Below are 230,686 nucleotides of genomic sequence, written 5' to 3'. Positions count from 1 at the left end.
TTGAGGAAAATTTCATGTGATCGTTTTTCTGCAAAACAAGTATTGTGTCCCAAATTTTTGTCCGGCTGTATCCAAACGTACTTTCCGTCTGGATAGCGTCGTATATTTACATCTTAACAAAAGCCCCTGCAATGGATCAATCTATCCCTTTAGTCATATCATCAATTTGTGCCGGAAGTTTGTTCCTTGCTGCCTTTCTACTTCTGTCGGGCTTAGTCCGCAACAATAGCGTGGCTAACCGATGGCTGGCGGCTTTCTTTCTCGCCTTAAGTTTATTGTTTATCCAGTTGCTGCTTGAACAAAATACTTCGTCGAATTTTTACCTGATCTACCTGTCGGAGTGGTCGCGCTGGGCGATTTTCCCTAGCTTGTATATGGCTGTTTATTCATTTGTTCAATCGAAAAAGCCATCGTTATTATTGACGCTACATTTTCTGCCGGCCCTGCTGTTTGCTTTTTTTACCTTGTCGGGCAAGGACAATCTCCCTTCCTGGACAGCATTTTTTGTCCGCTATTTCTTTTTCATGCAGGGCCTGGTTTATGGCGTGCTGAATCTCCGGTTGTTATATGCCCACAAGCAGCGAATACGGCAGTTGCTGGCAGATAAGGCATCCGATCTGAGCTGGCTTCGTAATTTAGTATATGCTCCTGTAGTAATCGCGGTCATGTGGCTTGCATTCAGGCGTCTGCCAGCCGCGGATAGCATACTCTATCTCATTTGTCTGGGCTTGACCCTCTATTTTATTTCTGCTGCGCTACGGCAACGCATCGTTTATCCCAGGGAAGTTGCGCTATTAGATCATAAGCCTAAGGCCTCTTCAGATTCGCAGCGCCTGACCCCGCCACAAATTGATCTGTTGAAAAAGCGCGTGGCGTTGGTCGTGGAGCAAGAAAAGCCATACCTTGATCCGGCATTAAACCTAAAAATGCTGGCCGATAGGATCGGCATTAGTACCCATGAACTATCATTGGTGTTGAACCAGGGTTTCGGTATGAATTTCTATTCGTATGTTAATGGCCTGAGAGCAGAAGAGGCGGAGAGATTATTAAACTCTGGCAGCTATGGCAGGGGCGATATGCAGACTATCGCATTCAGCGCAGGTTTCAACTCGCGGACGACGTTTTATGCGGCGATGAAAAAGCTGAAGCAAGGTGAAAAAAAAATTTAAAATAAATCTACTACCAAGGGCGGTCTGAACTGTAGTGTAGGTATAAGGGGAGAAAATTAATATTCCCTGAACACTATGGATACAAAGAAAGCACAGGAACTGATCAATAGATTTCGCCAGGGGAGGCTGAGCCCCGAGGATGAGGCGATCCTTGATGGCTGGTACCTGAGCCTTCCGGAAGAGGAGCGCAGCAGCATTAGTGATGAGCAATTGCAGGCGCGGAAAGAAGCGATTCTGATGCGTTTGAATGAAAGTTATCTGAATTCAAATAAAGAACCTCGTATAACCCGATTGTGGCCGCGCATTGCAGTATCGGCAGCTGCGGTAGCGGCCATAATATTCGGGTTGTGGTTTTTTAATTATAGAGATACAAGCAAGACCAGTAACAACACCGAGCATAACTATGCCACGGACATCAAACCCGGAACCTTTGGCGCAACGATTACTCTGGCGAACGGGAAGACGATCGCACTAAGTGAAGCCAAAGAAGGTGTGGTGATTGGCAATGGCATTACTTATACCGACGGTACGTCGGTTATGGACTCGTCATCCCGAACCGGCCAATCGTCATCCCGAACCGAAGGGAGGGATCTCCTGGACAAGGGATCTCTCGCTGCGCTCGAGATGACGGCCGCTACCGCTCGCGGACAAACTTACCACATTACCTTACCGGATGGAACGAAGGTATGGCTTAACGCTGCTTCGAAAATCGAATTTCCCGGCTCCTTCGATGGGTTAGTCGCGCGGGAAGTTCGATTAAGTGGCGAAGCCTACTTTGAAGTTTTTAGGAACAAAAAGCAACCCTTTGTAGTAAACGTCAAAAAATTGGATGATAGAATAGCCCAAAGGGTAGAGGTATTGGGTACCCATTTCAACATTAACGGCTATGCCGATGAGGCGAATATTAAGACGACCCTCCTGGAGGGAAGTGTTAAAGTGATGCCGTGGGCTGCAGTACCCGTGTCATTACCGGGCCTGAGCAAGCAGGCCCTGGCCATGCGCGAAGTACTGTTAAAGCCTGGTCAGCAGGCCATGCTAACCCCCAACCAAAACCTGCGCGTAGCGGAGGTGAACACCGAAGAGGCGGTAGCCTGGAAGAACGGAAGCTTTGCGTACAACAACACCCCGCTGGAGGAAGTGATGCGGCAGATAGCCAGGTGGTATAACGTAAGCGTAAGCTACGAGAAAGAAAGCCTGAAAAAGGTACCGATAGGAGGTGCGGTATCCAGAAACGACAATGTGAGCCGTATGCTCAAAACCCTGGAAAACACCGGCGCTGTGCGCTTTGAGATTAAAGGGAAAACCATACTAGTTAAAGAATAAGCCAGAGAAAGTTAAACAACAAATATAGAATCAAACCATAAACAGAATATAAACCAAACTAACCAAAAAAACATGAAAAGACATTTACGACAGCGAAGTTAGCAGAAGCAGAAAGGGGTATCAGGAACAAGAAGCCGAATGGTGCGGGAACACCACCCGGCGGGCGGGCCTAAGCAAACCCAAAAACAATTGTGCGAACCATTTATCGATTAAACTTAAACCCAAAGTAAAAGTATGAAAAAAACTGCTTTTAACTTGCGGCTGTCACAAGCATGGCTGCCGCCCAAAATATTACTCATTATGAAACTCATCATCATCATAATGACCGCCTGCCTGATGCAGGTAAGCGCCGCCGGATTTGCCCAGAAAATCACCTACAGCAAAAAAGGCGCAACACTCGAAGAGATCTTCAGCGAGATCAGGAAACAAACCGGCTATTACGTAGTATACGCCGAAAACAAAGTAAACAAAGAAGCCAAACTCGACGTCAACTTCAGAAACACCGAACTCAACAAAGTCCTCGACGTCATCAGCAACAGCCAAAACCTGGAATACAGCCTCGACGACAAAAACATCAGCCTCAAACCCAAAGAAGAATCCGTCATAGACCGGATCATCGCCCGATTTCAAGCGATTGACGTACGAGGTAAAGTGGTGGATTCCTTAGGCAACGGCCTAGCAGGAGCGACGGTAAGTGTGAAGGGTGGAAAAGGTACTCATACTTTGGCGAACGGCGATTTTTATATAAAGAATGTAAAGGAAGATGCAGTATTGGTTGTTTCTTTCTTGGGTTATGTTCCAAAGGAACAAAAAGTAAAAAAGGATTTTGTGTACGTGCAGTTGAAGCTAAGTAGTTCTAAACTGGACGAAATACAAATTATGGCCTACGGTAAGACCTCTAGAAGGCTAAGCACAGGAAATATTTCTACCATAAAAGGAGATGATTTATTATTAAATCCGGTGGATAATCCCTTAAGCGCATTAATAGGACGTATTCCTAACTTGTCAGTCACTCCTACAAGCGGACTTCCAGGTGCGCCTTTAAAGACTCAACTAAGAGGTCAGAGTAGTCTAATGGGGACATCAAGTGAGCCACTGATAATAGTTGATGGCGTACCGCTTTCAAACAATGTTGACCCGGGCTATTATAATCTATTTTCGGGAGGTGCTTTATCCTCACTTTCATTGTTAAATCTTAGTGATATTGAATCAGTCGACATACTCAAAGATGCTGATGCGACTTCTATATATGGATCGAGAGGTGGAAATGGGGTAATCCTAATCACAACCAGAAAAGGAAATCCAGGAGAGACAAAGATAAATATGAATGGCCAATTTGGATTATCTTCCGTTGTAAAGAAAATACCATTACTCAATACTGCGCAGTATTTGGAAATGAGAAGAGAAGCATTTAAAAACGACGGTGTTGAGATCCAAACGACTAACCCCTATGAACCTGGGTATGCTGTAGACTTATCACTATGGGATCAAAAGAAATATACTGATTGGCAAGAGGAGCTTCTAGGAAAAAGTGCTCGAACCTATAATTTTCAGGGATCTATTTCTGGGGGGACGTCAATGATTCAATACTTCTTAAGTGGTGGATACAATACGCAGGGTTTTGTCTTTCCTGGAGATTCGAATTGGCAAACTGGAACGGGAAACATTAGCATTTCTGGAAAATCAAGAGGCGGAAAATTTCAGTTCAACTTAAATGGAGGGTATAGCAGTAATAAGTCAAAGACTCCAATACAAACATCGGTTGTTACAGCACTAACATTGCCTCCAAATGCTCCTGACATTTTCAATAAAAGGGGCGGATTAAACTGGGAGACTGATCCTCTGACTGGACTGGCTTCGTGGGCTAATCCGTATGCTGGAATGTTGAATCCTAATAGTTCAAAAGCCAACAACTTGCGTTCAACGGTTGATATTGGGTATCAAGCGACTTCTGAGCTAAAAGTTAAAGCTACTATTGGTTTCAACGAGGTTCGAACAAATAGCAAATATTTTGAAACGATAGCTGCGCAAGACCCGGGTATTTGGGAATATGTTACTGGACAATCAAATTTCACAAATAGCCTAGCAACATCATTGAATGTGGATCCACAAGTGAATTACTCTAAAGTTTTTAAAGGGTCAAAGTTGGATATTTTGGTCGGTGCCACACTGCAAAGCCAGAACGTCGAAAATGAATGGATAAATGGATCAGGATATACGAATGATGCACTCTTAAATAGCTTAGGCGCCGCATTTTCAACTAATGCAATAAATAGAAGCTCTCAGTACAAATATTTTGGCGTATACAGCAGGGCAAATTATATACTGCAAAATAGATACCTCCTAAATGTCAGCACGAGAAGAGACGGCAGCAGCCGATTCGGACCCGGTAATCAGTTCGGAAATTTTGCGTCGGTCGGTACGGCATGGATTTTTAGTAATGAAAGTTTTTTTAAGTCAGCAAGTTCCATTTTAAGTTTTGGAAAAATTCGGGCGAGCTTGGGAAGCAGTGGAAATGATGGGATAGGAGATTACAAATATGTTGAACAATATACCACTATGAACAATGTTCTATACCAGGGATTAAGACCGTTATTAACTATGGGGGTTACAAATCCTGATTATCACTGGGAAAGCATTCGTAAAGCTGAGGTCGGGATCGAATTAGGTTTGTTCAAAGATAAATTTATAATTAATGCTACTTATTTCCGACACAAATCATCCAGTCAGTTGGGCGGTAGGACATTGCCATTCACTGCCGGAGGACTGTCTGTTGTTGAAAATCAGTTGGCTACAATTCGAAATAGTGGTTACGAACTTATAATTAATAGTGTAAATATTAAGACACCAAAATTTAATTGGAATTCTTCTTTGACATTCGGGATGTTAGGTAATAGGCTTTTAGCTATTCCTGAGAGTTTTGTTATGAATTCACCTTCTTTGCTGTATTATTCAGAAAGAGGAGAAAGTCCGATAGGAAAACCGTTCAATGGTTTTGTTGGGGCATACGAGTTTAAAGGAGTTGATCCCGCAACCGGGCTGTATCAATTTCTCACAAAAGCTGGTACCATAACTACCGAAGCAGATGCATTTGCCTATTCTAAGAAGGTCAACATTGCTCCGAAGTTTCAAGGAGGGTTATCGAATAGCATTAGCTACAGTTCTTTTAGAGTTGATTTTTTTGTCCAGGTCACGAAGCAATTAGGATATAATCCGCTGCACAACCTGATTTTTTTGAATCCTGGGGTACCTAAAAATCAATTAGTGGAAAACTACAATAACTGGAGGAATATAGGAGATAAAAAGAGCATACAAAAATTTAGTCAACAAGGGTTTAATGAAGCTGTTGATGCATATTATAGGATTTCATCCAGCGATCGAGCTTGGGTTGACGCATCCTTTATACGATTAAAGAATGTTGCATTATCTTACGATCTACCACCTTTTATTATAAAAAAGGGATATATTAAGAATCTACGTTTATTCACGCAGGCTCAAAATCTCCTTACGCTGACAAAATATAAGGGGTTTGATCCCGAGACTCAGGATGTTGCTAGTTTGCCTCCCTTGAGGACTTTATCTTTTGGACTTTCATTAGGCTTATAAAATCATGAAAAAGAATCATTTACTTCATATCAAATTATTCCTGATGGTTGGCTTTTTTGCTACCGTTATGGGATGCAAAAAATTTATTGAGATCGACCCGCCGATTGATAGCTCATCTAAAGCTCTGGTATTTGAAAATGAAAGCCTGGCGATCTCAACTATGACGGGTCTTTACGCCACTATTACAACAAATCCAAGATTGGGTGGTGGTAGCCCATCAGTAAATTCATCTCTATCAGTCCAGTCAGGATATTTAGCGGATGAATTAATCAGTTTCTCAGACCTGTTTCTTTATCGGAATGACCTCAATACTATGCCATTCGATATTTGGAGTACGGTTTATAAAGATTTTATCTTTCCTGTGAATTCTATTATTGAAGGGTTGGAAAATACTGAATCTTTAAATTCTGAAACTAGAAATATACTATTGGGTGAAGCGAAATTCGCTAGGAGTTTTGCATATTTCTATCTTGTTAACTTTTATGGCGATGTGCCTCTCGTGCTTACAACTAACTATAAGATTAACTCCAACATTCCCAGAACGGACAAAAAGATTGTCTACAAACAAATTATAAATGATTTGAATAGCGCTGACGAGCTACTGAAGGATCAGTATCTTGATGCTAGATTGCGAATAAGTAGTATTCCTGAAAGAATTCGACCTAACAGAGGAGCAGTCCAAGCGCTATTAGCAAGGATTTATTTATATAGCGAGGATTGGAACAGGGCAGAAGTGGCGGCCACAAAGGTATTAGAGAATAGTGGATTATATGAACTTACTCCACTGAATGATGTATTTCTTAAAAATAGCAGAGAGGCCATCTGGCAGCTGCAACCAAACTTATTAAATAACAATGGTACAAACACGTCAGATGCCTTACTCTATCTTACATCGACGAGATTTCTAGCTGCAGCAAGCTCTTTTTTGATGAGTTCATTTGAAAGTGGAGATCAAAGGAAATCTCAATGGATTACTAATCGTACAAATTTAGGTACGACTTATCAAGTGCCTTACAAGTATAAAGTTGGTAGGGGAAACTCAACACAAGAACAATCAGAATATTTGATGGTTTTGCGCCTGAGTGAACAATATTTGATACGAGCAGAGGCAAGGGCTCATAATAACAATCTTTTCGGAATCAACAGTGCTGAAAGTGACTTAAATATGATTAGAAACCGCGCTGGATTATCGAATTTTTCCGGATCCACTCAAAAGCAAATTTTAGATGCAATTTATCATGAACGTCAAGTCGAATTATTTTGCGAATGGGGACACCGTTGGCTTGATTTAAAACGTACGGGGATCATAGACAGTGTTATGACGGAAGTTGCTCCCGTAAAAGGTGGTACATGGGCAGGTTATAAAGCCCTTGCTCCAATACCGTATTATGAATTCCTATATAACCCGTCTCTAAGAGGTCATCAAAATCCTGGTTATAAAGAACAAATTTAATACAAATGAAAATTTATTTTATTGTTTTGTTTTGTCTGTCGATTCAGGTATCACTCGGGCAGAAACGTAAATTGGATAATAATAGTCATCACGACTGGCAGAAGTTAGCGGGGTATGGCATATCAGATAACGGTAAATATATCTGGAATTATATAACAAATGATAAGTCAGGATCGATTTTCAATATCGTCGATAATAACGGTCGAATACTGAAAACTATCCCTAATGCTATGCCTTTTTACCCAGAATCATTTCTTGGGTCCGGAAACGATGTCGCGTTTAAAGTTGGTATTGATAAAATTGGAACTTACGGTATACTCGATGGGCGTATTCGAATATTTAAAAATGTTAAGAATTCGGCGCTAACAGACGATAACCTTATTCTTATCCAAAATAAAAACGACAGTATAATATTGGTAAGTACTGATCGAGTTGAAAAATACATTTGTAAGGCAAATGCGTTTTGGATTTCAAGAAATAGTACAATATTTCTCCAATATAAGGATTCGTTAATCCATTATGATTTAAAGACTGGATTCCGTAGAGTGGTTTATACGGGAAAGCTTTCCGCAGTAAAGCCCGACCCACGAACTGCAGGAGTAGCATTTGTTGGTGAACACACGGGTGTGAAAGCCATCTTCTTTTACGATCGAGGTTTGCCTTCAGCAAAAATGTTATGCGATGAAAAAGATCCTTCTTTAGATGGAAAGTATAAGTTCATTGATAATGAGTTTCAATTCTCACCTGACGGAAGTTACCTGTTTTTTACAGTTGCTGCAGAGTCTAAACCTGCTTATTATCGGCAAATTATTTCAGCAGACTCTGATATAACAACCAGCTCGGTTAATATCTGGAGTTATAAATATGAGTTTATAAAATATAGCCAACCAAAATATGAAAAATTTGACGATAAATTCGTTGCCGCAATTTCAACACATGGTGGCAAACAATTGCAAATAGTAAATGAGGACGGCTTTGAGCAGCGGGGGGTGATAGGGGATGATTGTGTTTTACTGAGGAAAGCGACAAATTGGACTGAGGCATATTATGATGTGCGAAAAACACCTGTATACAAATTATATAATTATAGAACAGGAATATTGAAAGAGTTTGTTCCAAACGTACCTGAGTTGAGATCAGCTGTTTGGGAAATCTCTCCGACTGGGAAATTCGTGATAGGAACTGATACGACCAGAAGAGATTTTTACACTTATGATATAGCACGTGATAAACTGGCCAATACAACAAAGAATATTGACTTGAACTCCGATGTCTGTCAGGTTGTTGGTATTTCCAAACGCTATCGCTTTTATGATCGCATTTTTTGGACTAAGAACGATAAATATTTTTTAATATACGACAAATTTGACATATGGCAGATTGACCCTGAAGGCAAAAGTGAACCTATTAATTTAACTAATGGATATGGTAGGAAGGTGGGGTTGAAATTCTTACTTGCAAACTTTGGTACTAATAGTGTTACCTATGTCGACGGAAGTGAAATCGTGATGAGTTGTACTAATTTAAAAAACATGTACAATGGTCTGTCCACGACACAATTGAGTAAACGAAAAGATCCGGAAATACACTTTTGTGATAATAATCTTTATGCTGAGGATATTGTTAATTTTCCAGTTCTGAAAGCGAGAAAGAGGGATATTTATATTTTTACCAAACAAAGCGCTAGTACTAGTCCAAATCTCCTAATTTCCAAAGGCCTAGGCATCCCACGAATAATAACCAGTATTTGTCCAGAGCAAAAATATAATTGGTTGTCTTCTGAACTCATCACTTACACTATGAATAATGGGGAAACGAATAAGGCGATAGTTTATAAACCAGAAGTTTTTGATCCGGATAAAACGTATCCGATAATTTTCCATTACTATCAAACAAGGCATCAGGAATTGAATTTGTTCAAACCTCCACTTTTAAGTGAAGGGGATCTACAGATTCCGTGGTATGTTAGTAACGGATATATTGTAGTAGTACCTGATATACTAAATGAAAGATTAGGTGATATTAAACTGGGAACGCTTCGTAGTGTTTTAGGTGCAGTAGACTATTTGAAAACCAATAAATGGTTTGACATCAATAACATGGGCCTTCAAGGCCATAGCTTTGGTGGTTATGAAACAAATTTAATTGTTGCTAATTCTGATATATTTAAGGCTGCCCAAGCATCTGCGGGAGTTAGTGATGTGATAAGTCATTTTGGAAGCTTGGCTTTTGGGCTAAGTGCTCAAAATACTTACAATGAAAGAGGCCAGGCAAATTTTGGGGCTAGCTTGTGGGATTGGCAAAGTATGTATATGGCTAATTCACCAGTATTACAGGCTAATCGAATTGTTACTCCTTTGCTATTAATGCATAACAAAGGTGACGATAATGTGCCGTTTCCTCAGGCAATAGAAATGTTTACCGCTTTAAGACGTCTTATGAAACCTGTTTGGCTGCTTGAATATGAAGGTGAAGGGCATATTCTAACTTCAGAAAAAAATAATCTGGATTTTACTATACGCCAGCAACAGTTTTTTGACCATTATCTGAAAGGCTCGGAAGCACCTGGGTGGATGACGCAAGACCTACCCTCAAAATATAAGCCAATAAGTTTGGTATCTCAATAGTTGTTTACCTGAATTAATAAACAGAATACTCACTATAATTTTACAAAATCGCAAAATGAAAGTACTTACAAAAGCGCTTCTAGCGTTAGCTATGCCTTTTTGCATTCAATCTGACAGTCAAGCGCAAAATTGGAAACCAATGACGATCTCGATACCAACTCGCTGGACGAAACAGGTAAATGCAGAAAGCCCGTTGCCTGAATATCCTCGTCCGCAATTAGTGCGGAAGCGATGGCAAAACCTAAATGGGATATGGGAATACGCAATTACAGCAAAAAATGCTGAAAAGCCAATGAAATATGTAAATAAGATACTAGTCCCATATCCTATTGAATCTTCTCTTTCAGGTGTGCAAAGATTCCTCAAACCGGACGAGGCGCTCTGGTATAAGCGAAACATTTCCAAACCGAAATTAAAGCCAAAAGAGAGAGTGATGCTCAATTTTGGAGCAGTGGATTTTGAAGCAACGATATATTTAAATGGGAAGGAAATTGGTAAGCATGTTGGGGGATACCAGAGCTTCTCATTTGATGTGACGAGCGCATTGACGTCAGATGATAATGAGCTAGTAATAAAAGTTTGGGATCCCAGTGATCAGGGTCCCAGCAACCCGCATGGTAAACAAGCATTAAAACCTCAGGGAATAATGTATACTTCAAGCAGCGGGATTTGGCAAACTGTATGGTTAGAAACTGTTCCGGATAAATATGTTGAAAGTTTGAAGATAACCCCGGATGTCGAAAGGGGCGTATTGAATATCGTGGTGAATTCTAATAGTTCAGAGAATGTGAGCATAAGAGTTTTTGACACTACGAAGGAGGTTGCTTTAATGCCTCGGAACGATGCTAACAAGATGATTGAGATTCCTATAAAAAATGCGAAGTTATGGAGTCCGGATGATCCTTTTCTGTATGAGTTAGAAATAACTTTGGGCGAAGATAAAGTTAAATCCTACTTCGGAATGCGAAAAGTGGAAATTAAAAAGGATCCAAAGGGAATTGACCGAATTTATCTTAATGGTAAATATACATATAACCTAGGGACACTTGATCAGGGCTTTTGGCCGGACGGATTGTATACGGCACCAACTGATGAAGCTCTTGCGTTTGATATTATGGCCAATAAAGCTATGGGTTTCAATACTATTAGGAAGCATATCAAAGTAGAACCTGCGAGATGGTATTACCATGCAGATAAACTTGGAATGTTAGTGTGGCAGGATATGGTAAACCCGGGGTTCATAACTGCGGGGCAGAAAGCTCAATTTGAGAAGGAAGTTAGAAAAAACGTTGCTCAGCTTTATAACCATCCCAGCATAATCACTTGGGTATTGTTCAATGAAAAGTGGGGCCAGTATGATCAGGAGCGACTAACAAAGGAGTTGAAGATCCTTGATCCTACAAGACTTGTGAATGGTCATAGTGGTGAAATGCTCTATGTAAATGACAAACTGAAAAGCCCTAGTCCAAATGCGTGGGTTGGGGCCGACATGACTGATGTGCATGCTTATCCAAACCCTGGTCACATTAAGTTTGAAAAAGGTAAAGCAGCAGTCCTCGGAGAATTTGGTGGTATCGGTGTGCCTATAGAAGGGCATCTATGGGATGACTTGAAAGCAGGCTGGGGGTATGATGGGGTTGTAACACCTGCTATTTTGCAGAAACAATATGCTAACATGGTTGATTCATTGAGAAAATTTGAAGCACAGGGTTTGACAGCTAGTATCTACACTCAGCCGTTTGACGTGGAAACGGAACAAAATGGACTTATAACTTATGATCGTGAGGTAATCAAGTTACCAATAGATAAAATCAGAGAAATCCACTCTACGCTTTGGCCGATTACCAAAAATTTTAAGGGTGCTACGAAAGGTTTTTCCGCGATAGTTGCTATTCCGACAAATACGGACTACAACGTCCGGCTTGATGAATACAATAAGGGCAAAAGAGATATGAGCTTTTTGCGCAATCTCTGCCTTATGGCAAAAAGTCAAAAGGATACCGTTAATGCAAGAAACATTGCTAATCATTACATAAACAGTCTTGATAGTTCGGAATATGAAAGTAAAATAAACTTCATAGAGCAATTCACCAATAGCATAAGTGACCCTGGTTTCTTGATAATAAGAAAATGGCTTTCTAAGAATCTGGGTAGTACTCAGTTCGCGGCGATAAGCCACAAATTCCAAAATATCCTTTTTAAGGACCTTATCATTACGTATTTAGGAGATTCTCCAAATTGGGAAGAAATTGAAAAACTGATAACCAGTAGTAAACCTCTTGATTGTGAAGTAATTCGGTCAATGTGTGTAGATTACTATCTAAGGCGGTTAGCGCCTGGGCAGCTGATTGTTTTGAGAAATCTAATAGATGCCGCTACTATGTATGATGAAGCATATAATAAGGGTAGATATAACGCTTGGGCATGGGAGATTTTCAATAGTGCCAAGGAAAAGTATGCTTTAGAAAAGGCCTTGATCTGGGCAAAGAAGGGCATAGACACTGAGCATGATCCAATAGATAAGGCTGCTGCTACAGATACATTTGCCAACTTACTTTATAAATTAGGTCGAACATCAGAGGCATTGTTATGGCAAGAGAAAGCAGTTGCGGGTAATCCCGATGCTGAAGATATTAAGATGAATTATGAAAGAATGAAGGCGGGCGCTAAGACTTGGCCTGAAGTGGAATAATATATTCAAAATCAAGAAAATAACAATATAATTTTACAGTCATCTGTAATTATAATATTGCTTTTGTTTTGCACAGCAGCCAAAACCGATTACATTATTCAGGATGTCAAGGGGCGAAGGCAAAAAGATGCTTTGTAAGTGGTTTGGCGAAAAAGCTACTAAGACCGTGTACCAGATTTTCTTGGCAGCAGGTCGAACTCTTACAAGAACATTGCAATTAATTGAAGGAGGGATATGCTTGTCGCTTTGAAAGATAAAGCATTGATCCGGACAATATGCTATTATCCTTCAACTCATGATTGACTAAGTAAGCGATTTAGCAGACCGATGTAGGGCATTTTGATCAGTCGCTATGCTTACGCGGATCTGCTTTCTCCGAACGCTGATAACGATGAGCAGGGCGAGTATCGCATTCGGTTATACGTAGTCATTCCTTTTGGATCGGCATGAGCTATTAGGTCGCTGGTGATGCTTATTTAATGTGTAATTAATAAATTAAAAATATGTCCCTTAATGAAAAACGAAAACTCAAATTACGATCAATATTTGCATCACTAACTTATTAACGTAAATAAATAATAATGATGAGCACGATTGATTATCGTAATGCAAGCTTCAAGGATTTTGAAGATATAGAGGGACATGGGCCTTATGAAAAGGCCAAAGAATTTGAAAATTATATTGATGATTGGAATAGCCGAGGGCACTGGAACTACAGGCAGGAATCTTTGAATGGCTGCGCACCCGAAGTTGAGCTTAACCTGCCTGGCAGTTCCGGTAAAACTTATGTAGCCATGGTATTTAACGACTACCTGGGCTTCGCGCAGCACGCGGCTCTGAAGCAGACGGCTATTGATGCGATTGTTAGGTACGGCGTTGGCGCCGCGGCCAGCCCGGCTATCGGCGGCCACATGACTTATCACCGGCTGATCGAAGAAAAGATCGCAGCGTTTTTTAAACGAGAGGCTGCTTTATTGTTTACGACCGGGTATACAGCGAATGTATCGACGATGCATGCCGTAATGAAGAAATCGGATCTGGTGATTGCGGATATGAGTGTTCATGCGAGCATGTATGATGGGTTTTCAGGCACGAATGTTCGGCGGTTTCTGCACAATAACATGGAGCATTTGCGGAAGCTGCTTAAGGAGGCGGTTGGTAAGTTCAGAACGATTATGGTGGTGGTTGACGGAGTGTACAGCCAGCCCGCAGACCTGGCACCGCTGTCTGAGATTGTGGCTTTATGCAAGGAGTTTGGTGCTTTGCTGGCTATGGATGATGCGCATGGTGTGGGCGTGGTTGGAGAGACTGGTCGCGGTGTTCTGGAGCAGCATAATGCTTATAACGATGTTGACCTGATTACGGGCACATTCAGCAAGACATTTGCGCATTTGGGTGGATATGTGGTGGGAAGTCGCGCGATGATTAATTACCTGAAGTTCCATGCTCGTCAGCATATCTTCTCGGTGTCTGGTACTCCGGCTTCTGCTTGTATCCTGAAAGCTATTGATCTGATAGACGAAGAGCCACAGTGGAGGAAAAGGCTTTGGCGGAATATTGATTATCTGAAAAAGGGACTGAATGAGCTGGGTTTGAATACGGGTAATTCTGCTTCGGCTATAGTGCCGGTGTTGACAGGCAATGCTGGTGTCAATGCTGAGGTGTGCCGGTTGCTTATGGAGGCGGGGGTTTATGCGAACCAGGTTGGCTACCCCGCGGTATCCAAAAAGGATGCGCGGATACGGATGAGCGTGATGGCTACGCATACGCAGGAGCATCTGGACAAGGTGCTGAATGCCTGGGAGTGGGTAAAGGTGAAAGCGCAGATTAAGAATTTTGAATAGGGTTATTTACTGTGACAAGAAAAAAATTAAACAAAGTGAGAGATAAAGATAGAACGAAGGCTCTGCTGCTTGAAGCAGCATCGAGAATAGTGAAAGAAAAAGGGTTTGAGGCGTTGAATGCGAGTGCCATTGGGCGGGAAGCTGGAAGGGCGCCTACGGCGGTGAACCAGGCTTTCGGGTCTTTTAGGGCATTGATGCAGACTTATGTAGAAGGGAAGGATCATTGGCGGTTGTTGTTTGAGGGGGTTGGTGAGGTTTCGGGGGCTGCGGTTGGTTCTGGTGTTTCGGCTGGCGCGGGTTTGGATGTTGATGCGGCGGGATTGAAGGACTTGTTTGTGCGGCTGATGCAGGATAATTTGAAAGTGTTTTGGGAGGATCCGGAGATGCAGGTGTTGATAGCGCGGCAAATGACAGTTAAAGATAAGTTGATGCGTGCGGTGTCTGATAAAAGGGAGTTGGAGGCTCGTCGGCTGTTGGCTTTGACAGACAAGTACTTCGCCGGAACGGATGTGAGCTTTAAGTCTGTGCTTGCTGTGGTGTTGTATGGCTGCTATGGTTTAGTGCTTCACGCACATAATAACGGCAGTACAGTAAGTGGTATAGATATCAACAATGATAGAGAGTTTGAAGTATTGAACAAAACTATAGAGCAGATTTTGGGCTGGGCATGGGAGGCAGTTGGTGAAGGTGATGGCTTCGTTGTGGCTGGGTCTGGGGATGAGGTGTTAAATCCTGGTGCGGTAGTACCGGCATCAGAGATCGAGTCGCAGTTTCCGTTGTATTGGGATATGTGGAGCCGGATCAACTATAGTTTACGCGGGGCGGGTGCATCTCCGGAGCTGGTTAACCTGGCGGGTATTCCTTTCCGGAAGTTTAAAGTAAACGCAGATGTTCGTTGGAGTGACTACCATTATCTGATCGTGTATAATGAGGCCTTGGTTCGCCTCGTAGAGGATGGGTTTGGTGAACGTGGCTTTGGTGTGGAGGCGATTGATGTAGACAGCTTATTGAGGCTTTATTTGGTGGGCTTGGGTTTCAATAGTGTGCGCTTTGCGGCCTATTATGTAGAGTATTTGCAGGGCTTGGTCGCTGGGTTGGATGTAGCTGATCGCGTTAGGGTGCTGCGGGAGCAGTGGGAGCAGATTGCTCGTGCGGAATTGATGACGGAGCTGCGGTATAATAGATACCGGCCTTCGGTGGATGCTTCGCTGCTGGAATGGATTGATGAAAAGTTGGCGCTCTTGGCTGAGGGGACTGGAGCCTAAAGTATTTGGCTGGTTTCTGCTAAGTCCGCCTTTTTGGGGGGCGGACATTCTAACAAATTTTCATGGAAAATAACGAGGAGGTGCTGGATCAGCTGCATGCGCTGGCTATTGACCAGCGGAAGGTGCTGAAGGGACAGCGGCAGCTTCTGGAATTGCATGGTTCGCTGCGCGATGAACTGCGGCTGGATGTGGAGGCGCTCCGGGCCTGGCAAAGGGAGGTTTCAGATTGTTTAGCCCGGCTTGGCAAGGGACAGTTGAAGCTGGTGGCGGCTTTGGATGCTTCGGCAGCGGATCAGGAGGAGATATGGCTGACCAGGGATGCGGTGATGGAGATGCTTTGCATTGGCGTGAGGACTTTTTATAGGAGGAGGAAGACGGATGGCTGGGTGGTGAGGAAGAGTGGGAGGCAGGAGTATTATTTGAAGAGTTCGGTGTTGAGGTGAGGGGGGATGCCGCATGCGTCAGTATTTTGATGGTTAACTTCGGGATCTTAATCCAAAATATTGATATGGCGATCCTAAGATTTTCTACTGGTGAAGGGACAAACACTCATGTTTATTTGCCAGAGGGTTGTGAGCAGGTGGATCCTTTTTCCAACTATATTGAAAATATCGTGCATTTCGATATGAACCTTATTAGTGCATTTTAGTAGAGAATTGTCAAGTGCTCCATTTTCGCAAAGACAGGCTTTGCTATATAGGCTTAAGGAGATGGCCGCAGACGAAAATTTATTAAGAAGATCTGATCTCAAGAGACTCGGCTCTGCAGCCCGAGCTTGTGCAACTCTTGGTTGAGAAAAAGAAAAAGCAGCAGCAAAAAGCAGATTAAAAATACAAACTATCTGCGGATGATCTATATGCGCTACTACGCTTGGCATAAGCACAAAATGGCCTATAGTGCTTTTGCTGTCGACTATTCGCCTAGGGAGTTTGACCACAAAATATATCCAGCTCAATCAAAAAAAATGATGATGGTAAAATTGAGTATCAAGGCCCGACGGATATAACGGAAATGAAATGGAAGCAGCACTAAGCGAGCGCAACCGGCAATCACCGAATTCATTGGGGATGGTTCTTCTTGTATAACTTTCGTACACCGTGAATAGATGGTACTATAACCATGATTTTATTTAAAAATATTTCATGTTGATACGTTGGTTCTGCAACAGTAGGATGCTATGTGAATTCTCCTTTATCATTATCTTTAGCTTACATTATCAAACATGGTAGCTAAGAAATTCAGACAAAATCTGGTAGTGGTATATATGACCAATCCCGCAAACTTTCAAATACCCATCCAAAACATCATCAGGCATCTGGCATGGCTTTACCATTTGGAGTATTCTATTGTTGATGGAAATGAAGTTTTTCCAGAGGGCGCTGTTGATCGTCCCTGTGATATGATTTATCTGCGTTCCACTAAACACACAAGTATTACATCAAAAGGCTTCCAGCAATTGGTAAACAGTATGTTTGATCAAGGCGCTTTGTTTGGTTGTGTTGACATTTTTTTCCAATTACAGAAAAAGCTTAAGGATTATCCGTTTCCAAATGTGTTTATCAGGCCGTTAAACTACCCTTATTCCAATGTCTATAATGGCAGAGAGGGAAAATTGTATATAGATCCACAAGCGCTAAAGGATCTGAATGTTGAGGATTCTTTTGTTAATTGATTACTTCTGTTGCCAGCCGGATATAAGGTCTTCCATAAACTATGGCAAATTAGAATCACGTTCATAATCCGATCGTTTTTCCTTTAACAGGAGTTACACTGAATTTTAAATCTAATATATCAAGTTTAGATTAGTTAATCTGAACGTCATCGCCGGTATACTAACGTTGAATATCCTCGCAAGTTCACTAATAACGTCTGATTCGGAAAGATTTTTGAGCATTGGACTGGTGATTTCTTCCAAAACAAACTCCTTTGGCATTAATAAAGATGCGGCAAAAGCATTGGCCTCCTGTTCCTGCTTCAGTTCTAGCTCTGAATATGATTTGTTACTTCTATATTTTACAATAAAGTCTTTATCAACAAATACGGTATCCGCACCATCATTGCGATGGAGTACAAAATGACCAAGTTCATGGGCAATTGTGAAACGCCTCCTTTGCTCACCTTGGTGGGGGCTGTAAGCAATTATACCAGTCTCTCCCTGAGCGACCAGCAAACCTGTTACATCTTCTCCTAAATCAGTTTTCTCTACAGTAACTCCACAACGACGTGCAATCAAATCAACATCTACAGGAGCTTTGGTAATGTTTGCGCTCGTCACAATTTGAAAGGTAAGGTCAGCTACCTGCCTTAGCTTAAGCCCTGAAATTGGTCTAGACATATTAACTATTGTTTTTCATCCTGGATAAGATATAATTCGTCACTTTTTCTGCAGAATCTGTACCCGGGTCTGTTTCCTTTTTTATCTTATTCAAAATAGCAGAATTGATACTATTCTCAATTGATTGTGGCACAAGATCATTCATGGATACATTAAGCGCCTCGCAGATATCTATTAAAACATGTAGGGGGACTCTTTGTTTGCCTGCTTCTATATTGACAAGAGATACGCGGGAAATCCCAAGAGTGTTTGCTAAAACGTCTTGATTCATTTCCTGAACCTTTCGAGCCTCCTTAATACGTTCGCCAATTCGTTCGTAGAATTCTGTTTGTTGCTCTTTATCAAGCATATAAATTTAATAGTGTATTCAAAATTAATCAAAATTTTTGTGTAAACAAATATTACACAAAAAAAAGTAAGATTTATTTTGAGATTGACAATTTTACCATATATTTGTAAATAATAAAACCAGACTACTATCAAGGCGCCTGGTTCTAAAGTTGTAATGCCAAGGCAGATTAGCTCATCTGCTGGCCGTGTATTTTGTTTTCCAACTCAAATATAAGGCGCCGCATCGATAACTCCAAGAATCTAAACGCTTTTTTTAACCTTGATAGGTGGTGCATTTTAAAATTTAAAGCGAGCTATAGGTTTCACACGTCAAAATTCCCTATTGAAATCAACCGATCTCATTTTGAGATCATGTGCTAAGTTTTGCAATAAATTTTAGAATTAAAAAAATGAAAAACATTAATAATACTTCAGAAACAACTAACAGAGAACCACTTCCATTTACGGTTAATGGTAAATTATATCATTGGTCGAAACAGTTTATTTACCAAGCGGAGATCCGTGAACTCGTTGGTGCACCACAAGATTCCTTAGAGTCAAAACTGTACCTTGCAATTCAAAGACCTTGGGAAGACGAACTTATAGAAGAGAATCCCGTAAACCTTGCTCGTCCTGAAATTGAACATTTTTATTTTAAAAATGTGTTGTTGTTGACCATTAACGGAAAAGAGTTCGTATGGGAGAAACAATATATAACAGGGAAGGAAATCAAAGTGCTTGGGGGAATCAGTTTGGAAGATGAGCTCTACTTATCCATTCGAAAACCATGGGAAGATGAACTTGTTGAAAATGATGAACAAATCAATCTTGCACGTCCGGGAATTGAACATTTTGTTTCAAAAACAAGAAAACATGTTAAGCTCATCATCCAGACTCCAAAAGGAAAATGGGAGAATGCTTTCAATGTTGAGATTTCTGTACAGGATCTGATACATTTGGTCCTAGGACATTTCCAATTTGCTGCTGACGGCAACTATGAGTTAAAAATCAAGGGCACTACTGAGACGCTCGAGAAGGCTCGGACAATTGGAAGCTACAATTTTCCTAATGGCCAGGTATTGGTATTTACTGATTTAGGAAAAGGAGCATGAGTGTCCCAAGCTATATTTCAACTGCAACTGTTGCAGTTGAAATAGAAGCTTGTCAGGATAACTGTAAAGATTATAACTGGTTGATCTCACCTATAGATGAGGTCAACCAGTTGTTTACAGTTTTTATGACATCTTCTATTGACGGTGAAACATATATCATAGAGTTTAAGTTCGATAACTATCCTGAAAGCCCATATCTCATCGACTTTAGATGTCCTAAATCAGGTCATACAGGAATTTCTGCGGCTTATCCGAAGTTTAGTGGAGATAGCTTCTTCAACCAAACAAACGGTCAGGGTGTAATTTGTCATCCCTGTTCAAGGAAGGCTTATGCAGGTTATACTGGTATACATACGGATTGGCAGGCACCTAATTGGAGAGCAATTGCAGGTGGGTTGATAAATTTAAACGCAATTCTGGATACTATTTACACAAGAATTTCAAACAAAACCTATTACGATGGCAGGATGGTTTGACTGGATACTTAAAAGGCCTACTGGCTTTTATCCCAATGATAATAAACAATATTATGTAGACTCACAGGTTTTGGATTTCACCCATCGGGTTCTACAAGATTACGGAAATAAAAAACCTAGCTGTGAAGGACTAATATATTGGGCTGGTCGAATCGAAGGCAATAAGCACTTTATTACTCACGCTATCGCGCCCAAGACGAAGGCTTCCCGATACGGGATATTAACTACCCATGAATCCAACGCATTGGTGGTTGAATACTTATGTGATAATGATCTCGTTTACATATCACAGGTGCATACGCACCCAGGGAAGTGGGTTGATCATTCGGACGTGGATAATGAAGAGACAGCCTTTCGATCGGATGGCTTCCTTTCTATTGTCGTTCCCTTCTTTTCAAGGAATGGCATTTTGCCCTGGAAACAATGTGGTATACACCTCTTTGTGAATGATGAATTTCAAAGGCTAGGCGACAAGTATGTATCAAGGCGGTTTATCCCAAAAAAACTGAATAGAGATAAAATGGTGTTTAAAGATTTTCGAAATGAAAGAGGAGTGGTATAGCGAAAGAAACAAGAGGACAGACTCATTTACTGAAACAAATCCCGACTGTCACAATGTTAAAATTAAGGTGATTGTGACGTTAAATACCTCCGAATATGTAACGCAGGTTATGTTAACTGTATTGGTTAACATACTAGCTCGGTGGTGCCATACCATCCAAATTATTTGCGATGATTCTTCCAGCATAATTACACCTTCTAAGTCCGGTACTATATTGAATAATCTAAGGGAAATGCTTACGGGTATCGACCCTCACGGAGAGTTCTATTTCAATGGTCAACCCGCTTTTGAAGAAGATATTTTGATTTCTATTGGTTCACCAGGTAGTAATACTAAGAGTCCTTTTGTAGCTATTGATGCTAATGGATGGGTTGCTAGCTGCGCTTTCAATAATTATGCGGGATGTGATTCTCCGATAAAAGACACAAAAAATCCGTTAGGTGCTGCATTTGCAGCATGCCTGGGAAATGCTGAGTTGTTTCGATGGGCTAATAACATAAGTTCAGGAAATTATTGCCAATGGTATGATCTGTATTCAATGTCAGTAGAAGATAAGGTTATCGCTAACCCAGAGTTACTGACTGATTTAGACCTTGGAAGAGTTCATGTACTGGGGTGCGGCGCTATCGGATCTTCCTTTGCTTACCTCATGGGGCTTGTGGATTTTAGTGGTGAAATACTCTTTATCGACGCTGACGCAGGTGTGGAAATTCATAATACCAGCAGCTCTTTGCTATTTGCAGCTACAGATTGCGATGGGCGGACCAAAACCGAAATCTGCAAATCCTACCTTTTGGATTCGAAATATGTGGTTGAAACTTTTGATGGTGATTATAAAAACTTTAATTATAACCACCACAGTAAAACGCAATCTGCTGACGTGATTATGTGTTTTGCTAATGACTTCGATATCTGGTCTACTGTACAAAACCTCTATCCGCCACTTGTATTCCATGCTACTACAAGCCGATCCTGGGGAATAAATGTGGGTCGTCATATTCCGTTAAAGGATAATTGCATAATGTGTACTTTTAAGGATTTGGCCAGAGTCGTATTCGTGCCAAAATGTGCGGAGGTAGATCTGCCCCAACGTCCAATAAAAGAAGGAAGTGGAAATGATGAGCCCCATGCCAGCATTTTGCCTTTTTTATCACCATCTGCCGCCATCATTGCGTTTAGTCAATTGATCAAATTAAATCAGGGGAAAGTTGTTGAAGAAAATTCAACGCAGTTTAATATGTCAAGTAGCGGCGGGATTTTTATAGAGGATCAGCAAAAATCTCTTAATTGCGATATATGCCGTTCCCAAATCCCAAGCCTTTACAACAACTTAAATATCCGACTGGCCTACTGATATATTAACTTTTAGAAAGGCATCGATCATTATAAACAGATTCGATGCCTTTTGTATTACAAAATATGTTTTCTACATTAGTAGAATGTGCCAACTTTGTGTTTCAAGTATATACAAAAATGCAAGAGGAGAATAAATTAGAGTTTATTATAAAAACCGACTCTTCCAAGCAAAAAGTTGATTTGGACGGTATGTCGCTGGAAGCTGCAAAGGCATTTTCGGTGTTGTTCAGTTCTGTCGTAAATATCATCAGATTAAATGACGATAGGGAGGGGATCAAAATAAATATAAAGTCGGGCTCGCTTGTGTTAGAGGCGACAGGGACTGAAGAACAAATAGAAAATATACAGGAGGATTTGACTGCGATCATTAGTAGCAAATCCGACAATAAAGCGCTTGTTAAAGAATGGCGAACAATACAAGAGCTTTTTAAAGCGAATGGCCTAGCTTACGAGGCGAACATATATACCGGAAAGAACATTCACTCTGTCTTTGAAGCTTTAAAAACCGGCAAGAAATTAAGGGCTAAACCGAAATTTATTACGCTCAAGTCGTCGTTGGTCTTTATGACTGGCAAGCTTATAGCTGTGGGTGGTTCCAATCCAAATATCCATCTTGAACAAACTAATGGGAACAGGATAACAATAGGTTGTACTGAAACGAATGCTAAAAAAGCTAACCGGTTTTTATATGAAAAAATTCGGATTAGTTGCTGGCTAAAAAAAGGCGGAGACGAAGAAAAGTATGAGCTATGTGATTCTTATTGGAACGATCAGCAATATGATATACTAAATAGGTTCTTGACTAAATTTATGTCTATAACTAACGAAATTGATCAATTGAAATTTATCCACTACACTTCTAGGGACTATTTAGATATAAAGGATTATGGTAGCTTTAGAAAGTTTCTACGCTTGTTTATCCATGAAAGTACAGACGTTAATATTTTAAAAACCATTTTAATAGTTAGTCAGGCATTCAAAGATCATGAACAACTGAAGGAGATGAGGAATGATATCAAAATTCTGTTTGAGAAAAAAATAAGGGAGTATAATCGAAAAAAGCAGTCAATTAAGTGATAACAAAAGAAGAACTTACCAATCGCCTAAGACATTGCGACGAAACCGATCTTGAAGAAAACATGGTTGGAGCCGCGATTTTAATAAATCCGGATGGAACACAGCATGCCGCAATCTTTTTAAGATATAACAGCGAATCAAAACTGTTTCATTTCACCGGCAAATCTGTAATTATTGAAGATGTCTCCGGAATGGAAGATTATTATCTCAAAAGCTTAGATTTTTTGCCGGCGATATTGCTGCCAGCTTTTATGGCACAATCGGAACTTATTTTGGAAAAAGCGCAGCCTGAATTTGGGTACTTTTACGAAGGCTCTCTTTATGATACAAATGGCGATTTTGTAAGTCCAGGCGCATCACCACAGTATATGACATGTGTTGGTTTTTGTTTGAATGTTATTAAAGGATTTTTAAGTGATCAAGACTTTTTTCAATATGAGGATTGGGATGAAAAGTCTTTGATTGGTAAGATGGAACATGTAGAGTCCTTTCTATCAAGGGTTAATGAATCGTATCCAGACATTAAGTTAGAGGATTTTAAAGTGAATTTAAGGCGGATATTACCTATAGAATACGTTGCAGGGGCATTTAGTAGGGATCTTCCAGTAAGAAAAGCTTTTACAGATTCGATAGTTGAAGACCTTCAGAAATCATTGGATGAAAAAAAGGTAGCTTAATTTACTGGAAAATGCACAGTATAAAGGCTGCTAAGTATATTGCAGGCGCTACCCATTTAATTTTAAATCCATTTCTCTGAGCTAGGCTTTTTCGGAAAATCTTTCATGGGGTAACGTTCTCCAACGATTTACTGCCATGGTCAAAGCATACATACCATAAACCGGTTTCGTTATGTGAATGCCGATAAAAAAGTCTGGGTCAAAATCCTTGTGCATTCTGCTGATGGAAATGTACTCATAACGCTTTCGGTCAATTGTTTTAATAGTCCGCTGTATAGTACACGAGTATTCCGTAGAAAGTGATTCTTCGTCACTTTTGGTGACGGATTTACAGACTGGGATGAGCTTAAAGCGTGTGTTATACACTCGAGCTGCTGTTAATATGAGATAATTTTGTCAAATATTTTTCCCATCTTTCATTATAATTAATGCTATGGCTAATAAAAATCCTCTTATAGACTTCAAAATTATTGCAATTAAACCACTTAAAAATTGCCGTGAGGATTTATTAAAAGTTTTAGGTGACGATCACCCATACTATTTTTACAACGATTACAAGCTCGATGACAACGATAATTTTACCTACACACAAAGCTATCCAAGTTGTCTATACGATTATGGTAATCTAAAGATCAATGTCTGTGCGGTAGCAGGCAAAAACGGATCTGGGAAAAGTACAGTAAGCGACCTCATACTTATGGCGATCAATAACATTGCCTGTCATTTTGGAATGAAAGAGGATTTGAAGCCGGTCCAGGGCCTCAGAGTCGCGCTGTATGTCAAGTTTGAAACTTTGCACAAAATCGTTGTTGAAAATGAAATAATATCTGTTTTTGACTATGATGAAAGCGGCAGGCTGTTGCCTGAGAACTCCATAGTCGAAGGCAAATTTAATCGATCTTCGATGTTCTATTCCATCTGCATTAATTACTCACATTATGCTTACAACTCTGCAGACTACATTAGCACAGGGCAAGAGGACTGGCTAAGTGCACTTTTTCATAAGAACGATGCCTATCAAACGCCTTTAGTTATCAATCCTTGGCGTGATGAAGGAAATATCATCATCAATCGGGAAAATGAACTCGTGAAGTCTAGACTTGTAGCAAACCTTCTTCGGAGTTCTGGGGACAAAAGTTACGATTTTAGAAATGTCACGGAAAACCACAGAGCCAAGAGATTGATATTGACGGCTAACAGTGATCAATTTTATAGAAAAGAACTTTACAAAATTTCTAAAACTGACAAAAAAGGTATTACGACAACTGAAATAGTTGACTTTGATTATCTGTTGAACAATAAAAAGATAGACACACACGACGTGTTACAAAAGATCAATAAGGTATTTGAGTTTGGTTATAATGAAAAGAAAAATGATCAAATACAGGAACTCGATCTGTTTGCTATGCATTACCTAGTTAGAAAGCTTATAACTGTTTCCATAAAATATGAAGAGTACAATGGTTACTACATTGTGGAGAATCACAACTTCAGCAAAGATCTCAGTAAGTTTATTAATCTACTGATAAAGGATTCAAGCCATATAGCCTTTAAGTTCAAGCAAACTCTTAATTATCTGCGACACAAACATATTCCTTTGGAGGAAAAAGATCAGACACTAGATAATATTTCTAGCCTGATCCAGCAAGTTATTGCAAAAAAGCAGACACATAAGGATAAGCTCATTGAACTAATTCCGCCTCCAATATTTACTATTGATATAATTTTAGAGACGATAAAAGATAAAAAAGAAGAAATCGCTTTTAGACTGCTAAGTTCCGGGGAAAAGCAAATGGTCTATTCTATGAACTCCATGTTATATCATCTTGTAAATCTTGATTCTGTACGGGTTACTACGAAAAAGAAAGTTAAATATAAATGTGTGCAAATAATTTTAGAAGAGATTGAACTATACTTTCATCCGGAATTGCAAAGAAAATATGTCAATTTTCTACGGCGAAGCATTATAAACCTACGACTAAATTCCATCAAAAACGTCAGTATTTGCTTTGTCACCCATTCACCATTTATCCTTTCCGATATTCCAAATTCAAATATCATGTTCTTGGCACTTGAAGGTGGAAGCGCTATACGCGTGAACAAGCAGCAGAAAACTTTCGCTGCAAACATACATAACCTTTTGGCAACTGGATTTTTTATGAACGAAGGGCTTTGCGGCGAGTTTGCCATTGATCAGATCAATAATACAGTTGTTTATCTCAACAATGCAATTAGGTTGAATGAAGTTCGACGGAGTCTTGAACTGGATAAGAAAAACTATGAGCTTTTAAAAGAGAAAGAAGTGTTGGAAGCTGAACTGAGTAGAGAAAAAAAGGAAGACCATGCTTTACTTATCCGAAATGTTGCGGAACCTGTCCTTGCCTCTAAGCTTATCGAGATGTATGATGAAGCTTTTTATAATCCAGAAAAAGAAAACATACGTGAACAAATTGCCTCACTTCGTGAGCAATTGCTTAATATCTAATTTTATGCTCTTCATAAATAAAGACTTACCGGAAATCATTGGTGCAAGAGAGAAGCATGTGAAAAAGGTGACGTGCCGGATCAGAAAGAAACTTTTAGCTGGCGGATGTGATGATGATTGTGATGTCTGCAAAATACACTGTCACAAGGTGAAGGGAATAACCGGAAGGGCTATCCAGTTATTTACCCAAGGAGATACGTTGACAAATATCATAGGCGGCTTGCCTGCTGAGCTACTAGTAGAAAGTGCCTATGTATGGGAACAGTTAGTGGGCAATTTTAGCTGGGAGGAGTACAACGCATTCTTAAAATGTAAAAACCTGAGGCTGCCAAATGCAGATGAGCAGCAACTAGTTAATAAATACAAAGATTCCTATGACTTGCTAGAAAGACTCTTTGATTACGATACTTGGTTTTTAAATGGGAAAGATGAGAAAAGATACGATATTTATACGCTTGCTCAGAACCTGAATAGGCAAACTTGCACGTATTGTAACAGACTTTATACCTATACGATAAAGACTGAGAAGGGAGAGAAAATCATAAGACCAACCTTCGATCACTGGTACTCACATTCCAGACACCCTTTATTGGCCTTATCATTTTATAATCTCATCCCCAGCTGTACACTATGCAACAGCTCAATAAAAAGGAATAGTGACTTTTCGACTCATTCACATTTGCATCCATACTTAGACCAAGATTGTTGTGATCAGATCGCTTTTGACTATAAATTAGATAAAGATTCGAAAAGTTATAATATCCGCTTGGTAGCAAAACCGGGAAAAGACCGTGCTGTTAGAAGTTATGCTGATATGAAATTGGCGACTATATATGCAGGTCACCAGTCAGAGTTGGCCGACCTTATAAAGATAAAAGATGCCTATTCGGAGCAATACATTTTTAGTCTAATACAAACATATTCTAAACTGGGATTAGCCCATCAGGAAGTTTATAGGTTAGCATTCGGAGTGGAATGGGACGCTGAAGACTTTCATAAACGTCCTCTTAGCAAGTTCAAAAAGGACATTCTGCGAAAACTTGAAATGATTTGAAAGATAAATTGCGCAGTTCGTCAAATTTTTCAGTTGCATCGCTTCGATCTTCGAAGCTCAGATCTGAGTCAGCGATATGTCGAATCTCTATTAATATTGGTTTGGCAGACACATTCAAATACTGACGGACTTTCAATACACCAAAATGATTTAATATCCTTGGTGACATTTACGTTTTCCATGGGTTGAAGCTATAGATCGCTGGATCTCCCAAAATGCCTCGGCGGGTCGGTGTTATCTTTGTAATAGCGATAAGTAGGCCGTCCACCTCCATTGCGTGAACATGTTTTTGACAAATCAATGTTGCCACCTGAGAGTCGTCGTCAAACGCAATCCCATTCAATGCATCTAGTACGCATTTTGCCAAATTATCGACATCAACTTCATTGTATCTGCGTTTTAAAGTGCTAACATGTATGATCACCTCTACCTGTTCCGGTCTTTTTACACGGTTTTCCACTGTAAAAACTTCGAACGCGGCTTTCCTGACATGCTCATTGAACTGTTTTATCATATCAGTATCTTCCAACTTTTTATACAGGTTGGCTACAGGTGCCTCTGTGCCATCTTCATTTTGTACAAATGCCTTAAGCGGTTTAAATTTATCCTGTTTAGTTGGTACTGGTGAACCGAGCGTTAAAATGATCAGATGGTCAATAGCGGGATTTTGATAAATAGTGTAACTACCATCAGCATTTGCATATTGCTTCATTTCCTCTTTGTATTGATCTAGCCGCTTTTTTTTCATTCTAATCAAATTAGGTTGTCAAGTAAACCTGGTGCTAGGAGCGATAAGACGTCAGGAGCTTGGATCTTTTGTGTCGTTGAATTTCGGGAATCTTGGCATTCCGTCGCCTTCATAAAATGCCATCCTTACGAGTTCTTCAGGTTTAAATGCTATTCCGGTAATTTCCCCAGTATCGGGATTCATTACACCAAGCTGCGTTAAATACTCAGGATCCATATCGAAACTCATCTGCTCCTCTTCCTCTCTTTTCTCGTGAGATGAAAGATCACGGATTTCTGAATAGCAAGTCGCAGTTGCAGGGTCGCGGTACAATATCGGCGGGCAAAAAGGCAGATCAACTTCTCCGGTTTGATAAAGGCCGCTTTGGATGTCTCCAGCATGGAAATGCAAAGGAAACTGGAATATCATATGTTGAAAATGAAGCATGAAGATGTGAGTTGGAATTTTGGCACCTGGGTCACGCTTCTTAAATAAATAAGAAACTGGCTGTGCCATTCGGAAATCAAAAGGCAAATCGAAATATAGAGTTTTACACATACCCGATACCCAGTCAAACTTTTGATCACTCAGTATAAACTGGTAGGCCCTTGAATAAAGACTAGCTTCCTCTTCCGGTAAAATTGATAATGCAATCTTGAATAATATTTTATACAGATTGATCGGGACATAACTGTGCTTCTTATAAGTAATCGTACACCTGCCTTTTTCTTTGTCAAATTTGAACGACTTATATTGGTGATTTGTTTCCTCGACATTAAATGCCCTAACACCATAAAAATCTTCATCCTTTGCTCTGATTGTATTTGATTTCGAATTAAAGGTAGGAATACCCCTTTTGCCTTTTATCCGAAATAGAGTTCTGAATATTCCTAAAAAATAGGCCAAGTCATTTTCATATTTTGATAGTTGCTGATTACATTTATCGCACTCAAAATCGGAGAAAAGAAATTTATTTCCAAGCATTTCTGGTAGCAGGTGCGGCACACTTTTAAAAGCCCCCGGATCATCCTTTTTCCCGCAGAACCGGCACACCCGTTCAGACTTCGATTTACCTTTCGGCTGTGCTTCACTAGGTGTAACAACTATATTTTGAAAATCATAGTGTTGTTGGAAATTCTCTAACGCCTCCCAATATTGGGAAAAAGTAAAAAATGCTGTGTTTTCGTTGCCGGTCATATCCGTAAATATAGGTATAACGGGACATCGTTGTTTCGATCACTGAATTTCTTAATAAAAAAGGGTATGGAAACTTTTTCAATGACTTTTAATTAAACTTTGGCACCCTCGAAGGCTGATAATTTTAATGTTAACGCTTAGAAAACTATTCAAATGATTAATCTGGCACTAGTTAGCTGCGTATGAGTTGAATTATTAAAACATGACCTGGACGCGGAGTCTACATCCAAGACGGGAGCAAGAGAAATTAAAGACCTTTTACAATGGGATAAATACAATGTGTTAAGCAGGCTGGAAAAATTTCAAGAGGAAAAGTGGTTGAAGTGGACTAAAAATGAACCTTACAACGTTAAGATCAGTTCCCTAGCTCCCGACATGCGGTAACCTGCGAAATTGACTATCAACCAACTGAAGTCGCCGCAGGAACGCCTCATATACCGGCTTAGACGATTCCGATATCCTAAACGTCAAATTAATCCTTGGGCCAATGGCTCTGGCTGTTTTTGGGACGTGGTGTTCGTAGTGTTCCTGCATGGTTTCGCCCATAAGCAGCAAGCTTCCGTGGGTTAATGGAATGTCTAGCTGCTTGATCTCTTTATTGTATTTATGGCGGACTTTGAAGATCCTGGTATCGCCAAAGGTTACGGAAGCGATGTGGTGGTGCTTGCCGTCTGCCGGCAAGTTGTCGCTATGCCAGGCTACGGAATCTTTGCCGTCGCGATAGAAGTTTAACAGTACGCGGTCAAAGCTGATCTCCGTGATTTCTTCAATGGTTGCTTTAATTTCCAGTAACATCGGTGTCCAGGGGTGGCCGTTTTCTCCGCCATAGTAGGCGGTGAGCCTTGGATCGGCAACGATCTTGTCGTACATCTTCCTGGAGCGTTGCTGCCAGGGGGATTGTTTAAATAGGTCTCCGCTAAAAGGTTCATAATACAAAGATATCAATTCTTGTGGAATAACTAAAAATATTAGTATAGTTTTCAACATTTTGTAATTTACTAACAATTTTAGCTTTACTTTGTTGTGTAATTGGTGATGGATTCAAAAAAGGAAATATTTCTCAAGCTTCAGCAGGATCTCCTCCTCCTGCAGGGCTTCAAGCCACAGGCTTCGGGTAAGGCCGAGCGGGTGGGGCTTGGGGAGATTGAGCAGGCTTTTCCTTATGGGGTTTTTCCGCGCCAGGCGATTCATGAGTTTGTTTGTCACACCCCCGCCGAAGCTGCCGCTGCGGACGGCTTTATCGCAGGGCTTCTTGGCAGTTTGATGACTGACGGGGCGGGCTGTGTCTGGATCGGTACGCGGCGAAGATTGTTTCCGGCGGCGTTGGCATCTTTTGGTCTGGAGCCCGACCGCATCATCTTCATAGATGTAAAGTCGGAGAAGGAGGTGCTGTGGATTATGGAGGAGGCTTTGCGTTGCGATGGTCTGGCCGCGGTGGTTGCTGAAGTGGATGGTTTGTCGCTCATCGATTCCAGGCGCCTGCAACTGGCGGTGGAGAAGAACGGGATTCCGGGCCTGGTGATCCGTAAGGACTTGAAGCGGATGGCGAGTACGGTGTCTACCGCGCGCTGGCGAATTGTTCCGGTGCCTTCCATAGAGGAGAGCGGGATGCCGGGTGTTGGTTTTCCGCGCTGGGAGGTGGAGCTGCTGAAGGTGCGCAGCGGGAGTCCGGGTAAATGGTTACTGGAATGGCAGGGGGATGGTTTTGTGCAGCTGGATCGCGCTGCCACAGAAGCGCCGGTATACCTGCCCTTTGAAAATATTGGTTAGTGATGGGGCGCCGCTATGTTTCCATATGGTTTTATCATTTGCTGAGCGACTGGCAGGTGATCCGCAGACCGGAGCTAAAGGAGGTTCCTTTTGTTTTTGTATTGCCCGATCACGGGCGTATGCTGGTAACGGCGGTTAGTCCCCAGGCCGCCGAACGGGGCGTTAGCCTGGGCATGCGCGGTGCAGATGCCAGGGCGATTTGTCCCGGCCTTGAGGTGCTGGATGATAAGATTGGCCGTGCGGAAAAGTTGCTGCGGGCTTTGGGGGAGTGGTGTATCCGCTATTCGCCCATTGTGGCGGTGGATGCCTTTGGTAAAGATGGTTTACTGGTGGATGCTTCGGGCTGTACGCATTTGTGGGGCGGTGAGCGGGGTTATCTGAAAGAGATTATTTCCAGGCTGAAGTCTAAGGGCTATTCCGTGCGCTGCGCAATTGCGGACACCCCTGGCGCGGCATGGGCGGTATCGCGTTTCGGCAAGGTATCTCCGCTGGTGCCTGAAGGCGGGATCGTGGAGGCTATTTCTCCGCTGCCACCATCGGCATTGCGTTTGGAAGAGGCGACGCTGGCTAAGCTGAAAAAGCTGGGATTTTACCAGATCAAAAGTTTTCTGGGGATGCCGCGTTCGGTACTGCGCAGACGTTTCGGCGAAGGCTTTCTGCTGCGTATCGCCCAGGCTTTGGGTACGGAAGACGAGGTACTGGTGCCCTTGCAGCTGCCGGTGGCTTTCCGGGAGCGTTTGCCCTGCCTGGAACCGATCCGCACCCGCGTAGGGATTGAGCTTGCCATCAAAGAACTGTTGTCGGCCCTGTGCAAACGCCTGGAAGCGGAAGGCAAGGGTTTGCGTAAAGGGACCTTGTCGGGCTACCGGATCGACAGCAAGCTGGTGCAGGTGACCATCGGGACGAGCACGGCCTCGCATAGTGTGAGTCATTTGTTTACGCTGTTTGCCTTGAAGATTGACCAGATCCGCCCGGGTTTGGGCATAGAGTTGTTTGAGCTGGAAGCCAGCCAGGTGGATGCAATGGAAGTGCCGCAGGAGGCCTTATGGAGTTCGAAGCCCGGCCTGAACAATAAAAGTGTGTTGCAGCTCATCGACCGGGTAGCCGGTAAGGTTGGCCCCGGAGCCGTGCACCGCTATATCCCCGCCTCCAGGTACTGGCCGGAACGGAGCATCGGCCATGCACGCTCGGTCACGGAAGTGCGCCTGGACGACTGGCGTGTAGACAAGCCCCGTCCGACGGAACTGCTGGAGCGACCGGTAGCCGTGGAGGTGATGGCCCTTGTTCCCGATCATCCGCCAAGGTTTTTCGTGTACCAGGGTAAACAGCACCAGGTGATTCGTGCCGACGGGCCGGAAAGGATAGAACGGGAATGGTGGATGGATGAGGGCGAACACCGGGATTATTACCGGATCGAGGATGATAAAGGTCAGCGTTTCTGGATGTACCGCTCTGGTCACTACAACGACCGCAAGGGCTGGCAGTGGTTTTTACATGGATTTTTTGCCTGAGAGATATGGAGTACAGTGAATTGCAGGTTACCTCTAATTTTAGTTTTTTGCGCGGGGCTTCCCATGCCCATGAGCTGGCGGCGCGTGCGGCAGAACTGGGCTACAAAAAGATCGCGGTAACCGACCGGAATACGCTGGCGGGCATCGTGCGGGCGCATGTGGCCTGTAAGGAGAAAGGGATCGGCTTTATCCCGGCTTGCAGACTGGACTTGCTGGATGGGCCGAGTTTACTGGCTTATCCTACCGATAAAGCTGCTTATGGCCGGCTTTCCGCCTTGCTGACCCTGGGCAATATGCGGGCAGAGAAAGGGGAATGCCATTTGTCGAGAGCCGATGTTTTTGCCCATTCCGAGGGGATGCTGTATATCTTGGTGATGCCCTCGGTGTTGAACAGGCGTTTTGAATATGAGGAATCTTTTATTGCTGCGGTGCGGGACTACGCCTGGAAATTGCAAGGCCGGCTCTATCTCTCCGTTTCCCGGATGTATACCGGTTATGATGAAAAGCTGATCTTTCGCACGCAGCAGCTGGCCGAACGTTTTCACCTGCCTATTGTGGCTACGGGTGATGTGTATTATCATGATCCCTCGCGGCGGGAATTGCAGGATGTGCTGACCTGCGTGAGGGAGAAATGCACGATCCAGGATGCCGGGTTCCGCCTGCATGCCAATGCGGAGCGGTATATGAAGCCGGTCGCCGAAGTGCATCGCTTGTTCCGAAAATATCCCGAGGCTTTGCGCTCGGTTTCGGAGATTGTTTCTGCCTGCACTTTTTCGCTGGATGAACTGCGGTATGTGTATCCTTCGGAGATCAATGCGAGCGGTAGGACGCCCCTGGAAGAACTGGAATATCTGACCTGGAAGGGCGCCCATGCCTTTTACGGGGAAGAGGTGCCGGAAAAGGTGGTGAACATGATTGCCCATGAGATGGAATTTGTGCGAAAGATGGATTATGCGAACTACTTTCTGTTTGTGGAGGATATTGTCAGCGAAGCCCGGAACCGTGGGATTTTATGCCAGGGCAGGGGATCGGCAGCCAACTCGGCCATCTGTTTTTGTCTGGGCATTACTTCCGTTAACCCCATGAAGTTTGACCTGCTCTTTGAACGCTTTATTTCATCGGCCAGGAATGAACCCCCGGATATTGATGTGGACTTTGAGCATGAACGCCGGGAGGAGATCATTCAGTACATCTATGATAAGTATGGTCGCGACCGCGCAGCGATTGTAGCCACCGTGACCCAACTGCACCAGAAAGGCGCGATCCGGGATGTAGGCAAGGCCATGGGTTTATCGCTGGATACGGTGAACAAGCTATCCTCTTCCCTATGGGAGTTTACCGACGAATGGTTTGAAGGCAAGCGGGTGACCGAATCGGGGCTGAACCCGAATGATCCGCACCTGAAAAAGACGCTCGAGCTGACCGCCCAGATGATGGGCTTCCCGAGGCAGTTAGGTCAGCACACCGGCGGCTTTGTGGTCACCAACGGCAAGCTGACGGACCTCTGCCCGATCCTGAATGCGCGGATGGCCGACCGGACGAATATTGAATGGAACAAGGATGATATTGAAGCCCTGGGCTTCCTGAAAGTGGATGTGCTGGCTTTGGGGATGCTGACCTGTATCCGCAAGGCTTTTGACCTGGTGAAGCTGAAGTACGGTCGCGAGCTAACCCTCGCAAACATCCCCCAGGACGACGATGCGGTATATGGCATGATCCAGCTGGCCGATACGCTGGGGGTGTTCCAGATTGAGAGTCGCGCCCAGATGCAGATGTTGCCCCGCCTGAAACCTGCCTGTTTTTATGATCTGGTGATCGAGGTGGCGATTGTGCGTCCCGGTCCGATCCAGGGTGATATGGTGCATCCCTACCTGCGCAGGCGCAATGGCGAGGAGCCGGTGACTTATCCTTCTAAAGAACTGGAAGAGATCCTGGGCAGGACTATGGGTGTGCCGCTGTTCCAGGAACAGGCGATGAAGATCGCGATTGTAGCGGCGGGTTTTACCCCTGCTGAGGCAGATGGGCTGAGGCGCTCCATGGCCACCTTTAAGTTTAAGGGGATGGTGAACCAGTGGGAGGAGAAGCTGATCAGCGGCATGGTGGCCAAAGGCTATACCGTAGAATTTGCCAAGCGGATCTTTAAGCAGCTGGAGGGATTCGGGAGTTATGGCTTCCCGGAAAGTCACGCCGCGAGCTTTGCCCTGCTGGTGTATGTTTCCTGCTGGGTGAAGCATTATTATCCGGATGCCTTTGCCGGGGCTTTACTGAACAGTATGCCCATGGGTTTTTATCAGCCTGCGCAGATTGTGATCGATGCGCGCAAGCATGGGGTAGAGGTGAGGGAGGTGGATGTGAATTATTCTTTCTGGGATAATGTGCTGGAGGAGCAGTCGGGGAAGTATTTCGCGCTGCGACTGGGTTTCCGGCAGATCAAGGGGATCCGGGAAGAAGACGTGGAAGCTTTGGTCGGAGGCCGTGGTTCGCGTTATGCGACCGTAACAGCCCTGCGGGATGCGGGTGTTTCCCTGACGGCTTTGCAGGTGCTGGCAGATGCCGATGCTTTTCGGTCTTTAGGATTAGATAGGCGTAAGGCCCTCTGGGAGGTGACGGCCCTGGCGGATATGCCGGTGGAGATTTTTAAAGGGCAGGTTTCGGAAAGTCAGCTGGAAGCCCAGGTCGAATTGCCCCTGATGACTAAGGGGGAACACGTGGTGCAGGATTACGCGAGTGTGGGCTTGTCGCTAAAGGCCCACCCGGTGAGCTTTGTGCGTCCGCAACTGGAGATGCTGAACATCCGTTCCTGCCATGCGATCAATAACGATGCAAGCGCCGGTCAGCTCGTCAAGGTGGCTGGCTTGGTATTGGTGCGCCAGCGGCCGGGAACTGCCGGGGGGGTGTGTTTTATTACCATTGAAGATGAAACGGGCTATGCCAACCTGGTGGTGTTCGAGAAGTTGTTTGAGACGTACCGAAAGGAGATCTTGCATGCGCGGCTGCTGATGGTGGAAGGGCGTTTGCAGCGGGAAGGCCGCGTGGTGCATGTGATTGTGAGCAAGTGTGTGGATCTGACGAAGATGCTCGGCAAGCTGGTGCAACGGGAGGTGGATGATCTGCCTGTGCTGACTTTATCCAGAGCAGATGAGAAGGAGGTGCCTTATCCGAGTCAGAATAAGCGGTCGCAGGTGAGGGAAGAGGTTACGAAGGAGGCGTTTCATGGGGGGAGGAATTTTAGGTGATATCTCCTGCTAATTCCTCTCTACAAATGAAATGATTGAACCCATACCTGTCTTTGAAATCGTGTGCCCACTCTTTCAGAATATTTTTTGCTATGTACTGGGTCTGCGATAAGTCCTCCAAGTCGAAGAAAAATAAAAGCTCCATAGCGTCGGCATTCTGCCCTAAATTAATGAAGACACTTGATATGGATTTGTCCTTCACTTTTAACATATGTTGACCTAAATTAGTAAATTGGGGGTAAGCTTTTGTTATGATAAAATCTGTTTGCCCTAAACTTCCGATGCGCGACAAGGCTGCGACATTGGATTATTATGTAAATCAACTTGGGTTTGCGGTTCTGGGTGACGCAGACTATCCTGAGTACCTGATGGTAGGCAGGGATGGGGTCGAGCTTCATTTTTTTCTATTCAGGGAGTTAAATCCAACGGAAAACTACGGGCAGGTGTATCTCCGGTGTGTGGGTATCAGCGAGTTTTATCAGGCGTTGGTAGATCGGGGCGTAGCGATACATCCGAATGGTTCCCTGATGCGTAAGCCCTGGGGGCAGGTAGAGTTTTCTTTGCTGGACCCGGATCATAACCTGTTGACTTTTGGGGAAGCTTTCTAATGGGGGAACCTAAGATTTGGCAAGAAAAAAATAAAACAAGAATAAATATCAAAAAAGGACTCTCATTTTATTTGCAAAAATCTGTTTATTAGTAACTTATATTGTTCCCATGTTGATTTTTGTAATAAATAACTTGTGATGCATTGTCAAGTAAAGCGAACATAATACTTGACATATTTAAATAGACTCCGATATCCTAAACGTCAAATTAATCCTTGGCCCAATGGCTCTGGCTGTTTTGGGGACGTGGTGTTCGTAGTATTCCTGCATGGTTTCGCCCATGAGCAGCAAGCTTCCGTGGGTTAACGGGATGTCTAGCTGCCTGATCTCTTTTTTGTATTTATGGCGCACTTTGAAAACTCTGGTATCGCCGAAGGTTACGGAAGCGATGTGGTGGTGCTTGCCGTCTGCCGGGAGGTTGTCGCTATGCCAGGCTACGGAATCTTTGCCGTCGCGATAGAGGTTTAGCAGTACGCGGTCAAAGCTGATCTCCGTGATCTTTTCAATCGTCGCTTTAATTTCCAGTAACATCGGTGTCCAGGGGTGGCCGTTTTCTCCTCCATAGTATGCGGTCAGTCTTGGATCGGCAACGATCTTGTCGTACATCTTCCTGGAGCGCTGCTGCCAGGGGGATTCTTTGAGTAGGGTATTGTAATATTTATCTGCTTCCTGCTTTTCGAAAAAATGCTGCCATAGCCGTAATTCGGTATCCGGCAATTGGAAGTCGGTATACTTCTCTATGCCTCCGTCAAACAGTTCGGTCTCTGCAAAAAGGTTCATGATACAAAGGTACAATTTTTTGCAATTTAGCTAAAAATGTTAGTAATGCTAGCCGACCAGCATGGATTTCGGCTTGGGCATTTGCTGAAGCCTAAACGCTGCTTTATGTTTTAGAATAGTATTTTCTGAACCAGATCGAAACTTGATCTTCAGGAATAGCATCCCATTCCTTTTTTCCGGCTATCACTTTGAAGTGGCCTACAAGCCGGTAAGGTTCATCATTGATAGAGTTATCAAAGAAATATCCTTGGTAAGCGATCTCTGCAGCTTCTTTAAGAAGTTCCATAGAGCGCACGTATCGCTTTTCAATCCGATCAGCGGGAACATGATGTCCCCCTCCCTTGACCCGCAGTGCTACGCGAAACTTATTAATTTCAGGAGATTCGGTCCCAACGAAATAAAGGTAAACCTTATAGCCTGCTTTAGCGGCTAGGCGCATGTCATCTAGGTTAGATTCGTGAGAAAACACGGTTTCAAACGAAAATCGTCGCCTGGCTTTAATAAATGCATGCCTTAAAAACCTAGCAATAATCTGCGCCACGCGATCCAGGCTTTCTGGTATGATTAAAGAAAGCTTCGGTCCCGAAATTTTAATAGAATTGCGAAATTGATCTGCCGGAAATTCGTTGGACAATAATCCGGATGTCTCACCAAATTTAACGAGATCAGTGGCAGTACACTCCACGCTGTATGATTGAAAGGAAAAATCTCCAGCACTTAAATCTTTTGCTATATCGTCTGCATTAATGTAAACCCCGACATCAAGCTTGATGTTGTCGTCTACCTCAGTTTCACGAATGCTTTTAATAACAGTGCTTTTACCGGAGCCGTTGGGGCCGGCAAAAACCCTAAGACGAAGTTGTGGTGTAGTTTGCTCCGACAAAGATGATAGAATTAGGCCTTTTGAAGTTTTTCAATTCGTTCGGAACTTCCATCCTGATATTCCTTCACTACCCAGTCACCCTTAACAGTTACGACATAGCCCATCAGTTCCATTGCATTCTTAGCAGCGGCTTTACCAGCACTTTTTGCTTTACTTACAACTATTCGTTTAGTAAGATAAGCAAACCCATCACTTGTTCTTGATCTACTTGCCATAATAGTTAAAGATACAAAAATAACATCTTGTTTTAAAACTTCCTTTTAATTCAACCTGAAATAGACCTTTAAATTCCGCTTTTCCAATTCTTGATGAATGATATGTTAGAGGGATTGCGCTTCACTTTTGGGGAAATCTGGCGAAGTCAAAATAATTAAAGATATTGCATCATAAAATACAAGGGCTTATGATGGCATGGCAGGGGCAAAAGAACTGGACAGAATCTCTACGTAGTGGTGATCATTCGGCCTTGTCTTTTTGTTTTAAGCTTCATGCAAGGTCGCTCGGCTTTTTTGCTAACCGTCTTATTAACGATCCGCTGGAGGCTGAAGATGTTGTAGCGGAGTGTTTCGCGAAGCTTTGGGAGCGAAGAAGGGATTTTAAAACGGAGGAAAACATCAAAGCTTTTCTCTATATCAGCTGCCGAAATGCCTGTCTGGACGTTATACGTCGCGCTAAGGTGAAAACCCGTGCGCAAAAAGCGTATTCCGATGCGCAGGAGGGAGGGGAAAACACGATTTTAAATCACATGATTACGGCGGAGGTCCTCGCGATACTGGACGAGGAGATCGAGATGCTGCCGGATAACTATAAGGAAGTTTTTAAGCTGATTTATTTTGATCTCAAAAAGACAGAGGAGATTGCAGATCGGCTGGGCCTGTCTGAGCAAACGGTGCGAAATTATAAAACCAGGGCGGTAAATCTGCTCAAAACGGCAATGCTGAAAAGGGGCATTTCATCAATGGGCATAGTAGCCCTGCTTCTTTTTATTGAAAGCCGCTAAAATATTTTTCAGGTTTTATGGGTTGAACCGGAGGCTGCTTCGTTTCTATATTAAACGCAGGAACCAAACCCGACCGATGCTAAAAGAACCATTTTATATTTCAAGGCTTATCGCCGGCTACCTAAAGGGAGAACTGAGCGAAGAACAGGCGGCTGAATTGAACGCATGGATCGCTGCTTCCCCTGAAAACAGCAGGTATCTCAGCGAGCAGTTCGGTACTGAGGAGCGGCTGCGGGATTTGCTGGTTCAGTATAATGCTTTTGATGAGGATGCCGTATGGAACAAGACGCTCCAGAAGCTTGAAACCAAAAAGCGTTATCCTTTCTCCTATAAGATCATTGCCGCAGCTATGCTATTGATCGTTGGATCGGTTGCGCTGCTATGGTTTAGCTGGAATACGAGGGAAAGGGAAATTGCAGGTATAAGCCGTTCGAAAGACATACCGGCCGGGACAAATGGCGCTACCTTAACCCTGGGTGACGGTCGGCACATCAGCCTTTCTGATGCCCTGGAAGGTAAGCTTGCAGAAGAATCCGGGACGAGCATTGTTAAGGCCACGGATGGTCAGGTATTGTACCAGGCCAAGGGAATTGAAGCGCAGGGCGGGGAGCAATCTTTTAATACGCTGACTACATCCAAAGGACAGCAGTATCAGCTGATCCTGCCCGATCAGACTAAAGTGTGGCTGAATGCAGGTTCGTCTATCAGATTTCCAGCCTCCTTTGCGGGACTGAAAGTCCGTAAAGTGGAGATCACCGGTGAGGTTTATTTTGAGGTTGCGAAAACTGCACAACGTGTGCCATTCCTGGTGTCCTCTAAAAATCAGACGGTAGAAGTGCTGGGTACCCATTTTAACATTAACGCCTATGATGACGAGCCGGTCATTAAAACCACCTTGCTGGAGGGCAGCGTGAACGTATTGTCGTTACAGAAGGCCAGGCTGCGGCCCGGTGAGCAGTCGGCCCTAACCCCCGCTGGTAAGATCCAGGTAAATGCTGTAAATACCGCAGGTGTTGTTGCCTGGAAGAACGGTGATTTTGTGCTGAGGGATACTGATTTCGATGTTTTGATGCGGAAGATCGCAAGATGGTATAACGTGGAAATCGTTTACACGCCGTCTGCCCCCTCAAACCTGAAACTGGTAGGCGTGGTTTCCAGGTCTAAAAATATATCTGCCATATTAAAAGTCATAGAAGCAACAGGGGAAGTTCACTTTGAGATAGAAGGAAGGAGGGTTACTGTGACGAAATAGCTACCAACACTATCTCTCAATGATCCATGAAAAAGCCAGATGTGGTTGCAACACAGCTGGCCAATGTCCGGATCAGGCGAAAAAAATTGACTTATCAACTAACCAAGACAAACAAATGTATAAAATTTACACCAACAACCGTGCGGTGCCTAAACGCTATGCCGCTAAAATTCTGCTTATTATGCGACTAACCACCGTATTATTGCTATTCACCTTTATGCAGGTCGCGGCTGCCAGTTACGGGCAGAGGATCTCGCTGAAAGGAAAAGATTTGTCGCTTGAACAGGTCTTCAACGCGATCCGGCAGCAAAGCGGGTACGATTTTGTCGTGAAGGAGAACCTGCTGCGGAACGCCAGGCCGGTTAGCCTGAACATCCACGACGCCAGTGTTCAGGACGCTTTAAGTGCCTGCCTGGAAAACCAGCCGTTTACCTATGTACTTCTCGAAAAAACGATCGTCATTAAAAAGAAGGAGCCTTCCATTTTTGAGAAGGTGAGCGCCATTTTTGCAAATATTGATGTGCGCGGCCGTATTGTAGACCGGGACGGTAAGCCTCTTGCAGGCGCCAACATCTCGGTAGTAGGAGAAGCTAAGGGCACGAAGACCAGCTCAAACGGAACCTTTTATCTGGGCGGAGTGAATGAAAAAGCTGAGATCGAAATTTCTTATGTGGGCTATCTGACCAGGAGAGTCGTTGTAAGACCAGAGCTTGGTGATATTGCCCTGGAGCTGATCGAGTCGAAACTTAACGAGGTGCAGGTTATCGCTTACGGCAACGAAGAGAAGCGCTTTAGTGTCGGCTCCGTTGCTTCAGTAAATGCCAGTGAGATCGAGAAGCAGCCGGTGACCAATCCGCTGCTTGCCTTGCAGGGCCGGGTTGCGGGACTTGCCGTGAACGGCACCAATGGTGTACCCGGTTCCACAGCGCTGGTACAGGTGCGCGGGCAGAATACGCTGGGCACTACCCTCCAGGTTAAGCCTTACGACCAGCCCCTGTTTATTATCGACGGTGTGCCTTTTGCACAGCAAAACGTGAACATCAACCAGCTTAACAGTCTGGCCACGGCACAATCCTTTACCGGCGGTATCAGTCAGGCCACAGGGATCAGTCCGTTTAACAGCATTAATCCCAACGATATTGAAAGCATCACCATCCTTAAAGATGCCGCTGCCACCTCCATCTATGGTTCGCAGGGCGCAAATGGGGTGGTTTTAATTACAACAAAGCGTGGCAAGTCCGGGCAAACCAGTCTTGACGTGAACCTCAATACGCAGTTTAACTATGTGGCCCGTCCGGTGGAAATGCTGAACACGCAGCAATATCTCCAGCTGCGGAGAGAAGCCTTTGCCGCGGATGAAATTACACCTTCCGGTGACCCGGACGATTACATGGGTTATGCCCCTGACTTAACGCTTTTCGACCAGAATAAATATACCGACTGGCAAAAGATCATCAGGGGAAGGACAACAAATAATACCGACTTCCATGCCACGGTATCTGGCGGAACTGCGTCGAACACCTACCTGGTGGCGGCAGGCTATACCCGCTCGAACTATAATTATCCGGGAGATTTTTCAGATCAGCGGTTTACTTTACACAGTGCCTTGCACAGCGGATCGGCCAATAATCGCCTTTCCCTCGACCTGGTTACCGACTATGGCTATGACCAGAACAACTCTGCCGCTTATGGCGGGAACCAGAATATCGTACTTGCTCCGAACCTACCCGATCTTAAAGATGCCTCGGGCAACCTGATCTGGAACTATAAGGGATATTCTTTGGATGGGCAGAATTTCTACGCCGGGCTTTTGCGGCCTGTATATCTTCAGAATTACAACTTTAACACGGCACTAAATGTTTCTTACAAGGTGCTGACCGGCCTGACTTTAGGTGCTAACATCGGCTTTAACCGGAGCAGTACCGTGGAGCGTTCTGAAAACCCGGCCAGTTCCCAGGAACCTACCTGGGCGGAGCCAAGTGCAGCCTTTGGCGATAACGTGGCCCAGACGATTAACGTGGAGCCGCAGCTGAATTATACCCTGCCGTTAGGTAAAGGTGTGCTGACCGCCTTACTGGGTGGTACCTACAAAAAGGTGAGCAGCGATGCCTACCGCGTGGAGGGCTACGGCTACTCGAGCGATTATTTTTTGCGGACCATTGTTGGTGCTACGACGACCTATCCTTCCGAAACGTTAAATCTGCTCAGGTACAGTGCGGGCTTTGCGCGACTTAAATACGTGCACGACGAGAAGTATATTGTGGAGGTGTCGGGCAGGAGAGACGGTTCCAGCAATTTCGGTCCGGGAAGGCAGTTCGGAAACTTTGCCTCTGTGGGTGCCGGCTGGATATTTTCGGAGGAAAGCCTGTTTGATACCTTCCCGATCCTGACCTATGGAAAGTTATCGGGAAGTTACGGAACATCGGGAGGGGACGCTTCCAGGGCTTACTCTTATCAGGCGCTTTATCAGAACTTATCTAGTGTGCCGGCATTCCAGGACATTAAACAAGCTTATGCCTATAATCTTTATAACCCGGATTTCAGCTGGGCCACCAAGAAGTCGCTGAACCTGGCGCTGGATCTTGGTTTTATCGATAACCGGGTGGTATTAAATGCTACGTATTACCGGAACAGGGAAGGCAACCAACTGGTAGATATGCCTCTAGCTGCGCAAAGCGGTTTCACCCGTGTGTTCGGAAATCTGGATGCGGTTGTGCAAAATAAGGGCTGGGAATTTACGACGACAACCGCCAATGTTAAAGGACGGCATTTTACATGGTCGACCACCTTCAATTTAACCTTAAACCGGAATAAACTGCTTGAGTTCCCGAACCTGGAGTCGTCGGCGTATGCCAATAAATATATCGTCGGACAGCCCGTCTCGACCATCATCGGCTATAAGTATAAAGGGGTAAACCCAGAAACCGGGCTCTATGAGTTTTACGATAGAAACGGAGAGGTGACCTCCAGTCCGAAATCGGGCAGGATAGCCAATGGCGGCGACCAGGTCCCGATAGGGAATATGGAAGTGAAGTATATGGGTGGTTTTGGTAATAATTTTACCTACGGAGATTTCGGCCTATATGTTTTCTGCCAGTTCTCCAGCAGCAATGCGCCGAATTATCTTGCAGGGCTTTATTACAGTGACTTCCCGGGTTCGCAGGTGAACCAACCCGCAGAAATATTGGGCAATTACTGGAAAAATCCCAACGATCAGGTCACCATACAGCGGTTAGGCAGCAGCTTTTACTCCGGTTCACTGAGTACGATTCCGCCCTTTACGCAGTCGGACGGCATATACAGCAACAATACCTATCTGCGCGTAAAAACGGTCGCCTTGTCGTATGCCCTACCGGACAATTTTCTGAAGAAAATGCATGTGCGCGGCGGCAGTATTTATATAAACGCACAGAACCTGTTTACGATTACGAATTATAAGGCGGGCGATCCTGAACAGCCGGGCACGTATACAGCCTTCCCGATTCAACGGATCGTCGCATTTGGTATGAACTTTAAATTTTAACTCGTTGTCATGAAAACAAGGTCATTTAATAAAAATATATTTAACGCAGGTTATTTGCTGATCATGTTAGGCATACTTGCGTCCTGTAAAAAACTGGTCGAGTTACCGGGTAACCCGCCATCTTTTATTAACAGGGAACAGCAATTTGCAGACAGCGCCTCAGTGATGTCGGTCGTAGCCGGCGTGTATACCTATAACCAGTCGAAAGGCTTTGGCTACAGCGATGCCAACTTTACCATAGCGACAGGACTTTCCGCCGATGAGCTGTCGACCACCCTCAGTTCTTCAGACAGGCCACAGTTCTATAACTATTCCCTTACCCCCTTAAACGGAAGCATTATTGGCTTGTGGCAATATCCCTATCAGGCCCTTTACAAGGTGAACGATGTGCTGGAAGGAATTTCTGACAATAATAAGCTCTCGGCCTCCCTCGTAAATCAGCTAACAGGAGAGATGAAGGTGCTGAGGGCATTGTACTACTTTAACCTGGTCAATATTTTCGGCGGGGTGCCCCTGGTCACGTCGACCGACTACCGCGTAAACGCACGTTTGCCCAGGGCTTCCGTGGATGCGGTGTATGCACAGATCACGGCCGATCTGAATGACGCGCTCAACAGGCTGTCGCCCGATTACCCCTCAGAGGCAAGGTACCGGCCGAACCTGTATACCGCGAAAGCTTTACTAGCCAAAGTATACCTGTACCAGGGCAAATGGCAGGCGGCGTATGATGAGGCCGATGATGTTGTCGGCTCGAATGTTTACCGCCTGAGCGAGGTTCCTTTAAACGCAGTGTTTCTTGACGGAAGTGAAGAAGCCATATGGCAGATACCAGCGAAAAACTCCTATCAGCAGACCGCCGAGGCGCAGAACTTCATCCCTTCCGGTGCAACAACGCCAAGGTATCTGGTGACGCCTTTTCTTTTGAACAAGTTTGAGGCAGGAGACCAGCGCCGGCAGCGCTGGGTGGGTACCACGGTCGTTAACGGTAACCCGCTCAGCTATCCCGCCAAGTATCGTAACCGACAGGCAACCAATCTGCCGCTCGAAGGATACATGATCTTGAGGCTGGCCGAAGTGCTGCTGATCCGGGCCGAAGCCGCTGCCCGTCTGAACAACCTCGCCAACGCTTTATCAGATGTTGATATCATCCGCGAGCGCGCGGGTCTGGAAGCCAGCACGGCAGATGTGACCTCACAGGATGCGGTATTAAATGCCATAATGCATGAACGCCAGGTGGAGTTGTGTTTTGAATGGGGAAACCGCTGGTTTGATCTGAAACGTAACGTGACACCGTCGACCTCAGCCGCAACTGTACTGAACGTCGTGAAGGCCGGTTACACCCCAGCGGCAGCCTTGTACCCGGTGCCCCAGGCTCAGCGGGACCTTAACACCTCCCTCGACCAAAACGACGGATACCGCTAAACACTAAGAGGCTTTTATTATTCCTGTAAAACACACATTGATGAAAAAACTGAAATACCTGAGTGGTGTATTCCTTGCACTGCTTACCCTGACCATGACTTCCCGAGCACAAAACACTGTGCTTTCGGGAAAGCTCAAGGGACTTGCCAACGGCACCATTGAAATCTTTTACAATAAGGACGGGGTATCTGCAACAGATACCCTAACCGCATCCAATGATGCCTTTATCTGGAAAGCGGACCTGGAAGAACCTGTGCGGATTGCCCTGATAACCGGCCGTAAAAATTATTATTTTTTTGCCGAGCCCGGTCGCATGAAGCTCACCGGAATAAAGGACTCCCTGGCATCTTACAAACTGACCGGCGCACCGATGCAACGCGATAATGATGTGTTTGTAGCCATGACCAAGGACTTAAGGGTACAGTGGGATTCGCTGTATGTGCGCTTAAAAAGTGCCACTTCCGAGGCGAAAAAAGCTGCGATTGAGCAGCAGCGGGATGAAAACCGAAAGCAGTTTGCACTTAGAACGGCACAGTTTATTGCCAACCACCCTAAAAGTTCATTCAGCGTGTATCTGGTTGGGCTGGAAGGTGAATACCAGGAGAAAAGCCGCTTGTACGCCATGCTTCACGAATCGGCAAAACAGACCCGTGCCGGGAAGAGAATTGCCGGACTATTAAGTGTTATGGCCAACAGCCAGATCGGGACGCAGGTAAAAGATTTTGTACAGGCGGATACTGCCGGTAAGCCGGTAAGCTTCAGCGAGTTTAAAGGCAAGTACGTGCTGGTGGACTTTTGGGCGAGCTGGTGCATGCCCTGCCGTGCAGAAAACCCGAGTGTACTGAAAGCCTATAATACTTTTAAAGAAAAAGGCTTCACTGTTCTGGGGATTTCACTGGACGACAAAGCGGCCAACTGGAAAAAGGCTATACGGGACGACAAAATGCCCTGGACACAGCTGTCGGACCTGAAAGGCTGGGACAATGAGGTGTCGGTATTTTTTGGTATCCGGGCCATCCCCAGCAATTTACTGGTAGATCCGTCAGGAAAAATCGTAGCGAAGGACTTAAGGGGAGAGATGCTGGAAAATAAGCTGAGGGAACTGCTGGATTGATAGAGAGAAGCCATGCTTTACTTCTCCGTAAGAAGATCGCCTAGTCCGGCTTTCTCAAGAAAGCGTACGAATTCGAAAATGAGATCTTCATCCATGCCACGTGTTTCAAGTTGGAATACGGACAGCTGCAGCATGTCTGCGGGAGTGGGGAACTGCTCTTCCGCTGCAAATTCAAGGAATTTCGGGCTGAAATTTAAGTCAGCAAATGTTCGCTGAAGTATAGGGTGGCTGAAATTTTTCATTTTGAACTATTTTAATTTACGGCAAAGTTAATCAAAGAAAACACAAAAAGCCACTTATGAGGTGTTTCTTATAAGTGGTTGTACGGGAGGGGCTTATTTGCGTGTTTTGCATCATGCAAGGTGACAAAGATATCTCAACCCAAGAAGACTTCAGTCCGGAGGATCTCAGGAAATTGGCCGAGAGAATTAAAAGTCTTCGTCTCAAAGCAAACTACAAAAGCTACGAGGCATTCGCTTATGACCATGGGATCTCCCGCTCGCAATGGGGGCGTTACGAAAAAGGTATGAACCTTAAATACATTACACTGGTGAAGATTGTCAAGGCCTTTGATATGACCCTGGAAGAGTTTTTTTCAGAGGGGTTTGAGGAGTAGGATCCTCATTGGCACGACCATTGCTTTCTGGCTAGCAAAAATCTGCCTTATGTTTAAATCGTTCACTTCAGTTGATTGGGTTCTTATAGTGCTTTTCGCTTCCGTGGTTTGGTATCTGGCCATAGGGACAACTGGTTTTTGATGTGGCACTGTGAATGGTCTGGTCACCGGGAATGCCGAAATTGACAAGACTTGCCGCACTGGATCATGCAAGCGCGGAATGGAATTGTTATATTTGGGTATATCTCTTGTCATATGAAAGCTTTCTCCATATTAATTGCGCTGGTATTATCTTCTCTGGTATCGGACGCTCAAGTGCCGGATTTGATGAATTGGAAACTTGATAGTCTTCCTGTCGGCGAACGTTTCTATACGGCTAATCATTCGGCTGACAACTGGCTTTTTAAGTTGACCGGTGGCAAATGGAAAGTTGTTCAAAACAAAGATGGGCAGCAAAAAGGTGACAGCATTCCACCAGGTCTTATTACTTCTGATGTGAAACGTAAAGTTGGGCTGGAGAGGGGACAGTCTTTTGTAAAAAGAGTTTCTGACGGCTTTCTGGTGGGGAAGGATGGCGGTGAGTTTGGCGGCGGTTTGTTTTTTATTGGTCTCGATGGAGGACTGCAGGTGGTTCGGGACCGTATCAATGTTCGTTCCATCATTGAATATAACGGAAAGTTACTGGCTATTGAAGGGCTTGCGCATTTAGGTAGCTACAGCGGGCAGATTCTGGAAATTTTTAAAGAAGGCGATAGATGGTCTTGCAGATTGCTTACCACGCTTGTCGATGCACCCATACTTATAGAGCGCTTCGGGGATGAGCTCCTGATCGTCACTTCACAGCATCTACTTAAGTTGGGAAGAGGCTTTAAAACTACGGAAGTCCTGAAGTCGCCGATATATTGGGGCTCTCTATATCCAACGTCGATGTTGATTGATAGGACTGACCTGTATTTAGCCATGCGACAGGGTGTGTTAAAAATCAAGGATTTTGAATCGCAACCGGTGTATGCATGGTATGTTTTATGATTTGGGAACTCACCGAAAGGTATTTTGACCTTGAATTTTCTAAACGAAAGAGCTATGAAAGTCCTCACCGTTATTTTAATTGTTTTGCTTATTCCCGTTTTGCTGATCTTGATCAACCGGATTAAGTCGGGAAATCTGGAAAAGACGTACCCGGCTTTGGGGCAGGAGGCAGGGAGTGAAAACTTCGTCTTGCTGGAGCTTGAGTTGAAAGGCCAGAAACTGGAATATATGCGTGAGGAAGGGATTGCCGACCGTTCTGAGGAAATGCGAAAAGCATATCCCGGACTGGAGCCCGGACGATACTGGCCGAAAGATGGAGGCTATGTTTGTTTTGACACGTTGAAGAACCTGTTTATGGTTGCCACGACTGAGTATGTTGTGGACAAAAGTGGGATGATGGATGAACTGAAACACGTTTGTTTTTTCGACGTTGACGGGAGGGCGTCTGGCCACATCAGCGAAATGTATAACATTAAGCAGGAATGGCGTAAGCATAGTATTCTGTTACCAGACCATATCCCGAATTTCCCGAACTGGAAGGCGGATCGCTCAGAGCTGCAGCTCCGGCATTTTGGCGTGGAGGAATTCAGGACGCACTGGTTGAATCCGTTTCGGGGAATGGGTAGTCCGACAGGTGTCGGATCTGCTCCGGCCTGGGCAGGAACGGGTTATTTTGATCTGCATGTAGAAGGAGAGACGATCCGTTTCAGGTCGCCCGCAACGAGGGATGGCTTTCTGCTTCAGGAACCGCATGATTTCGGGACGGACCTGTCTTACTGTAAGTTTCCCGGATCGTTTGCCAAAAAAGTTCCTGCGTTTCTTGTTTACAAACCCTCGTTTGGCCAGGGCCGGGTGTTTATGGTGAAACAGAAGCGCTGAGCTTTCTCCAGGCTTCAAGGCTGAAGTCTGTGTCCTGCGCAGGATCGTAAACCTTGATTTCGTAATGCGGATAGATGTAGACCCTGAACATCATGAACCTTGAAAAATTATCCTCTTCCCTTGATCCGGTTTCAACAAGGTAGTAGTTTTTCCCTTCGCTGGGTCGTTCTGCTATACCTGCCTGATCTGCACCGCTGCGTACTTCGGGGATATTCCTGATGTCCCGCAGAATCTGTTCTTCGGTAATAGGCGCTACAACGGGTTTTCCTTTGAGGGGCCTGAAATGCGACATGCGGTTCGCGGTGTATTTACTGTCATTGTCGCCAGCCTCATAAAGGGTATCAGCGAACCATTTGACCTCGAACAAGGTGTTTTTAAAGCGGTCGTCGATAGCGCTATCGGTAACGAGGCTTATGGTGTCTTTGGAAGCGTTCAGAAAGATGTTATACCAATAGTCGAAGTTTCCTTCGAAATGAATGAACTGCAGGGTGTCGGTATGGGTAACAATCATTTTTTCGGGTTGCCGGGTTTCTACGGAATCCGATGCGGTTTCAAGGGCCTGGCCGGATGGTTTTTTGTTTCCGCAGGATGAGAAGATAAGGGCGCAGGCCAGGAGTGGGATGAATCTTGTCATTTCTATTTTTGATACAATATCAAAAAAAATAAGAGAATCATCACACTTTGAACAGTGAAGTGCCTTTTGTGTAAGCAGGATTTGCTTATCAGGGCTATTTTTCGTATCATTGTAATAATGGTCTATTATAGCATACTTTATTCTTTTAGCGTGCAGCTTGCTCAGCAATTGCGTATTGCCACGGGTATGTTTGGCCGGTTTTTGCAGCTGCAATACAGCCTTGGAGATGCTTTCCTGAAAAGCAGTAAGGACTTTATACAGTAAGCCCCGCCCGGTCCGGGTCGGGGATACCTCCATTTTTTATTTACTTAAATTTTTACGATATGGGCTTAATGAAGCTGGCTTTTGCATTGCTTATTGCTTTGGATTTGCTGGTCATTTCACTTGCGGTATTTGTAGGTAAGCCGCTATTGATTTTGCTGGCCATCATTGGCTGCGCTGCTTTGAGATGGCTTCACAATGAACAACAGATCCGGTATAAGCTTAGGCAATATCATCAGAAACGATTAAAGAATTATTATGACAACTATAAATGAGATGAATGAATCTCCTGTAATACTTACTAAGGGAATGTACGACTTATTGAAAGATCACATCAGACGAAAGAAGCTGAGTAAGCTTAACGAAGCGGAACTTGAGGCGCAGTTGAGGAAGGCCACTCAGGTGGTGACAAGGGATCTGCCTCCGGATGTGGTGGCGATTGGAACGATGGTTACGGTGCAGGATACGACTACAGGGGAGCAGGAGGTGTTCAAATTTCTTGCTCCGGACCGTGCGAGGAAGAAGAATGGTACGGTTTCTATCCTGTCTCCAATGGGCCTTGCTATGGTGGGCTACCCGGAGGGGGCAACGGTGCAATGGGAGTTTGAAGGCAGAATGAAGACTTATGAAATCGTAAGTGTTTCGAGGATTTAGTTGCTTTAGATTGCACGAAGTTATATCTTGACTAAATGATCAGGATGCAAATTCGACTTACCCTTTGGGTGCTCGGGATCAGTTTTGCGGCAATAGTTATGGGCTGCTCTGCAGGGGGTGGCCAGACTATCAGTGATGAGGATTTAGAACGCCTGAAGGGTAAGTATGATGTCGAGACCCTGAATTACTTTTATGAGACGGTGTTCCATGAGGACTTCAGTAGTGAGAAACTGAATAACATTTCTAAGTGGAATGATGATCCTACGATTGCTATCTCCGGCAATCAATCGGCCGAGCATAAAAGTTTTGTGAAGGAGGCCATTGCGGAGATCAATCAGTTGGGTTTGCCGATAAGATTGTCTTTAGCTGATTCTGCTTCTTCTGCATCAATAAAACCGTAAGATTGATGACAGTTTGAGACAGCGGAGTATTATTGATGCCTTGTACTTTAGCTTGATGCCCATGCCGCAGGAACCGGGCACTGCCATCAAGCTGTTTGAAGTCAGGCAGGATAAAGTAGTGTTTGCCCGTCGATATGCTGACTTATTTAAACTGATCTATTCCCCTGGGTTTGCAGACGGCTGTTTGTTGAAGGATTTCAGGCTTGCGCAGTCGGGCAAGTAATATACAATTGATGGCAATTCCTTATCTTTGTAACCTCCCGAAAGGGAGTTCTTAGGAGGAACGGCCTCCCCCATAGTGGGAAAAATACTTCGGGACGACCCGATATTATCCTGATTAAGCAAATGGCTTGGTTATTTTTAATTCTTGCAGGAGCCCTGGAGGTTGTGTGGTCTTATGCAATGAAGCAGTCGGAAGGTTTTAGCCGGCTTACTCCTTCGCTTGTGACCATTGTAGCTATGGTGGCAAGCTTTGGTCTGCTGTCAATTTCTATGCGTACGCTTCCCCTCGGTACCGCGTATACCATCTGGACAGGGATTGGTGCTGTGGGCGCCTTTATCCTTGGCGTAGTGTTCCTCGGTGAGCAGTTTACCGCTACCCGCGTGATTGCGGCATGCCTGATTGTTGCAGGCCTGATCTTAATGAAGTTTTCTTCTGTGGATTAGGGCTTACGTAAAAGCACTGCGTACTTCGAGCTTATAGCCTTTACCGCGGATTACAACGATATTGACATCAGGCTCGGGTTCGAGTTTCTTTCGTAGTTTTGATATGAACATGTCGAGACTTCGCCCAACAATAACCCCTTGGTCTTCCCAGATCTCTTTTTGCAGGCGGCTTCTGGGTATGACTTCATTGGGTGACTCTGCGAAGATGCTAAGTAGCCTTGTTTCAGTTCCCGTCAGGTCGGTGGTTGTGCCATCCAGGGTAATTGTTTGGCTTTCCGGATCAAACAAAAGGGCGCCTAATCTGTGGATCCGGGTGTGCTGAGTGTATGGTGTAGATCGCGGGGGCCTGGCTGATTTGAGAAATACCAAGCCCACAAAAGCCAACATGGAGAGGCCGCCCAGAAAGTATTCACGCTTTGTCGCAAATGTTCCTGTGGGCTTAAATTTGATGTTTATCGTATAGCGCGCTGTGGGTTGCTTTCTTCCTTTGCAGGCGACGATATCGTCTTTTTTATTTTTGGCGATTGCAAATCCATACGCTACACCGGCATTATGGGGGTTCAGTACATTGACGATATACTCATCTGAATGCGGATCCCGGCCCAGCACACGCTGCGCAGTATTGACCAATGAATCGGGCTGAAAAGTAAAGGCCTTTTCGAAAGTAATCTGATATTCGTGTTCAGCGACTTTTTGAACCGGGAGCACCCTTGAACTGGTGTCGCCCGATTGTAAGAGTAGCTCATGTCCGATACTGCGTAGCAAAACCTCCCTTTTGGCCAGTCTGAAATCGTCGCCCTCCCCGGGGCCAAGGATCACCCAGATGATAGCGATAAGGGGAAGCAGTGTCAGCGCGAAGAGATATCTGCGTTTGCCCGGCGTTTTTGAATCTTGGCCAAAGTCCATAAGGTCAGGTTTTTATTCGTAAAGGTCGCATTTTTATTTTGCAATCTGTGCCGCATGCTGCTGAATATATCGGGATATCAATCTTCCGGTTTTTCTTTAGGATTGGCCATTGTGACGATTCGCGGTTCAAATCTGGCAAGTATTTCTACGAGGTCGTCCTGTGCGGCCATGATGGCATGGATGTCTTTGTAGATGGTTTTCGATCATCGCGATCGGTCTCGTTCCACGTTTTCTTGTCGAACAAGGAACTGTCGAAGTATGATTTGGTGGTACAGCCCATGCCGAAATAGGTGTTGTTTACCAATATCCTTTTTAGCTTATCTTTTTCTGTATCCACGGCTTCGGCCGGCAGGTCGTAAATGCTCAGGCACATTCGGCAAGCAATATCGACGCCCACGGCGAAAGGGATGATGGTGTTGGCTGCTGTAGCCAGCACACCGCCGATAGGGAGGCCGTAGCCCTGATGTGCATCGGGCATAAGCGCACCTGCAACCGCTATGGGCAGGTTTATGGCGGTCCGCATTTGTGCAAGCGCGCCAGACTCGATATGTTCCTGACCCCATATTGGAAATTCGGTCAGTTCCTTATTTTGTATCTTCTCCTTTTCCATACTGAGATAACTGCTAATGCTGAGCCAAATATCGACAGGCAAAGTGAAGGCAACAAGTTTTCGGTGTTTTCCGCAAGCCGTCCGTAAAACTACTTGTTTGGCAAAGCAATTGCTTAGATTTTTCAGCATTTAGAATCTCGAATAACTATGAATAATTCTAACGCGGAAAACCAGTTGCTGCGGGCTGCCCTCGACGCCTCTACCTGTGGGATTATTGTTACGGATAACCAACTCCCGGATAATCCGATTATATATTGTAACCAGGCCTTTGTTAAACTTTCAGGCTACCAGCGTGAGGAGGTTATTGGCAGGAACTGCCGGTTCCTTCAGGGCAGCGAACGCGAACAGGCTTCAAGGGCAGCCATAAGGGCGGCTGTTGACAGCGGTGAGGCTGTGACTGTTGAGATACGCAATTACCGGAAAAACGGTCAGTTCTTCTGGAATGAGCTGTATATTTCTCCTATAAGAGATGAAAGCGGGAATGTGACGCATTTTGTAGGCGTTCAGAATGATGTGACCCGCCGAAAGAATGCAGAGGAAGACCTGATCCATGAGCGTGAGCTGGTAGAAGGCAAGGTGGCCGAGCGTACGGCACAGCTCAGGGAAAGCGAGGAGTACCTGGACAGTATTGTACAAACGATAAGACAGGGGCTGCTGGTACTTGACTCGGGCTACCGGGTGATTTCTGCGAATGATTTTTTTCTGAAAACATTTAAGGTGGAGAAGCGGGAAACCGAGGGGAAGAGTCTGTATGAGCTTGGAAACGGACAGTGGAACATCACGCGTTTGAAGGAATTGCTTGAGCGTATCCTTCCTACCAATAACCCGGTGCTCGATTTTGAGGTGGAGCATGACTTTCCGCATATCGGAAGGAAACTTATGTTGCTAAATGCGCATAGGGTTGAGCTGGAAGGCACTTATAAGGACCGCATTTTGCTGGCTATAGAGGACATTACGGAGGTACGCGCTGCGGAAAACAGAAAGGACGATTTCCTTTCGGTGTCCAGTCATGAACTTAAAACTCCGCTGACGACGATTAAGGGTTATCATCAGGCCCTGAAAAAGTATCTTCCCCTGGACACCCAGCCAAAGATCCGGACGATTGTAGAAAAGACAGGAAAGCAGATTGCGCGCCTGGATAGTATTATCACGAGTTTGCTGGAGATGTCGAGAATACAGAATGGCATTTTTACGGTAAACAAGGAGTCGCTTGATTTGAATTTGCTGGTATCTGAGGTTGCGGATGAACTCCGGCCGAATCATCCCGATCATAAGATTCTGGTGGTAGGCAAAGTGAGGCGCAATGTTTTGGGTGATGATTCGCAGCTTGCACAGGTGCTGACAAACCTCATCGTTAACGCGATCAAGTATTCGCCAGACTCTGAAGCGGTCAGCGTGCATCTTTCGGAGGTGAGTGAATATGCGAAGATTGCGGTGACGGACTATGGTATCGGCATTTCCGCAGACGATCAGAAACGGGTTTTTGATCGTTTTTACAGGGCGAACGATATACAACGAAAATTTCCGGGTATGGGTATTGGTTTATATATCTGTCAGCAGATCGTATCGCATCATGGCGGAACGCTTTGGGTAGACAGTGAGCTGGGCCGCGGCTCCACGTTCAGTTTAACGTTGCCGGTAGAAAGCAGGGAGGTGGGGAATGATTAAAAAGCTTATCATTTGTGATGATGATGCGGACATCCTAGAGATGCTCGAAATGGTGCTTGAGGATACCCCGTTTGAAATAGTTACAGAAACAGACAGCAGAAAGGTTTTGGATCAGGTGCTTAACCTTAATCCGGATCTGCTGCTGATGGATCTGTGGATGCCCGGCCTTTCCGGAGACCAGGTGCTGAAGCGGTTGAGGGAAGACGAGCGCACCAGGGAAACCAAGGTGATCATTATGTCGGCCAGCCGCGACGGCCAGTCTGTTGCTATGGCCGCGGGTGCCGATGGCTTTATTGCCAAGCCATTTGATATTGATGCGCTCGTTGACAAGATTTCGCTTTCTTGACGATCTTATGCATCTACCCGGTACTTAGTCCCACATGGTGCCGTTTAAGCCGAGGATCAGGCTCATCCATAAGCCAACGAGCATTGCAAGCAGGCTTAAAATAAAAAGTACATTACCTCTCCAGCCTTTAATATCCCTGAGGGGCTGCGTGATGTCATAGCATAGTCCAACAACAGCACAAAGCGCCGGAGTAAGCAGTAAAGGTTTGATGCGCCAGTATTTACCCCAGGAAGGATCGCCTTCTCCGGCTCCGATAACAAATACGCCGACCACGATAAGCCCTACGAGTGCGCAGGCGATCATTCTGCGGGTTAGTAACGGAGAAAAGAGTGGTTGTTTGGGTTCGATGTTTTTAACTGATGTTGTCATAGTTCTACATGTTTGATACAAAGGTATATATAATAACTTTGTAATTCAAAGTGCTTTTAGATAATTTATTTAATAATGTTATATTAGGTTGCCAAACGTTAATTACCGCTTATGAAATTCTCTCCATTTAAATGCCTCGTTTTGCTGATAAGCATTGCACCCCTGTTTCTTTCTGCACAGCAAAAAGCTGCAACCGATCTTGTTTTCAATAAGAACTTCTACGACATGGAAAATCAGTGGGTGGTGTTCCCTAAAAAGCATACAGATTCTGCTTATGCTTACGGAGTGGTTTATGTCGATTCCTCAGCGGGTTTTACTTTTGATTTTCAAGGTACATTTAAGGTCATGGACGACGGAACCTTCTCCGCCAGGCCATTCAGCAATAGTGGAAATGCGAAAGTCCGGCTCGAGACAAACATTGCCCAGGTTTCTCCGTTGTCGGCTGACCGGCTGAAGCAGTTGAATCTCCCTCAAGAAGCTGCATTCCTCAAGCATTATAAGGTAAACATGGAAGAGACCAGGAACATTGTTACCTGGGGCCGGCACTACAACCATGTAGGTGCTTACGCTAAGGCATTAGAATATTTGCTTAATGCATACGCGAAAGAGCCTCATGCAGCAGGCCTTGAATTTGAACTTGCTTTTAATTATAATGCTAACAAAAAGTTTGATAAAGCTGCCGAAGTGTTAAACGTGGCGATGAGGCATGATCCGAAAAACTTCTGGTTTTACCGCGAACTTGGCTATACGTATATGAATCTAGGCAAACTGGAGGACGCCGAAAAGACTTATTCAGCAGGGATTGATCTTGCTGGGCAAAGCCCGCAAAAAATGGAAATGGCCTACAATATGGCGTATGGCTTTTTTAGCGTACGGAACAAAGGTAAATTTGAGGAGTGGTATAAGAAAGCGGAACAACTTATTGCTAATCCAAATTCTGTGATGATGCGGAATTTGAACGACATGAAGCAAAAACTTTAAGCATCACTTCTTCTTATTCTTTTTAGGTTTTTCAAGGTTTTGAATGTTCAGGCCCCGGACTTTTGGCTCTCCCGGTTCCCCGATCCGGTAAGTGGGCATGGAAACGGGTTCGATTCTAGATTCCCGGTAGCCGTTGGGCATCTTAACTGGGCCATGTACTGTATCTGTTCCCATCTTTTTAACGAAAGGTCCGGACTTGCCCCGACTGATGTGAAAGCCTCTGATCTTAACCGTGTCAGTTTTTTTATATGTCGAGTCGAGCTTCTCGATTTCTGTCTGCTGGGCATGACTTGCCAGGGCGATTAAGGTAAGTGCGGCAATTGGGGTAAGCGTTTTTTTCATAACAGGTTATATATGAGCTAAGTTAAGGATTTTATCAATAAAGTCCGACAACTGGTGACAAAGTTGTGTCGGCCAGTGCCATTCTCACTACACCCTGATCTGTTTGATTTTCAGAAGGCGACTTTTGTGTCAGGTTAAACGATCAGGTATTATGGATGATAGATTTAAGATTTCTTTAGGAGCGGTAGCGGATGACAAGGCCGAAGTGGTTTTTGCTGCGAATGGCTTTGCGTTTAAGCTTTCGCGTTTGGTTGGTGTGCTGCCTTTCGTAGCCAAACTGGAGCAGTTGCGCCGTGCAGTAATTGCTGGTGGCGGCCGGGAGAGCTGGTTTGATTTGCTTGATGAGGCCTGCAATGAGTTTGTACTGGAGGTTTCCTGTGCGGCGCGGATGGTTTCTGTGAATTTGTGGCGCAGGCTGGATGCTTTTCAAGGTGAAGTGAGGTGTGAGTTTGCTTGTGACTGCAGTATTGCGGAGTTTGATTATGCTGTTAAAAAATTGCATTTGCTTCGCTGACTGCATCCTTTGAAGCTCCGCAACAAAGCCGCTAAGGTCAGCTCAGCAAAAGCAATTTTTTTGCCCACTGGAAAGGCCTCCTTTGAAGCTCCGCAACAAAGCCGCTAAGGTCAGCTCAGCAAAAGCAATTTTTTTGCCCACTGGAAAGGCCTCCTTTGAAGCTCCGCAACAAAGCCGCTCAGGTCAGCTCAGCAAAAGCATAACAAAAGCAATTTAGGTACCGGGGGGTGCTGAAGTAAGTTCTTTGACATATTGGGTTACAAATGGTGTAACAGAAAGAGATTAACGCGCTCGTGTATTGACTTTTTAAAACAAATAAACATTATGGGAAAATTTGGTAAAGGTATCCTGGGGCCATTCTCAGGAAAAGTTGGGACGGTGATTGGTGCCGTTCGTGAAGGTGAATGGACGATGCGAAGTTTGCCGTCGAAATCGAGTAAGCCGGCTACGGCGGCGCAGCTCGCACAGCGTGCTGCTTTTGGTTTGATGATCGGGTTTTTCCGCCCGATAGGTCCGGTGCTTAAGGCTGGATTCAGGAACAGGAAGCGGGGGCAGTCGGCCAATAACGCCGCGATGCAGTATAACCTGAACGAGGCGATCGTTGGTGTGTATCCGGACCTGTCGCTCGACTACAGCAAGATCACGCTCAGCCGCGGCCCGCTGCTGGAGCCACCGGTTATGGATGTTTCGGCCGCGGTAGATGCGCAGCTTGATTTTAGCTGGCTGAACAATGCAGGTACTGGTCTGGGAAACACCAATGGCACTGACAAGGTCACGATTGTGGTGTACAATGCGGTGAAAGACCGCTTCGTTGTGGTGCAGGACGCCGTGGCGCGGTCGACCCAAAGCTATGCGCTTTCACTCCCACCGGATTTTAGCGGCGACAGTGTAGATATCTGGGTGTTCTTTATAAGCGCTGATGGCAAGCATGCCAGTGACAGTGTGTATCTGGGCGATATGGATATCGCGTAGTGGTAGTATCAGGCGGCGCGATGTGCGCCGCCTTTTTTAAATGAATATTTTATGGGCGGTTTATTATTAAGCGTATTTCGCAAAGGCAATTATGAGCTGACCAGGCGCGTGCTGGTGTTTACAACGCTGGTGCTGATATGGCCGTTGGTTCAGCGTATGGTGCTCGCTCTCGATGTGAGGTCGGGCTATGTAGATCCGGGCATTGTGGTGCTTATCGTGATCAGCATGCTTTGTTTTCTGATGGTGATAGGGATGAGTCTGTGGCTGCTGAAGGGTTTTTTGATTTACCTGGGTTTGCCAAGCCCGGGTGTTTTGGCTTTAAAAATTAAGGAGATGGATGTATGGGTACAGTTAAGTTTTTATCTGGCTTGTTTTGCCTTGCTTTTGTTTGCGGGGGTTGGCTGCCTGGCAGCGGTGTTGTAGCAGCCCGGGTGTCGGAGCAGCGTTTTTTGATGTACAAAAAGGAGAATGATGAGGAAAGAATTATCAGAATCGCCGAAAATGAGATCGGCGTTAGGGAGGAAGGTTGTGAAAATTGTGGTCGGCGTGTTGAAGCATATCTTAAGTACGTGGGTCTCGGAAAAGGTTCGCCGTGGTGCGCGGCGTATGTAAGCTGGGTGTTTGCTGAAGCGGGTTTCGCTCATCCACGTACCGCCTGGACGCCGGCCTTGTTCCCCAGTGGACGGGAGATGGTAAACCGTATGGCAGGTATACCGGCGCGTCAGGAAAAAGCCCTTGTGTATGGGCTGTATTATCCCTCGCTGGGACGGGTGGGCCATTGCGGAATTGTAACGGGCTGGCAGGGCGATTGGGTCCTTGGCACGGAGGGAAATACCAACATGAGCGGGGCACGCGATGGTGAAGGTGTATATAGAAAGATAAGGCACCAACGAACGGTTGCTAAGCTGGCAAACTGGCTGGACAATGCGGGTCGCCCGCAATCCGGAAAAAGAAATGGAGGCAAGCGTGGCAAAATATAGGAATGGTATAAACGGGAGCTTTCATGGCAAAGTGGGCACGGTGGTAGGGGTGTCCTGGCGGGGTGTTGACTATTTCCGGAGTCTGCCCGGCAAATCAAATCAGCAGCCTACAGAAAAGCAGTTGCGGCAACGAAAGCTGCTTTCGGACGTGAGCAGCTGGCTGCGTTCCATCAGGGAGGTTATAACCATAGGGTACCAGCAGTTTACGGAGGGCCCTACCCCCATGAATATGGCGATCTCGAATTTGATGAAACATGCAATAAAGGTCGACGAAGGGGTGAAAGGCATTGATTATACCCGTGCAGTGATCAGTCGCGGTGAACTGCTTAGTTCCTGGTTTGCCACACCGGCTGCAGCGGGCGGGGCAGCGCTTTTCCTAAGCTGGGCGAATTACAGGCCGTCTGCATTTAATGCGGATGATGACCTTATCACCGTGGTGGTGTACAATACAGCCAAGGAAAAGTTCGTAACCTTTCATGAGGTGGCTTGCCGAAAGGACCGGGAGGCCCTGCTGCAGTTGCCCGGCAGCTTCACAGGCGATGCGGTGCACCTCTATGTGTTGTTTGTGGCTGCGGCCGGTGATGCGGTAAGTACAAGCAATTACTTAGGTGAATTGACCATTCTTTAGCGGAAATACCTTTTCTTTGTATCATGGTTTCATATATCTCTGCGAGTTATGTTTACCCGGTCACTTCAGCCCCTATAAAAAACGGGGTGCTTGGCGTAGACTCCAAGGGCACGATCAGGCAAGTGCTTACGGAGCAAGAGGCTGCAGCTATGGGGATTGGCGATGCAAAGCATTATGATGGCCTGCTGGTTCCAGGCTTTGTGAATACGCATTGTCACCTGGAGCTCTCGAGCTTGCGGGGAAAGATCGACAAGCATACTGGTTTGCCAGAATTCGTCCAGGCCGTGATGAAGATGCGTACCGCAGATGAATATGCGCTTGATGCTGCTATGCGGAGGGCCGATAAAGAGATGCTGGAAAACGGCATCGTCGCCGTTGGCGATATCTCCAACACGCCAGTTTCAAAGATGATTAAAAGGGGAAGCCTGATCTGGTACCATACTTTCCTCGAAACGATGGGGTTTAACCCTGATGTGGCGGGTAAGGTACTGGAGCGTGCGATGGAAAGCAAAGCGAAGTTCGCCCCGCTGTCGGTATCCCTTTCGCCGCATGCGCCCTATTCTGTGTCGCAACCCCTGTTTGAGCGACTGAAAGAGGTGGTGGAACAAGAAGACACGTTTTTAAGTATCCATAACCAGGAGACGGCTGACGAAAATGCTTTTTTTGAAAGTAAGCAGGGTGCATTCCTCAGCCTTTACGAGTCGCTCGGACTGAATATCGATTTCTACAAGCCTACGGGCAGGTCTTCCCTGCGGAGTTACCTGCCCATGCTGCCGCCAAACCAGCGTGTATTGCTGGTACATAATACTTTTACCTCGAGGTCGGACGTGCAGTTTGCCAGGGCCATGCACCGGAACCTGTTCTGGTGTTTGTGTCCTAATGCCAACCTTTATATCGAAAACCGCCTGCCCGACGTGCAGATGTTGCGCGAAGAGGGGCTCACCATAACGCTGGGTACGGACAGTCTGGCAAGTAATGAAAGTCTGAGTATTTTTGCTGAAATGGTTACGTTACAGAAGCATTTCGGCGTTCCTGTAGAAGAACTGCTTGTTTGGGCAACCTGGAACGGCGCACGCTTTTTGGGCGTCGACGATCGTTATGGTTGCCTCGAAGTGGGTAAGCGGCCGGGTATAAACCTGCTGCAATTTGAGGAAAGTGACGGCAGGGTGATGCTGGGCAGTGCAATGAGGCGACTATATTAAGAGATGACAAACAGGATCACAGCACTTTTTGGTATCCGGTATCCCATTATTCAGGCGGGAATGGTTTGGTGCAGTGGTTGGCGGCTTGCCTCGGCAGTTTCTGAAGCGGGCGGACTGGGCATCATTGGCGCGGGCTCGATGTATCCGGAAGTTTTGCGCGAACATATCCGTAAATGCCGGCTCGCCACCGCTAAACCTTTTGCGGTGAATGTGCCCCTGCTGTATCCGAGTATCGAGGCGCTGATGCAGGTGATTGTGGATGAGAAAGTCGGGATTGTCTTTTCCTCCGCAGGTAATCCTGCCACCTGGACGGGCTATCTGAAAGAGCAGGGCATTACAGTAGTTCACGTGGTAGCCAACACCAGGTTTGCGCTTAAAGCGGAAAGCGCCGGTGCAGATGCCGTGGTGGCCGAAGGCTTCGAGGCGGGCGGGCATAATGGTCGGGAAGAAACGACTACCATGTGTCTGGTACCGATGGTTTGCGATGCCTTGAAAATTCCGGTTATCGCCGCAGGTGGCATAGGCAGCGGCCGTGCGATGCTGGCGGCAATGGCGCTGGGTGCAGAGGCGGTGCAAGTGGGCTCTGCCTTTGCGGTAGCAGAGGAGTCTTCCGCGCATCCGGCCTTTAAAGACAGGATCGTGGCTTCAGGCGAAGGTGACACGCGGCTGCGCATGAAGAAGCTGGTGCCCGTGCGCCTGCTGAAGAATACTTTTGCTGATGCGGTGGCACAGGCGGAGGCCGAGGGGGCGGATTCGACCACGCTGCTACAGTTGCTGGGTCGCGCACGTGCCAAACTGGGGATGTTTGAGGGCGATATGGAGGAGGGTGAGCTGGAGATCGGTCAGGTAGCCGCCATGCTTAAAGAGGTGCGGCCGGCCGCGCGAATTCTTGAGGATATGTGGGCGGAGTTTTTGCGGGAAAAGAACAGATTAATGAATTTATGACAAAACAACATATTGCCATACGGGTAACAGGCAAAGTGCAGGGCGTAGGCTACCGGCAAACGACAAAGTATGTAGCCGATCAGGCCGGCATTAAGGGGCTGGTAAGAAATGAATCAGACGGGTCCGTTTATATAGAGGCTGAAGGTGATCAGTGGGCACTGGACACTTTTGTGGAATGGTGCGAGGATGGTCCGGACCGTGCGAGGGTGGAGGCATGTACCGTGACGGCAGGTGAGCTTAAAAATTATAAGGATTTTGTGATCCTTAAAAAATAGTTATGGGGGCATTAAAGCGGTTTCTGGGGCAGACAGCAATTTATGGTATCTCTACCATGGTTTCCAGGCTGTTCAATTTTATCTTGACCCCCCTCTTTACGGATGTCTTCAAACCGGGGGTTTATGCCATTTTTACGAAGATGTATGCGTCTGCCTCCCTGCTCAATGCGATTCTGGCCTTCGGAATGGAGACTACTTTTTTTCGCTACCTGAACAAGCATGAGGAAAAGAGGCAGGAGGTTTATAACAATGCCTTTTTCTGTATTGCATTCATTTCACTCCTCTTTCTGGTGACCGGCCTTGTGTTTACCACCCCGGTGGCCAGCTATCTTGCAGAAAGTGCTACGCAGCTTGAAGATTACAAAACATATGTTCGCTCAGTGATCTGGGTGCTGTTTGTGGACGCCATATGCGTGATCCCCTTTGCGCGGGTACGAGCCGACGGAAAGCCGGTTAGATATAGCATTATCAAGTTTGTGAATATTGGGTGTTTTATCGGCTTTAACCTCTTCTTCCTTTTTGGTATCCCGTTGATCATAGGAACGGGCGGGGCGACGGGGCATTGGTTTGCTTCCTGGTACCGCACGGAATGGGTAGGTTATGTGTTTATTGCGAATCTTATTGCCAGTTCGGTGACCTTTTTTATGCTGCTGCCCGAACTGCTGAAATTGCAGCTGCGGTTTGACCGGGCTTTGTTTGCCAGTATGTTTTCGTATTCCTGGCCTGTGCTTGTGGCCAATCTTTCCTTCGTGATCAATGAGCACCTGGATAAGATGATCATCAGTAAACTTGGGGTGTCTGATCATGATCTGGGTGTTTACGGCGGGGTTTGCAAGATTGCAGTGTTCCTGAGCCTGTTCAACATGGCTTTCCGTTTGGGTGCCGAACCCTTTTTCTTCAGTCACGCTAAAAACGCCAATGCGCGGCAAACCTACGCGGTCATCCTCAATTATTTTTCGATAGCCCTGGCCATCATTTTTGTCGGCCTGGTGGCCAACATAGAACTGCTGAAATATTTCATTAACAGCGAATACTGGTCGGGCCTTGGCGCGGTTCCCTTCCTGTTGCTTGGCTATGTTTGTCTGGGAATCTACATGAATTTGTCGGTCTGGTACCGCTTGTCGGACCAGACACGCTACGGGCTGTATATTTCGGTGGTTGGCGCCGTGGCTACCATCGTATTTAACTTTTTACTGGTGCCGGAATACGGTTATATGGGTTCGGCCTGGGTTTCCCTGCTGGCCTATTTTCTAATGATGGTGATCTCCTATGTGCTGGGGCAGCGCAACTATCCGATACCGTACGACCTGAAAAAGATCCTGGCTTACCTGTGTACGGCCGTTGTGCTCGTTGTACTTTCTTTCTGGGTATTTGACAGAAATATTTATATTGGAAACGGACTGCTGCTGCTGTTTATCGGCGCGGCCGTTTATTTTGAAAAACAAACGGTGATGAGCCTTTTAAAGAAGTGATATGAACATTAGTATTATTAACCATTCTTCCCATGCCTTGCCACAATACGAAACGGCACATGCAGCGGGAATGGACCTGCGGGCCTTTGTTGAATCTGCAATCACCATTAAACCTTTGCAGCGTGTGCTGATTCCAACGGGTATACATATTGAACTGCCGGTAGGTTATGAGGCACAGATCAGGCCGAGAAGCGGGCTGGCTTATAAGCATGGCATCAGCATTGTAAACGCTCCGGGGACGATAGATGCGGATTACCGCGGTGAGATCAAAGTATTGCTGGTGAACCTTTCGGACACCGATTTTGTGGTAAACGACGGTGAGCGGATTGCCCAGATGGTAGTGGCCCGCCATGAAACAGTGGAATGGAACCTGGTGGATGAACTGAGTGATACGGCAAGAGGGGCGGGGGGTTACGGCCATACCGGCAGGTAAAATATAACATAATGGGGCGAAAGGCATATTTGATAGCAGGGATTTTTGGCGTGTGTCAGCTGACATGGACAGCTGCTGCGCGCGCGCAGCAACCGCGGATGTTGCTGCCGGACACAACGGCTATTAAGGACTTGTTTTTCGCTGGGCTTCGGGAAAAGCTTAATGAGGATTATCCGCGTGCTGCCGAGCGTTTTGAGAAGGTGATAGCGATGGACCCGAACCATGCGGCGGCGTATTACGAACTGGCTGTGCTTAACTTCAGACAGAACAGGTTGCCCGAGGCTGAGCTGGCGATACGGCGGGCAACGTCGGTTGAGCGGAATAATGTCTGGTACTGGAAGTTGCTTGCTGAATTGTATAAGCGGAAAGGTGATATGCTTAGCCTTATTGACGTTTTTAACGAGCTGATCCGGCTTTCGCCCAACGACGACTCTTTTTACTTTGACCGGGCAAATGCCTTGCTGCTTTCGGGAAATACCAAGGCGGCTATGGACGGCTATGACGAACTCGAGAAGAAGTTTGGTTCGTCGGAGGCCCTTACCAAAGCGAGGGCACGTGTAAGTGCTAAAGATATGCATCCTGACATTGCTCATCCGCAGTTGCCCAAAAATACGGTGGCGCCGGATATGGCGGCCGGGGAGCAGCTATATAAACAGGGCGACCTGGCGGCGGCGCTGGTGCAATTTAACGCGATTCTTGCAGCAGGTAAGGGGCAGTTTAAGGTTTGGGAGCGTAAACTGCAAAGTGAGATCGGGCTGGGTCTGTACAGCCAGGCAATTAAAAGCAGCGAAGATGCGTTAAGCTTATACCCGAACCAGGCAGTGCTTTATTATTATGCTGCCCTGGCGCTTTTCAGGGAAGGGGACCTGAAACCGGCATTGGATCGTATTAAATCGGCCCTGCAGTTTGATTCGGAAAATAAAGTGTATTTGGATTTGGAGAAGAAGATCAATGAAAAGAAATCAATTAAATAGCTTGCTGCTCCTGCTGGTGGTGGTACTGGCAGCAGGATGTAAAACCAAAAAAGCTGTAGTGACAGTGCCTCGTGCAGATACTGTTGTGGCGGCTCCAGACGGTAGGGCGGAAACTTTGCGCCTTCTGCAGAGTAAGGATGCTGACTTCAATACGCTTTCGCTGAAGGCACGTGCGAGCATGGACATCAATGGCAACAGCAGCAATGTAAATATGACCATCCGCATGGAGAAGGACAAAAGGATCTGGGTGAGCCTGACCGCCTTCGCCGGCATTGAGGTGGCGCGGGCACTGATCACTCCTGATAGCATTAAGGTGCGGAATAACCTGCAAAGCGTCTATCTTAAAAAGCCTTTTAATTATATACATAGGTTTACCGGCAAGTCGGTGGACTTCCAGTTGCTGCAGTCGATCCTCCTGGGCAATACCATTACAGGCTTTATGACCAATGAAGCAAGCCTCAATCAGGAAAACGGGGTTTGGGTACTAAAGGGACAGCGCGAGGACCTGGTGTACCGGAGCGGCTTTAATACACTCTTTAAGGTAGCAGCGCAGCATCTGAACGAGTTAAAAAGCGGGCAGGGTTTGAAGGTAACTTACGGGGAGTATCAGGAAATCGGGCAGACGCTGTTCCCGACCGCTTTGAAAATAAACTCTATGGCCGGAAAGCAGACCATCGGTGTCCAGCTGGAATATTCGAAGATTGAGGGCAACGTACCGCTGGAGTTTCCGTTTAATGTTCCCGGCAAGTTTGAGGTAATAAATTGATTTTTCATACTTTTGGTGGAATGAAGCGATATCCATTACTTATTCTCTTTGTGCTCATGTTGTGTGGGTCTGCAGCTTTCGGGCAAAGCAGTGCAGAATTGAAACGGAGGAAGGAGGCTATTCAGCGGGAAATTAATCTCCTACAAAAAAACGCCGCAGAGGCAGCGAAGAAAAAGCGCCTTACGCTGAGCCAGATCAATGCGCTGAACGCTAAGATCAGGCTCATGCAGAACAAGATATCGCTGATCAACTCAGAAATAAAGAATCTGGACAACGAAATCCATGAAAATACAAATGCCGTCACTAACCTGAAAGGTCAGTTGGGCCAACTGAAAAAAGAATATGCCAGCATGATCCGCTTTGCCCAGCGAAACCGGAATGCTTATGATAAAATGATGTTCATTTTTGCGGCAAAGGATTTTAACCAGGCGTATAAGCGGATCAAATACCTTCAGCAATTTGGGCAATACCGGAAGAAACAGGCTGATTATATCCAGGGCAAGCAGAAGGATCTCAACTACCGGATCGTGACGCTCGACAAGAGTTTGAAAGAGAAAAGTAATTTGCTGAAAGAGCAGGAGAGCGAGCGTAACAAACTCGGCAAAAATAAATCGGAGCAATCTAAGGTGCTCAATCAGTACAGCAAACAGGAGAAACAGATTAAACAGGATATAGCGGCCAGACAACGGACGCAAGCTGCGGTTGAACGAAGTTTACGTGCAGCTATAGCGCGTGAAATTGAGGCTGCAAAACGACGGGAGGAAGAAGAAGCCCGCGCAGCGGCAGCAAAAGCCAAAGCAGAGAACAGGGAAGCGCCAGAGCCTACGGCTAAGCCTAAGACAAGCAGTGGCTATCTGACAGCTACGCCTGAATCAGCACGTTTGTCTTCACAGTTTGAAGGAAACCGGGGATCACTGCCATGGCCTGTGGCTACTGGAATTATCACAGAGAGGTTTGGTGTTCACAAGGAAGGCCAGGCCAGTTATACCAATGACGGTGTAAATATTGAGACCGCCGAAGGCGCTGCGGTACGTGCCGTATTTGAAGGGGTGGTAAGTGCAGTAGACTCGCAACTGGGCAGGTATTATGTCCTGATTAAACACGGGGCTTACTTTACCGTGTATTCCAACCTGAAGTCCGTGAGCGTGTCGCGCGGCGATAAAGTTTCCACAAAGCAGACCATCGGAACTGTGGCTAATTCGGACGGAACACCCCAGCTTCAGTTCCAGATAAGACGGGGTATGGCCGCGCAAAATCCTGAGGCATGGATTGCCAAGTAAAAGCTGGCTGGTTAAAAAACACTATATTTGCAAATACAATCAAAATAGCGAGGAACAATGTACATAGGAACGTTAGCTGAATTCCTGAATATAGGCGGAGGAGAGATGGTGCTGATTGTTGCTGCCATACTTTTGTTGTTTGGCGGTAAAAAATTGCCTGAGCTGGCCAGGGGACTTGGCAAGGGTATCCGGGAATTTAAAGACGCTTCTGACGACGTAAAGCGTGAGATTCACAGAAATATTAATGCGGTAAGCATCAAGGAAGATATAGATGAGATGATCCGGGAGGCGAAGGAGGATGTGTCGGAGGCAGACACTTCTCAGGCTACGGAAGAGGACGTGGAAGAAGAAGCTTTTGAGCAGCCTGCTCCTGCGGTGGAGACAGGTATTCCGAATACGATGCCGATGTCCAGAAGTTATACGCAGACGGACACCTCAACAGATACAGAAAAGACAAATTCTTAACAAGAAATATTATGTTAAACACAACAATAGCAGCCTTTGGTTTAGGTGGCGGAGAGATTGCCCTGATTATTGTAGCCTTGCTTTTACTTTTCGGCGGCAAGAAAATACCTGAGCTGATGCGCGGTCTGGGTAAGGGGATGAAGGAATTTAAAGAAGGTAAAGACGGTGTAGACAGTTCAGAGAAAGCAGATCAGAACCAATCGAACATCAGATAAGTCTTTTCCTGGTTTGAATAAGAAGTATAGCTGCCTGACAGAGATACAGGGCCTTATTGCGCAAGGAGAACTTAGCGTACCTGCCCTGCTTAGCCACTATTTGGAGCAAATAGCCCAGAATGAACACCTTAATGCGTTTAATGAGGTGTTTTTTCATTCTGCGGCCGAGCAGGCCCGGGCAGTGCAGAAAAAAATTGATGCGGGTACCGCAGGCAGACTTGCGGGAATGGTTATCGGTATTAAGGACAATATCTGCTATAAGGATCACCAGGTGTCGGCATCCTCTAAGATGCTCGAAAATTATATTTCGCCGTATTCGGCAACAGTGGTTGAGCGTCTTCTTAGTGAGGACGCCGTAATCATCGGTCGCCTGAACTGCGACGAGTTTGCTATGGGCGGTTCGAACGAAACCTCTTTTTTCGGTGCCGTGCGAAACGCTGCTGATGAATCGCGCGTACCGGGCGGCTCTTCAGGTGGTTCGGCTGTAGCGGTACAGGCAGATATGTGCCTGTGTGCGCTGGGCACGGATACCGGCGGCTCGGTAAGGCAACCGGCGGCTTTCTGCGGGAATATCGGCCTGAAGCCGACTTACGGACGCATTTCCCGGTATGGCGTTATTGCTTACGCCTCTTCTTTTGACCAGGTTGGAACCATTACTTCTTCGGTATACGATGCGGCGCTACTGCTAAAAGTGCTTGCGGGCGCGGATGCTCATGACAGTACGGTCTCTCAGCTTCCTGTGCCTGATTACACCGCGTCGCTGAATAAGAACACGAAGAGGAAAATTGCTGTGCTGAAGGAAACTTTGGACAGTGAGGCGCTGGACCCTGAGGTTCGGACTGCGATAAATAAGGCTGTAGACCGCTTCACAGCACAGGGACACAGTGTGGAGTATGTTTCCTTCGACCTTTTAGAGTACCTGGTGCCTGCCTATTATGTACTCACTACCGCCGAAGCATCTTCTAATCTGTCGAGATATGACGGCGTGCATTACGGCTACAGGAATATGGAGGCCGGAAACCTGAATGAACTGTATAAGCGCTCCAGAGCAGAGGGTTTTGGGGAGGAAGTGAAGCGCAGGATATTGCTCGGCACCTTTGTGTTAAGCGCCGGTTATTATGATGCTTACTACCAAAAGGCGCAGCAGGTAAGGCAGCTTATCCGCGAACGCATGGAAAAATTGCTGACCAGTTTTGATCTGCTGGTTTTGCCGGTGGCACCCACACCAGCATTTAAAATAGGTGAAAAGACAGCGGATCCCCTGGTAATGTATATGGCCGATATTTTTACGGTTCTGGCCTCGCTAACGGGCATTCCGGCAATAGCTTTGCCGCTGGGCAATAATCAGCAGAATCTGCCGTTAAGTATTCAGTTAATGGCCGGCCGCTTTCAGGAAGAAAGTCTGCTGTCGTTTGCCCATGAATACCTGTCGGACCCTGCCGGCCCAAACTAAACAAGCTAAGCACCAAGTGCCTATGAACAAAAAAATACTTAAAGTATCTTATTGCTTACTGGCTTTTATCAGTTTTTCTGTGTCGGCCCAGCAGATGCCTCTCTTAACGGATACCACCGCTATTCCCGAAGTGGAAGAGCAGCCACGGTTTGCCTCTTACAACTATCTTTTGAAAAACCGCCTGGATTCTATCCAGCATATGGTTCCCCTTACGTACAATGAGTATGTGCAGGAGTACATAGATATCTACGCCGGCCGTAAAGACATGATGGGCAAGATGCTGGGGCTGTCTGATTATTATTCTCCTATATTTTCCCGGGCGCTGAAGAGCTACGATATTCCTGATGAAATCAAATACCTGCCGATCATCGAATCTTCGCTGAACCCGCATGCCGTGTCGAGGGTAGGAGCTACAGGTTTGTGGCAGTTTATGTATGCCACCGCAAAGGGCTACGGGCTGGGCATAGACAATTATGTGGATGAGCGCAAGGACCCTGTGCAGTCGAGCTATGCCGCTGCTGCGTATTTCAGAGATGCTTTTGAAGAACTCGGCGACTGGCTGCTTGCTATAGCGGCGTATAATTGCGGGATGGGTGGCGTGAAACGCGCCATGGAGAAAGCGGAGTCGAATGATTTTTGGGTGGTTCGGAAGTTTCTTCCGCAGGAGACCAGGAATTATGTGCCGGCCTTTATCGCGACGGTATATATGATGAAGTGCTGGAAGAAACATGAGATTGAGGTTAAGCCGTCGGCATTGGCACGGCAGGCAGACACCATTCACGTAAATCATTTCGTGTCGCTCCCGAAACTGGCTCAGGCCCTTGCAGTACCTGAAGAAGATCTGCTGATACTGAATCCGTCGTACAAAAAGAAGATTGTGAATGGCACGATGAACGTACCGCGACGTGTGGTGGTTCCTCGTATTGCTGTGAGGGATTATGCCGCAGTATATGAGGTGCTGAACGGGGGAGGAGACAACGAGCGTAAGGTGGTCTTTGCCTCGAGTCCAGGTTACAGAATCCACAAAGTAGCCAAGGGTCAAAGTTTGGGATTAATAGCAGATAAGTATCGCGTGGAGGTGCAGGATCTAAAGGTCTGGAACAAGCTGAAAAGCACCGTGATCGTGCCCGGACAGAAGTTGAAGGTTTACCCTCCTGACGAGGAGCAGGCGGACAGGTCGCCACTCAAGAGCTAGATTATTCATTTCATTCCATGCGCCGTAATGGCGCATTTCATTTTATCCCTATATAAAAGAATTGTAACTTTGACGCCTTATATTCAAGAGGTTTTATGAGCAAAATTAACAGGAGACAGGATGCGCTTGATTATCATTCGCAGGGCAGGCCGGGGAAGATACAGGTAGTGCCAACTAAGCCTACCAATTCTCAAAGGGATTTAACTCTTGCATATTCACCCGGGGTTGCAGAACCTTGTTTGAGGATAGCGGATAAAAAAGAAGAAGTATATAAATATACCGCCAAGGGAAATCTTGTTGCGGTGATCAGCAATGGTACCGCGGTACTGGGGCTGGGCGACATTGGGCCGGAAGCGGGTAAGCCTGTGATGGAGGGTAAGGGTTTGTTGTTTAAGATATTCGCCGATATTGATGTGTTCGACCTTGAGCTGGATACTAAAAATGTTGACGAGTTCGTAAACATCGTTAAAGCATTGGAGCCCACTTTCGGAGGCATAAACCTGGAGGACATTAAGGCGCCTGAGTGTTTTGAAATAGAACGCAGGCTTAAAGCGGAAATGAACATCCCGGTGATGCATGATGATCAGCACGGCACAGCGATTATTTCGGCAGCTGCGCTGCTGAACGCCTGCGACCTGCAAAAGAAGAAAATAGATAAGGTAAAGATCGTTGTTAACGGTGCCGGTGCGGCAGCGATTTCCTGCACGCGTCTGTATGTATCTTTGGGCGCGAAGAAGGAGAATATCGTGATGTGCGACCGTTCTGGCGTGATTACGGACAAACGTGACAACCTGGATGAAATTAAGGCAGAATTTGCTACGTCCAGAAAACTGGAGACCCTGGCCGACGCGATGAAGGATGCTGACGTGTTCATTGGTTTGTCGTCAGGTAACTGTGTGACAGAAGAAATGCTGAAATCCATGGCCCGGAATCCGATTGTATTTGCGATGGCTAACCCTGATCCGGAAATTGCTTATGACCTTGCTGTGTCGAGCCGTAAGGATATCATCATGGCCACGGGCCGGTCTGATTATCCTAATCAGGTGAATAATGTGCTTGGTTTCCCGTATATCTTCAGGGGGGCACTGGATGTTCGTGCTACCGGAATTAACGAAGCGATGAAAGTTGCGGCGGTGCGGGCTATAGCTGAACTGGCAAGGAAGCCGGTGCCTGAAGCGGTGAACATGGCCTACAATCAAAACAACATCAAGTTTGGTAAAGACTATATTATACCCAAGCCGATGGACATGCGGCTTATGACGAATGTATCGATAGCAGTGGCTAAGGCGGCGATTGAGTCGGGCGTTGCACGTAAGGTTATTTCTGATTGGGATGCCTATGAGGAGGAGCTTAAACGCCGGCTTGGCGGAGACGACGCCATTATGCGTGCATTGACCAACCGGGCTAAGTCTGACCCTAAGCGTATTGTTTTCGCAGAGGCTGACAATTATAAGATTTTAAAGGCGGCCCAAATTGTAAAGGATGAGAATATTGCGGTTCCGATATTGCTTGGCAATAAACAGGCGATCCAAAAGATCATCGACGAGAATGAGCTTGACCTTGAGGGTGTGGAAATCATAGATAATTTTGCGGAGACTGAACGGTTGAGCAAATATGCTGAAGCGCTTTACCGCAAGCGGCAAAGGCGGGGCATTACTTCTTCGGAAGCATCCAAGCTCATGCGCGACAGAAACTATTTCGGGGCGTCCATGGTGGAGTTCGGGGAGGCGGATGCGCTGGTGTCTGGCCTGACGAAGAACTATGCGGCTACTATTAAGCCTGCATTGCGCGTGATCGGTACCCAGGAAGGTGTGAACAGGGTTGCGGGTATGTATATGATGATCACCCGTAAGGGTCCGGTGTTTTTTGGCGATACCACAGTAAACGTGGACCCGACGGCGGAGGAGCTTGTAGACCTCACGTTGCTGTTGGAACGGGCGGTGAGGAAGTTTAACATACAACCCCGGATTGCACTGCTTTCCTATTCCAATTTCGGATCTAATGATGGTCCGGTACCTGAAAAAGTAAGGAAGGCTGTCAGGATCCTGCATGACCGTCACCCGGAAATGATCGTTGACGGCGAGATGCAGGCCAACTTTGCCATAAACAATCTCATGCTTAAGGATAATTTTCCGTTCAGCAGGCTGGCTGATGCGCCGGCAAATACGCTGGTATTTCCAAACCTGGAATCGGGCAATATTGCGTACAAACTGCTGCAGGAGCTCGGCGAAGCAGAAGCTGTAGGCCCTATTTTGCTTGGACTGAAAAAACCTGTTCATATTGTGCAACTGGGAAGCTCGGTGAGGGAGATCGTTAACATGGTGACCATCGCTGTTGTGGATGCCCAGGAGAAGAAACTTGACGCGACATCGGACAGAGGGGGGCTTTTGAAAAGAATTTCCAGAAAATAACATGTTTGCATATATCGATGGGAAGCTGACTTTTAAATGCCCTGCTTATGTGGTGGTGGAAGCCGGCGGCGTGGGTTACCACATAAATATCTCCCTGAGTACATACAGTAGTTTGCCCGAGGGTGAGCGATGTAAAATATATACCTGGCTGCATGTAAAGGAGGATGCACACACACTTTACGGGTTTGCCGATGAGGATGAGCGGCGGTTGTTCCTTCACCTCATCTCGGTATCGGGTATTGGACCTAACACGGGCAGGATGATGCTTTCATCGATTACACCGACAGAGATCCAGGCGGCTATTATTCAGGGAGATCTTCCGCTTATACAACGTATTAAGGGGATAGGTGCAAAGTCGGCCCAGCGTCTTGTTCTGGAACTTCAGGATAAGTTGAAAAAGGAGGGTAGCGGCTCGCTCATGGCCGCCCCGGTAAGGAATTCTGTAAAGGACGAGGCCATCGCTGCGCTGGTTATGCTTGGTTTTTCGAAGCCGGCATCGGAGAAGGCCCTTGTGGCAGTTGAAAAGGTACATGGGAAGGATTTACTGGTAGAGCAAATGATCAAGTTGGCTTTGAAGAATCTTTAATTGTTTTATCCTTGAAAAGGTTAGCGCTGATCTTTCTTTTATTAGCTATTGGCGGTTCCGGGCTGCTTCGCGCTCAGGTTAGTCCCGGGCGGGTGACCTCAGATACCTTAAAGAACACCTTTGGCCTCAGAGAAAGGCGGCTACTGGGCATAGGTTCGCTCAGCAAGCCTTTTGCTCCCCTTCCGGGTAATATTACCCGTCAGGTTGAATACGATGCGGCCAACAAGCGTTATGTCATCAGGCAGCTTATCGGCGGCCGGGCATTCGGACTGCCACAGTATTTAAGCATTACGGAGTACCAGCGCCTGCTGGAAAGCGAGATCAAGCGGGAGAACTGGAAGCGACTGTCGGACAGGGAGGTAGCTGAGGTGCGCAGGACAGGCGTGATACCGAGCCTTAAAGTTAACAGTGAGGCTTTTGAGCGTATTTTTGGTGGAAATACGATTGATATTCAGCCGCGCGGTGAAGCCGAGCTGACTTTTTTAGGGCGGATCAACAGAAATGAGAACCCGCTGTTTAATGAGCGCCAGCGCGTTCAGGGAAATTTCGATTTTAACCAGCGCATCCAGATGGATGTGATCGGAAATATCGGGACCAAACTGAAGGTGAACATGAACTATAACACCGAGGCTCAGTTTGATTTCGAAAACCGGATCAAGATAGACTATACAGGTGGCGAGGACGATATCATCAAGAAAATTGAGGCGGGAAATGTGAGCCTGCCGCTAAACACTACACTAATTACGGGAACACAGGCGCTCTTTGGGGTAAAAACGCAATTGCAGTTTGGAAGGCTCAGTGTAAACACCATATTCAGTCAGCAGAAATCGCAATCAAGGGAGATTGTGATTAATAATGGGGCCCAGCAAAACGAGTTCCGTATCTCCGGGGATAACTATGAGGCTAATAAACATTTCTTCCTGGCCCAGTACTTTCGCAACAATTATAACCGGGCACTGGCTACGGCGCCGGTGATCACATCCAACGTTATTATCACGAAAATTGAAGTCTGGATCACTAACAAGGCGGGTACGACGCAGGATTCGAGAGATATACTCGCGCTGATTGACCTCGGCGAGAACAGCCCCTTTAACACTACTCTGGTAAGCGGGGCCGGTTATACCGCTTTACCTTCCGGGTTTTCAAATCCGTTGTTTCCAAGGTCGTCCAACAATTTACTTGAGAATTTACCAGCAGATGCCAGACAAGCGAACTCGAACGCTGCACTCTCTTATTTTCAGGGAACAGGAGGTACAGACAATTTCGCGAAGCTTACGTATGCCCGGAAGCTTGCCGACCGGGAGTTTACCTTTCACCCGAAACTGGGTTATATCTCGTTGAATAATGCATTGAATGCCGACGAGGTTTTGGCGGTTGCCTATCGCTATACCTATAACGGGGTGGAGTACCAGGTGGGTGAGTTTTCCACCGATGTTCCTTACGATCAGGCTACACCTAACGTGCTGTTTGCAAAGCTTCTTAAGAATGAAACGACGAAGACCAGTCTGCCGACCTGGGATTTAATGATGAAAAATATCTACGCGATCGGAGGATACCAGATCAGTCCCCAGAATTTCAGACTGGATATTTTCCGTATAGATGAGGCCAGCGGCGTGGAAAGGCCCGTGATTACCGAAGGCGAGCGTCTGGATGCTGATAACAGACCGTTGCGGGATAAGCAATGGATTCAGGTGCTTGGGCTTGACCGGCTGAATCAGCAGGATGAACTGAAACCGGACGGGATATTTGATTTTGAAGCCGAGAACAAGCCTTTTGACCCACGTTCAAACACTGCGCAGACCTCGTCGGCGATTGCCCCGGGGACAGCGGCGTCGGGGAGCAGCAATACGTCGTTGGTCACGAATATGACAAACGGATATATAACCATAGATCCTTTTAATGGAAGGATTATTTTTCCTGTCATTGAACCTTTTGGCAAGGATCTGGCCGATCAGTTCCTGCCCTCTGAACAGGCGCTTATAGACAGGTATACTTATCCCGCCCTTTATGACTCGACGAAAGTCATCGCGCAGCAGTTGTTTACGCGCCAGAACAGGTATATCATCAAAGGTAATTACCAGTCAGATATATCATCTGAGTTTAGCCTGAATTCTATAAATGTGCCAGAGGGCTCGGTACGTGTATTTTCAGGCACCATCCCGCTTCAGGAAGGGGTCGACTATACGGTAGACTACCAGGGCGGCCGGGTCAAAATCCTGAACACGGGCGTGCTGTTGTCGGGCCAGCCGGTCCGGATCTCGACGGAGAACAATGAATTGTTCGGACTTCAGCAACGCTCGCTTTTCGGTACGCGGCTCGATTACCGGGTGAACAATAAATGGAATATTGGCGGTACGCTCATGAATCTGACGGAGAAGCCGCTTACACCCAAAGTAAACATAGGCGAGGAACCAATATCGAATACGATCTGGGGGATGGACCTGAATTACAGTTCCAACTCCAGGTTTCTGACGAGGCTGATCGACAGGCTCCCCCTGATTTCTACTAAGGCTCCTTCAAGCATTACTTTCGCGGGAGAGTTTGCCCAGCTGATGCCCGGCCATCCGCGCGCACTGAATTTCGCGGGGAAAGCCGGAGGGGTGAGTTATTTAGATGATTTTGAGGGTTCGAGGTCGATAATAGATCTAAAAAGCTCCATTGCCTGGCAGTTGTCGGGCACCCCCCAGCTTTTCCCCGAATCGCAACTGGTGAACGATCTGGCTTACGGCTATAACAGGGCCCGGATCGCTTTTTACAATATCGATCCATTGTTCTATGGCAGGGGCGGCGGTGAAATCCCGGCGGGTATCCGGGGGAACCGGAATGAGCTTTCTAACCACTATGTGAGGGAGATCATAGAGCAGGAGGTGTTTCCGTTTAAAGAGATCGCAACGGGCCAGCCGGTGATGTTGCCGACACTGGACATTGCCTTTTATCCTAAGGTAAGGGGGCCATACAATTTCAGCACAACGGGCTTTAATGCTGATGGCTCACTGAATAATCCGCGCTCGAGATGGGGAGGTTTGTTTCGCAGAATTGAAACAAACGATTTTGAAGCGCTGAACATCGAATTCATTGAGCTTTGGGTCATGGATCCCTTTATTTATAAGCCGAATTCGGAAGGCGGGGACCTGTACTTCAATTTGGGCAATCTTTCTGAGGATATTTTAAAAGACGGGCGGAAGTCGCTCGAAAACGGCCTGCCTGCAAACGCCGACCCGTCTAAGTACGACGAGACCAATTGGGGAAGGGTGCCTAAGCTACAGCCAGTAGTGCAGGCATTCGACAATGATCCTGAAGCCAGAAGATTACAGGACGTTGGGCTTGACGGCTTGAGCAGTGAACAGGAGCGTATTAAGTTTGCGGCCCAGATCAATCAGATCAAAGCACAGTTAAATCCGGATGCGGCTGCCGCCCTGGATAGCGATCCTTCATCGGACGACTACTCCTATTACAGATCGAGAGCGCTTGACCAGGAAAACGCGGGGATATTGCGACGCTACCAACGCTATAACGGGACAGAAGGAAATTCCAAAACACCTCAGCAGTCGCAACAGGACTTTGGTGTGGAGAATTCAGCCTCGACTTCTTTGCCTGATGGCGAGGATGTAAATCGCGATAACAACATGACGCAGAGTGACGAGTATTTCCAGTACAAGGTGTCGATGCGTCCCGGCGATCTGATGGTGGGGCAAAACTTTATTACCGATAAGGTTACGTCGCAGGTGAAGCTGGCCAACGGTTCAACCCAGCCTGTTACCTGGTACCAGATCAGGATCCCACTGGCACAGTACCAGCAGCGCGTGGGCAATATCCCCGATTTTAAGTCGATACGCTTTATACGTATGTTTATGACCAATTTTGCAGATACTGCAATTTTGCGGTTTGGCAAGATTCAACTGATCCGTGGAGAATGGCGGCAGTATAACGCAGCCAATGAGGGAGATAAAGTTATCGCCGATCAGGCATTGGTTCCCGCAGCGCCTGATAACTCAACCATAGAGGTGGCAACCGTGAATATCGAGGAAAATGGTAAGCGTAGCCCGATCCCTTACGTGGTGCCACCGGGCATAGAACGGGAGCGTAACCTTACCGATTTTAGGGGGGATGCGCGTCAGAATGAACAATCGCTCGCGCTTACTGTGAGAAATTTGCGTGATGGCTATGGAAGGGCGGCATTTAAAACGGCGATCAATGATTTCAGATCGTACCGGCGTCTGGAAATGTTTATCCACGCCGAAGCACTGGGTAGCGGTATATTAAGCGACGGCGATTTGAGTGCTTTTTTGCGGATAGGCACCGACAATCAGGATAATTATTACGAATATTCACTGCCCCTCCGGGTAACGCAGCCGGGGACAAGTGATCCGGACGCCATATGGCCGCAGCAGAACAAGGTGGACATCGAGCTGGAATCTTTCCAGCATGCCAAACTGGCCAGGAACAAGGCCTTGCTCGGCGGGCAGCCATGGCCCGTGAACGTTCCTTTCGACTATGTGGAAAACGGGCGAACCATTACCATTAAAGGTCAGCCCGACATGAGCAAGGTGAGGGTTTATATGCTTGGCGTTAAAAACCCCCTGCGGACCGGCACCGGGAGCGACGACGGACTGGATAAGAATGCGCTTGTGTGGTTTAATGAGCTGCGGCTTACGGAATTTGACGAGCGGGGAGGATGGGCCGCAAATGCACGGATGAATGCGCAGCTGGCGGATTTTGCAGATGTTAATATTTCCGGAAGCAAATCGACCATAGGATTTGGCTCGATTGAGAAACGCGTGAGTGAACGAAACCGGGCAGATCACGTGTTTTTTGACGTCTCGTCCAGCATGGAGCTGGGGATGCTGCTACCCAAAAAGACGGGAATTAAGATTCCTATGTTCGTTAGCTACTCAAGTCAGGTGAGCACACCGCAGTTTGATCCGAGGACGCCGGATATTGAACTGAAGAACTCGCTTGAGGGTGCGACGAAGGAAGAAAAGAAGGAGGTGCTGAACTATGCACAGGACTATACCACCCGAAACAGCATCAGCTTTAATAATGTGAGGAAGGAGCGGACGGACTTGGAAAGAAATCCGCGGTTGTGGGATGTTGAGAACCTGAACGTGAGCTATGCACAGACGAAGTACCTGCACCGCGATTTCATCAATCAGCACAGTGTGCAGCATACTTACAGAGCATCACTGGCCTATAATTATTCCGGCCAGTCGCGCAATTATCAACCCTTTGACCGCATCATTAAATCTAATATGCTTGCGTTGCTTAAAGAGTTCAATTTCAGTTTGCTGCCGAATTCCATAAATTTCAGGATCGATCTGGACCGGTATTATTCTGAGAACAGTCTGCGTAATAATGATCCGGCAAACTATATTCCGGTGAACACGACTTTCAACAAGAATTTCCTGGTTACACGGGTTTATGGCATCTCCTGGAATTTGTCGAGGTCGATGACACTAGACTTCGATGCCACCAATTATTCTATTATTGATGAGCCGGAGGGAAGACTGGATCGCTCTAAGCGGGACACAGTGTGGCAAAATTTGCTTCGGCTGGGTCGCACCACGGATTACAGCCATAATATGAACCTGACGTACAACCTCCCGGTAAACAAGCTCCCGGGTCTGAATTGGGTTAACATTGCGACCCGATACGGTACAACTTTTAACTGGCAGACTGAGCCGTTGTCGACCTTGAGGAACCCGTACATAGATATGGGAAATACCATTCAGAATTCGCGGATTATACAGATTAATCCCAACCTTAATCTGGCAGGTTTATACAATAAGTTTGGCTTTGTAAGGCGCGCAGGGTCAGATGGCTCAGGGCCGGGCTTTTTCGTCGGGTTGCTTACAGGTGTGCGAAATATTGTGGGAGCTTATACGCAAAGCAAGGGAACGTTTTTACCAGGCTATCTGCCCGGCTCCAGTTTCTTTGGTATAGATGATGTGACGGGCGCACCGGGTCTGGGTTTTGTTTTCGGAAGTCAGCGCGACATTCGAAACACAGCAATGCTGCATGGCTGGCTAACCAGAGATACGCTTCAGTCGCAGTTGTACATTAACACGCTGCGGGAAGACCTGAGCTTCACCAGTCTGCTGGAACCGCTCAGAGACCTGACCATCACACTTACTCTGAATAAGAATCAGACCAGAAACTTTTCCACGAACTTCCGGTACGACGCTGAGATGGGCGGTTTTGAGAATCAGAGTCCGTACACTACGGGTGATTACAGTATCTCTTTTATCTCGCTGAAGACTGCATTTTCTGATGGTACAGGAAGTACAGTTTCGAAAGTTTTTGGGCGGTTTATGGAAAACCGGCAGGTGATTTCGCAGCGGCTCGGTGCATTAAACCCGAATTCGGCAGGCGGGGGCGGGTTTGCCGACGGATACAGCAAGGATGCGCAGGATGTAGTTGTACCAGCGTTCCTGGCCGCGTATACAGGTAAACCGGCTTCTTCAGTGAGCTTAAATACCATGCCATCGGTGCCTCTGCCCAACTGGCGTTTGAATTATCGCGGGCTTACGCGAATTCCATTTCTTGGGGAGCGTTTCAGTTCCATAGACCTGCGGCATTCGTATCGCTCGGCCTATAGTGTGAACAGTTTCAATACACTGATCCGTTACGAGGAGCTGAACGGATATTCCAGGACGCGAGATGCGAACGGGAACTTCCTGCCTAAATATCAGTATAACCAGGTAACAATTGCAGAACAGTTTGCTCCCCTTATTGGCGTTGATGCACGATTGAAAAGCAACCTGACGGCCAACTTTGAGATCGGAAGGTCGAGGCTGCTCGGTTTGAGCCTGGCCAACAGCCAGCTGGCACAGCTTTCGGAGAACAACATGATCTTCGGCTTAGGTTACCGTACCAACAAGTTCCGTTTCCCGTTCGGAATGTTCCCGGGACTGAAGATGGATAACAATATGGACTTTAAGCTTGATGTGGCACTGAGGGACAATAAAACGGTCATTTACCGGCCGGATGTTCTTGAGGCGGAGGTTTCCTCTGGTGCAAAGAACATAACGCTTCGGCCCACTGTTGACTATGTGCTGAACCAGCGGTTTAATTTCCGGGTATTCTACGATTCGAATGTTACCCGGCCTTATACCTCTCAGAGCTTCAATACGGCATATAGCAACTTTGGATTTAGTTTGAGGATTACCCTTAATTAGGATTGTTATAAAGTGTTAGATTAATTACCTTTGAACACACGGTTTGACCGCTGTTTACATAAAAAAACTCGAGATATTTAAACAACAACAAGATGAATTTTCCATCAGAATTAAAGTACACAAAGGACCATGAATGGTTGAGGGTTGAAGGTAGCGAGGCCTATATCGGCATCACTGACTTTGCACAGCGCGAACTTGGCGACATCGTTTACATCGATGTAAACACATTAGGTGAGGAAGTAAGTAAAGACGAGGTATTCGGAACCGTGGAAGCGGTTAAAACCGTTTCGGATCTGTTCATGCCGGTTAGTGCTACGGTGCTTGAGGTAAACCCTGCGTTGAACGATAATCCTGAACTGGTTAATTCTGATCCTTATGGACAGGGCTGGATGGTGAAGGTATCTCTTACGGATCCGTCGGAAGTAGATGGCCTGTTAAATGCTGAAGGCTACCAGGCATTGGTAGGTGCCTGATAAATGAATAAAATGCAAGCATTGAAGTATCAAAGCTGGGCTGTAATATGGACGGTCCTGATACTGATATTTTGCAATATGAAAATGCCTGACACCGGTGGGTCGGGCATTTTTTTTGAAGGATTTGATAAGCTTGCCCATCTCGGCTTTTTCTACATCCTCACGATATTGCTGTTTTACGGTAAGATCAAACACCAGCATAGCTACAGTTTCCGTTCACTGACCATCTTCAAGATCATTGTGATCACTTCGCTTGTGGGAGGGGGGATTGAGATTCTTCAGTGGAAGGTTTTTACTTACCGCTCTGCCGAGTGGTGGGATTTTGGCTGTGATATGCTTGGAGTTGCCATGGGTGTGTTCAGCTATGTGCTGTTGCACCGGAAGAATGTAGTTAGTTAGTCCCTGATATGAGAACATTATATTCGGTAATTTTTCTTGCGCTGCTCATGTTTGTTCTGAACGGCTGCGGTCTGTTCAGGCAAGGCTGCGATTGTCCGAAGGTAAGCTATCGGTCTTTCGGTAAATAAACTGTCATCCTTGGTGCGGGCGGTCTCGTTATTTGGATTTATTATAGATAAAGGGTATCTTGCCTGTCAAATAACTCCGTATAGCACAAATGAAACTTTCACAGCTTAAACCTGGTGAACAGGCTACAATTATTTCGTTTACAGATCTGGAGATGTCAGTAAAGCTGATGGAAATGGGCTGTCTTCCGGGTGAAGTGGTGGAGATAGAGCGCTTCGCTCCGATGGGTTGCCCTGTCGCCATCCGCATTGCGGGATACCAGCTCTGCTTGCGGAAGAGTGAGGCGTCCATGATCATAATCGAACAATAAGCTTTGACTGAATACATTAAAATAGCGTTGGTTGGGAACCCCAACACAGGAAAATCTACGCTCTTTAACCTCCTTACCGGACTTAATCAAAAAATCGGTAATTTCCCGGGAATAACGGTCGACAAAAAGGTAGGCTATTGCAAATTGTCTGCCGACCGCAAAGCGGAGATCATCGACCTGCCGGGTACTTATAGTCTTTATCCGAAAAGCAGGGACGAGCGAATTGTACTGCAGGTCCTCGCGGATAGGAACAATCCAGGTTTTCCCGACGTGGTTATTGTGGTGGCAGATGCGACTAACCTTAGGCGGAATCTGCTTCTGTATACCCAGGTAGCAGATATGGGGGTGCCTGTTATCCTAGCCTTGAATATGACTGATATGGCCAAACGTGCGGGGATCGACATTGATGTTGATAAGCTCTCTGAACGCCTTGGTGTTCAGGTTGTCCCGATTTCAGCGCGTAGCAATATTGGGCTTGATCAGTTGAAAACGGCCGTGGCAAACACCACCCGCATTCCGACACAGTTGCCGGGTGCAGACCTAAGTATTCTGGCACCTGAGGCGCGCCGGGAGGCGAAGGCGATATTGCAGATAGACAACGACTACCTGGCCTTACAGATGCTGCATCAGCATCGGGACCTGGATATCTTTACGGAGGAGGAACATGCTGCACTTGATGGGATCTGCAGTGGTCAGGCTTTTGAGAGCGCCAAGCTTCAAGCGGCCGAGACAATAGCCCGGTACAGGTACCTCGGCACCGTGTTAAGTGGTGTGATGAAGGACACAGGTGCCGCCAGGAAGTTTACTTTCAGTGACAGGCTGGATGCCGTGCTAACCCATAAGGTTTGGGGTTTCCTGATCTTTATTGGGCTTTTGTTTTTCATATTCAATTCAATTTTCGCCTGGTCGTCATATCCGATGGACATGATTGAGGGTGCTTTTCTGTTTCTGACGGAATATGGTCATGCACATTTGCCTGAAGGCGTGCTGTCGAGCCTGCTAATCGACGGTGTACTGGCAGGTCTCGGTGGTGTGGTGATTTTTATCCCGCAGATCGCTATTCTCTTCGCCTTTATTTCGATACTTGAAGATACGGGATATATGGCCAGGGTGACATTCATGATGGATAAGATCATGAGAAGGTTTGGTCTGAGTGGCAAATCGGTGGTGCCCATGATCGGCAGTCTGGCCTGCGCGGTGCCTTCTATTATGAGTGCACGTACTATAGAAAGCTGGAAGGACCGGATCATTACGATTATGGTAGTCCCGCTGGTCAGTTGCTCTGCCCGTCTGCCTGTTTATACCTTGCTGATATCGCTTGTAGTGCCAGAAGATACGGTTTGGGGCTTTATTAATCTGCAGGGCCTGACCTTGATGGGCATGTATGTAATCAGCATCGTGGCAGCTGTCGTGGTGGCAGCGGTAATGAAGTTTTTGATTAAAGCGAAGGAAAGATCATATTTCATTATGGAATTGCCGGTTTACCGCATGCCCAGATGGTCTAATGTCATCTATACCATGTATGAGAAGTCGAAGACCTTTGTTGTTGAAGCTGGTAAAGTGATTATCGCGATATCTATTGTGCTGTGGGTACTGGCATCGTACGGTCCCTCAGAAAGGATGGAGGCTATAGATCAAAAATACGCCGTGCTGGAGGCTCGCCAGGATAGTACCGTAGTGGAGACTCTGGAGCGGGATAAATCTGCCGAGTACCTGGAGAATTCGTATGCCGGTATTTTGGGGCATGCCATTGAACCTGCCATACGGCCATTGGGTTTCGATTGGAAGATCGGGATATCACTAATTACCTCTTTTGCCGCCCGTGAGGCGTTTGTGGGCACAATGGCGACGATCTATAGTGTGGGTGACGCGGAAGAGACTGACACCATCCGGAACAAAATGAGAAACGCGGTAGACCCTGACACGGGTTTGCCAATCTTTACTTTTGCAACTGCGTTTTCACTTATGCTTTTCTATGCTTTTGCTATGCAGTGCATGAGTACGGTAGCGGTAGTGTATCGTGAAACAAAGTCATGGAAGTGGCCGCTTATACAGCTAACCTATATGACGCTTCTGGCTTATCTCGCCAGTTTGATCGCCTATCAGCTATTGAAGTAAATTGGTTATCTTGCAGTGTGGATAAGGTTGCTATTTTAGCTCAGCATATGCCGGCGGTGGCGGCACCGATGATAGCACGATGGATCGATTATTTCCAATGTGAGTTCACCATATCGAAGGGCAGGGCTACGAAGCTTGGCGATTACCGGCATCCCTTTAAAGGACTTGGGCATAAGATTTCGGTAAACAGGACATTGAATCCTTATGCTTTTTTGGTGACAACGGTGCATGAATTTGCTCATTTGGTGACCTGGAACGAGTATAAGAACCGTGTTAAACCGCATGGTGGCGAGTGGAAGCGCAACTTTCAGCGGATGATGGCTCCCTTTCTTGAACGCGACGTTTTCCCTGATGACCTAAGCCGTGCTATAGCAAGTTACCTGAATAACCCTGCGGCGGCTAGTTGCACCGACCTTAAGCTTTCAAGAGCGTTAAAAAAATATGATTTAAGCGCTGATGGCGTGTTTAAACTCGAAGAACTGCCGCCGGATGCGGTGTTCAGTATCAAAGACGGCCGACGGTTTAGAAAGGGCGAACGCTTGCGGAAGCGCTACAGGTGCACATGCCTGGACAACGGAAAGATCTATCTTTTTAATCCTCTTGCTGAAGTTTTTGACGTTCCTGCCACTGCTTAGCAAAGGACTTTTCCGATACTAGCGGCATTTCCCTGTATTTTCCCCACTTCTTCCTGAACAGGTATTTCAAAAGAAAGTTTTTGATGCGACCACCAAACCTGTCCATCAGTGAGCGCCGCTGCATTCCTGTTTTCCACATCTTCCAGCCAATCTCCTCGGCTTTTGTATTGCTGCCACTGGAAGCCGCGTCGCGGCGGTTCAACAGGAGCATTTTATGGATGTCGATCTTCACGGGACAAACTTCAGAACATTTACCACACAGGCTCGAGGCATAACTCAGGTGCTTAAAGTTCTTCATCCCCTGGAAATGTGGGGTAATGATGGATCCGATTGGTCCGCTATACGTAGTGTTATAGGTGTGACCGCCAATATTTTTATACACGGGGCAGGCGTTCAGGCAAGCACCGCAGCGGATGCAATAGAGTCCCTGGCGCTGGTCTTTCTGTGCGAGCAGCTTCGTTCTGCCGTTGTCGAGCAGTATAACATACATCTCCTCCGGGCCATCTGTTTCGTCACCTCTTCTGGGTCCGCTGAGAACGGTATTGTAAACTGTTAAGTTCTGCCCGGTTCCATGGCTCGCTAAAAGCGGCCAGAACAAATCCAAATCGGCGATGGAAGGGATCAGCTTTTCGATACCGACCACCGCAATGTGAATCTTTGGGAAGGTGGTGGAAAGCCGGGCATTCCCTTCGTTTTCCGTAAGTGCTATGCTGCCCGTATCGGCGATCAGAAAGTTACCTCCGGTAATGCCTATGTCGGCAGTCAGATACTTGTCCCGAAGCAATTCCCGCGCTTTCTGGGTGAGCTGCTCCGGTGTATAGTCTACCGGCGTGCCGAACTTCTCATGAAAGAGCTGAGCGATCTCCTCCTTGCTAAGATGCATGGCAGGAGTTACGATATGGTATGGGTGCTGGCCAAGCAGCTGTACGATGTATTCGCCCAGGTCGCTCTCTAGCGATTCGATGTTGTTTTTCTCGAGAAATTCGTTCAGGTGAATTTCTTCGGTGGTCATCGATTTGGACTTTATTACAGATTTTCCGCCGGCATTATTGATGATATTTAATATCTCTTTCTGTGCCTCTGCAGCGTCGTTGGCCCAGATCACTTTACCACCTCTGCGCTGGAAGTTAGCTTCAAACTCCGGAAGATATTTATCCAGGTTCTCCATAACGCGCCACTTGATCGCATGTGCCTTCTTCTTAGAGTTCTCCAGATTTTCAAATCTGGACAGTCCGCGTTCCACAGCAGTATTGTACTTGCCAATATTGTAATTAATGGTGGTACGGTGACCGAGATCGAAAGCCTTTTCGTCCGATTTTACTAGAAACTCCTCTGCAATATTCATCGTGTCGCTGCTGTGAAAATAGATTGTTATAAAGCTAACGGTTTGCTGTGGTTATTGTTTTGGGGTGCCGTCCTCATTCTTATCCACCGCTGGCCGTTTTGCCCCGTTTGCAAGCTCCCAAGCAGTAAAATAAACCAGTTGGGCCCGCTTTGCAAGCATCGGAAAGTCAATTTTACTTACTTCGTCGCCAGGCTGGTGATAATCGTCGTGCACACCGTTGAAATAGAAGATCACCGGAATTCCGTGCTTGGCAAAATTGTAATGATCAGAACGGTAGTAGAACCTGTTTGGGTCTGTACGGTTGTTATAACGCTCGTCCAGGTTGATATTTACATAGTCCTTGTTTGCCTTTTTTCCAATCCTGTCAAGTTCTGTACTTAACATGTCCGAGCCTATAATATAAACGAAGTTGTTATCGCCGGCGTGATCGGCATCGCCGCGGCCAATCATATCGATGTTGAGGTTGGTAATCGTATTTGCCAGCGGAAATATGGGATGATCTGAATACCATTCTGATCCGAGCAAGCCTTTTTCTTCGCCGGTAACGGTCATGAACAAAATACTTCTTTTAGGGCCTTTACCAGCCTTTTTCGCTTTCATAAAGGCATCTGCAATGAGAAGAACGCCTGTGGTTCCGGAGCCGTCGTCATCCGCACCATTGTTGATCTTATCATCGCCTTTTACGCCCGGGGTGATACCTATGTGATCGTAGTGCGCCGTAATAACCAGCACTTCATCTTTCAGTTTTGGATCAGAGCCTTCAAGGTAGCCCAGCACGTTTTCAGCGCGTACTTTTTTCTCGCTTTTGCTAGCGCTGATATTGATTTGGGTTTTGATCACTTGCGTGGCGGGTTTGCCGCTTGTCCTGATTCTGGCTTTAACAGATTCCAGATCCGTGCCCGCCGATTTAAGGATTCGGTTGGCCGTAGCCGTGGTGATGGTAACTACAGGCATTGATTGCGGCTGATTTAGCCGCGCAACGTTTTCTTCGCTCTTCATCACCATTTGATCTTCACTGAGGTATGCCTTCAAATTGTCAGGCATGACGTCCACAGCCGGATCAATAACCAGCACCGCCGCTGCGCCATTCTCGGCCAAATATCTTAATTTAGTATTCAAGGCAGCGCTTGCAGCACGGGCGTTATTGTCTGTACGCTGACCGTCAGGACTGCCGGATTTTAGGATGAGGACGATCTTGCCGGCTATGGTTTGATCTTTGTAATCGTTGTAACCTTCCGTATTGAGGCCATATCCTGCAAACAATATATCCTGGCTGCTCAGGTTGTATCCTTTTACACTGACGGCCTGAGGCATGTTGTAGAAATCAGTGATGGGCGTAGCGGCTTGTCCGGCGATCAAGAGCTGCTGGTTGAGGCTAAACGAGGCCATATCTACGGGCTGAAAGTAGTCACCGTTGACCGGCCCCTTAAGTCCAATAGCTTTAAAGTGATTTCTGATGTATTCAGCCGCCATCCAACCGCCCTTGGTTCCTGTTTCGCGACCTTCGTAGGCATCGGATGCCAGAACTGAAAGATGCTTATAAGCCGCATCTTTATTGACATGCTTTCCGAATTTTATTGCCTCTTTGTTCTGTCCGTATCCGTTGAGGCTGGCCAGAAGGACAGCTGCAATATATAAGTATCTGTACATTAGCATGAAATTTTATTTACCCTGCCCGCGTGCCGGCCTCCCTCGAAGGCTGTGTTTATAAATGTCGTGGTCATTTGCCTGGCAAGATCAAGGGAGACAAACCTGGCCGGAATACAAAGGACGTTGGCATCATTATGCTGTCGTGCAAGGGCGGCCAGTTCGTTCAGCCAGCAAATCGCTGCACGTATCTGCTGGTGTTTATTTGCGCTGATTGCCACACCATTTGCGCTGCCGCAGATCAGGATGCCAAGCGTATACGCCTTGGATTCCACTGCTGAAGCAACCGGGTGGGCGAAATCCGGATAATCCACAGAATCCAGTGAATGGGTGCCGAAGTCTTTCACCTCATAAGCGCTTAAAAATTCCTTCAGGGCTTCTTTGTATTCAAAGCCGGCGTGGTCTGCGCCGATGGCTATTTTAATTTTCGTATTATCAGACATACCTGTATTTTTTATTAATATACAATTTGTTTCCTAGTTTGCCGCACTGTATAGTTCCCTTTTTCTTTTGTTTTCAATATGGGCGGAGATGTAAATACTCACCTCATATAATATAAATAAAGGCAGGGCTACGATCATCATGGTAAAGGGGTCGGCCGTTGGGGTAACTACTGCTGCCACAATCAAAATGATCACAACGGCATATCTTCTGCTTGAACGCATAAAGGCCGGAGTCATTACGCCAAGTTTTGACAATACAAAAATAATGACTGGCAGCTGAAAGATCAGACCTGAGCCCAGCGTCAATGTCATAATCGATGACAGGTAAGAATCGATGGTGAAGGTGTTCTCAATATCCGGGCTCACTGTAAAATTTGTGAGAAAATTTATAGAAAGCGGGCAAATGAGGTAATAGCCAAAAAGAATTCCCAAAAAGAAAAGAAACGAAGCAAAGAATACGAAACCACTTGCCGATTTTCGTTCGTTGTCGTGCAAGGCAGGCTTCACGAACAACCAGATTTCGAAGAGAAGGTATGGAACCCCCAGGATTACACCGGCCATCACACAGGAGTTTAGCTGTAAGGTAAACTGCCCGGACATCTGTGTGTTGATGATCTTGGCGTCGATCTTCGTAATGCAAAATTCTGAACCTATCGATGGAAAGCGTTCATAAAGCTGGCACATCATTTTATAGGTCCAGAAATCAGGGTTTTTGGGGCCCATGATCACTTCATTGAAGATGAAGTCTGAAAAGTAAAACGCACCAATGGTCAACACAAAGATAACGGCCAGTGCCCTAAGCAAATGTTTTCGCAGGATATCGATATGGTCGAAGAAAGACATTTCGGCTTCAAGCGTCTTTCCTTTCTCCTTTATTGCGCCAATCAGTTTCTTCGTTCTAGTTTCGCTCATAATATGTTAAGCAAAAATACCATTCTAATTTTATTTAGAATGGTATTTCCGGTATATATCAAAATAAATCCTTTATCTATCGTTATTCTGAAAATTCGAAGGTTTCCATGAACTTGGTAGTGAAGTTACCGGCCCGGAAATTAGGGTCTTTCATCAGCTTCATGTGGAAAGGTATCGTTGTCTTTACCCCTTCAATCACGAACTCACTCAAGGCACGTTCCATGGTACTTATAGCTTCTTCTCTGGTTTGTGCGACGCAGATAAGTTTGGCGATCATAGAGTCATAATTTGGCGGAATCTGGTAGCCTGCATAGACGTGTGTATCGACGCGGACGCCATGGCCACCCGGAGAATGGAAGTTGGTTATTTTACCCGGGCTCGGACGGAAATTATTAAAGGGGTCTTCGGCGTTGATGCGGCATTCTATCGCGTGCATATCCGGCATGTAGTTTCTGCCGGAAATAGGTACACCCGAAGCAACCTTGATTTGCTCCTTGATGAGGTCGTAATTGATAACTTCCTCAGTTACCGGATGCTCCACCTGTATCCGGGTGTTCATTTCCATGAAATAGAAGTTGCGATGTTTGTCAACCAGGAATTCAATGGTTCCAGCGCCTTCATACTGCACCGCAATAGCTCCCTTGATAGCGGCTTCACCCATTTTTTCCCGGAGTTCAGGGGTCATAAACGGAGAAGGGGCTTCTTCTACAAGTTTCTGGTGGCGCCGTTGTATAGAACAGTCGCGCTCCGAAAGGTGACAGGCCTTACCATATTGATCGCCTATAACCTGGATTTCGATATGTCGCGGATCTTCAATGTATTTCTCCATATAAAGTCCGTCGTTACCAAAAGCGGCTCCAGACTCCTGTTTTGCACTGTCCCATGCATTTTCGAAATCTTCATCTTTCCATACCACGCGCATTCCGCGGCCACCGCCACCTGCAGTAGCTTTCAGAATTACCGGGTATCCGATCTCATTGGCCAGCTTTATACCTTCCTTGATGTTATCAAGCAGGCCTTCCGACCCAGGAATCGTCGGCACACCAGCTTTTTTCATGGTTTCTTTGGCCGAAGCTTTGTCGCCCATCGAGTTGATCTGCTCAGGTGTGGCACCAATAAACTTAATTCCGTAGTCTCTGCATACGGAAGAAAACTTAGCGTTTTCTGACAGGAAGCCGTAGCCGGGATGTATGGCATCTGCGTTAGTCAACTCAGCCGCGGAAATAATATTTGGAATGCTTAAATAAGAATCTCTGCTTGGTGGTGGACCTATGCATACAGCTTCATCAGCGAATCGTACATGTAAGCTTTCGCGATCGGCCGTAGAATAAACCGCAACTGTCTTAATGCCCATTTCTTTACAGGTTCGGATAATGCGCAAAGCAATCTCGCCCCTGTTGGCAATTAATATTTTTTTAAACATAGAGTTTTATTTTCGTGGTCCCGTGTTCTGCAACGCGGGACATGTTCTGATAATAAAGATGTAGGTTATGCGCTGTGAAACCGACTGACCGACTAAACCGGCTCTACTAAAAATAGAGGCTGATCATATTCAACCGGGGAAGCATTGTCTACCAGTACTTTAACGATCCTTCCAGATACTTCGCTCTCAATCTCATTGAATAATTTCATTGCCTCTATGATGCAGATAACTTTTCCTGTGGAAATTTCATCGCCAACATTCACAAAGGCTGGTTTATCCGGACTGGATGAACGATAAAATGTTCCGATCATCGGAGATTTAACAGTGATATATTTTGAAGTGTCTTCAGTTGCAGGAGATTTGGCTTCCGGGGCCGCTGCCACAGGCTGAGGAGCGGCGGCCGCTGGCATAACATTAGCCGCAGGCGCAGGAGGTTGTACAGGAACTGTGGTCTGAATAACTGTAGGCGTTTGATTTGTTTTGATCGTGATCTTGAAATCATTTTGCTCTATAGCGACCTCGTTTACTCCCGAACGGGAAACAAATTTGATGAGTTCCTGAATCTGTTTAATATCCATTTTGGTGTTATTTAAGAAAACAATGTTTTTTTAGAATCAGCTAAGTTATGATAAATTCAAGTAAATATTACTAGTAGGCCCATTTTAAGTAGACCGAGCCCCAGGTAAATCCGCCGCCGAAGGCAGCTAGTATGATATTGTCGCCTTTTTTCAGCTGATGCTCCCATTCCCATAAACAGAGCGGTATGGTGCCGTTTGTGGTGTTCCCGTAACGCTGAATATTGATCATCACCTTTTCGGCCCCTACGCCCATTCTTGAAGCTGTAGCATCGATAATACGTTTATTGGCCTGATGCGGCACAAGCCAGGTCACATCGTCTGATGAGAGGTTATTACGTTCCATGATCTCGGCTGCAACATCTGCCATATTGGTTACAGCAAACTTAAATACGGCCTGACCTTCCTGATAAACAACATGCTCGTTATTATCGACTGTTTCATGTGAGGCCGGACGAACCGATCCGCCTGCTTTCTGATGCAGAAACTGCCTGCCTGACCCGTCCGTCTTTAAAACGGAATCCATAATGCCGACACCCTCTGTATTGGGTTCAAGCAAAACGGCCCCGCATCCGTCGCCGAATATAATGCAGGTCGTACGATCTTTGTAATCGATAATAGACGACATTTTGTCTCCACCGACCACAAGTACTTTTTTATGTTTACCAGACTCTATAAATTGTGCTGCTGTTGACAAACCAAAGATAAACCCCGAGCATGCGGCCTGAAGGTCATAACCCCAAGCATTTTTTGCTCCTATTTTATCGGCCAGTATGTTTGCAGTAGCCGGGAAAGGCATGTCTGGTGTGGTTGTACAGAAAATGATCAGTTCAATCTCGTCAGCACCAATGCCTCTTTTCTGAAGCAAGCCGTTTACAGCCTGAACGGCCATATCCGAAGTCCCAAGTCCTTCGCCCTTTAAAATTCTACGCTCTTTTATTCCTGTTCTTGATGTGATCCACTCGTCCGTTGTATCTACAATGCTTTCGAGTTCTTTATTTGTCAGTACGTATTCTGGAACATATCCGTTAACAGCAGTAATTGCAGCGTGAATTTTATTCATTTTTCTATTAATTATTAAAAGCAGTCTGTATTTTACCGACCAGTCCGGTGGTAATCATGTCCCGCGACTGCAATATCATATTTTTTACTGCGGTTGGACTCGAAATTCCGTGGCCTATTACAACAGGCGCGTTAACGCCCAGAACCGGGCTTCCCCCGTAATTCTCGTAATTGAAGCGATCGAAAAACGCATCTTTTAGTCCGCGTTTCAGCGTAAGTACATAAAATGACTCCGCAAGTTTGAGTAATACATTGCCGGTAAAGCCATCGCAAACAACCACATCAGCTTTATCGTTGAAAAGATCCCGGCCTTCCACATTTCCAACGAAATTGAACAGCTGTGTATCTTTCATCAATGGAAAGGTTGCCATACTTAGCATATTGCCTTTCTCATCTTCCTCCCCGATATTCATCAGTGCGACTTTAGGATTGTTGATCTGCATGACGTTTTCTGCGTATAAGCTTCCCAACACACCGAACTGTAAGAGTGTGTCCGGTTTGCAGTCGGCATTTGCACCGACGTCAAGCATAAGGCCGACACCACCGCTTAGTTTTGGGAGAAAAGTTGATAAACACGGTCGGATGATACCGGGAATTGTTTTTACGCTAAAAACAGCACCAACAAGCATAGCGCCGGAGTTCCCCGCGCTGGCGAAAGCATCAAGCTCGCCGTTTTTCAGCATATTAAAACCTACAGAAATACTTGAATTCGGCTTTTGAACAATAGCCTTGGTGGGGTGTTCGCCCATGCCGATTACTTCGGTTGTGTGGACGTATTCAAAAAGATGGGAATCAAACCCGGCCTCTTCGATGAGGGGTTTGATTTGTGAGGTGTCTCCAATAAGCACAATCTGCTCATTGGAAGATAACAATGGATGGGCAGCTATAGCTCCTAAAATATTTGCTTTAGGAGCATAGTCTCCGCCCATTATATCGAGACCTATTTTCATAGTAAAATCAGTTTGTGTATAAAGCGGAATGCTTTGTTTCCAGCTTCTAAAGTTAACCTTTCGAAGACTTAAAACACAAACTATTTTTTGGAAAATTAACCTATTGCGGTATTTTCTATAACCAATTTGCCGTTATAATACAGATTGCCATCTACATTGTAAGCTCTGTGGGGTGCATGTATAGCACCAGTGGTCTGACAAGTAGCTAATGAAGGTGCCTCGGCTTTGTAGTGGGTTCTTCTTTTATCTCTTCTGCTCTTAGAAACCTTGCGTTTTGGATGTGCCATTGCTGATTTATTTAATTTTTATTTTAATTTTTTTAATTCGGCCCAACGAGGGTCTTCATTTTGTTCTTTTTCTTCAGTGTTGTTTTCTACAGAAAAACTTTCAAGCTTCGCGATCATTTCCTGATCGCATTGTTGTCCGTCTCCGTTTTCTTCACAAACCTTAATATATGGTACCGATACCGTGATAAATTCATAGATCAGTGGCGATATATCCAGTTCGCTCTCCTTTTTGCTCAACATAATAATTTCCAGATCGTCACTCTCCAGATTATCCTCAGCAAATTTTACAATTTGCCGCTCATGTATGTCTAGCGGTGAATTAAATTCAGACAGACACTTATCACAATCCAGTACAATAGTTCCGTAAATATGGAACTGTAGGATCATCATCGTCTCCTGCTTATCCAGTTCAACGTCTGCTTTCAAACGACCCTTTTTTACGAGGGAGTATTCAAAAGCATCAAAAAAGCTGTTATCAATCTCAAAATCAAACTGATGTTTGCCAATTTTTAAGCCTGTGAAAGGGATTGAAAATTGTTTTAATGGTTTCAATTGTAACAAAATTTTAGCCCGCAAATGTAGAGAATATTTTGATGCGGTGCAAATATTTTTTGCTTCGCCTAATTGGCGTCATCCTTAAGGTCGAACGCCGTTTCCACAACCTTTCCACCGGTCCTCAATTGCGACTTCAACATATCCTCCTGTTCTCTCCGGTTGTTTGAAATGTGGATGGCAGCAAATATCGCCTCCATAAAGGATGATGAGTCTGCTAAATTCTTCCCCGCAATATCGAAACCAGTCCCGTGGTCTGGCGAAGTACGGATGATCTTTAATCCGGCAGTGTAGTTGATCCCACGGCCGAATGCAATGGTTTTAAACGGGATAAGACCCTGGTCGTGGTACATCGCCAATACGGCATCAAATTGCTTGTAAAGTGCATTACCGAAGAAGCCATCTGCCGGATATGGGCCGAAGCAAATAATTCCTTTATCAAAAGCATCCTGTATTGCCGGTGAAATGATCTCGGCATCTTCTTTCCCCAGCAGACCGTTGTCGCCGGCATGAGGGTTCAAGCCGAGTACAGCAATTTTAGGCTTTTCGATCCAGAAGTCCTTTTTCAAACTCTCGTTCATGAGTTTCAGCTTATGAACGATCTTTTCCCGGCTGATGTTAGCCGCAACTTCGTTCACCGGAATGTGGCCGGTTACTACGCCAACGCGAAGGCTGTCGCTAATCATGAACATCAGCACATTTTTGTCGCCGCTGCGTTGCTGTAAATATTCTGTATGGCCCGGAAAGTTGAAATTCTCAGCCTGTATATTGTGTTTGTTGATCGGTGCCGTAACCAGCGCGTCAATTTCTCCTGCCAGCAGGTCGTCCATCGCTTTTTCCAAAGAGATGAGTGCGTATTTTCCGCCTATTTGTGTCGACTGTCCAAGCTCAAGTTTTACGTCCTCTTCCCAACAGTTCACCAAATTGGCTTTTTTAGGGTTCGCCGCACCCGCGTCACTGATCACATTGAAATTAAAATCATGCATACCGAGCGCTTTGCGGTGGTAGGAAACAACTTTTGTATGACCATATACCACTGGTGTGCAATAATCCAGTATCCTGGCCTCCGAAAGTGATTTCATGATAACTTCTAACCCGATGCCATTAATATCGCCTATAGATATGCCGATTTTGATTTTACTACTCATGCGCACAAATTTAGCGCAAATTACAGATTTGCGCGTAAACTTGAGCCGATACTGACAAATGTTTGCTTATTTTGTAACATATAAATACACGGGATATGAGCTTGGTAAAGGCAAAAAAACACTTGGGGCAGCACTTTTTGACAGACAAAAATATTGCGGCAAAAATTGTCAATAGCCTGATCCATACGAATCAATATAAGCATGTCCTTGAAGTTGGTCCGGGTATGGGGATTCTTTCCGATATATTGCTTGAACGCTCCGACCTGGAGGCCTTCCTTATAGATATCGACACGGAGTCCTATCATTTTTTAAATCAGAAGTATCCACAGCTTGGAGATCGCCTGATAAACGGGGATTTTCTGGCGCTTAACCTATCGGCCATTTTTCACGATAAATACGCGGTAATCGGGAACTTCCCCTATAATATTTCGTCCCAGATCCTATTTAAGATATTGGAAAACCGTCAACAGGTTGTCGAGATGGTTGGAATGTTTCAAAAGGAGGTCGCCGAGCGCTGCGCTTCTAAAGCAGGTACCAAAGAGTATGGCATCCTGAGTGTACTCATTCAGGCCTACTATAATATAGAGTATTTGTTTACGGTAAAACCCGGCACATTCAACCCGCCGCCTAAGGTCAACTCCGGTGTTATCCGGCTTAGCAGAAACGAGGTAGAAACGCTTCCCTGCGACGAAAAGCTGTTTTGGCGGACCGTAAAAGCGGGATTTAATCAAAGAAGGAAGACCTTGAGGAATGCACTTTCCTCGCTTATACCTAAAGATAGGATGGACACGCATCCGTTCTTCGATAAACGAGCCGAACAGCTCACAGTGGCCGATTTCATTGCGTTAACACAACACCTCAGTAAACTTGCAGCAGCCTGAATCATGAATAAAGGAAAAATTTTAATCGTGGATGATCTCCATCCGGTGTTTAAGCAACGGGCGGAGGACATGGGATATGTGGTAGATGATGAACCTCAGATCACCAGGGCCGAAACAGTCGCCAGAATTCCGGACTATGAGGGAATTGCCGTACGGACAAAATTCAGGATAGATCAGGAGATATTTGACAAGGGTCAGAAGCTTAGATTTGTAGCCCGGGCAGGAGCAGGGCTCGACAACATTGACGTAAAGATCGCCGAAGCGCGTGGCATTAAGCTCCTGGCCGCCAACGAAGGAAATATGGATGCTGTGGGTGAACATGCGCTGGGGATGCTTCTTGCCATGATGAATAATTTCCGGAAAGCAGATATGGAAATAAGGCAGGGGGTGTGGGACAGGGAAGGCAACCGCGGCTACGAATTAAAAGGTAAAACGGTGGGTATCATAGGCTACGGTCATATGGGGCGAAGTTTTGCCCGGCGCCTGTCAGGATTTGGAGTACAGGTGATCGCATACGATAAGTATAAAATAGGGTTTTCTGACGAATACGCCCGTGAGGTTAGTATGGAAGAAATTGTGAAGCACAGTGATGTTCTAAGTCTCCACATCCCGCTAACTGCCGAGACGCGTCAGATGGTCGATGATGAATACTTCTTTCATTTCCGTAAGCCTATTTTCTTCATTAATACGGCTCGTGGGGAAATCGTCAGCATCCAATCGGTACTAAATGCCCTTAAGTCTGGCAAGGTAATCGGTGCGGGGCTCGATGTTCTGCAAACCGAGAAATTTCCGGGACTTGCACAGCAAGACTGGTATCCGGAACTTATCAGTAACGACCGCGTATTACTCACGCCACACGTGGGCGGGTGGACCTTCGAATCTTACCGGAAAATCTCCGAAGTGCTGGCAGAAAAACTAAGCACGATCTGACAAAATAATTTGGTTTTCTGAAGATACCCGGTTATCTTCGTTTCAATTCAAGCAAGACTATGTAGGCAAATGCCCGTATAGTCTTGTTTGTTTTTTATAGTAACTAACAAATTAACAGAGCTATGACAGATGTAACTTATTACACCCAGGAGGGGTTAGATAAACTGAAAGAGGAACTGCAATATTTGAAGACTACAGGACGTCAGCAAATATCGAAAGCGATAGCTGAGGCCAGGGATAAGGGTGATCTTTCGGAGAACGCAGAATACGATGCGGCAAAGGAGGCACAGGGGTTACACGAGGCTAAAATAGCTAAACTGGAGGCAACGCTTTCTACCGCCCGGCTGATCGACGAGTCAAAGCTCGACACATCAAAGGTGCTTGCCCTATCCATAGTGAAGATAAAAAATGTTAAGAATGGTGCCACGATGTCTTACCAGTTGGTTGCCGAATCGGAGGCCGATCTTAAAACAGGGAAGATCTCCGTTAAGTCGCCAATAGCCCAGGGCTTGTTAGGTAAGTCGGTAGGAGACAAAACCGAAATACAGGTTCCTGCCGGAAAACTGGAATTCGAAATACTGGAGATCAGCAGATAACATTATGGCAAGTATTTTTTCAAAGATTGCCGACCGGGAGATTCCAGCCCATATCGTAGCTGAAACCACAGAGTTTATGGCCTTTCTGGATGTTAATCCCCTGGTTATGGGTCATGTTCTTGTTATTCCAAAAAAAGAGATAGACTACATTTTCGATATGGATGAGGAAAGCTATTTCGGACTTACCTTGTTCGCGAAGATCGTGGCAACCGGATTAAAGGAAGCATTCCCATGCCGGAAAGTGGGGGTGGCCGTAATCGGTCTTGAGGTTCCTCATGTGCATATCCACCTGATCCCGATGAACGATGTCAGCGATATGAACTTCAGTCGGCCTAAACTTAGCCTTAGCAAGGAGGAGTTGGAAGAAGCCGCCGCCAAAATAAAAGCTTGTCTTCGGGAAGATTAAGTGAGCTTCTCATTGTTCCTGTGTCTCTCGGCGTCCCGGATTTCCTTCTTTTGCAGGTTTTGCTCAAGAGCTTCCGTAAGATCGATTCCCGTCTGGTTAGCCAGGCAGATTAACACAAACAGGACATCAGCCATTTCGTCGGGTAAGTTAACCGCCTCGTCGCTTTTCTTGAAGGACTGTTCGCCATATTTACGGGCCATGATGCGCGCTACTTCGCCAACCTCTTCCATCAGAATCGCTGTGTTGGTCAACTCGTTAAAATACCGGATACCCGTAGTGTTTATCCACTGATCTACCGTTTCCTGTGCTTCTTTGATCGTCATATGCCTAAGTTAAAAAATAATGTACAAGCCGCTACTCCCTGTTGTGCGTATCTACTATGATAGTCACCGGCCCGTCGTTAACTAAACTGATTTTCATATCCGCTCCAAATATTCCGGTTTGCACGGTCCTCCCCGAAATCGCTGAAAGCCGCTCAATCATAAGTTCGTAGAGCGGAATGGCTTTTTCCGGACGTGCGGCTCGCGTAAAGCCCGGACGGTTACCCTTTCTGGTGGCGGCAAACAAGGTAAACTGGCTGATCAGCAAGATATCACCACCAACATCTGTAAGCGATTTGTTCATCATGCCCTGCTCGTCGGAAAAAATTCTCATGTTGACAATTTTTGCGGCCAGCCAGTCGAGATCATCCCTGCCATCAGCATCCTCTATCCCTAATAACACCACCAAGCCTGTACCGATAGCGCCGGTTGCCGCGTCACCAACTACACAGCTTGCTTCAGAAACTCTTTGTATAACGGCTCTCATTGTTTAATTCTATTTAACTAGGCTCTGGTATCATGACCATGATAGATGCTTAGGTAACTTTCATAGCGGCTTAATTCCATTTCCCCTTGTTCCACAGCCTTGATCACAGCGCAGCCCGGTTCGTTTACATGACGGCAGTTATTGAAACGGCAGTCATGCATCAGCTCACGGATCTCCCGGAAATAGTGACCAAGTTCCTCTTTACCGATATCAAAAATTCCGAGTTCCCGGATGCCAGGCGTGTCAATCAAAAAACCGCCAAAAGGGAGTTCATGCATCTCTGCAAAGGTGGTTGTATGCTGGCCTTTATCCGTTGCTTCAGAAACATCACCGGTCTTTATTTCCATTCCCGGCATCAATGCATTGATCAGGCTGGACTTGCCTACACCTGAATGACCCGAAAAAAGCGTGGTCTTATCCTTAAGTAGGGATTGTATCAGCGGGATATTTGTGCCTTCGAGGGCCGACACTGAATAACAAGGATAACCAATATTTTCATAGATTGACGCATAGGCGGCTAAGACTTTTAGCCCTTCTTCATGAAACAGGTCAAGCTTGTTGAAAATAAGCACAGCAGGAATGTCGTACGCTTCCGCCGTTGCCAGAAAACGGTCGATAAACCCAAGAGAGGTTCTTGGCGAAGCCAGTGTAACCACCAGAAATGCCTGATCCATGTTTGCTGCAATGATCTGGGCCTGGCGCGACAGATTAATCGACTTACGGATGATGTAGTTTTTACGTTCATGCAGGCGGTCGATCACCCCTCTATCCGAATTCGGTTCAAGTTCAAAATCTACAATATCGCCTACTGCAATAGGATTGGTGGTCTGTATGCCCTTAATCCTGAACTTACCCTTCATCCGGCAATCATAATCCTGCCCCGATTCCGTTCGGACCTGGTACCAGCTTCCTGTCGATTTAATCACTAATCCTTGCATATTCTTCTGTAAAGGTATTTATTATCAAGCCGAGTAACAAGACAAATGCCATAGCTGCAGATGATGCCGTCGGGGTATTCAGGAAATACTTTAAAATATTAGTTGCGAATTCAAAAAATATAACTTTACTTTGAGGAACAGCACTTAGTGTACAATTTACAATGTATTTAAACTCATCAATTATTACCATTATTATTACCGCCGGGATATTTCCGGGGAAGGTATGCTAGTGGTGTAACTGAATACATAAAGAACACAAAGGCGCCTTCCCAAACGGAAGGCGCCTTTTTTTTAACATGAAAAAAATGAATATTTTAAAATTTGGAGGTACATCGGTAGGTTCAGCAGAGCGGATCAGCACTTTACTGTCGATACTCAAATCAGAACGCATAGACCAAAAGCCGGTGGTTGTGCTATCAGCTATGAGCGGAGTAACCAACGCTTTGCTCAGCATGGCTGAAAAGGCAAGAAATCAGGAAGATTACGGCACGATGCTGAAAGAAGTAGAAGAAAGACATTTTCATGTGATTCGTACGCTACTTCCGGCAGCAGCCCAGAATCCGGTGCTTACCAGGCTTAAGATCTATTTCAACGAACTCGAAGACATATTGCAGTCGGTGCACAATATCCGCGAACTAAGTGCGCAAACGAAAGACCTTATCCTGAGTTATGGCGAACGCTGTTCAACGGCAATGATCAGCCACATCGCTAAGCAACAATTTCCTGAGGCCGTGTTTGTAGACGGTGCTCAGGTGATCAAAACCGACAGCAATTTCGGGCAGGCAAAAGTAAACACAAACCTTACCGAGATACTTATCCGTGATTTTTACGACGCGCATCGGGATCAAATGCTATTCGTCACCGGCTTTATCGCCAGCAACGATGAAGGCCGGATCACGACATTGGGCAGGGGAGGGAGCGACTATACTGCGGCGATATGGGCTGCGGCATTAGACGCAGCGGAGATCCAGATCTGGACCGATGTAGACGGTATGCTGACCGCCGACCCGCGAATGGTAAAGAAGGCGTTTTCTCTTCCCGAGCTGAGTTACACGGAAGCCATGGAGCTTTCCTATTTCGGGGCAAAGGTTATATATCCGCCTACCATGATTCCGGCTTTCCTGAAAAGAATTCCTATTGTTATCCGCAACACCTTCAATGTCGATTTCTCAGGAACCTACATCCGACATAACACAGAACCCTCCACACTGCCGATCAAAGGAATATCCTCTATCGACGAGATCAGTGTGCTCAACCTGTCGGGCAGCGGAATGGTGGGTAAAGCCGGCTTCAGCGGTCGCCTCTTTTCGTTGCTCTCACGCGAGCAGGTCAACGTCGTGCTGATCACACAATCCTCATCAGAACACAGCATCACTTTTGCCGTAAAACCATCTGATTCTTTAAAAGCCCTATCACTTATCAATAAGGAGTTTGAACTGGAACTTCAGGCAAAAAAGCTGGAGTATCCGGAGGTGGAAAACGGACTTTCGGTGCTCGCTATTGTCGGTGAGAATATGAAGCGTACCCCAGGCATGTCGGGCAAGTTATTCAGTGCCCTGGGCCGTAATGGTATCAATGTCAGGGCCATCGCTCAAGGTTCATCGGAGTACAACATATCGGTAATCATCTCCAAAACAGACCTGTCCAAGGCCGTAAATGCAGTCCACGATGCCTTTTACGCCGATCTTAAGAAAACACTGCACATCTTCTGCCTGGGTACGGGCAATATCGGCAAAACGCTCTTTAACCAGCTGCAGGAACAGATGCCTTTTCTGGCCGACAACAATGATCTGCAGGTGAAGGTGATGGGCATTAGCAATACGCGCAAAATGCACCTTAACGCCGATGGCATTGAACTGTCGACCTGGGAAGAAGAACTGGAAAGAGAAGGTGCGGCAGCTAGTCTGCCCGAATTCATCAAAAAGATGAAGTCGATGAACCTGCCCAACTGTGTGTTTGTAGACAATACGGCAAGTCAGAACCCGATTAACCATTACCTCGACGTGCTCCAATCGAGCATCTCGGTTGTTACCTGCAACAAAATCGGTAATTCCTCGGACTACGAGCAATATGCCTCGTTTAAGCAGGCGGCACGGACATACGGGGTCGACTTTTTCTATGAAACCAATGTAGGTGCAGGTCTCCCTATTATCCGGACGCTCAAGGATCTAATGCTGAGCGGCGATAAGATTATGCGCATTGAGGCTATTCTTTCGGGTACCATTTCTTACATTTTTAACAACTATAAAGCGGGCACACAATTTCACGAGGTTGTCCGCGAGGCACAAGAAAAAGGTTATACTGAGCCAGACCCGCGCGACGATTTGAATGGCAAGGATTTTATGCGCAAGATGCTGATCCTGGCCCGCGATGCCGGGTACGCGCTCGAAGAGAAAGATATTGAACTGGAAAACATGCTTCCAGCCTCATGTATGGCCGCGGAAAGCGTAGAGGACTTTTATGTGGAACTGCAAACAAACGCAGCGTATTTCCAGGAGCTCCAAACCAAGGCTGCCACAGAGAATAAAGTGCTCAGGTACATAGGTAAGCTGGAGCAAGGCAAGGTATCCATCAACCTGCAGATGGTGGATGAAAGTCACCCTTTCTTTACGCTTTCGGGAAGTGACAACATCATTTCCTTTACCACAAACCGATATAAAGACCGGCCGCTGGTCGTAAAGGGTCCGGGCGCAGGAGCAGAAGTTACTGCCGCTGGTGTATTTGCAGATATCATCAACGTCGGAAAAAGATAAGATTTAGAAAGACATATAATTTATACATGAAACAATCTGTAAAAGTTTTCGCTCCCGCTACCGTAGCCAATGTTGTCTGTGGTTACGACGTGCTTGGTTTCGCGGTAAATCAGCCTGGCGACGAAGTCGTGATGCGTCTTACTGGCGGCAGCGGGGTGACCATATCTAAGATCACTGGCGACGAGGGTAAGTTGCCGCTAGATCCCGAGAAGAATACCGTCAGTGCCAGTGTACAGCACTACCTCCGGCATATCGGCAAACCCGACACTGGGGTCGATATTGAACTGCATAAAAAAATGCCGATCGGCAGCGGCCTTGGCTCCAGTTCGGCAAGTACCGTAGCCGGACTCTTTGCAATCAATACCTTGTTTGACAGTCAGCTGAGCAATCGTGACCTCGTGCCTTTCGCCATGAAAGGCGAGGAACTGGCATGTGGTTACGGGCATGCAGACAATGTTGCTCCGGCACTTATGGGCGGCTTCGTGTTGATCCGAAGTTATGAGCCGCTTGATATCATCAGCCTGCCTTTCCCGCAGGGCATGCATGCGGCGGTAGTGTATCCCGAAGTCGACGTACCCACCAAAGACGCAAGGCAAATGATCCGTGCCAAAGTTCAGCTGAAAGACGCGGTAACGCAGTGGGGCAACGTAGCCGGACTTGTCAGCGGACTTTTTATGAACGATTATGAGCTGATCGGAAGGAGTATGACTGATGTGCTCGTGGAGCCTACCCGCGCCATCCTGATCCCGGACTTCGCAGTGATGAAGTCGATGGCCCTGGAAGCAGGCGGTATAGGTTTTGGTATATCCGGATCCGGGCCATCCGTATTCGCGCTTACTAAAGACGCAGATACGGCCCGGCAGATTACACAAAAGCTTCAGGATCATCTAAAAGGACTCGACATCAACAGCCTGTCCTTTGTTTCCGAGATGAACAAAAAAGGACCGATAATACTAGACTAAGCAGCATCATGAAATTATACAGTACCAATAATCACGACCTGAGCGTCGATTTCCAAACCGCGGTATTTAATAGTATGCCGCTCGACAAAGGCTTGTACATGCCGATTCATATTCCTAAGCTCGATAGTGCTTTCCTGGATCAGATTGATCAGTACAGTCTGCGCGATATCGCCTTTCATGTAGCCTCTTCACTTCTGCAGGAAGCCATCCCGGCATCGGATCTTAGAAAGCTTATAGATGACGCTATTGATTTTGATGCACCAGCGGTAAAACTTGATGAGCAGACCTATGTGCTGGAGCTTTTTCATGGCCCCTCTCTGGCATTTAAGGATTTTGGCGCCAGGTTCATGAGCCGTGTGATGGGTTATTTTCTTAAGGACGGCGAGAAAACGCTGGATGTTCTGGTCGCCACTTCAGGCGATACGGGCGGAGCAGTGGCGCTGGGTTTCCTGGGCGTTCACAATACCAGGGTAACAATCTTATATCCGGAAGGTAAAGTAAGTGATATACAGGAACTGCAGCTATGTACAAACGGGGAGAATATCCATGCAATATCGGTTCTGGGCACCTTTGATGATTGTCAGCGCCTGGTTAAAGAGGCCTTTGCCGACGAAGCACTGAATAATCATCTAAGGCTTACATCGGCCAATTCCATCAATATAGCAAGACTCATCCCGCAAACGTTCTATTATTTTTATACCTATGCGCAGTTGAAAAGGCAGGGGAAAACGAATCTTATATTCTCTGTCCCAAGCGGCAACTTCGGTAATATCGCAGCAGGCTTGCTCGCCACAAAGATGGGTCTTCCTGCGAGCAGGTTTATCGCGGCTACCAATGTAAATGATACTGTTCCGCGCTTCCTTCAGACCGGCGTTTATGATGCGCGACCATCCGTTCAAACCTATGCCAACGCCATGGACGTAGGTGCACCGAGTAACTGGGTAAGAATTATGGATATGTTTGACCAGGACGTTGAGGCTATTAGAAAGCTGGTTACAAGTTACCGGTTTACCGACGAAGAAACCCTTAAAGGTATGGACGCTTTATATGAGCAATACAGCTATATTGCCTGTCCGCATACCGCGATCGCCTGGTTGGCTATACAGGAGCACCGAAAACAGTATATTTCAAGTGAGCAGGAAGATGCCGCAGTATTTCTTTCCACTGCCCACGCCTGCAAGTTTCCGGAGGTGTTCTCAAAAGAACAACGGGCCAATATCCAGGTGCCAGCTCAGGTCGACGGGCTTAGGCAGAAAGAAAAGCAGGTTACTGCAATGGCTCCAAAGTTTGAGTCTCTGAAAGAAATCCTTATTTCTTATTGAACCTCATCATCGTGATATCTCCCGTCATAAAATTTAATGCCGTATCGGCAGTAATTTCATAACGGTTCACCTTACGAAGCATTTCAACGAAAATGGCCTCTCCTTCACCCGGGCAGGCCATTTTTGTCATCATAAAAGGTTGTGTAAAATCAATAGTTGTATCATCAGCTGAGAGTGTCCCGGAAAATGAATTGCAGCTCGTATTGCCGCTGAAACGCTTTTCAGAAATATCGAATTTAATGCTGGGCCGTTTCGCCGGATACAATCCGTTGAAGGCGATTCTCGGGCCGGAAATGTAAACCAGCTCCCAGGTGCCTCCTAAAGCGGAAAGTCCACCATTACTGATTGTTCCCGGCTTCATGGTGGTGCAGCCCACGGAGCTCACTATAAAAATAAAAGCAATGATCGCCAGTCTTTTCATATTCTTTCGTGTTGATGGATACGAAAGATACAAAGAGTATTCCACAAATATTAAAAAACCGCTTCCGCTATTTTTCTGGTTGGCTCCGGATTACTCATGGTATAAAAATGCAAAACCGGCGCACCAACTTTAATCAACTCTTTACACTGATGGATCATCCATTCAATGCCAACCTCTTTCACCTGTTTTTCGTCTTTACAAGCCAACACTGCTTCCGTGAGTTCCTCCGGCAGGTCAATATGGAAAATCTTAGGTAAGCTGATCAGTTGCTTGGAAGAGGTGATCGGCTTTAGCCCCGGTATAATGGGTACATGAATACCGTTTTCGCGGCACTGTTTTACGAAATCAACATATTTGGTGTTGTCAAAAAACATCTGGGTTACAATAAACTCTGCACCCATCTCCACTTTCTGCTTCAGGTACTTGAAGTCTATTTTCAGGTTAGGCGCCTCAAAATGCTTTTCCGGATAACCGGCTACCCCAATGCAGAAGTCTGTCTTAAAAGCAGAATGATCTTCATGCAGGTACTTTCCGCTATTCATATCCATCACCTGCTGAAGCAGTTCCGTAGCGTAGGCATGGCCCCCCGGGGTTGGTACGAACGAGGAATCCCCGTGCCGGGCATCACCTCTTAGTACCAGCACGTTGTCGATACCCAAAAACTGCAGGTCAATCAGCGCATTCTCGGTTTCTTCTTTCGTAAATCCACCGCAAATCAGGTGAGGTACAGCGTCTACCTTATAACGGTTCATAATCGCTGCGCAGATGGCTACGGTGCCCGGGCGTTTGCGATAGGAAACCTTTTCAAGCAAACCGCTGTCGTGCTGCTTGTAGATGTAGTCCTCACGATGGTAAGTTACGTCAATAAAGGGCGGCTTAAAATCCATTAAAGGATCAATAGCTTTATATATCTCTTCTATACTTCTTCCTTTAACAGGTGGGAGCAGTTCGAAAGAGAACAGCGTCCTGCCGTTTGCGTTTTTTATATGGTCGGTAATTTTCATGGTTGGTCGGTCTATAAATATGGATTAATACGCCAGGTTCGGTCCCAGCCATCTCTCTGCTTCTTCGGTAGTCATGCCTTTTCGCACCGCATAATCTTCCACCTGGTCGCGGGTTATTTTACCCAGGCCAAAGTACCTCGATTGCGGATGGGCAAAGTAAAATCCGCTAACTGCCGCAGTAGGATGCATGGCGTAACTCTCTGTGAGCCGAAGGCCAATCTTATTTTCAGCTTCAAGGAGGCTAAACAATGTGCCTTTCTCAGTGTGTTCCGGACAGGCCGGGTAACCCGGTGCAGGGCGGATACCCACGTATTCTTCTTTGATCAGTTCCTCATTGCTGAATGATTCCTCGTTTGCATAGCCCCAGTAGTCCTTGCGCACCAGTTCGTGCATACGCTCTGCAAAAGCCTCAGCCAGTCGGTCGGCCAGCGCCTTCGCCATGATGCTGTTGTAGTCATCATGATTCGCCTCAAAACTTGCTACCAGTTCATCGCAGCCAATACCGGCAGTGAGTGCAAAGCCCCCGAAATAATCCTGTATTCCCGTGCTTTTAGGTGCAATAAAGTCCGACAACGCATAGTACGGTTGACCGTCTGCTTTCTCGGCCTGCTGACGAAGTGTGTGGATCACGACCTCTTCTCCGTCAACATTCAGTACAATATCATCGCCAACCGCATTGGCAAGCCAAAAACCAATTACCGCCTTAGCAGCCAGCAATTTCTCGTCTACAATGCGTCTAAGCAGCAACTGAGCGTCTTCAAACAGCTTTTTCGCCTCGTCGCCAACTACCTCATCCTCGAGAATTCTCGGATAACTGCCCCGAAGTTCCCATGTATGGAAAAACGGTGTCCAATCGATATAAGGCACCAGGTCTTCCAGCGGATAGTCCTCAAATACCTTTGTTCCTAAAAACCGGGGTGCTGTCGCAACCTGATCCAGATCCAATTTGAAACTACCCTCACGTGCTTCCTCTAAGGTCTTATACCGTTTGTCAGGCCGCTTATTCAAATGTGCTTCACGGGCCTTCTCATATTCAGCTTTAATGCCTGCTATATAATCGTCACGCGTGTCCTGGTTCATCAGCGTGCTGCATACGGTCACACTTCTAGACGCATCGAGGACGTGGATAGCAGGGCCGGAGTAGTTTGGTGCCACCTTTACGGCTACGTGGATACGCGAGGTGGTTGCCCCGCCAATAATCAGCGGAATCGAAAACCCTTCGCGCTCCATCTCCTTGGCAAAATGGACCATCTCATCTAAAGAAGGCGTTATCAAGCCACTCAGACCGATAATATCTGCGTTGATCTCTCTGGCCTTTTTGATAATGTCCTGTGCAGGCACCATCACACCCATATCAACAATCTCAAAGTTGTTGCAGGCAAGCACTACACCAACTATATTTTTTCCAATGTCGTGCACATCGCCTTTAACAGTCGCCATCAGCACCCTTCCGGCCGAGGAATTCTGATCCTGATCCGGGTTGGCAAGCTTTTCCTGTTCAATGAACGGGAGCAGGTAAGCCACAGCTTTTTTCATTACACGGGCCGACTTTACCACCTGGGGCAAAAACATTTTTCCAGCGCCAAAGAGGTCGCCGACAATATTCATACCGTCCATCAGCGGACCTTCTATCACCTGAATCGGGCGGTCATATTTCTGCCGGGCTTCCTCTACATCGGCATCCAGGTACTCGATAATCCCTTTAACAAGGGCGTGCGACAAGCGCTCTTCTACCGTTCCTCTGCGCCAGGTTTCATCGCGCACCACCTCTTTGCCTTTCGATTTAATGGTTTCAGCGTATTCTACCAACCGTTCCGTGGCGTCATCCCGCCGGTTCAGAAGAACGTCCTCTACCATTTCAAGCAGTTCAGGCGGAATCTCCTGATACACCTCAAGCATACCGGCATTCACAATGCCCATATCAAGCCCCGCTTTTATGGCATGATAGAGAAAAGCAGAATGCATGGCTTCCCTTACAGTGTTGTTGCCTCTAAATGAGAAGGATATATTGGAAACCCCACCGCTAACCTTAGCATAAGGGAGGTTTTCTTTAATCCAGCGCGTTGCGTTAATGAAGTCGACCGCATAATTGTTATGCTCCTCCAGGCCCGTCGCCACCGTCAGAATGTTCGGGTCGAAAATGATGTCCTCAGCGGGGAAGCCAATTTCGTTAACCAGTATGTCGTAAGATCTCTTACAGATCTCGATCCTTCTTTCATAATTGTCGGCCTGTCCCCGTTCATCAAAAGCCATCACTACCACAGCCGCACCATACGTCATGATCTTCCGGGCACTTTCCCGGAATTTATCCTCGCCCTCTTTCAAAGAGATGGAATTCACAATGCCCTTGCCTTGCAAGCATTTTAGTCCGGCTTCTATAACCGTCCATTTCGAGGAGTCGACCATGATCGGCAACTTTGATATGTCCGGTTCCGAAGCGATCAGGTTCAGGAACTTCGTCATGGCTGCTTCAGAGTCGATCATTCCTTCGTCCATGTTCACGTCAATAACCTGGGCGCCGCCTTCCACTTGCTGGCGGGCTACCGACAAGGCCGCTTCAAAATCACCACTCAGGATGAGTTTGGAAAACTTAGGTGATCCCGTGATGTTTGTGCGCTCGCCAATGTTAACGAAAATGCTTTCTGGTGTAATCGTAACAGGTTCCAACCCGCTAAGCCTCATGTACGGTTGGATCTGAGGGATTTTTCGCGGGGCAATGCCTTTTGCTTTTTCAGCAATGCAGCCGATATGGTCGGGCGTGGTGCCGCAGCAACCACCCACAATGTTCACAAAACCATGTTGTATGAAATCCTCAACCAGGTGAGCAGTTTCATGCGGTGTCTCGTCGTACGCCCCAAATTCATTCGGGAGTCCGGCGTTCGGATAGGCAGAAACATAACAGCCCGCCTTAGCTGAAAGCTCCTCAATATGCGGACGCATGTCTTTTGCGCCAAGCGCACAGTTAAACCCTATACTTAAAGGTTTAGCATGCATTACCGAATTCAGAAAGGCCTCAGCGGTTTGTCCGCTCAGGGTTCTCCCTGAAGCATCTGTAATGGTTCCGGATATCATGATCTCTATCTTGCGGCCAATTTCCGCTTCATATTTCTTTATAGAAAAAATCGCCGCCTTAGCGTTCAGCGTGTCAAATATCGTCTCAATCAACAATACGTCGGCGCCCCCGTCTACCAGTCCCCGTACCTGCCTGTCATACGCATCTACAAGTTCGTCAAAACTAATGGCCCTGAACCCAGGGTCGTTCACATCAGGTGAAATGGATAGCGTCCGGTTGGTCGGGCCAATGGCACCGGCCACAAAGCACTTGCGCTCCGGATTTGCCGCCATAAACTCATTGGCCGCTTCCTTGGCAATTTTAGCCCCCTCGAAGCTTAGTTCATAGTCGAGCTCCTCCATCTGGTAATCGGCCAGAGAGATGCGCTGCGTGCTGAAAGTATTGGTTTCAATAATGTCCGTACCGGCTTTAAGATATTCGGTATGGATGGCCTTAATGATGTCGGGCCGGGTGATGTTGAGCAGGTCATTATTACCTTTTACATCACAGGGGTGATCCTTGAAACGTTCCCCCCGGAAATCTTCCTCAGTCAGGGTATATCGCTGGATCATGGTGCCCATCGCACCGTCGATAATTAAAATACGTTTCTCTAGTTCTTCTCTAATATTCATTTAACGGGTTACACAATATGAGCATGTAAAAAGCTATTTTTGATAGTGGCGCAGCGCCAAAACAAGTGCCGAACTGATTACATACAAAGCTTAATGGAAAGTTGCGGAGTTTAGCTGAATGTGCTCTAGCCAATGCTACCAGTTAACTTATCTTTCGGGAGCAAAGAAGGCTCCAGTAGAATGTAGCACCTTGTAAGTACAGGTTGCTAAGACTTCGCAGGGTCTAATCCCTCCGTCTTTCTCTATAAGCGTTACAAAAATGCAACAAAGAAAAATCAATTCCAAATAAAGATCAAGACACAAGCAGCTTCAGATTCCGTAAGGGTTCGGAGATAAAACTTCACATTAACTAAATGTAGTGTTTACACAGTAACGCTAGCTTGCGACCAAAACAGATCGATTATGGCTACCATTTTTAACCCGTTTCTGCTCATCGACTTCTTCAAGGAGGTGTTTCTGCGTCAGATTATCAGGGCTTCATTTGCGGGTTAACGCATAATGAAGATACTTTATGCCGTGCAGGGCACGGGCAACGGTCATTTGAGCCGGGCAATGGATATTGTTCCGCTCCTTCGTGAGATGGGAGAGGTGGATGTATTGGTCAGCGGCATTCAGGGCGATCTGGAACTTCCCTTTCCTGTCCGATACAAATTAAAAGGCATGAGCTTTATTTTCGGAAAGACAGGCGGCGTAAATCTGTGGAAAACCATCGTAAAAGCCGATCTGCGCGCCCTGAGAAGCGCCATCCGATCCCTTCCGGTTCACGAGTATGACCTCATTATAAATGATTTTGAACCCGTTTCTGCCTGGGCCTGCTACTTCCAGAACAAACCATGTATCGGCCTGAGTCACCAGGCGGCGGTTATCGCACCAAATGCGCCGAAAGCTTCGCATGCCGATCCTACGGGCAGGTTGATCCTGAATAACTACGCGCCAGCCAGCGTGCACTATGGATTCCATTTTGAGCGATACAATAAGAATGTTTTCACCCCTGTGATCAGGCAAGCAGTGCGTGAGAAGGAGTTGAAAGATAAGAGCTACTATACAGTATATCTGCCCGCTTACGATGATGAACGCCTGATAAAGCAGCTTACGGTCTATAAGAATGTGCAGTGGGAGGTGTTTTCCAAACACAACAAAAAAAGCCGCGTTGTTAAGAATGTAAGTATCCAGCCGGTGAATTCTGAAAAGTTTACGGCCAGTATGGCCATGTCGACAGGCGTACTATGCGGCGCAGGTTTTGAGACGCCGGCAGAAGCGCTGTTTATGAAAAAAAAGCTGCTGGTGATTCCTATGAAAGGCCAATATGAACAGCATTTAAATGCAGCGGCGCTGATGGAAATGGGGGTTCCGGTTATGAAGAGCCTCAAGAGCAAACATAGTGACGTACTCAGTGCCTGGCTTGAAAGCAATGATCGGATAACGGTCGACTACCCTGATGAGACGAGAAATATTTTGGAAACTATAGTAGCCAGACATGGATGAGCTAAGCAGAGCGTATTTTGGGGCTGATTTCCAATGGGGAGTGTCCACTGCAGCGTTTCAGAACGAAGGGAGCTGCGGAACCGATGGTAAAAGTCCCTCCATCTGGGATGTATTCACCTCCAAGAAGAGCAGAGTAAAGGGCGGTCATCATGCGCAGACTGCATGCGATTTTTATGCGGAATACAAGCGTGACATTGATCTGGTGAAGCAGATGAATATTCCCAATTTCCGGTTTTCCCTATCCTGGTCGCGCATCTTACCCGAAGGCACCGGGCGGGTAAACGAGAAAGGAATTGCCTTTTATAATCAGGTCATCGACTACTGCCTGGAGCTTGGTATTGAACCCTGGCCTACAATATATCACTGGGACCTGCCGCAGATTCTTGAGGAAAAAGGTGGTTGGACCAACCGCCTTATCGTCGACTGGTTTTCGGAATACGTCGAGGTCTGCGCCCTTCATTTCGGCGACCGCATCAAAAACTGGATGGTCATGAATGAGCCAATGGTCTTTACAGGAGCTGGCTACTTCCTTGGTGTACATGCACCGGGCAAAAAGGGACTAAGAAATTTCCTTCCGGCGGTGCACCATGCCGTATTGTGCATGGCTGAGGGCGGTAGAACCTTAAGGCGGCTATGTCCGAGTGCTCAGATCGGAACCACGTTCTCCTGTTCCCATGTAGAGCCCTATTCGCAAACGCCAAAAGATGTAGCCGCCGCGTTGCGGGCCGATGTACTGTTTAACAGGCTGTTTATCGAGCCGGTTTTGGGTCTGGGCTATCCGCTCAGTGAAGTTCCGGTACTTCGAAAGATCGGTAAATATTTTTATCCGGGCGACGAAGAGCGTATGGTGTTCGACTTCGATTTTGTGGGTCTTCAAAACTATACGCGGGAAGTGGTCCGTTATTCACTGTTTACACCCTATATCCATGCAGGACTGGTTAAGGCGTCTACACGCGGTGTACCGTTAACCGAAATGCATTGGGAAGTGTACCCTCCTGCGATCTATTATATATTAAAGAAGTTTGACGCTTACCCGCAAATCCGGCGGATCATCGTCACCGAGAATGGAGCAGCATTTCCGGATCAGGTAACGGCCAACGGGGAGGTGCAGGATGATCTCCGCAAGAAGTACCTGCAGGACCACATCGCAGAGGTTCTTAAAGCAAAGCGTGAGGGCGTGAAGGTACACGGTTATTTTGTATGGACGCTTACAGACAACTTCGAGTGGGCTGAAGGATACCATCCAAGATTCGGACTCGTGCATGTCGACTTTAGTTCCCAGCACCGGATCGTCAAGTCGTCAGGACACTGGTATGCCCGCTTCCTTTCCTAGATGTGCTCTGTTTTAAAGCGTTGAAACATGGCCTTTACATCCAGTTTCATCTTCAGATCTTCATTGTCGAGCAGATCCGCATCGTCTACGTATGCGATAAAATCTTCAGGCAGGTATTTGTATAGGCTCCATGTGCCTTGGTGATATTCAAGGGCAGTGAGGTTTTCGACCCAGTCGCCAGAATTCAGATAGCAGACCGAGCCCTGGTCGGTCGCTATTTCCCTGATCTCAGGCTGATGAATATGTCCGCACACCACATAACCGTAACCTTTATCTATAGCGAGCTCGGCCGCTGTAGTCTCAAAGTCGTTAATGAACTTAACGGCGTCTTTAAAGCTTGCTTTGATCTTTTTAGAGAAGCTCATTTTCTCTCTTTTTAAAAGGGTAAGCATCCAGTTGGCGAGGCTATTGATGAGGATGAGTGCGTCATACCCGATGGCGCCTAGTTTCGCCAGCCACTTAGAATGCTGCATAGTCACGTCAAATACATCGCCGTGAAAGAACCAGGCCTTTTTACCATCCAGTTCGAGCACAAGTTTGTCGGTGAGCAGGAAGCTGCCGATACTTAAATCGCTGAACTTGCGCAGCATCTCATCGTGGTTGCCCGTAAGATAATATACCGGAACACCCTCCGTGCTAAACTTCATGATCCGGCGGATCACTTTCATATGAGATTCGGGAAAGTAAGATTTGCTGAACTGCCAGATGTCGATGATATCTCCGTTGAGGATGAGCGCTTTTGGCTTAATGCTCTTGAGATAGTTGAGCAGTTCTTTTGCGTGGCAGCCGTAGGTTCCAAGGTGTACATCAGAAATTACGGCCAGGTCCACTTCCCTTTTAGGCATATTTGGAGAATAAAATGTGTTCTCCAAATATGCGTTCAAGGTTTGAAGTCAGTGTTAACTGACTGTGAATTTTGTGTGATTATCTTCTGTCGCCGAAGATTCTTAACAGATACAAGAAAATGTTAAGGAAGTCAAGGTAAAGTGACAAAGCACCCATGATGGCCAGCTTTTTGGTGTCAGCATCTTCCATGCGTGCGCCGCTTTCTTCAAGACCAGCACCTATACGCTTCAGTTTCTGAACATCATAGGCAGTCAGCGCCGTAAAGATGGCGATGCCGATGAAAGCCAGGAACAGGCTGAAGCTCTCGCTCTGTATAAAGGCATTAACTATGGAAGCAATGATCAAGCCTACCAGTCCAATCATCAGAATTGAGCCGAACCTGCTCAGGTCAATGTCCGTCGTATAACCCAAAAATGCCATCAAACCAAAAATACCCGCTGCGGCTGCAAAACAGCTTACCACAGAACTAGCGGTATAAGCCAGGAGTATGAAGCTTAAACTCACACCAGTCAGCGCAGAATACAGCACAAACACCCCTAAAAGCGCACCATAAGACAAACGGCTCATTCCGGCACTCATGAGCAATACCAGGCCAAGCGGCGCAAACATGGCTACCCATCCCAGTGCTGCCATTTTTCCGGTTTCCGGATTGAACATATAAGCAAGCAGTTCAGGTGTATTTGCAAAATAATAGGCAGCGAAAGTCGACAGACTGAGCGCTACAAACATCCAGAGGAATACATTGGCAAAGAACTTCTTTGCAACCTTTCCCGTCACATCCTCTACGTTGGTGTACTGGGAGGTCCAGTTATAATTGTTGTTATTTTCCATGTTTAATAATTTTGATGGTAATATTAGCTTGTTAAAGTTAGTAATACTTTGCCTCAAACAAAAGCTATGCCCCGAGTCTTTTTGTCAGGATTTCCTCAACTTTTTTGAAAAACTGCAGAGGTTTCAAGGTTCGCCATGCCAAATCGTCAAGCTGTCCCCCAAAATTCAGGTAGTAATCAATGTTGTTGTTCCGGAATTCGGTAATTACATGTTCCTGGAAATTCACGCCGCTGATCCAGCCATCTTCTACATCCTGGAACCACTCTTCGTAATAACTGTCTTCCGAAGAATGGAAGTTCAGTACATTTTCGCCGATCAGGATAAACTTGTTGATGCCTTCATCCATCATCATTTCAATAATTTCACGCTTAAGGAGCATAATGTCATTATTGATGGCGTCGTTCCATTCGCCAATCAACTCAATGATCGCATACCTTCTGTCGTAATCCACAAACAGGACTTTAATGTACAGGGTATTTGAGCCAAAGTCATCCCATTGCGGATGGATCAGAAAGTTATAAAGCTGCTTGTCGAAATAAAACTCGGAATATTGGGTATTAAAGAAAGGAGACCTGTCATCTTCCGACGCAATGTAATCGTCTCTCCACAAGTAAAAAGGTTCTATCTCGTGCATCTGTTTTTATAGTTTGGTTTTTTGCGCAGCGGAAATTGCAGCTCTGACGCTGCCGTGTTGCGAGAGCAGTTCCGCAGCTTCCGTTTCGCCGACATTCAACTCCGCCATAATCATCTGTGTACCGCGATCCACCAGCTTATGATTGGTTAACTGCATATCCACCATTTTATTGCCCTTAATTCGTCCCAGGCGAATCATCACTGTGGTGCTCAGCATATTCAGAACCATTTTTTGTGCGGTGCCCGACTTCATTCGGGTTGAGCCCGTAAGAAATTCAGGTCCCACCACCACTTCCACAGGATACTCACAAGCCTGCGCAACGGGGCTATTTGCATTGCAGACAATACAACCGGTAAGAACACCATTTTCCCTGGCGGCGTTTAATCCACCGGTCACATAAGGGGTAGTGCCCGATGCAGCGAGTCCAACGACACAATCTTTGTCCGAAATATTATAAGCAAGCAAATCGGCCCAGGCCTGCGTTTCATCATCTTCTGCATTTTCAACGGCCCGGCGTATGGCCGTATCCCCACCTGCAATAATGCCCACAACAAGATCAAATGGCACGCCGAACGTTGGCGGACATTCAGAAGCATCCACAACACCCAATCGGCCGCTCGTACCCGCGCCAATGTAAAACAGTCGACCGCCCTGCTTCATCCGCTCCGCTACTGCGGCAGTAAGACGTTCAATTTGAGGCAGGCATTTTTCAACCTGAAGGGCTACCGACTTGTCCTCATTGTTGATGCCGGTAAGTATTTCGTGTACCGACATCTGGTCAATATCACGGTAATTTGATTCCTGTTCTGTTGTTCTGATCATAATAACTTGCGCCGGCTAAAATCGTGATTTTCCTATGAAATGGGAAATCCCTGCTTTTACTGTCAAAACAAATTAAAATCAGAAAGGTTGATAGTCAGTTTGGTATCTTTATTGCGTAACTTTGTGTATCTTAAAAATGAAAAAGAGCACTCGCGAAAATGTCTTTGTCGCACTTACCTACTCAGTCACCCTGATCGCAGGTATGTTTCTCGGGTATAAGTTTTTAAAAGACCAGGGCTATACTTTTACCAAAGTAACCCAGTATGCTCATAATAATTCTGATAAGGCTGAAGAAATCATGCACATCATCCGCAAAAACTACGTGGATGAGGTAAACCCAGATACGCTTACGCACCTGCCTATCGACAGCATGCTGCACAAGCTTGATCCGCATAGCGTGTACCTGCCGCCAACCAAGGCGAGCGAATTTGCCCGGGAAATGGCTGGAAATTTTGAGGGGATAGGCATTGAATACTATATCTTAAAAGACACCCTTCTGGTCACCAACGTGGTCAGGGGCGGACCGGCATACTTATCCGGGATACGGCAGGGCGATAAGATCCTGAAGGTTGATACGTTTGAGGTAAGCGGTAAAGCGCTGCCGCGGGAACAGATGACCGGACGGATAAAAGGCAGAAAAGGTACAGCTGTAAAACTAACCCTTTTGCGCCAGGGTCTGGCCGAGCCCCTCGTGCTCAATATAAAAAGGAGCAGAGTTAGGGTGAGTACCATCGACGCAGCTTATATGCTCAATAATGAAACCGGCTATGTCCGCATAAGCAGATTTGGCGCCGAGACCGACAAAGACTTTGTCGACGCCATAAAAAGCCTCAAAGCTTCCGGCATGACCAAGATGGTGCTGGACTTGCGCGACAACGGCGGTGGTTATTTAACTGCAGCGACGGCATTGGCCAACCAGATTTTACACGAGAATGCCCTGATTGTATATACAGAGGGAAAGCACGAACCCCGGACAGAGTATATCGCAACAGGCGGAGGGGAGTTCGAAAACGGTAAGCTCGCGGTACTGATCAACGAAAATTCCGCCTCGGCAAGCGAGATCCTTGCAGGTGCCGTTCAGGACCTGAACCGGGGCGTTATTATCGGGCGCCGTTCTTTCGGTAAGGGTCTTGTACAGGAGCAATTTCCGTTTGGAGATGGTTCTGCTTTAAATCTTACCATTGCCAGGTATTATACACCTTCAGGAAGAAGCATCCAGAAACCTTACAGCAGAGGTTACCAGGCGTATCAGCAGGAACTGAATCGCCGCGTTAGGGATTCGGCCGTTTCAAAGCATTTGAAAGACAGCATCAATGCAAAACGCTTCACAGGCGGGGGCATCCAGCCCGACATTTATGTGCAGCCTGACACCTTGGGCTTCAACCAGTTTTATGCAGGTCTGGCCGAAAAGAAAGTGCTTTCAGATTTTGTATATGATGTTTTGTCGGGCAGGTACACGGCAAACTATGTTGAGGAAAACCTGGTAAATTTCAATGTCAGCGAGACCGACTTCAAAGATTTTATCCGCTACGCATTAAAGAGAGAGGTTATCATAGATCCGAGGCAGCTCGCAGCATCCAAGCCCTTGATCATAAATGATATGAAAGTTCTTTTGGCTAAATATTACCTTGGTTCGGCAGGTTACTATAAGGCACTAAATCTTAGCGACCCCATCGTAAAACAGGCACTTACCGCACTCGAGTAGTGGCCTGACTGCCTATTTCTGGCGGAAGTAGATCTGGATCGGCACACCGCTGAAATCGAAGTTTTCCCTTAACTTGTTCTCCAGAAACCGCTTATATGGCTCTTTGATATACTGAGGAAGATTGCAGAAGAAAGCAAACATCGGAGAACTTGCATTGATCTGGGTGATGTATTTGATCTTGATGTATTTTCCTTTCGTAGCCGGAGGCGGGTATTTCTCGATAATCGGAAGCATAACGTCATTCAGTTTAGACGTAGGTACCTTCTTGCTTCTATTCTTATATACCTCAAGCGCTGTTTCAATGGCCTGGAAGATACGCTGCTTATTAATTACTGAAGTAAAGAGTATCGGCACATCAGTAAAGGGCTGCAGCTTCTGCTGAATCTGCTCCTTGAAAACATTGATCGTCTTGCTGTTCTTTTCTACCAGGTCCCATTTGTTGACCAGGATAACCACACCCTTTTTGTTTTTCTCCGCGAGGTGGAAGATGTTCACGTCCTGCGATTCAAGGCCTTCCATAGCATCTACCATTAGGATCACCACATCCGCCTCTTCCAGTGCCTTAATGGTTCTCATCACCGAATAGAACTCAATGTTTTCCTTAACCTTGGTTTTTTTACGCAAACCGGCAGTATCAATGAACATAAACTCATGACCAAACTGGTTATAATGGATATGGATAGAGTCGCGCGTAGTTCCTGCAATAGGGGTCACAATATTACGGTCTTTCCCAATCAGCGCGTTGATCAAAGACGATTTCCCTACGTTGGGCCGACCTACTATGGTAATCTTAGCTAGTGAGTTTTCCTCTTCAGGAATATCTTCGAAATGTTCAACCACATCATCAAGAAGATCGCCGGTGCCAGAGCCGGTCATAGACGAAATTGGGTAGATCTCACCCAATCCGAACCCGTAAAACACAGAGGCATCATTTTGAAGCTGTGTATTATCTACTTTATTTACAACAGTGAACACTGGCTTCTTGCTTCTTCTAAGCAGCTGCGCAATTTCATCATCCAGGTCGGTGATGCCGGTCGTCACGTCCACCATAAACAGCAGCACGGTAGCTTCCTCTATCGCAATAATGACCTGCTCGCGGATAGCCGCTTCAAATACATCTTCCGAATTGGCTACATAACCACCTGTGTCTATCACTGTAAACTGCTTGTTCGTCCATTCCGCCGAGCCATAATGGCGGTCGCGCGTTACGCCGCTGAAATCATCTACAATAGCTTTCCGGCTTTCGGTGAGGCGATTAAAAAGTGTCGACTTGCCTACGTTGGGTCTTCCTACGATTGCGATAATATTGCTCATGTTGTACTAGTGAAATGGTTTGACAATAGGGGGCGGTAAAGGTAAGGTTAATTTTCGTAGCCAAAGCTTTTTAAGTAGTTCTTTTTGCTCCTCCAGTCGGGAACCACCTTTACAAACGTCTCCAGAAAAACCTTCTGATCAAGAAACTTTTCAATGTCTTTACGCGCTTCCGTGCCCACCTTTTTCAAGCTGGCCCCGCCTTTCCCGATCAGGATATTCTTTTGGGAGTCGCGTTCAACGATAATCTCAGCACTGATGCGGGTGATCTTTTCCTCCTCTTTAAACGAGGTAACGATAACCTCAGTGCTATAAGGAATCTCCTTTTGATAGTTATTGAAGATTTTCTCACGGATAATCTCCGATACAAAAAACCGCTGACTCCGATCTGTCAGATCTTCCTTATCATAATAGGCTTCGTGCTCGGGCAGGTAACTGAGTACAGTTTCCATGATTCCGTTAAGGTTGTAGTTCTCAAGCGCCGAGATCGCAAAAATCTGCCTGGGCTTTAATGTTTCCTGCCAATGGCTGATTTTCTCTTCCACCTGCTCCTGTGTAGCCGTATCTATTTTGTTGATCAGTACAATCACCGGAACCTCCGTTTTCGACAATCTCTCGATCACATCGTTCTCGTCATACTGCTCATTAATGTCGGTCACCAACAAAATTAAGTCAGCATCCGTAAGCGCCCCTTTCACAAAATTCATCATAGAATCCTGCAATTCGTACTTAGGTTTTATGATTCCCGGCGTGTCCGAAAACACAATTTGGTATTCCGGTTCGTTTACAATGCCAAGTATACGATGTCTGGTTGTCTGCGCTTTAGGTGTAATGATAGACAATTTCTCACCAACCAAAGCATTCATTAAGGTCGATTTGCCTGCGTTAGGCTTACCAATGATGCTGACGAAACCTGCTTTATGGGACATAAAAAGTTTTTTAAAATAAATTTGCAGTGCAAAGAAACGAATTATATCTTTGCATTCCAATTCGGAAGGAACGTTAAGGATTTAACAAACACCAAAAGAATTGTATATAGTGCGGGGTGGAGCAGTTGGTAGCTCGTCGGGCTCATAACCCGAAGGTCATCAGTTCGAGTCTGGTCCCCGCTACCTAAAGGTTCACAGCTGTAAAGCTGGGGCAATCTTTAAAAGGCCCGTTCGTCTAGGGGTGAGGACGCCAGATTTTCATTCTGGAAACAGGGGTTCGATTCCCCTACGGGCTACAAAAAGGGAAAGAGTTATAAAAAACTTCTTTCCCTTTTTTTATGCCTTTTAATTTCTCTTAGTCACGAGCTGCAATCAGTCACTTATTGTCTGGCTGTTGTATGAATAACGCAGAAATTTCAGTCTTTGTACGCTCGGGAAGATATAGTTTAAAACGCACTTCTTTATGGTTCTGACCCGCTATATTCGAACAAATTCAATGAATATGAGTACAGAATTTCATCCAGATAATCCTATCGTTAGGCTCTGCATGCAGGGGATGCGTTTAGAGGAGCAGGGAAAACTTGAAGAAGCCGCAGTTCTTTTCCTTCAGGGGTGGGACGAAGCCACTAATGATTTTGAAAGGTTTCTTGTTGCCGGGTTTACTGCGCGCGTCCAGCCTAATGCCTCAGACAGAATTACGTGGTATGAGAGCGCCCTGGAGCTTGCGGAAAAGGTTGGGGACAACGCGGTTCAAAGTGCATTTCCTTCGCTGCACACCAATTTGTCCAAATGCTATGAGGAGGTAGGTAATCCAGAAAAAGCAGCAATGCATCAGGAGCTGGCCATTAAGTCTGTGAGCCAGCCTGCCGATAAAGGACCATTTTATCATGGTACTAAAGCGCAGCTCAATATTGGTGACTTGCTGACTCCCGGCCGGGTTTCCAACTACCAGTCAGACTTGCTGATGAATCATATTTACTTCACCGCCCTGCCAAATGGGGCAGGCTTGGCGGCGGCACTCGCACCAGGTGAAGGCCCGGAACGCGTGTACATCGTAGAACCTACCGGCAGTTTTGAAGACGATCCTAACGTAACCAACCTGAAATTTCCAGGCAACCCGACGCGTTCCTACCGGAGCAGCGAGCCGCTGAGGATAATTGGGGAAGCGAATGAATGGCAAAGAACATCACCGGAACAAATACAACGTATTCGTGACAGGTTTGCCGGAAAGAAAGATGATATTATTAATTGACGACTGTTTAACCTCTTTTTTTTAGCCCGTTTATTTCCGATCTTTATATCAAAGATATCTACTATGAGAGATAACGAAATTATACAAGGTACTCCGGTTTGGGTTTTGAACAGCATCGTTACCGAACTCATGCGCTATGGTTACAGTATCGCCATGCACGGAGAACTTGCCGATTTAAATGGCATGGTTAACACCGGCAAAGACGAGTTTATGAGAGAGGATTCCGATGAGGTTGAGATCATTTCCATAGACGACGATCTGGAACTATTAAGCACGGTGAGCGATCCGGCAGTAAAATTAATTATGTCTGGAATAGAAAAGATCCTGGAATGCAAACGTACCTATCTGCTTGTCACCGGAATAGACGAATTTGAACTGCTGGAAGATGAAGATTGCGGCAATGAAGCAGAAGGCATTATGTTTGTTTACAACATCGACCTGGAGTGCGACGGATCTTACGCGAGTAAGGTCAGAAATCTGAGTACGTTTTACGGACATATCAGTTTCATGATTTACAGTTGTATCGGACGGCTGGAACTTGGTCAGCTGGATATCTTTGACGAAGGCGAGGCCTTATACTTCGACACTTCACAGGAAAAGCAATTGCAAAATAAATATTCCCAGTTGCTGGCCGACCTCAATCGCGACCTCATCACCGAGCAGAATGCCATTTGGGATTATGAGGGTACCCTTACTTAAACTTTAAAAGCATTGGAAAAATATTTTTGCATTTTCCAAAAAACTCTATCTTTGCACGCGTTCGGAAATAAGAGGTAGCTTTTACTACGTTCCGAATGATAATGGCCCGTTCGTCTAGGGGTTAGGACGCCAGATTTTCATTCTGGAAACAGGGGTTCGATTCCCCTACGGGCTACTAGGTCACTTTGGTGACAAAAAATGAAAAAGGTCGCGTCAATCGTGGCGCACCGGGTTCAAAAGGCTACAGAAGCGCGCACAGAGCGCTCGAACAAAGTAAGTTCGATTCTTGGCGGGGCTACTTAGTCACTTAGGTGGCAAAACGAGAAGTCGCCTCAAACGTGGCGCACCAGATTGAAAAAGAGCTAAAGAATACTTTACAAGAATCGGACTGAATAATTTGACGAACTCTTCAGGTCCAACGGATTCTCCAACGTATAATTGCCTGAATGGATTTTTGTTCAAATTGCTCATAACTAAACCCTAGTGATGCGTTTGAAAAGAGGTTTCCAGGTAGGTGACTGATGATGTACCAAAGGCAAGGTATTATCAGGCACATTGGTATTCAAAACCACCAAACCACCAGTCTGCTTATATCCGAGCGGATAATATGGTTTCGGTCCGGGTTCGATCCCATTGGTGACGGTCATGTAAGATGAATTGGCTACTAACCTTACGTGCATATTTCACTCAAAGTAGTCAGCTAATTTCGCTGCAAAGTGGTCACATTTTGACTGGCGAAAGAAATTCACTTTACGTTTGGGCTGGCCTGGTAAGTTAACAAAGGATTTCGTCTTGCCTAACAAAGGCACTTCTGTTTGCGATTCTAGGGTTGTCTGATCCGTAAGTCCCATCTCCTTGACACACGAACTCAAATAAAGGTCTACAATCGATTTTACAGCACCTTCTGGCTTGTACCTGATGACAACCAGAACCTCTTCTTAGCGGCGCTTAAAAGATATTTTTCACGCCAGTTTAGGAAGACACCAATCAATAAACTTCAAATCCACAGATCAAACTGACCACTTTGCAGCGGAATTGCCTGTCACTATAGTACGGAATAGGGTGTCAGCATGTTTGCGGAATTCCTGACCAGTTTTGCCGAAATACCCATCTATGACATACGGCAGGGTACAAAATTCACCGTCACGATACTTTCTTAGAAACCAGATAATGGCAGTCAGAAAGTTAATTTTATTATAAAATTAATCCCTATCTTTGCATCATTCCTGATTTGACATCTTTAAATATCGAGGAATCATGACAGAGCTACGCTACATATCGCCCCTTTCGCTCATTGCCCTTTAGGTAGGCAAACAATATGTCTTTTTTAAAATAAGTAAGCCGCTTCAGTAGCTGTGTAATTGTTTTGCCTGCCAGAATAAATGACCTTTTGTTGAGCGCTGTTAAAGGGTATATCCTTACTCAAGGACGAAACAGAGATCCTAAAACATTCAAGACAAATAGTAAATGGAAGTCCGATGGACATACATGAATGGCCGCGCTGTATCAAATCAGCGAGGCGAAAAAGACGGCTCGTTATAACCGATAGAGATAAACAACTGATAAAATTAAGCAAACGGTGGGACCAACTCGAGGAGCAAAGAAGACTTCAGCCCAAAGTGCCGCTAGAACATCCTTATCAGCGTGGCTGGAAGCGTTTCTTCGTACTTCGTGATGATGTTAAACGTAGTTCAAAGGCCGATTTTTACGAGGCTTTATTAACAAAGATTAACACAGTTGAGTATCATTACGATAAGTCGTTCAAAAGCAGGAAGCTACGTAAGAGGCGAAACGTATCCTGTAAAGAGCAGCGCTTATGCGAGTTTGGTGAGCACTGCTGGCAAGTTAACCGGATGAATTTGACCGAGGATGAAAAGGCCTGCTTTACCGGGGTAGAATTTATTAATACAAGCCGCAGACCCGAACTTAAATACATGTTTACCGAACCCTGGCGCTACGTATTAAAAATTGCGCCCCATATTATTACACATGTCAGGTTAGTAGATGTGGATATCGAACGGGAGTTATCGTATATCAAAGGTCACGTAACCAGCGATCACCTGGATCCGCGCATGAGTCGGTTGACCTCCGGTCGCAGTTGTTATATGAAAAACACATTTGAGCCTCTAAAATATATTAACAAACTAAAAAACCTACCCAGATACGCCGGTACAGAAGCGTATCTGGATTTAGACATATAACCCAAATGGGAAATTTAAAAACAAAAGATTTAAGTAAAATCGGTTATCATAATGATCAGCTCAGAAGCCTGGTTATCGGGATAGCCTCTAAAAATTTCAAACACCACAGCAAAGAGCAGCTTCTTGACCTATTGGTGAATATTAAAAATCAACCAGAAGCATTTCTGGATAATGAATTAACACGTAAGATCGCCGAAAAGGTAATGGGCAAGAAAGCGGAACGAATGTTTAAGGCTTTCGAACTGCGCAATGAACCTGTATTCTGTAAAACCTATGGCGGCAAAGGTATTGAGCAGTCCGCTAAGAACCAGATGGAACTGGCCAATTCGCTGCCGATAAGTCTGCAGGGCGCATTAATGCCTGATGCGCATATGGGCTTCGGCCTGCCTATTGGTGGTGTATTGGCTACGGATAATGTCGTAATCCCTTATGCTGTAGGCATGGATATTGGTTGCCGTATGGCGCTTTCGATTATTGATGAGAACGATGGATTCTTGAAGAGGTCTGAATACCAGATAAAACAGGCCTTAAGAAACCATACGCATTTTGGTATGGAAGGTGGTCTGGAGATCAGGCAGGAGCACGAAATCCTGGATAGCCCGGTATTTAATGAAATATCCTTTCTAAAACCCTTGCGTGGCAAAGCAGTAAGGCAATTGGGTACGTCGGGCAACGGCAACCACTTTGTGGAGTTTGGCGAGATTGAACTATTCGAAGGCAACTCATTAAATCTGCCAGCAAAAAAGTATACCGCGTTGCTAAGCCATTCGGGCAGCCGCGGACTAGGATCGGCAATAGCCAGGCACTATACTCAGATAGCCATGGACACATGCAAACTGCCAAGGCAGGCGCAGCAACTCGCCTGGTTGGATTTAGACACTGAAGCGGGACAGGAATACTGGCTTGCGATGACCCTGGCTGGAGATTATGCTAAGGCCTGCCACGATCGTATTCATGCTAACCTGTTAAAGGCCTTAGGCCTGAAAGCGCTGTGTCTGGTAGAGAACCATCATAATTTTGCGTGGCGGGACCAGTTGGCCGAGGGGCGTGAGGTAATCATTCACCGCAAAGGGGCAACACCGGCACATCAAGGTGAGCTGGGCATTATTCCGGGGAGCATGACCACGCCGGCATACCTCGTGTCTGGCAAGGGAAGCAGCGATTCCTTATACTCTGCTTCCCACGGGGCCGGCCGGATCATGAGCAGACAGAAAGCTAAAGATAGCATGACCGTTTCCGCAATGAAAAAGCTGTTGGCCAACGCGGGTGTAACGCTAATTGGCGGCAGCGTAGAGGAAAATCCGTCAGCGTACAAGGATATCGACACGGTTATCGCTGCACAGCACGAGCTCATTGATGTCCAGGGTAAATTTCTCCCGCGTATCGTTAGGATGAATAAGGAATAACATACGCACCCTTCTTGAATGTATCAAAACCTTTACTTAGCCAGCAATCGAATCTGGTTTTGTCTTCATAGTTTTAAGTAGTAAACCAAATACTTAGCCGCTTTTCTGAAGCGATCGTTTAAAGCACCGTTATGAACGCAAGACTTACCTTAATCGCATTTTGTATGCTGGGATCGGCTGTATTCTCACAGCAGAAAAATACCGCAACTGCACAGCAGCCATTAAAAGCACCGGCCGATTATGTCGACCTCTACATCGGCAGCATCAACCCTAAAACGCGCAGTACCCAGCCGGTTATTAAGGCGCCGGGGGGCAACATGAGTATTTTTCCGGCTTTTAATCCTGCTATCGAAGATTTTTATCTGAGTGATAAGATCATAGGCTTCCCATTGGGTTTTGGTACCCTGATGATCGCTAAAGGAGATGCGCTTGATCCAAATTCCCGGCCTTCGCGGTTCGATCATGATCTGGAAACGGCTACGCCCTATTACTACCAGGTCTTGCTGGAAGATCCGAATGTCAACACGGAATATACGATGACGGACAACGCGGCTATATTCAGGTTTACCATTCCGGCCAACCAGGCCACTTCGCTGGTGTTGTCGGTGCCGGGCAACTCAAGCCTATCGGGTACGCAAAGTATACTTAAGGGCAACGTGCCTTCTGGTCGCCGCGGTGGCCCGCAGGAAAAGAGATATTTTTACGCTGAGGTCAGTAAACCGGCTAATCCATCGGGCAGCCAGCCCGGCAATAGTGGAAACACGGGTTACTTTCATTGGGCGGCTTCCGCGCAACCGCAAACGGTCGAGTTCAAGGTAGGTATATCCAATGTTAGCGAGGATGATGCTAAGGCTACCCTGGATAAAGAGATCGGTAAGTCGACTTTTGATCAGGTTAAAAACAAATTAAAGGAACGCTGGAATGCGGAACTTAATCTTATCAACATTAAAGGCGGCTCCGAGCGGCAGCGCGGCATATTTTACAGCACCTTATACCGCACCATGGTATTGCGCATGGGCAATGTGTGGGATACATACCGCAGTGCTTATGCATTGCAGAACCTGATCAGGCCGCAGGAAACGGTGAAAGCCATCAACAACTTTATCCGGGCATATGAAACCAGTGGCTGGCTTACCAGCTCTGGCGCTATGATCGGGCATCATTCTACCTCCGTAATTGTGGAGGCTTACCGCAAGGGCCTGCGTGGTTTCGATGTAGAGAAGGCCTATGCCGGCATGCGCAAAAATCATATGGAGGCTACCATGATCCCTTGGAAAGATGGCGGACAGGCACCTATCACCGAGCTGGAGCAATGTTATTTTGATAACGGTTTTTACCCGGCGCTGCCTGTGCGCGCCGATGCAGGCAAGAAGGACGAAGTCGATAAATACAGTCGTTTGCCTTACCAGGTGCGGTGGTTGCCCGAGGTTGGCGTAGAGGAGACCGTGAAAGAGGTAGACGGCTGGCATCGCCGGCAGTCGGTTTCGGTTACACTGGAGCACGCGTACGACGATTGGTGCCTGGCGCAAATGGCTAAGCTTCTGGGTAAAACGGCCGACTATGAATTGTTCATGAAACGGGCCGCAAATTACCGCAATGTGTTTAATCCTGCTATCGGTATGATGGCACCGAAATCGGCCGATGGTAAATGGGTAGCGCCCTTCGATCCAATCTTTTCAGGTGGTTTTGCTGGTGAAGGTTACTTTGCCGAAGGGAATTCCTGGACCTATACCTGGCATGTGCAGCACGATGTTCAGGGTTTGATTAACCTGATGGGCGGTAATGACAATTTTAACCGCAAGCTCGACTCCCTGTTCATCGTTGGTCACCGCCCCGCCGATAAGCTGGCCTTTCTGGGGCAGTTTCCCGACATGACCGGCCTGGTAGGCATGTACTCGCAGGGCAATGAACCGGTCTACCATATCCCGTATATGTATAACTATTCCGGTCAGCCCTGGAAAACGCAAAGTCGTGTACGCATGCTCATGGACCTTTGGTTTGATATTACCCCGCACGGCATCAGTGGCGATGAAGACGGGGGCGCAACTTCAAGCTGGTATGTGCTGAATTCCATCGGCATCTATCCCCAGAATCCCGGCAGTACTGTGTTTGATATCGGCAGTCCGCTGTTCAACGAAACCACGATCAACGTAGGCGGGGGCAAAAGCTTTGTCATTGAGGCCAGGAACGTATCCAAACAAAATAAGTACATCCAGTCAGCCACCTTGAACGGCACTGCTTTAAATAAGCCCTGGGTTGACAACGCCGACCTGATAAAAGGTGGAAGAATGGTGTTGGTGATGGGTCCGCGGCCTAATAAAAACTGGGGCAGCAAGCCGGGAGATGCAGCGCCGTCTATGTCGGCATTATAATTTACAAAGTTTACATTTTTATTTACAATCCAGACCCTTCATCTTGAAAATCACCAAAGTAGATTTGGTGAAATCAATTTGAATGGTTATGAAAAATAAAAGAAACGTCAGCTACGCGCTGATCTTGTTGCTGGTTGTTGCCGGCGGACTGGTATTCGCAAACCGCGAAATTAAAAACGAAAATAGGCGGTCGCCAAGGCCCTTATCGAATGCCGAAAAGAAAGCTGCCCGGGATGCCAGAAAAGCCTGGGAGGCTACTCCCGACGGCATAAAGTTCAAGGAATGGGAGAACTCTCCTGCGGGTCGGAAAATACATGCCAGTCATGATAAAATAAGGAAGTACATAAAGGATTTTTCCAATATGGAGGCTGTGGTAACCTCTGTTACTTTTCAGCGTACCTACGCACAACCATCACCAAAATGGCTTATTGTCCGCATCGAGGACGAGGAGTACATGATGCAGTTTATTCCCAAGGATTTTCAGCGGTTAAAAAGCCTGAAAGTTAACGACAAAATTACTTTGAGAAGTCGCAGTGCAGGCTATTCGCCTAATCACCCTTATCTGATCATATCGGGCGACTATATCGAAAAAGACAATAAGGTGCTTTTTAAAGCTGATCCGAGCAAAAACAACGGCTGTTGAGGGAGAGCTGTCTGGCCTCTGCTATTGCTTGCTGCCCGGATACTGCCCGGATACTACCCGGATACTACCCGGATGTTGCCCGGGTTGAAGCGCTTAGCTTCCGACCAGGATCGGGGTGGTATCCGGCTAGCATAGCTTAGCTGTTTTTTCACTACTTTGCGCTTAGAAAAGGAATAAATACTATGAGCAATACCGAAAAAAAGCTGCCATCAGAACGCCAGGAAGAGTTGCTGGCCATCCTTAAGGAAAGGTTTGAGAAAAACATGAGCCGTCACGAGGGCTTAAAATGGGCCGACGTACAGGCGAAACTTATCGCCGCTCCTGAGAAGTTGTGGATACTCGATGAAATGGAAGTTACCGGCGGCGAACCTGACGTGGTGGGATATGACAAAAAAACGGGGGAATATATCTTTTTTGATTGCGTAGCAGAGAGCCCTAAAGGACGGCGAAGCATATGCTACGATCCTGAGGCGCTGGAATCGCGGAAGGAGCACAAGCCGGCCAATAGTGCTTTGGGCATGGCCAGGCAGATGGGTATAGAGATACTGACGGAACAGCAATACCGGGAATTGCAGCAAAAGGGTAAGTTTGATACCAAGACATCCAGCTGGATCCGCACGCCAGAGGAGATCAGGAAACTGGGCGGGGCTATCTTTGCTGATTACCGGTACGGAACGGTGTTTGTATACCACAACGGGGCTGAATCTTACTACGGGGCAAGGGGCTTCCGGGGCTCGCTGAGGGTTTGATAACCCGATGGCTATCACGGTCTTAAAATGTGAATAAATGTTAAATTTTTAAATCGCTTGGTTTTTGTAATTACTTTTAGTTTACCAAAAACAAAACGATGAACGGATTTAAAAAGCTTAACAACCTCACAGGCTGGGCTGTGTTTCTTTTTTCACTTACCATCTACTGGCTCACCATGGAGCCTACAGTAAGTTTCTGGGATTGCGGTGAGTTTATCGCTGCGGCCGACAAACTTCAGATTGGTCACCAGCCGGGTGCACCGCTTTTTCTCATGATCGGAAAGATGTTCTCGCTGCTGGCTGCAGGTGAACCGGACAAGGTGGCGTATTGGATCAACTTTTCCTCTGCTTTGTTTAGTGCGGCTACGGTAATGTTTCTGTACTGGACCATAGTGCTGCTCGTGGCCAGGGTTTACAAGTCAGAATCTTTTGTCGCCATAGCAGCGGGCGTAACAGGTGCGCTGGCGCTAACTTTTTCCGATACCTTCTGGTTCTCCGCCGCAGAGGCTGAAGTGTATTCCCTTTCTATTCTGTTTACCGCCATCGTGTTTTGGTCGGCCCTGATGTGGGAGCGGAAAAATGACGACCGCTGGCTCGTGCTCATCGCCTTCATCGTCGGATTGTCTATAGGGGTGCATTTGCTTAGTCTGCTCGTTATCCCTGCTGTCGTGCTTATCGGCTATTTCAAGAAAACCGCCCGTGCTACCCCTTTCGGCCTATTGAAAGCGATTGGTCTCTCTGCCCTGCTTTGGGTGCTGGTTCAGTATGTGGTGATCCAGTACACGGTTTTAGTCGCTGCCAAGTTTGATATGTTCTTCGTAAATCAGCTGAACTTTGGTTTTGGTTCCGGTGTACTGTTCTTTCTGCTGCTCCTTTCTGCAGGCTTAGTGGCGGCGATCATGTACAGCGTCAGACACAAAAAATACGTGCTTAATCTGGGGCTAACCTGCCTTGCCTTCCTGTATTTTGGTTTTAGCGCATACGCGCTGATCATTATCCGGGCCAATGCCAAGCCGGACCTGAACCTTTCTGATCCCGATAATGCTTACGGCTTATACAATTATCTTGGTCGCACCAACTATGGCAGCACGCCGCTGTTGTTCGGACCAACCTTCGATGCTCAGCCTGTCGACGTGAAAGAAACGGGCGTTGAATACCGCAGAGGCAAGGATAAATATGAGGTCGCCGGAGAAAAGCTGGACTATGTATATGGCGAGAATATGTTTTTCCCAAGAGTGTACAGCAGCAAACCGCACCATATCCAGTTTTACCAGCAATGGATGAACCTGGCAGAGGGCGAAACACCTTCATTCATGAAGAACTTGAAGTTCTTTTTCACGTATCAGCTTGATTTTATGTACTGGCGCTATTTCTTTTGGAATTTTGCTGGTCGGCAAAACGATGTGCAGGGCTACGCCGGTAAGATGGAGGGCAACTGGCTCAGCGGCATCAAGTGGCTCGACAAGATGCGTTTGGAGAAACAGCAGAATCTTCCGCCGAGTATTACGCAGAACGAGGGTTATAACCGGTTTTATGCTTTGCCGCTTGTGCTTGGGGTTGTGGGACTGATATTCATGTTTAAACGGAGCAGGCGCGATGCGCTTGTCGTAATGGCCTTTTTCTTTATGACCGGTCCGGCCATCATATTATATCTCAACCAGGATCCGATGCAGGTGCGGGAGCGCGACTATGCTTATGTGGGGTCTTTCTACGCTTTTGCTATCCTGATCGGATTTGCTATACCTGCAATCAAGGCTATGCTTCAGCGGGTTTCCAGGCCTGCGGTGGCGCTTGTGGTGGCTAGCTTCACAGGCTTACTTGCCGGGCCGGTAATTATGGGCTTCGAGGGTTGGGACGATCATAATCGCTCGGGTAAAACCACGGCTCTGGAATGGGCCAAAAACTATCTTAATTCCTGCGCTCCAAATGCCATACTGATCACCAATGCCGATAACGATACTTTTCCCTTATGGTATGTGCAGCAGGTGGAAGGCTTCCGGACCGATGTAAGGGTCGTTAATTACCAGTATTTGTCGAGCGACGACTACATAGATCAGCTAAAGCGACCAATGGGTAAGTCGGCCCCGCTGCCGGTCAGCATGGACGAAAGCAAATATGTGCAGGGTCGGAGGGATTTCATGCGCTATGTAGATTACGGGATCCAGGACAGCGTTGAACTGGGCGAACTCCTGTCGGTACTTACCTCTGACAACAACGAAGATAAGCTGCCCATGAATGATGGGAGTTACGAGAATTTTCTGCCGACCAGGAAGCTGAAGATTACGGTCGACGCCGCTCAGGTGATACAAACGGGCACTGTAGCTGAAAAGGAGAAAGATAAGATTGCGCCCAAAATGGAATGGGAATTCAACCGGAACGCAGTCAGCAAAGCAGATCTGGTTATTTTTGATTTGCTGGCAACGAACAACTGGAAGCGGCCGGTGTATTTTGCGAGTACGGTAGGAGAGGAGACCTATGTGGGGCTCGACAAATACTTGTACCTGGAGGGTTTTGCGCATCGCTTGCTGCCCCTGAAGCGGTCGGCCGGCGACGACCGTTCAAAAACGGAGGTGACCAATTCAGATGTGATGTATCACAATGTGATGAACCGCTTTGATCAGCGCGGATATAAAACGGCGCGGTACCTGGATCCGGAGAGCAGACGCATAGCCAAGGGCAGCTGGCTGATCGTAAATACCTTGTCGGCCAACCTGCTCACGGAAAACAAGTCGCACATGGCGCGCAACCTTATGCTGAAAAGTGTAAAGGAGCTGCCACTTAAAATATATAGCATTGATGATACGCTGGTCAGGCTCCAAACGGCTGAGCATTTGTATCTCACTCAGCATACAAAGGCGGCAGATCAGCTGGTAAAGCAAACGGCCGACTTTCTGAACGCTGAACTGGCTTATTTCGGTTCCTTAGGCTCAGACCGCTTCCTGTATTATGAGCGTGATATCCGGGCAGGTTTATTTGTGCTGAATAAATTGCAGCTGCTGACCGCCGCGTTTGGCAAGACTGAACTAAGCAATTATGTAAAAGATCGTTTTGAAAAGCAAAAGGCCACCTTTATTTAGGCTGGCCGCCCGATAGCAGGTGGTCAAGGAAGTCGGCCACTTTCTGGTTGCCGTAGTCAGCCGCGCCTACGCCTCTGTAGACGATCTGACCTGATTTATTCAGGATCACGGTAGTGGGAAGCGATCCTGAAAACATGGTGTCGGGGATGTCGCTGGCTATGGTATGCACGGGCAGTGCAAAGCCTTTTTTCTTCATATAGGCAAGTGCAGCCTCCGGCTTGCCATCGGCATCTGCCATAATGAAGACCAGGTCTTGCTTGCTTTTGTAATTGTTGTACAGCTTGTTTATGCCCGGCATCTCTGCGCGGCAGGGCGGGCACCAGGTCGCCCAGAAATTAATAAACACCACCTTTCCTTTTAAGTCGCCCGTACTTATACTGCGGCCCGACGCATCTTTAAATATCACGTTCTGCGTCGACGCTGCGCTATGTTTAACCGCCGGCATCTCGGGCTGAAACAGACCCACTGCCATTAAACCCCTTAACAGTACGGATTTGACATCGGGGAAAACGAACATGGATACCGCTAAACCGATCAGCAGCACCGTGCTAAGGTTGGAAAAAGAAAACCAGGTCTTTTTGTCTTTTGTCGGAATCTCTGCAAGCATAAAATGGTTTTTAGGTAAAGATGGTGATTAAAAATGAGAGGATTGTTTGAATTTTGCAAGGATCTGTTTGAACAGGGATAACGCCGCCCTTGCCGGCGCAAGCATCTTTGTATCATAAATTTAAATCATTATGAAAACAAGAAAAACATGGTTCGTTACAGGTGCTTCTAAAGGTCTGGGTTTAACCCTTGTTAAAAGACTACTGGCACATGGTTATCAGGTAGCAGCCACCTCAAGAACAGTCGACGCCCTAAGAAAAGCGGTGAATGCCGATACGGAAAACTTTTTACCGCTGAGCATGGATTTAATAAACGAGGCTGACGTGCAGCGCGCGGTAGCAGACGCCCGCGAGCGGTTTGGAACTATCGATGTGGTGGTCAACAATGCCGGATACGGATTGATGGGCGGACTGGAGGAACTCAGCGACGAGGAAGCGAGAAAGAATTTTGATGTCAACGTGTTTGGCTCGCTCAACGTGATCCGCGCCATACTTCCACACTTCAGGGAACAACAGAATGGTCAGATCTTTAATATTTCTTCTATCGGAGGTTTTTCTGGCGGCTATCCTGCCTTTGGTATTTATTGTGCCACGAAGTTTGCGGTCAACGGCTTCACAGAATCCTTGTATCAGGAAGTAAAGCCTTTCGGTATCAACGTTACCCTGGTCATGCCCGGTTATTTTCGCACCAACTTTCTTGAAAGCGATTCGCTTGTGGCTCCGAAAACGCAGATTGACGCGTACGAAAACGTCAGACAAATGCAGGTCCTGCATCAGGAGACAATAAATCGCAATCAGCCCAATGATCCTGAAAAGGCAGCGGCAGTTTTAATGGAGGTTGCACTTCAGGATGAGCCGGTTCTGCATCTGTTCCTTGGGGCAGACGCCTATGAAACTGCAGAAGGCAAGATAGCGATGGTTCAAAAAGACATGGAATCTGTGCGTCATCTGGCAACTCAGACAGCTTTTGACTAAATTAGCTTTATGAAATCCACTGAAACTCTGGAAGATTTTTATCGGGTCAAGTTCGGCATCAACTACGAAGGCATAAATGCCGATCTTGGCCACTTTAATGTCTTTAAAATGGAAGATTGTTCTGGTCCCGGCAAACCGCCTGTGCAATACAGTCGCCGGGACTTTTACAAAATTGCTTTACTGCGCGGCACGCATCTTTATCATTATGGCGATAAGACCTTGCAGGTGTCGGGAAGTACGCTGATCTTCTTTAATCCGCAGATACCTTACACCTTTCAGCCGCTTACCGAAACGCAGGAAGGATATTTCTGTATTTTCAAAGACGCCTTTTTTACAGGTCATCTCCGCAGTGGCATTAAAGACCTGCCTATGTATGCACCCGGCTGTAAGCCAGCCTATGTACTGAACAGCGAGCAGGATGAGGCATTCGCCCGTATCTTCGATAAAATGGTTGAGGAGATGCAATCCGATTACGTGTTCAAATCAGATCTGATCCGCACATATATCATGGAGATTATCCACGGCGCCTTAAAGCTGCAGCCCTCGGAAACGCTCTATAAGCATACCGACGCCAATGCCCGCATTGCGGCGGTCTTCACCGAGCTCCTGGAAAGGCAATTTCCGATAGAGTCGCGGTCGCAGCACTTCCAGTTGCGATCGGCCAAGGATTTTGCAGAGAAACTTAACCTGCATCCTAATCACCTGAACAGGGCCATTAAAGCCGTGACAGGCAAAACCACGACCTCGCATATTACCGAACGCGTGGTAACGGAAGCCATTGCGCTGCTGAAGCATACCGACTGGAATATTTCGGAGATCAGTTTTACCCTGGGCTTTGAACAGCCGGCACATTTTACCAACTTCTTTAAGAGGCAGACCAGCTTAACACCCAGCGCTTTCCGGGTGTAGTATCATCACATTATGTGACGGTGGTCACGTTTCTTCATGGCATTTAGCGGCAACTTTGAAATATCAAACCTTGATATGAAAAGTTTACTGCTCACTGTTTTTTTATGTGGTCTCTGGTTCGGGACATTTGCTCAGGACAGTCCCGTGAAGGATCCGGGACGCATTCAGTTTAAGTCGGCCCAGCCTTTCCCCGATGCCCATCATCCACTAGCGCTGAAGCGCTTTTATGATGCTTCCGGTGGCAAGCTCGTCTGGCTCAGCGGCGATCAAAAGAAGCTGACTCAGGTATATGATGCACTGCTCTTGCTCGATTGTGTAATTCAATATGGTCTTCAACCGGGCGACTACCATAACGATAAGCTTTCTTTCGAGCGGTTAAAGGTGGTGCAGGAAATGAAAGGCAAGACTGGGGAAGCTCAACGTCTGGAGTTCGACCTGCTCCTCAGCGATGCACTGATTACATTTATCAATCATCTTCATTTCGGAAAGTTTAATCCTGATTATTCTTCAGCTTTGCTCGACAAGGCCCCCGTTAAAGGCTTCGATGCCACTGTAATTTTGCGGGGGGCTTTGGCAGGAAGGGATTTTCGTGCAGCTATTCTGAACGTTCAGCCTAAAACTGATGCATACAGGCAGTTGCAGGCACATATGCGCCTGATGAATGGCCAATATACGGGCGACTGCTACGAGTTCCCTGAGGGCGAGGTACGAAAGATTGCCATGAATATGGAACGTGCAAAATGGAATCACGTTGCCTACCAGACCTGTGCCGTTAAGGATGGTGTACCGGTGTTTTTTGACGATCCGGATAAGTTAGATGAGAAGCTTGAAAAATTGATGTTTAAATGAAAAAGATCGTTGTTTCGGAGGCAGGAACTGCGTCAAACGCTAATCTGCTTAGTTATGCACACTCGCTGGCCGAGCCATTAAGCGCAAAGGTAGAAGTTCGGGATAATTTAGCAGAGAATGGCCGGTCTGACGTGATGTTAACCGTTGTGGGGCCAGATACTGTGCTGGACACCCCTTATCTCGTTGTGCCTGATGGGTTTAAGTACCGGCCTGTACGGCGAATTGCCCTTGCCGTAGATTTTTTAAGTGCAGATATCCATGCGGTTCAGTCGGCCGCCAGCTTCGCCCGACGGTTTAACGCAGATCTCGTGATCGTATATATTACAGGGGATGAAAGGGAGGCTGTAAAGTCGCGCAAGCATGGTGCAGATTTTTTAAATGAAGTCACCTGCAAGATCAATTACGATCGCATCTATTTTCGGCAGGTCTCTGCTGTCAGCGTAGCCCAGGGGCTCGATTGGTACAGTGAATTTGGACTGGTCGACATCCTGATCATGACGCACCGCAGCAACAATGGTTCGGCATCTGTCGGCGAGGGATTTTGCAGAGCGCTTGCGCCGCTGACCAACATTCCGCTGCTTGTACTTCCTGAAGGGGTTTATCCGGTATTCTAATCCTTAGCAAACTACCACATGAACAAATCAGAAATCGTATTCCTCGACGGTCCCCAATCAAGATGGAAGGAGTTCAAGTTTACACTAAATATCTTGTCTCAGTTTATACGCGGGTTCAGGTCACTCCATTTTGTCGGCCCCTGTATAACAGTATTCGGATCGGCCAGGTTTAAAGAAGATCACCCTTATTATGATTTCACCAAAAAAGCCTCTGCTGAGTTTGCCAGACTGGGCTTCACCATAATGACCGGTGGCGGGCCCGGATTGATGGAGGCGGCCAATCGCGGAGCGAAGGAAGTCGGCGGGCGCAGTGTCGGATGCAATATCAAATTGCCCATGGAGCAGGCTCCAAACCGGTATCTCGACAAGTGGGTGGAGATGAAGCATTTCTTCGTCAGAAAGGTATTGCTTGTGAAGTACTCTTTTGCTTTTGTGGCGATGCCGGGCGGTTATGGTACGTTGGATGAGCTTTTTGAGGCGCTGACCTTAATACAGACAGGCTCGATTAAAAATTTTCCGGTCATTATTCTTGGGCAGGAATACCACGGCGAGCTTTTATCGTATATTGATCATATGCTGCGCTGCGGTACAATAAGTGAACAGGATGCTAAAATGTTCCTGGTTACGGACGACATTCAGGAAGCCGTCGAAATGATACGGGAAAAGAGCATCAAAGCATACGGCTTGCTGCCGCGGAACAAGCAAAGGCCTTTCCGCTGGTTGTTTGAAAGGCAATAAATACTCTTGCTTTCTGCCGTTGTAAAAGATCGCAAGTTTCGGGTTTCGCAGTTAAGAAATCATGCTGATATTCGTGTATTCATTTGATGTAGAACCCGGGTATCTGTATGGAGCAACAAGCGTTAAATTATGAAAGGATTGCAGCGGCTATAGCTTTTATCAAAGCCAATTTTAAGACGCAGCCGACACTGGAGGAAATTGCTGCTCATGTGCACCTGAGCCCTTACCATTTTCAAAAGTTATTTACGGACTGGGCCGGTACATCACCTAAAAAGTTTCTGCAGTATGTCAGTATAGGCTATGCCAAGTCGCTCCTGGCAAGCGGTCGGCCCACCCTCTTTACCGTAGCCTCAGAAACCGGTCTGTCGGGCACCGGCAGGCTGCACGACCTGTTTGTCGGCATTGAAGGCATGACGCCTGCGGAATATAAGATGGGCGGGAAGTCGCTTCAAATTAGGTATAGCTATGCCTTTACGCCCTTCGGTCAGGTGATTGTGGCGTCTACGACCAAAGGTATTTGTTTTATGGCCTTTCATTCCGATAAACAGGTTGCATTTGAAGATTTAAGAAGCCGTTTTCCTAACGCCTTGTACCGAGAAGGCTCGGATGAACATCAGCAAAATGCGCTGGCTATATTTCATAAAGACGCCACGCTGCCTCAGATCAAGCTTCACCTTAAGGGTACGGATTTCCAGTTGAAGGTATGGGATGCCTTGCTCAAGATACCGGCAAGCGGAGTTTGCAGCTACGGAACGCTGGCACGGCAGATCGACTATCCTAATGCGTCAAGAGCCGTGGGAACAGCCATCGGCGCCAATCCAATCGCCTACCTGATCCCCTGTCACCGGGTGATACAAGCCAGCGGTGACACCGGAGGGTATATGTGGGGCGGCATCCGCAAACTTGCGATCTTAGCCTGGGAGGCTGGTCAACTCGGAGAAAAGTCGCTATATTAGGGACTATGAAACACATTTCGATTTTAGTTCCGAGAGGTGCCATACTGGGTAGCCTGGAAGGCTCGCGGCAGTTGTTTAGTCAGGTGAATCAGTTTGCAAAACAACAGGGAAAGCCACCGGTATTCCAGGTGGAGCTGATCGGGCTGACCAGGGAAACGCCGGTCAGCGGCGGCTTGTTTACCGTTAATACCGATTCTTTGGTCGACGACGTGGCGCAGACAGACCTTATCATCATTCCTGCTGTCGACGGCGATTTGTCGGACGCCATAGATCAGAATAAGGCCTTCCTGCCCTGGATAAAAAAACAATACGAAGCTGGAGCGGAGGTTGCCAGCCTTTGTCTGGGTGCTTTCCTGCTAGCTTCTACAGGTTTGCTAAGCGGCCGGAAATGCGCTACGCACTGGATGGCCGAAAGTGCCTTCCGTCAGATGTTTCCTGATGTGCAGCTGGTAACGCAAAAGATTATTACCGACGAGCACCGCATTTATTCCAGCGGTGGTGCGTTTTCGTATCTCAACCTGATTCTGTATCTTATCGAGAAATATGCAGGGAGGGAGATCGCTGTGCTTTCTGCTAAGGTATTCGCTATAGAGCTGGACAGGCAAAACCAATTACCTTTTACCATTTTTCAGGGTCAGAAAGGACATGAAGATGAGCCGGTCAAAAAAATTCAGGAGTATATAGAAAGTAATTTTCAAAAGAAAATAACAATCGATGAACTGGCTTCCATGCAGGCTATTGGTCGCCGCAACCTGGAACGCAGATTTAAAAAGGCTACGGACAATACGATCGTAGAATATATCCAGCGTGTGAAGATAGAGGCAGCCAAAATGAGCCTGGAATCGTCGAGAGAAAACATCAATGAGGTGATGTATAAGGTGGGCTATACAGACACCAAAGCTTTTCGGAGTACTTTTAAGCGTGTGACGGGCCTGTCACCCATCCAGTACAGGGCAAAATATAACCGGGTGATGTCGGCCTGATGAGAGTTAAGATCATCACGGCCCTGTTGCTAGCCTGCCTTGCACTCTTTCTGGCATGGGGCGTGAGCCGGACAGCTTTCAACGAAATGCTGGAAACGGTGGAAAACATCTCTGCACCGAGTGAGCGCCTCCGGCTGGTCAACGTGATATCCAGGAGGATCGGGGGACTAGAACAGCTTCAACGGCTACCCAACCTGAATGTTTCGGCACAGTACAGTAAAGGCTTTAAGGCTTCGCGTGAGCTGCGGATTGCGCTTGATTCGCTCGGCGTGCTGTATAAGGAGGATACCGTACAACTGTCCAGGATCAGCGCGATAAAAAAGCTACTGTCAAGACGCGATAAGCAGTTTGTGAATTATCTCAGGGTGCGCGCCGCTATGATGAACGACAAGGCCTTCTCTGAACAGGTCAGGGATGTGAGCGATATGGTGAATAAGAGAGATGCCCAGTCCGACAGTACCATTTTAGCCAGGGAGCAAAAGACTTCCACCACTACAGTCTATCCCACTGACGAAAAGCCCAGGAGTTTCTTTGGCCGGATTTTCGGGCGGAAACGTCCTTCCGATGATAGCCCGATCCGTATTGTGAGCGAGGAGAAGGTGGTACGTGATACCATAGCGGTATCCGCCGAAGACAGTCTCACGCACAATCTAGAGCGTTCTCTTCAGGTCATCGCCGCCCAGCAGCGAAAGCAGCAGGCTAACTTTCTGGGCAGAGAGGCGGAACTGGCCGTGGCGAACGAAAAACTGATCGGTCAGATGGTCGATGTGCTGAGCCAGGTGGAGGCTGAAGTGGTGAGTCAGATCGAGCAAAGCGGTTTTAAGGCGAAAGGCGTTGTGAACACCAGTATCAGGACAATAAGCATCATTTTTTTGGTGTTCGTTTTCCTGATGGCTATCCTGTTATATTTTATTTTAACAGATCTTACCCGAAGCAAAAGATATCGCGCTGAGCTCGAAAAAGCGAAAGAGGAAGCAGAGTATCACGGTATGGCAAAGCAGCGTTTTCTGGCGAATATGAGTCACGAGATCAGGACGCCTTTACAGTCGATCATCGGCTATGCGGATCTGATCCGTAACGAGAAGGAACCAAAAAAATCGGACATAGAGGCCATCCACCATTCTTCCGAACACCTGCTGCAAATTGTAAATGAAATACTGGATTATAACCGGATCACCTCGGGTAAGTTTAGTTTTGCGAGCGACTTGTTTGATATGCGCAAGCTGCTCGACGAGGTCATGTCGGTCATGCGTTTGCAATCGGATGCCCGGGGGCTTACGCTGTCTTCCGAATTCCAGCTCGAACCGGTCCGCTTTGTTTTCGGTGATCCCTTTCGGCTTAAACAGATCTTGTACAATTTGCTGGGTAATGCCGTTAAGTTCACCCCTAAGGGGGAAGTAAAGCTGAAAGTGTTCTTTAAGCAACGGCACGACGAGTTGTATTTTACGTTTGTAGTGGCCGATACGGGTGTGGGCATGACGGAGGCCGAGACGCAGATCATTTTTAATGAGTTTGAACAGGCTGGCGCGGTTGACGGTCATGTGGCCAACCGTATGGGTACAGGGCTGGGGCTCAGCATTATTAAGTCGCTCATTGAGCAGCAGGGCGGTCGGATCTATGTAAAGAGCAAACCTGGTGCGGGTAGTGTATTCACCGTCTATCTGACCTTCCGGGCAGCGGCACAACAGATCGATATACCAGACAAGCCGGAAGCGAAAGTTTTTTCTGAAGGTAAGGTCTGGCTGGTAGACGATGACCCGCTTATACTCGATTTATTTTCGGTCATTTTTGAACGGCACTTTATCCCTTATAAACGCTTTGACGCTCCGCTGGATATGCTTAATGAAGCCTGGGACGAGCGCGTAAAAAATGTGTTCATCGATATTCGCATGCCGGGGATGGACGGCATTACACTGTGTAAGGAGATGAGAAAAAGGATTACTCCCGGTGTAAAGCTATATGCGGTAACGGCCCAGGTGCTTCCCGACGAAAGGGAGTTGTTACTTGCCAGCGGCTTTGATCACTTGGTGATGAAGCCTTTCCGGGAATCGGAGATCATCGCTTTGTTTACAGAGCAGGGCTCGCCGGACAATAGTCCTAAACTCGACCTGACTGCGCTGCGGAAAATGACTTACGGCGATGAGGAACAGCTTAAAAAGATTCTGTCGAGATTTGTTCTGGACTCAAGAAATGATATAGCGCAGGCCAGGTTGGCCATAGAAGCAGGGGATACCGCTAATGTCCGGTTGATTGTTCACCGGATCGCTGGTCGCACCGCTCAGATCGGAGCTGCTGAACTGGCCTCTGAATTCAGGCGTTGCGAAATCGCGCTCACCGAAGGAAAGGAGGCGGATATTCTGCCACTTTTAGAGGGGCTTGATCGGCTGTGTGAGAAAGCCTCGCAAATCACTTCATAGACCGGGATCTCTTAATCGATCTCGTAGCGCTCCATCTTGCTATAGAGCGTCTTGCGGTCGATATTAAGCAGTTTGGCGGCTTTTGACTTATTGTACTTTACCTTGATCAGTGTTTCAACGATCATCGCCCGCTCGTTCGTTTCGTTGATGGCTTTCAGGTCTGATCCCGATGCCTTAGGGTCCTGGTTGATCGCAATGATCATTTCCTCTGGTAAAGATCCCGCTTCTGCGGTGTCGCCGGGGGTCAGCAGGACCATCCGTTTGATGACGTTTTTGAGTTCCCTGAGATTTCCCGGCCAGTCATACCGCATGAGCAGTTCTTTGGCTTCTGCCGAAATGTGCTTTACATTCCTGTTCAGGTCCTTGTTGGCCAGCGCAACAAAATGATCGATGAACAACTCGATATCCTTCCCCCGGCTACGCAATGGCGGCAGCTGAATTTTAAATTCGTTAAGTCTGTGGTAAAGATCTTCCCGGAAGGTGCCATTGGCAACACTTGTTTTTAAATCGTCGTTTGTGGCTGCGATGATGCGCACATCGGTTTTAATCGTTTTGGTGCCTCCCACGGGCTGTATCACCCGTTCCTGCAAGGCACGCAGTAATTTGATCTGCACTTCGTAACTCAGGTTGCCGATTTCATCCAGAAAAATTGTCCCCTTATTGGCTGCCTGAAATTGGCCGGCCTTGTCAGAAAGGGCCCCGGTAAAAGCACCTTTAACGTGTCCGAACAGTTCGCTGGCTGCAAGTTCTTTTGATAAAGCGCCGCAGTCGATCGCAATAAAAGGATGCTCTTTACGGCTGCTCTGCATATGTACCGCCCTCGCAGCGTATTCTTTTCCCGTTCCGCTTTCGCCCTGAATAATGACCGACATATTTGTGGGGGCTACCAACGCTATATGTTCGTATAACTTTTCAGCATTCGGGCTTTTACCCTTCAAGGCATCAGCAAATTCAATGCTGGAGGGCGTATCGCCGCTGTTAAGTGCATGATTGATGACCATGAGCAACTCATCAGGGTTCACCGGCTTTGTGATATAATCGACCGCACCCATTTGCATCGATCTTACGGCTGTACGCACGTCGTTGAAGCTGGTCATGATCACAACCGGGACATCCATCTGCCTGTCCCGTAAATAGGAAAGTACGTCGATGCCCGTGCCGTCGGGAAGGCGGTAATCAAGGAGGATGATCTCCGGTGATTGCCGCTCCAGGGCTGGGAGACTGGTTTTAATGTCCTGGTATAAAACAGCTTGATGCCCGTTTTTAGTCAGGAAGCCCTCCAATATATGGGAGAAAGTTAAATCATCTTCAATGATTAGTGTTTTTGCCATAGGGGATGGGTAGATGTGTTACAAAACTACGAAATCCCGTGCTAAAAGGTGTAGAACCTTTACAATACCTGAATCTTTTTGTAAATTTGCTAATATGCTGTCTAAAAAAACAAAGTATGCGATAAAGGCGCTTGTGGCACTGGGCAAGAACACTGGAAATCCGCCGATGCAAATTGTTCGGCTTGCGGAACAGGAGATGATTCCCCGGAAGTTTCTTGAACAGATTTTGCTCGATATGCGTAATGCCGGCTATCTGTACAGTAAAAAGGGTGCCGGTGGCGGCTACAGTTTAAACAAGGATCCCCGGGATATCTTTTTAGCGGATATTTTAAGGATTACCGACGGGCCTATTGCCATGGTACCCTGCGCCAGTTTAAAGTTTTACCGCAAATGTGATGAGTGTCATGATGAGGTCACATGTGGTATCCGAAAAACTTTTATAGATGTGAGAAACGCCACACTTAACGTTCTTGCTTCAACTTCTATTGCCGATGTCATGGCAAGAGAGACAGATAATATCGTTGTAAGTTAAAATTGGTGATTATCACCGGTGGATGCTTACGCGCATATCCTTTTTTAAGACTAACTTTGAAAAAACTAATTTTTATGATTGAAAAAATGATGAACAATTTTCGTAAGGGCCTGCTGGGCGTTGGATTGATGGTTGCCGTCCCTTTCTTGTCTTTTTCGCAAAAGCCGAACTGGCAGAATCTTGATTTACAGGCCGATTCTACATTCGGGATCAGTACCGAAAAAGCCTACAGCGAATTGTTGAAAGGAAAGAAGTCGAAGAAAGTGACTGTTGCGGTGGTAGATTCCGGAGTGGATATTGAACATGAAGACCTTAAGCCGGTAATCTGGGTCAATCCGAAGGAAAAGGCGGGGAACGGCAAGGATGATGACAAAAACGGTTATACTGATGACGTTAAAGGCTGGAGTTTCTTGGGTTCAGCGAAAGGATCAATCAATAACGAAACTTTGGAGCTGACCCGTTTGGTGAGACGCGATAAAGCCAGATTTGGTGACAAGGATGCTTCTCAGATTCCTGCAGCAGACAAAGCCGCTTATGAAACTTATTTAAAAAATAAAGCTGCATTTGATCAGGAGGTCGCTGAAGCGAAGGCTGGCCTGGAGCAGTTTTCGGCAGTGAAAAATGCCATCGACGGTGTTGTAAAAAAAATGGGGAAAGAAAACCCTACGCTTGAGGATTTTAAAGCGTTGGATCCGGCTGACAATATGGAGGCTAATGTTAAGCGGATCATGCTTCAGCAACTAGAAGGCAAAACCTTTGCTGAGTTCTACAAATCTCAGATCGAACCGGGATATGAGCACTACCATAGCCAGCTGGAGTACAACCTTAATCTTGATTATGATCCTCGTTCTATTGTTGGAGATGATCCGAACAACATGAAGGAACGCTTTTATGGAACTGCCGAGGTGCAGGGCCCGGACGCAAGACACGGAACCCACGTTGCTGGTATTATTGGTGCAATGCGCACAAACAGTCTTGGCATTATGGGTGTAGCTGACAATGTAGATATTATGGTGGTGCGTGCTGTTCCTAACGGCGACGAGCGTGATAAGGATGTGGCAAACGCCATTCGCTATGCTGTTGATAAGGGTGCTAAAGTGATCAATATGAGCTTTGGAAAGTCGTATTCCTGGGACAAGGGCATCGTAGATGAAGCTGTAAAGTATGCTGTTTCTAAAGATGTACTGCTTGTACATGCTGCAGGTAATGACAACAACAATCTTGAAGAGAAGGAGAATTTTCCTGACCCAAGATATGTGGACGGAGGCGTAGCAAGTTCATGGTTAACCGTAGGTGCCTCTGGTTGGAAGAATGACGGAACTATTAAGGCGAGCTTTTCTAATTACGGTAAGACCACTGTGGACGTGTTTGCGCCTGGTGTGAATATTAACTCAACAGTACCTGGTTCAAAATACGAAAAGTTAAACGGTACCAGTATGGCCGCTCCGGTAGTAGCAGGTCTGGCTGCTTTAATCCGTTCGTATTATCCTAAGTTAACAGCCGTTCAGGTAAAAGATATCATTATGAAGTCGGTAGTTAAAGTTGACCAGTCGGTTACCATCACAGACGACTCAGGTGCTAAGACGGTACCTTTCAGTGACCTGTGTGTAACAGGTGGAATCGTTAACGCCTACAATGCTTTAAAACTGGCAGAGGGTTATAAATAGTAAAATAGAAAGATCGTTGAGAAGCCGCTGGAGATTTAAATCTTTAGCGGCTTTTATTTTATAGATCTTTATTATAATCCTTACTATGGACTTTATTCGGCACAATACTTGTTGAATGCTTATCACTTCAACAAACAAATATCAATATGAAAAAATTGTTTATTACCCTTATTGGATGTGCAGCGATGTTTTTCTTTAACGAGAGCACCGCACAGGCACAAAATTACAGAACCGCGCTTGGAATGCGTATTGAGGCAGGAGATGGCTCAACGGGCGTTGGTTTTAATGCAAAGCACTTCTTTAGCAGTAATACAGCTATCGACGCCAACCTGTTGTTTTATGATGGGGATGTGATCGGACTAGGCGCAGAACTTCAATGGAACGATCGTGTAAAAGGGGCATCGGGACTTGACTGGTATTTAGGTCTTGGTCCGAATTTTCTTTTCGGTGACGAGATTACTGTAGTTCAGCTAAGACCGGTAGCCGGACTTGATTATAAAATTCCGAGTGCACCGATAGACTTTGCTTTTGATTGGAGACCAGCTTTCCGTTTAAATCATGGTACTGATTTCTCAGCCGCACGCTTCGGAATTTCTTTGCGTTATGCATTCTAGAGATACATCTCTATAAACAAAAAAAAAAACGCCGTGGCAACCACGGCGTTTTTTTTGTTTCGGCCTCTGGCTATCTGAGCCAGCCTTTGAGCACTGCTTTTTGTTTAGCGGTGGCCTTAGGATCTATGGTAGCCTCCAGTTTAACATTTGGATTCGCTTTCAGTGTCACCTTGAAATCTCTGATGAGCCCGTCTCTTCTTACGCGGATGTTTACAGACTCCCCGGGTTTTTTGCTCATAATAACCGGCATGTTCTCGATAGAAATATCCACTGGGACGTCATCTACACTGATCAATTCATCGTTTACGTTAATACCGTCGGTCCATGCAGCAGAATTTCGCGACACGGCGGATACAAAGAATCCTGCTTCCGTACGCTTCGTCGCTGTTCCGAGGTAAGGAATGTTGAGGCCTTCAGTGATGTTCTTCACTTTTATGCCGGCATAACCAAAGTATTTCTCATAATCCAGGGGACCGGTGCCATTCACATATTTCTCCCAAAACGCTGTGAAATCTGCTCCGCTGATCTTCTCAACCATGGCCTTGAATTCGGCATCGGTATACCCACGGCCCTTGGCTTTGTAATATTCGTCGTACATCGCTTTCATTACGTCATCCAGGTTTTTTGCTCCCTTTGTTGCATTCGATATCTCTAAGTCCATAAACATTCCCAGTACCTCACCTTTGCTGTAATAGGAGACGGTGCTGTTGTTCGAGTTTTCGTTTGGCCTGTAATATTTGATCCAGGCATCGTAACTGGCTTCTGCAACCGATTGTATTTTTGCTCCGGGGGTGTTGACCACACCAGTTATTGCCGTGGCCAGGTTTTGCACAGTTTCCTGGTCCGTGAGGAACCCGGAACGGTGCATCAGTTTGTTTTCATAGTAAGCGGTAAATCCTTCCGCTACCCATAGGCTTGTGGTGTAATTCTCGTTCTCGTAATCGAAAGGTCCGAGTGCCTGCGGTCTTAGCCTCTTTACGTTCCAGAGATGATAGTACTCATGCGCCACCAGGTTGAGGAAACCGAGATAGGTTTTAGGGTTGGTATAGCCATTTCGTGTCGCGCCCAGCACGGTTGAATTCAGGTGTTCCAGTCCCCCGCCGCCGCTCTGATAGTTATGCACTATAAAAGTGTAATGTTTATTCGGGTTTTCACCATACATAGCGGTTGCTTCTTCAACAATGCGGGCCATATCTTTCTGCAGTTTCTCCGCGTCGTAATTGCCGCCTCCAACCATGGCTACTTCATGCTTAACTCCCCCGGCGGTAAATTCAAACACATCCTGGTTGCCCACTTCAATCGGGCTGTCGTACAGAATATCAAAATTAGCAGCCGCATAGGTAAAGGGCTCACCCGCTACAGGCTCCAGTCCGGTAGATACTTTTTCCCAGCCTTTGAAAGGCTTGATGCGAACAGTGCTCGGCATGTCGAGCATACCATCGGGATACATAAAAACACCTGTGGTTGACAAGAAAGCGTGGTTGTCGTCTACAAATGAGGTGCGCACAGAAACTTCAAAAGCATAAATGCGGTATTTTATCTTGACGCTGTTTGCATTTGCACTATAAATGCGCCAGGCGTTTTTCCTGATTTTCTCCGTGCGGATGGACTTACTATTCGCACTTGCAGTCAGGCCTTCGATATTTTTGGAAAATTCCCTGACCAGGTAAGATCCAGGCGCCCAAACTGGCATTCTGATGTCGACGTGGTCCTTCTTTAACCCCGAAATTGTCATTTCGATTTCGGCATAATGGGCCTGTGGTTCGGTAAAGCTAACTTCAAATCCAATTTTAACCTGAGACTTGCTGATCATATTAAATGCGAGTAGAATAATGATGGTGGCTGCTGCTGTTTTCATATAACACAAACAATAAATTGCCCAAACTTACCCAAAAACTTAGCAAAAATGGAGATCAGCATTTATTTTGGTCGCGTAACAACCTTAATACAAGTTCTTACAGGCATCATATTTGAATATTTTTGCACGTTTACAGACTAGTATATACACGAATGAAACTGAAATATATCATTTATGCACTTCTTGTGATAGGAATCGGGTCGCTTGTCTTCTATCGTATTAATGCGAATAAGAAACTGGAAGGACAAGGCGGTAAACGCGGGCCGGCAGGAGGATCTTCAAGTTTGCAGGTTGAGGGTATCGTTGTTAAACCAGGTAATTTTAACAATGCTCTAGAAGTAACCGGTACCCTGGAAGCGAATGAGGCTGTTGAACTTCGCAGTGAGGTTTCCGGATTGGTGACGGGTATAAACTTCAGGGAGGGGACTGACGTGCGTAAAGGAGCTTTGCTTGTCAAAATTAACGATCGTGACATCCAGGCACAACTGCAGGAGGCACTGACCCGGCAGAAGCTTTCCGCTACTGTAGAGAATAGATCCAGACAACTGCTGGAGAAAGGTGCCATCAGTCAGGAAGAATACGATACCTCGCTGGCCGACCTGCGTTCTCTCGAAGCTCAAACTCAACTTATTCGGGCTCAATTGGCCAGGACCGCCATATACGCACCGTTTAGCGGTAAGATAGGTTTACGCTCGATATCTGTAGGTGAGTATATCACACCGGCTACTTTAATTGCAAGGCTTTCGAGCATTAATCCTTTAAAAATCAGCTTTTCTGTGCCGGAGCGTTACATGGGGCAGATCACCAACGGCTCGGAGATTTCATTCACCACTGACGGCTTAAATAAAACTTTCAAAGGAAAAGTGTACGCTATAGAGCCTGGCGTAAATGTGCAGACGCGTACCCTGCAAATCAGGGCTAGTGTGCCAAATGCGAGCGGTGAGCTGTTGCCCGGCTCTTTTGCCAAAATAAAACTTAACCTGCGCGCTGTAGAAGATGCTATTCTTATCCCTAATGAGGCGATAATACCTGTGCTGGACGGGAAGACAGTCTTCCTAAGCCGTAATGGTAAAGCACAGCAGGTCAAAGTCGAAACCGGAACCAGAACCGCCGAACATATCGTGGTAACTGCCGGCTTGCAGCAAGGAGATACGGTGCTGACCACCGGGGCGATGGCCGTGAAACCTGACGCTGCGGTAAAAGTAACTGTGGTTAATCAATAAATGAGATGAGTATTTCTACCACGAGTATAAAGCGGCCGGTACTGGCCATTGTGATGAACCTGATGATTCTCCTTTTCGGGATCATCGGCTATACGTTTCTCGGCGTCAGGGAGTTTCCCAACATCGAGCCAACCGTAGTATCTGTGCGGACTTCCTATCCGGGCGCAAATTCTGATATCATCGAATCTCAAATAACAGAGCCGCTGGAAAAATCCATTAATGGTATCGACGGAATCAGGAACATCACTTCGTCCAGTAATCAGGGTTCCAGCAACATCACTATCGAATTCAATCTCGATAAAAATATTGATGACGCGGCAAATGATGTGCGCGACAAGGTTTCGCAGGCTGCCAGAAGTTTGCCAAAGGATATCGACGGAAATCCGGTGGTCAGTAAAGCGGATGACAACTCCGATGCGGTAATTACCATGACCGTACAAAGTGACAAACGGAACGTGATGGAGCTTAGTGACTATGCTGAAAATGTGATTGCAGATCGTTTGCAAACCATCACAGGAGTGAGCAGTGTGCGCATCATGGGTCAGCGTAAATATGCCATGCGCATACGTATAGCCCCCGATAAGCTCGCTGCTTACGGGCTTACCTCTCAGGATATCGTCAATGCACTGAACCAGGAGAATGTTGAATTGCCTTCAGGCCGCATCACCGGAGCCAATACGGAACTCACGGTCAAAACGCTTGGAAAGCTGACTAATGAACAGCAGTTCAATGACCTGATCCTTAAATCCGACTCGGGAAGTCTTGTGCGCCTGAGCGATATCGGATATGCGGAACTGGCATCAGAGAATGAAGAAACCGTGCTACGCGAGTCAGGAAAGCCGATGGTGGCGGTCGGATTGATTCCGCAGCCTGGAGCTAACTACCTCGATATTTCAAAGGAATTTGACCGCCGTTTTGAAGAACTGCAAAAAGATATCCCTAAAGACATCAAACTAAATATTTCGCTGGATACGACGAAGTTTATCAAGCAATCCGTTACCGAGGTTGCGGAAACGATAGTCCTTTCGTTAATTCTGGTTATACTCATCATTTACCTGTTCTTTCGTGATTGGGCCATTGCATTTCGACCCCTTATTGATATACCGGTATCGCTGATCTTTACCTTCTTTATCATGTATATTTTTGGGTTTTCGATCAACGTGCTGTCGCTTTTGGCCATTGTACTTGCCACTGGGCTTGTTGTTGACGACGGTATTGTGGTTACAGAAAACATCTTTAAAAAGATTGAAGAAGGCTACTCGCCCTTTGAAGCGGCAATAAAGGGGTCTAATGAGATTTTTTTCGCGGTAATCTCCATATCTATAACGCTTGCCGCAGTATTCCTTCCGGTCATCTTTCTCGAGGGATTTGTCGGGCGGCTGTTCCGCGAGTTCGGTGTGGTGATAGGCGCAGCTGTATTGATCTCAGCTTTCGTGTCGCTTACCCTCACGCCAATGCTGAACGCCTATCTGATGAAAAAGAGCGGGCATAAAAAGACTAGGTTTTATGAGGCTACGGAACCCTACTTTGTAAAACTAAACGATGGTTATGCCGAGCGGCTTGATAAGTTTCTCGCCAGAAAATGGCTTGCTGTTCCTATTCTGCTCGTATGCGTTGGTCTGATCGTATTATTTTGGAACATTATACCGAAAGAGACCGCCCCATACGATGACCGGAGCGCAATAAATATGAATATCTCTACACCCGAGGGCTCCTCGTTTGCTTATACCGATCGCTTTATGGGAAAGATCGTCGACATGATCAATGATTCTGTTCCCGAAAAAAAGGTTAACATCACCATCACTTCACCCGGGTTTGGTGGGGGGTCGACAAACAGCGGTTTTGTAAGAATGGGATTGGTGGATCCGGGCGACCGCGAGCGTTCCCAGGCGGAGATTGCCGCGAAACTCACTTCGATTACCAGGAAATATACAGAGGGCAAAGCGGTGGTTACCCAGCAGCCTACTATTTCCGTGGGTCGGCGCGGGGGCTTGCCTATCAACTATATCATTCAGGCACAGAATTTTGAAAAATTGCGTGAAAAGCTGCCTGTCTTCATGGATGAGGTAGGTAAAGACCCTACGTTTACCACCTCAGACGTAAACCTGAAATTTAACAAGCCTGAAATCAATCTGACTATAGATCGCGACAAAGCCAAAGCGCTCGGTGTTTCTGCCGCGGATATCGGCACGGCATTGCAGCTTGGCCTGAGCGGTCAGCGATTCTCCTATTTCTTTATGGACGGCAAACAATATCAGGTAATCGGTCAGTTTGAAGCAAGCGAACGCAAAGCTCCGCTCGATCTCAGTTCCGTTTACGTGAGAAATAGCCGCAACCAGCTCATTCAGCTCGATAACGTCGTTACTGCCGAAGAGCAGAGCAGTCCCCCGCAGTTATACCGAAACAACCGCTTCATTTCGGCCACCGTTTCAGCGGGCTTGTCGCCGGGCAAGAGTATTGGTGATGGTCTAGAAGCCATGGACCGGATCTCGGAGAAGGTACTCGACGAGTCATTTTCAACCGATCTTGGTGGAGAATCAAGGGATTTCAAAGAGAGTTCTTCGAACACGTTGTTTGCCTTCCTGCTGGCCTTGCTGCTGGTATATCTGATACTGTCTGCGCAGTTTGAGAGTTTTATCGATCCGGTAATTATTATTCTGACGGTTCCGATGGCGGTGGCGGGAGCATTTCTGTCCTTGTGGCTGTTCGGCCAGAGCTGGAATATCTTCAGTCAGATCGGCACCATTATGCTTATCGGACTTGTAACGAAGAACGGTATCTTGATCGTCGAATTTGCCAACCAGCTTAAGGAGCAGGGCAAAAGTGTTAAGGAGGCGATCAGGGAAGCATCTGTGTCGAGGCTAAGGCCTATTCTTATGACGAGTTTAGCGATTGCCATTGGTGCGCTGCCCATCGCCATGGCTCTGGGCGCGGCTGCTAAAAGCAGGATGGGTATGGGTATCGTAATTGTGGGCGGAACCACTTTCTCTCTGATCCTTACGCTTTTCGTTATTCCGGCCATCTATACCTATTGGTCAAAAGAACATAAAGCCAATGCCGATCTGGAGGCATCGCTTAAAACGGCCTTGGCAAATGAAGCGGACGCAAACATAAAAAGGGATCAACATGCGGGTTAACAAACTTCTATTAGTTTCTTGTTTAGCTATCTCGTGCTTCACAATTTCGGGATATTCACAAGAGCGTTTATCGCTTCGAGAAGCGGTGAGTATTGCATTGGAAAACAATTATGATATCAAGCTCGTAAATAATGATCTCGAGATAGCCAGGAATAACGTAAATCCAGGGAATGCCGGCATGCTGCCACGCGTAGAAGGTACCTTTAGCGAAGGTGCGGGCAGACAAAATATTACAAGGACGCAAAGTAACGGTAATGAGCAAAGTCTGAGCGGCGTGCGCAATACCAATATGAGTTATGGCGTGGGTTTGGGCTGGACCATTTTCGATGGCCTGCAGATGTTCACGAACTATGAGCGGCTGAAGGAGCTGGAAAAGCAAGGAGAGGTGAATTCAAGAGCCGCAATATTGTCGACCATCAGCGCTGTGGTTAGCAGCTACTATACCGTCTTAAAAGAGCAAAAACTGGTGTCGGCCAGAGACAGCGCTATCGATGTATCTACACTAAGATTGCAGATAGCTGATAACAAACTAAGCCTGGGAAGGGGTTCTAAGCTGGATGTGCTTACTGCGCAGGTCGACTACAACACAGATACCGCTGCCTACCTTCAGGAACTGAATTTGCTGAAAGATGCCAGAACCGAACTCAACAGAATACTGGCCCGTGATCTGAATATAGCATTTGAAGTTGATGAAGACATTCAGATCAATGCCGCACTGGACTACACAGCCCTTACCAGTCAAACGGAACAGCTCAATCCCGCCCTTCAAAATGCATTCATCAATAAGAAAATCGCAGAACTTAACCTGAAACAGATCAAAGGGCAGCGCTATCCGGTTATAGGTGTAAATGGCGGATATGATGTTCAACGGAATACCAGTCCGACCGGCTTTAACATAGCTACACGTGCCAACGGTTTCACTTATGGGGTTACGGCCAGCATCAACATTTTCAACGGTTTTTTGCAGCGGCAAAACGAGCGGAACGCAAAAGTGCAGATCAATTCCTCTGAGCTTAGTCTTGAGCAAACCCGCCAAAATATCGGCGCACAATTACTTAATGCTTACCAGGATTATCGGACAAATCTGGACATCTTGAAGGTACAAAGCAATAACGTGGATGTGGCCAAACAAAGTCTGGATATTACGCTTGAGAAATACCGGCTTGGAAGCATTGCCCCGCTGGAACTCCGTGAAGCGCAACGGAACTATATCGACGCAGTCGCCAGACATCTGGAGGCTGAACATCAGGCCAAGCTTACGGAAGTGGCTCTTCAAGAGATCAGCGGCACGCTAAGTATCCAATAATTTGCTATTTTTATGGCATGATACTCGTAGCAGACAGTGGCTCTTCGAAAACGGACTGGATTGGTTACAGTCCGGATGAAAAACTCGTTTTCAGTACACAGGGCATTAATCCTTACTTTTTGAATGCCCATGATATTTACAAAATACTTGCTAAAAAAAAGGAGTTGGCTGCATATGTGGATAAGGTCCGGGAAATCTACTTCTTTGGAGCAGGCTGTTCGTCGCCCGACAAGATAGAAGTCATGTCTAACGGAATATCGAGCTTTTTTACCAACGCCTACGTGGCTGTCGAGCACGATCTCCTCGGTTCAGCATTTGCCACCTGCGGCGACAAAGAAGGGCTTACGTGCATTCTAGGTACGGGGTCAAACATATGCTATTTCGATGGAGCGGATGTGCATAGCGGTTCACACGGATTGGGATATGCTTTGGGAGATGAAGGCTCAGGAACCAGTTTCGGCAGGAAGCTGATTACCAGCTATCTTTACGGACAAATGCCGCCTGAATTAGGGATTGAACTTGCTCAGAAATATGATATAAATAAAGAGTCTGTGATCACCAATGTGTATCAGCGGCCCTCGGCAAATATCTATCTGGCTTCCATAAGTAAGTTTATGGCGGCGCATTTAGATCACCCTTTTATACAAACTATACTGAGAGAGGGTTTTCAGGAATTTGTAGACACAAACATTAAAGACTACCCGGACTATAAGAACCTCGACTGCCATTTTGTTGGTTCCATAGCCTATTATTATCAGGATGTTTTGAAAGCTGTTTGCGAGGCGAACGGCGTAAAAGTTGGTAAGATCCTTCAAAAGCCAATTGAAGAAATCTATCATTACATACTCAAACGTGAAGGCATCCTTATCTGAACTTAACGGCGATTTCTGTCTTTAGGCTGTTTTAATTTTTTAGCGCCATATAAGGCGCCGGCCAGCAGCAGGAAGCCCGTTCCTCCGTCCAGCGGAACATCCGGATCTCCCCCTGGCAGTCCCGGGTCTTCTGGTTGTGCCATCAACGCCGTTGTTGCACATAGCAAGCAAATCAATAATATCCTTTTCATTGGCCAAGTCTATGGATTAATCCAACAAGCTAGAAACAGGCAGCTAATATTAACCGGATATATCCGGTTAATATTTGGTGTGGGTATCCCGGGGCCACTAAGTTTCTGCACTTTTCAATTGTATGTGTAGAATTAAACTTTTTGCATTGCTATGGCTGTTGCCGTCTTTATTATCCGCTCAGTCATGGATGGCTGGTTACGAGTTCAGGAAGAAGATCACCTTTGATAAGACGAGATTTGAAGGGGAGTTTAAAAACACAAGCTCGGGTCAGACCTATTATGACATCAGCGACCTCGTTATGCTCCTGGAGATTGAGGATGATGTGCTAAAATATCAAGTACCCGCTGTATGCGAGGGCGCTGTATATGACCTGCAGGGAAGGAACATTGCGTTTGCCACAGCAGAAGCCCCTGCCGCAAAGCTTAATTTTCAAATTGAGTCGTACGACCATTTAACCGGGAAATATCGTTTTTGGGTGCGCGTACCTAGCCTTTCTGCTGCGAAATCACCCACGCCGCCAACCTCCGTCTATCTTTACTATTCAGGCAAGGACCTGCATGAAAGTCGCTCTGAAGATGGCTTGAATACCTGGAACTACACGTATGACGGGGTATGGCACATGGATGGGGAACGACATGATTTTGGCAGCAGGGATCAGAAATCTGTAAGCGCGCATAGAGACTTGAGCGGTGAGGGTTTTAGCCTGTCCGATGTTGTAGAAGGCAAGGTTGGTAGAGCCACACGGTTCAATGGAACCAATCAGTTCTTGCAAACGCAGGGGAATACAAGTAGCAGTTTTACTTTTATGGCTTGGATTAAATGGGAGGGAGGCAACGATGTCCAGGTTATTGCAGGCAATGATAGTCTGGCCCGAATGGGTTGGAAGCTGCAGATAAATCCAGACGGAAGGCTGGAACTGATTACATACCGTACCGCCAGCCAGGTTTTTTCCAGAATGTCCACCCAGATCCTAAGTCCAGGCGTATGGACGCATATCGCATGCTATTATTCGGTTACCGGCACAAACAGCAGCAGCGCCGGCATTTATATTAACGGGTCAACCTCAGGTTCGGTATCAAGTACCGCGCTTCGTATGACTGCATCCGGCGGCTCGCTTTATGTAGGAAAAGGGAAAAGCGGAGGCTTCTATTTTAAAGGCCTCGTCGACGAGGTTCGGTTATTTAACACGGCGCTACCCGGTTATATGATCCGCAACAGCTATATAGCGCAAGGCCAGCATCAAAGTAATTTTTATATTGGGAAAGAAGAGCGCGACCCAACTTGGATCACCTTTACGGGTGTAGTAAGCACCGATTGGAATATATCGGGCAATTGGGTCGACAACAAGAGACCGGATTCCCAGAGCAAGATCTGTATCTCTGCCGGCAGTCTGGCAAGGATCAACGCTCCGGCAGTCCTTGGCAGACTTCGGCTTGATAGCGGCGCGCGAATTTCGGTTGGCGCTGATCTTCAGTTAAATTGCAGCGTTCGCCTGGGGCTCGATGCCGCTATTGAGGTCGACGATGACCGAAAGTTAACTTTATCGGGCGAAGGCTCGAGGCTGGAAGGCCCCGGCACTTTCCGGGCGTCTGGCCTCGTCGTAAATGCCGCTTATCCAGATGCTGAGATTCGATTGGAAAGTGAGGTATACGTATCCGGGAAACTTGAACTTTCAAGAGGCGTGCTTAACGCTAACGGTTATCTTACCCTTGTGGCCGGCCCGGACGGCGCGGCGCGGCTAGGCCCGGTCGCGGTACCAGAGCAAGCTGTCATCCGTGGTAACGTTCATGTTCAGCAGTATATCGACGGGTCGTTCCCTTCACCGTCCAGCGGCCGCGGCTGGCGCTTGTTAAGTTCGCCTGTTTACCATAACAGTAACATGACGTACGGATTTGAAGTGCTGAAAGATGCCGTGTTTATCACCGGGTTGGGAGGCCAAAGCAACGGTTTCGACCCATCTCCAAATAACGGCGCTACCATCTACACACACGACCAGTCACTTCCCGGAACACTTGCCCAAAAATATAAACCCATAACGGGGATGTCGACTCAGTTACCTCTCGGACGCGGTTTTTACCTATACTCCAGGGGCAGCAGGTTAACTCCTAACGCCTACGAAAAGCAAATTGCGGCAGCGCCTTTTATGAACCCGGAACCCTACATACTCACCTATACAGGCCAGCTGTTTACTGGGTCCCTCACAGTGCCCTGTTTCAGAAGTGGTGCGGCGGGCGACGGCGATGGCTTCAATCTTGTCGGCAATCCATACGCCTCACCCGTTACCTGGGGGGCATTGACCAAAGTAAACCTTCAGGATGCGGTATGGTTGTTCGATCCTCAAAACAATGCGTATTATGTTACCAATGATCCGCAGGCCAGGATACCGGCCGGAACTGGTTTCTTTGTGCGGGTAAAAGAGGGTTTTTCTTCCGGAAGTCTCGGATTCACGGAATCTTCCAAAGAAGAGAGCGCTCCGAAGCTCAACCAAAGCCTTACAATTACGCTGAGAAGGGCATCCTTTTCACAACCACTGCATCTCAATATTGTCGACAGGCTTAATCAGCTTTCACAAAGTAACAATGCCCTGAAGGTTGGCGAAGGCTTTGTGAGTTTGGCGAGTAAAAGGGCAGGGAAACGTTTCTCGGTAGACGAACTGGTGTCGGAGGCCGACAGTGCTGACAACATCCATCTTGAGGTGTATGGATTTGAGACAGGAAATTATGAACTTCATTTTAAGACGGGGGAGCTCCCGGGAGGCCGTATGCTGGAATTGCATGACCACTATAAGAAGACAGCTACGGTTCTTAAAGCATCTGATTCCATAGTCACTTTCGATATCGATCTGCAGAAGCCCGAAAGTTTCGGTGGGGACCGATTTACACTCAGAATGCGCAGGTCAACTCCCGTTTCAGGAAACAAAGCCGTCGCGCAGTATTTTGTTGCCTACCCAAATCCCGCGAAAGAAATGCTGCATGTGAAAGTCAGGATGGCTCTGCAAAACGCGACTGCCAGGCTGAGCGATCTGCTCGGCAACACAGTGGTCAGCCAATCCTTAGGCGCTCTGGGGGCAGATTCTGAATTTGTGCTCTACATCGGGGGACTGCAAAAGGGGATATATCTTCTCCAATTGTTCGATCGTGGTAAGCGCATCGGGAAAGCCGCCAAAATCATAAAGGAGTGAGTTATTTGTCGGGATATGAGGTATAGGAAATGTAATGCGTTTCTGTCCATTTGGCGCGTTTGATGACCATCTTAGTCGGATAGTTTTGTGCGTTATATTCGTAGCTGATCATCATATTGTCGTCTGTCTTTTCCGTGCTGTGGTAACTTAATATATTATGCGTTGGAGCAGTGAAGAGAAGATCTCCGTAAAGCAGGTAGATCAGAAAGCCGTCCGACACATTTTTAAAAATTGAATTTTTTTCGTCATATGTTAAGCTGTGTTGTATGCTCCCGGCGTTCGCCTTACCTGTGATGGTAGCAATGGCTCCGTTGGCGAGATATGTAAAGGCGTTATGTAAGGTTAGCGTGTTGGCTGCGTCATAGATCTCGCTTTCCGTAAGTCGGCCAGCGGTATTGAAAGTCAGCTTATCCTGGCTCAACAGGCTATAAACATTGCCAGTCAGCCGGAATCTTGTCACCGCCGTTGGTGTAAGCTTAGCATTACGTTTTATACCGTTTTCCTGTACGGTGTTATTGCCTTGTACAATTTCACAGATATAAAGCAATGTGTCGTTTTTGTACCGGAAATGGTAGCTCGTGCCGGTCGACTTGCTAATGCTTTTAAGCCGTCTGCTCCCCGGGATGTATTCAAACGTTGTGGTAAGCTGTCCGTATACGATTTTCGAAGGCAACAGCAAGTGTTTTACTGACGTTTCTGTATCAGGTGTTTCCTTATCCTCCGTTTCAGGATCACGCTCCTTAGTCTGTTTCTTGCAGGCGGCCAGGAGCATTAAAAAACACAGTGCAAAACTGGCCGACCGAATGGTGTGGTTCATAGCGACGTGGGTTTATCTCGCCGCTAATATATTTAGAAGCAGCAGCGCAGACCACATCCTAACCGGATATATCCGGTTAGGATCATACACCCCTACTTTTCAGATACTACCAAACTTTGTCTGGGCTGCTGTTAAACATGTCTTTGACATAAAGCGCCACCTCGTCCTCTTCCGGTGCCGTCCGTAAGTGCTGCACCAGTTGTTCATTCCAACTGCTGATCGCCTGCTCAAGACTTTCGCCGGTGCCAAATATTCCGGAATCCCGGTCGGGGCCGAGCAGACAATAATACCTGTCTTGCTCCTTCCAAACCAAAGGTTGCAGTTCCCTGGCCGTTTCAGGAAGCGTTTCATCCTCAAAGTCGACCGTTACTTTCAAGGACTCATCGATGTTCATTTGTTTCATTTCTTTAGGATTGAGCTTCTAGAACAGTTCAGCTTTGGCACTTGTTTAATATTTTGTATATTGCTGTAGGTAGTCCTTCTCTTTCTCGCAATGACTACAACGGCCAAATTAAAACGATGCAATTATGTCTGCTACGATAACCAGAGTGTTCGATTTGCTTAAACACAACCGGATAAATTTCCCGAAAAACAACTTTGTGTGCGGAAAGATCAGGGGCGAATGGGTGAATTACAGCACGGAGATGTTCTGTGAACTAAGTGACAACCTGAGCAGAGGCTTGATTGCATCTGGCGTGAAAAAGGGCGACCGGATTGCGGTGATGTCACCGAACCGTCCTGAGTGGAATATCACGGATTTTGCGATCATGCAGATCGGTGCTTATCAAGTTCCGCTTTATCCGACACTACCTGATCATGACGTCCGCTTCATACTCGAAAATGCGGAAGTGAGCATGGTGTTCGTAGCCGACGGATCGTTATATAGCAAGGTTAAATCGGCCTGCGAGCTGTGCCGCCGGGAGATAGCGATTTATAGTTTTGACGAAGTTGCAGAGGTCCCCGATTGGAAGAAACTGGTCGCCGAGGGCCAGATGCAAAGCGGCATCGACCTGGAAAGCTACCGGGAAGAAGTAAAACCCGAGGATATCCTTACATTGATATATACTTCCGGTACTACCGGAACCCCGAAGGGTGTAATGCTTACACACAACAACCTTGTCAAAAATTTCCAGAATTCAGCTGTATTGCTACCAGCAGGTATCGGGTCTGCGCTTAGCTTTCTGCCGCTATCTCACATATTTGAAAGGATGGTTGTATACCTCTACATGTATAATGGCACGGCCGTTTACTATGCAGAAAGTATGGAGACCATCGTGGCCGATATACAGCATGTAAAGCCAAATGCCTTCTCCACTGTACCGCGCCTGCTTGAGAAGGTCTATGACAAGATTATGGAAAAAGGCAAAGAGCTTGCTGGCTTAAAAAGGAATATCTTTTTCTGGTCGCTAGCCCTGGCAGAAAAGTTTGAACTGCAGCGAGGCTGGATGTACCGGGCGCAATTAGGGATAGCCCGTAAGCTGGTCTTCAAGAAATGGCAGGCTGCACTGGGCGGCAATATCGTCGTGATCATTTCCGGCGGCGCCGCATTAAACGCCAGGCTTGCCCGGATCTTCTGGGCCGCGGGCATGCCTGTTTTTGAGGGCTATGGACTTACAGAAACGTCACCCGTAATCACGGTAAACTACTTTGGTCATACTATGTTCGGAACCGTCGGGCCGCCTATCAACGGTGTTGAGGTGAAGATTGCAGATGATGGTGAGGTGCTTGTACGCGGTCATGCCGTGATGAAGGGATATTATGGAAGAGAGGATCTGACTGCCGAAACCATAGATGCGGAGGGTTGGTTTCACACCGGTGACATCGGGGAGCTACTAGAAGGAGGTTTTCTGAAGATAACCGACCGTAAAAAAGAGATGTTTAAAACGGCGGGGGGCAAATACATTGCACCGCAGATCATAGAGAACAAATTTAAGGAAGCGCCATTGCTGGAACAGGTGATGGTGCTCGGAGAGAATCGCAAGTTTCCGATGGCCCTTATTGTGCCGAACTTTACAGCATTGCGCAACTGGGCTGCAAAAAAAGGTATCGAATACACCTCAGATGCCCAAATGATCAGCCATCCGGTGGTGGTCGACAAGTTTAACCGCGTTGTCGAAGAAACGTGTAAAGACTTCGGCAAATGGGAGCGGGTAAAACGCTTTGCTTTACTGCCGAAGCTCTGGACCATAGATGGCGGTGAGCTCACCCCTAAGCTTAGCCTGAAGAGGAAAGTGATTCTGGAGAAATTTAAAGGTGAAATAGAGCGGGTTTACCTGGACGCTGAGCACTATCGTGCGGAAGAAAATTCAACCCCGCATTGAGCCGTTTACCTTAAAATTGGTATTGTAATCAACGATTTTATTGATTAGCTTTGTTATGCAAGCATAATATAAATGAAACAACAGGATACGGTTGACTATTATTTGAAGGTAGTTTGGCAAAACATGGCAAACATGTATAACCAGGTCGCCTCTGGCTTTGGGATTACTCAGGCTATCGGGTATGTGCTCATTAATATTGAAAAAGAGGGTACTCCGGTTACGCAACTTGCAGGTATGCTGGGTGTAAAAGCAACCAGCCTGTCTAGAATGCTCAACAATATGGAGGAGCTCAATCTCATATACCGTGAAACCTCGGATGGAGATAAGCGTTCCGTCAAGGTATATCTCACCGATTTTGGTCGAGACAAGCGGCAGGAGGCAAGGGATGTTGTCGTGAAGTTTAATGAATACCTGAACGAGAATCTCAGCATTAATGAAAAGCAGGGGCTGATTAAAACCTTGCAGAAACTGAATAAACTGACGTCGGCTTATCCGATCAATTCGTTATATCATGAACAAGAAAATAAATAGTGTAGCTGTTCTGGGTTCCGGAATTATGGGATCACGCATTGCCTGTCACTTTGCAAACATCGGTGTGCAGGTACTGTTGCTTGATATCCCCGCTAATGATGGTGCAAAAAACGGCATTGTAGACGCAGCTTTACAGAACACACTTCAATCTAGTCCTTCGCCGGTATATTCCAAAAAGGTTGTTCAGAAGATTGCAACAGGCAATTTTGAAGATGATATGCCTAAACTCGCTGGCTGTGATTGGATTATAGAGGTGGTGGTTGAAAATCTTGAGATCAAAAGATCAGTTTTCGATCAGGTAGAGCAATACAGAAAAGCAGGAACACTGGTTACATCCAATACCTCTGGCATCCCCATACATTTGATGGCTGAAGGACGCAGTGATGATTTTAAGGCGCACTTTTGCGGCACACATTTTTTTAATCCACCGCGTTACCTGCGCTTGCTCGAGGTTATCCCCACTTCTTATACAAAACAGGCTGTTGTCGATTTCCTGATGGGATATGGAGATAAGTTTTTGGGTAAAACAACGGTCTTATGTAAGGATACCCCCGCGTTTATAGCTAACCGGGTTGGTGTGTATTCTATAATGGCCTTGCTGCACCTGGTCGAAAAAATGGGACTTACCGTAGAGGAGGTGGATAAGTTTACTGGTCCCGCCCTGGGCCGACCAAAATCGGCGACCTTTCGTACTACCGACGTGGTAGGGCTCGACACGATGATTAAAGTGGCTAAGGGACTTTATGATAATGTGCCGGGCGATAAGGCTCACGAACTCTTCAAACTTCCGGCCTATGTGCAGCAGATGGAAATCAACCAGTGGCTGGGCGACAAGACGGGGCAGGGTTTTTACAAGAAGACTAAAACCGCCGAGGGGAAGACTGAGATTCTAGCGCTGGATTTAAAAACGCTGGAATATCGTCCGCAGGTTAAAGTTAAGTCGGCTACGCTCGACCTGGTCAAGCCGGTAGATAACGTGCGGGAGCGTATGAAAATTTTTGCTGCAGGAAAGGACAAGGCTGCTGATTTATTCCGGGCATCCTTTTTCGGACTGTTCGAATATGTGTCTGACCGGATTCCCGAGATATCGGACGAGCTGTACCGCATTGATGATGCCATGAGATCCGGCTTCGGCTGGGAACTCGGGCCCTTTGAGGTTTGGGATGCTCTGGGCGTGGCGAATGCTCTGGAAGGGATGAAAGCTTATGGTCATGAAGCGGCTCCCTGGGTGCACGAAATGCTTGCTGCTGGTTATGAGCGTTTTTACAAAACGGAAAACGGCATAAGCAAATACTATGATATTGATGCGAAAGCCTACAAAGAATTACCCGGTGCCGCAGCTTTTGTCGTTCTCGACGATCTGAGGGCCAGTAAGCTGATTTGGAAAAATTCTGGAGCCTCCATTATCGATTTGGGCGATGGCATATTGAACGTCGAGTTCCATTCGAAGATGAACACTATCGGAGGCGATACTTTGCAGGCCATTAATAAGGCGATTGATATGGCCGAAAAGGATTACAGAGGTTTAGTCATAGGCAACGACGGAGCTAATTTTAGCGCTGGTGCTAATGTGGGAATGATTTTCCTGATGGCAGTTGAGCAGGAGTGGGATGAACTGAACCTTGCAGTCAGGATGTTTCAGAATACCTCCATGCGGATCAGATATTCATCTATACCCGTCGTGGTGGCCCCGCACAACCTTACGCTGGGCGGCGGCTGCGAATTCAGTTTGCACGCAGATCATGTGCAGCTATATGCCGAAACCTATATGGGGCTTGTTGAGTTTGGCGTAGGGGTCATTCCAGGGGGAGGCGGCACAAAAGAATTTGCGCTGCGTGCATCCGATGAATTCAACGAAGACCAGATCGCGCAAAATGTGCTCAAAGATCGTTTCCTGACTATCGGGACAGCTAAAGTGTCTACCTCAGCTGTGGAGGCCGCTGAACTCGGATATCTGCTTAAGGATAAGTTTGCGATAACGATGAACCGAAGCCGGTTAATTGCCGATGCAAAAGCAAAAGCAATAGCTCTGGCAGAAGCAGGATATACCAGGCCCGTACCGAGGAGAGACATTAAAGTGCTGGGTAAGCAAGGGCTCGGCATTGTTTACGCGGGAGCAAATTCCATGTATTTCGGGAATTACATTTCTGAGCATGATAAGAAAATATCAGAGAAGCTGGGCTGGGTGATGTGCGGAGGCGATCTTTCTGTGCCAACCGAAGTGACGGAACAATACCTGCTTGATTTAGAGCGGGAGGCATTTCTTTCGCTCTGCGGTGAAAGAAAGACACTGGAGCGTATTCAAAGTATCGTAACAAAGGGTAAGCCCTTGCGCAATTAAGTTTTATATTAAAGCAGAAGAACATGCAGGAAGCATATATCATAGCAGGATACCGTACGGCGGTTGGAAAGGCACCAAGAGGTGTGTTCCGGTTCACGCGGGCCGATGATCTTGCCGCGGAGGTGGTCCGCGGGCTGGTCAGTTCGGTGCCAGGTCTTGAAAAAGACCGTATTGATGATGTTATTGTAGGTAATGCTACACCAGAGGCTGAACAGGGATTGAATATAGGTCGTATGATTTCTCTGATGGGGCTTGATACAGAAAAGGTGCCGGGGGTAACAGTAAACCGCTACTGTGCATCGGGGTTAGAGACCATCGCTATGGCTGTGGCCAAGATCCGTACGGGTATGGCCGATTGCATTATAGCGGGAGGTGTAGAAGTAATGTCTGGCATGCCCTTCGGCGGATGGAAACTCGTACCCAATGAACGTGTTGCGCGAAGCAATCCAGACTGGTATTGGGGTATGGGCCTGACGGCCGAGGCGGTCGCACGGGAATTCAATGTAAGCCGTGAAGATCAGGATGAGTTTGCTTACCAGTCGCACATGAAGGCTGTCGCGGCTACGCAAAATGGTCACCTTAAAGCCGGCGTGCTGCCTATCACTATAGAGGAAACCTACCTCGACGCCGATTTGAAGAAGAAAACGCGCAGCTATGTGGTAGACACAGATGAGGGACCCAGAGCCGACACCACTTTAGAACGCTTATCCAAGCTGAAACCTGTATTTGCTGCGAATGGCTGTATCACCGCGGGCAATTCGTCTCAGACATCCGACGGAGCAGCTTTTGTATTGGTCGTTTCCGAAAAACGAATGAAGGAGCTTGGCGCAAAGCCTTTAGCCCGACTGGTCAGTTACGGTGTGTCAGGCGTTCCTCCACGCATCATGGGTATCGGTCCCATACATGCCATTCCAAAGGCCTTGGATATGGCGGGAATGTCGCTTGGTCAAATGGATCTGATCGAGTTGAACGAAGCCTTTGCGTCCCAGTCGCTTGCCATTGTAAGGGAGCTTGGTCTGGACAAGGAAAGGCTGAACGTAAATGGCGGCGCCATTGCCTTGGGGCACCCTTTGGGTTGTTCGGGCGCTAAACTAACCGTGCAGCTATTTAACGAACTGAAAAGGCGCGAGAAAAGATATGGCATGGTAACCATGTGTGTGGGTACCGGGCAGGGCGCGGCCGGAATATTTGAAATGCTTTAATAATTGTAGTACAAAACCACTTTTGAAATGGAAGCGAAAGAAAGAAATACCATTAAGGGCGGAGAATTTTTAATCAGCGAAACTCCATGGCAGGATGTATTTATTCCCGAAGAATTTGACGAGGAACAAAAGATGATCGCACAAACCTGCGAAGATTTCCTGAAGACAGAAGTGTTTCCTAACCTTGACCGGATCGACGCGCAGGAAGGCGGCCTGATGGAATCTTTAATGGACAAGGCAGGCGAACTCGGCCTGCTGGCGGTTTCCATACCCGAGAACTACGGCGGTTTCGGAAAAAATTTCAATACTTCTATGCTGGTGGCCGATGTGATAGGTGCCGGGCATTCCTTTGCTGTTGCGCTTTCGGCTCATACGGGAATCGGAACGCTGCCAATTCTGTACTATGGCAATCAAGAGCAAAAAGACAAATATATCCCTAAACTTGCTACGGGGGAATGGAAGGCTGCGTACTGTCTTACCGAACCAAATTCAGGATCGGACGCAAATTCCGGAAGCACGAAAGCCATCTTGTCTGAGGACGGAAAGCACTACCTGATCAACGGTCAGAAAATGTGGATAACCAACGGTGGTTTTGCTGATGTGTTCATAGTGTTCGCTAAGATAGATGATGATGCTAACCTGACTGCGTTCATTGTAGAACGCGATTTTGGCGGCGTAACCATGAATCCGGAAGAAAGAAAAATGGGAATTAAAGGCTCCTCCACCCGGCAATTATTCTTCAACGATTGCCGCGTACCTGCAGAAAATATGCTTTCTGAACGTGGAAACGGGTTTAAGATCGCTGTCAATATTTTAAATATAGGACGCATAAAGCTAGCAGCAGCTGCCATTGGTGCTTCCAAGGGAGTAATCAGTATGGCCGTAAATTATGCAAATGAGCGGGTGCAATTTGGCCGGGCAATATCCAAGTATGGCGCTATAAGACACAAGTTGGCCGAGATGGCGGCGAAAGTATACGCCGTTGAATCGGCCAATTACCGTGCCGGGCAAAATATTGATGATGCCTATGAGGCATTGGTGGCCTCAGGGATGGATGAGGGGAAAGCCAAGCTTAAATCCACAGAACAGTTTGCTGTAGAATGTGCGATATTAAAAGTTTGGGGCTCCGAAGCCTTGGATTTTGTGACCGACGAGGGCGTTCAGATTTATGGCGGAATGGGCTTCTCTGCAGAGGCTCCTATGGACAGGGCATATCGCGACGCGCGAATCAACCGGATATTTGAGGGCACAAATGAGATTAACCGCTTGCTAACGGTCGACATGATGTTGAAGCGGGCGATGAAAGGCGAACTGGATCTGATGACACCGGCAACACAGGTGGCATCAGAACTGATGGCCATCCCCGATTTTGGTGAAGCGGACGACTCACCTTTTGCCGCAGAAAAGAAAATCATCGCTAATTTGAAAAAGGCTACGTTGATGGTTGCCGGAGCAGCCGTACAAAAGCTCATGATGAGCCTAGCCAAGGAGCAAGAGATACTCATGAATATCGCTGATATGGCTAGCTATGTCTATGTGGCAGAATCGGCCATGCTGAGGACGGAAAAACTTGTCAACCAGCGCGGAGCCGACGCCTGCGGAGGTCAGCTGAACCTGCTTAAAATATACCTCGTGGAGGCTGTCGATGCCGTGCAAAAGGCAGGTAAAGACGCGTTGTGGGGCTTTGCTGAGGGCGATGAGCTTCGCATGATGATGGTCGGTTTGCGGAGGTTTACCAAGATGGAACCATTCAACGCAAAAGAGGTTCGTCAGCAGGTTGCGCAGGAACTTATTTCTGCCAACCGGTATTGCTACTAGTCCGACTTCAAAATTGTTAAAATAGGTTAAATATTGTGCCATCGGCAATAAAAGACTACTTTTGTGCATAATGTTAAAGAGCAGGCTTTTAGTCGGGTTGTTTGTAATTGTCGGAGCTGCGGCTTGTGAAAAGCCGGAGCCTTATGATGCTGAAGCACAATACGCAAAGGACGAGGAGCGTATACTACGCTGGGCGGATACTTCAGGAACAGCGCTTACGAAAGATGCGAGCGGTCTGTATTATGAGATTATAGAGAACGGAACCGGTGAAAGTATTACAGAAAGGGATTCCCTGGCTGTTTTTTACGAAGGGCGGCTTTTGGATAGCGCCAATACTGTATTTAGCAGTTCCTCAGGAGAAACGCCCTACCGGTTTAATTTAAAGGAGAGCATAGAAGGCTGGAAAAGAGGATTGCCGCTGGTAAAAGGAGGCGGACAAATACGTTTACTTATCCCTTCCACAATGGCGTACAAGGATTTCCCCGTATCAAACGTTCCGCTGAATTCCCCGCTGCATTTTAGGGTTGAAATATTTGAAGTAGTTAAAAAATAGTGAATACATATATGTTAAGAAAGATACAAGTGCATGTCCTGTTCCTGATAGGTATGGCTGCAAGCTTAGTTGCATGCCAGAAAGACTATGAGTACATTGAGAATATTGATGATGCCAAGATATCTGAATATATCTCCAAGAATGGGGTGTCTGCAGTTAAAGATCCGGAAGGTTCGGGATATTATTACCAGATTGTGAGCCAGGGGGAAGGTGATCTTTTCAAGACTACCGATTCTGTGAGGTATGTAGTTACGGTGAAATCTTTGTTGAATGGAACCACCTATTATACCTCCCCGGAATATGTAAATCTTGGGACCTTTGTTGGCTATACAGATCAGCTGTTGGGTATAAAAATTAAAGCTATCCTGACAACACTGCAGAAGATCGGTCCTGGCGGCACGGTCCGCATTATCCTGCCTTCTTATCTGGCTTTTGGAAAAAACGGCATGGATATTTTGAATATCCCTTCAAATGAGATTCTTGATCTGACGGTTAAAACCTACGCTGAAACCCAGGCTGAGATAGATGATATGCACATCAGGTCATTCTTAACCGCAAACAACATAACAGCAACAAAAGACGCCTCCGGAGTTTATTATGTGCTTGCCGATGCTGGATCTGGTGAACCAGTGAAAGATATCTATTCCAATGTGACCACTAAATATGCTGCCAGGAACCTTGGCGGAAATGTTTTTAACTCCTCAGACGCATATACCGGTCTGCTTGGTGGGAACGTAGATGGCTGGCGTGTGCTCACTAAGTTTAAGCAAGGAGCCAAGCTTAGATTATTCGTGCCCTCAGTACTAGCGTACGGCACGGACGGACAATATGATTCGTACGGGGCCACGGTTGTGCCGCCAAATGGTAGTCTCGACTTTGATATTGAGATTACTTCAGTGGTTAACTAGCCGTATTTAAAGCTTTTTTGAAGGTGCGTAAAGCACGTTCCCTTGCAAATGCATGTTCTACAATAGGTGTAACATGCATTTGTTGTTTAAGTTCCGGTATCCATTTAGACACAAATTCGAGTTTCGGATCATATTTCAACAACTGAAGCTCCGGATTAAATATTCTGAAATAAGGTGCGGCATCATTCCCGCACCCACATGCCCACTGCCAGCCGCCTACATTGCTGGCCATCTCGTAATCAAGCAGTTTTTCTGCGAAGTAAGCCTCGCCCCAACGCCAGTCGACCAACAAGTGTTTGGTTAGAAAGCTGGCTGTAAGCATCCGAAGCCTGTTGTGCATAAAGCCGGTGGCGTTCAACTGACGCATGCCCGCATCTACCAGGGCGAACCCGGTCTCTCCCCGGCACCAGGCATTGAATTCAGACTCATTATTTCTCCACTCAATCTGATCGTAGGCAGGCTTGAACGACTGGCTCACCGTGTGCGGAAAATGCCAGAGTATCATCATATAGAAGTCGCGCCAGGCAAGTTCCGAAAGCCACTTATGCGCTCCGTGCTCCAGTGCTTTGGCAACGGCTCTCCGGATGCTAACCGTACCAAAGCGAAGGTGGATGCCAATATGCGTGGTTGCATCGGCAGACGGAAAGTCCCGGTCCTGCTCATAGCTTTGAAGCTTGTGCTCAAATTCTCTGGATGGTAATGCTTTGTCACTCCTGCTAAAACCAAGTTCTTCTATCGAGGGCAGATCTGCCGGCGCCGTTTTCCACAGATTTTTAAAATACCTTTCGGTAGGATAGCGGCGGAAGTAAAAGGGTGTTAGTTTTTTCTGCCATTCCCTGTAATAGGGAGTAAAGACGGTATATGGCTTACCGTCCGACTTCAGCAACTCATCCCGGTCAAAGATGGTTTGGTCCTTAAATGTTTTAAAGATAATGTCCTCAGATCTGAGAAACTCCGCCAACGCATCATCCCTTTCCCGCGCATAAGGCTCGTAGTCGTGGTTCGTGTAGACCGCCTTGATGTTGTATTTCCGCACCACTGCAGACCATGCCTGTTCCGGGGTATCATACAAGACCAGCATCGAGGAGCCATTCTTATCCAGTTCGTCCTTTAACTGTCTGATCGTGTCGTGTATGAAAGTAACCCTTGGGTCATATCGATCCGATAGCTTATTGAGAATATTTTTGTCGAAAATGAAGAGGATCAGGACCGGGTATTCGTTCCGGAGCGCATGATAAAGTGCTGCATTGTCCTCCAGGCGAAGATCACGTCTTAGCCAGCAGATGCTGATCTCCTGACTCATTTGCCATAAATATCGTGAAGCGCATCCTCAAGGTACGTGTACCTGAACTGAAAGCCCTGATCAAGGATCTTTTGCGCAGATGTATTCGAACTCATAAGTACAATACTACTCATTTCTCCCATAATCATCTGCATGACTTTTTCGGGAACATGAATTGGCCAAGCAGGTCGGCTCAGTTTCTTCGCAAGCTGTTTTGTCAGCGTTTCGTTTGTTACCGGAAAGGGTGCGCAGGCATTGTAAGCCCCCAGGTATAGTGGATCGGAGAGGGCGCCAACATACATGTCAACAAGATCATCAATATGTATCCAGGGTACCCATTGCCTGCCAGTGCCTATCGGTGCACCCACAAAAAACCGTATCGGCTTTTCCAGCGCAGAAAGCGCACCCGAGGATTTGTCCAAAACAACCCCGGTGCGGAGTTTGACTATTCTCAGTCCGAGAGATCTGCCCCGGTCTACCGCCTCTTCCCATTGCTGGCAGCAGCTCGCCAGAAAATCGTATCCCGGAGTCGCAGTTTCGGTAAGGATTTCATCGCCGCTGTCGCCATAGTACCCTACAGCAGAAGCAGAAATCATCACCTGCACCGGGGCGCCTGTCTGTTTAATGGTCTTGTACAAGAGTTCTGTTGATTTAACCCGGCTGTCGACGATCCGTTGTTTCTGCTGCTCAGTCCACTTTTTAGCTGCAACGTTTTCACCGGCAAGATGTATAATGGCTTCTACACCATCCAGACAGGCCGGATCTATTTTGCCGCTGGAAATGTCCCATAAATAGGTTTTAACACCAGGCGATGCATGAGGTGCTCTCGACAAGACAGATATGCCGTAACCTTTATCTTGAAGTGCAGCGATAAGCTTTTTACCTATCATGCCCGTCGCCCCAGTGATCAGAATCTGTTTTGCCATGCACTAATAACCTACGGATTTTTTATTTGTTTTGTTATTGTAAATATTGCGATATATCTGCATTTTAACCGGTAAAATCGTATATTTTTGTATTTATAATATCCAAATACAAAGCGTTTTACGAGTGAGGTCCAAGAGAATTTTAGTCTGGTTTAGGAATGACTTGCGTCTGCACGATAATGAGATGCTGGTAGAAGCCGTGGCTAAGTCAGACGGTATTCTTCCCGTCTACTTCTTTGATCCCAGGCATTTCGGGAGTACCAACCTCCAAACCGATAAAACGGGGGCAGGCCGTGCTAAGTTCCTGATTGAAAGTGTGCTGTCTTTGCGAGAGGCCATGATACGAAAAGGCGGCAATCTGCTTGTTATCACCGGTTCACCCGAATCGCACATCTGTTCACTTGTGGAGAAATACGATATCTCAGAGGTTTACCATCACAGAGAAGTAGGTTTTGAGGAAACATCCGTATCTGCCAACGTAGAGGACGCGCTGTGGAAGCAGAAGATAAACCTGAAGCATTTCATCGGGCATACCTTGTATAATAAGGAAGATCTTCCTTTCCCGATTAAAGATATACCCGATGTATTCTCACAGTTTAAAAAGAAAACCGAGCGCGATGCGATAGTCAAACCTTGCTATGAGGAACCTGAGCATATCGTTTTTGTGGAAAGTGAAGCCTGGGGAGATGTGCCTGATCTGAAAGCCCTGGGTTTCTCAGAGGAGGCTGTGCCTGAAAGCGATTTACACGGCGGGGAGCATGCCGGTCTGCAGCATCTCAACACATTATTGAGTAGCGGCTCCACGATTTATGACCGGCCTGCGAAGCAACCGCCCGGAAAGCAGGCTTTTTTCTCCCGGCTGTCGCCCTGGTTAGCCTTGGGCTGTTTGTCGCCGCGTAAGGTCTACTGGACAATGAAGGCGGCTGATCAGGTACCCGGGGCCGCGAATTTTAATCAGGTGCTTCTGGGCCTGCTATGGCGCGATTATTACCGCTTTATGTTTAAAAAACACGGTATCGGCTTTTTTAGGGATTCCGAATTCGAACATTTCGTCCGTCAAGATAGAGATGATGAGCCCGATGCTCTCGTCAGGTGGAAGACAGGGCAAACCGGCAATGCGCTGGTAGATGGATATATGAACGAGCTGAACAAATCTGGCTACATACCGCATGCAGGTCGGCTTGTTGTGGCCACTTATCTGGTGTATGTGCTCAAGCAGGACTGGATCAGGGGCGCCGCATACTTTGAAGAAAAGCTGGTCGATTATGCGCCCGCGAGCAATTGGGGAAATTGGGCCAGCGTAGCCCACAAAGGCCTGAACGTTGCCAATAAAGCTGCTTTTGACCTCGAAAAGCAAATCAAGGTCTTCGATATGGATATCGCCGACGTGGCCTGAGCAGAGGGCCCTGTAAGTGCCACGAATTAAATCATTTAAATTACTATCTTCGGCAAGTCTTGAACAATAATCGTTGTTCGAAACAATTTTGTTTAACGTTTGTTGGAGGTAGTACGGTGAAAACATTTTCAATAAGTGACATAGAAGGACTTATAGGCATCAAGGCCCATACCATCAGGGCCTGGGAAACCCGGTATAACCTGGTTCCGCCCAAACGTACTGCAACCAATATCAGATACTACGACGAGGACGACCTCAAGATCCTGCTCAATATCGTGGCGCTGAATGAGAACGGTTACAAGATCAGCAAAATCGCGCGAATGAGCCGGAAGCAGATATCTGATCTGGTTTCCCAGTTAAAAAGCGACTGGAAGAACGATTCCGTTCAAATTCTCAATCTTTCCGACGCAACAGTTAAATATGACGAACCGGCGTTTTCTAAAATTCTGAGCGGCTGCATAGAGGAAATGGGTCTCATCAATGCCATGGATCTTGTGCTTTTCCCGTTCATGAAACGCGTGGGAATGCTATGGCAAACCGGAGCCATAGACCCCTCTCACGAACACTTTGCCTCTAATCTCATCCGCGACAAAATCATTGTCGAGATCGATAAACTGCACAAACCTAAAAAGCCAGATAAAAAGCGTTTTCTCCTGTTTTTGCCCGAAAACGAGATGCACGAAACCGGCTTGCTCTTTGCCCGCTATCTCCTTAAAAAATGCGGGCAGGATGTGCTGTATTTAGGATCGGAAGTCCCATACGCCGATCTGAAGAAAGTGATTGTATCTTACAAACCTGACTACGCTTTAATGGTGCTTACCTCCATGAATCTTGGGAAAGATATCAATAAAGTGATCACAAAAGTTATGGACAATTTGGACGTTCCCCTGCTGGTGGCAGGAAGTTTGATCTCTGAATTCGACATACTCGTCAAAGACCAGTTGACACCGCTTAAAAATGTTTGCGACATGGTCGATTTTCTCGAAGATTTATGACGAGTATTAGGCCTGTATTCAGCTAAAAGTTCTAATTTTGCAACACTTATACCAATTCATACGTAATGGATAATTTGTCTTATCTTAACGGCGCTAATGCCGAATATATTGAGTCCCTGTATCAAGCTTATAAAGAAGATCCCGAGTCGGTCGAGTTTGGCTGGCAGAAGTTTTTCGAAGGTTTCGACTTTGGCAGGAGTTCGTCAGGAACAGAAGTTACTGCCGAAACTCCTGAGCATTTCTTAAAGGAAATCAGCGTACTGAATCTCATTAATGGTTATAGGCAGAGAGGACATCTATTTACACAAACCAACCCTGTAAGGGAACGCCGGCAGCATTTGCCTACCCTTGATCTGGAAAACTTTGGCCTGAGCAACGCAGATCTGGATACCGTATTCAATTCAGGCGTTGAAATCGGTATAGGAGCAGCTAAACTAAGTGATATCGTCGCTTTTCTTAAGCAGACCTACTGCCGCTCCATCGGCGCAGAATATAAATATGTACGTACCCCTGAGGTATTGCGCTGGATCGAGAAAAAGATGGAAGGGGCGCGCAACACGCCAAACTTCTCTATCGAAGAAAAGCGCCGGATCCTTAAAAAATTAAACGAAGCAGTGAGCTTCGAGAACTTCCTTGGTACCAAGTTTCTTGGCCAGAAGCGATTCTCCCTTGAAGGGGCCGAAGCGCTGATCCCTGCGCTCGATTCTGTCATTGAGAAAGGTGCCGAGCTCGGAATAGACGAATTTGTGATAGGCATGGCACACCGTGGCCGCCTGAATGTGCTGGCCAACATCATGCAGAAGACCTATAAAGATATTTTTGCAGAATTTGAAGGTAAAGGCTATAGCGCCGAGTCACCGTTTGGCGGCGACGTAAAATATCACCTGGGTTATTCCACAGATGTAACCACAAACAGCGGCAAGAGCGTTCACCTTAGCTTATGTCCTAACCCGTCCCACCTTGAAACCGTCAACAGTGTAGTTGAAGGTATGGGCAGATCCAAGATCGACTTTAAATACGGAGGCGATAATGCCCGGCTGGCACCGATCCTGATCCATGGGGATGCCTCAGTGGCCGGCCAGGGTATCGTGTACGAGGTGATCCAGATGGCGGGGCTCGACGGTTATAAAACCGGCGGTACCATTCACCTGGTCATCAACAACCAGATCGGGTTTACAACCAACTTTAAAGACGCCAGAACGAGCACTTATTGTACAGATATTGCCAAAGTAACCTTGTCTCCCGTATTCCACGTTAACGGAGATGATGTTGAAGCACTGGTTTATGCCATTAACCTGGCTATGGAATACAGGCAGAAATACCGCAACGATGTGTTTATCGACATCCTGTGCTACCGCAGGTTTGGACATAACGAGTCCGATGAACCTAAATTTACACAGCCACTGTTATACAAGGCCATCGAAAAACATGCAAATCCGCGCGATATCTATATCAAGCAACTGGTTGGAGAGGGCAAGCTGGAGGCCAGTCTGGCAAAAGAAATGGAAAAGGAATTCCGTGGTATTTTACAGCAGCGGCTCAACGAAGCCAGGGAAATCACCTCAACCTATCAGGACGTAAAGTTTGGCGGAGCATGGTCCGACATGCGGTTGGCCACACCACAGGATTTCGAAAGCTCACCGAACACCTCCGTTAAAAAATCTACCCTGCTGGAGGTCGCCAAGCGGATCAGCACCCTGCCGGCAGAGAAAAAATTCTTCAAGAAGATCGAAAAGCTTTTTGAAGAGCGCAGCCGGATGGCCAACGAAACCCATGTGTTCGACTGGGCAATGGGCGAGCAGCTTGCATACGGCACATTGCTTGCAGAAGGCAAGCGTGTCAGACTAAGCGGGCAGGACGTCGAACGGGGTACATTCTCGCATCGCCACGCCGTAATTACCCTCGAAGATTCAGAAGAGGAATATATCCCTCTTGCAAACATATCAGATCAGCAGGCACCATTTGATGTCTACAACTCGCATCTTTCTGAGTATGGCGTTTTGGGTTTTGAGTATGGTTATGCCATGGCCAATCCTAATGCGCTCACCATTTGGGAAGCACAGTTCGGCGACTTCTTTAACGGCGCTCAGATCATTGTAGATCAGTATATAGCCAGTGCTGAAACAAAATGGCAGCGTGAAAACGGCTTGGTAATGCTTTTACCACACGGCTACGAAGGCCAGGGCCCGGAGCACTCATCGGCCCGCATAGAGCGTTTTATGGAGCTGTGTGCCGACTATAATATGCAGGTTGTTAACTGCACCACGCCAGCAAACTTCTTCCATGCATTACGCAGGCAGTTTAAGCGCGACTTCCGCAAGCCTCTGGTCGTATTTACACCGAAGAGCCTGCTGCGCCATCCGCAGTGCGTATCTCCGCTGGCCGATTTCACAGATGGCGGATTCCGGGAAGTTATTGTCGACGCGAACCTTAACAAAAAGGATGTAAGGCGGGTGTTGTTCTGCACAGGCAAGATCTATTACGAATTGCTTGAAAAGCAGCAGAAAGACAGTGTCAAAGACGTAGCTATAGTGCGTGTAGAACAATTGTACCCTACACCAGTAAAGCAGATGGAGGAGGCTTACAATCAGTATCCAAACGCTGAGGAAATGGTTTGGGTGCAGGAAGAGCCTGAAAACATGGGCGCATGGCCATATCTGGTTCGTAAGTTCAGAAAGACAGCATTCAGTGACATGGAAGTTCTTTCCAGAAAAGAAAGCAGCAGTACGGCCACAGGTTTTGCCAGGCAGCATGCAGATCAGCAGGCCTATATCTTGGCCCGCGCTTTCGAAATGCCGGTTACCGAAACCGAGCAGAAAATCGCAAAGAAATCAGTTAGTAAGGTATATAACGTAGACTAAATATAATACACTGTTATGAGTATAGAAATAAAAGTTCCGCCGGTAGGCGAATCGATAACCGAAGTCGTTTTGTCGCGCTGGGTGAAAAACGACGGTGATGCTGTTGAAATGGACGAGGTAATTGCCGAACTGGAATCAGACAAGGCTACTTTTGAATTAACAGCAGAGCAGGCTGGAACTTTAAAGACAGTTGCCGCTGAGGGCGATACGCTCGCCATCGGTGCTGTAGTATGTAAAATTGAAGAAGGCGGCGCGCCTTCGCAGCCAAAAGAAAGTGCCGCTGAACCTAAGCAGGAAGCGGCTTCCCCAAAGGCAGATGCTTCAGCAGCTCCGGTAGCTGAGAAATCCGGAGATAGCTACGCCACCGGCACACCTTCACCAGCAGCGGGCAAAATCCTGGCAGAAAAAGGGGTAGACCCGGCCAGCGTTAAAGGCACGGGTGTAGATGGCAGAATCACTAAAGAAGATGCGCAGAATGCGCAGAAGCCACAACAGAAAAGTGCCGCACCGACAGCATCGGGCAAAGCTCCGGCAAGTCCGGCTGCCGCACCAGGATCAAGAAATGAGCGTCGGGAAAAGATGTCTCCTTTGCGTAAAACAGTTGCGAAGCGCCTGGTAACCGTTAAGAATGAGACGGCTATGCTCACCACCTTTAACGAGGTGAACATGAAGCCTATCATGGATATGCGCTCGAAATATAAAGACCAGTTTAAAGAAAAGCATGGCGTCGGACTTGGCTTCATGAGTTTCTTCACCAAAGCGGTTTGCGAGGCCTTGAAAGAATTCCCTGCAGTGAATGCCCGCATTGAAGGCGAGGAAGTGGTGTATAACGACTTTGCCGATATCTCCATAGCCGTATCTGCGCCCAAGGGACTTGTTGTTCCGGTAATTCGCAATGCAGAGAGCATGAGCCTGGCCCAGATTGAGAAATCAGTGTTGGAGCTGGCTTTGAAAGCGCGCGACAGCAAACTTACCATCGAAGAAATGAGCGGCGGAACCTTTACCATCACCAACGGTGGTGTATTCGGTTCTATGATGTCTACACCGATCATCAACGCTCCGCAGTCGGCTATCTTAGGGATGCACAATATCGTAGAACGTCCTGTAGCAGAAAAAGGCGAAGTGGTCATCAGACCGATGATGTACGTCGCCCTGTCTTACGATCACCGGATCATTGACGGCCGTGAATCAGTGGGTTTCCTTGTGCGTGTCAAGCAGTTGCTTGAAGACCCGGCAAGATTACTCCTTGGCGTATAATCTATAGCAAGAAGCATAAAACAGAAAAGGTCGTAACCATCAGTTACGACCTTTTTTATACTATTGCTCCCCTCTCAATCTATATACTCGGGTGGCGCGGCCTGGCGCAGGTACTGGTCAAACAATGCTTTCAAATCCAGCCCGCTCTCCCTGCTGATATATTCCTCAATCTGCTGAGTGGTTACCGTCTGATGGTAGAACGTCTTATTTAATCCGCGTAAAATGCCCCGGAACTTCTCATCGTCGTTCATCAGCTTGCGTATATGGTGAATCATGTTCGCACCTTTGTAATACATGTCTCCCGAGCCCTCACTGTTCACATGATAGGAGCCAATAATCGGGCGGTCATTTTTGATGTTCTTCCTGATCCCTTTCACATACTGGTCGCCCGCCTCCTTGCCATATAAACTCTCCACAAACAAGGCTTCAGAATAATTTGTAAACGCCTCATGCACCCACATATCCGCAATATCTTTGGTCGTGATATTGTTGCCAAACCATTCATGGCCAGATTCATGTATCGTTATAAAGTCGAACTTAAGGCCCCAGCCCGAATCCGACAAGTCGCCACCCAGATAGCCCTTCTTAAACTTGTTGCCATACGCCACTGCACTTTGGTGTTCCATGCCCAAATGCGGCGCCTGTACAAGTTTGTAGCCGTCTTCATAAAAGGGGTAGGGGCCAAACCAGTGCTCGAACGACTTCAGCATGGGTTTCACGTCGGCGTCCCAATGCGGGCGCGCCTTTACGCTATCTTCCTTGAGCGACCAGAAATCGAGGCTTAAATCACCTTTTTCTCCCTTGTACTTGTCCGTCCAGTGCGCATACTTGCCCACATACATGGTCACGTTGTAATTATTTATGGGGTTGGCCACAAACCAGTTATACTGCATATGTTCGCCGCCGACTGCTACCATACTGCGTAAACGGCCATTGGAGATTTCCTTCAGGTCTTTTGGGACCGTAACACTGATCAGCATGCTGTCTACCTCATCGCTCTGATGGTCCTTATTGGGCCACCAGGCACTTGCGCCCAGGCCCTGACAGGCTACAGATACCCAAGGGTTGCCCGCTTTGTCTTTTTTAAAGATAAAGCCCCCATCCCATGGCGGATTCTTCGCAACCACCGGCTTGCCAGCATAGTAAACCGTGAAGCTTTCTTTACTGCCTTTCTTAATCTCCCTAGGGAAGTCTACAAATACAGCGTTAAATTCACGGGTAAACTTAAGGGGCTTGTTTTTGTAGATCACTCGGTCAACTTTCATGTTGCTGAAAAGATCGAACTGCAGCCTGCTAAAATCATCTGCAGCCGTAAAATGAAACGTGTTGCTCCCGCTCACAGCTCTACCTGGAATATCCAGCTTCACATCGAGGTGATAATAGTTGATGTCATAGCACGTACGCAAGGGTGTAAGCATACCCCTTAGCGTATCTGCCCGGGTAAAGGCGTCCGACTGGCCAAGCAACTGTGCAAGGGCAAATTTGGCTAAAGCCGTTAGTGCCAGGCTTAAAAAGAATCTTTTCATCATATTAAGGTTTCAGCACGTTAACCTTTATAAAAGAAGCATTATGCACATCATGGAATATGCGGTGTGTAGCCTTTCTGAAATCGCCCGCCCCGGCCTCATAAATATTCATAAACTGCTGCGGATTGCGGTCGGCCAGCGGGAACCAGGAGTTCTGAACCTGGATCATGATGCGATGACCCTTTTTAAACGTATGCGCTACATCAGGCAGCTCATAACTGATCTTCGTGATCTCCCCGGGAACCATAGGCTCAGGCTTTTCAAAACTATTCCGGTATTTGCCCCGCATAATTTCTCCGCGCACCAGCATCTGATATCCACCCATTAAAATGTTTTTCGGATTCTTTGCCGGATTTGGCGTCTCTTCCGGATACACGTCGATAAGCTTAACCACATAATCCGCATCAGAGCCGGTGGTCGACACCACCAGGTTGGCCTGAAGCGGCCCCGTGAACGTAATATCCTCGGTTAGCGGATCGGTCTGATAAACCATCACGTCCGGTCTACGCGCCGCAAAGCGCTGGTCGTCTATCATATATTCCCGCGTTCTTCTAGCCTGTACACCATCCTGATAGGGCACCGGTTTGTTCGGGTCGCTCACGTATTCATCCCAGCTGTCTGTACGGCCAACCTTCTCAAAGCCGAGTTTTCCGTTAGGCTGCAGGTAAAGCATTTTCGACTCCACATCTTTAGGTGGCCAGGTAGAAAACTCCTTCCATTGGTTACTGCCAGTGATGAAGATGTTGGCTTCGGCAGGCTTAAACTGCCCTTCACCTTTTAAATAGTACTTAAAGAACGGCAGCTCAAACCGTTCCTGGTATTGAATACTCGTGGGCTGACCAAACTCGATATCTCCGAAGCTCGAGCCATCGCTTCGCACCCATCCGCCATGATACCAGGGGCCTGCCACGAGGATATTGTTCGCCGCAGGATTTTGCTTTTCGATGCTTTTGTAGGTGGCGAAAGTTCCATAAGCGTCCTCAGCATCGAAAAAGCCGCCCACGACCATTACAGCAGGTTTTATATTTTTCAGGTGAGGCTGAATATTCCTGGCCTGCCAGAAAGTATCCAGATCAGGATGTGCGAAAAGATTATTCCAAAAGCGGATGCTGTCCGCAAAATACCTGTCCTTAAGATCTTTTACCGAACCCGCTTCCAGGTAAAAGCGATAGTTGTCGGCTATAGGGAACGCAAAAGACTTAGGCCCGAACTCCGGTGTAATGGGCTTAGGGCGAGGCACCCCGAAAGTGCTCATAAATCCAAAAGCGTCCATCAAAAATAAGGCACCGTTATGGTGAAAGTCGTCGCCGATAAACCAATCCGTAACCGGCGCCTGGGGGCACACCGCCTTCAGCGCCGGATGCGCGCCTGGCAATGCTGCGGTAGAGTAAAAGCCAGGGTAAGAGATGCCGTAAATACCCGCTTTTCCGTTGTTGTTGCTCACATTCTTCAGCAGCCAATCTATCGTATCATAAGTGTCACTGCTTTCGTCAACATCCTTTTTTGAGCGCTTGTTCGCTACGTGCGGACGAACATCATCAAAAGTACCTTCACTCATCCAGCGGCCGCGCACGTCCTGGTATACAAAAATGAAGCCTTCCCGCATCATGGCCGGGTAGTTGCCCAGACTGGTCTTATACTTATCTTCCCCGTAAGGCGCCACTGTATAAGGTGTGCGGTTAATCAGAAACGGATACTTTTTGCTCTTGTCCTTAGGGATGTAAATAGACGTAAAAAGCTTCGCGCCATCCCTCATCGGGATCTGTCGTTCAATCTTAACGTAGTGTTCCCGTACATAAGCCGAATCGCTCAGCTGCGCAGAAACTGAAAACTGCAGGAGCATCATAGCTCCGAACAGAAATGATAGTTTTTGGAGGTTCATGTAAAAGTTGCCGATTAGAGCCTTAAATATAAGCAAATGCAAATGTTGTTTGCATAAATACCTTATTTAGACATAGGTTTGTTAACTTTGCAGCGTAAAAAAACACCTTTATATGCAATACGATGTAGTAGTCATTGGCTCGGGACCGGGCGGTTATGTTGGAGCAATCAGATGCGCTCAGTTAGGTTTAAAAACCGCAGTTGTAGAGAAGTATAAAACATTTGGCGGTACCTGCCTCAATGTAGGCTGTATCCCCTCAAAGGCCCTTCTCGATTCTTCCGAGCACTATCACAATGCAGTACATAGCTTCAAAACACACGGCATTGCCATTAAAGACATCAAGGTAGACATGCCGCAGATGATCGCCAGGAAGAACGACGTCGTAGCACAGAACACCGCCGGTATCCAATACCTCTTTAAGAAAAACAAGATCGACGCCTTTGAAGGTGTGGGTTCATTCACCGATAAAAACACCATCAAGATCACTAAGACAGACGGCTCTTCGGAGACCATCACGGCAAAGAACGTGATCATCGCTTCCGGCTCCAAGCCAACTGCGCTGCCATTTCTGCCGGTCGATAAAAAACGGATTATTACCTCAACCGAAGCCTTGAACATTACGGAAGTTCCTAAACAACTCGTTGTCATCGGTGGGGGTGTAATAGGTCTGGAACTTGGGTCGGTATATGCGCGGCTGGGTACCAAAGTCTCTGTCATCGAGTTCATGCCTTCTATCATTGCTACTATGGATGGCGGACTTGGCAAAGAACTTCAGCGGGTACTTAAAAAGTCTCTGGGTATGGAATTCTTCATGAACCATAAGGTGACCGGCGCAACCGTAAAAGGCAAGAAAGTGACCGTTACGGCCGACAATGCCAAGGGCGAACAGGTGAGTTTCGAGGCCGATTACTGCATCGTAGCTGTAGGCCGCACCGCTTATACTGAAGGCCTTGGCCTTGAGAACATCGGAATCAAAACCGAAGAACGCGGCAATAAGATTCCGGTAAACGAGCACCTGGAAACTACCGTTCCGGGCGTATATGCTATAGGCGACGTGATCAAAGGCGCTATGCTTGCCCATAAAGCGGAAGACGAAGGCATTTATGTTGCAGAGCGCATTGCCGGACAAAAGCCGCACATCAATTATAACCTCATCCCGGGCGTTGTGTATACCTGGCCGGAAGTGGCTTCGGTAGGCTATACCGAAGAGCAGCTTAAAGAAAAGGGCCAGCAATATAAAGCAGGATCGTTTCCATTCAAGGCCAGCGGAAGGGCTAAAGCCAGTATGGACACCGACGGCTTCGTAAAAGTACTGGCTGATGCCAAGACAGACGAAGTGCTCGGCGTGCATATGATCGGTCCCCGCGCGGCCGACATGATCGCAGAGGCGGTAGTCGCCATGGAGTTCCGTGCTTCGGCGGAAGACATTGCCCGCATCTGCCATGCGCACCCAACTTATACAGAAGCCCTCAAGGAAGCAGCTTTAGCGGCTACCGAGAACAGGGCAATACATATCTAAGAAATTACTGCGTAACAGGAGGAGGCTGGTCAGACGTACCAGCCTTTTCTTTTAGTTCCGGGTAACAGGCAAACAAGGCTTTTACCGAAATTTCAATCAGCCTCAGGTGTTCCGCCTGCTTGCCATGCTGCACCTCCACATTGATGTACGGAATGCTATGCTTCATGGCGTAAACCGAGAGCGACCCATCATCCGGCGCGTTGTGCGATTGCAGCGCCACGTTAACATTTTCACGCTTCAGATAATCAAAAAGCTTCTTCTCCGTCACAAACACCAGGTCATCCGGATCCATAGCAAAATTGATGTGCAATGAGTCCGCCGTACCTTCCAGTTCATAACCCTTCAGGTAAGACGGAATGCCAAAGCCACCATCGGCATTATTATGCAAGGTAAAAATGTAACCATACTTAGCATGGTTGTATAAATTTAGAATAACCTTCGAAGCCATCTCCAACTGATCCATAACCTTTTCGTCGGCCGGCCCATATTTTTCGAGGCCAACACGGATGCCGTCACGAGTGTAAATGCTGTTTGGATCCGTTTGATAATCTACACCATCAACCTTAAACTTAAAGTTGCGCACGCCGCCGTACTGACAATCCACCAGCCTTCCGCCATTAAACTGCATATATTCAAAAGCCGCCTTTACACCGGTATCCTCATTATCATGGATGGCCAGGAAACTCACTTTGGGCGCTCCATAAGCGTAGCGCACCAGATTAACGTTCAGGTCGCTCACCACAATATACGTAGTGTCCATCGTCATACCCTTAAATACCGGCGGATGCTGCGCATGCAGCAACAAGCTTCCAAGAAAGAAAAAAGGCAATAGAAACAGGTACCTCAGCATGGTCAACTTTTCAACAAAATAGCAAAAGAATCTGAGCTGCAAAAAAAGAGGGGCCAATCAGGCCCCTCTAAAACTATTAAAACAGATATCGATCCTTAATGTGCAAGATCCGGATCGTATTCCAATACATCCTTATGGTCATAAGGCTCCGTCATCAGCTCGTCTATCGACTTGCCTTTTTTGTTAAAGCCAAATCTGTCCAGCATCCTGTCGAAGATCAGGTAGATCACCGGAACCACGATCAGGGTGAGGAATAGTGAACTGATCAGACCACCGATGATAACCCAGGCCAAACCATTCTTCCATTCCGCACCGGCACCGCTGGCAATCGCGATCGGAAGCATACCAAACACCATCGCAATGGTCGTCATCAGGATCGGGCGCAAACGGGCATGGTTAGCCAGCACCAAAGCTTCCCGGGTCGATTTCCCTTCCGCCTTCTGCTGATTGGTAAAGTCGACCAGCAAGATCGCGTTCTTCGCTACCAGACCCATCAGCATGATCAAACCAAGAATGGTAAAGATACCCAGGGAGTTATTCGTCAGCGCCAGTGCAAGCAACGCTCCAATCATCGCCAGCGGCAACGAGAACATCACCACAAGCGGATATACAAACGAGTCATACAGGGCCACCATAATCAGGTATACCAGGATAATGGCCGATAACAAAGCAATACCCAGCGTACCAAAACCTTCACTTTGGTTTTCCTGATCACCAGCCCAGGTATAACTCACACCCACAGGGGCTTTAAGCTTACCATTTTCCTGGTACTCCTCAAGTTTCGCCTGGAAATCTTCAACAATCGTTCCCGTTGGCCGTCCTATCGACTGCGCCTGTACGGATACCGAGGTCGACTTGTTCAGTCGCTCCAGCTGACTAGGACCCGAACCTTCCGTAATATTCGCAAACTGCGATAATTTCACCTGCGTGCCTTTATCGTTCACAAATACCAGGTTCCGCACGTCATCTATATTCTGGCGGTTAAAGTCCTGGAACTGGATGTTGATATCATATTCGTATTCACCCTTACGGAATTTACCATCTGTATTACCCGCAAAGGCAGTCTGCATCGTAGAACCAACCGTAGAAAGATTAAGGCCTAAGGCCGACATCTTATCACGGTCTACCTGCACATTAATCTCCGGCGTACCTTTCTCTACCGAAAGCTTAATCTCCGTAGCACCAGGAATAGTTGCCAGAACATCCCTGGCACCCTGTGCATACTTTAACACGCTGTCCAGGTCAGAACCCGTTACCACCAGACTGATCGGAGCGTTTTCCGCGATACCCAAAATACTGATCGGCACAGTTTTTACCTTGGCTCCGACAAGTTCTTTGGCCAGGGCGCGGCTCATTTTCGTGGCGAAGATATCAGATGATACCCCTTCACGCTGATCGCGTTCAACGAGGCGCACGTTAATCTCCGACTTATAAGCCGTTGCCTGCGTTCCACCAAAGTCACCGCTGGCCTGTCCTACCGTTGTAATCAGCTGCACAATTTCAGGCTGCTTGTCAAGGAAAGCCTCCGCACGCTGCGTATAAAAGTTGGTCTGCTCCAAAGGCGCATCCTTCGGCAATTCGATCTGCACCAGGAATTCACCTTTATCCGATTTCGGGAAAAACTCCGTACCAATAAATCCGGCACCCAGTAAACCGCATGAACTTAAGAACAAAACAAACACACCCACCAGCGTAATCGCCTTATGGTTCAACGACCAGTTCAGGATACCTGTAACCCAGATCGTAAACTTCTTCAGTTGTTTTTCAAACCAAAGGATAAAACGGCCAAACGCATTTTTGCCTTCAATATGCTCCAGCTTACCAAATCTTGAGAATAGCAGCGGAACAATCGTAAACGACGCCAGCAAGGAAAGCAGCGTGGCGATAATAACCACCACACAGAACTGGCGCAATACGTTCGACACCAAGCCCGTACTTACGGCGATCGGGAAGAACACCACCACAATTACAAAGGTGATCGATACCACTGTAAAACCGATCTCCCTGGTCGCATCAGAAGCTGCGCGGACTTTATTCTTACCCATCTCCATGTGTCGCTGGATGTTCTCCAGTACCACAATCGCGTCATCCACCAGGATACCCACAACGAGCGAGAGTCCAAGCAGCGACATCAGGTTCAGCGTAAAGCCAAACAGGCTGATACCGATAAAGGTTGCGATCAACGAAGCCGGGATCGACACCATGACGATCACCGCGTTCCGCAAACTATGCAGGAAGAAAAGCATCACAAAAGCCACCAGTACAACCGCAATGATCAAATCGTGGATAACTGCGTCGGCCGATTGCAACGTAAAAATAGAGCTGTCGTTAACGATCTTGATGTCCAGCTTATTTGCCTCATAGTCCTTTTTTAGCTTCTCAATAATGGCATGTACGCCCTTACTTACTTCAACTGCGTTCGCATCACTTTGTTTAATGATCTGGATAGCGATCGACGCTTGCCTGTCAATACGGGCCAGTTTCTCCGTTTCCTTCTTAGAATCCTGAACGTCGGCAACATCACCCAAACGAATCTGCGCACCATCAGGAGTTGTTGTCAACACCAAATTTCTCAGCTCCTCAATGGTCCGGTACTTGCCCGACAAACGGATCAGTACGTCCTGCGACTCGGTCTTAACACTACCCGTAGGGAAGTCCAGGTTAGAGCTCAGCACCATTTGCTGCACCTGCGTTGCCGAAAGGCCATAACCCTGCAGCTTATTCGCATCAAGCGAAACCTGAATCTCACGTTCCGATCCACCCACAAGGTTCACCTGCGCAATACCCGCAACCCGCGAAATTACCGGGGCAATCCGCTGGTCAATCAGGTCATAAAAACTCACATCATCCATATTGGCCGATGCCGTCATCGTAATTACCGGCAAATCGTCAAGCGAGAACTTACTCAGTGAAGGCGTTTTCACATCCTCCGGTAAGTCCGAAAGGATTGCGTTCACCTTCCGCTGCGCATCATTCAGGGAAATATCAATATTGGCTGCATCAGTCAGCGTAATCGTTACGGTCGACAAGCTCTCGAACGACACAGCGTTAATCTTCTTGATGTTCTCCATCGAAGAAACCGCGTCCTCAATCTTCTTGGTCACCGTGTTTTCCACCTCACTTGGCGAAGCTCCCGGGTAAATCGTCTGTATAGATACAACGTTGTTCGAGAATTTCGGAAGCAACTCGTAACCCAGCGAAAAGTAACTCAAGAGCCCCAGGAGCGTGAGTGCGGTAAACACCACAATCACCAGCGAGGGTCTTTTTATAGAAATATCTGTTATTTTCATCTTATATCTTATTCAATATGGTTTACTTAACGACAGATACCGGAGTACCGTCTTTTAAGTTGATCTGACCACTAATAATCACTGTCTCACCCTCATTCAAGCCATCCAGGATTTCCACGTTATCGCCCAGAATACGGCCGCTAACCACTTTCCTCACTTTCGATGTATTGCTTCCTTTATCCAGAACAAACACCTCATTGCTGCTTACACTACCCGCAAATGAAGTCCGTGGCACAAGTATAGTCGGCGCCTGTTTCGGGAACTTAAACACTGCGGTACCATACATACCAGCCTTTAAAGTGTTCTTGCCTGCATTGTCCACCTCAATCTCAATCGGGAAGTTCAGCGAAGCATCAGCCTTAGGCGCAATAAAGCTTACTCTGCCAGAGAAATTATCATTAGGGAAAACCGACGACTTGATCTCAACCTTGTCGCCCACCTTCAGGTTAGCCACCTGCGACTCGCTCACATTCACCTTCAGCTTCAGTTTCGATACGTCAACCAATTCAAAAAGCTGAGATCCCTGCGAGTTCACGAAAGCACCCACTTCAATGTAGCGCTTGTTTACAATACCATTGATCGGCGATTTAATATTAGCGTCGCTAACCCGGCGCTGCGAAGCCTGCAAACGCAGCTTAGCATTTTGCGTAGCCAAACGGGCCTGATCCAACTGCTGTTGTGTAACACCGCCAGTTTTAAACGAGTTCTCGTACCGGGCCTGATCCCTTAAAGCATTCTGATAAGTAGCTTCAGCAGTTTCTTTATCCGTATTCATGATCTCCGCATCAATACGGGCCAGTACCTGACCTCTCGAAACACGATCACCCTCATCAACATAAATTCTGGTCACCCTTCCCGCATTTTCGTTCAGCAGATTTAACTCCTGCTTAGGCGAAAAATTCCCGTTCACACTAAAATCCTGGTCCACCACCGTTTTTTGCACAGGGGCTACCCTAACGGCAACCGCTCCGCCGCCTTGGGCAATGAAAGCCGTTTTCGCTTCGTTCTTCTTCTTGTTGTTCGTCAATACCAGTGCGATACCCACCAGGGCAAGCAGGACAACTACGACTGTTATGATTATTCTTTTCATTGTAAGAGTGATTTAATGTTTCCGTTAGATTTTATTAATTGTATTTCGGCGACCTTATAGTTCAATAAAGCCTGGGTGTAGGCATTCTGTGCTTCAGTAAGCGCATTCTCCGTGTCCAGCAGGTCAGTAAGGCTTGCCAGTCCGTTATTATAATTGTTTTGTGTGCTTTGATAGATCTCATTTGCAAGCTCAGCGTTTTTCCTTTGCGACTCTATCGTGCTAATGCTGTTGCGCAACTCGATCTTGGCATTTTCATAAGCCGTGTTCAAAGCATTCGTTGTTTGTCTGCGGTCTTCGTTCGCTTTCTTGATGTCCACATCAGCCTGGCGGATGCGTGAGCGGGTAAGAAAGCCATTGAAAACAGGTATTCTCAAGGTTATCCCGATAGATGAAGCATCGAAACCGATCGCTCTTCCGTTCGAGGTTAGATAGTCAAATCTGTTTGCCTGGCTGGAATATGTGTAGTTGCCAGATAACGAAAGATTAGGATAGTATTCCGAAACATACGCCTTACGCTGCAAGGCCAGGAGCCTGTCCTGCACGTCTAATAATTTCACTTCAGTCCGGTTGTCCAGATTTAGCGTATCGCTCATTTCTGGCAGCGTAACCGATTCGTTCAATTCCGTTCTCGGCAGAGTAATGGCAGTTTCCACCGGCATACCCATCGAGAGTTTCAGCTGAAGTTCCAGTTGTGTAATCGAGTTGATCACCTGTGTGCGTTGTGTTTCAAGATTCGTGATACTCACCTTGATCCGGTCTACGTCAATCTTCTTGGCCAAACCATTGTTATATTGTGTAGTAATGATGTTTTCCACCACGCGAATGTTCTTAAGGTTTGTGTCTATGACGTTCAGCCTCTGTCTGGCCACAAGCACCTGATAATAATTGTTCGCCACCAGCTCAATCACCTGCTCGTCGGTCAGTTCCGAAGAAAGCCTGTAATACTCTTCACTGGAGCGCGCTGCCTGCAAACCAGTAAATACCTGCTGGTTGAAAAGCTGCTGAGAAAGCTGAATGCCCGCATTCGAATCCCAGGCCCGACCAAGTGAAAAAGCTTGTGCATTACCTCCGTTATTTACAACGAGTTGCCCAATTATAGGGTTATAATTCAAACTCGTACTTGCGTTAATCTGCGGCAAAGCCTGCGCACGAACCTCCTGCGTTTTGTATTTGCCACCATCAATATCCAGCTTAGCCTTCCGGGCATTCACGTTGTTCTGCACCGCATAGTTCAGCGCCTGTTTCAGCGTCAGCGTTTGCTGCGCCTGCGATGCAACGGCCGACAATACCAAGCCCAGCACCAGCAGCGGGATTGTTCTTATCTGTTTCATTATTGTATTCATATATAGTTAATTAATTAGGGTCTATTTTAATCCTTTAACAAAAATTGCCGACAAGCCCAGCTGCTTGTCCAGCATCAGTTTCATTTCCTTCTTGCTCGGAAACAACTCCTTATTTCCATGCGTAATGCACAGCGAAGTAATTCCCGCCAGACTGTCCAGATACAATTCCGCCACCTTGTCCATATCCGTATCCTCAATCTCACCTTTTTCAGCCGCAGTTTTGAACACTTGTTTATGGAACTGCTGATTTCGTGCCTTCATCTTCATAAAATGCGCCTTCAATTCCTCAGAGTTGAGCGACGAATCCGGACTTGCACCCGACAGATGCAGCATATAATACTTTTGGAAAAAGCGATGCCTCACCTCAATAAATCCGGCTAAGCGCGCTTCAAGCGGCTGCTCCTCGGCAAAACGCTCATTTTCGATGATGTCAAAATAGTCAGAGAAAATTTTGTCAATCACACCCAGCACCAGGCTGTTCTTATCCGGGAAATAATAATACAGTGAAGGCTTAGATACCGAAAGGTCCTCCGCAATCTCATTCATCGTGGTCTTACTGATCCCGTAATGCATGAAACGCTTAATCGCACCCTCAATAATCGCCTCCCTTTTTTTATCCGTCTCTACCATTCTACTTTTTTACTTTTTGACTTTTCGTTTTCAATGGTCAAAGTTAAGGCCAGAAAATTTACCGTTTAAGTGTAGACGCAAAAAAGGGTAGAAATGTTACAGAAGTATGACGGACGAAGCTATTTCTTCTGCAGGCCTGCCATAAAGACGTCAGCAAACAGCCTTTCCTTCAGAAAGATCTGCTTAAAATGATCCTTATCGGGGAACACATAACGGTGCTTTAAAACGATGTCGAAGTGTATACCAGTCAGCGCGTTCATAAACACCTCGGTCACCAGTTTAGGATTATCCATGCTCAGTTCGCCGCTCGTGATGCCGCGGTTAAACAGCGAGTTCACCACCATCGCTTCAAAAGCCTTTGCCTTCTCAATCTTTTCAGACAAGCCATTGGGCAGGTCCTGACCAATCACCTGATTAGACTCAAAAAGCTTATAATATTTCTGAATATACGTCTGCCGCTTTTGCAGCAGTTTAATAATGCCTTCCGTAGAAGTTTTCGTTTTATCTATCGATTTGATCAGGTCGCGGCTCATCACCTGCATCAGGTGTTCAATCGTGGTAACGTACAGCGTCAGTTTGTCCGGAAAATAATAATACAAAAGTGCCTTAGAAAATGAAATGTCCTTCGCAATCTCCGTCATTGTGGTTTTCGCCAGCCCGTAGTGGGCAAATCTCTTCAGCGCAGCCTCAATAATCAAAAGCCTTTTCTTGTCCTGATTCTCCATAAATGCTAAAAATAAACAATCTTTATCTAAGTTTGCAGCATGTCATGTAACGTCTTTAGCGCACAATGCCCGTAATTGAAGAAAACAAATCGTTAAAGCCCTATAACACCTTCAGGGTAGATGTACTCGCGAAGCAGTTTACCGAAGTATTTACCGAAGACGACCTGCTATCCCTTTATCAAAGCGGCGCTTTCCACCAGCCCTATCTTATCCTGGGCGGTGGCAGCAATATGCTTTTTACGAAAAATTTCGACGGACTCGTCATCAAGATCTCCATTCCGGGCATCGAAGCGGAAGTCAGCGGCACAGACGTAAAGCTCCAGGCGGGAGCGGGCGTCGTGTGGAACGACCTGGTCAGCTACAGTGTCGCCAGAGGTTACGCCGGCCTGGAAAACCTGAGCCTTATTCCCGGTACCGTCGGTGCCTCACCGGTACAAAATATAGGGGCCTACGGCGTGGAGCTGAAAGATGTCTTTGAAAACTGCAAAGTATTTAATACGCATACAGGGGAGTTTGAACAGTTTGCGGCGGGCGACTGCCAGTTCGATTACAGGCATAGTATATTTAAGGAACCCTCCAAAAAAGGAAAATACATCATCACGCAGGTCGGCTTCAGGCTAAGCACCCAGGCAGAAATCAACACCCGCTACGGTGTTATAGAAGAAGAACTCAAAAAGCGGCACATCAGCAATCCCGGAATTGCCGATGTATCCGCAGTCGTATCCTCCATCAGGGTCAGCAAACTTCCAGATCCATCAACCATCGGCAATGCCGGAAGTTTCTTTAAAAATCCCATTGTAAGCCGGGAGACCGCCGATGCCCTTACCGGTAGATTCCCCGATGCCGTGCGTTATCCGGTGGCCAATGGCGACGTAAAGCTGGCTGCCGGCTGGCTCATCGAGCAATGCGGTTTTAAAGGAATGGTAGATGGCAACACCGGCACCTGGAAAAACCAGGCCCTGGTGCTTGTAAACCATGGCGGGGCCACTGGTCAGGAAGTGTACACTTTTTCAGAACGCATCATAAAAGAGGTCGATGCCAAATTTGGCGTTAAACTGGAAAGGGAAGTAAATATTTTGTGACATAAGGCTAAATTGCCCGTAACGTCCGAAAATTAATTTGTTAATATCGATTTAAGTTTTTTGGTACACCTATTGTATATGCTTTAGTGTGTAAGATTAGACAAACCTGGTTGATCCCCGGAAAAGAAAACTAGTTTGTTTGCTTTTATAAAACCCTAAAACTTAAAACATTATGACAAAAAATGAATTTAACCTCCAGCTGAACAATCACACAAGTTCTTTGCAGTCATTCGCTTTAAATTTTACTAAAGATATAGAAGATGCAAACGACCTGGTACAAGACACTATGTTGAAAGCGGTAACTTACTACAGTAAGTTTAAGGAGGGTACGAATTTGAAGGGTTGGTTATTTACCATCATGAAAAACACCTTCATCAATAACTATCGCCGACTGGTAAAAACAAATTCGCTTATCACACAGTCAGACGATATATCATCAGCCAATCTGCACTACAGCGCAGCACGCAACTCAAGCGAAAGCAAGTTTGTCATTGGCGACATCAATAAGGCACTGGCTACTTTGCAGCCAGAATACTATGTGCCATTCATGAAATACTTCGAAGGATTCAAATATCACGAAATCGCAGAAGAGCTAAACATCCCGATTGGAACAGTGAAAACCAGGATCCACGTAGCACGTCAAATCCTGAAAAAATACCTGAAAACCTATTCGAAAGACATCTTGGGAGCAGAAGTAGCCTAATCAACCTACCTAAGCCTCAAAATAAAAAGGATGCCCGCAGGCATCCTTTTTTCGTTGGTACAAAACCGCGGCTAATTTAGTCTGCCAGCGTACTGACTGTCCGAAACATCCGCTCCGCAAGCAGCGCGCATCGCCACAAACACTTCCATACGCTGGTTAAGCAGGGCAGGGGAGAGCGGTATCCTTTCCATACCTTCCGACCGGCGCGCACCACTAAGCTCGATGCAAGCCTTCTCATGCTTTTCAGCGGCCAGTTCGGGAAAGTACACCACCACCATAATCCGGTCATGCATATATTGCCAGTCGAGAACCGGCGTCCAAGTGATGCACAGCCCATCATCCTCCGCTACCACGGTCAGCCCCATCAATCCGGGCACGCTGCCCATGCTCAGTTTAAGCTTAGGATAATCCACTTCAATTTGCGGATACACACCCTTCAGCGCAGCCGGCTTATTCACCGAGATGCCTACATTCTGCGGGTAAAGAGATCTCAGTTTCGCCTCCGCGTCAAAGCCAATCCGCGTGAAAGGTTTCGCCATGCTCAGCACCTCGCAAATCACCTTCATCGCCTGGCGGTTGGCCAGTTGCTTCTCCGTAGGTGGCTTATTGTTCTGGCCAATCATGCGAACCACATTCTTGCCCAGTACCACATAGCTCACCATGTTACCTACCCGGCCCCTTATCGCGCCGAGCAGGTTGTTACGAAACACAGCCATGATCCTATACCACCAAAATACTGCCCACATACACACTCGTGCTCACGAGCTTATGATCAACACTCAGCACCGCAGCATACACCTCCACCTCATCGCCGCTAAAATCAAGCGGCAGAGCCATGTCGTAGGTCAGTCCCGACCGAACAACGCCCGTCGGAGAAACCACGAAGTCCTGCTTCAGCGGATTGTATACAATGAACGTTGCCTTGTCGGTAGGCCCACCCGGCCTTGCCACCTCAATAGCGGCCGACCAGCTAAAGTCGAGCTGCGCTTCCGTTTCTGCTGCTACAGAAAGACTGGCCAGGGGCGAAAGCTTGCCCTTGCTGAACAAAGCTTTCGAGTAGTCGACCGTAAAACTCGGATACACGCCTGTTACCGCATTGTCCAGATTATACTTCACTGCCGCATTCCAGGCCGACATCTTCGGATCCTCGTGCTCAAAGCCCAGCTTCAGGAAAGCACTCACATCGCTCATCCAGGAAGAAATTAAACCCATTTTCAGCTGAACAGCCAGCTGTGCCTCCGTCGAGGTCCGGTTTCCCCTATGCGGACGCATAGAAAAAACATTCTTGCCGCGAACCCTGCGGCCCACGTTGTTTCCCGTCCTGCCGATCAAGTCGTAGTACGGGCCACCTGTTAAGTGTCCCATCTCTTTAAATTTTATGATGGTTTACTACTGCTTTATTCCCACAGCAGGCGCCGCAGAAAATGCCTTACGAAAAGGCGAGAAGATCTAAAAGTCGTTCGAAAAACGCTTCAATGTCTTACCTTGTACACCAATCTCCCAGATCGCAAGCACTGCCCGCCCCTCATCATCAGCTATAACCTCAATCACCCAGTGCCGACGGCCACGCGGGCTCTCCACCATCATAATTCCCCCGTCAGCTGGCGGATTTGTAAGCAAGCGCTCAAGTTCAGTGATCGCCTGCTCACCCCAAACAATTTTGGTAAGCCGGAACAAATGTCCGCCGCCACGTCTAAAAACCAGGGATGCAGCATTATTTCTTTTTCTGTAAGCGTATACAGTCAGGCCATTCCGACCCTCAACATTCAATTTGCCCATAGGAATAATTACGTTTATTTAGTTGTTAACCAAAAATAACATGGGTGAATAGGCCTTGCATCGTCAAATGACGGAATAGCGGGTCCTATACAACGTACTATCACTAATTTTCAAATACGCCGCTACAAACACATCCATACGCGCACTTTCGGCCGGAAGCAGAAAAGGATACACCTTATAAAACATCCGCACCCTTTCCGGCACGGGCAAACCCATCATATCCTCCCGAAGCTTCTCCTTAGCCGAATCATACAGCATCACCGTACGCTGCGCAAACTCATACATACCTGTGATCAGGTAAACCTTCTTCATGGTAGTTATCCTAACGCGCGACAAGATCGTATCCTTGCCCGCACAAATCGTATACGGCGAAGCCTTCTGCTCCAGAAAGCTCAGAAAAGCCACAATACTATTGCTGCGGTAAAAGCGCAGCACATGCCTCACCCCGGCCTCGCATATATACGTTACATACACATAGCCCCTGATAATGTAATACGCATACAGCGGTAGATCCCCCTGATGCACCAACACCTCATGATGCACAGGGTGAATCTCATCCATTTCGTTCCGCAGCAGCGGTTCCAACTGCGGCGGCAGTTCAAGATCCGGGTTAATACTGCGTAGCAATTTCATTAGCCTGTCAAAGGCGTGAACTATTTTGATCATAAAAGCAGATTGTTAAGAGCGTAATTAATTCAATATATATCCCATTTCTTCCGACATCTCGTACCAGCGCAGCACGTTATTTTTTATATAAGAACGATACCAGGCCAGCTCCTCAAACACCCCGTCCAAAACCTCAATAGAAACAGAATCCACACTTTCTTTAGACACATAAGTCTTTCCATTCCTCTGCTCAAACATAATCCCAAAGCCGAACAATTCCTCTGTACATGCATACACCTTCGCATGTCCCTTACCGAGCATATTCCAGAGGTAATCCGTGTCGAGATTCTCAATATCCTCAACGCACTCATAATCTAAAATCTCCATAAAATCGGGGTTCTCTACGTCCAGTGACAAGCATATTGAAAACTCAACAGGCGATTTATCCCACAATATTGCATCGATGTAGAGGCCGCCAGCAAAGTGGATATCTATTCCGTTATTATTCATATAAATATTTCCATGGCTTTCCATGAAAGCCTCCAGTTCGGGAAGCGTTAGTAATTGTTTTTTCATAAAATAATAGTAGTGTTTAGATGTTAAATGTGCTCCTTCATCCACTGGGGCATTGGCGCTCCCTTCAGATAATGATCCAGAAACTGCCACACCTTCTTGTTATAGTCAAGCTGATTTTTTTCACCGCCTACTCCATGCCCATGACCTTTGTAATTGAGCCACCAGCAAGGTTTGGCGAGGCTGCGAAGAACGAGATAAAAGGCTTGCGTCTGACGGAAGTCTACGTTTTCATCACCATCATTATGCATGAACAAAATTGGGGCGTTTACATTCTTTGCCTCATAAAGTGGGGAATTACGAACATAAGCCTGCGGATTTTCTACAACTGTCTTTTCCATCATAAAATAAGAATGCTGTGTAAAAGATTGCTGGCTCTGTCCAGGAAACCATATAGATGTAGCTAAACGGGTCATATCACTAACTCCGGCACCTGATATAGCTGCGGAGAACCTGTTGCAGTGTGTCATGACGTAATTTGTTTCGAAGCCGCCAAAACTATGACCTACAAGCGCAAATTTGTCCTTGTCAACAAAACTATATTGGCCTACGTGGTTTGCCGCAGCTAAAACCGACCGTAATGCTCCTTCTCCTGGTGCACCAATGATACCCCTAATATCTGGTAGAAACACCAAATACCCGTTGCTTACTAACAAAGCGATATTAAAATTAGCCCCTACAGGTCCTGGCTGAATATAGGCATTCAACGAATTGCTTTGGGTTTCGTAAATTCTGAACACAACAGGGTATTTTTTGTTTGGATCAAAATTTTCAGGCTTGTATAGTATTCCCTGATATTGGTTTCCCAAGCTATCTGTATAAGAGCATAATTCTGAACTAAGCCAGTTGTACTTACTTTCAGGGTTGAGATGACTTAACTGATTAAAAGATATTAAATCTTTACTAAAGTAATAATTAGGTGACTTATTTGCCTGTTGCCACTTCACCAGATATCCCTTCCCATTTTTAGCTGTTAAAAAGTCATCATCTCTTAGCTGATAATAAACATAGTCAAGATGTCCTGAGTACCGGGAACCCTTATACAATTCTTTTAATTTCTGCCCTTTAGTATTTGCATGGTATTCATAAAATCCATATTGCTTAGTCTTTGTATGGAATGCGCCAAATAAGATTTTATCTTCATCTACTGTACCGCCAGTTGGCTGCCCTGCAAGGTAAAAAACAATTTTCTCCTTCTCGCCTAAACCCTGCGTCACATTGATAGGATCAGTATTTCCTGCTGGATCGACCCTATAAATATCATACATTGTGTTTATGAGCAGAGCATTGTCATTTTTAAGCCAGCCCGTTATTCCAGTTGTCGCTTCCTCTTGATTCGGGTAGTGTCTATTATAATAATACCCAAAGCCGACTTTGATCTTGTCGGTGATGGCCTTCTTTGTTTTGGTCGCTGTTTGATAAGAAACATAGCTTTTTAATGCCGGATCGAAGTAAATAATATACCTTCCGGTAGGAGAAAGTGTAGGCGAAATCCAATGTGTCCTGTCCAGTTCTAAAGAACTGCGTTTTCCGGTTTTAGTATTGCAAATATAGAATGATAGCCTAGAGTTTTTGTTCCATCGTTCCGTATTTAGTGCCTTAGTTGAGAGTATTATAAAAATGCTATCTGTTTCGTAGCGTAGAGAACCTGATACCAATCGTTCTTCACAGTTAATAAGTTGTAAGACAGTTCTGTTAGAAAGATTTATTGCGGATAAGTAGTTACGGTTTTGCAACATCTGCATCCCAACCATACCATTATAAAAACTTTTCAAATATGCATCCTCGTAACTCCATGTTTCCAGATCCGAGGGTTTATTTGTATCTGTCTGCTTTCCGCCGTTTGTTTTTAAAGAGAAAAACAGCCTCTCCCCATCCTTGCTAAATCTCCAATATTCCCCTGTAACGATAGACATGGTATTATCTATTCCATCATTGTGCTGATCCGCGAGTAATACCGCTTGATCAGAACCAACTTTGTAATACCAAAGACTATTGGCATTAGCCTCGTTTACTACAAATGCTGCTTGCGATCCAATGTTGTCGAAAATAACATTACTCACATTAGGTCCACTAAAAATTTGTTTGTTTTTGTTGGAAGTCATGTCCACAAACCAAGCGGCAACACGCTCTTTTGCGCCTGGATCGCTTTTTAACAGAATTAGGGATTCACCAGACGGTGAGAACTTATATTGGCTTACGTTTTCAAACTGCTTTAATATTCTGCCGGAAAGATCACATAATTTAATCGCTTGTCTTGATTTCAATAGCAAGTGTGTAGTCCCTTTCACGTCGATCAATTCATAGCCTTTAACATTAGGAACAAAGTAATTTCTATTGCCATTGAAGTCATAAATTAAAAGGCTATCACCTGGCAAAGTTCCATATAGGTACTTGCTGTCATTGCTGATTGTTGGCGAAGTTAGGCCCGAAACTGAATACAATGATTTTCCAGATGTTGTCTTCAGGATAAATTCAGAATTATTATCTGAGGACATTGCTTTGCTATTTATGTAGTAGTAAGCGTAACGAGCATCGGGGCTGATTCCTCCTAAATTCACTTCGGTCCAGGATTTATACGTTTCAAGCGCAAGCGCTGGTTTCTGTCCGTAGCACGTTCCCAAACACAAAACCCAAAGCCAAAAAGATATAATTACTTTCATAAATTAATTAACCTCCTTCCAAATAGCTACTCCCTTTTCCATCTTAGAAATTATCTCTTTATAGATAGGTATATTCCGTGTATCATTACTTTTGGTTGCTATATCTATAGCTTTGTTCTCCATTTCAATGGCTTCCTTTTTTTCTCCAAGTTTATAGAGGATGCATGCATAGGTATCTAAATGACCGTGGCTTTCACCATTCTCATGTTCAATAACACGTCTCATTATAGAAAGGGCTTTTTCCAAAATCTCTTTATCATCGACATATTTGAATGCGACATCATAGATGAGATTGTTGGCATGTACTCTCCCCATAGCAGATGTATCAAGGCCATATTTGTCTATTTTATAAAGTTCCAATCTTACTGCCTGTGGATAATCCTTTTTGCCATATGATGATGATATTTTGGCATTCAGAATAAGACGCTCTGCGACTTTGTTATCAAAATCTCTGGCTATCGCTTTTCTCATTTTTTCCCATTGAGGATAGGATGATTCGGATTTCTTACTGTATATATAATCACGGCTGATCACAAAATCAGTTAAATTTTTGGAATACTTAGGCCAGCGTTCAAACTTCTTGTCTGTACTGTCCTGATGGCTATAAATATATTGGATGATCTTATCCTTAAAACTAAAGAGTTTTATAAATGTAGCATGGAACCGATCAGCCTCCTTATTCAATAAAGAATCTACCGATAACGGGTCAACATATTTTTCTTTGTATACTTTTGCTACTTGGTCAGCAATGCTGTCTTCCTTATTGTCTTTGGCCAGGTAAGCCAACTTTAATAATTGCTGTCGACTAAGTTCTCCTTTATTAAAGGCCGAAATCTGATCGAGGTAACTGTTCTTTGGGTTTATAACCTTTTTTAGCATTGTCAAAAATTCACCGGGGGCGTGAAATCCACCTTCCCTGCCAGAATAAGTGCCATCAACAGTATAAAACAGAAAGGTAGGAAATGCGGGAGCATATTTATTCCATTTGGCTGCATCTTCGCGCCAGCCCTTTACATATTCATTATCATGTGAGGTGGTATCCATTTGCACCCTTACTGTTATGAAATTCACATTCATAAAACTGGCAACCTGCGGGTCCGGAAATACCTCTTTTTCAATTCTTGCACAAGGAGCACACCAAGTAGTATAAAGATCAAGAAAGATGGGTTTATTAGCTTCCTTCGCTTCTTCAAGTACTTGCTGCCAATTTTTGGCTTTGCTAAATATAGTTCCAGAATCTTTTTGGGCATGTACAAAAACTGGGAATAACAAACACAATAGCAAACAAGGTGCAATGACAATCTTTTTCATGATTTATTTTTAGAATGAGCGCTAAGTATCTGCAGGGAGCTATAGTGAAATTGCTCCTTGCAGATACTTAGTACTGGTAAATGATTAATTGTAGCCTGTATTCTGGCTTAATTTGGTATTGATCCGGATCTCGTCAGCTGGAACAGGATACCATTGTTTAAAAGATGCCCAGATACCCCCTTTTTTTGCAGTGGCTGGCGCCATCACCGCGTCTATCTGGCCGGTTCGTTTGAGGTCATACCATCGATCGCCCCACTCGCAGAACATTTCTACCCTCCGTTCATAGGCCAGGGCAGTGATTGCTGCTTCTTTAGATAAAGAGCCCGACAGCAATTTCAACCGTAAATCAAGATCCGGTTCAGATTTATCTATAGCGCGATCCCGTAATACGTTTAAATCGGCGATCCCTTCGGCGATCTTATTCTGTTGTATTCTTGCTTCCGCTCTTATTAGATATAATTCTCCCAGCCTTAAAATTACCGTATATTCAGACTGAGCATTCGCAGATGTGGCCTTATATTTAGCAGCGTAAGGGTAAGGTGTATTATTAACATCCGTTACGCTGGCTGTCCAGATATTTTTCCGCTGATCTCCGCTCTGGAAGATCGTGGTAAAATCCGGTGAAAGGTATATGGTTCGATCTGCAACATCCCCTGGCCCACCTGGCCGTAGAATTAATACATCACCCAATGGTGTATTCGGGTTTCCAGTGCTAACGCTTGGAATTGCCCAAATGGTTTCCTTGCTGTTTTTTAGAAATACCTGGTTCAATGGAATCGCTGCGTACTGCGTTGATTTATTAATCACTTCGGATGCTGCTTGTTCTGCATTTGCCCAGTCCTTTTGGTATAAATATACTCTTGCCAAAAGGGCTGACGCTGCCGACCTGTTCGGTTTTATCCTTTCTTCTTGACCAGCAGGAAACGGTGTAACGGCATCGGCTTTTAGGTAATTATCTGATAGCATATCTTGCGCTTTCTTTAAATCCTCTATGATCTGGCTATACACCTGGCTTGAATTGGTACGCGAGAGATTGTTATTGACAATATAGTCTGTACTCAGTGCCAGCGGTATGTCCCCATAAGAATTGACAAGATAGAAGTAAAAAAAGGCGCGAAGGAAATAGGCTTCACCGAGTAAGTTTTCTCGAGTTGGTGAGGTTACCCCTTTAGATTTGTTCAGCCCCTCTATTGCAGAATTGACGTTAAAAATATAAGGGTATGTCAGCAGCCAGAACTTCGGACTATTGTCATTTGATGAAACAAGTCCGTTCTGATAATAAGTAGCATAGTCTGTTTTGTTATTGTTTAACAACTTTAAATTATCCGCTGATAGTTCAGCATACAAACTGATGTTCCTGAGAAAAAAATTATCAGACATTTGGGCATATATCCCAATCATTGCAGCATACGCAGTGGAGTTGTATGCATATACGTTACCCTCATTGACAGATGTTGCTGGCGGATCTACTTCAATAAATTTTTTGCAACTGGATAATGGAAGCAATAAGCACAGTAACACCAGTACATACTGCCCGCGATAATTATATATAGTTTTCATTGTATTCTGGATTATCATTGTCAAAAAGTTAACTGTGTACCCAAAGTGATCATTCTTAATGTACCTAACGTAGATTGACCCCCACGGATTTCAGGATCTAAACCGCCAAAAAAATTTGTCCATGTTAATAAATTCTGACCTTGAACAAAGAAACGTGCATTGGATATATGAACCCTCTTTGTTAACTCATTATTGAGCGTGTAGGAAAGGGACGCGTTTTTTAAACGGACAAAAGTACCGTCACTAACTATTCCGGAGCTACTGGACGCATTTAAAGAGGTAAACAGAATTTCAATAAAATTAGAGGTCACTTTTTGTATTTCGGCTCCCTCATCACCTGGTTTACGCCACCGATTCAACACAACATCAGGCTGATTCTTGTTGTAGCTAATGCCTGGAAAGCTGCCAAATCTGGAAGCTGCGAGGGATTTTTGCTTAACAAATTGAAAAAACACATCTAAACTGAAGCCCTTATAGTTGAAGGTATTGCTTATACCTCCATACCATTTTGGATCAGTATTGATCAATGCTGTCCTGTCGACAGGATCGCTAGGTGTAGAAGTCAGTTCACCTTTTGCATTTAGAAATTGATATAAACCAGTCTGCGGGTTTACTCCTGCATAGTTAAAGAATTTTCTTATCGTTATTGGCTGCCCAATGACGTAAGCATTCCTATCCGTGCTTGTCTCCAAACCGTCATAACGTACCAGCTTGTTTTTGGGTATGGTGATATTTGCCGATCCCTGCCAGGTAAAGGCCTTTCCCCTTACAGGTTCATAATCCAATGTAAATTCCCAGCCTGTGTTTTGCACAGTCGCTGGAAGATTTCTGACAATTGAACCGAAGCCGGTTACTACGGACAGGTTTTGATTTAATAGTTGATTGGAGGATCTGTTACGGAAATAGTTTGCATTAACCAAAATCCTGTTATCAAAAAAACCAAGATCTATACCCAAATTCAACTTGCGGGTTTCTTCCCATTCCAGATAAGCGTTGGAAAGCCCTCGAGGCTTTAATCCAGTTGTATTTAAAATGTTGACTCCAACACTATAAGGGTTGTATAAGCTGTAAAATTCATAATCTCCTATCTGGTCATTTCCAGTAGTGCCGTAGCTTGCCCTCAGTTTACCATAGTTTAATGCAGGAATTGTGTTCTTTATGAAGTTTTCTTCTGTAAATAGCCATGCACCGCCGACACTATAAAAGCTGTGAAACAGGTTCTGCGAGCCAAACCGACTACTTCCATCCCTTCTTGCAGAAAGGTTAATGATGTAGCGATCTTTGTACCGATAATTCAAACGACCAAAAATAGCACTGTACCTATAAGTTGACTGCAATGAATAATCTACGCTTTTCGTTCCAGCAGAGTTTAAATCAGAGAGTTGCGCATCACTAGCATAATCAACACCTGACAGAGATATTAGATTGCTGTTTGTCTGCTGAAATGTACTTCCCAACAGCGCATCAATTGCTCCGAAAGCAAATGTTTTATTGAACGTTAGCTGCGGCTCGATGATCCAGGTTTCTATACTTTTATTTGAATAGGAAGCAGAATTTCTGATAGGCAGAATATCCGGCTTTTTTGAAGTCATTGGGTTTTTTACCAACTCATCTGATGCCAAACGATTGTAGCCAAATGTTGATTTCAGAGACAGTCCTGGAATAACTTCATAGGATATGTTTGAATTTGCAATCAGGTTTCTAGCCTTATCAGAATATGTTGTCAAAAGATTTGCCGCAGGATTGATAAATGTTAGAATGTTAGGATTTGTAGGAAGCGGTGACCAGTTTAATGTTCCATCGGCCTTATACAAATCAGGAGCATTTGGTGACAGCGTAGCGGCTATTTCTGAAAAATCGACTGTTGGAAGTTGATTGTTTCCTTGCAGATACTTACCTGATAAAAAGAATCTGAATTTATTATTCTGACTGGCGTGGTTGACATTGAAACGTACAGTCGTCTTCACATTGGAGAAATTACCCAGAAAAACAGGGGTTTCTCGTAAATAACCTGCACCTGCAAGAAACTGCGTTTTATCAGAGCCACCAGACACACTGGCCTGCAAATTCTGATACTGCGCAGTGCTTCCTACGAGTTCCTTCTGCCAGTTTACGTCACGTGATGAATCCCATACACCGTTTACATCATAATCGGTTGTACTTGGACTGGTTTGCCCATTCTGATAGGTTTCTCTTCTCAATTCCAAATACTCAGATCCGGTCAACATATTGGGTGTTTTGGCTACTTTGCCCCAACCGGTCTGTAAATTTAAATCTACTTTGGTCTGGCCGGCTTTCCCTTTCTTGGTTGTGATGAGGATTGCACCATTAGCGGCACGTGAACCGTAGATGGCTGTTGCATCCGCATCTTTTAATACATCAATGCTTTCAATATCCGCAGGATTGATAAAACTTAAATTGCTGTAAGCTGCCCCATTCATTACTCCGGGAGTAGTACGAGACATAAGTGAGTTGGGTTCGTAAGGTACTCCATCAATAACGTAAAAAGGAACATTACCTTTTTTCAAACTGTTTTGTCCTTGAACTGTGACGTTGACTGATGCACCAGAAACACCGGAAGACTGTAGTATGAAAAGACCGGCAACGCGCCCTTGCAATGCCAGCAATGGATTTGTTATAGGTTGATTTTCGATTGTTTTTGCATTTACGCTGCCAATGTTGCTGGTGCTGAATTTCTTTTGTACTTCACCATATGCTATAACCTGCACTTGCTCAAGCGAATTATCCTCCAGCTTCAAAGTCAAAATTCCTAAATCTTCCTTCACACTAACTTCCGTCGTTTTAAACCCAACAAAAGATATCACCAGCGTTGCCTTCTCATCTACATTTTGCAAATAAAAATTTCCCTGCGCATCAGTCTTCGTCTGCTGGTTCTTACCCTTTACCGTCACAGAAGCCCCGGCTAAGGGCTGATTTTGCTCATCCACCACTTTACCCCGCACATCAATCGCCTGAAATCGGGCGATTACTTTGTCCAATAAGCTGCTTTCTTTTTTGGAGACGACTACGGTTTTGTCTTCTATAGTGTAGGTGAGGGGCTGGTTTTCGAATATCTTGTCCAGCACTTCTTTGAGTTCGGTGTTCTTTACGTTAATGCTTACGGGTTTGGCGCTTTCGAGCAGGGCGGTGGTAAACACGAAGTCGTATCCGCTTTGGTTTCTGATGTCGTTAAATACGCCGATCAGCGGGGCTGATTTTTTAGACAGGCTGATTTTTTGGGCGTAGCCTGCCGCGCTTACCTGGAGTATTGCCGTTGTTAATAGTACTACGATTAGCCTCATCACCAACAAAATTTTCGCCATAGCCGGTCGCTGCCGGTATAGGCTTTTAGTGTAAAAATTCATTACTTTTACTTTGTTTAGGTTTTTTTACTTGTTGTCTTATCTCAAATTTTGTCAATAGGGATACCTGAACTCCGGCCGGTAGTGTTACAGCACTCCCGGCCTTTGTTCTTTATGGATGATGATTAAGGGTCGTTTTTGTAGAGTCTTTTCATGTGGTTTGGTTTTGGTTTGTTGATTATTTATTTAGTTACGGTAACCGTCTTTCCGTTTATTTCAAATCGCACTGCTTTGGTTTTGGCCAGCACGTTCAGGATCTGGCTAATGTTCTTGTTTCTGGATATGGCTGCGGTAAAACGCTCTGTTGGTTTCGGCCCTTTGTATAACACTTCTATGTTGTACCAGCGGGCCAATTGATCCATCACCTCGGTGATGCTATCGTCGCTAAACCGGAAATCCCCGGCCTTCCAGGCCAATACTTTCGTTGCATCGGCTTCTAATATGTCAATGCTGCCATCTGTTTTCTGTAACAACTGTTCATTAGGCTTCAGCATAACCATGTCGTTTACCCGCACACTCCCCTCAAGTAGGGTAGTGGCAATCACCTCAGTATAGGTGTTAATATTGAAATGCGTACCAAGTACTTCGACCTGCTGCTCGCTGCCGGTACTCAAATTTTTGGAGGTTACTACAAAAGGTTGCTTTTTATTCCTGAAAACTTCAAAGTAAGCTTCGCCACTTAATCGAACTTCCCGCTTGACTAACCCTGCGAACGAGGCGGGAAATTCGATCTTCGAAGCAGCGTTCAACCAGACTCTCGTTCCGTCTGGCAGTGTAATTTGGTATGTTTGCCCCCGGGCAGTACTTGCCGTCATCTCGAGGGAACCGAGAACTTGTCCCGACCCGTCGGGAGACCTCTTGCCCTTGCCATTCAAGAGATCCCTCCCTTCGGTTCGGGATGACGGTTCCCCAATTCCGGATGACGGCACCTCAGTACCATCATTATAAGTCAGCGCCTGCCCAATCACCACACCGGCTTTGGCACTGTCCAGCACGATCGTCTTTCCATTCGCCAGTGTTATCGTTGCACCATATTGTCCGGGCGCTATATCATTTGCATAGTTCGAGATGTCCTTCGCATCTCCGGCATTACGGTCGCCACGATAGTTAAAGAACCAAATGCCGAACACAATCGTCGCCACCGCTGCGGCTATGCTGGCTGCAATCGTAAACTTAGGCCATAGTTTTATATTCGCGCCGGCCGCGCCAGCTTCCTGCGCTGGAGCATTACCAGCTGCACTGCTAAGCGCATTATCAGTTTCATTACCAACTGCTATAACAGTGCTCAAAGGCAAACGACTACGGATAATATTCAGTTCAGCCTGCAGCTCCACCTCGCTTAAGTCCATATCCCGCACGGTACCCAGCATGATCCATTTCTCAATCACACCAAGCTCCTCCGGCGTCGCCGTCCCCGCTTTATAGCTTTCAATCAGTTCTTTTGCACGCTTATTATCCATATAACCATCACCTTTTTCCGGCAATTCATATACATGACAACTAAGTGCAGGCTAAGGGTGAAAAGAAAATGAAAAATTTGTGTTTTATATATTAATGAGCTTTGTCAGCTCAGGCAAGCCGGATTTTATCCATGTTTTCTTTGATGCACCTTTTTCTGCCAGGACAACACGACCATCTTCAAATCTTGCTAAAAGTGTTGGTACCTTCATGCCGTCATATAATTCGATAAGCTTGAAGGTCTTATGAAATTCATTGATAAATTTGAGGTTTTGCTCATATACACCTTTAATGGTAGAGGGGTCGACATAGTGTCCACCCTCCAAAACACGTTGTCCAACGCGCGCAATGCAATCACTGATTTTATCCAGGCACAGATAGTTGAGCTGTATCTTATACCCATTGTCATCAAATAAGTCTATATATTTCCAATAGTCAGGGTGTGAAAGTGGTGTCTACAGTACGAAGTGCCTCTTTTTTCTGACGGCTTCCTTCATCTCCTCTACCAACTTATTTTCCATTAATCGCGTGGCCTTTGCGAACACTTCGTTGGCGGGAACCTCAGACTGCAAAAGATCTTTTTCAAAGGCAATGCGCGTCTTATCTCGATCAAAAGACCATATTCCGTTGAATGCTTCGGGAAGCATTGTTTGTATGTGTGTTGACTTTCCAGCGCCATTTGGCCCCGAAATAACAATTAGCGTAGGTTTAGAGTAATCCATGCTCTTTTCTAACCTTGTCAGCCTCGGTGTTTGACAAAGTTTTTATAACACGATACTGGAAGTTTGAGCCTTTGGAGGTCACCTCTTGCAGCTCAATACGTCCATCGGAAAATTCGCGATATACCTGCCCATCAGGAAGTTTATCGGAAAGTATTAGAAAGGGAAGATTCCGGCTAAAATTGTTTACCCGAATTGCTTTCACCGTATTCAAGTAATGCTCCCTTTTAACGTTTATTGCTATAGACCCTCGCATATTCTTAATTGATTATCGTACTTTGATAAGTAAAAATTCACAAAAATTTCCGCTTACCCAACCGGCCCGAGCTTTCAGTACGTCGCCGAGCGCTGATAAGCACTTTCTCATCATTGCGTCATTCCGATTATTTGTCGTTAATACCGCTTCCTGAACCAGAAAGCCAGGTTCACCAAAGCAATGAGCGCAGGTACTTCTACCAATGGTCCTATAACCCCAACAAAAGCCTGCCCGCTATTGATCCCGAAAACCCCGATAGCCACCGCAATGGCCAGTTCAAAGTTATTGCCGGCCGCAGTAAAGGCAATAGATGCGCTCTGCGAATAGTCAGCGCCCACTTTTTTGCCAGCAAAAAAGCTCACCACAAACATCAGCGCAAAGTAGATCACCAGCGGTACCGCAATGCGAAATACATCCATGGGCAACTGTACAATCAGCTCACCCTTTAAACTGAACATCACGATAATGGTAAACAGCAAGGCGATCAGCGTTATAGGTGAAATTAAAGGGATGAAACGATCCTGATACCATTCTTCACCTTTCAACGCGATTAATGCATACCTGCTAATCACACCTGCTGCAAAAGGAATCCCCAGATAGATACCCACACTTGTGGCGATCTCAGCGATGGTGATATGCACATCAAGACCAGTCACGCCAAACAAGGGCGGCAGTAGGGTGATGAATACATAAGCATATATGCTGTACAACAATACCTGGAAAATGCTATTCAAAGCAATCAGACCAGCTGCATATTCCCGGTTCCCTTCGGCCAGTTCATTCCAGACTACCACCATAGCAATGCAGCGGGCCAGCCCGATCAGGATCAGCCCGGTCATATACTCAGGGTAGCCATTCAGGAAAAACAGTGCCAGCCCAAACATCAGCACCGGCCCAACTACCCAGTTCAGCACCAGGGAAGTGCCCAGTACTTTAAAGTTGCGGAACACCTTGCCAATATGCTCATACTTCACCTTAGCCAGTGGGGGGTACATCATCAGGATCAGCCCTATCGCCAGCGGTATATTCGTTGTGCCGCTGCTATAGCTGTTTATCCACACCGCAGATGAAGGCATGAAATAGCCCAAGGCCACACCGACAGCCATAGCCAGGAAAATCCACAGCGTCAGATACCTGTCTAAAAAACTCAGACGCTTTCGCTCTGCTGCGGGACTGCAATTATTGGCGCTCATATGATGCGATGTTTTGCTTCACAAATTCCCGGCTGTAGGCTTTTATCTGCTCCCGTACCGCCCTGAATTGCTCCATAATCTCCGCCTCTGTACCTGTGGCCTTTGCCGGATCAGGGAAATTATGGTGAAATTTCTGTGCTTTAGATGGAAAGAAGGGACATCGTTCCTTTGCATTGTCGCACACGGTAATCACAAAATCAAAATCAATGTCACGATATTCATCCATATTGTTGGAAGTATGGCCCGATATATCAATCCCATCTTCCTTCATCGTTGCAACGGCGCGCGGGTTCACCCCATGTGTTTCTACACCCGCACTGTAAATTTCCGCTTTGTCTCCCGCAAAATGGCGCAGATAGCCTTCCGCCAACTGGCTACGGCAGCTATTGCCCGTACACAGTACTAAAATTCTCTTCATATTGTTTATTGATAAGTTTAACTGCAACATCCGCTAGCAGGAGTACATTCCGCATTTAAGGTAAGGTTCTTTAATTCGATCTTTGGTTTAGGACCGCAATTGCCGCCCCGGTCCGTCGCCTTACACTGGACGGTGTCCGGACGCAAATCCACAACAAGGTTTTGGCCTTCAACTACAACAGATTTCGGCAGCATCTGGCGGGTATCGAAATCCGCATTGCCATACTCGATCTTAACAATGGCTTGTGGATGGAGGGGCAACGACTTTTCCACCAGGTCAATAATCGAAAGTGCTTTACTGGCCTTCATCGATCTTTCCTGATGTTCTGTGCCCGATTCCCAGACTTGAACAATGACTTCGGTCCAGGAGTTCATCATGCCTCCACAGTCAACCGACGTAATCGGAGCCTGCTTGATCTCCGTGATGTGATAAGCCGGGTCGGCCCGTTTGTCTTCCGCATACTGAAACTGCAAATCCAGTTCTTTATTTGACCGGAGCTGTGCTTTAAATATTTCCCATGTCAGTGCTTCCATAGCTCGATTTGTTTATTGTAATATTACGATTAATAAATTCAAATTTTTTTAACAACAATTTTGTTCCTTGATTTGGATATCCCCAAAAAAGCTATTGAAAAGTGCTTTATACTGCTTCCAGATTTTGGCGTCAATACAATAACAAACGCTTGTTCCCTCAATGTTTCCCTGAATAATTCCTGCGTTCTTCAGTTCTTTCAAGTGTTGCGATGTCGTAGCCTGAGCAAGTCCGAGTTCTTCAACCAGCGTACCGGTAATGCAGACATTCTTTTTGATCAAGTATTGCAATATGGCTATACGCGCAGGATGCGCCAAGGCTTTCGCCATCGCAGCCATCTCATTCTGCTCTTTGGTAAATAAGTCGGTTTTTGTCGCTCCCATATTCAAATATATCCATCGCAATATTACGATTAACAAATTAACGTTCCAAATAAAATTTAGATTATCGAGAATGGTTGATGAGGAGCTTACCCAACCAATCCCTCGAGCTTCTTCAGCATCTTGATCCAGCTTTGATAAGCACCCGTCTCTTTCGCTTTCTCTTCCGAAACTGTTTGATGAATTGAAACTTTCGTCTGCATACCAACCGCCTCAAACGTAATCGTCGTAACCTGCTCTTCCGGCCAGTCTTCTACTTTCCCGGCCTCAACCGAACTTACAGAATTGCCGTTCTCGTCCGACATCACCATCGTTTGCACGAGTTTTTCGTTAGGCACCACTTCCAGGTAAACACCCTTAACCCAGCATTCTCCATACACCGGGTCATGGATGCAGGACAGGAAATGCCCGCCCTCGCGCACATCCAGGTTTTTAAATTCAACCGTGCAGCCATCGGGCGCATACCACTGTTTTAATTGTTCGGCATCGGTCCATGCCCGAAACACCAGCTCGACAGGCGCGTTAAACAAGTGCGTAATAAAGAGTTCTTTCTTCTCAGCGTTCATATCGGTTACTTTGTTCATATCCGTTATTTTTTAATCGTTTCAAGGAATTTGTCGAGCTTGTCAAACCGCTGCTTCCACAGCTTCCGCGATTCGCTCACCCAGTCGGTCACTTCATCCAGCTTTTCCAGTTTCGCCTCACACACCTGTTCCCGTCCCCGCTGCTTCATCGATACGATCCCGCATTCATGCAGAATCTTGATGTGCTTAGCAATCGCCTGCCTGCTCATGCCAAAATCTTCACCGATCTGCGCAATATTGAGCGCTCCGTGCGACAGCTTGGTAATGATCATTCGCCTCGTCGGATCGGCAATAGCCTGAAAAACATCTCTTCTCTCTATCATAATACAACCAAATGGTTGCCAAATATAAATACAACCAAATGGTTGCGCAAACGTTTTTCAGAAAAATTTTTTCTAGCTTACATAAACACGAGCAACATCAGCGAACCCAACTTCGCTTTCAAGATCTTAAGCGCATGGTGCATATGACTTTTTACCGTTTCTTCTGAAATTTCCAATGCAGCGGCAATTTCCTTTCGGGTGTAATTGGTATTGCGGCTCAACTCAAACACCTGCCGCATTTTAGTGGGCAGGGCAGCGATCTCTTTCTCAATCAATGCGGCCAGTTCCTTATGCCTCAGCAGATGATCAGCACTGTTGTCATTAAACTCCAGGTAACTTTGAAAGGCATCCAGATACCTGGCCGACACTGTTTTATGCTTTATCCGGTTCAGGATTTTGTTTTTGACAGAAGTATAAATGAATGGAAGTATCCCGTTGGTAAAATGCAGGCTTTGCCGCTGTTCCCAGAGGTACAGGAAAACCTCATGGACGATATCCCTGGCTTCTTCCTTATCATCGGTACGCTTGTAAGTAAACGTATACACCAGGGCCTCGTACCGGTTGTAAATCTCGGTATACGCAGCCTCATCGCCCTGCGTAAGCAAGGCAACAAGTTCCTGCTCGGTATATCCGCTGTAGGTTTTCAAAACTGACAAGTTGCGTCTAAGTTAATGAAAAGCATACATATGCCGGTAGGGCAATGCTAGCGATTAAGATATTTCCCTATCGTAATGTCGGCCTTTCTGGTCAAGCCGTCTATCGTCCCAAAGTTTTCGTATGGCATCGAAAAGTAATCACTAACGTCGATCTTATTATCGCCATTTAAGTCTATCCACCTCAGGTTTCCGGCAACTGGCCCTTCCTGCGTGGGTGCCCCTGCGGCCTCGGCGTCCGACTGGAAAATTCCCTTAATAGCCGGCCCTGCCAGGATAGGGCCTTCGTACGTCCTTTTCACCCATACGTTACTTTTCCCGGCCATTTCGGTATGGATGTAATAGCGTCCGGGTTTCAATTTCGGAAAGTGGGCTAGGCCATTGTTCCCGGTCAACGTTTTGTAAGCCAGTTTGCCGGCCGTGAAATCCAGCTGGGTTTTATAAAGTTCCACGAGGGCGCCCTCTACGGTTTTTCCTTTCGGGTGCTGCGGGCTCCATTCGCTGCTGTCCCACACGGTAATGTCGAAAGTTGTCGTTTCCAGCGGGTCGTTAATATTGGATGGGGTGATGGCCCGTTTGATGATATGTATGGCCTGGTCGTCGGTCAACACCGCTTGTTTGCGACCTATTTGTATTCCGTTTACCCATACGGTATCGGCACGTCTGCTTATCTTAAGGGTTTTGCCGCTTAAAGTGGTGAAAGTCCTGCCATTATGCAATTCGTATTGGTTGTATACCCCTTTTATGATATGGTCCTTAAGGGCATTGGCAGTGAGCTCTGTAAGTTTTCCAGCTTCCCTGCCTACCATATTGCCTTGAGCCATTTCTCCGTTTAGCGGAGGCAATACGGTTATTCCGTCTGCAGTTTCCTCGGCGGATAGGCTGAGGTTACTCAAGGCCTCTCTGAAAATCCTTACGCTGTCGGCTCCCGCCAAACCCTTTACCACAGTTTGTATCATTACCTTTGGATCTCTCATGTTGTAGGGGAGAGCCGGCGCTGGTTTATTGCAGCCCGTACCAAATAATATTGCCAGGCCGAGGAATAGTATAGAGCGTTTCATGAGGAATCGTTTATGCGATCAATACTAACAAATTTCTTTTATAAGTCCAAAATTCAGCCTTGCTGCCCGGCGATCTTTGCCACTGCTTTAGTCCTGCCTTTGTAGCAACGCCTGTTCGCTTCAATATGAGTATAGGGTTACCCTGGGGGTTGACGCGCTATAGGGCGACCGAACGCTGTCAGTGTTACGTCTTTGTTGTTATCTTGATAGGTGGCATGATCTAAGGCAGGGCTTTACCAGTGCCTGTTCGATCCTTGATTCCCGTAGTATTTGGGAATATATGATGGTAAAACTTTACTTTTACCCCAATGGAATTGCCCAAATATACAAAAAATCAGCTTGCATTACGAAATGGTCAGGATAAACCTCAGATTTGGGTAGCATACCGGGGTTTGATCTACGATGTGTCTGAAAGTCGCCTTTGGCGCAATGGCAAGCATTATGAGCACTGGGCGGGGCAGGACTTGACCGACGAACTGCCCGATGCGCCACATACTGAGTCGGTTTTTGAACGTTTTACAGTAATTGGTGTGCTGAAGGAATAATTTTGCTAATTTTATTGGCATGTCCAGGAAGATTATTCATGTGGATATGGATGCCTTTTATGCGTCGGTGGAACAGCGTGATTTCCCTGAGCTGAAGGGCAAGCCTGTGGTGGTCGGCGGTTCGCCGAGCGGGAGGGGCGTGGTGGCGGCGGCGAGCTATGAAGCCAGAAAGTATGGTATTAAATCGGCTATGCCGGCCAGGCAGGCGCTTCAGCTTTGTGCGGAAGTAGTCTTTGTAAAGCCGCGTTTTGAGGTGTACAAATCCGTCTCTGCTCACATTCGCGAAATATTCAGACGGTATACTGATCTGATCGAACCGCTTTCGCTCGATGAGGCCTATCTGGATGTTACGACCGACAAGCTAAACATCGGTTCTGCGCTGGAAATTGCTAAACAGATTAAACAGGCGATAAAAACGGAGCTGAATCTGACCGCTTCAGCCGGGGTGTCTACCTCTAAGTTTGTTGCCAAGGTGGCTTCTGATATTAATAAACCCGACGGACTTACATTTATCGGGCCGTCTAAGATTGAGGCTTTTATGGAGCAGTTGCCCGTGGAGAAGTTTTATGGGGTGGGAAAGGTAACGGCCAAGAAGATGCAGAGCATGGGTTTGCACACGGGGGCAGATCTGAAGGCGTTGTCGCAGGAAGACATGACCCGGTATTTCGGGAAGTCGGGCGCGTTTTATTACAATATTGTACGCGGATTGGACGATAGGCCGGTCCGCACACACCGGGAGCCTAAGTCGTCGGGAACCGAAGATACTTTTTCGTACGACCTCACGACCACCCAGGAGATGTACACCCAGCTTGATAAGATTGCTTATTCGGTGTCGCAGCGTCTGGAACGGCAAAGCTTAAAAGGACGTACAATTACGCTGAAGATCAAGTTTAGCGATTTCAAGCTCATTACCCGGAGCAGGTCGCTAGCTGTGGCGGTTCGCGATTTTTCTACGATCCTGCAAACGGCCATGGAGTTGCTGGATGAGGCGCAGATTGACGGTAAGGCGGTACGGCTTTTGGGGATTTCGCTTTCTAATTTCGGTGAGTTTGTTCCAAACCAGCCAAGGCCGGCTGGTAAAGGGTTTACAGACCCCGACCAGCTGGAGTTTGAGTTTTAATAAAAAAGGCAAGCGACCGTAAAACGTGCTTGCCTTTTTGCTCCCGAAGCTGGGCTCGAACCAGCGACCCTCTGATTAACAGTCAGATGCTCTAACCGGCTGAGCTATTCGGGAGTGTCCGGTTACCAAAACCGCTTTGTTTAAGCGTTGGAGAGATATTCGCTCCGTTGTTTTGGGACTGCAATATTAGGGGTTTTAAATTATTTATGCAATATTTGTAACGAAAAATTTTATAAAAAAATATATGAGCCTGATAATCATAGGAACTGTTGCTTTCGACGCGTTGGAGACACCATTTGGTAAAACAGATAAAATTGTTGGGGGCGCTGCTACCTATGCCAGTTTAGCTGCTTCTTATTTCTACGACAAGGTTAAAATTGTTGGTGTGGTGGGCGAGGATTTCGGTCAGGATAACATTAATAAATTTACCGAGCATGGAATTGACATAGAGGGATTGCAGATTAAAGAGGGGGAGAAGTCTTTCTTCTGGTCGGGCCGCTATCATAATGATATGAATAGCCGTGATACGCTAGCCACGGAACTTAACGTGCTTGAAAATTTTGATCCGGTTATTCCTGACAGTTATCAGGACTGCGAATACCTGATGCTGGGAAATTTAACCCCGCTTGTGCAGCAAACTGTCATTAACAGGCTTAAGAATCGTCCTAAACTTATTGTGCTGGATACGATGAACTTCTGGATGGACATTATGATGGATGATCTGAAGGAGACCATCCGTATGGTCGATGTGCTTACCATTAATGATGCCGAGGCCCGGCAGTTGTCTGGCGAGTACTCGCTGGTGAAGGCAGCTTCGAAAATCCTGGAGATGGGGCCTAAGTACCTGATCATCAAGAAAGGTGAACATGGTGCTTTGCTGTTCCACGAGGATAAGATTTTCTCGGCACCTGCGCTTCCTTTGGCTGAGGTTTTTGATCCGACCGGCGCGGGTGACACTTTTGCGGGTGGCTTTATAGGTTACCTGGCAAAGGTGGGTACGATCAACTTCACGAATATGAAGAATGCGATCATTTTCGGCTCTGCGCTTGCTTCGTTCTGCGTGGAGAAATTTGGCACGGAGCGGATTCTGAACCTTACTCAGGAAGAGGTGGCCAGTAGGGTGCAGCAGTTTGTTAGCCTCAGTTCGTTTGCCATAGAGGGCTAATTGTCTTAAATACCGTATATTTATCGGTATGAGACACACAGTTTTATTTTTTCTGCTGGTATGCTTTGGTGGTATCAGCGCGAGTGAGGCACAGGATAAGATCACGTACAATACTGTTAAGGAGGTTGGTTATTACGATGATGCGCGGATTAAAGCCGATAGCTATCTCGCTTCCAGATGTAAGCTTTCTGTGTATTACCCGGCCAACCGCAAGAATTATGGAACTGTAATATGGTTTCATGGCGGGGGACTGACTGGGGGCAATATTGAGATTCCTGATGCTTTGAAAGAGAAGGGACTGGCAGTGGTGGGTGTCACCTACCGTTTGTCGCCACAGGCTAAGGGTGCTTCCATTATTGAAGACGCGGCTGCGGCCATAGCCTGGACTTTTAAAAATATTGGCAGGTATGGCGGCTCGGATAGCCTGATCTTTGTGTCGGGCCACTCGGCGGGTGCTTACCTGGCCATGATGGTTGGGCTAAACAAGGATTACCTTAAACCTTATGGCATCGATGCAAATAGCATTGCGGGCCTTATTCCGTTTAGCGGACAGTGTATAACGCATTTCACTATACGCAACGAAAGTAAAATTCCGGAAACACAGCCTATTGTAGACCGTTTTGCTCCGCTATACCATGTGCGCGGCGATGCGCCGCCGATGCTTCTTATTACGGGCAATCGCGAGATGGAGATGCTTGGTCGCTATGAGGAGAACGCTTACATGGCGCGAATGATGAAGCTTACCGGCCACAAAGAGACGGTACTATTTGAGCTGGACGGTTATGGGCATAATATGGCATACCCCGCTTTTCCGCTTTTGCTGAATGAGGTGAAGCGCATTATGGACCTGAAGGCTAAGTCGCGCGCCTTACCGCGCTAAGCTATATGCCGAGCAGGGGCAGGATTTCTTCTACGTGTTTCCTGTCGTTGGAAAGTCGTGGAACTTTGTGTTGCCCGCCTAACTTTCCTTTCGATTTCAACCAGTTGTAGAAGGTATTGCATGGGGCATTGTGCACCTTGGGCCGCTTCAGCGCCATGTCTTTGAAGCGCTTGGCATCATAGTCTGAGTTTACAGCCCTTAAAGTTTCGTCGAGCACATCGATAAACTTCTCGAAGTCGTTGGGCTGCTGGTCGAATTCAATGATCCATTCATGTCCGCCTGCTTCATTGCCGGAAAAATAAATAGGGCAGGCGGTGTAATCCTTAAACACGGCATTTGTAGCGTCGCAGGCCCGACATATGGCTTGTTCTGCATTATCGATGATCACTTCCTCGCCGAATGCGTTTATGAAATGTTTTGTACGACCGGTAATCCGGATACGGTATGGGGAAAGATTAGTGAATTGTACGGTGTCGCCGATCATATACCGCCAGAGTCCGCCGTTGGTAGATATAATGATTGCGTAATTTTTACCGATCTCGACCTCGTCCAGCGAAAGGGTAGCCGGTTGTTCATCTTCCAGGTTTTCGATAGGCAGGAACTCATAATAAATACCGTAATCGAGCATGAGAAGCATTTCATCGGAATTGACTTCGTCCTGTATGCCAAAGAAACCCTCGGAGGCGTTGTATGTTTCGAGATAGTACATGCCTGCTGATGGGATGAGTTCTTTAAACTGTTCTTTATAGGGTTTAAAGTTCACTGCACCATGGATGTAAAGCTCCAGGTTTGGCCATATCTCGAGCAGGTTGCTTTTGCCGGTGATCTCCAGAACCTTTTTGGCAAGAACGATGGTCCAAGTAGGTACGCCGGCGATATTGGTGACGTTTTCTTTAATGGTAGCTTCCGCCATTTTCTCTATTTTCTCCTCGTAGTTGTCCATCAGGGCGATAGAGATGTTTGGCGTACGATAGTATTCGGCCCACACGGGCAGGTTTTTGATCAGTACTGCAGAAAGGTCACCGTAGTAGGAGTCTCCATTCAACTGGTTGATCTGGTGACTTCCGCCGAGAACCAGTCCCTTACCTGTAAATATCTGATTGTTGGGCCGGTTATTGCAGAAGATGGAAAGCATATCTTTTCCGCCTTTGAAGTGGCAGTCGTTCAGAGATTCTTCTGAGACAGGGATAAATTTGCTGCGGTCGCTCGTGGTGCCCGACGACTTGGCAAACCATTTAATTTCTGAGGGCCATAAAATGTTTTGCTCTCCCTTGAGCATGCGTTCAATGTATGGCTTCAGGGTGTCGTAGTTTTGCAGCGGCACGCGTTCTTTAAACTGCTTAGGGGTTTCGATGGAACGGTACCCGTACTTTTCTCCCCATTCTGTATCCTCTGCCTGCGAAATCAGTTTTTGGAACCACTCCTGTTGCACATCATGAGGATATTTAATGAAAAGCTCGATCTGATGAACGCGCTTTTTCATATACCAGGTAAAGATTGAGTTAACAATAGCCATTGTTTAGGGATTATAAGGTTTTACTGCGTAAAACAAAATTTGAGCCGAGGTATACCCGTCTCACCATCTCGTTTGCGGCCAGTACTTCAGGTGTGCCCGATTCGAGGATTTTTCCTTCGAAAAGCAGATAGGCGCGGTCGGTTATAGATAGCGTTTCCTGAACATTGTGGTCGGTGATCAGTATCCCGATATTTTTTTCTTTCAGTTTGGCGACGATGGTCTGTATTTCCTCTACCGCAATGGGGTCTACCCCAGCAAAAGGCTCGTCGAGCAGTATGAAGTTAGGACTTGCGGCAAGTGCCCTTGCGATCTCGGTTCTGCGCCGTTCACCTCCCGACAGGAGGTCGCCGCGGTTTTTGCGGACCTTGTGCAGACTGAACTCGCTGATCAGTTCTTCCAGTTTTTCGTGTCTCTCTTCTTTACCCATGCTGGTCATTTCGAGAATGGCCATGATGTTGTCTTCCACCGAAAGCTTCCTGAAAACGGATGCTTCTTGTGCAAGGTAGCCGATGCCTTTCTGGGCGCGACGGTACATCGGGTCGCTCGTAATGTCTTGGTCTTCCAGATAGATATGGCCTTCATTGGGTTTAATAAGGCCAACGATCATATAAAATGAGGTGGTTTTTCCGGCGCCGTTAGGGCCCAGCAAGCCTACGATTTCGCCCTGACTAACGTTAAAGGACACGTCGTTAACTACAGTCCGCTGTTTATATTTTTTGATCAGGTTCTCAGCTCGTAATATCATCGAGGTTATGGTTATCCATTTTAATAGCCTTTATATTTAGTTGCAGGCGCCTTTCGCCCCTCCAGACATTTTCTTCAATTGTATAACAAACAGAAAACGGCTGATTTGGTTGTAAAATATGCTCGTACCCGGCAAGGCCGAATGCTATCCCTTCAAAAATAATGGAATTTTGTTGTTTTAGCGTCAATTTCAAATGTTTTGTGCCGACGACCTTAGGAGGGTACACGATATATACCTGATTGGTCATGAACAGGGGTGCAGGGTTGTGCGGACCAAAGGGTTCCATTCTGCCAATGATGCGCTGGAACTTTGGCGTGATTTGAGAGAAGGAGATCTGAGCATCTATTTTCAGTTCCGGACAAAGCATGCTTTCTGTGATGGTCTGGCTCACAACTTCCTCAAAGCGCTCAGAAAAGGCTTGCATTTTTTCGGGCCTCAGTGTAAGTCCCGCGGCAAACTTATGGCCGCCAAACTGTTCCAGCAGATCTTCGCAGCGCAGTAGTGCTTCATACAGATCGAAACCTTCCACCGAGCGTGCCGAACCGGTCAGCATGCCGTTCGAGGCTGTTAGCACAATGGTGGGGCGGTAGTAGTTTTCAATCAGCCGCGATGCTACAATGCCGATGACGCCCTTGTTCCAGGCCTGGTTGTAAACAACAGTGGTTTTTTTGCTGGTCAGGATCTGACAATCGGCAATAAGTTCTAGTGCTTCGGCGGTGATGCTTTTGTCTGAGTTTTTGCGGTCGGCATTGTGGCTATCTATAAACTGACTCCGTTCTCTTGCCGTTGTCTCCTCGGTGCAGATCAGCATGTCTACGGCGTGGCGACCATGATCCATGCGTCCGGCAGCGTTAATTCGTGGTGCGAGAGAAAAAACGACATCCGTGATCGTAAAGGGTTTTGGTCGCCCCGATACTTCCATCAATGCTTTGAGCCCGGTGCAGGGATCATCATTCAGCCGAAGCAATCCGTGATGTGCCAGTACCCTGTTTTCGCCAACGATGGGTACAATATCGGCCGCTATGCTAACCATCACCAGATCGAGGTAGCACAGGTAACGGCTTTCTGGCAAGCCATGTCTTAAACTGTAAGCCTGAGCCAGTTTAAAACCGATCCCGCATCCCGAAAGCTCCTTGAACGGGTAATTGCAGTCGGCCCGCTTGGGATCCAGGACGGCTATGGCGTCTGGCAGTTCCTCGCCGGGGGTGTGGTGATCACAAACGATGAAGTCAATGCCAAGCTTGTTTGCGTAGTCAATCTTATCTACGGACTTTATTCCGCAATCCAGCGCTATGATAAGGCTGAAGCCCTTGGCTGATGCGTAGTCGATGCCCGCTGTGGATATGCCGTACCCTTCCTTGTGGCGGTCGGGTATATAGTAATCGACATGCTGCGTTAGCCCGCTAAGGAAACTGTAGACCAGCGCTACGGCCGTGGTACCGTCTACGTCGTAGTCGCCATACACCAGGATTTTCTCTGAACTGGCAAGTGCAAGGTCTATTCTGTTGACAGCCTGGTCCATCTGTCTCATTAGGAAAGGATCGTGCAGTCTGGACAATTCCGGCTTAAAATAGCTGCGGGCTTCTTCAAATGTGGTGACTCCGCGCTGGACAAGAACCTGGGCCAGACTGTCGTCGATATTAAGCTCCTGTGCCAGAGATTTTGAGAGCGTTGTATCTGCGTTCGCTGCCCGTACCCATCTTTTTTCCATTCAGGTTTCCTTATCTTTGCGTTCGATATCGTAAAGATATCATTAATCTTTTGTTCCAACTAATATTAAGCCATTGGAAGTTTTTACTTTGTTTGAGGGTTCGTACTCTGTAGCTGCTGATAAGAAATTTATACCGTTTGATCCAAAAAAGGATAGTCCAAAAGACCGTCCTGCCTCGTTATTTATACATGTCCAGCCCTTTCTAGTTAAACTTGATGAGCACCTGGTGCTGATCGATACGGGCCTGGGATATAGTGATGACAGCGGGGTATTGTTGTTGCATGAAAACATCAGAAAGGCTGGCTTTAGTCCTGACGACGTGGATCTGGTACTTATGTCGCACCTGCATTTCGATCACTCCGGTGGCATGATTCATTGGCGAGGCGAGGAGATGGAACTGAGCTTTCCGCATGCGACCTATGTAATACAGCAGGGTGAGTGGGAGAGCGCTTTTACAAGTCCGTCTTCATCGTATAAGACGGAGATATTCGAATTTCTGCAGCGAAATGCCCAGCTGAAGTTTGTGGAAGGATCGGGAAGGCTGACTGACAAGATCAGTTATGAGTTGACGGGAGCCCACACGCCATATCATCAGGTGTTCCTGTTGGAGGAAGCTGGAGACAAAGTATTTTTCGGGGGAGATGTTCTTCCCGAGCCGGAGGAGCTGCTCAGAAAGTTTATTGCCAAGTATGATTTTGACGGAAGGAAGGCGATGGAACTACGTGAAGCGTTTGGTACCCGTGCTGCCAGCGAGCAATGGAACTGTCTGTTCTATCATGGTAAGTCGCGCACTACTGGTTTTGTCTCACTGCAGGACGGACAATTCAGCATTCGGTAAGTAAGGGCTAAAAATCTATAAGACGCAGCAGTTCGGAGAGGCGGTCTATAGAAAGCGGTTTGGAGATAAAGCCTTTTACTGTTCTGAATGACTTCGCCTTTTCAATGTCATTCTCGTATACAGAGGAGGATAGCATATAGATGTGGACATTTTTAGGGGCATCCAGCTTTTCGTAGGCCGACAAAAAATCCCAGCCATTGAGTACAGGCATGTTAATATCGACCAGGATAAGTTGCGGGAAGGTACTGCCCGACGATATCAGGCCTGAAAGATAATCAAATGCCTCCTGCCCGTTGCTGCTCGAGGAAAAGCTTACTTCAAAGCCGGTTTTCTCGAGTATCTTTTTTATAATGAATATGTTAATATCGTCATCATCAATGGCGAGAAGATGAATCTTGTTTTCTGTCATATGGTGTCATCCTGTGTGTGTACTAAGATAAGAAAATCCCCTGCCTTTTTATAGACAGGGGATTTAATTTATCTTGTGTATTACTTTTTGGCTACCAGTTTGACGGCAAGCTCAAACTCGTCATAGATCATTTTATCGCCCACATCAGGGAACATACCTTTAGAACGATATTTGATGCCAAACTTGGTGCGGTCGACCACAATCTTCTCTGCTACGGCAGTAACGGTTCCATCGGTATTCCAGGCGATTGTTGCAGGAAAGGTGATGGACTGGGTAACACCCTTGATGGTCAGGTTGCCGGTGATATTCACCTTGTTGCCCGACTGGGCCAGCTTCTTGATAGCAAAGGTAGAGGTGGCGAATTTGTCGACGCCGAAAAAGTCATCAGCCTTTAAGTGGCCTTCGAGCCGCTCACTCTTATCCGCATCTTTGATGGTTGTCATATCAATCACAAAGTTTCCGCCTGAAAGCTTCTTCCCGTCGAACAGCAGGCTGCCTGATTGAAGGGCAATAGTGCCATTATGACCGCCGGTTAGCTTCTTTCCTACCCATGTGATAGAAGATTTTTCTGTATCTACTGTATACGATACTGGCTTAGCAACCGGTTTTACAAAAGCGGTGGAAATGAACGCAACGACTAGAAGCGCCAAGGATGTGGTTTTTAGTTTCATATTGTCTTTTAATGGTTTATTCTATCCCTAAGTTAAGCATAAGTTTCTTCATAACTTTCAATTGGCGGACAAGCGCAAACCAATGACCTGTCGCCATACGAATCGTTTACACGACCAACTGATGGCCAGAACTTGTAGGCAGCGACGTAAGGCAGCGGAAATGCTGCTGTTTGTCTGCTGTAAGCATGCTCCCATGCGTTGCCCGTAACTACGGTAGCAGTGTGCGGTGCGTTTTTCAAAGGGTTGTCCGCCTTGTCAGATTCGCCTGACGCGATCAGGTCGATTTCCCCTTTTATAGCGATTAACGCGTCGCAAAAGCGGTCGAGCTCATGCTTAGGTTCACTTTCTGTTGGCTCAACCATTAGTGTGCCGGCTACAGGGAAGGAAACGGTAGGTGCATGGAAACCATAGTCCATTAGGCGTTTGGCGATATCTACCACTTCGATGCCCAGGTTTTTAAAGCTGCGGCAGTCGAGGATCATTTCGTGTGCGCATCTTCCGTTGGCACCGCTGTAAAGAACAGGATAATGCTGCTCCAAACGGGCTTTCATATAGTTCGCGTTCAGAATCGCATAGCGGGTAGCATTGGTTAGTCCTTCAGCGCCCATCATAGCGATGTAAGCATGTGAAATAATCAGGATAGACGCTGAGCCCCATGGCGCAGATGATACGGCATGGATGGACTTGCCCTGGTCGATATTTACTACGGCGTGTCCTGGCAGGTATGGTACCAGGTGTTTAGCGACACCAATGGGGCCCATGCCCGGACCTCCGCCGCCGTGTGGTATACAGAAGGTTTTGTGCAGGTTAAGGTGACAAACATCGGCGCCGATATTGGCCGGACTTGTAAGCCCGACCTGTGCGTTCATGTTTGCACCATCCATATACACCTGCCCACCGTTCTCATGAACGATGTTACAGATGTCGATTATGCTTTCTTCAAACACACCGTGTGTAGAAGGGTAGGTAACCATCAGACAGGACAGGTTTTCTTTATGCTGCTCTGCTTTTGCCTTGAGGTCTTCTACGTCGATGTTGCCGTTCTCGAGCGACTTCACCACCACGATCTTCATGCCGGCCATTGCCGCAGAAGCCGGGTTGGTTCCGTGAGCAGAAGAAGGGATCAAGGCAATGTTGCGGTGTCCATCCCCGCGATCCTGATGATATGCCCTGATCACCATCAGTCCGGCATACTCTCCTTGTGCTCCTGCATTTGGTTGTAAGCTCATGGCCGCAAAACCGGTGATCTCGCTTAGCCATCTGTCGAGCTCGTTAAATACCGTATAGTAGCCCGCAACCTGATCTGCCGGGGCAAAAGGATGTATCCTGCCGAATTCCGGCCAGGTAACAGGGATCATTTCAGTTGTAGCATTCAGCTTCATGGTACATGAACCCAGTGCGATCATGGAATGGCAAAGCGAAAGATCTTTGCTTTCCAGTGATTTTATGTAACGCAGCATCTCATGTTCCGAATGGTGCGAGTTGAATACGGGATGGGTAAGATATTCGGAAGTACGCAGCAACGAGGCAGGTATTACTGTTTCAAGCTGCTGGTCGGCCAGCTCCACTGCATCCCCTGCAATGGCTTTCACTTTGGCAAAGAGCTTAACGAGCAGTTTTACATCTTCAGGAGTGGTGGTCTCGTCGAGCGCGATGGTGACGGTACTACCATTGTAGTGTAAATTGATCTCGTTGTCGAGGCACTCACGATGAATAGAGTCGACGAGCTCGCCCAAGTCGAGCTGTACGGTGTCGAAATAAGCTTTGTTGAGTTGCTTATACCCAATCTTTTCGAGTGAACGGGATAGCGTAATGGCCAATCCGTGTGTGCGTTCAGCAATAGCGCGCAAGCCTTTTGGTCCGTGATACACAGCATAAAAGCCAGCCATGATGGCAAGCAGGGCTTGTGCAGTACAGATATTAGAGGTAGCCTTATCGCGACGGATGTGCTGCTCACGGGTCTGCAGTGCCATGCGTAATGCATAATTATTGTTGCTGTCTATGGTAACACCGATGATCCGGCCTGGGATAGAGCGTTTGTATTCTTCTTTAGTGGCAAAATAAGCAGCGTGCGGTCCGCCAAAACCCATTGGTACGCCGAAGCGCTGTGTAGTGCCTACAACAACGTCAGCCCCCCATTCTCCGGGAGGGGTAAGCAGGGTGAGGCTAAGCAGATCGGCGATTACCGTAACTTTAACGTTTTGAGCGTGAGCTTTCTGAGCAAAGTCTGTATAATCATATACTTCCCCGTTGCCGGCAGGGTACTGAATAGCAGCACCAAAGAATGCGTCGGTTGGCTCAAAAGTAAGGTGGTCGCCAATAACCAGCTCGATGCCGTAAGGGTTGGCTCTTGTTTTTAAAATATCGATGGTCTGGGGAAACAGGAGTTCTGATACAAAGAACTTCGTTGCCTGCTGATTTTTACGCAGACTGTATTGCATAAACATGGCTTCGGCCGCTGCGGTGCCTTCATCAAGCAGGGAGGCGTTCGCGATTTCCATTCCTGTAAGGTCGATAACCATGGTCTGGAAGTTTAACAAGGCCTGCAGACGCCCTTGCGCGATTTCAGCCTGGTAAGGGGTATATTGTGTATACCATCCCGGGTTTTCCATAACATTACGCAAGATCACGCCCGGTGTAAGCGTATCGTAATAGCCCTGTCCGATATAAGATTTGAACACCTTGTTTAACGAGGCCGTTTGCTTCAGGCTGTTTAAATAGGCAGTTTCAGACTTTGCCGCGGGCAGGTTTAATGGTTGTTTCAACCTGATCTTGGCGGGGATGGTCTGGTCAATCAATTCGTCTACAGAGCCAACGCCGATTGTCGCGAGCATATCTTCTGTGTCCTTCTGATTTGGCGCGATGTGACGGTCTTTAAAGTCTTCTTGGTAATGAATGTTTAAGTTCATGAAAATCTATGAATAAAAGTTGCGCAAAGGTAATAAAAATACCGCAACTCACTAGGGCTTAAGCTGTCTTAAATACTGCTGAATGGTATTTTCCAGGCCAAGGTAAAGGGCGTCGCTGATGAGCGCGTGGCCGATACTTACTTCGAGGAGTCCGGGGATACTGGCAGCAAAATACTTTAGGTTGTGCAGGTCGAGATCATGCCCGGCATTAATGCCAAGTCCGAGTTCGCTGGCCTTATGTGCAGCAGCGATGTAAGGTAGTATGGCTTTCTCCCTGTTGTTGTAGTAATTGTGTGCGTAGGCTTCGGTGTATAATTCAATACGTTCGGACCCGGTTACTGCCGCGCCTTCTATCATTTCCACTACCGGATCAACAAAAATGGAAACCCTGATACCGGCAGCTTGAAAGACTGCAACCATTTCTTTCAGATAATCCCTGTGCTTTACCGTGTCCCATCCATGATTGGAAGTAATCTGGCCCTCTGCATCGGGAACAAGCGTTACCTGTGCTGGTTTGTTGGCCAGTACTAGGTCTACAAACTTCTGCTCGCTGCAGTTGCCTTCAATATTGAACTCCGTTACAATGGCAGCTTTTAAGTCGTACACATCCTGGTAGCGAATGTGCCGCTCGTCGGGGCGGGGATGTACCGTGATGCCCTCGGCACCGAAGCGTTCACAGTCGAGCGCCACCTTGAGCAGATCCGGATTGTTGCCTCCGCGACTGTTGCGCAGCGTGGCGATCTTGTTGATGTTTACGGATAGTTTTGTCATGTACAAATATAAGAAATGGGGATACCGTTAAAAACAATATCCCCATTTTATGACGGTTGGCCGCCGGTTAGTATCTGTAAGCTTCAGGCTTGAAAGGGCCTTCGACTGCTACGCCGATATATTCTGCCTGATGTGGATCAAGCGTATCTAATTCAGCGCCGATTTTAGCCAGGTGCAGACGTGCTACTTTCTCATCGAGAAGTTTAGGTAGCACATATACCTTGTTTTCGTATTTGTCGGAGTTGGTCCACAATTCCAACTGTGCAAGTGTCTGATTGGTGAACGAATTTGACATAACAAAGCTTGGGTGGCCGGTGGCGCAACCCAGGTTCACGAGGCGACCTTCTGCCAGCAAAATGATGTCTTTCCCGTCGATGGTATATTTGTCGACCTGCGGCTTAATTTCCACCTTGGTGTCGCCATAGTTTTTATTAAGCCAGGCTACGTCAATCTCGTTATCGAAGTGACCTATGTTACAAACGATGGCTTTGTCTTTCATGGTTTTGAAATGTTCGCCGCGAACGATATCGCAGTTTCCGGTAGTGGTCACGATGATGTCGGCCTCTTTAACCGCATTGGCGAACTTTTGAACCTGATAGCCTTCCATAGCTGCCTGTAGCGCGCAGATCGGGTCGATCTCAGATACGATAACGCGTACGCCCTGTGAGCTCAATGATTCAGCAGAACCTTTACCTACGTCGCCATACCCCGCAACAACAGCAACTTTGCCTGCCATCATGACGTCAGTTGCACGACGGATTGCGTCGACCAGTGATTCCCGGCAACCATATTTGTTGTCAAACTTTGATTTGGTTACAGAGTCGTTTACGTTGATAGCAGGAAGGTGCAGCGTGCCGTTCTTCATGCGCTCGTATAAACGGTGTACGCCGGTGGTGGTTTCTTCCGACAGTCCTTTGATCCCAGCGATCAGTTCAGGGTATCTGTCGAATACCATGTTTGTTAAATCGCCGCCGTCGTCGAGTATCATGTTCAGGGGTTGGCGTTCAGGGCCAAAGTGTAATGTTTGTTCAATACACCAGTCGAAACTTGCTTCGTCGAGGCCTTTCCAGGCATAGACCTGGATTCCTGCTGCAGCAATAGCAGCGGCCGCATGATCTTGGGTAGAGAATATATTGCATGATGACCAGGTTACTTCAGCACCCAGTTCAACTAGTGTTTCAATCAGTACCGCGGTCTGGATGGTCATGTGTAAGCATCCGGCGATGCGTGCGCCTTTTAAAGGTTTTGATGGCCCGAATTCTTCACGTAACGACATCAGGCCGGGCATTTCTGCCTCTGCCAGTTCGATCTCTTTTCGGCCCCATTCTGCCAGTGAAATGTCCTTAACTTTGTAAGGAACGTAAGTTGTCTCTACTGATGACATATTGCTGTTTTTTTAGTATTTTATGTACGCTGCAAAGTTAGGCAATAGTTTAGCTAATTCAAACAGCCCGAAATGGCGGCGGGTGGCCTCTCTTATAGTGGTTCTAAATTTTTTTTATTTGAAAATCTGCGAGTTGAAAATTCTCTTTCAAAAAAAAATCGGTTCTGTTTGCAGTTATGAAAAATCTGCGTAGATTTGCATTCCATTTCAAAGGAAGCTTTGGTAAAGGAGATTGCCTGATAGTATAATGGTAGTACGACGGTTTTTGGTACCGTTTGTCTAGGTTCGAATCCTGGTCGGGCAACTAAATAATATTCGGATTGTGAGAGATACGCAATCCGATTTTTTTTAACAAGTACTGTTATTGTTTAACAATGCCTTTGCAGTTTAACCCAGTTAAGCTTTTTGCCGGAAGTGGTACAAAAGATTTAGCGCACAAAATTGCCGAAAGTTACGGTAAACCTCTGGGTAGCGTAACATTAAGTAAATTCAGTGATGGCGAATTCCAACCATCATACGATGAAAGTGTACGTGGGTGTGATGTATTCCTGATCCAATCAACTTATCAGCCTTCAGATAATTTAATGGAGCTTTTGCTGCTGGTTGACGCGGCAAAGAGGGCTTCTGCACATTATATTACGGCTGTTGTTCCGTATTATGGTTTGGCCAGACAGGACAGGAAAGATAAGCCGAGGGTAGCTATAGGCGCCAAACTGGTGGCCAACCTGCTGAAGTCGGCCGGGATCCACAGGATTATGACGATGGACTTGCATGCGGCGCAGATACAGGGCTTTTTTGATATTCCCGTAGATCACCTTGACGGGTCGGTAATTTTTGTTCCTTACATCAAAAGCTTGGGTCTGGAGAATCTGGTTATTGCGTCGCCCGACATGGGTGGGTCTTACCGGGCACGTACTTTTGCCAAGTTTTTTAACGCCGAGGTGGTGATCTGCGACAAGCGCCGCAAGCGTGCCAACGAAATTGAATCAATGTCGATCATCGGGGATGTGACCGGAATGGACGTGGTGCTTATTGATGACATTTGTGATACTGCGGGTACGCTGGCGAAGGCAGCCGGGCTGATCATGGAAAAGGGAGCGAAAAGTGTACGTGCGGTGTGTACGCATCCGGTATTGTCGGGTAAGGCTTATGAGACTGTTGAGAATTCGGCCCTTACGGAATTGATCGTGACGGACACCATTCCTTTGAAACAAGAGAGTTCAAAAATCAGGGTGCTGAGTACGGCTTCCTTGTTTGCAAGGGCGATTGCCAATGTGAACGAGCATGAGTCGATCAGTAATCTGTTTAGAGTTTAGCAAATTATTAATAAACAACATAAAAATGAAAACAATCGCAATTAGCGGTTCTCCAAGAGAGAACGTAGGGAAACGCGATGCTAAAGAGCTTCGCTATGAAGGCAAGGTTCCTGCAGTATTGTATGGTGGTAAAGAGCAAAAGCACTTTGCTGTAGTGATCACTGAACTTAAAGAAGCTATCTATACCCCCGAGGCAAACTTTGTAGAAATTGATCTGGGTGGTGAAAAAATTAAAGCGGTAATTAAGGAATTGCAGTTCCACCCGCTTACTGACGTGCTTCTGCACGTGGATTTCCTGCAACTGTTTGACGAGAAGGCAATCACAATGGAAATTCCTGTGAAATTGACCGGAACTTCCCCAGGTGTAAAAATGGGTGGTAAACTGGTACAGAAATTACGTAAGCTTCGTGTAAAAGCTTTGCCTAAAGACATGCCACAGGCTGTTGAAGTAAGCATTGCTAAATTGGAAGTTGGTAACCTGTTCCGTGTACGTGATCTGGAAAAAGGTAACTACACCGTGACTAACACACCTGAAGATACCATCGTTTCTGTAGGTATGTCTAGAGCATTGAAACAAGCAGAGCAGGAAGCTAAAAAGAAATAAGTTTTTCTGCAATGACGCAGAAGGGCAGTTCCTTGTGGAACTGCCTTTTTTTTTGAAAGTCTGCTTTCGGAAAACTGTTATCTTTGGTGCCAATGAAATATTTGATAGTTGGACTTGGAAATATTGGGCCGGAATACGCCCATACGCGACATAATATCGGCTTTGATATCGCTGACGAATTGGTGAAACAGTTGGGCGGCACTTTTTCAAATCTGAGACTTGCATATTACTCGGAAGTGTCTTTCAAGGGTAGGAAGCTGTATGTGATTAAGCCTACAACCTATATGAATTTGAGTGGCAAGGCGGTGAATTACTGGATGAACGAACTGCGGATCACTCTGGAAAATGTGCTGGTTGTAGTGGATGATCTGGCTTTGCCGCTGGGTAAACTGCGGTTGAAACTTCAGGGCAGCAGTGCCGGCCATAACGGTCTTAAAAGCATTGAAGGTTTATGTGGCGGACAGGAATATCCAAGACTGCGGTTTGGGATTGGCGATAACTTTGCAAAGGGCAGGCAGGTTGACTACGTGCTGGCACCATTCGATAAGGATGAGCAACCCGAGCTACCAGCTTTAATAGCCAAAAGCACAGAGCTGATCAAGAGTTTTGTAACCATAGGGCCGGCGCAAACGATGACGGCGTTTAACCAGTAGTAAGCCTGCTTAAGGTGTCATGCAGAGCTTTCAGTTCGAAGGGCTTACTGATGACTGCATTCGCTCCGGCATCAATGGCGGTTTTCCTGTCCTCATCCATTGCTGCCGCAGAAAAGGTCACGATAGGCACCTGCTCTTTTCCCGGAGCATAGCCTGCCCGGACTAATCTGATTGCCTTCAGACCGTTCATGACTGGCATATAAGTATCCATAAGGACGATATCGTACGCATGAGCTTTGATGTGGTCAAGAGCATCCTGGCCATTTTCAACGACGTCCGGTTTGATGCCCCAGTCCTTCAGAATCTTAACGATGAGGAATTTGTTGATCGGATTGTCTTCTGCTACCAGCACTTTGAGGTCTGCAAACGAGCTGAATTTTTCTTCTGCTGACGGACTTGCTTTGATCTCCTTAAGGATTTCATAGCGGTTTGTGAAGGAGAAGGTGCTTCCCCTATTTTCCTCGCTGCTTACTTCAAGTGTCCCGCCTTTTAGCTTCGCAAGGTTCTTGACGATGGACAAGCCAAGGCCTGTGCCTCCGAACTTGGCTGTAGTCTGTTCATCTGCCTGTTCAAATATTTCAAATATCTTATCGATGTTCTCTTTCGCAATACCTATACCGGTATCGATAACGGAAAATTTGATGTTTGCGGTATTGCCTTTAAGGTCTAGTACGTCTATGGCGAGCGTTACACTGCCGTCTGTGGTGAATTTTATGGCGTTACCAATCAGGTTCATCAGAATCTGCGTGAGCCTGAGGGAGTCGGCCAACACATATTTGGGGAGTTGCGGACTGTACTTTTTAATAAGGTCTACATCTTTCTCTTTCGCTTTTATGCTAAGGAGGTTGACCACGTTGTCGCACATGTCGACCAGGTTGACTTCGGTCCGGTTGATTTTAAATTTGCCTGCTTCCATTTTAGAAAGGTCCAGGATATCGTTAATGACGCCAAGGAGCGAACTGGATGAAACCTCCAGCAGGTTCATCATTTCACGCTGCTCCGGGCTGAGTTCCGTTTTACTCAACAATTGTGCAATGCCAATGATTCCGTTAATGGGTGTGCGGATTTCATGACTCATGTTTGCGAGGAAATTTTCCTTGATGCGCTTCCCCTGCTCAGCCTGTTCTTTCGCCAGGATCAGTTCTTTCTGATAGGTCTCAAGGTCTTTGTTTGTTCGCTTAAGATCGCGCTGGTAACGCACCATTTGTATGAATGAATCCACTTTTGCGGAGGTGATGTACGGGTCAAGCGGTTTATAAAGATAGTCGACCGCCCCGGTGTTTAGGCCTTTAACTGCATATTTGGTTTCCTTAGATATGGCTGTTACGAAAATGACCAGTATGTCTTTTGTGCGCGGATTGCTTTTCAGAATTTCTACAAGTTCAAATCCATCCATTTCAGGCATTTGAACATCAACCAGGGCGATCGCAATATCCATTTCCCAGGAAAGACGTAGAGCTTCATTAGGATTCGTTGTACTTATCAAATTGATGTCGTTCCTTTCCAGAAGCGCTTCCAGCGTAATAAGGTTTTCCGGTCGGTCATCAATAATGAGTATGTTGATCTTTTCCATGGTATCTGACTAGACTATTTTCTGATAGATGTTATTCTTTTTGTCGATTATCTTAAATTTTTGCGCCTCTGTATCCCGTAAGCTTTCTTTCGGACCTAAACACAAAAAACCAAAATTAGCTAAACTGTCGTAAAGTAGGTTAATTACTCTTTTTTGGAGTTCGGTGTTGAAATATATGAGGACATTTCGACATGAGATTAACTGAAATTCGTTAAAAATGCCGTCTGTAACGAGGTTATGTACGGAGAAGAGGAGGTTTTTTTTGAGATACTGATTAATCGTCGCGGCATCGTACCTGGCGGTGTAATAATCGGACAATGACTTTTTTGGATTGGTTTTAAGGTAGTTTTCTGAATAAAGTTTCATTTTAGCAAGGTCGTATATGCCCGACTTTGCTTGTTTTAGCACGTGCGCATTAATATCGGTACCATAGAAGAAAGATCGATCATAGAGGCCTGCTTCATCAAAAAGGATTGCAAATGAATAAAGCTCTTCACCCGATGAGCAACCGGCATTCCAGACTTTAATCCTTTGATAGGAGCTTAGGTATGGTACAACGTTCGCGGACAAGGAATTGTAAAAGCTGGGATCTCTGAACATTTCAGTGACGTTGACTGTAATCTGGATGAGGAAGGACTCGAAATAGTTTTCGTTATTGACGAGTGCACTCTGCAGGTCAGCATAGCTCAGTCGCTGGAGCTCCATGATCCGGCTGACCCGGCGCTTTAATGATGCAGCCGCGTAACCGCTAAAGTCGAACCCGTGTAAGTTTTTGACGAGTTGAATCAGCGCGGAAAGCTGGGCGTAGGTAATGGTTTCTGGATGATTATTCATAAGTTGTTAACTAAGCCATACCCTGAGCATAGAGACCAGTTTGTCGATATCTACCGGCTTGCTGATATAATCATTAGCCCCGGCTTCAAGGCATTTGTCGCGGTCACTTTTCATGGCTTTGGCCGTCAGCGCAATGATCGGTAGTCGCTCATATGTTTTATCGGCCCTAATTGTCCGCATGGCCTCATAGCCATCCATCTCTGGCATCATAATGTCCATAAGGACCAGGTCGGTGTCGGGATGATCCTTAAGTTTTCGGATGGCTTCCACGCCGTTATGTGCAATGGCGATTTGAAGCTCGTAACCCTGTAGTGCGCTGGATAGTGCAAAAATATTTCGCATGTCATCGTCTGCGATCAGAATCTTTTTGTTTTTTAGTGCTTTCTCGAGCGTGGAGACCGGTTGCTGATGCTTGGTGCTGGATGGGAACTTATCGGTAGCATCCAGTTTGTTCATGAACAAGCTGATCTCGTCGATAATCCGGTCGTTCGACTTTGATGATTTCAAGACCAGTGCATCCGTATATTTAAGAATACGGGTCATTTGATCATCGGTCAGTTCCATAGAGGTATTGATAACTACAGGTACCTGTTGTGCTTTGGCTTTGATCTGATCAAGCAGATCGAAGCCAG

Annotated in this window: 207 protein-coding genes, 5 tRNA genes and 1 riboswitch (2 of these 213 running past the window's edge); of the genes, 123 read left to right on the top strand and 89 right to left on the bottom strand. The window is 46.6% G+C overall.

The genetic code is table 11. The features are described 5' to 3' along the window. On the bottom strand, window positions 1-16 hold the 5' end (the start) of the coding sequence (locus QEP07_RS09125) for a hypothetical protein (protein WP_285009649.1). It extends 1,010 nt beyond the left edge of the window; the window shows 16 of its 1,026 coding nt (coding positions 1-16); the start codon lies at window positions 14-16; its stop codon lies beyond the left edge, outside the window. A gap of 115 nt (window positions 17-131) precedes the next feature. Here QEP07_RS09125 and QEP07_RS09120 point away from each other — a divergent pair, with 115 nt between their 5' ends. The 10 genes from QEP07_RS09120 to QEP07_RS09075 all read left to right on the top strand — a co-directional run bounded on the left by QEP07_RS09120 (window position 132) and on the right by QEP07_RS09075 (window position 17,651). Next, complete coding sequence (locus QEP07_RS09120) at window positions 132-1,169, top strand: helix-turn-helix domain-containing protein (protein WP_285009647.1); 1,038 nt, start codon at window positions 132-134, stop codon at window positions 1,167-1,169. 75 nt (window positions 1,170-1,244) lie between these two features. Beyond that, the gene (locus QEP07_RS09115; RefSeq protein ID WP_285009646.1) at window positions 1,245-2,492 is read left to right on the top strand and encodes a FecR family protein; all 1,248 of its coding nucleotides are present in this window, start codon (window positions 1,245-1,247) and stop codon (window positions 2,490-2,492) included. A 234-nt stretch (window positions 2,493-2,726) separates the two neighbouring features. Then, window positions 2,727-6,098 (top strand): SusC/RagA family TonB-linked outer membrane protein, encoded by a 3,372-nt coding sequence (locus QEP07_RS09110; protein WP_285009645.1) that lies wholly within the window; start codon window positions 2,727-2,729, stop codon window positions 6,096-6,098. 4 nt (window positions 6,099-6,102) lie between these two features. After that, entirely contained in the window at window positions 6,103-7,551 is a 1,449-nt protein-coding gene (locus QEP07_RS09105) for a RagB/SusD family nutrient uptake outer membrane protein (protein WP_285009643.1), read from the top strand. 5 nt (window positions 7,552-7,556) lie between these two features. Then, window positions 7,557-10,178, top strand: coding sequence for an alpha/beta hydrolase family protein (locus QEP07_RS09100; protein ID WP_285009641.1), 2,622 nt, complete (start codon window positions 7,557-7,559; stop codon window positions 10,176-10,178). 55 nt (window positions 10,179-10,233) lie between these two features. Further along, window positions 10,234-12,870, top strand: a complete 2,637-nt coding sequence (locus tag QEP07_RS09095; RefSeq protein WP_285009638.1) for a glycosyl hydrolase 2 galactose-binding domain-containing protein — start codon at window positions 10,234-10,236, stop codon at window positions 12,868-12,870. Window positions 12,871-13,451: 581 nt separating this feature from the next. Beyond that, the gene (locus QEP07_RS09090; protein ID WP_285009636.1) at window positions 13,452-14,714 is read left to right on the top strand and encodes an aminotransferase class I/II-fold pyridoxal phosphate-dependent enzyme; all 1,263 of its coding nucleotides are present in this window, start codon (window positions 13,452-13,454) and stop codon (window positions 14,712-14,714) included. A gap of 35 nt (window positions 14,715-14,749) precedes the next feature. Beyond that, window positions 14,750-15,979, top strand: a complete 1,230-nt coding sequence (locus QEP07_RS09085) for a TetR/AcrR family transcriptional regulator (RefSeq protein WP_285009635.1) — start codon at window positions 14,750-14,752, stop codon at window positions 15,977-15,979. 62 nt (window positions 15,980-16,041) lie between these two features. Beyond that, window positions 16,042-16,422 (top strand): hypothetical protein, encoded by a 381-nt coding sequence (locus QEP07_RS09080; RefSeq protein WP_285009633.1) that lies wholly within the window; start codon window positions 16,042-16,044, stop codon window positions 16,420-16,422. Between the two features lie 779 nt (window positions 16,423-17,201). Then, window positions 17,202-17,651 (top strand): hypothetical protein, encoded by a 450-nt coding sequence (locus QEP07_RS09075; RefSeq protein WP_285009630.1) that lies wholly within the window; start codon window positions 17,202-17,204, stop codon window positions 17,649-17,651. Window positions 17,652-17,762: 111 nt separating this feature from the next. Here QEP07_RS09075 and QEP07_RS09070 read toward each other — a convergent pair whose 3' ends face one another. Together QEP07_RS09070 and QEP07_RS09065 are read right to left on the bottom strand one after the other, a co-directional pair. Then, the gene (locus tag QEP07_RS09070) at window positions 17,763-18,314 is read right to left on the bottom strand and encodes an ImmA/IrrE family metallo-endopeptidase (protein ID WP_285009628.1); all 552 of its coding nucleotides are present in this window, start codon (window positions 18,312-18,314) and stop codon (window positions 17,763-17,765) included. A gap of 1 nt (window position 18,315) precedes the next feature. Beyond that, a complete protein-coding gene (locus tag QEP07_RS09065) occupies window positions 18,316-18,663 on the bottom strand; it encodes a helix-turn-helix domain-containing protein (RefSeq protein WP_285009626.1) in 348 nt (115 codons plus the stop codon). Window positions 18,664-19,054: 391 nt separating this feature from the next. Here QEP07_RS09065 and QEP07_RS09060 point away from each other — a divergent pair, with 391 nt between their 5' ends. The 8 genes from QEP07_RS09060 (at window position 19,055) to QEP07_RS09025 (ending at window position 27,443) form a co-directional block, all read left to right on the top strand. Then, window positions 19,055-19,756 carry a multiubiquitin domain-containing protein gene (locus QEP07_RS09060; protein ID WP_285009625.1) on the top strand — a complete coding sequence of 234 codons (702 nt, stop codon included), beginning with the start codon at window positions 19,055-19,057 and terminating at the stop codon, window positions 19,754-19,756. Next, window positions 19,753-20,232, top strand: a complete 480-nt coding sequence (locus QEP07_RS09055; protein ID WP_285009623.1) for a hypothetical protein — start codon at window positions 19,753-19,755, stop codon at window positions 20,230-20,232. The genes QEP07_RS09060 and QEP07_RS09055 overlap by 4 nt, the downstream gene beginning before the upstream one ends. Beyond that, a complete protein-coding gene (locus QEP07_RS09050) occupies window positions 20,216-20,794 on the top strand; it encodes a hypothetical protein (RefSeq protein WP_285009622.1) in 579 nt (192 codons plus the stop codon). The genes QEP07_RS09055 and QEP07_RS09050 overlap by 17 nt, the downstream gene beginning before the upstream one ends. After that, window positions 20,775-22,148 (top strand): ThiF family adenylyltransferase, encoded by a 1,374-nt coding sequence (locus tag QEP07_RS09045; RefSeq protein WP_285009621.1) that lies wholly within the window; start codon window positions 20,775-20,777, stop codon window positions 22,146-22,148. Before QEP07_RS09050 ends, QEP07_RS09045 begins: the two co-directional genes overlap by 20 nt. Window positions 22,149-22,192: 44 nt before the next feature. Then, entirely contained in the window at window positions 22,193-23,227 is a 1,035-nt protein-coding gene (locus tag QEP07_RS09040) for a hypothetical protein (protein ID WP_285009619.1), read from the top strand. Next, on the top strand, window positions 23,224-23,904 hold the full coding sequence (locus QEP07_RS09035) for a hypothetical protein (RefSeq protein WP_285009617.1): 681 nt from the start codon (window positions 23,224-23,226) through the stop codon (window positions 23,902-23,904). Before QEP07_RS09040 ends, QEP07_RS09035 begins: the two co-directional genes overlap by 4 nt. 433 nt (window positions 23,905-24,337) lie before the next feature. Next, entirely contained in the window at window positions 24,338-26,389 is a 2,052-nt protein-coding gene (locus QEP07_RS09030; protein ID WP_285009616.1) for an ATP-binding protein, read from the top strand. Window positions 26,390-26,393: 4 nt separating this feature from the next. Continuing rightward, complete coding sequence (locus QEP07_RS09025; RefSeq protein WP_285009615.1) at window positions 26,394-27,443, top strand: hypothetical protein; 1,050 nt, start codon at window positions 26,394-26,396, stop codon at window positions 27,441-27,443. A gap of 169 nt (window positions 27,444-27,612) precedes the next feature. Here the strand turns inward: QEP07_RS09025 and QEP07_RS09020 are convergent, their stop codons facing one another. From QEP07_RS09020 to QEP07_RS09010, 3 genes are all read right to left on the bottom strand, one after another. Then, window positions 27,613-28,191, bottom strand: coding sequence for a RusA family crossover junction endodeoxyribonuclease (locus tag QEP07_RS09020; protein WP_285009613.1), 579 nt, complete (start codon window positions 28,189-28,191; stop codon window positions 27,613-27,615). Between the two features lie 51 nt (window positions 28,192-28,242). After that, the gene (locus QEP07_RS09015) at window positions 28,243-29,367 is read right to left on the bottom strand and encodes an HNH endonuclease (protein ID WP_285009610.1); all 1,125 of its coding nucleotides are present in this window, start codon (window positions 29,365-29,367) and stop codon (window positions 28,243-28,245) included. Window positions 29,368-29,730: 363 nt separating this feature from the next. Then, a complete protein-coding gene (locus QEP07_RS09010; protein ID WP_285009609.1) occupies window positions 29,731-30,237 on the bottom strand; it encodes an alpha-ketoglutarate-dependent dioxygenase AlkB family protein in 507 nt (168 codons plus the stop codon). A 258-nt stretch (window positions 30,238-30,495) separates the two neighbouring features. Here QEP07_RS09010 and QEP07_RS09005 point away from each other — a divergent pair, with 258 nt between their 5' ends. Genes QEP07_RS09005 through QEP07_RS08995 form a run of 3 tightly spaced genes read left to right on the top strand, consistent with a single transcriptional unit; the run spans window position 30,496 to window position 35,884 of the window. After that, the gene (locus tag QEP07_RS09005) at window positions 30,496-31,137 is read left to right on the top strand and encodes an ImuA family protein (protein WP_285009607.1); all 642 of its coding nucleotides are present in this window, start codon (window positions 30,496-30,498) and stop codon (window positions 31,135-31,137) included. A gap of 2 nt (window positions 31,138-31,139) precedes the next feature. After that, on the top strand, window positions 31,140-32,648 hold the full coding sequence (locus QEP07_RS09000; protein WP_285010740.1) for a Y-family DNA polymerase: 1,509 nt from the start codon (window positions 31,140-31,142) through the stop codon (window positions 32,646-32,648). Window positions 32,649-32,653: 5 nt separating this feature from the next. Further along, window positions 32,654-35,884, top strand: a complete 3,231-nt coding sequence (locus tag QEP07_RS08995; protein ID WP_285009605.1) for an error-prone DNA polymerase — start codon at window positions 32,654-32,656, stop codon at window positions 35,882-35,884. On the opposite strand, the gene QEP07_RS08990 is transcribed toward QEP07_RS08995, so the two are convergent. Next, the gene (locus tag QEP07_RS08990) at window positions 35,877-36,095 is read right to left on the bottom strand and encodes a hypothetical protein (protein WP_285009603.1); all 219 of its coding nucleotides are present in this window, start codon (window positions 36,093-36,095) and stop codon (window positions 35,877-35,879) included. The two genes, QEP07_RS08995 and QEP07_RS08990, sit on opposite strands and share 8 nt — an antisense overlap. A 40-nt stretch (window positions 36,096-36,135) precedes the next feature. Here QEP07_RS08990 and QEP07_RS08985 point away from each other — a divergent pair, with 40 nt between their 5' ends. Then, a complete protein-coding gene (locus QEP07_RS08985; RefSeq protein WP_285009600.1) occupies window positions 36,136-36,492 on the top strand; it encodes a bleomycin resistance protein in 357 nt (118 codons plus the stop codon). A gap of 177 nt (window positions 36,493-36,669) precedes the next feature. Here the strand turns inward: QEP07_RS08985 and QEP07_RS08980 are convergent, their stop codons facing one another. From QEP07_RS08980 to QEP07_RS08970, 3 genes are all read right to left on the bottom strand, one after another. Beyond that, a complete protein-coding gene (locus QEP07_RS08980; protein WP_285009597.1) occupies window positions 36,670-37,272 on the bottom strand; it encodes an alpha-ketoglutarate-dependent dioxygenase AlkB family protein in 603 nt (200 codons plus the stop codon). Between the two features lie 103 nt (window positions 37,273-37,375). Beyond that, entirely contained in the window at window positions 37,376-38,155 is a 780-nt protein-coding gene (locus tag QEP07_RS08975; RefSeq protein WP_285009596.1) for an ATPase, read from the bottom strand. Between the two features lie 11 nt (window positions 38,156-38,166). Next, window positions 38,167-38,370, bottom strand: a complete 204-nt coding sequence (locus QEP07_RS08970; protein WP_285009594.1) for a hypothetical protein — start codon at window positions 38,368-38,370, stop codon at window positions 38,167-38,169. A 188-nt stretch (window positions 38,371-38,558) separates the two neighbouring features. Here QEP07_RS08970 and QEP07_RS08965 point away from each other — a divergent pair, with 188 nt between their 5' ends. The 5 genes from QEP07_RS08965 to QEP07_RS08945 all read left to right on the top strand — a co-directional run bounded on the left by QEP07_RS08965 (window position 38,559) and on the right by QEP07_RS08945 (window position 46,466). Further along, window positions 38,559-39,155 (top strand): RNA polymerase sigma factor, encoded by a 597-nt coding sequence (locus QEP07_RS08965; RefSeq protein ID WP_285009592.1) that lies wholly within the window; start codon window positions 38,559-38,561, stop codon window positions 39,153-39,155. Window positions 39,156-39,231: 76 nt separating this feature from the next. Continuing rightward, window positions 39,232-40,407 (top strand): FecR domain-containing protein, encoded by a 1,176-nt coding sequence (locus QEP07_RS08960; protein ID WP_285009590.1) that lies wholly within the window; start codon window positions 39,232-39,234, stop codon window positions 40,405-40,407. A gap of 115 nt (window positions 40,408-40,522) precedes the next feature. Beyond that, the gene (locus QEP07_RS08955) at window positions 40,523-43,930 is read left to right on the top strand and encodes a SusC/RagA family TonB-linked outer membrane protein (RefSeq protein WP_285009587.1); all 3,408 of its coding nucleotides are present in this window, start codon (window positions 40,523-40,525) and stop codon (window positions 43,928-43,930) included. Window positions 43,931-43,939: 9 nt separating this feature from the next. Then, window positions 43,940-45,352 carry a RagB/SusD family nutrient uptake outer membrane protein gene (locus QEP07_RS08950; protein WP_285009585.1) on the top strand — a complete coding sequence of 471 codons (1,413 nt, stop codon included), beginning with the start codon at window positions 43,940-43,942 and terminating at the stop codon, window positions 45,350-45,352. Window positions 45,353-45,392: 40 nt separating this feature from the next. Further along, window positions 45,393-46,466, top strand: coding sequence for a TlpA disulfide reductase family protein (locus QEP07_RS08945; RefSeq protein ID WP_285009583.1), 1,074 nt, complete (start codon window positions 45,393-45,395; stop codon window positions 46,464-46,466). A gap of 17 nt (window positions 46,467-46,483) precedes the next feature. Here the strand turns inward: QEP07_RS08945 and QEP07_RS08940 are convergent, their stop codons facing one another. Continuing rightward, the gene (locus QEP07_RS08940) at window positions 46,484-46,708 is read right to left on the bottom strand and encodes a hypothetical protein (protein WP_285009581.1); all 225 of its coding nucleotides are present in this window, start codon (window positions 46,706-46,708) and stop codon (window positions 46,484-46,486) included. A 113-nt stretch (window positions 46,709-46,821) separates the two neighbouring features. Here QEP07_RS08940 and QEP07_RS08935 point away from each other — a divergent pair, with 113 nt between their 5' ends. The 3 genes from QEP07_RS08935 (at window position 46,822) to QEP07_RS08925 (ending at window position 48,990) form a co-directional block, all read left to right on the top strand. Then, window positions 46,822-47,082: a helix-turn-helix transcriptional regulator gene (locus tag QEP07_RS08935; protein WP_285009578.1), complete on the top strand. Its 261-nt coding sequence runs from the start codon at window positions 46,822-46,824 to the stop codon at window positions 47,080-47,082. Between the two features lie 255 nt (window positions 47,083-47,337). After that, entirely contained in the window at window positions 47,338-48,111 is a 774-nt protein-coding gene (locus QEP07_RS08930) for a hypothetical protein (protein WP_285009576.1), read from the top strand. Between the two features lie 54 nt (window positions 48,112-48,165). Beyond that, the gene (locus QEP07_RS08925) at window positions 48,166-48,990 is read left to right on the top strand and encodes a hypothetical protein (protein ID WP_285009573.1); all 825 of its coding nucleotides are present in this window, start codon (window positions 48,166-48,168) and stop codon (window positions 48,988-48,990) included. Here QEP07_RS08925 and QEP07_RS08920 read toward each other — a convergent pair. Continuing rightward, window positions 48,968-49,921, bottom strand: a complete 954-nt coding sequence (locus tag QEP07_RS08920) for a hypothetical protein (protein WP_285009572.1) — start codon at window positions 49,919-49,921, stop codon at window positions 48,968-48,970. The two genes, QEP07_RS08925 and QEP07_RS08920, sit on opposite strands and share 23 nt — an antisense overlap. Before the next feature lie 26 nt (window positions 49,922-49,947). On the opposite strand from QEP07_RS08920, the gene QEP07_RS08915 reads away from it, so the two are divergent. The 5 genes from QEP07_RS08915 to QEP07_RS08895 all read left to right on the top strand — a co-directional run bounded on the left by QEP07_RS08915 (window position 49,948) and on the right by QEP07_RS08895 (window position 51,606). After that, on the top strand, window positions 49,948-50,160 hold the full coding sequence (locus QEP07_RS08915) for a hypothetical protein (RefSeq protein ID WP_285009571.1): 213 nt from the start codon (window positions 49,948-49,950) through the stop codon (window positions 50,158-50,160). Then, on the top strand, window positions 50,144-50,539 hold the full coding sequence (locus tag QEP07_RS08910) for a GreA/GreB family elongation factor (RefSeq protein WP_285009570.1): 396 nt from the start codon (window positions 50,144-50,146) through the stop codon (window positions 50,537-50,539). Before QEP07_RS08915 ends, QEP07_RS08910 begins: the two co-directional genes overlap by 17 nt. 35 nt (window positions 50,540-50,574) lie before the next feature. Next, window positions 50,575-50,940, top strand: coding sequence for a hypothetical protein (locus QEP07_RS08905; RefSeq protein WP_285009569.1), 366 nt, complete (start codon window positions 50,575-50,577; stop codon window positions 50,938-50,940). Between the two features lie 13 nt (window positions 50,941-50,953). Continuing rightward, entirely contained in the window at window positions 50,954-51,163 is a 210-nt protein-coding gene (locus QEP07_RS08900) for a hypothetical protein (RefSeq protein WP_285009568.1), read from the top strand. 122 nt (window positions 51,164-51,285) lie between these two features. Next, on the top strand, window positions 51,286-51,606 hold the full coding sequence (locus QEP07_RS08895) for a DMT family transporter (protein ID WP_285009566.1): 321 nt from the start codon (window positions 51,286-51,288) through the stop codon (window positions 51,604-51,606). A gap of 3 nt (window positions 51,607-51,609) precedes the next feature. Here QEP07_RS08895 and QEP07_RS08890 read toward each other — a convergent pair whose 3' ends face one another. After that, window positions 51,610-52,512, bottom strand: a complete 903-nt coding sequence (locus QEP07_RS08890) for a helix-turn-helix domain-containing protein (RefSeq protein WP_285009565.1) — start codon at window positions 52,510-52,512, stop codon at window positions 51,610-51,612. A 145-nt stretch (window positions 52,513-52,657) separates the two neighbouring features. Further along, entirely contained in the window at window positions 52,658-53,122 is a 465-nt protein-coding gene (locus QEP07_RS08885) for an RtcB family protein (RefSeq protein ID WP_285009563.1), read from the bottom strand. 147 nt (window positions 53,123-53,269) lie between these two features. Between QEP07_RS08885 and QEP07_RS08880 the strand changes: the two genes are divergently transcribed. Next, on the top strand, window positions 53,270-54,790 hold the full coding sequence (locus QEP07_RS08880) for a PAS domain-containing protein (RefSeq protein ID WP_285009562.1): 1,521 nt from the start codon (window positions 53,270-53,272) through the stop codon (window positions 54,788-54,790). After that, window positions 54,783-55,136, top strand: a complete 354-nt coding sequence (locus QEP07_RS08875; protein WP_285009560.1) for a response regulator — start codon at window positions 54,783-54,785, stop codon at window positions 55,134-55,136. Before QEP07_RS08880 ends, QEP07_RS08875 begins: the two co-directional genes overlap by 8 nt. Before the next feature lie 24 nt (window positions 55,137-55,160). Here the strand turns inward: QEP07_RS08875 and QEP07_RS08870 are convergent, their stop codons facing one another. Next, window positions 55,161-55,505 (bottom strand): hypothetical protein, encoded by a 345-nt coding sequence (locus QEP07_RS08870; protein WP_285009559.1) that lies wholly within the window; start codon window positions 55,503-55,505, stop codon window positions 55,161-55,163. Window positions 55,506-55,616: 111 nt separating this feature from the next. On the opposite strand from QEP07_RS08870, the gene QEP07_RS08865 reads away from it, so the two are divergent. Beyond that, on the top strand, window positions 55,617-56,486 hold the full coding sequence (locus tag QEP07_RS08865) for a tetratricopeptide repeat protein (protein ID WP_285009557.1): 870 nt from the start codon (window positions 55,617-55,619) through the stop codon (window positions 56,484-56,486). Window positions 56,487-56,489: 3 nt separating this feature from the next. Here QEP07_RS08865 and QEP07_RS08860 read toward each other — a convergent pair whose 3' ends face one another. Then, window positions 56,490-56,828, bottom strand: coding sequence for a hypothetical protein (locus tag QEP07_RS08860; RefSeq protein ID WP_285009555.1), 339 nt, complete (start codon window positions 56,826-56,828; stop codon window positions 56,490-56,492). Between the two features lie 151 nt (window positions 56,829-56,979). Between QEP07_RS08860 and QEP07_RS08855 the strand changes: the two genes are divergently transcribed. The 25 genes from QEP07_RS08855 (at window position 56,980) to QEP07_RS08735 (ending at window position 84,830) form a co-directional block, all read left to right on the top strand. Beyond that, on the top strand, window positions 56,980-57,342 hold the full coding sequence (locus QEP07_RS08855; protein WP_256003555.1) for a hypothetical protein: 363 nt from the start codon (window positions 56,980-56,982) through the stop codon (window positions 57,340-57,342). Between the two features lie 324 nt (window positions 57,343-57,666). Next, window positions 57,667-58,314: a DUF6266 family protein gene (locus tag QEP07_RS08850; RefSeq protein ID WP_285009554.1), complete on the top strand. Its 648-nt coding sequence runs from the start codon at window positions 57,667-57,669 to the stop codon at window positions 58,312-58,314. Window positions 58,315-58,365: 51 nt separating this feature from the next. Further along, window positions 58,366-58,737, top strand: coding sequence for a hypothetical protein (locus tag QEP07_RS08845; RefSeq protein WP_285009553.1), 372 nt, complete (start codon window positions 58,366-58,368; stop codon window positions 58,735-58,737). Then, window positions 58,656-59,294: a C40 family peptidase gene (locus QEP07_RS08840; RefSeq protein ID WP_285009551.1), complete on the top strand. Its 639-nt coding sequence runs from the start codon at window positions 58,656-58,658 to the stop codon at window positions 59,292-59,294. The genes QEP07_RS08845 and QEP07_RS08840 overlap by 82 nt, the downstream gene beginning before the upstream one ends. Beyond that, window positions 59,239-59,922 carry a DUF6266 family protein gene (locus tag QEP07_RS08835; RefSeq protein ID WP_285009550.1) on the top strand — a complete coding sequence of 228 codons (684 nt, stop codon included), beginning with the start codon at window positions 59,239-59,241 and terminating at the stop codon, window positions 59,920-59,922. The genes QEP07_RS08840 and QEP07_RS08835 overlap by 56 nt, the downstream gene beginning before the upstream one ends. A gap of 23 nt (window positions 59,923-59,945) precedes the next feature. Continuing rightward, complete coding sequence (locus QEP07_RS08830) at window positions 59,946-61,124, top strand: amidohydrolase family protein (protein WP_256003566.1); 1,179 nt, start codon at window positions 59,946-59,948, stop codon at window positions 61,122-61,124. 3 nt (window positions 61,125-61,127) lie between these two features. Continuing rightward, the gene (locus QEP07_RS08825; protein WP_285009548.1) at window positions 61,128-62,069 is read left to right on the top strand and encodes an NAD(P)H-dependent flavin oxidoreductase; all 942 of its coding nucleotides are present in this window, start codon (window positions 61,128-61,130) and stop codon (window positions 62,067-62,069) included. After that, complete coding sequence (locus QEP07_RS08820; protein ID WP_256003571.1) at window positions 62,066-62,344, top strand: acylphosphatase; 279 nt, start codon at window positions 62,066-62,068, stop codon at window positions 62,342-62,344. Before QEP07_RS08825 ends, QEP07_RS08820 begins: the two co-directional genes overlap by 4 nt. Window positions 62,345-62,346: 2 nt before the next feature. After that, window positions 62,347-63,816, top strand: a complete 1,470-nt coding sequence (locus tag QEP07_RS08815; protein WP_285009547.1) for an oligosaccharide flippase family protein — start codon at window positions 62,347-62,349, stop codon at window positions 63,814-63,816. A gap of 1 nt (window position 63,817) precedes the next feature. Next, a complete protein-coding gene (dut, locus tag QEP07_RS08810) occupies window positions 63,818-64,249 on the top strand; it encodes a dUTP diphosphatase (RefSeq protein ID WP_285009546.1) in 432 nt (143 codons plus the stop codon). 11 nt (window positions 64,250-64,260) lie between these two features. Then, on the top strand, window positions 64,261-65,223 hold the full coding sequence (locus QEP07_RS08805; RefSeq protein WP_285009544.1) for a tetratricopeptide repeat protein: 963 nt from the start codon (window positions 64,261-64,263) through the stop codon (window positions 65,221-65,223). Continuing rightward, window positions 65,201-65,989, top strand: coding sequence for a lipoprotein insertase outer membrane protein LolB1 (gene lolB1 / locus QEP07_RS08800; protein ID WP_256003576.1), 789 nt, complete (start codon window positions 65,201-65,203; stop codon window positions 65,987-65,989). The genes QEP07_RS08805 and lolB1 overlap by 23 nt, the downstream gene beginning before the upstream one ends. Window positions 65,990-66,009: 20 nt before the next feature. Next, a complete protein-coding gene (locus QEP07_RS08795) occupies window positions 66,010-67,269 on the top strand; it encodes a murein hydrolase activator EnvC family protein (protein ID WP_285009543.1) in 1,260 nt (419 codons plus the stop codon). 57 nt (window positions 67,270-67,326) lie between these two features. Continuing rightward, window positions 67,327-67,734: a Sec-independent protein translocase subunit TatA/TatB gene (locus tag QEP07_RS08790; RefSeq protein ID WP_285009542.1), complete on the top strand. Its 408-nt coding sequence runs from the start codon at window positions 67,327-67,329 to the stop codon at window positions 67,732-67,734. Window positions 67,735-67,745: 11 nt separating this feature from the next. Next, complete coding sequence (locus tag QEP07_RS08785) at window positions 67,746-67,949, top strand: Sec-independent protein translocase subunit TatA/TatB (RefSeq protein ID WP_256003580.1); 204 nt, start codon at window positions 67,746-67,748, stop codon at window positions 67,947-67,949. Window positions 67,950-67,962: 13 nt separating this feature from the next. Continuing rightward, entirely contained in the window at window positions 67,963-69,402 is a 1,440-nt protein-coding gene (gatA, locus tag QEP07_RS08780; RefSeq protein WP_285009541.1) for an Asp-tRNA(Asn)/Glu-tRNA(Gln) amidotransferase subunit GatA, read from the top strand. A 22-nt stretch (window positions 69,403-69,424) separates the two neighbouring features. Further along, window positions 69,425-70,597, top strand: a complete 1,173-nt coding sequence (locus QEP07_RS08775; protein ID WP_285009540.1) for a lytic transglycosylase domain-containing protein — start codon at window positions 69,425-69,427, stop codon at window positions 70,595-70,597. A 95-nt stretch (window positions 70,598-70,692) separates the two neighbouring features. After that, the gene (locus QEP07_RS08770) at window positions 70,693-73,008 is read left to right on the top strand and encodes an NADP-dependent malic enzyme (RefSeq protein WP_256003585.1); all 2,316 of its coding nucleotides are present in this window, start codon (window positions 70,693-70,695) and stop codon (window positions 73,006-73,008) included. Window position 73,009: 1 nt separating this feature from the next. Beyond that, on the top strand, window positions 73,010-73,594 hold the full coding sequence (gene ruvA, locus QEP07_RS08765) for a Holliday junction branch migration protein RuvA (protein WP_256003586.1): 585 nt from the start codon (window positions 73,010-73,012) through the stop codon (window positions 73,592-73,594). Window positions 73,595-73,605: 11 nt separating this feature from the next. Beyond that, entirely contained in the window at window positions 73,606-80,769 is a 7,164-nt protein-coding gene (gene sov / locus QEP07_RS08760; protein WP_285009538.1) for a T9SS outer membrane translocon Sov/SprA, read from the top strand. A 92-nt stretch (window positions 80,770-80,861) separates the two neighbouring features. Then, window positions 80,862-81,242 carry a glycine cleavage system protein GcvH gene (gene gcvH, locus QEP07_RS08755; protein ID WP_285009536.1) on the top strand — a complete coding sequence of 127 codons (381 nt, stop codon included), beginning with the start codon at window positions 80,862-80,864 and terminating at the stop codon, window positions 81,240-81,242. Between the two features lie 12 nt (window positions 81,243-81,254). After that, complete coding sequence (locus tag QEP07_RS08750) at window positions 81,255-81,641, top strand: VanZ family protein (protein WP_350223366.1); 387 nt, start codon at window positions 81,255-81,257, stop codon at window positions 81,639-81,641. Between the two features lie 217 nt (window positions 81,642-81,858). Next, the gene (locus QEP07_RS08745) at window positions 81,859-82,077 is read left to right on the top strand and encodes a FeoA family protein (RefSeq protein WP_256003594.1); all 219 of its coding nucleotides are present in this window, start codon (window positions 81,859-81,861) and stop codon (window positions 82,075-82,077) included. A 3-nt stretch (window positions 82,078-82,080) separates the two neighbouring features. Then, window positions 82,081-84,195: a ferrous iron transport protein B gene (feoB, locus tag QEP07_RS08740; RefSeq protein ID WP_285009533.1), complete on the top strand. Its 2,115-nt coding sequence runs from the start codon at window positions 82,081-82,083 to the stop codon at window positions 84,193-84,195. Window positions 84,196-84,212: 17 nt separating this feature from the next. After that, complete coding sequence (locus QEP07_RS08735; RefSeq protein ID WP_256003596.1) at window positions 84,213-84,830, top strand: SprT-like domain-containing protein; 618 nt, start codon at window positions 84,213-84,215, stop codon at window positions 84,828-84,830. Here QEP07_RS08735 and QEP07_RS08730 read toward each other — a convergent pair. The 11 genes from QEP07_RS08730 to pdxA all read right to left on the bottom strand — a co-directional run bounded on the left by QEP07_RS08730 (window position 84,787) and on the right by pdxA (window position 95,174). Beyond that, window positions 84,787-86,175 carry a LutB/LldF family L-lactate oxidation iron-sulfur protein gene (locus QEP07_RS08730; RefSeq protein WP_256003597.1) on the bottom strand — a complete coding sequence of 463 codons (1,389 nt, stop codon included), beginning with the start codon at window positions 86,173-86,175 and terminating at the stop codon, window positions 84,787-84,789. The genes QEP07_RS08735 and QEP07_RS08730 overlap by 44 nt on opposite strands. Window positions 86,176-86,226: 51 nt before the next feature. Next, window positions 86,227-87,825: a M28 family peptidase gene (locus QEP07_RS08725; RefSeq protein WP_285009531.1), complete on the bottom strand. Its 1,599-nt coding sequence runs from the start codon at window positions 87,823-87,825 to the stop codon at window positions 86,227-86,229. Beyond that, window positions 87,825-88,265, bottom strand: a complete 441-nt coding sequence (gene rpiB, locus QEP07_RS08720) for a ribose 5-phosphate isomerase B (RefSeq protein ID WP_285009529.1) — start codon at window positions 88,263-88,265, stop codon at window positions 87,825-87,827. The genes QEP07_RS08725 and rpiB overlap by 1 nt, the downstream gene beginning before the upstream one ends. Before the next feature lie 33 nt (window positions 88,266-88,298). Beyond that, a complete protein-coding gene (gene tatC, locus QEP07_RS08715; RefSeq protein WP_256003600.1) occupies window positions 88,299-89,177 on the bottom strand; it encodes a twin-arginine translocase subunit TatC in 879 nt (292 codons plus the stop codon). An 82-nt stretch (window positions 89,178-89,259) separates the two neighbouring features. After that, window positions 89,260-90,600 carry an acetyl-CoA carboxylase biotin carboxylase subunit gene (gene accC / locus QEP07_RS08710; RefSeq protein WP_256003601.1) on the bottom strand — a complete coding sequence of 447 codons (1,341 nt, stop codon included), beginning with the start codon at window positions 90,598-90,600 and terminating at the stop codon, window positions 89,260-89,262. Between the two features lie 92 nt (window positions 90,601-90,692). Further along, window positions 90,693-91,178, bottom strand: coding sequence for an acetyl-CoA carboxylase biotin carboxyl carrier protein (gene accB, locus QEP07_RS08705; protein WP_256003602.1), 486 nt, complete (start codon window positions 91,176-91,178; stop codon window positions 90,693-90,695). 70 nt (window positions 91,179-91,248) lie between these two features. Next, window positions 91,249-92,238, bottom strand: coding sequence for a beta-ketoacyl-ACP synthase III (locus QEP07_RS08700; RefSeq protein WP_285009528.1), 990 nt, complete (start codon window positions 92,236-92,238; stop codon window positions 91,249-91,251). A 7-nt stretch (window positions 92,239-92,245) separates the two neighbouring features. Then, complete coding sequence (gene plsX, locus QEP07_RS08695) at window positions 92,246-93,187, bottom strand: phosphate acyltransferase PlsX (protein WP_285009527.1); 942 nt, start codon at window positions 93,185-93,187, stop codon at window positions 92,246-92,248. Window positions 93,188-93,282: 95 nt separating this feature from the next. Beyond that, the gene (rpmF, locus tag QEP07_RS08690) at window positions 93,283-93,474 is read right to left on the bottom strand and encodes a 50S ribosomal protein L32 (protein ID WP_256003608.1); all 192 of its coding nucleotides are present in this window, start codon (window positions 93,472-93,474) and stop codon (window positions 93,283-93,285) included. An 18-nt stretch (window positions 93,475-93,492) separates the two neighbouring features. After that, window positions 93,493-94,026: a YceD family protein gene (locus QEP07_RS08685; protein WP_285009525.1), complete on the bottom strand. Its 534-nt coding sequence runs from the start codon at window positions 94,024-94,026 to the stop codon at window positions 93,493-93,495. A 68-nt stretch (window positions 94,027-94,094) separates the two neighbouring features. Beyond that, window positions 94,095-95,174, bottom strand: coding sequence for a 4-hydroxythreonine-4-phosphate dehydrogenase PdxA (gene pdxA, locus QEP07_RS08680; protein WP_285009523.1), 1,080 nt, complete (start codon window positions 95,172-95,174; stop codon window positions 94,095-94,097). 95 nt (window positions 95,175-95,269) lie between these two features. Between pdxA and rsmA the strand changes: the two genes are divergently transcribed. The 4 genes from rsmA to QEP07_RS08660 all read left to right on the top strand — a co-directional run bounded on the left by rsmA (window position 95,270) and on the right by QEP07_RS08660 (window position 97,987). Then, window positions 95,270-96,055 (top strand): 16S rRNA (adenine(1518)-N(6)/adenine(1519)-N(6))-dimethyltransferase RsmA, encoded by a 786-nt coding sequence (gene rsmA / locus QEP07_RS08675; protein ID WP_285009522.1) that lies wholly within the window; start codon window positions 95,270-95,272, stop codon window positions 96,053-96,055. 3 nt (window positions 96,056-96,058) lie between these two features. Then, complete coding sequence (locus QEP07_RS08670; RefSeq protein ID WP_285009520.1) at window positions 96,059-96,985, top strand: 2-hydroxyacid dehydrogenase; 927 nt, start codon at window positions 96,059-96,061, stop codon at window positions 96,983-96,985. A 122-nt stretch (window positions 96,986-97,107) separates the two neighbouring features. Then, the gene (gene greA, locus QEP07_RS08665) at window positions 97,108-97,581 is read left to right on the top strand and encodes a transcription elongation factor GreA (RefSeq protein ID WP_256003618.1); all 474 of its coding nucleotides are present in this window, start codon (window positions 97,108-97,110) and stop codon (window positions 97,579-97,581) included. Window positions 97,582-97,585: 4 nt separating this feature from the next. Then, window positions 97,586-97,987: an HIT family protein gene (locus QEP07_RS08660; protein WP_285009519.1), complete on the top strand. Its 402-nt coding sequence runs from the start codon at window positions 97,586-97,588 to the stop codon at window positions 97,985-97,987. On the opposite strand, the gene QEP07_RS08655 is transcribed toward QEP07_RS08660, so the two are convergent. Genes QEP07_RS08655 through rsgA form a run of 3 tightly spaced genes read right to left on the bottom strand, consistent with a single transcriptional unit; the run spans window position 97,984 to window position 99,732 of the window. Continuing rightward, a complete protein-coding gene (locus QEP07_RS08655; RefSeq protein ID WP_256003620.1) occupies window positions 97,984-98,310 on the bottom strand; it encodes a nucleotide pyrophosphohydrolase in 327 nt (108 codons plus the stop codon). The genes QEP07_RS08660 and QEP07_RS08655 overlap by 4 nt on opposite strands. 31 nt (window positions 98,311-98,341) lie before the next feature. Beyond that, a complete protein-coding gene (gene dtd / locus QEP07_RS08650; protein ID WP_256003622.1) occupies window positions 98,342-98,794 on the bottom strand; it encodes a D-aminoacyl-tRNA deacylase in 453 nt (150 codons plus the stop codon). Window positions 98,795-98,811: 17 nt separating this feature from the next. Then, window positions 98,812-99,732 carry a ribosome small subunit-dependent GTPase A gene (rsgA, locus tag QEP07_RS08645; protein WP_285009518.1) on the bottom strand — a complete coding sequence of 307 codons (921 nt, stop codon included), beginning with the start codon at window positions 99,730-99,732 and terminating at the stop codon, window positions 98,812-98,814. A gap of 305 nt (window positions 99,733-100,037) precedes the next feature. Between rsgA and thrA the strand changes: the two genes are divergently transcribed. From thrA to thrC, 3 genes are read left to right on the top strand one after another with little or no spacing between them, the layout of a single operon-like run. Next, complete coding sequence (gene thrA / locus QEP07_RS08640; protein ID WP_285009517.1) at window positions 100,038-102,485, top strand: bifunctional aspartate kinase/homoserine dehydrogenase I; 2,448 nt, start codon at window positions 100,038-100,040, stop codon at window positions 102,483-102,485. A gap of 26 nt (window positions 102,486-102,511) precedes the next feature. Continuing rightward, on the top strand, window positions 102,512-103,447 hold the full coding sequence (locus QEP07_RS08635; RefSeq protein WP_285009515.1) for a homoserine kinase: 936 nt from the start codon (window positions 102,512-102,514) through the stop codon (window positions 103,445-103,447). 8 nt (window positions 103,448-103,455) lie between these two features. Then, window positions 103,456-104,769 (top strand): threonine synthase, encoded by a 1,314-nt coding sequence (thrC, locus tag QEP07_RS08630; RefSeq protein ID WP_285009513.1) that lies wholly within the window; start codon window positions 103,456-103,458, stop codon window positions 104,767-104,769. Here thrC and QEP07_RS08625 read toward each other — a convergent pair. From QEP07_RS08625 to metH, 3 genes are read right to left on the bottom strand one after another with little or no spacing between them, the layout of a single operon-like run. Further along, the gene (locus tag QEP07_RS08625; protein WP_256003632.1) at window positions 104,756-105,190 is read right to left on the bottom strand and encodes an META domain-containing protein; all 435 of its coding nucleotides are present in this window, start codon (window positions 105,188-105,190) and stop codon (window positions 104,756-104,758) included. The genes thrC and QEP07_RS08625 overlap by 14 nt on opposite strands. A gap of 50 nt (window positions 105,191-105,240) precedes the next feature. Continuing rightward, the gene (gene metF, locus QEP07_RS08620) at window positions 105,241-106,194 is read right to left on the bottom strand and encodes a methylenetetrahydrofolate reductase [NAD(P)H] (RefSeq protein ID WP_285009511.1); all 954 of its coding nucleotides are present in this window, start codon (window positions 106,192-106,194) and stop codon (window positions 105,241-105,243) included. Window positions 106,195-106,218: 24 nt separating this feature from the next. Then, a complete protein-coding gene (metH, locus tag QEP07_RS08615; protein ID WP_285009510.1) occupies window positions 106,219-109,878 on the bottom strand; it encodes a methionine synthase in 3,660 nt (1,219 codons plus the stop codon). Window positions 109,879-110,022: 144 nt separating this feature from the next. Continuing rightward, window positions 110,023-110,129, bottom strand: a riboswitch (SAM riboswitch). 247 nt (window positions 110,130-110,376) lie between these two features. On the opposite strand from metH, the gene QEP07_RS08610 reads away from it, so the two are divergent. Together QEP07_RS08610 and QEP07_RS08605 are read left to right on the top strand one after the other, a co-directional pair. Continuing rightward, a complete protein-coding gene (locus QEP07_RS08610; RefSeq protein ID WP_285009509.1) occupies window positions 110,377-111,363 on the top strand; it encodes a glycosyltransferase family protein in 987 nt (328 codons plus the stop codon). Further along, window positions 111,356-112,696, top strand: a complete 1,341-nt coding sequence (locus QEP07_RS08605) for a GH1 family beta-glucosidase (RefSeq protein WP_285009507.1) — start codon at window positions 111,356-111,358, stop codon at window positions 112,694-112,696. The genes QEP07_RS08610 and QEP07_RS08605 overlap by 8 nt, the downstream gene beginning before the upstream one ends. Here the strand turns inward: QEP07_RS08605 and QEP07_RS08600 are convergent. From QEP07_RS08600 to murQ, 4 genes are all read right to left on the bottom strand, one after another. Next, window positions 112,693-113,541, bottom strand: a complete 849-nt coding sequence (locus tag QEP07_RS08600) for a UDP-2,3-diacylglucosamine diphosphatase (RefSeq protein WP_285009505.1) — start codon at window positions 113,539-113,541, stop codon at window positions 112,693-112,695. The two genes, QEP07_RS08605 and QEP07_RS08600, sit on opposite strands and share 4 nt — an antisense overlap. A 79-nt stretch (window positions 113,542-113,620) precedes the next feature. Next, on the bottom strand, window positions 113,621-114,373 hold the full coding sequence (locus tag QEP07_RS08595) for a Bax inhibitor-1/YccA family protein (RefSeq protein ID WP_256003639.1): 753 nt from the start codon (window positions 114,371-114,373) through the stop codon (window positions 113,621-113,623). 64 nt (window positions 114,374-114,437) lie between these two features. Beyond that, the gene (locus QEP07_RS08590) at window positions 114,438-115,007 is read right to left on the bottom strand and encodes a hypothetical protein (protein WP_256003640.1); all 570 of its coding nucleotides are present in this window, start codon (window positions 115,005-115,007) and stop codon (window positions 114,438-114,440) included. 6 nt (window positions 115,008-115,013) lie between these two features. Beyond that, on the bottom strand, window positions 115,014-115,829 hold the full coding sequence (murQ, locus tag QEP07_RS08585) for an N-acetylmuramic acid 6-phosphate etherase (RefSeq protein ID WP_285009504.1): 816 nt from the start codon (window positions 115,827-115,829) through the stop codon (window positions 115,014-115,016). 136 nt (window positions 115,830-115,965) lie between these two features. On the opposite strand from murQ, the gene QEP07_RS08580 reads away from it, so the two are divergent. Continuing rightward, window positions 115,966-117,534: a S41 family peptidase gene (locus QEP07_RS08580; protein WP_285009503.1), complete on the top strand. Its 1,569-nt coding sequence runs from the start codon at window positions 115,966-115,968 to the stop codon at window positions 117,532-117,534. A gap of 12 nt (window positions 117,535-117,546) precedes the next feature. Here QEP07_RS08580 and der read toward each other — a convergent pair whose 3' ends face one another. Both der and era read right to left on the bottom strand, forming a co-directional pair. Next, on the bottom strand, window positions 117,547-118,848 hold the full coding sequence (gene der, locus QEP07_RS08575; protein ID WP_285009501.1) for a ribosome biogenesis GTPase Der: 1,302 nt from the start codon (window positions 118,846-118,848) through the stop codon (window positions 117,547-117,549). Between the two features lie 47 nt (window positions 118,849-118,895). Next, complete coding sequence (gene era / locus QEP07_RS08570) at window positions 118,896-119,774, bottom strand: GTPase Era (protein ID WP_256003648.1); 879 nt, start codon at window positions 119,772-119,774, stop codon at window positions 118,896-118,898. Between the two features lie 110 nt (window positions 119,775-119,884). Here era and QEP07_RS08565 point away from each other — a divergent pair. From QEP07_RS08565 to QEP07_RS08545, 5 genes are all read left to right on the top strand, one after another. Beyond that, window positions 119,885-119,957: transfer RNA gene (locus tag QEP07_RS08565), tRNA-Met, on the top strand. Between the two features lie 41 nt (window positions 119,958-119,998). Next, window positions 119,999-120,070 (top strand) — tRNA-Glu (locus tag QEP07_RS08560). A gap of 530 nt (window positions 120,071-120,600) precedes the next feature. Next, window positions 120,601-121,026, top strand: a complete 426-nt coding sequence (arr, locus tag QEP07_RS16545; protein ID WP_350223377.1) for an NAD(+)--rifampin ADP-ribosyltransferase — start codon at window positions 120,601-120,603, stop codon at window positions 121,024-121,026. Between the two features lie 63 nt (window positions 121,027-121,089). After that, window positions 121,090-121,725: a hypothetical protein gene (locus tag QEP07_RS08550; protein WP_285009498.1), complete on the top strand. Its 636-nt coding sequence runs from the start codon at window positions 121,090-121,092 to the stop codon at window positions 121,723-121,725. Window positions 121,726-121,828: 103 nt separating this feature from the next. Next, window positions 121,829-121,900: transfer RNA gene (locus QEP07_RS08545), tRNA-Glu, on the top strand. Between the two features lie 298 nt (window positions 121,901-122,198). Here the strand turns inward: QEP07_RS08545 and QEP07_RS08540 are convergent. Further along, window positions 122,199-122,405: a phosphoribosyltransferase-like protein gene (locus QEP07_RS08540; protein ID WP_285009496.1), complete on the bottom strand. Its 207-nt coding sequence runs from the start codon at window positions 122,403-122,405 to the stop codon at window positions 122,199-122,201. Window positions 122,406-123,203: 798 nt separating this feature from the next. On the opposite strand from QEP07_RS08540, the gene QEP07_RS08535 reads away from it, so the two are divergent. From QEP07_RS08535 to QEP07_RS08510, 6 genes are all read left to right on the top strand, one after another. Beyond that, window positions 123,204-123,926: a hypothetical protein gene (locus tag QEP07_RS08535; protein ID WP_285009494.1), complete on the top strand. Its 723-nt coding sequence runs from the start codon at window positions 123,204-123,206 to the stop codon at window positions 123,924-123,926. A 5-nt stretch (window positions 123,927-123,931) separates the two neighbouring features. Then, on the top strand, window positions 123,932-125,332 hold the full coding sequence (locus tag QEP07_RS08530; RefSeq protein ID WP_285009492.1) for an RtcB family protein: 1,401 nt from the start codon (window positions 123,932-123,934) through the stop codon (window positions 125,330-125,332). Between the two features lie 131 nt (window positions 125,333-125,463). After that, window positions 125,464-127,704 carry a GH92 family glycosyl hydrolase gene (locus QEP07_RS08525; RefSeq protein WP_285009490.1) on the top strand — a complete coding sequence of 747 codons (2,241 nt, stop codon included), beginning with the start codon at window positions 125,464-125,466 and terminating at the stop codon, window positions 127,702-127,704. Between the two features lie 88 nt (window positions 127,705-127,792). Then, window positions 127,793-128,347, top strand: a complete 555-nt coding sequence (locus tag QEP07_RS08520; protein WP_285009488.1) for a hypothetical protein — start codon at window positions 127,793-127,795, stop codon at window positions 128,345-128,347. 182 nt (window positions 128,348-128,529) lie between these two features. Further along, a complete protein-coding gene (locus tag QEP07_RS08515; RefSeq protein WP_285009486.1) occupies window positions 128,530-129,096 on the top strand; it encodes a DUF4256 domain-containing protein in 567 nt (188 codons plus the stop codon). A gap of 98 nt (window positions 129,097-129,194) precedes the next feature. Continuing rightward, window positions 129,195-132,173 (top strand): glycosyltransferase family 117 protein, encoded by a 2,979-nt coding sequence (locus tag QEP07_RS08510; RefSeq protein ID WP_285009484.1) that lies wholly within the window; start codon window positions 129,195-129,197, stop codon window positions 132,171-132,173. Here QEP07_RS08510 and QEP07_RS08505 read toward each other — a convergent pair. Beyond that, window positions 132,166-132,780 carry a TlpA family protein disulfide reductase gene (locus tag QEP07_RS08505; RefSeq protein WP_285009482.1) on the bottom strand — a complete coding sequence of 205 codons (615 nt, stop codon included), beginning with the start codon at window positions 132,778-132,780 and terminating at the stop codon, window positions 132,166-132,168. The genes QEP07_RS08510 and QEP07_RS08505 overlap by 8 nt on opposite strands. A 130-nt stretch (window positions 132,781-132,910) precedes the next feature. Here QEP07_RS08505 and QEP07_RS08500 point away from each other — a divergent pair, with 130 nt between their 5' ends. The 8 genes from QEP07_RS08500 to QEP07_RS08465 all read left to right on the top strand — a co-directional run bounded on the left by QEP07_RS08500 (window position 132,911) and on the right by QEP07_RS08465 (window position 141,219). After that, on the top strand, window positions 132,911-133,753 hold the full coding sequence (locus QEP07_RS08500) for an SDR family oxidoreductase (RefSeq protein ID WP_285009480.1): 843 nt from the start codon (window positions 132,911-132,913) through the stop codon (window positions 133,751-133,753). Window positions 133,754-133,762: 9 nt separating this feature from the next. Beyond that, complete coding sequence (locus QEP07_RS08495; RefSeq protein ID WP_285009478.1) at window positions 133,763-134,662, top strand: helix-turn-helix domain-containing protein; 900 nt, start codon at window positions 133,763-133,765, stop codon at window positions 134,660-134,662. A gap of 75 nt (window positions 134,663-134,737) precedes the next feature. After that, on the top strand, window positions 134,738-135,511 hold the full coding sequence (locus tag QEP07_RS08490) for a L,D-transpeptidase scaffold domain-containing protein (RefSeq protein ID WP_285009476.1): 774 nt from the start codon (window positions 134,738-134,740) through the stop codon (window positions 135,509-135,511). Next, window positions 135,508-136,125 (top strand): hypothetical protein, encoded by a 618-nt coding sequence (locus tag QEP07_RS08485; protein WP_285009474.1) that lies wholly within the window; start codon window positions 135,508-135,510, stop codon window positions 136,123-136,125. Before QEP07_RS08490 ends, QEP07_RS08485 begins: the two co-directional genes overlap by 4 nt. A gap of 18 nt (window positions 136,126-136,143) precedes the next feature. After that, a complete protein-coding gene (locus QEP07_RS08480) occupies window positions 136,144-136,863 on the top strand; it encodes an LOG family protein (protein WP_285009472.1) in 720 nt (239 codons plus the stop codon). 107 nt (window positions 136,864-136,970) lie between these two features. Further along, window positions 136,971-137,819, top strand: coding sequence for a bifunctional helix-turn-helix domain-containing protein/methylated-DNA--[protein]-cysteine S-methyltransferase (locus tag QEP07_RS08475; RefSeq protein WP_256003678.1), 849 nt, complete (start codon window positions 136,971-136,973; stop codon window positions 137,817-137,819). 5 nt (window positions 137,820-137,824) lie between these two features. Then, window positions 137,825-138,802, top strand: a complete 978-nt coding sequence (locus tag QEP07_RS08470; protein ID WP_285009470.1) for a GlxA family transcriptional regulator — start codon at window positions 137,825-137,827, stop codon at window positions 138,800-138,802. Beyond that, window positions 138,802-141,219, top strand: coding sequence for an ATP-binding protein (locus tag QEP07_RS08465; protein WP_285009468.1), 2,418 nt, complete (start codon window positions 138,802-138,804; stop codon window positions 141,217-141,219). The genes QEP07_RS08470 and QEP07_RS08465 overlap by 1 nt, the downstream gene beginning before the upstream one ends. Window positions 141,220-141,230: 11 nt before the next feature. On the opposite strand, the gene QEP07_RS08460 is transcribed toward QEP07_RS08465, so the two are convergent. Further along, window positions 141,231-142,550 (bottom strand): sigma-54-dependent transcriptional regulator, encoded by a 1,320-nt coding sequence (locus tag QEP07_RS08460; protein ID WP_285009466.1) that lies wholly within the window; start codon window positions 142,548-142,550, stop codon window positions 141,231-141,233. Window positions 142,551-142,644: 94 nt separating this feature from the next. Here QEP07_RS08460 and QEP07_RS08455 point away from each other — a divergent pair, with 94 nt between their 5' ends. The 3 genes from QEP07_RS08455 (at window position 142,645) to QEP07_RS08445 (ending at window position 145,363) form a co-directional block, all read left to right on the top strand. Further along, entirely contained in the window at window positions 142,645-143,082 is a 438-nt protein-coding gene (locus tag QEP07_RS08455; RefSeq protein WP_285009464.1) for an RrF2 family transcriptional regulator, read from the top strand. Window positions 143,083-143,156: 74 nt separating this feature from the next. Beyond that, on the top strand, window positions 143,157-144,749 hold the full coding sequence (locus QEP07_RS08450) for a S8 family peptidase (protein WP_285009462.1): 1,593 nt from the start codon (window positions 143,157-143,159) through the stop codon (window positions 144,747-144,749). A 146-nt stretch (window positions 144,750-144,895) separates the two neighbouring features. Continuing rightward, window positions 144,896-145,363: a hypothetical protein gene (locus QEP07_RS08445; RefSeq protein ID WP_285009460.1), complete on the top strand. Its 468-nt coding sequence runs from the start codon at window positions 144,896-144,898 to the stop codon at window positions 145,361-145,363. 70 nt (window positions 145,364-145,433) lie between these two features. Here QEP07_RS08445 and QEP07_RS08440 read toward each other — a convergent pair whose 3' ends face one another. Then, entirely contained in the window at window positions 145,434-147,221 is a 1,788-nt protein-coding gene (locus QEP07_RS08440) for a M61 family metallopeptidase (protein ID WP_285009458.1), read from the bottom strand. A gap of 152 nt (window positions 147,222-147,373) precedes the next feature. Between QEP07_RS08440 and QEP07_RS08435 the strand changes: the two genes are divergently transcribed. The 4 genes from QEP07_RS08435 (at window position 147,374) to QEP07_RS08420 (ending at window position 153,759) form a co-directional block, all read left to right on the top strand. After that, entirely contained in the window at window positions 147,374-148,444 is a 1,071-nt protein-coding gene (locus QEP07_RS08435; protein ID WP_285009456.1) for an efflux RND transporter periplasmic adaptor subunit, read from the top strand. Between the two features lie 5 nt (window positions 148,445-148,449). Continuing rightward, on the top strand, window positions 148,450-151,581 hold the full coding sequence (locus QEP07_RS08430) for an efflux RND transporter permease subunit (RefSeq protein WP_285009454.1): 3,132 nt from the start codon (window positions 148,450-148,452) through the stop codon (window positions 151,579-151,581). Window positions 151,582-151,666: 85 nt separating this feature from the next. Next, window positions 151,667-152,887 carry a TolC family protein gene (locus QEP07_RS08425; protein WP_285009452.1) on the top strand — a complete coding sequence of 407 codons (1,221 nt, stop codon included), beginning with the start codon at window positions 151,667-151,669 and terminating at the stop codon, window positions 152,885-152,887. A 17-nt stretch (window positions 152,888-152,904) separates the two neighbouring features. Next, window positions 152,905-153,759, top strand: coding sequence for an N-acetylglucosamine kinase (locus QEP07_RS08420; RefSeq protein ID WP_256003706.1), 855 nt, complete (start codon window positions 152,905-152,907; stop codon window positions 153,757-153,759). A 2-nt stretch (window positions 153,760-153,761) separates the two neighbouring features. On the opposite strand, the gene QEP07_RS08415 is transcribed toward QEP07_RS08420, so the two are convergent. Further along, the gene (locus QEP07_RS08415; protein WP_256003708.1) at window positions 153,762-153,902 is read right to left on the bottom strand and encodes a PID-CTERM protein-sorting domain-containing protein; all 141 of its coding nucleotides are present in this window, start codon (window positions 153,900-153,902) and stop codon (window positions 153,762-153,764) included. Window positions 153,903-154,072: 170 nt separating this feature from the next. Here QEP07_RS08415 and QEP07_RS08410 point away from each other — a divergent pair, with 170 nt between their 5' ends. Next, on the top strand, window positions 154,073-157,132 hold the full coding sequence (locus tag QEP07_RS08410) for a LamG-like jellyroll fold domain-containing protein (protein ID WP_285009450.1): 3,060 nt from the start codon (window positions 154,073-154,075) through the stop codon (window positions 157,130-157,132). A 1-nt stretch (window position 157,133) separates the two neighbouring features. Here the strand turns inward: QEP07_RS08410 and QEP07_RS08405 are convergent, their stop codons facing one another. Both QEP07_RS08405 and QEP07_RS08400 read right to left on the bottom strand, forming a co-directional pair. Further along, entirely contained in the window at window positions 157,134-157,949 is an 816-nt protein-coding gene (locus tag QEP07_RS08405; protein WP_285009449.1) for a hypothetical protein, read from the bottom strand. Window positions 157,950-158,055: 106 nt separating this feature from the next. Further along, complete coding sequence (locus tag QEP07_RS08400) at window positions 158,056-158,352, bottom strand: hypothetical protein (RefSeq protein WP_285009447.1); 297 nt, start codon at window positions 158,350-158,352, stop codon at window positions 158,056-158,058. Window positions 158,353-158,476: 124 nt separating this feature from the next. On the opposite strand from QEP07_RS08400, the gene QEP07_RS08395 reads away from it, so the two are divergent. From QEP07_RS08395 to QEP07_RS08365, 7 genes are all read left to right on the top strand, one after another. After that, window positions 158,477-160,270, top strand: a complete 1,794-nt coding sequence (locus tag QEP07_RS08395; protein ID WP_285009446.1) for an AMP-dependent synthetase/ligase — start codon at window positions 158,477-158,479, stop codon at window positions 160,268-160,270. 72 nt (window positions 160,271-160,342) lie between these two features. Beyond that, window positions 160,343-160,801, top strand: a complete 459-nt coding sequence (locus QEP07_RS08390; protein ID WP_285009444.1) for a MarR family winged helix-turn-helix transcriptional regulator — start codon at window positions 160,343-160,345, stop codon at window positions 160,799-160,801. Beyond that, complete coding sequence (locus QEP07_RS08385; protein WP_285009441.1) at window positions 160,782-163,142, top strand: 3-hydroxyacyl-CoA dehydrogenase/enoyl-CoA hydratase family protein; 2,361 nt, start codon at window positions 160,782-160,784, stop codon at window positions 163,140-163,142. Before QEP07_RS08390 ends, QEP07_RS08385 begins: the two co-directional genes overlap by 20 nt. A 23-nt stretch (window positions 163,143-163,165) precedes the next feature. After that, window positions 163,166-164,344, top strand: a complete 1,179-nt coding sequence (locus tag QEP07_RS08380) for an acetyl-CoA C-acyltransferase (RefSeq protein WP_285009440.1) — start codon at window positions 163,166-163,168, stop codon at window positions 164,342-164,344. 27 nt (window positions 164,345-164,371) lie between these two features. After that, window positions 164,372-166,162, top strand: a complete 1,791-nt coding sequence (locus QEP07_RS08375) for an acyl-CoA dehydrogenase FadE (protein ID WP_285009439.1) — start codon at window positions 164,372-164,374, stop codon at window positions 166,160-166,162. Window positions 166,163-166,232: 70 nt separating this feature from the next. Further along, window positions 166,233-166,715 (top strand): FKBP-type peptidyl-prolyl cis-trans isomerase, encoded by a 483-nt coding sequence (locus QEP07_RS08370; protein WP_256003718.1) that lies wholly within the window; start codon window positions 166,233-166,235, stop codon window positions 166,713-166,715. Between the two features lie 11 nt (window positions 166,716-166,726). Further along, on the top strand, window positions 166,727-167,623 hold the full coding sequence (locus QEP07_RS08365) for an FKBP-type peptidyl-prolyl cis-trans isomerase (RefSeq protein ID WP_285009437.1): 897 nt from the start codon (window positions 166,727-166,729) through the stop codon (window positions 167,621-167,623). Here QEP07_RS08365 and QEP07_RS08360 read toward each other — a convergent pair. Then, entirely contained in the window at window positions 167,616-168,926 is a 1,311-nt protein-coding gene (locus QEP07_RS08360) for a cryptochrome/photolyase family protein (RefSeq protein ID WP_285009435.1), read from the bottom strand. The genes QEP07_RS08365 and QEP07_RS08360 overlap by 8 nt on opposite strands. Next, the gene (locus QEP07_RS08355; RefSeq protein WP_285009433.1) at window positions 168,923-169,831 is read right to left on the bottom strand and encodes a TIGR01777 family oxidoreductase; all 909 of its coding nucleotides are present in this window, start codon (window positions 169,829-169,831) and stop codon (window positions 168,923-168,925) included. Before QEP07_RS08355 ends, QEP07_RS08360 begins: the two co-directional genes overlap by 4 nt. Before the next feature lie 124 nt (window positions 169,832-169,955). Between QEP07_RS08355 and QEP07_RS08350 the strand changes: the two genes are divergently transcribed. From QEP07_RS08350 to odhB, 4 genes are all read left to right on the top strand, one after another. Beyond that, window positions 169,956-171,227 (top strand): DASH family cryptochrome, encoded by a 1,272-nt coding sequence (locus QEP07_RS08350; protein WP_285009431.1) that lies wholly within the window; start codon window positions 169,956-169,958, stop codon window positions 171,225-171,227. A 116-nt stretch (window positions 171,228-171,343) separates the two neighbouring features. After that, window positions 171,344-172,222, top strand: coding sequence for a MerR family transcriptional regulator (locus tag QEP07_RS08345; RefSeq protein WP_285009429.1), 879 nt, complete (start codon window positions 171,344-171,346; stop codon window positions 172,220-172,222). 65 nt (window positions 172,223-172,287) lie between these two features. After that, window positions 172,288-175,083, top strand: coding sequence for a 2-oxoglutarate dehydrogenase E1 component (locus QEP07_RS08340; RefSeq protein WP_285009427.1), 2,796 nt, complete (start codon window positions 172,288-172,290; stop codon window positions 175,081-175,083). 15 nt (window positions 175,084-175,098) lie between these two features. Continuing rightward, the gene (odhB, locus tag QEP07_RS08335) at window positions 175,099-176,340 is read left to right on the top strand and encodes a 2-oxoglutarate dehydrogenase complex dihydrolipoyllysine-residue succinyltransferase (RefSeq protein WP_285009425.1); all 1,242 of its coding nucleotides are present in this window, start codon (window positions 175,099-175,101) and stop codon (window positions 176,338-176,340) included. Between the two features lie 74 nt (window positions 176,341-176,414). Here the strand turns inward: odhB and QEP07_RS08330 are convergent, their stop codons facing one another. Together QEP07_RS08330 and QEP07_RS08325 are read right to left on the bottom strand one after the other, a co-directional pair. Next, a complete protein-coding gene (locus QEP07_RS08330) occupies window positions 176,415-177,869 on the bottom strand; it encodes a M1 family metallopeptidase (protein ID WP_437126687.1) in 1,455 nt (484 codons plus the stop codon). A 1-nt stretch (window position 177,870) separates the two neighbouring features. Continuing rightward, window positions 177,871-179,748 carry a CocE/NonD family hydrolase gene (locus QEP07_RS08325; RefSeq protein WP_285009423.1) on the bottom strand — a complete coding sequence of 626 codons (1,878 nt, stop codon included), beginning with the start codon at window positions 179,746-179,748 and terminating at the stop codon, window positions 177,871-177,873. Between the two features lie 112 nt (window positions 179,749-179,860). Between QEP07_RS08325 and lpdA the strand changes: the two genes are divergently transcribed. Then, entirely contained in the window at window positions 179,861-181,267 is a 1,407-nt protein-coding gene (gene lpdA, locus QEP07_RS08320; protein WP_285009420.1) for a dihydrolipoyl dehydrogenase, read from the top strand. A gap of 4 nt (window positions 181,268-181,271) precedes the next feature. On the opposite strand, the gene QEP07_RS08315 is transcribed toward lpdA, so the two are convergent. The 6 genes from QEP07_RS08315 to QEP07_RS08290 form a co-directional block, all read right to left on the bottom strand. Beyond that, window positions 181,272-182,117, bottom strand: a complete 846-nt coding sequence (locus QEP07_RS08315; protein ID WP_285009418.1) for a hypothetical protein — start codon at window positions 182,115-182,117, stop codon at window positions 181,272-181,274. A 95-nt stretch (window positions 182,118-182,212) separates the two neighbouring features. Then, window positions 182,213-185,407: an efflux RND transporter permease subunit gene (locus QEP07_RS08310; protein WP_285009416.1), complete on the bottom strand. Its 3,195-nt coding sequence runs from the start codon at window positions 185,405-185,407 to the stop codon at window positions 182,213-182,215. A 22-nt stretch (window positions 185,408-185,429) separates the two neighbouring features. Continuing rightward, window positions 185,430-186,497 carry an efflux RND transporter periplasmic adaptor subunit gene (locus QEP07_RS08305; RefSeq protein WP_256003736.1) on the bottom strand — a complete coding sequence of 356 codons (1,068 nt, stop codon included), beginning with the start codon at window positions 186,495-186,497 and terminating at the stop codon, window positions 185,430-185,432. Further along, entirely contained in the window at window positions 186,494-187,828 is a 1,335-nt protein-coding gene (locus tag QEP07_RS08300; protein ID WP_285009414.1) for a TolC family protein, read from the bottom strand. Before QEP07_RS08300 ends, QEP07_RS08305 begins: the two co-directional genes overlap by 4 nt. 33 nt (window positions 187,829-187,861) lie before the next feature. Beyond that, complete coding sequence (locus tag QEP07_RS08295; RefSeq protein ID WP_285009412.1) at window positions 187,862-188,470, bottom strand: TetR/AcrR family transcriptional regulator; 609 nt, start codon at window positions 188,468-188,470, stop codon at window positions 187,862-187,864. Between the two features lie 119 nt (window positions 188,471-188,589). After that, window positions 188,590-189,195: a TetR/AcrR family transcriptional regulator gene (locus QEP07_RS08290; protein ID WP_285009411.1), complete on the bottom strand. Its 606-nt coding sequence runs from the start codon at window positions 189,193-189,195 to the stop codon at window positions 188,590-188,592. Between the two features lie 65 nt (window positions 189,196-189,260). Between QEP07_RS08290 and murB the strand changes: the two genes are divergently transcribed. Beyond that, entirely contained in the window at window positions 189,261-190,277 is a 1,017-nt protein-coding gene (murB, locus tag QEP07_RS08285) for a UDP-N-acetylmuramate dehydrogenase (protein ID WP_285009409.1), read from the top strand. Window positions 190,278-190,449: 172 nt separating this feature from the next. Beyond that, a complete protein-coding gene (locus QEP07_RS08280) occupies window positions 190,450-190,980 on the top strand; it encodes an RNA polymerase sigma factor (RefSeq protein ID WP_256003745.1) in 531 nt (176 codons plus the stop codon). A 71-nt stretch (window positions 190,981-191,051) separates the two neighbouring features. On the opposite strand, the gene QEP07_RS08275 is transcribed toward QEP07_RS08280, so the two are convergent. The 21 genes from QEP07_RS08275 to QEP07_RS08175 all read right to left on the bottom strand — a co-directional run bounded on the left by QEP07_RS08275 (window position 191,052) and on the right by QEP07_RS08175 (window position 210,410). Continuing rightward, the gene (locus QEP07_RS08275; RefSeq protein WP_285009407.1) at window positions 191,052-191,696 is read right to left on the bottom strand and encodes a DUF6266 family protein; all 645 of its coding nucleotides are present in this window, start codon (window positions 191,694-191,696) and stop codon (window positions 191,052-191,054) included. 4 nt (window positions 191,697-191,700) lie between these two features. After that, window positions 191,701-192,345: a DUF6266 family protein gene (locus QEP07_RS08270; protein WP_285009406.1), complete on the bottom strand. Its 645-nt coding sequence runs from the start codon at window positions 192,343-192,345 to the stop codon at window positions 191,701-191,703. An 84-nt stretch (window positions 192,346-192,429) separates the two neighbouring features. Continuing rightward, on the bottom strand, window positions 192,430-192,759 hold the full coding sequence (locus QEP07_RS08265) for a hypothetical protein (protein WP_256003752.1): 330 nt from the start codon (window positions 192,757-192,759) through the stop codon (window positions 192,430-192,432). Between the two features lie 63 nt (window positions 192,760-192,822). Further along, window positions 192,823-193,425 (bottom strand): Crp/Fnr family transcriptional regulator, encoded by a 603-nt coding sequence (locus QEP07_RS08260; protein ID WP_285009405.1) that lies wholly within the window; start codon window positions 193,423-193,425, stop codon window positions 192,823-192,825. Window positions 193,426-193,449: 24 nt separating this feature from the next. Then, window positions 193,450-193,941: a hypothetical protein gene (locus QEP07_RS08255; RefSeq protein WP_285009403.1), complete on the bottom strand. Its 492-nt coding sequence runs from the start codon at window positions 193,939-193,941 to the stop codon at window positions 193,450-193,452. A gap of 23 nt (window positions 193,942-193,964) precedes the next feature. Next, a complete protein-coding gene (locus QEP07_RS08250) occupies window positions 193,965-196,601 on the bottom strand; it encodes an alpha/beta hydrolase family protein (RefSeq protein WP_285009402.1) in 2,637 nt (878 codons plus the stop codon). Between the two features lie 3 nt (window positions 196,602-196,604). Beyond that, window positions 196,605-197,912, bottom strand: coding sequence for a thioredoxin family protein (locus QEP07_RS08245; RefSeq protein ID WP_285009401.1), 1,308 nt, complete (start codon window positions 197,910-197,912; stop codon window positions 196,605-196,607). Window positions 197,913-197,996: 84 nt separating this feature from the next. Continuing rightward, window positions 197,997-199,472: a RagB/SusD family nutrient uptake outer membrane protein gene (locus QEP07_RS08240; RefSeq protein ID WP_285009399.1), complete on the bottom strand. Its 1,476-nt coding sequence runs from the start codon at window positions 199,470-199,472 to the stop codon at window positions 197,997-197,999. 20 nt (window positions 199,473-199,492) lie between these two features. After that, on the bottom strand, window positions 199,493-202,795 hold the full coding sequence (locus tag QEP07_RS08235; protein WP_285009398.1) for a SusC/RagA family TonB-linked outer membrane protein: 3,303 nt from the start codon (window positions 202,793-202,795) through the stop codon (window positions 199,493-199,495). A 221-nt stretch (window positions 202,796-203,016) separates the two neighbouring features. Beyond that, the gene (locus tag QEP07_RS08230; RefSeq protein ID WP_285009397.1) at window positions 203,017-204,294 is read right to left on the bottom strand and encodes a FecR family protein; all 1,278 of its coding nucleotides are present in this window, start codon (window positions 204,292-204,294) and stop codon (window positions 203,017-203,019) included. Window positions 204,295-204,378: 84 nt separating this feature from the next. After that, window positions 204,379-204,618 carry a hypothetical protein gene (locus QEP07_RS08225; RefSeq protein WP_285009396.1) on the bottom strand — a complete coding sequence of 80 codons (240 nt, stop codon included), beginning with the start codon at window positions 204,616-204,618 and terminating at the stop codon, window positions 204,379-204,381. A 129-nt stretch (window positions 204,619-204,747) separates the two neighbouring features. After that, complete coding sequence (locus QEP07_RS08220) at window positions 204,748-204,939, bottom strand: hypothetical protein (protein ID WP_437126686.1); 192 nt, start codon at window positions 204,937-204,939, stop codon at window positions 204,748-204,750. A 61-nt stretch (window positions 204,940-205,000) separates the two neighbouring features. Further along, on the bottom strand, window positions 205,001-205,267 hold the full coding sequence (locus QEP07_RS08215; protein ID WP_285010755.1) for a hypothetical protein: 267 nt from the start codon (window positions 205,265-205,267) through the stop codon (window positions 205,001-205,003). Between the two features lie 137 nt (window positions 205,268-205,404). Further along, window positions 205,405-206,460, bottom strand: a complete 1,056-nt coding sequence (arsB, locus tag QEP07_RS08210; protein WP_285009393.1) for an ACR3 family arsenite efflux transporter — start codon at window positions 206,458-206,460, stop codon at window positions 205,405-205,407. Then, window positions 206,447-206,878: an arsenate reductase ArsC gene (locus QEP07_RS08205; RefSeq protein WP_285009391.1), complete on the bottom strand. Its 432-nt coding sequence runs from the start codon at window positions 206,876-206,878 to the stop codon at window positions 206,447-206,449. Before QEP07_RS08205 ends, arsB begins: the two co-directional genes overlap by 14 nt. Before the next feature lie 17 nt (window positions 206,879-206,895). Continuing rightward, a complete protein-coding gene (locus tag QEP07_RS08200) occupies window positions 206,896-207,411 on the bottom strand; it encodes a DUF6428 family protein (RefSeq protein WP_285009389.1) in 516 nt (171 codons plus the stop codon). 48 nt (window positions 207,412-207,459) lie between these two features. Further along, window positions 207,460-207,792, bottom strand: a complete 333-nt coding sequence (locus QEP07_RS08195; RefSeq protein ID WP_285009387.1) for an ArsR/SmtB family transcription factor — start codon at window positions 207,790-207,792, stop codon at window positions 207,460-207,462. Between the two features lie 86 nt (window positions 207,793-207,878). Beyond that, the gene (locus tag QEP07_RS08190; protein ID WP_285009386.1) at window positions 207,879-208,373 is read right to left on the bottom strand and encodes an SRPBCC family protein; all 495 of its coding nucleotides are present in this window, start codon (window positions 208,371-208,373) and stop codon (window positions 207,879-207,881) included. A gap of 5 nt (window positions 208,374-208,378) precedes the next feature. Then, window positions 208,379-208,696 carry an ArsR/SmtB family transcription factor gene (locus tag QEP07_RS08185; RefSeq protein ID WP_285009384.1) on the bottom strand — a complete coding sequence of 106 codons (318 nt, stop codon included), beginning with the start codon at window positions 208,694-208,696 and terminating at the stop codon, window positions 208,379-208,381. A gap of 77 nt (window positions 208,697-208,773) precedes the next feature. Next, the gene (locus QEP07_RS08180) at window positions 208,774-209,352 is read right to left on the bottom strand and encodes an RNA polymerase sigma factor (RefSeq protein WP_285009383.1); all 579 of its coding nucleotides are present in this window, start codon (window positions 209,350-209,352) and stop codon (window positions 208,774-208,776) included. Window positions 209,353-209,399: 47 nt separating this feature from the next. Next, on the bottom strand, window positions 209,400-210,410 hold the full coding sequence (locus tag QEP07_RS08175) for a fasciclin domain-containing protein (protein ID WP_285009381.1): 1,011 nt from the start codon (window positions 210,408-210,410) through the stop codon (window positions 209,400-209,402). Window positions 210,411-210,718: 308 nt separating this feature from the next. Here QEP07_RS08175 and QEP07_RS08170 point away from each other — a divergent pair, with 308 nt between their 5' ends. After that, window positions 210,719-210,955, top strand: a complete 237-nt coding sequence (locus QEP07_RS08170; RefSeq protein WP_256003786.1) for a cytochrome b5 domain-containing protein — start codon at window positions 210,719-210,721, stop codon at window positions 210,953-210,955. Window positions 210,956-210,974: 19 nt separating this feature from the next. Continuing rightward, on the top strand, window positions 210,975-212,075 hold the full coding sequence (dinB, locus tag QEP07_RS08165) for a DNA polymerase IV (protein WP_285009380.1): 1,101 nt from the start codon (window positions 210,975-210,977) through the stop codon (window positions 212,073-212,075). Between the two features lie 40 nt (window positions 212,076-212,115). Here the strand turns inward: dinB and QEP07_RS08160 are convergent. After that, window positions 212,116-212,189, bottom strand: a tRNA-Asn gene (locus tag QEP07_RS08160). 130 nt (window positions 212,190-212,319) lie between these two features. Between QEP07_RS08160 and QEP07_RS08155 the strand changes: the two genes are divergently transcribed. Beyond that, on the top strand, window positions 212,320-213,240 hold the full coding sequence (locus QEP07_RS08155; RefSeq protein ID WP_285009378.1) for a PfkB family carbohydrate kinase: 921 nt from the start codon (window positions 212,320-212,322) through the stop codon (window positions 213,238-213,240). A gap of 28 nt (window positions 213,241-213,268) precedes the next feature. Next, entirely contained in the window at window positions 213,269-214,120 is an 852-nt protein-coding gene (locus tag QEP07_RS08150) for an alpha/beta hydrolase (protein ID WP_285009376.1), read from the top strand. Window position 214,121: 1 nt separating this feature from the next. Here QEP07_RS08150 and QEP07_RS08145 read toward each other — a convergent pair whose 3' ends face one another. From QEP07_RS08145 to recJ, 3 genes are read right to left on the bottom strand one after another with little or no spacing between them, the layout of a single operon-like run. Continuing rightward, entirely contained in the window at window positions 214,122-215,636 is a 1,515-nt protein-coding gene (locus QEP07_RS08145) for a GH3 auxin-responsive promoter family protein (protein WP_285009374.1), read from the bottom strand. Window positions 215,637-215,646: 10 nt separating this feature from the next. After that, complete coding sequence (lptB, locus tag QEP07_RS08140; protein WP_256003796.1) at window positions 215,647-216,381, bottom strand: LPS export ABC transporter ATP-binding protein; 735 nt, start codon at window positions 216,379-216,381, stop codon at window positions 215,647-215,649. Further along, window positions 216,365-218,092, bottom strand: a complete 1,728-nt coding sequence (recJ, locus tag QEP07_RS08135) for a single-stranded-DNA-specific exonuclease RecJ (RefSeq protein ID WP_285009373.1) — start codon at window positions 218,090-218,092, stop codon at window positions 216,365-216,367. The genes lptB and recJ overlap by 17 nt, the downstream gene beginning before the upstream one ends. A gap of 73 nt (window positions 218,093-218,165) precedes the next feature. Between recJ and QEP07_RS08130 the strand changes: the two genes are divergently transcribed. Next, window positions 218,166-218,930, top strand: a complete 765-nt coding sequence (locus tag QEP07_RS08130; RefSeq protein WP_285009371.1) for an MBL fold metallo-hydrolase — start codon at window positions 218,166-218,168, stop codon at window positions 218,928-218,930. 7 nt (window positions 218,931-218,937) lie between these two features. Here the strand turns inward: QEP07_RS08130 and QEP07_RS08125 are convergent, their stop codons facing one another. The 5 genes from QEP07_RS08125 to ahcY form a co-directional block, all read right to left on the bottom strand. Further along, window positions 218,938-219,339, bottom strand: a complete 402-nt coding sequence (locus QEP07_RS08125; RefSeq protein WP_256003799.1) for a response regulator — start codon at window positions 219,337-219,339, stop codon at window positions 218,938-218,940. An 80-nt stretch (window positions 219,340-219,419) separates the two neighbouring features. Then, entirely contained in the window at window positions 219,420-220,010 is a 591-nt protein-coding gene (locus tag QEP07_RS08120) for a YceI family protein (protein ID WP_285009369.1), read from the bottom strand. A 32-nt stretch (window positions 220,011-220,042) separates the two neighbouring features. Continuing rightward, window positions 220,043-222,919: an aminomethyl-transferring glycine dehydrogenase gene (gene gcvP / locus QEP07_RS08115; protein ID WP_285009367.1), complete on the bottom strand. Its 2,877-nt coding sequence runs from the start codon at window positions 222,917-222,919 to the stop codon at window positions 220,043-220,045. Between the two features lie 51 nt (window positions 222,920-222,970). Next, window positions 222,971-223,690, bottom strand: a complete 720-nt coding sequence (locus QEP07_RS08110) for a pyridoxine 5'-phosphate synthase (RefSeq protein ID WP_285009365.1) — start codon at window positions 223,688-223,690, stop codon at window positions 222,971-222,973. A 67-nt stretch (window positions 223,691-223,757) separates the two neighbouring features. Continuing rightward, window positions 223,758-225,074 carry an adenosylhomocysteinase gene (gene ahcY / locus QEP07_RS08105; RefSeq protein ID WP_256003803.1) on the bottom strand — a complete coding sequence of 439 codons (1,317 nt, stop codon included), beginning with the start codon at window positions 225,072-225,074 and terminating at the stop codon, window positions 223,758-223,760. A 233-nt stretch (window positions 225,075-225,307) separates the two neighbouring features. On the opposite strand from ahcY, the gene QEP07_RS08100 reads away from it, so the two are divergent. From QEP07_RS08100 to pth, 4 genes are all read left to right on the top strand, one after another. Next, a tRNA-Gln gene (locus tag QEP07_RS08100) sits at window positions 225,308-225,378 on the top strand. Between the two features lie 70 nt (window positions 225,379-225,448). Continuing rightward, window positions 225,449-226,390, top strand: coding sequence for a ribose-phosphate pyrophosphokinase (locus tag QEP07_RS08095; protein ID WP_256003804.1), 942 nt, complete (start codon window positions 225,449-225,451; stop codon window positions 226,388-226,390). Window positions 226,391-226,415: 25 nt separating this feature from the next. Beyond that, a complete protein-coding gene (locus QEP07_RS08090) occupies window positions 226,416-226,994 on the top strand; it encodes a 50S ribosomal protein L25/general stress protein Ctc (RefSeq protein WP_256003806.1) in 579 nt (192 codons plus the stop codon). Window positions 226,995-227,086: 92 nt separating this feature from the next. Then, window positions 227,087-227,647, top strand: coding sequence for an aminoacyl-tRNA hydrolase (pth, locus tag QEP07_RS08085; protein WP_285009363.1), 561 nt, complete (start codon window positions 227,087-227,089; stop codon window positions 227,645-227,647). Here pth and QEP07_RS08080 read toward each other — a convergent pair. The 3 genes in view from QEP07_RS08080 to QEP07_RS08070 are tightly spaced (at most 9 nt apart) and all read right to left on the bottom strand, a layout consistent with a single transcriptional unit that may run on beyond the window. Continuing rightward, complete coding sequence (locus QEP07_RS08080; RefSeq protein ID WP_285009361.1) at window positions 227,637-229,220, bottom strand: hybrid sensor histidine kinase/response regulator; 1,584 nt, start codon at window positions 229,218-229,220, stop codon at window positions 227,637-227,639. The genes pth and QEP07_RS08080 overlap by 11 nt on opposite strands. Window positions 229,221-229,229: 9 nt before the next feature. Continuing rightward, complete coding sequence (locus tag QEP07_RS08075) at window positions 229,230-230,054, bottom strand: CheR family methyltransferase (RefSeq protein ID WP_285009360.1); 825 nt, start codon at window positions 230,052-230,054, stop codon at window positions 229,230-229,232. A 6-nt stretch (window positions 230,055-230,060) separates the two neighbouring features. Then, a protein-coding gene (locus QEP07_RS08070) for a response regulator (RefSeq protein ID WP_285009358.1) crosses the window boundary here: on the bottom strand, window positions 230,061-230,686 show its 3' end. The gene runs 2,830 nt beyond the window's last position; the window shows 626 of its 3,456 coding nt (coding positions 2,831-3,456); its start codon lies beyond the right edge, outside the window; it ends in the stop codon at window positions 230,061-230,063.

Source organism: Pedobacter faecalis (genome assembly GCF_030182585.1).
GTDB lineage: Bacteria > Bacteroidota > Bacteroidia > Sphingobacteriales > Sphingobacteriaceae > Pedobacter > Pedobacter faecalis.
The sequence above is the reverse complement of the archived record's forward strand: the minus strand, read 5'-3'. Positions and strand labels throughout refer to the sequence as shown.

Excerpts from the sequence above, each read along its gene's own strand:
- QEP07_RS09120 (WP_285009647.1), top strand. The coding sequence starts at position 132 with ATGGATCAATCTATCCCTTTAGTCATATCATCAATTTGTGCCGGAAGT.
- QEP07_RS09115 (WP_285009646.1), top strand. The coding sequence starts at position 1,245 with ATGGATACAAAGAAAGCACAGGAACTGATCAATAGATTTCGCCAGGGG.
- QEP07_RS09110 (WP_285009645.1), top strand. The coding sequence starts at position 2,727 with ATGAAAAAAACTGCTTTTAACTTGCGGCTGTCACAAGCATGGCTGCCG.
- QEP07_RS09105 (WP_285009643.1), top strand. The coding sequence starts at position 6,103 with ATGAAAAAGAATCATTTACTTCATATCAAATTATTCCTGATGGTTGGC.
- QEP07_RS09100 (WP_285009641.1), top strand. The coding sequence starts at position 7,557 with ATGAAAATTTATTTTATTGTTTTGTTTTGTCTGTCGATTCAGGTATCA.
- QEP07_RS09095 (WP_285009638.1), top strand. The coding sequence starts at position 10,234 with ATGAAAGTACTTACAAAAGCGCTTCTAGCGTTAGCTATGCCTTTTTGC.
- QEP07_RS09090 (WP_285009636.1), top strand. The coding sequence starts at position 13,452 with ATGATGAGCACGATTGATTATCGTAATGCAAGCTTCAAGGATTTTGAA.
- QEP07_RS09080 (WP_285009633.1), top strand. The coding sequence starts at position 16,042 with ATGGAAAATAACGAGGAGGTGCTGGATCAGCTGCATGCGCTGGCTATT.
- QEP07_RS09075 (WP_285009630.1), top strand. The coding sequence starts at position 17,202 with ATGGTAGCTAAGAAATTCAGACAAAATCTGGTAGTGGTATATATGACC.
- QEP07_RS09070 (WP_285009628.1), bottom strand. The coding sequence starts at position 18,314 with ATGTCTAGACCAATTTCAGGGCTTAAGCTAAGGCAGGTAGCTGACCTT.
- QEP07_RS09065 (WP_285009626.1), bottom strand. The coding sequence starts at position 18,663 with ATGCTTGATAAAGAGCAACAAACAGAATTCTACGAACGAATTGGCGAA.
- QEP07_RS09060 (WP_285009625.1), top strand. The coding sequence starts at position 19,055 with ATGAAAAACATTAATAATACTTCAGAAACAACTAACAGAGAACCACTT.
- QEP07_RS09055 (WP_285009623.1), top strand. The coding sequence starts at position 19,753 with ATGAGTGTCCCAAGCTATATTTCAACTGCAACTGTTGCAGTTGAAATA.
- QEP07_RS09050 (WP_285009622.1), top strand. The coding sequence starts at position 20,216 with ATGGCAGGATGGTTTGACTGGATACTTAAAAGGCCTACTGGCTTTTAT.
- QEP07_RS09045 (WP_285009621.1), top strand. The coding sequence starts at position 20,775 with ATGAAAGAGGAGTGGTATAGCGAAAGAAACAAGAGGACAGACTCATTT.
- QEP07_RS09040 (WP_285009619.1), top strand. The coding sequence starts at position 22,193 with ATGCCTTTTGTATTACAAAATATGTTTTCTACATTAGTAGAATGTGCC.
- QEP07_RS09030 (WP_285009616.1), top strand. The coding sequence starts at position 24,338 with ATGGCTAATAAAAATCCTCTTATAGACTTCAAAATTATTGCAATTAAA.
- QEP07_RS09025 (WP_285009615.1), top strand. The coding sequence starts at position 26,394 with ATGCTCTTCATAAATAAAGACTTACCGGAAATCATTGGTGCAAGAGAG.
- QEP07_RS09020 (WP_285009613.1), bottom strand. The coding sequence starts at position 28,191 with ATGAAAAAAAAGCGGCTAGATCAATACAAAGAGGAAATGAAGCAATAT.
- QEP07_RS09015 (WP_285009610.1), bottom strand. The coding sequence starts at position 29,367 with ATGACCGGCAACGAAAACACAGCATTTTTTACTTTTTCCCAATATTGG.
- QEP07_RS09010 (WP_285009609.1), bottom strand. The coding sequence starts at position 30,237 with ATGTACGACAAGATCGTTGCCGATCCAAGGCTCACCGCCTACTATGGC.
- QEP07_RS09000 (WP_285010740.1), top strand. The coding sequence starts at position 31,140 with ATGGGGCGCCGCTATGTTTCCATATGGTTTTATCATTTGCTGAGCGAC.
- QEP07_RS08995 (WP_285009605.1), top strand. The coding sequence starts at position 32,654 with ATGGAGTACAGTGAATTGCAGGTTACCTCTAATTTTAGTTTTTTGCGC.
- QEP07_RS08990 (WP_285009603.1), bottom strand. The coding sequence starts at position 36,095 with ATGTTAAAAGTGAAGGACAAATCCATATCAAGTGTCTTCATTAATTTA.
- QEP07_RS08985 (WP_285009600.1), top strand. The coding sequence starts at position 36,136 with ATGATAAAATCTGTTTGCCCTAAACTTCCGATGCGCGACAAGGCTGCG.
- QEP07_RS08980 (WP_285009597.1), bottom strand. The coding sequence starts at position 37,272 with ATGAACCTTTTTGCAGAGACCGAACTGTTTGACGGAGGCATAGAGAAG.
- QEP07_RS08970 (WP_285009594.1), bottom strand. The coding sequence starts at position 38,370 with ATGGCAAGTAGATCAAGAACAAGTGATGGGTTTGCTTATCTTACTAAA.
- QEP07_RS08965 (WP_285009592.1), top strand. The coding sequence starts at position 38,559 with ATGATGGCATGGCAGGGGCAAAAGAACTGGACAGAATCTCTACGTAGT.
- QEP07_RS08960 (WP_285009590.1), top strand. The coding sequence starts at position 39,232 with ATGCTAAAAGAACCATTTTATATTTCAAGGCTTATCGCCGGCTACCTA.
- QEP07_RS08955 (WP_285009587.1), top strand. The coding sequence starts at position 40,523 with ATGTATAAAATTTACACCAACAACCGTGCGGTGCCTAAACGCTATGCC.
- QEP07_RS08950 (WP_285009585.1), top strand. The coding sequence starts at position 43,940 with ATGAAAACAAGGTCATTTAATAAAAATATATTTAACGCAGGTTATTTG.
- QEP07_RS08945 (WP_285009583.1), top strand. The coding sequence starts at position 45,393 with ATGAAAAAACTGAAATACCTGAGTGGTGTATTCCTTGCACTGCTTACC.
- QEP07_RS08940 (WP_285009581.1), bottom strand. The coding sequence starts at position 46,708 with ATGAAAAATTTCAGCCACCCTATACTTCAGCGAACATTTGCTGACTTA.
- QEP07_RS08935 (WP_285009578.1), top strand. The coding sequence starts at position 46,822 with ATGCAAGGTGACAAAGATATCTCAACCCAAGAAGACTTCAGTCCGGAG.
- QEP07_RS08930 (WP_285009576.1), top strand. The coding sequence starts at position 47,338 with ATGAAAGCTTTCTCCATATTAATTGCGCTGGTATTATCTTCTCTGGTA.
- QEP07_RS08925 (WP_285009573.1), top strand. The coding sequence starts at position 48,166 with ATGAAAGTCCTCACCGTTATTTTAATTGTTTTGCTTATTCCCGTTTTG.
- QEP07_RS08920 (WP_285009572.1), bottom strand. The coding sequence starts at position 49,921 with ATGGAGGTATCCCCGACCCGGACCGGGCGGGGCTTACTGTATAAAGTC.
- QEP07_RS08915 (WP_285009571.1), top strand. The coding sequence starts at position 49,948 with ATGGGCTTAATGAAGCTGGCTTTTGCATTGCTTATTGCTTTGGATTTG.
- QEP07_RS08910 (WP_285009570.1), top strand. The coding sequence starts at position 50,144 with ATGACAACTATAAATGAGATGAATGAATCTCCTGTAATACTTACTAAG.
- QEP07_RS08905 (WP_285009569.1), top strand. The coding sequence starts at position 50,575 with ATGATCAGGATGCAAATTCGACTTACCCTTTGGGTGCTCGGGATCAGT.
- QEP07_RS08895 (WP_285009566.1), top strand. The coding sequence starts at position 51,286 with ATGGCTTGGTTATTTTTAATTCTTGCAGGAGCCCTGGAGGTTGTGTGG.
- QEP07_RS08890 (WP_285009565.1), bottom strand. The coding sequence starts at position 52,512 with ATGGACTTTGGCCAAGATTCAAAAACGCCGGGCAAACGCAGATATCTC.
- QEP07_RS08885 (WP_285009563.1), bottom strand. The coding sequence starts at position 53,122 with ATGGAAAAGGAGAAGATACAAAATAAGGAACTGACCGAATTTCCAATA.
- QEP07_RS08880 (WP_285009562.1), top strand. The coding sequence starts at position 53,270 with ATGAATAATTCTAACGCGGAAAACCAGTTGCTGCGGGCTGCCCTCGAC.
- QEP07_RS08875 (WP_285009560.1), top strand. The coding sequence starts at position 54,783 with ATGATTAAAAAGCTTATCATTTGTGATGATGATGCGGACATCCTAGAG.
- QEP07_RS08870 (WP_285009559.1), bottom strand. The coding sequence starts at position 55,505 with ATGACAACATCAGTTAAAAACATCGAACCCAAACAACCACTCTTTTCT.
- QEP07_RS08865 (WP_285009557.1), top strand. The coding sequence starts at position 55,617 with ATGAAATTCTCTCCATTTAAATGCCTCGTTTTGCTGATAAGCATTGCA.
- QEP07_RS08860 (WP_285009555.1), bottom strand. The coding sequence starts at position 56,828 with ATGAAAAAAACGCTTACCCCAATTGCCGCACTTACCTTAATCGCCCTG.
- QEP07_RS08855 (WP_256003555.1), top strand. The coding sequence starts at position 56,980 with ATGGATGATAGATTTAAGATTTCTTTAGGAGCGGTAGCGGATGACAAG.
- QEP07_RS08850 (WP_285009554.1), top strand. The coding sequence starts at position 57,667 with ATGGGAAAATTTGGTAAAGGTATCCTGGGGCCATTCTCAGGAAAAGTT.
- QEP07_RS08845 (WP_285009553.1), top strand. The coding sequence starts at position 58,366 with ATGGGCGGTTTATTATTAAGCGTATTTCGCAAAGGCAATTATGAGCTG.
- QEP07_RS08840 (WP_285009551.1), top strand. The coding sequence starts at position 58,656 with ATGGGTACAGTTAAGTTTTTATCTGGCTTGTTTTGCCTTGCTTTTGTT.
- QEP07_RS08835 (WP_285009550.1), top strand. The coding sequence starts at position 59,239 with ATGCGGGTCGCCCGCAATCCGGAAAAAGAAATGGAGGCAAGCGTGGCA.
- QEP07_RS08830 (WP_256003566.1), top strand. The coding sequence starts at position 59,946 with ATGGTTTCATATATCTCTGCGAGTTATGTTTACCCGGTCACTTCAGCC.
- QEP07_RS08825 (WP_285009548.1), top strand. The coding sequence starts at position 61,128 with ATGACAAACAGGATCACAGCACTTTTTGGTATCCGGTATCCCATTATT.
- QEP07_RS08820 (WP_256003571.1), top strand. The coding sequence starts at position 62,066 with ATGACAAAACAACATATTGCCATACGGGTAACAGGCAAAGTGCAGGGC.
- QEP07_RS08815 (WP_285009547.1), top strand. The coding sequence starts at position 62,347 with ATGGGGGCATTAAAGCGGTTTCTGGGGCAGACAGCAATTTATGGTATC.
- dut (WP_285009546.1), top strand. The coding sequence starts at position 63,818 with ATGAACATTAGTATTATTAACCATTCTTCCCATGCCTTGCCACAATAC.
- QEP07_RS08805 (WP_285009544.1), top strand. The coding sequence starts at position 64,261 with ATGGGGCGAAAGGCATATTTGATAGCAGGGATTTTTGGCGTGTGTCAG.
- lolB1 (WP_256003576.1), top strand. The coding sequence starts at position 65,201 with ATGAAAAGAAATCAATTAAATAGCTTGCTGCTCCTGCTGGTGGTGGTA.
- QEP07_RS08795 (WP_285009543.1), top strand. The coding sequence starts at position 66,010 with ATGAAGCGATATCCATTACTTATTCTCTTTGTGCTCATGTTGTGTGGG.
- QEP07_RS08790 (WP_285009542.1), top strand. The coding sequence starts at position 67,327 with ATGTACATAGGAACGTTAGCTGAATTCCTGAATATAGGCGGAGGAGAG.
- QEP07_RS08785 (WP_256003580.1), top strand. The coding sequence starts at position 67,746 with ATGTTAAACACAACAATAGCAGCCTTTGGTTTAGGTGGCGGAGAGATT.
- QEP07_RS08775 (WP_285009540.1), top strand. The coding sequence starts at position 69,425 with ATGAACAAAAAAATACTTAAAGTATCTTATTGCTTACTGGCTTTTATC.
- QEP07_RS08770 (WP_256003585.1), top strand. The coding sequence starts at position 70,693 with ATGAGCAAAATTAACAGGAGACAGGATGCGCTTGATTATCATTCGCAG.
- ruvA (WP_256003586.1), top strand. The coding sequence starts at position 73,010 with ATGTTTGCATATATCGATGGGAAGCTGACTTTTAAATGCCCTGCTTAT.
- gcvH (WP_285009536.1), top strand. The coding sequence starts at position 80,862 with ATGAATTTTCCATCAGAATTAAAGTACACAAAGGACCATGAATGGTTG.
- QEP07_RS08750 (WP_350223366.1), top strand. The coding sequence starts at position 81,255 with ATGCAAGCATTGAAGTATCAAAGCTGGGCTGTAATATGGACGGTCCTG.
- QEP07_RS08745 (WP_256003594.1), top strand. The coding sequence starts at position 81,859 with ATGAAACTTTCACAGCTTAAACCTGGTGAACAGGCTACAATTATTTCG.
- QEP07_RS08730 (WP_256003597.1), bottom strand. The coding sequence starts at position 86,175 with ATGAATATTGCAGAGGAGTTTCTAGTAAAATCGGACGAAAAGGCTTTC.
- QEP07_RS08725 (WP_285009531.1), bottom strand. The coding sequence starts at position 87,825 with ATGTACAGATACTTATATATTGCAGCTGTCCTTCTGGCCAGCCTCAAC.
- rpiB (WP_285009529.1), bottom strand. The coding sequence starts at position 88,265 with ATGTCTGATAATACGAAAATTAAAATAGCCATCGGCGCAGACCACGCC.
- tatC (WP_256003600.1), bottom strand. The coding sequence starts at position 89,177 with ATGAGCGAAACTAGAACGAAGAAACTGATTGGCGCAATAAAGGAGAAA.
- accC (WP_256003601.1), bottom strand. The coding sequence starts at position 90,600 with ATGTTTAAAAAAATATTAATTGCCAACAGGGGCGAGATTGCTTTGCGC.
- accB (WP_256003602.1), bottom strand. The coding sequence starts at position 91,178 with ATGGATATTAAACAGATTCAGGAACTCATCAAATTTGTTTCCCGTTCG.
- QEP07_RS08700 (WP_285009528.1), bottom strand. The coding sequence starts at position 92,238 with ATGAATAAAATTCACGCTGCAATTACTGCTGTTAACGGATATGTTCCA.
- plsX (WP_285009527.1), bottom strand. The coding sequence starts at position 93,187 with ATGAAAATAGGTCTCGATATAATGGGCGGAGACTATGCTCCTAAAGCA.
- rpmF (WP_256003608.1), bottom strand. The coding sequence starts at position 93,474 with ATGGCACATCCAAAACGCAAGGTTTCTAAGAGCAGAAGAGATAAAAGA.
- pdxA (WP_285009523.1), bottom strand. The coding sequence starts at position 95,174 with ATGAGTAGTAAAATCAAAATCGGCATATCTATAGGCGATATTAATGGC.
- rsmA (WP_285009522.1), top strand. The coding sequence starts at position 95,270 with ATGAGCTTGGTAAAGGCAAAAAAACACTTGGGGCAGCACTTTTTGACA.
- QEP07_RS08670 (WP_285009520.1), top strand. The coding sequence starts at position 96,059 with ATGAATAAAGGAAAAATTTTAATCGTGGATGATCTCCATCCGGTGTTT.
- greA (WP_256003618.1), top strand. The coding sequence starts at position 97,108 with ATGACAGATGTAACTTATTACACCCAGGAGGGGTTAGATAAACTGAAA.
- QEP07_RS08660 (WP_285009519.1), top strand. The coding sequence starts at position 97,586 with ATGGCAAGTATTTTTTCAAAGATTGCCGACCGGGAGATTCCAGCCCAT.
- QEP07_RS08655 (WP_256003620.1), bottom strand. The coding sequence starts at position 98,310 with ATGACGATCAAAGAAGCACAGGAAACGGTAGATCAGTGGATAAACACT.
- dtd (WP_256003622.1), bottom strand. The coding sequence starts at position 98,794 with ATGAGAGCCGTTATACAAAGAGTTTCTGAAGCAAGCTGTGTAGTTGGT.
- rsgA (WP_285009518.1), bottom strand. The coding sequence starts at position 99,732 with ATGCAAGGATTAGTGATTAAATCGACAGGAAGCTGGTACCAGGTCCGA.
- thrA (WP_285009517.1), top strand. The coding sequence starts at position 100,038 with ATGAATATTTTAAAATTTGGAGGTACATCGGTAGGTTCAGCAGAGCGG.
- QEP07_RS08635 (WP_285009515.1), top strand. The coding sequence starts at position 102,512 with ATGAAACAATCTGTAAAAGTTTTCGCTCCCGCTACCGTAGCCAATGTT.
- thrC (WP_285009513.1), top strand. The coding sequence starts at position 103,456 with ATGAAATTATACAGTACCAATAATCACGACCTGAGCGTCGATTTCCAA.
- QEP07_RS08625 (WP_256003632.1), bottom strand. The coding sequence starts at position 105,190 with ATGAAAAGACTGGCGATCATTGCTTTTATTTTTATAGTGAGCTCCGTG.
- metF (WP_285009511.1), bottom strand. The coding sequence starts at position 106,194 with ATGAAAATTACCGACCATATAAAAAACGCAAACGGCAGGACGCTGTTC.
- metH (WP_285009510.1), bottom strand. The coding sequence starts at position 109,878 with ATGAATATTAGAGAAGAACTAGAGAAACGTATTTTAATTATCGACGGT.
- QEP07_RS08610 (WP_285009509.1), top strand. The coding sequence starts at position 110,377 with ATGAAGATACTTTATGCCGTGCAGGGCACGGGCAACGGTCATTTGAGC.
- QEP07_RS08605 (WP_285009507.1), top strand. The coding sequence starts at position 111,356 with ATGGATGAGCTAAGCAGAGCGTATTTTGGGGCTGATTTCCAATGGGGA.
- QEP07_RS08600 (WP_285009505.1), bottom strand. The coding sequence starts at position 113,541 with ATGCCTAAAAGGGAAGTGGACCTGGCCGTAATTTCTGATGTACACCTT.
- QEP07_RS08595 (WP_256003639.1), bottom strand. The coding sequence starts at position 114,373 with ATGGAAAATAACAACAATTATAACTGGACCTCCCAGTACACCAACGTA.
- QEP07_RS08590 (WP_256003640.1), bottom strand. The coding sequence starts at position 115,007 with ATGCACGAGATAGAACCTTTTTACTTGTGGAGAGACGATTACATTGCG.
- murQ (WP_285009504.1), bottom strand. The coding sequence starts at position 115,829 with ATGATCAGAACAACAGAACAGGAATCAAATTACCGTGATATTGACCAG.
- QEP07_RS08580 (WP_285009503.1), top strand. The coding sequence starts at position 115,966 with ATGAAAAAGAGCACTCGCGAAAATGTCTTTGTCGCACTTACCTACTCA.
- der (WP_285009501.1), bottom strand. The coding sequence starts at position 118,848 with ATGAGCAATATTATCGCAATCGTAGGAAGACCCAACGTAGGCAAGTCG.
- era (WP_256003648.1), bottom strand. The coding sequence starts at position 119,774 with ATGTCCCATAAAGCAGGTTTCGTCAGCATCATTGGTAAGCCTAACGCA.
- arr (WP_350223377.1), top strand. The coding sequence starts at position 120,601 with ATGCATCAGGAGCTGGCCATTAAGTCTGTGAGCCAGCCTGCCGATAAA.
- QEP07_RS08550 (WP_285009498.1), top strand. The coding sequence starts at position 121,090 with ATGAGAGATAACGAAATTATACAAGGTACTCCGGTTTGGGTTTTGAAC.
- QEP07_RS08540 (WP_285009496.1), bottom strand. The coding sequence starts at position 122,405 with ATGCACGTAAGGTTAGTAGCCAATTCATCTTACATGACCGTCACCAAT.
- QEP07_RS08535 (WP_285009494.1), top strand. The coding sequence starts at position 123,204 with ATGGACATACATGAATGGCCGCGCTGTATCAAATCAGCGAGGCGAAAA.
- QEP07_RS08530 (WP_285009492.1), top strand. The coding sequence starts at position 123,932 with ATGGGAAATTTAAAAACAAAAGATTTAAGTAAAATCGGTTATCATAAT.
- QEP07_RS08525 (WP_285009490.1), top strand. The coding sequence starts at position 125,464 with ATGAACGCAAGACTTACCTTAATCGCATTTTGTATGCTGGGATCGGCT.
- QEP07_RS08520 (WP_285009488.1), top strand. The coding sequence starts at position 127,793 with ATGAAAAATAAAAGAAACGTCAGCTACGCGCTGATCTTGTTGCTGGTT.
- QEP07_RS08515 (WP_285009486.1), top strand. The coding sequence starts at position 128,530 with ATGAGCAATACCGAAAAAAAGCTGCCATCAGAACGCCAGGAAGAGTTG.
- QEP07_RS08510 (WP_285009484.1), top strand. The coding sequence starts at position 129,195 with ATGAACGGATTTAAAAAGCTTAACAACCTCACAGGCTGGGCTGTGTTT.
- QEP07_RS08505 (WP_285009482.1), bottom strand. The coding sequence starts at position 132,780 with ATGCTTGCAGAGATTCCGACAAAAGACAAAAAGACCTGGTTTTCTTTT.
- QEP07_RS08500 (WP_285009480.1), top strand. The coding sequence starts at position 132,911 with ATGAAAACAAGAAAAACATGGTTCGTTACAGGTGCTTCTAAAGGTCTG.
- QEP07_RS08495 (WP_285009478.1), top strand. The coding sequence starts at position 133,763 with ATGAAATCCACTGAAACTCTGGAAGATTTTTATCGGGTCAAGTTCGGC.
- QEP07_RS08490 (WP_285009476.1), top strand. The coding sequence starts at position 134,738 with ATGAAAAGTTTACTGCTCACTGTTTTTTTATGTGGTCTCTGGTTCGGG.
- QEP07_RS08485 (WP_285009474.1), top strand. The coding sequence starts at position 135,508 with ATGAAAAAGATCGTTGTTTCGGAGGCAGGAACTGCGTCAAACGCTAAT.
- QEP07_RS08480 (WP_285009472.1), top strand. The coding sequence starts at position 136,144 with ATGAACAAATCAGAAATCGTATTCCTCGACGGTCCCCAATCAAGATGG.
- QEP07_RS08475 (WP_256003678.1), top strand. The coding sequence starts at position 136,971 with ATGGAGCAACAAGCGTTAAATTATGAAAGGATTGCAGCGGCTATAGCT.
- QEP07_RS08470 (WP_285009470.1), top strand. The coding sequence starts at position 137,825 with ATGAAACACATTTCGATTTTAGTTCCGAGAGGTGCCATACTGGGTAGC.
- QEP07_RS08465 (WP_285009468.1), top strand. The coding sequence starts at position 138,802 with ATGAGAGTTAAGATCATCACGGCCCTGTTGCTAGCCTGCCTTGCACTC.
- QEP07_RS08460 (WP_285009466.1), bottom strand. The coding sequence starts at position 142,550 with ATGGCAAAAACACTAATCATTGAAGATGATTTAACTTTCTCCCATATA.
- QEP07_RS08455 (WP_285009464.1), top strand. The coding sequence starts at position 142,645 with ATGCTGTCTAAAAAAACAAAGTATGCGATAAAGGCGCTTGTGGCACTG.
- QEP07_RS08450 (WP_285009462.1), top strand. The coding sequence starts at position 143,157 with ATGATTGAAAAAATGATGAACAATTTTCGTAAGGGCCTGCTGGGCGTT.
- QEP07_RS08445 (WP_285009460.1), top strand. The coding sequence starts at position 144,896 with ATGAAAAAATTGTTTATTACCCTTATTGGATGTGCAGCGATGTTTTTC.
- QEP07_RS08440 (WP_285009458.1), bottom strand. The coding sequence starts at position 147,221 with ATGAAAACAGCAGCAGCCACCATCATTATTCTACTCGCATTTAATATG.
- QEP07_RS08435 (WP_285009456.1), top strand. The coding sequence starts at position 147,374 with ATGAAACTGAAATATATCATTTATGCACTTCTTGTGATAGGAATCGGG.
- QEP07_RS08430 (WP_285009454.1), top strand. The coding sequence starts at position 148,450 with ATGAGTATTTCTACCACGAGTATAAAGCGGCCGGTACTGGCCATTGTG.
- QEP07_RS08420 (WP_256003706.1), top strand. The coding sequence starts at position 152,905 with ATGATACTCGTAGCAGACAGTGGCTCTTCGAAAACGGACTGGATTGGT.
- QEP07_RS08415 (WP_256003708.1), bottom strand. The coding sequence starts at position 153,902 with ATGGCACAACCAGAAGACCCGGGACTGCCAGGGGGAGATCCGGATGTT.
- QEP07_RS08410 (WP_285009450.1), top strand. The coding sequence starts at position 154,073 with ATGTGTAGAATTAAACTTTTTGCATTGCTATGGCTGTTGCCGTCTTTA.
- QEP07_RS08405 (WP_285009449.1), bottom strand. The coding sequence starts at position 157,949 with ATGAACCACACCATTCGGTCGGCCAGTTTTGCACTGTGTTTTTTAATG.
- QEP07_RS08400 (WP_285009447.1), bottom strand. The coding sequence starts at position 158,352 with ATGAAACAAATGAACATCGATGAGTCCTTGAAAGTAACGGTCGACTTT.
- QEP07_RS08395 (WP_285009446.1), top strand. The coding sequence starts at position 158,477 with ATGTCTGCTACGATAACCAGAGTGTTCGATTTGCTTAAACACAACCGG.
- QEP07_RS08390 (WP_285009444.1), top strand. The coding sequence starts at position 160,343 with ATGAAACAACAGGATACGGTTGACTATTATTTGAAGGTAGTTTGGCAA.
- QEP07_RS08385 (WP_285009441.1), top strand. The coding sequence starts at position 160,782 with ATGAACAAGAAAATAAATAGTGTAGCTGTTCTGGGTTCCGGAATTATG.
- QEP07_RS08380 (WP_285009440.1), top strand. The coding sequence starts at position 163,166 with ATGCAGGAAGCATATATCATAGCAGGATACCGTACGGCGGTTGGAAAG.
- QEP07_RS08375 (WP_285009439.1), top strand. The coding sequence starts at position 164,372 with ATGGAAGCGAAAGAAAGAAATACCATTAAGGGCGGAGAATTTTTAATC.
- QEP07_RS08370 (WP_256003718.1), top strand. The coding sequence starts at position 166,233 with ATGTTAAAGAGCAGGCTTTTAGTCGGGTTGTTTGTAATTGTCGGAGCT.
- QEP07_RS08365 (WP_285009437.1), top strand. The coding sequence starts at position 166,727 with ATGTTAAGAAAGATACAAGTGCATGTCCTGTTCCTGATAGGTATGGCT.
- QEP07_RS08360 (WP_285009435.1), bottom strand. The coding sequence starts at position 168,926 with ATGAGTCAGGAGATCAGCATCTGCTGGCTAAGACGTGATCTTCGCCTG.
- QEP07_RS08355 (WP_285009433.1), bottom strand. The coding sequence starts at position 169,831 with ATGGCAAAACAGATTCTGATCACTGGGGCGACGGGCATGATAGGTAAA.
- QEP07_RS08340 (WP_285009427.1), top strand. The coding sequence starts at position 172,288 with ATGGATAATTTGTCTTATCTTAACGGCGCTAATGCCGAATATATTGAG.
- odhB (WP_285009425.1), top strand. The coding sequence starts at position 175,099 with ATGAGTATAGAAATAAAAGTTCCGCCGGTAGGCGAATCGATAACCGAA.
- QEP07_RS08330 (WP_437126687.1), bottom strand. The coding sequence starts at position 177,869 with ATGATGAAAAGATTCTTTTTAAGCCTGGCACTAACGGCTTTAGCCAAA.
- QEP07_RS08325 (WP_285009423.1), bottom strand. The coding sequence starts at position 179,748 with ATGAACCTCCAAAAACTATCATTTCTGTTCGGAGCTATGATGCTCCTG.
- lpdA (WP_285009420.1), top strand. The coding sequence starts at position 179,861 with ATGCAATACGATGTAGTAGTCATTGGCTCGGGACCGGGCGGTTATGTT.
- QEP07_RS08315 (WP_285009418.1), bottom strand. The coding sequence starts at position 182,117 with ATGCTGAGGTACCTGTTTCTATTGCCTTTTTTCTTTCTTGGAAGCTTG.
- QEP07_RS08310 (WP_285009416.1), bottom strand. The coding sequence starts at position 185,407 with ATGAAAATAACAGATATTTCTATAAAAAGACCCTCGCTGGTGATTGTG.
- QEP07_RS08305 (WP_256003736.1), bottom strand. The coding sequence starts at position 186,497 with ATGAAAAGAATAATCATAACAGTCGTAGTTGTCCTGCTTGCCCTGGTG.
- QEP07_RS08300 (WP_285009414.1), bottom strand. The coding sequence starts at position 187,828 with ATGAAACAGATAAGAACAATCCCGCTGCTGGTGCTGGGCTTGGTATTG.
- QEP07_RS08295 (WP_285009412.1), bottom strand. The coding sequence starts at position 188,470 with ATGGTAGAGACGGATAAAAAAAGGGAGGCGATTATTGAGGGTGCGATT.
- QEP07_RS08290 (WP_285009411.1), bottom strand. The coding sequence starts at position 189,195 with ATGGAGAATCAGGACAAGAAAAGGCTTTTGATTATTGAGGCTGCGCTG.
- murB (WP_285009409.1), top strand. The coding sequence starts at position 189,261 with ATGCCCGTAATTGAAGAAAACAAATCGTTAAAGCCCTATAACACCTTC.
- QEP07_RS08280 (WP_256003745.1), top strand. The coding sequence starts at position 190,450 with ATGACAAAAAATGAATTTAACCTCCAGCTGAACAATCACACAAGTTCT.
- QEP07_RS08275 (WP_285009407.1), bottom strand. The coding sequence starts at position 191,696 with ATGGCTGTGTTTCGTAACAACCTGCTCGGCGCGATAAGGGGCCGGGTA.
- QEP07_RS08270 (WP_285009406.1), bottom strand. The coding sequence starts at position 192,345 with ATGGGACACTTAACAGGTGGCCCGTACTACGACTTGATCGGCAGGACG.
- QEP07_RS08265 (WP_256003752.1), bottom strand. The coding sequence starts at position 192,759 with ATGGGCAAATTGAATGTTGAGGGTCGGAATGGCCTGACTGTATACGCT.
- QEP07_RS08260 (WP_285009405.1), bottom strand. The coding sequence starts at position 193,425 with ATGATCAAAATAGTTCACGCCTTTGACAGGCTAATGAAATTGCTACGC.
- QEP07_RS08255 (WP_285009403.1), bottom strand. The coding sequence starts at position 193,941 with ATGAAAAAACAATTACTAACGCTTCCCGAACTGGAGGCTTTCATGGAA.
- QEP07_RS08250 (WP_285009402.1), bottom strand. The coding sequence starts at position 196,601 with ATGAAAGTAATTATATCTTTTTGGCTTTGGGTTTTGTGTTTGGGAACG.
- QEP07_RS08245 (WP_285009401.1), bottom strand. The coding sequence starts at position 197,912 with ATGAAAAAGATTGTCATTGCACCTTGTTTGCTATTGTGTTTGTTATTC.
- QEP07_RS08240 (WP_285009399.1), bottom strand. The coding sequence starts at position 199,472 with ATGAAAACTATATATAATTATCGCGGGCAGTATGTACTGGTGTTACTG.
- QEP07_RS08235 (WP_285009398.1), bottom strand. The coding sequence starts at position 202,795 with ATGGCGAAAATTTTGTTGGTGATGAGGCTAATCGTAGTACTATTAACA.
- QEP07_RS08230 (WP_285009397.1), bottom strand. The coding sequence starts at position 204,294 with ATGGATAATAAGCGTGCAAAAGAACTGATTGAAAGCTATAAAGCGGGG.
- QEP07_RS08220 (WP_437126686.1), bottom strand. The coding sequence starts at position 204,939 with ATGCTTCCCGAAGCATTCAACGGAATATGGTCTTTTGATCGAGATAAG.
- QEP07_RS08215 (WP_285010755.1), bottom strand. The coding sequence starts at position 205,267 with ATGCGAGGGTCTATAGCAATAAACGTTAAAAGGGAGCATTACTTGAAT.
- arsB (WP_285009393.1), bottom strand. The coding sequence starts at position 206,460 with ATGAGCGCCAATAATTGCAGTCCCGCAGCAGAGCGAAAGCGTCTGAGT.
- QEP07_RS08205 (WP_285009391.1), bottom strand. The coding sequence starts at position 206,878 with ATGAAGAGAATTTTAGTACTGTGTACGGGCAATAGCTGCCGTAGCCAG.
- QEP07_RS08200 (WP_285009389.1), bottom strand. The coding sequence starts at position 207,411 with ATGGAAGCACTGACATGGGAAATATTTAAAGCACAGCTCCGGTCAAAT.
- QEP07_RS08195 (WP_285009387.1), bottom strand. The coding sequence starts at position 207,792 with ATGGGAGCGACAAAAACCGACTTATTTACCAAAGAGCAGAATGAGATG.
- QEP07_RS08190 (WP_285009386.1), bottom strand. The coding sequence starts at position 208,373 with ATGAACAAAGTAACCGATATGAACGCTGAGAAGAAAGAACTCTTTATT.
- QEP07_RS08185 (WP_285009384.1), bottom strand. The coding sequence starts at position 208,696 with ATGATAGAGAGAAGAGATGTTTTTCAGGCTATTGCCGATCCGACGAGG.
- QEP07_RS08175 (WP_285009381.1), bottom strand. The coding sequence starts at position 210,410 with ATGAAACGCTCTATACTATTCCTCGGCCTGGCAATATTATTTGGTACG.
- QEP07_RS08170 (WP_256003786.1), top strand. The coding sequence starts at position 210,719 with ATGGAATTGCCCAAATATACAAAAAATCAGCTTGCATTACGAAATGGT.
- dinB (WP_285009380.1), top strand. The coding sequence starts at position 210,975 with ATGTCCAGGAAGATTATTCATGTGGATATGGATGCCTTTTATGCGTCG.
- QEP07_RS08155 (WP_285009378.1), top strand. The coding sequence starts at position 212,320 with ATGAGCCTGATAATCATAGGAACTGTTGCTTTCGACGCGTTGGAGACA.
- QEP07_RS08150 (WP_285009376.1), top strand. The coding sequence starts at position 213,269 with ATGAGACACACAGTTTTATTTTTTCTGCTGGTATGCTTTGGTGGTATC.
- QEP07_RS08145 (WP_285009374.1), bottom strand. The coding sequence starts at position 215,636 with ATGGCTATTGTTAACTCAATCTTTACCTGGTATATGAAAAAGCGCGTT.
- lptB (WP_256003796.1), bottom strand. The coding sequence starts at position 216,381 with ATGATATTACGAGCTGAGAACCTGATCAAAAAATATAAACAGCGGACT.
- recJ (WP_285009373.1), bottom strand. The coding sequence starts at position 218,092 with ATGGAAAAAAGATGGGTACGGGCAGCGAACGCAGATACAACGCTCTCA.
- QEP07_RS08125 (WP_256003799.1), bottom strand. The coding sequence starts at position 219,339 with ATGACAGAAAACAAGATTCATCTTCTCGCCATTGATGATGACGATATT.
- QEP07_RS08120 (WP_285009369.1), bottom strand. The coding sequence starts at position 220,010 with ATGAAACTAAAAACCACATCCTTGGCGCTTCTAGTCGTTGCGTTCATT.
- gcvP (WP_285009367.1), bottom strand. The coding sequence starts at position 222,919 with ATGAACTTAAACATTCATTACCAAGAAGACTTTAAAGACCGTCACATC.
- QEP07_RS08110 (WP_285009365.1), bottom strand. The coding sequence starts at position 223,690 with ATGACAAAACTATCCGTAAACATCAACAAGATCGCCACGCTGCGCAAC.
- ahcY (WP_256003803.1), bottom strand. The coding sequence starts at position 225,074 with ATGTCATCAGTAGAGACAACTTACGTTCCTTACAAAGTTAAGGACATT.
- QEP07_RS08095 (WP_256003804.1), top strand. The coding sequence starts at position 225,449 with ATGCCTTTGCAGTTTAACCCAGTTAAGCTTTTTGCCGGAAGTGGTACA.
- QEP07_RS08090 (WP_256003806.1), top strand. The coding sequence starts at position 226,416 with ATGAAAACAATCGCAATTAGCGGTTCTCCAAGAGAGAACGTAGGGAAA.
- pth (WP_285009363.1), top strand. The coding sequence starts at position 227,087 with ATGAAATATTTGATAGTTGGACTTGGAAATATTGGGCCGGAATACGCC.
- QEP07_RS08080 (WP_285009361.1), bottom strand. The coding sequence starts at position 229,220 with ATGGAAAAGATCAACATACTCATTATTGATGACCGACCGGAAAACCTT.
- QEP07_RS08075 (WP_285009360.1), bottom strand. The coding sequence starts at position 230,054 with ATGAATAATCATCCAGAAACCATTACCTACGCCCAGCTTTCCGCGCTG.